This window comes from Pseudomonas sp. BNK-44-b, from assembly GCF_047456245.1.
GTDB classification, from domain to species: domain Bacteria; phylum Pseudomonadota; class Gammaproteobacteria; order Pseudomonadales; family Pseudomonadaceae; genus Aquipseudomonas; species Aquipseudomonas machongensis.
This window is the reverse complement of record NZ_CP179908.1, coordinates 4829723-5060408: the sequence shown is the minus strand read 5'-3', so window position 1 is coordinate 5060408 and position 230686 is coordinate 4829723. Positions and strand designations below refer to the sequence as shown.

General features: G+C 63.5%; 195 protein-coding genes, 1 tRNA gene and 6 pseudogenes (2 of these 202 cut by a window edge). 106 read left to right on the top strand and 96 right to left on the bottom strand.

Features of this window, described 5'->3' with window-relative positions:
• The 6 genes from ACMGGG_RS22955 to ACMGGG_RS22930 form a co-directional block, all read left to right on the top strand.
• On the top strand, positions 1-2 hold a 2-nt sliver of the coding sequence (locus ACMGGG_RS22955; RefSeq protein WP_063541724.1) for a sigma 54-interacting transcriptional regulator. The gene continues 946 nt to the left of window position 1, outside the view; just 2 of its 948 coding nucleotides fall inside the window; its start codon lies beyond the left edge, outside the window; the stop codon is cut by the window's left edge — 2 of its three bases fall inside, at positions 1-2.
• Between the two features lie 186 nt (positions 3-188).
• Positions 189-974 carry a MetQ/NlpA family ABC transporter substrate-binding protein gene (locus ACMGGG_RS22950; protein ID WP_112899459.1) on the top strand — a complete coding sequence of 262 codons (786 nt, stop codon included), beginning with the start codon at positions 189-191 and terminating at the stop codon, positions 972-974.
• A 442-nt stretch (positions 975-1416) separates the two neighbouring features.
• The gene (locus tag ACMGGG_RS22945; RefSeq protein ID WP_414154487.1) at positions 1417-2082 is read left to right on the top strand and encodes an amino acid ABC transporter permease; all 666 of its coding nucleotides are present in this window, start codon (positions 1417-1419) and stop codon (positions 2080-2082) included.
• A complete protein-coding gene (locus tag ACMGGG_RS22940) occupies positions 2063-2722 on the top strand; it encodes an amino acid ABC transporter permease (RefSeq protein WP_063541719.1) in 660 nt (219 codons plus the stop codon). The genes ACMGGG_RS22945 and ACMGGG_RS22940 overlap by 20 nt, the downstream gene beginning before the upstream one ends.
• The gene (locus tag ACMGGG_RS22935) at positions 2719-3492 is read left to right on the top strand and encodes an amino acid ABC transporter ATP-binding protein (protein ID WP_063541717.1); all 774 of its coding nucleotides are present in this window, start codon (positions 2719-2721) and stop codon (positions 3490-3492) included. The genes ACMGGG_RS22940 and ACMGGG_RS22935 overlap by 4 nt, the downstream gene beginning before the upstream one ends.
• A complete protein-coding gene (locus tag ACMGGG_RS22930; RefSeq protein WP_414154486.1) occupies positions 3489-4367 on the top strand; it encodes a transporter substrate-binding domain-containing protein in 879 nt (292 codons plus the stop codon). Before ACMGGG_RS22935 ends, ACMGGG_RS22930 begins: the two co-directional genes overlap by 4 nt.
• 42 nt (positions 4368-4409) lie before the next feature.
• On the opposite strand, the gene ACMGGG_RS22925 is transcribed toward ACMGGG_RS22930, so the two are convergent.
• From ACMGGG_RS22925 to ACMGGG_RS22910, 4 genes are all read right to left on the bottom strand, one after another.
• On the bottom strand, positions 4410-5228 hold the full coding sequence (locus ACMGGG_RS22925) for an alpha/beta fold hydrolase (protein ID WP_063541715.1): 819 nt from the start codon (positions 5226-5228) through the stop codon (positions 4410-4412).
• A 165-nt stretch (positions 5229-5393) separates the two neighbouring features.
• On the bottom strand, positions 5394-7757 hold the full coding sequence (locus ACMGGG_RS22920) for a penicillin acylase family protein (RefSeq protein WP_414154485.1): 2364 nt from the start codon (positions 7755-7757) through the stop codon (positions 5394-5396).
• 100 nt (positions 7758-7857) lie between these two features.
• Positions 7858-8433, bottom strand: a complete 576-nt coding sequence (locus ACMGGG_RS22915; protein ID WP_112899455.1) for a hypothetical protein — start codon at positions 8431-8433, stop codon at positions 7858-7860.
• Positions 8434-8498: 65 nt separating this feature from the next.
• Complete coding sequence (locus tag ACMGGG_RS22910) at positions 8499-9065, bottom strand: DUF6436 domain-containing protein (RefSeq protein ID WP_063541709.1); 567 nt, start codon at positions 9063-9065, stop codon at positions 8499-8501.
• A gap of 153 nt (positions 9066-9218) precedes the next feature.
• Between ACMGGG_RS22910 and ACMGGG_RS22905 the strand changes: the two genes are divergently transcribed.
• Positions 9219-10148: an alpha/beta hydrolase gene (locus tag ACMGGG_RS22905; RefSeq protein ID WP_414154484.1), complete on the top strand. Its 930-nt coding sequence runs from the start codon at positions 9219-9221 to the stop codon at positions 10146-10148.
• On the opposite strand, the gene ACMGGG_RS22900 is transcribed toward ACMGGG_RS22905, so the two are convergent.
• Positions 10141-10893 carry a DUF2059 domain-containing protein gene (locus tag ACMGGG_RS22900; protein WP_054891116.1) on the bottom strand — a complete coding sequence of 251 codons (753 nt, stop codon included), beginning with the start codon at positions 10891-10893 and terminating at the stop codon, positions 10141-10143. The genes ACMGGG_RS22905 and ACMGGG_RS22900 overlap by 8 nt on opposite strands.
• A 113-nt stretch (positions 10894-11006) precedes the next feature.
• Between ACMGGG_RS22900 and ACMGGG_RS22895 the strand changes: the two genes are divergently transcribed.
• Together ACMGGG_RS22895 and ACMGGG_RS22890 are read left to right on the top strand one after the other, a co-directional pair.
• Entirely contained in the window at positions 11007-11639 is a 633-nt protein-coding gene (locus ACMGGG_RS22895) for a 2OG-Fe(II) oxygenase (protein ID WP_414155839.1), read from the top strand.
• Positions 11626-12117: a DUF523 domain-containing protein gene (locus ACMGGG_RS22890; protein ID WP_151926455.1), complete on the top strand. Its 492-nt coding sequence runs from the start codon at positions 11626-11628 to the stop codon at positions 12115-12117. The genes ACMGGG_RS22895 and ACMGGG_RS22890 overlap by 14 nt, the downstream gene beginning before the upstream one ends.
• Before the next feature lie 100 nt (positions 12118-12217).
• Here ACMGGG_RS22890 and ACMGGG_RS22885 read toward each other — a convergent pair whose 3' ends face one another.
• Positions 12218-12697, bottom strand: a complete 480-nt coding sequence (locus tag ACMGGG_RS22885) for a transporter substrate-binding domain-containing protein (protein WP_414154483.1) — start codon at positions 12695-12697, stop codon at positions 12218-12220.
• A 230-nt stretch (positions 12698-12927) separates the two neighbouring features.
• On the opposite strand from ACMGGG_RS22885, the gene ACMGGG_RS22880 reads away from it, so the two are divergent.
• A complete protein-coding gene (locus ACMGGG_RS22880) occupies positions 12928-13404 on the top strand; it encodes a DUF4399 domain-containing protein (RefSeq protein WP_054891119.1) in 477 nt (158 codons plus the stop codon).
• 111 nt (positions 13405-13515) lie between these two features.
• Here ACMGGG_RS22880 and serA read toward each other — a convergent pair whose 3' ends face one another.
• Positions 13516-14745: a phosphoglycerate dehydrogenase gene (gene serA, locus ACMGGG_RS22875; protein ID WP_054891120.1), complete on the bottom strand. Its 1230-nt coding sequence runs from the start codon at positions 14743-14745 to the stop codon at positions 13516-13518.
• A 172-nt stretch (positions 14746-14917) separates the two neighbouring features.
• On the opposite strand from serA, the gene ACMGGG_RS22870 reads away from it, so the two are divergent.
• The 4 genes from ACMGGG_RS22870 to ACMGGG_RS22855 all read left to right on the top strand — a co-directional run bounded on the left by ACMGGG_RS22870 (position 14918) and on the right by ACMGGG_RS22855 (position 19079).
• Positions 14918-16315, top strand: a complete 1398-nt coding sequence (locus tag ACMGGG_RS22870) for an FAD-binding oxidoreductase (RefSeq protein ID WP_414160022.1) — start codon at positions 14918-14920, stop codon at positions 16313-16315.
• Positions 16316-16343: 28 nt separating this feature from the next.
• Complete coding sequence (locus ACMGGG_RS22865) at positions 16344-17009, top strand: fumarylacetoacetate hydrolase family protein (RefSeq protein WP_054891122.1); 666 nt, start codon at positions 16344-16346, stop codon at positions 17007-17009.
• Between the two features lie 155 nt (positions 17010-17164).
• The gene (locus ACMGGG_RS22860; RefSeq protein WP_414154482.1) at positions 17165-18085 is read left to right on the top strand and encodes an SdiA-regulated domain-containing protein; all 921 of its coding nucleotides are present in this window, start codon (positions 17165-17167) and stop codon (positions 18083-18085) included.
• An 88-nt stretch (positions 18086-18173) separates the two neighbouring features.
• A complete protein-coding gene (locus ACMGGG_RS22855) occupies positions 18174-19079 on the top strand; it encodes an SdiA-regulated domain-containing protein (RefSeq protein WP_414154481.1) in 906 nt (301 codons plus the stop codon).
• A 130-nt stretch (positions 19080-19209) separates the two neighbouring features.
• On the opposite strand, the gene rpiA is transcribed toward ACMGGG_RS22855, so the two are convergent.
• The gene (gene rpiA / locus ACMGGG_RS22850) at positions 19210-19884 is read right to left on the bottom strand and encodes a ribose-5-phosphate isomerase RpiA (RefSeq protein ID WP_054891125.1); all 675 of its coding nucleotides are present in this window, start codon (positions 19882-19884) and stop codon (positions 19210-19212) included.
• A 134-nt stretch (positions 19885-20018) separates the two neighbouring features.
• Between rpiA and ilvA the strand changes: the two genes are divergently transcribed.
• A complete protein-coding gene (gene ilvA / locus ACMGGG_RS22845) occupies positions 20019-21533 on the top strand; it encodes a threonine ammonia-lyase, biosynthetic (protein WP_414154480.1) in 1515 nt (504 codons plus the stop codon).
• A gap of 95 nt (positions 21534-21628) precedes the next feature.
• On the top strand, positions 21629-22054 hold the full coding sequence (locus tag ACMGGG_RS22840) for a DUF2269 domain-containing protein (protein ID WP_054891127.1): 426 nt from the start codon (positions 21629-21631) through the stop codon (positions 22052-22054).
• 53 nt (positions 22055-22107) lie between these two features.
• Here the strand turns inward: ACMGGG_RS22840 and ACMGGG_RS22835 are convergent, their stop codons facing one another.
• Complete coding sequence (locus ACMGGG_RS22835; protein ID WP_054891128.1) at positions 22108-22764, bottom strand: HAD family hydrolase; 657 nt, start codon at positions 22762-22764, stop codon at positions 22108-22110.
• A 144-nt stretch (positions 22765-22908) separates the two neighbouring features.
• On the opposite strand from ACMGGG_RS22835, the gene ACMGGG_RS22830 reads away from it, so the two are divergent.
• Both ACMGGG_RS22830 and ptsP read left to right on the top strand, forming a co-directional pair.
• On the top strand, positions 22909-23388 hold the full coding sequence (locus tag ACMGGG_RS22830; RefSeq protein WP_029614755.1) for an RNA pyrophosphohydrolase: 480 nt from the start codon (positions 22909-22911) through the stop codon (positions 23386-23388).
• Positions 23389-23410: 22 nt separating this feature from the next.
• The gene (ptsP, locus tag ACMGGG_RS22825; RefSeq protein WP_054891129.1) at positions 23411-25684 is read left to right on the top strand and encodes a phosphoenolpyruvate--protein phosphotransferase; all 2274 of its coding nucleotides are present in this window, start codon (positions 23411-23413) and stop codon (positions 25682-25684) included.
• A 48-nt stretch (positions 25685-25732) separates the two neighbouring features.
• Here ptsP and ACMGGG_RS22820 read toward each other — a convergent pair whose 3' ends face one another.
• Entirely contained in the window at positions 25733-26482 is a 750-nt protein-coding gene (locus ACMGGG_RS22820; protein WP_063541685.1) for an NRDE family protein, read from the bottom strand.
• Positions 26483-26612: 130 nt separating this feature from the next.
• Between ACMGGG_RS22820 and ACMGGG_RS22815 the strand changes: the two genes are divergently transcribed.
• From ACMGGG_RS22815 to ACMGGG_RS22805, 3 genes are read left to right on the top strand one after another with little or no spacing between them, the layout of a single operon-like run.
• Complete coding sequence (locus ACMGGG_RS22815) at positions 26613-27395, top strand: sulfite exporter TauE/SafE family protein (protein ID WP_063541683.1); 783 nt, start codon at positions 26613-26615, stop codon at positions 27393-27395.
• A 10-nt stretch (positions 27396-27405) separates the two neighbouring features.
• On the top strand, positions 27406-28215 hold the full coding sequence (gene lgt / locus ACMGGG_RS22810; RefSeq protein WP_054891132.1) for a prolipoprotein diacylglyceryl transferase: 810 nt from the start codon (positions 27406-27408) through the stop codon (positions 28213-28215).
• Positions 28216-28265: 50 nt separating this feature from the next.
• Positions 28266-29237 (top strand): thymidylate synthase, encoded by a 972-nt coding sequence (locus ACMGGG_RS22805; protein WP_063541681.1) that lies wholly within the window; start codon positions 28266-28268, stop codon positions 29235-29237.
• Between the two features lie 83 nt (positions 29238-29320).
• Here ACMGGG_RS22805 and cadR read toward each other — a convergent pair whose 3' ends face one another.
• Positions 29321-29764 (bottom strand): cadmium resistance transcriptional regulator CadR, encoded by a 444-nt coding sequence (gene cadR / locus ACMGGG_RS22800; protein WP_054891134.1) that lies wholly within the window; start codon positions 29762-29764, stop codon positions 29321-29323.
• 98 nt (positions 29765-29862) lie between these two features.
• On the opposite strand from cadR, the gene ACMGGG_RS22795 reads away from it, so the two are divergent.
• The 6 genes from ACMGGG_RS22795 (at position 29863) to ACMGGG_RS22770 (ending at position 37585) form a co-directional block, all read left to right on the top strand.
• Positions 29863-32121, top strand: a complete 2259-nt coding sequence (locus tag ACMGGG_RS22795) for a heavy metal translocating P-type ATPase (RefSeq protein ID WP_414154479.1) — start codon at positions 29863-29865, stop codon at positions 32119-32121.
• Positions 32122-32130: 9 nt separating this feature from the next.
• Positions 32131-33000: a LysR family transcriptional regulator gene (locus tag ACMGGG_RS22790; protein WP_414154478.1), complete on the top strand. Its 870-nt coding sequence runs from the start codon at positions 32131-32133 to the stop codon at positions 32998-33000.
• A 151-nt stretch (positions 33001-33151) separates the two neighbouring features.
• Positions 33152-34210: a putative 2-aminoethylphosphonate ABC transporter ATP-binding protein gene (locus tag ACMGGG_RS22785; RefSeq protein ID WP_414154477.1), complete on the top strand. Its 1059-nt coding sequence runs from the start codon at positions 33152-33154 to the stop codon at positions 34208-34210.
• A 1-nt stretch (position 34211) separates the two neighbouring features.
• On the top strand, positions 34212-35936 hold the full coding sequence (locus ACMGGG_RS22780; protein ID WP_414154476.1) for a putative 2-aminoethylphosphonate ABC transporter permease subunit: 1725 nt from the start codon (positions 34212-34214) through the stop codon (positions 35934-35936).
• Between the two features lie 29 nt (positions 35937-35965).
• Positions 35966-36985 carry a putative 2-aminoethylphosphonate ABC transporter substrate-binding protein gene (locus ACMGGG_RS22775; protein WP_414154475.1) on the top strand — a complete coding sequence of 340 codons (1020 nt, stop codon included), beginning with the start codon at positions 35966-35968 and terminating at the stop codon, positions 36983-36985.
• Positions 36986-37036: 51 nt separating this feature from the next.
• Positions 37037-37585 (top strand): phosphonate degradation HD-domain oxygenase, encoded by a 549-nt coding sequence (locus tag ACMGGG_RS22770; protein WP_414154474.1) that lies wholly within the window; start codon positions 37037-37039, stop codon positions 37583-37585.
• A gap of 226 nt (positions 37586-37811) precedes the next feature.
• Here the strand turns inward: ACMGGG_RS22770 and ACMGGG_RS22765 are convergent, their stop codons facing one another.
• Together ACMGGG_RS22765 and ACMGGG_RS22760 are read right to left on the bottom strand one after the other, a co-directional pair.
• A complete protein-coding gene (locus ACMGGG_RS22765) occupies positions 37812-39176 on the bottom strand; it encodes a GTPase/DUF3482 domain-containing protein (RefSeq protein WP_112899439.1) in 1365 nt (454 codons plus the stop codon).
• Entirely contained in the window at positions 39169-40560 is a 1392-nt protein-coding gene (locus tag ACMGGG_RS22760) for a DUF2868 domain-containing protein (protein WP_063541665.1), read from the bottom strand. The genes ACMGGG_RS22765 and ACMGGG_RS22760 overlap by 8 nt, the downstream gene beginning before the upstream one ends.
• A 54-nt stretch (positions 40561-40614) precedes the next feature.
• Here ACMGGG_RS22760 and ACMGGG_RS22755 point away from each other — a divergent pair, with 54 nt between their 5' ends.
• Positions 40615-41130 (top strand): dihydrofolate reductase, encoded by a 516-nt coding sequence (locus tag ACMGGG_RS22755; protein ID WP_414154473.1) that lies wholly within the window; start codon positions 40615-40617, stop codon positions 41128-41130.
• Between the two features lie 192 nt (positions 41131-41322).
• Here ACMGGG_RS22755 and ACMGGG_RS22750 read toward each other — a convergent pair whose 3' ends face one another.
• The gene (locus ACMGGG_RS22750) at positions 41323-42714 is read right to left on the bottom strand and encodes an L-cystine transporter (protein ID WP_414154472.1); all 1392 of its coding nucleotides are present in this window, start codon (positions 42712-42714) and stop codon (positions 41323-41325) included.
• A 243-nt stretch (positions 42715-42957) separates the two neighbouring features.
• Here ACMGGG_RS22750 and ACMGGG_RS22745 point away from each other — a divergent pair, with 243 nt between their 5' ends.
• Positions 42958-44013: a haloacid dehalogenase-like hydrolase gene (locus ACMGGG_RS22745; protein ID WP_414155837.1), complete on the top strand. Its 1056-nt coding sequence runs from the start codon at positions 42958-42960 to the stop codon at positions 44011-44013.
• Positions 44014-44194: 181 nt separating this feature from the next.
• Here ACMGGG_RS22745 and ilvD read toward each other — a convergent pair whose 3' ends face one another.
• Complete coding sequence (gene ilvD, locus ACMGGG_RS22740; RefSeq protein ID WP_054891146.1) at positions 44195-46036, bottom strand: dihydroxy-acid dehydratase; 1842 nt, start codon at positions 46034-46036, stop codon at positions 44195-44197.
• Between the two features lie 483 nt (positions 46037-46519).
• Between ilvD and mgtE the strand changes: the two genes are divergently transcribed.
• Positions 46520-47575 carry a magnesium transporter gene (gene mgtE, locus ACMGGG_RS22735; protein WP_063541657.1) on the top strand — a complete coding sequence of 352 codons (1056 nt, stop codon included), beginning with the start codon at positions 46520-46522 and terminating at the stop codon, positions 47573-47575.
• 124 nt (positions 47576-47699) lie between these two features.
• Here the strand turns inward: mgtE and ACMGGG_RS22730 are convergent, their stop codons facing one another.
• Positions 47700-48896, bottom strand: coding sequence for a class I SAM-dependent rRNA methyltransferase (locus ACMGGG_RS22730; protein ID WP_414154471.1), 1197 nt, complete (start codon positions 48894-48896; stop codon positions 47700-47702).
• A gap of 231 nt (positions 48897-49127) precedes the next feature.
• On the opposite strand from ACMGGG_RS22730, the gene ACMGGG_RS22725 reads away from it, so the two are divergent.
• A complete protein-coding gene (locus ACMGGG_RS22725; protein ID WP_196759887.1) occupies positions 49128-49946 on the top strand; it encodes an HDOD domain-containing protein in 819 nt (272 codons plus the stop codon).
• Positions 49947-49949: 3 nt separating this feature from the next.
• The gene (gene mutM / locus ACMGGG_RS22720) at positions 49950-50762 is read left to right on the top strand and encodes a bifunctional DNA-formamidopyrimidine glycosylase/DNA-(apurinic or apyrimidinic site) lyase (protein ID WP_063541651.1); all 813 of its coding nucleotides are present in this window, start codon (positions 49950-49952) and stop codon (positions 50760-50762) included.
• A gap of 41 nt (positions 50763-50803) precedes the next feature.
• Here mutM and ggt read toward each other — a convergent pair whose 3' ends face one another.
• From ggt to ACMGGG_RS22700, 4 genes and pseudogenes are all read right to left on the bottom strand, one after another.
• Positions 50804-52486, bottom strand: a complete 1683-nt coding sequence (gene ggt, locus ACMGGG_RS22715) for a gamma-glutamyltransferase (RefSeq protein ID WP_414154470.1) — start codon at positions 52484-52486, stop codon at positions 50804-50806.
• Positions 52486-52737, bottom strand: coding sequence for a YfhL family 4Fe-4S dicluster ferredoxin (locus ACMGGG_RS22710; RefSeq protein ID WP_011531711.1), 252 nt, complete (start codon positions 52735-52737; stop codon positions 52486-52488). The genes ggt and ACMGGG_RS22710 overlap by 1 nt, the downstream gene beginning before the upstream one ends.
• Before the next feature lie 155 nt (positions 52738-52892).
• Entirely contained in the window at positions 52893-53372 is a 480-nt protein-coding gene (coaD, locus tag ACMGGG_RS22705) for a pantetheine-phosphate adenylyltransferase (RefSeq protein WP_063541647.1), read from the bottom strand.
• 129 nt (positions 53373-53501) lie between these two features.
• Positions 53502-54931, bottom strand: a pseudogene (locus tag ACMGGG_RS22700) (coniferyl aldehyde dehydrogenase).
• Positions 54932-55070: 139 nt separating this feature from the next.
• Between ACMGGG_RS22700 and ACMGGG_RS22695 the strand changes: the two are divergent.
• Together ACMGGG_RS22695 and ACMGGG_RS22690 are read left to right on the top strand one after the other, a co-directional pair.
• Positions 55071-55736, top strand: a complete 666-nt coding sequence (locus ACMGGG_RS22695) for a TetR/AcrR family transcriptional regulator (protein WP_054891154.1) — start codon at positions 55071-55073, stop codon at positions 55734-55736.
• A 34-nt stretch (positions 55737-55770) separates the two neighbouring features.
• On the top strand, positions 55771-56625 hold the full coding sequence (locus ACMGGG_RS22690; RefSeq protein WP_063541643.1) for a sulfurtransferase: 855 nt from the start codon (positions 55771-55773) through the stop codon (positions 56623-56625).
• A gap of 12 nt (positions 56626-56637) precedes the next feature.
• Here the strand turns inward: ACMGGG_RS22690 and ACMGGG_RS22685 are convergent, their stop codons facing one another.
• From ACMGGG_RS22685 to ACMGGG_RS22665, 5 genes are all read right to left on the bottom strand, one after another.
• On the bottom strand, positions 56638-57630 hold the full coding sequence (locus tag ACMGGG_RS22685) for a hydrolase (protein WP_063541641.1): 993 nt from the start codon (positions 57628-57630) through the stop codon (positions 56638-56640).
• Between the two features lie 63 nt (positions 57631-57693).
• Positions 57694-60453, bottom strand: a complete 2760-nt coding sequence (locus ACMGGG_RS22680) for a M16 family metallopeptidase (protein WP_414154469.1) — start codon at positions 60451-60453, stop codon at positions 57694-57696.
• Between the two features lie 48 nt (positions 60454-60501).
• Entirely contained in the window at positions 60502-61095 is a 594-nt protein-coding gene (rsmD, locus tag ACMGGG_RS22675) for a 16S rRNA (guanine(966)-N(2))-methyltransferase RsmD (RefSeq protein ID WP_112899429.1), read from the bottom strand.
• Complete coding sequence (locus ACMGGG_RS22670) at positions 61095-62594, bottom strand: M16 family metallopeptidase (protein ID WP_063541635.1); 1500 nt, start codon at positions 62592-62594, stop codon at positions 61095-61097. Before ACMGGG_RS22670 ends, rsmD begins: the two co-directional genes overlap by 1 nt.
• Positions 62587-63942, bottom strand: a complete 1356-nt coding sequence (locus ACMGGG_RS22665; RefSeq protein WP_414154468.1) for a M16 family metallopeptidase — start codon at positions 63940-63942, stop codon at positions 62587-62589. The genes ACMGGG_RS22670 and ACMGGG_RS22665 overlap by 8 nt, the downstream gene beginning before the upstream one ends.
• Positions 63943-64172: 230 nt before the next feature.
• On the opposite strand from ACMGGG_RS22665, the gene ftsY reads away from it, so the two are divergent.
• The 4 genes from ftsY (at position 64173) to rpoH (ending at position 68328) form a co-directional block, all read left to right on the top strand.
• Positions 64173-65672, top strand: a complete 1500-nt coding sequence (gene ftsY, locus ACMGGG_RS22660; protein ID WP_414154467.1) for a signal recognition particle-docking protein FtsY — start codon at positions 64173-64175, stop codon at positions 65670-65672.
• On the top strand, positions 65669-66340 hold the full coding sequence (gene ftsE / locus ACMGGG_RS22655; protein ID WP_011531723.1) for a cell division ATP-binding protein FtsE: 672 nt from the start codon (positions 65669-65671) through the stop codon (positions 66338-66340). Before ftsY ends, ftsE begins: the two co-directional genes overlap by 4 nt.
• Entirely contained in the window at positions 66337-67362 is a 1026-nt protein-coding gene (gene ftsX / locus ACMGGG_RS22650) for a permease-like cell division protein FtsX (protein WP_063541629.1), read from the top strand. The genes ftsE and ftsX overlap by 4 nt, the downstream gene beginning before the upstream one ends.
• A gap of 111 nt (positions 67363-67473) precedes the next feature.
• Positions 67474-68328 (top strand): RNA polymerase sigma factor RpoH, encoded by an 855-nt coding sequence (gene rpoH / locus ACMGGG_RS22645; RefSeq protein ID WP_063541627.1) that lies wholly within the window; start codon positions 67474-67476, stop codon positions 68326-68328.
• Positions 68329-68406: 78 nt separating this feature from the next.
• Here rpoH and mtgA read toward each other — a convergent pair whose 3' ends face one another.
• Complete coding sequence (gene mtgA, locus ACMGGG_RS22640) at positions 68407-69117, bottom strand: monofunctional biosynthetic peptidoglycan transglycosylase (protein ID WP_414154466.1); 711 nt, start codon at positions 69115-69117, stop codon at positions 68407-68409.
• A gap of 64 nt (positions 69118-69181) precedes the next feature.
• Between mtgA and ACMGGG_RS22635 the strand changes: the two genes are divergently transcribed.
• The 4 genes from ACMGGG_RS22635 (at position 69182) to trmB (ending at position 71436) form a co-directional block, all read left to right on the top strand.
• On the top strand, positions 69182-69553 hold the full coding sequence (locus ACMGGG_RS22635; RefSeq protein WP_054891165.1) for a DUF423 domain-containing protein: 372 nt from the start codon (positions 69182-69184) through the stop codon (positions 69551-69553).
• A 102-nt stretch (positions 69554-69655) separates the two neighbouring features.
• Complete coding sequence (gene thiS / locus ACMGGG_RS22630) at positions 69656-69856, top strand: sulfur carrier protein ThiS (protein WP_054891258.1); 201 nt, start codon at positions 69656-69658, stop codon at positions 69854-69856.
• Positions 69857-69909: 53 nt separating this feature from the next.
• A complete protein-coding gene (locus tag ACMGGG_RS22625; RefSeq protein ID WP_414154465.1) occupies positions 69910-70704 on the top strand; it encodes a thiazole synthase in 795 nt (264 codons plus the stop codon).
• 9 nt (positions 70705-70713) lie between these two features.
• On the top strand, positions 70714-71436 hold the full coding sequence (trmB, locus tag ACMGGG_RS22620; RefSeq protein ID WP_414154464.1) for a tRNA (guanosine(46)-N7)-methyltransferase TrmB: 723 nt from the start codon (positions 70714-70716) through the stop codon (positions 71434-71436).
• A gap of 55 nt (positions 71437-71491) precedes the next feature.
• On the opposite strand, the gene ACMGGG_RS22615 is transcribed toward trmB, so the two are convergent.
• From ACMGGG_RS22615 to ACMGGG_RS22575, 9 genes are all read right to left on the bottom strand, one after another.
• Entirely contained in the window at positions 71492-71818 is a 327-nt protein-coding gene (locus ACMGGG_RS22615) for a DUF3392 family protein (RefSeq protein WP_054891168.1), read from the bottom strand.
• Positions 71819-71827: 9 nt separating this feature from the next.
• On the bottom strand, positions 71828-73006 hold the full coding sequence (gene hemW / locus ACMGGG_RS22610) for a radical SAM family heme chaperone HemW (RefSeq protein WP_125931184.1): 1179 nt from the start codon (positions 73004-73006) through the stop codon (positions 71828-71830).
• Complete coding sequence (gene rdgB / locus ACMGGG_RS22605) at positions 73003-73599, bottom strand: RdgB/HAM1 family non-canonical purine NTP pyrophosphatase (protein WP_054891170.1); 597 nt, start codon at positions 73597-73599, stop codon at positions 73003-73005. The genes hemW and rdgB overlap by 4 nt, the downstream gene beginning before the upstream one ends.
• Complete coding sequence (locus ACMGGG_RS22600; RefSeq protein ID WP_063541623.1) at positions 73596-74030, bottom strand: DUF4426 domain-containing protein; 435 nt, start codon at positions 74028-74030, stop codon at positions 73596-73598. Before ACMGGG_RS22600 ends, rdgB begins: the two co-directional genes overlap by 4 nt.
• Positions 74031-74054: 24 nt before the next feature.
• On the bottom strand, positions 74055-74675 hold the full coding sequence (gene metW / locus ACMGGG_RS22595; RefSeq protein ID WP_063541621.1) for a methionine biosynthesis protein MetW: 621 nt from the start codon (positions 74673-74675) through the stop codon (positions 74055-74057).
• Positions 74676-74682: 7 nt separating this feature from the next.
• Positions 74683-75822 (bottom strand): homoserine O-succinyltransferase MetX, encoded by a 1140-nt coding sequence (metX, locus tag ACMGGG_RS22590; RefSeq protein WP_054891173.1) that lies wholly within the window; start codon positions 75820-75822, stop codon positions 74683-74685.
• A gap of 88 nt (positions 75823-75910) precedes the next feature.
• Entirely contained in the window at positions 75911-76501 is a 591-nt protein-coding gene (locus ACMGGG_RS22585) for a YggT family protein (RefSeq protein WP_054891174.1), read from the bottom strand.
• Positions 76502-76511: 10 nt separating this feature from the next.
• The gene (proC, locus tag ACMGGG_RS22580) at positions 76512-77330 is read right to left on the bottom strand and encodes a pyrroline-5-carboxylate reductase (RefSeq protein WP_414154463.1); all 819 of its coding nucleotides are present in this window, start codon (positions 77328-77330) and stop codon (positions 76512-76514) included.
• A gap of 38 nt (positions 77331-77368) precedes the next feature.
• Positions 77369-78055, bottom strand: coding sequence for a YggS family pyridoxal phosphate-dependent enzyme (locus tag ACMGGG_RS22575; RefSeq protein WP_414154462.1), 687 nt, complete (start codon positions 78053-78055; stop codon positions 77369-77371).
• A 65-nt stretch (positions 78056-78120) separates the two neighbouring features.
• Here ACMGGG_RS22575 and ACMGGG_RS22570 point away from each other — a divergent pair, with 65 nt between their 5' ends.
• On the top strand, positions 78121-79122 hold the full coding sequence (locus tag ACMGGG_RS22570) for a type IV pilus twitching motility protein PilT (RefSeq protein WP_112899421.1): 1002 nt from the start codon (positions 78121-78123) through the stop codon (positions 79120-79122).
• Between the two features lie 56 nt (positions 79123-79178).
• On the opposite strand, the gene ACMGGG_RS22565 is transcribed toward ACMGGG_RS22570, so the two are convergent.
• Positions 79179-79811 carry a C40 family peptidase gene (locus tag ACMGGG_RS22565; RefSeq protein ID WP_054891178.1) on the bottom strand — a complete coding sequence of 211 codons (633 nt, stop codon included), beginning with the start codon at positions 79809-79811 and terminating at the stop codon, positions 79179-79181.
• A 168-nt stretch (positions 79812-79979) separates the two neighbouring features.
• Between ACMGGG_RS22565 and ACMGGG_RS22560 the strand changes: the two genes are divergently transcribed.
• Positions 79980-80399 carry an NINE protein gene (locus tag ACMGGG_RS22560; RefSeq protein WP_063541615.1) on the top strand — a complete coding sequence of 140 codons (420 nt, stop codon included), beginning with the start codon at positions 79980-79982 and terminating at the stop codon, positions 80397-80399.
• A gap of 47 nt (positions 80400-80446) precedes the next feature.
• Here the strand turns inward: ACMGGG_RS22560 and ACMGGG_RS22555 are convergent, their stop codons facing one another.
• The 3 genes from ACMGGG_RS22555 to ACMGGG_RS22545 all read right to left on the bottom strand — a co-directional run bounded on the left by ACMGGG_RS22555 (position 80447) and on the right by ACMGGG_RS22545 (position 85235).
• The gene (locus ACMGGG_RS22555) at positions 80447-81145 is read right to left on the bottom strand and encodes an SPOR domain-containing protein (RefSeq protein WP_063541613.1); all 699 of its coding nucleotides are present in this window, start codon (positions 81143-81145) and stop codon (positions 80447-80449) included.
• Position 81146: 1 nt separating this feature from the next.
• Positions 81147-82883, bottom strand: coding sequence for an arginine--tRNA ligase (gene argS, locus ACMGGG_RS22550; protein WP_414154461.1), 1737 nt, complete (start codon positions 82881-82883; stop codon positions 81147-81149).
• Positions 82884-83015: 132 nt separating this feature from the next.
• Positions 83016-85235 (bottom strand): primosomal protein N', encoded by a 2220-nt coding sequence (locus tag ACMGGG_RS22545; protein WP_112899420.1) that lies wholly within the window; start codon positions 85233-85235, stop codon positions 83016-83018.
• Positions 85236-85402: 167 nt separating this feature from the next.
• Between ACMGGG_RS22545 and rpmE the strand changes: the two genes are divergently transcribed.
• From rpmE to ACMGGG_RS22530, 3 genes are all read left to right on the top strand, one after another.
• Complete coding sequence (rpmE, locus tag ACMGGG_RS22540) at positions 85403-85618, top strand: 50S ribosomal protein L31 (RefSeq protein ID WP_054891182.1); 216 nt, start codon at positions 85403-85405, stop codon at positions 85616-85618.
• 2 nt (positions 85619-85620) lie between these two features.
• A complete protein-coding gene (locus ACMGGG_RS22535; RefSeq protein WP_414154460.1) occupies positions 85621-86448 on the top strand; it encodes a thermonuclease family protein in 828 nt (275 codons plus the stop codon).
• A 175-nt stretch (positions 86449-86623) separates the two neighbouring features.
• A complete protein-coding gene (locus ACMGGG_RS22530; RefSeq protein ID WP_054891184.1) occupies positions 86624-87892 on the top strand; it encodes a malic enzyme-like NAD(P)-binding protein in 1269 nt (422 codons plus the stop codon).
• A 129-nt stretch (positions 87893-88021) separates the two neighbouring features.
• On the opposite strand, the gene ACMGGG_RS22525 is transcribed toward ACMGGG_RS22530, so the two are convergent.
• Positions 88022-90472, bottom strand: a complete 2451-nt coding sequence (locus ACMGGG_RS22525) for a penicillin-binding protein 1A (RefSeq protein WP_371264424.1) — start codon at positions 90470-90472, stop codon at positions 88022-88024.
• Positions 90473-90645: 173 nt separating this feature from the next.
• Between ACMGGG_RS22525 and pilM the strand changes: the two genes are divergently transcribed.
• From pilM to ACMGGG_RS22470, 11 genes are all read left to right on the top strand, one after another.
• On the top strand, positions 90646-91530 hold the full coding sequence (pilM, locus tag ACMGGG_RS22520) for a type IV pilus biogenesis protein PilM (RefSeq protein WP_063541605.1): 885 nt from the start codon (positions 90646-90648) through the stop codon (positions 91528-91530).
• The gene (locus ACMGGG_RS22515; protein WP_054891187.1) at positions 91527-92060 is read left to right on the top strand and encodes a PilN domain-containing protein; all 534 of its coding nucleotides are present in this window, start codon (positions 91527-91529) and stop codon (positions 92058-92060) included. The genes pilM and ACMGGG_RS22515 overlap by 4 nt, the downstream gene beginning before the upstream one ends.
• A gap of 53 nt (positions 92061-92113) precedes the next feature.
• Positions 92114-93073, top strand: coding sequence for a pilus assembly protein PilP (locus ACMGGG_RS22510; protein WP_414154459.1), 960 nt, complete (start codon positions 92114-92116; stop codon positions 93071-93073).
• Positions 93027-94265: a type IV pilus secretin PilQ gene (locus tag ACMGGG_RS22505; protein WP_414155836.1), complete on the top strand. Its 1239-nt coding sequence runs from the start codon at positions 93027-93029 to the stop codon at positions 94263-94265. Before ACMGGG_RS22510 ends, ACMGGG_RS22505 begins: the two co-directional genes overlap by 47 nt.
• Before the next feature lie 4 nt (positions 94266-94269).
• The gene (gene aroK / locus ACMGGG_RS22500; protein ID WP_414154458.1) at positions 94270-94788 is read left to right on the top strand and encodes a shikimate kinase AroK; all 519 of its coding nucleotides are present in this window, start codon (positions 94270-94272) and stop codon (positions 94786-94788) included.
• 97 nt (positions 94789-94885) lie between these two features.
• Positions 94886-95983 carry a 3-dehydroquinate synthase gene (gene aroB / locus ACMGGG_RS22495; RefSeq protein WP_054891191.1) on the top strand — a complete coding sequence of 366 codons (1098 nt, stop codon included), beginning with the start codon at positions 94886-94888 and terminating at the stop codon, positions 95981-95983.
• A 15-nt stretch (positions 95984-95998) separates the two neighbouring features.
• Positions 95999-97597, top strand: coding sequence for an AAA family ATPase (locus ACMGGG_RS22490; protein WP_414154457.1), 1599 nt, complete (start codon positions 95999-96001; stop codon positions 97595-97597).
• A gap of 375 nt (positions 97598-97972) precedes the next feature.
• Positions 97973-102418 (top strand): glutamate synthase large subunit, encoded by a 4446-nt coding sequence (gene gltB / locus ACMGGG_RS22485; protein ID WP_054891193.1) that lies wholly within the window; start codon positions 97973-97975, stop codon positions 102416-102418.
• A 123-nt stretch (positions 102419-102541) separates the two neighbouring features.
• A complete protein-coding gene (locus tag ACMGGG_RS22480; RefSeq protein ID WP_414154456.1) occupies positions 102542-103960 on the top strand; it encodes an FAD-dependent oxidoreductase in 1419 nt (472 codons plus the stop codon).
• 179 nt (positions 103961-104139) lie between these two features.
• A complete protein-coding gene (hemE, locus tag ACMGGG_RS22475) occupies positions 104140-105204 on the top strand; it encodes a uroporphyrinogen decarboxylase (RefSeq protein WP_063541595.1) in 1065 nt (354 codons plus the stop codon).
• Positions 105205-105321: 117 nt separating this feature from the next.
• Positions 105322-105669: a YgiW/YdeI family stress tolerance OB fold protein gene (locus tag ACMGGG_RS22470; protein WP_054891196.1), complete on the top strand. Its 348-nt coding sequence runs from the start codon at positions 105322-105324 to the stop codon at positions 105667-105669.
• Positions 105670-105717: 48 nt separating this feature from the next.
• Here ACMGGG_RS22470 and ACMGGG_RS22465 read toward each other — a convergent pair whose 3' ends face one another.
• Positions 105718-106962 carry an MFS transporter gene (locus ACMGGG_RS22465; RefSeq protein WP_063541593.1) on the bottom strand — a complete coding sequence of 415 codons (1245 nt, stop codon included), beginning with the start codon at positions 106960-106962 and terminating at the stop codon, positions 105718-105720.
• 107 nt (positions 106963-107069) lie between these two features.
• On the opposite strand from ACMGGG_RS22465, the gene ACMGGG_RS22460 reads away from it, so the two are divergent.
• Complete coding sequence (locus ACMGGG_RS22460) at positions 107070-107975, top strand: LysR family transcriptional regulator (RefSeq protein WP_414154455.1); 906 nt, start codon at positions 107070-107072, stop codon at positions 107973-107975.
• A 52-nt stretch (positions 107976-108027) separates the two neighbouring features.
• A complete protein-coding gene (locus ACMGGG_RS22455; RefSeq protein ID WP_054891199.1) occupies positions 108028-108801 on the top strand; it encodes a ParA family protein in 774 nt (257 codons plus the stop codon).
• Here the strand turns inward: ACMGGG_RS22455 and trxC are convergent.
• From trxC to betI, 7 genes are all read right to left on the bottom strand, one after another.
• Positions 108798-109232 (bottom strand): thioredoxin TrxC, encoded by a 435-nt coding sequence (gene trxC / locus ACMGGG_RS22450; RefSeq protein ID WP_063541589.1) that lies wholly within the window; start codon positions 109230-109232, stop codon positions 108798-108800. The genes ACMGGG_RS22455 and trxC overlap by 4 nt on opposite strands.
• A gap of 73 nt (positions 109233-109305) precedes the next feature.
• A complete protein-coding gene (gene selO / locus ACMGGG_RS22445) occupies positions 109306-110766 on the bottom strand; it encodes a protein adenylyltransferase SelO (protein WP_414154454.1) in 1461 nt (486 codons plus the stop codon).
• 163 nt (positions 110767-110929) lie between these two features.
• Positions 110930-114235 carry a mechanosensitive channel MscK gene (mscK, locus tag ACMGGG_RS22440; RefSeq protein ID WP_054891202.1) on the bottom strand — a complete coding sequence of 1102 codons (3306 nt, stop codon included), beginning with the start codon at positions 114233-114235 and terminating at the stop codon, positions 110930-110932.
• A 34-nt stretch (positions 114236-114269) separates the two neighbouring features.
• Positions 114270-116012 carry a potassium/proton antiporter gene (locus ACMGGG_RS22435; protein WP_054891203.1) on the bottom strand — a complete coding sequence of 581 codons (1743 nt, stop codon included), beginning with the start codon at positions 116010-116012 and terminating at the stop codon, positions 114270-114272.
• A gap of 255 nt (positions 116013-116267) precedes the next feature.
• Positions 116268-117965: a choline dehydrogenase gene (betA, locus tag ACMGGG_RS22430; RefSeq protein ID WP_054891204.1), complete on the bottom strand. Its 1698-nt coding sequence runs from the start codon at positions 117963-117965 to the stop codon at positions 116268-116270.
• Positions 117966-118041: 76 nt separating this feature from the next.
• Positions 118042-119514: a betaine-aldehyde dehydrogenase gene (gene betB / locus ACMGGG_RS22425; protein ID WP_112899397.1), complete on the bottom strand. Its 1473-nt coding sequence runs from the start codon at positions 119512-119514 to the stop codon at positions 118042-118044.
• Positions 119515-119544: 30 nt separating this feature from the next.
• Positions 119545-120210: a transcriptional regulator BetI gene (gene betI, locus ACMGGG_RS22420; RefSeq protein WP_054891206.1), complete on the bottom strand. Its 666-nt coding sequence runs from the start codon at positions 120208-120210 to the stop codon at positions 119545-119547.
• A gap of 477 nt (positions 120211-120687) precedes the next feature.
• On the opposite strand from betI, the gene ACMGGG_RS22415 reads away from it, so the two are divergent.
• Both ACMGGG_RS22415 and ACMGGG_RS22410 read left to right on the top strand, forming a co-directional pair.
• Positions 120688-122691: a BCCT family transporter gene (locus ACMGGG_RS22415; RefSeq protein ID WP_054891207.1), complete on the top strand. Its 2004-nt coding sequence runs from the start codon at positions 120688-120690 to the stop codon at positions 122689-122691.
• Between the two features lie 196 nt (positions 122692-122887).
• The gene (locus ACMGGG_RS22410) at positions 122888-127579 is read left to right on the top strand and encodes a hypothetical protein (protein ID WP_414154453.1); all 4692 of its coding nucleotides are present in this window, start codon (positions 122888-122890) and stop codon (positions 127577-127579) included.
• 21 nt (positions 127580-127600) lie between these two features.
• On the opposite strand, the gene ACMGGG_RS22405 is transcribed toward ACMGGG_RS22410, so the two are convergent.
• From ACMGGG_RS22405 to gpmI, 4 genes are all read right to left on the bottom strand, one after another.
• The gene (locus ACMGGG_RS22405; RefSeq protein WP_414154452.1) at positions 127601-128365 is read right to left on the bottom strand and encodes a divergent polysaccharide deacetylase family protein; all 765 of its coding nucleotides are present in this window, start codon (positions 128363-128365) and stop codon (positions 127601-127603) included.
• Positions 128366-128373: 8 nt separating this feature from the next.
• A complete protein-coding gene (locus ACMGGG_RS22400; RefSeq protein WP_054891210.1) occupies positions 128374-129699 on the bottom strand; it encodes a S41 family peptidase in 1326 nt (441 codons plus the stop codon).
• An 86-nt stretch (positions 129700-129785) separates the two neighbouring features.
• On the bottom strand, positions 129786-131078 hold the full coding sequence (locus ACMGGG_RS22395; RefSeq protein WP_054891211.1) for a murein hydrolase activator EnvC family protein: 1293 nt from the start codon (positions 131076-131078) through the stop codon (positions 129786-129788).
• Positions 131079-131219: 141 nt separating this feature from the next.
• The gene (gene gpmI / locus ACMGGG_RS22390; protein ID WP_414154451.1) at positions 131220-132755 is read right to left on the bottom strand and encodes a 2,3-bisphosphoglycerate-independent phosphoglycerate mutase; all 1536 of its coding nucleotides are present in this window, start codon (positions 132753-132755) and stop codon (positions 131220-131222) included.
• Positions 132756-132961: 206 nt separating this feature from the next.
• Between gpmI and ACMGGG_RS22385 the strand changes: the two genes are divergently transcribed.
• The 3 genes from ACMGGG_RS22385 to secB are packed head-to-tail and all read left to right on the top strand — an operon-like array spanning position 132962 to position 134153.
• Positions 132962-133375 (top strand): rhodanese-like domain-containing protein, encoded by a 414-nt coding sequence (locus ACMGGG_RS22385; protein ID WP_054891213.1) that lies wholly within the window; start codon positions 132962-132964, stop codon positions 133373-133375.
• 1 nt (position 133376) lies between these two features.
• The gene (gene grxC, locus ACMGGG_RS22380; RefSeq protein WP_054891214.1) at positions 133377-133631 is read left to right on the top strand and encodes a glutaredoxin 3; all 255 of its coding nucleotides are present in this window, start codon (positions 133377-133379) and stop codon (positions 133629-133631) included.
• 39 nt (positions 133632-133670) lie between these two features.
• Positions 133671-134153 carry a protein-export chaperone SecB gene (gene secB, locus ACMGGG_RS22375; RefSeq protein WP_414154450.1) on the top strand — a complete coding sequence of 161 codons (483 nt, stop codon included), beginning with the start codon at positions 133671-133673 and terminating at the stop codon, positions 134151-134153.
• Positions 134154-134222: 69 nt separating this feature from the next.
• Here secB and ACMGGG_RS22370 read toward each other — a convergent pair whose 3' ends face one another.
• Both ACMGGG_RS22370 and ACMGGG_RS22365 read right to left on the bottom strand, forming a co-directional pair.
• Positions 134223-134666 carry a hypothetical protein gene (locus tag ACMGGG_RS22370; RefSeq protein ID WP_063541575.1) on the bottom strand — a complete coding sequence of 148 codons (444 nt, stop codon included), beginning with the start codon at positions 134664-134666 and terminating at the stop codon, positions 134223-134225.
• Between the two features lie 76 nt (positions 134667-134742).
• Positions 134743-136845, bottom strand: coding sequence for a TonB-dependent receptor (locus ACMGGG_RS22365; RefSeq protein ID WP_414154449.1), 2103 nt, complete (start codon positions 136843-136845; stop codon positions 134743-134745).
• Between the two features lie 484 nt (positions 136846-137329).
• Here ACMGGG_RS22365 and ACMGGG_RS22360 point away from each other — a divergent pair, with 484 nt between their 5' ends.
• Positions 137330-138649: an OprD family porin gene (locus ACMGGG_RS22360; protein ID WP_063541571.1), complete on the top strand. Its 1320-nt coding sequence runs from the start codon at positions 137330-137332 to the stop codon at positions 138647-138649.
• 58 nt (positions 138650-138707) lie between these two features.
• Here ACMGGG_RS22360 and ACMGGG_RS22355 read toward each other — a convergent pair whose 3' ends face one another.
• From ACMGGG_RS22355 to tssA, 12 genes and pseudogenes are all read right to left on the bottom strand, one after another.
• The gene (locus ACMGGG_RS22355; protein WP_414154448.1) at positions 138708-139499 is read right to left on the bottom strand and encodes a hypothetical protein; all 792 of its coding nucleotides are present in this window, start codon (positions 139497-139499) and stop codon (positions 138708-138710) included.
• Positions 139496-143905: an RHS repeat-associated core domain-containing protein gene (locus ACMGGG_RS22350; protein ID WP_414154447.1), complete on the bottom strand. Its 4410-nt coding sequence runs from the start codon at positions 143903-143905 to the stop codon at positions 139496-139498. Before ACMGGG_RS22350 ends, ACMGGG_RS22355 begins: the two co-directional genes overlap by 4 nt.
• 8 nt (positions 143906-143913) lie before the next feature.
• A complete protein-coding gene (locus ACMGGG_RS22345; protein WP_063541565.1) occupies positions 143914-144348 on the bottom strand; it encodes a DcrB-related protein in 435 nt (144 codons plus the stop codon).
• Positions 144349-144359: 11 nt separating this feature from the next.
• Complete coding sequence (locus ACMGGG_RS22340; protein ID WP_063541563.1) at positions 144360-146297, bottom strand: type VI secretion system Vgr family protein; 1938 nt, start codon at positions 146295-146297, stop codon at positions 144360-144362.
• 23 nt (positions 146298-146320) lie between these two features.
• On the bottom strand, positions 146321-148993 hold the full coding sequence (gene tssH / locus ACMGGG_RS22335) for a type VI secretion system ATPase TssH (RefSeq protein ID WP_063541561.1): 2673 nt from the start codon (positions 148991-148993) through the stop codon (positions 146321-146323).
• A complete protein-coding gene (tssG, locus tag ACMGGG_RS22330) occupies positions 148986-150035 on the bottom strand; it encodes a type VI secretion system baseplate subunit TssG (protein ID WP_065863923.1) in 1050 nt (349 codons plus the stop codon). Before tssG ends, tssH begins: the two co-directional genes overlap by 8 nt.
• Entirely contained in the window at positions 149999-151861 is a 1863-nt protein-coding gene (tssF, locus tag ACMGGG_RS22325) for a type VI secretion system baseplate subunit TssF (protein WP_414154446.1), read from the bottom strand. Before tssF ends, tssG begins: the two co-directional genes overlap by 37 nt.
• A complete protein-coding gene (gene tssE / locus ACMGGG_RS22320) occupies positions 151858-152373 on the bottom strand; it encodes a type VI secretion system baseplate subunit TssE (protein ID WP_063541559.1) in 516 nt (171 codons plus the stop codon). The genes tssF and tssE overlap by 4 nt, the downstream gene beginning before the upstream one ends.
• A 91-nt stretch (positions 152374-152464) precedes the next feature.
• Positions 152465-152953 carry an Hcp family type VI secretion system effector gene (locus tag ACMGGG_RS22315; RefSeq protein WP_054891227.1) on the bottom strand — a complete coding sequence of 163 codons (489 nt, stop codon included), beginning with the start codon at positions 152951-152953 and terminating at the stop codon, positions 152465-152467.
• 167 nt (positions 152954-153120) lie between these two features.
• Positions 153121-154615, bottom strand: a pseudogene (gene tssC, locus ACMGGG_RS22310) (type VI secretion system contractile sheath large subunit).
• A gap of 10 nt (positions 154616-154625) precedes the next feature.
• Positions 154626-155141, bottom strand: coding sequence for a type VI secretion system contractile sheath small subunit (gene tssB / locus ACMGGG_RS22305; protein ID WP_054891229.1), 516 nt, complete (start codon positions 155139-155141; stop codon positions 154626-154628).
• Positions 155142-155198: 57 nt separating this feature from the next.
• Complete coding sequence (gene tssA, locus ACMGGG_RS22300) at positions 155199-156236, bottom strand: type VI secretion system protein TssA (RefSeq protein WP_054891230.1); 1038 nt, start codon at positions 156234-156236, stop codon at positions 155199-155201.
• Positions 156237-156632: 396 nt separating this feature from the next.
• Between tssA and tagH the strand changes: the two genes are divergently transcribed.
• The 14 genes from tagH to ACMGGG_RS22230 all read left to right on the top strand — a co-directional run bounded on the left by tagH (position 156633) and on the right by ACMGGG_RS22230 (position 175264).
• Positions 156633-158018 (top strand): type VI secretion system-associated FHA domain protein TagH, encoded by a 1386-nt coding sequence (gene tagH / locus ACMGGG_RS22295; protein WP_414154445.1) that lies wholly within the window; start codon positions 156633-156635, stop codon positions 158016-158018.
• Between the two features lie 48 nt (positions 158019-158066).
• On the top strand, positions 158067-158564 hold the full coding sequence (tssJ, locus tag ACMGGG_RS22290; RefSeq protein ID WP_054891232.1) for a type VI secretion system lipoprotein TssJ: 498 nt from the start codon (positions 158067-158069) through the stop codon (positions 158562-158564).
• A gap of 15 nt (positions 158565-158579) precedes the next feature.
• Positions 158580-159914: a type VI secretion system baseplate subunit TssK gene (gene tssK / locus ACMGGG_RS22285; protein ID WP_054891233.1), complete on the top strand. Its 1335-nt coding sequence runs from the start codon at positions 158580-158582 to the stop codon at positions 159912-159914.
• Between the two features lie 6 nt (positions 159915-159920).
• Positions 159921-161228, top strand: coding sequence for a DotU family type VI secretion system protein (locus ACMGGG_RS22280; RefSeq protein WP_063541553.1), 1308 nt, complete (start codon positions 159921-159923; stop codon positions 161226-161228).
• Positions 161225-164731: a type VI secretion system membrane subunit TssM gene (tssM, locus tag ACMGGG_RS22275; RefSeq protein ID WP_200602775.1), complete on the top strand. Its 3507-nt coding sequence runs from the start codon at positions 161225-161227 to the stop codon at positions 164729-164731. The genes ACMGGG_RS22280 and tssM overlap by 4 nt, the downstream gene beginning before the upstream one ends.
• Positions 164728-165390 (top strand): type VI secretion system-associated protein TagF, encoded by a 663-nt coding sequence (tagF, locus tag ACMGGG_RS22270; protein ID WP_112899385.1) that lies wholly within the window; start codon positions 164728-164730, stop codon positions 165388-165390. Before tssM ends, tagF begins: the two co-directional genes overlap by 4 nt.
• Complete coding sequence (locus tag ACMGGG_RS22265) at positions 165387-166106, top strand: PP2C family protein-serine/threonine phosphatase (protein WP_414154444.1); 720 nt, start codon at positions 165387-165389, stop codon at positions 166104-166106. The genes tagF and ACMGGG_RS22265 overlap by 4 nt, the downstream gene beginning before the upstream one ends.
• An 8-nt stretch (positions 166107-166114) precedes the next feature.
• Entirely contained in the window at positions 166115-169105 is a 2991-nt protein-coding gene (locus ACMGGG_RS22260; RefSeq protein ID WP_414154443.1) for a protein kinase domain-containing protein, read from the top strand.
• Entirely contained in the window at positions 169105-169809 is a 705-nt protein-coding gene (locus ACMGGG_RS22255; RefSeq protein ID WP_151926141.1) for an ABC transporter ATP-binding protein, read from the top strand. The genes ACMGGG_RS22260 and ACMGGG_RS22255 overlap by 1 nt, the downstream gene beginning before the upstream one ends.
• Positions 169809-171017, top strand: coding sequence for an FtsX-like permease family protein (locus ACMGGG_RS22250; protein ID WP_414154442.1), 1209 nt, complete (start codon positions 169809-169811; stop codon positions 171015-171017). Before ACMGGG_RS22255 ends, ACMGGG_RS22250 begins: the two co-directional genes overlap by 1 nt.
• A complete protein-coding gene (locus ACMGGG_RS22245; RefSeq protein ID WP_414154441.1) occupies positions 171010-172788 on the top strand; it encodes a formylglycine-generating enzyme family protein in 1779 nt (592 codons plus the stop codon). The genes ACMGGG_RS22250 and ACMGGG_RS22245 overlap by 8 nt, the downstream gene beginning before the upstream one ends.
• A 72-nt stretch (positions 172789-172860) precedes the next feature.
• Complete coding sequence (gene tagQ, locus ACMGGG_RS22240) at positions 172861-173784, top strand: type VI secretion system-associated lipoprotein TagQ (protein ID WP_414160006.1); 924 nt, start codon at positions 172861-172863, stop codon at positions 173782-173784.
• Between the two features lie 110 nt (positions 173785-173894).
• Positions 173895-174809, top strand: a complete 915-nt coding sequence (locus tag ACMGGG_RS22235; protein WP_414154439.1) for an NAD synthetase — start codon at positions 173895-173897, stop codon at positions 174807-174809.
• The gene (locus ACMGGG_RS22230) at positions 174809-175264 is read left to right on the top strand and encodes a hypothetical protein (protein ID WP_414154438.1); all 456 of its coding nucleotides are present in this window, start codon (positions 174809-174811) and stop codon (positions 175262-175264) included. Before ACMGGG_RS22235 ends, ACMGGG_RS22230 begins: the two co-directional genes overlap by 1 nt.
• 53 nt (positions 175265-175317) lie before the next feature.
• On the opposite strand, the gene ACMGGG_RS22225 is transcribed toward ACMGGG_RS22230, so the two are convergent.
• From ACMGGG_RS22225 to ACMGGG_RS22200, 6 genes are all read right to left on the bottom strand, one after another.
• A complete protein-coding gene (locus ACMGGG_RS22225; protein WP_197890331.1) occupies positions 175318-176700 on the bottom strand; it encodes a flavin-containing monooxygenase in 1383 nt (460 codons plus the stop codon).
• A 524-nt stretch (positions 176701-177224) separates the two neighbouring features.
• Positions 177225-179738: a TonB-dependent siderophore receptor gene (locus tag ACMGGG_RS22220; protein WP_414154437.1), complete on the bottom strand. Its 2514-nt coding sequence runs from the start codon at positions 179736-179738 to the stop codon at positions 177225-177227.
• A 105-nt stretch (positions 179739-179843) separates the two neighbouring features.
• Positions 179844-180812: a FecR domain-containing protein gene (locus ACMGGG_RS22215; protein ID WP_414154436.1), complete on the bottom strand. Its 969-nt coding sequence runs from the start codon at positions 180810-180812 to the stop codon at positions 179844-179846.
• A complete protein-coding gene (locus ACMGGG_RS22210; protein WP_151925965.1) occupies positions 180809-181324 on the bottom strand; it encodes a sigma-70 family RNA polymerase sigma factor in 516 nt (171 codons plus the stop codon). Before ACMGGG_RS22210 ends, ACMGGG_RS22215 begins: the two co-directional genes overlap by 4 nt.
• 100 nt (positions 181325-181424) lie before the next feature.
• Positions 181425-182792, bottom strand: coding sequence for an ATP-binding protein (locus tag ACMGGG_RS22205; protein ID WP_414154435.1), 1368 nt, complete (start codon positions 182790-182792; stop codon positions 181425-181427).
• A 1-nt stretch (position 182793) separates the two neighbouring features.
• A complete protein-coding gene (locus ACMGGG_RS22200) occupies positions 182794-183510 on the bottom strand; it encodes a response regulator (protein WP_414154434.1) in 717 nt (238 codons plus the stop codon).
• 139 nt (positions 183511-183649) lie between these two features.
• On the opposite strand from ACMGGG_RS22200, the gene ACMGGG_RS22195 reads away from it, so the two are divergent.
• From ACMGGG_RS22195 to ACMGGG_RS22175, 5 genes are all read left to right on the top strand, one after another.
• Positions 183650-185947 carry a TonB-dependent siderophore receptor gene (locus ACMGGG_RS22195; protein WP_414154433.1) on the top strand — a complete coding sequence of 766 codons (2298 nt, stop codon included), beginning with the start codon at positions 183650-183652 and terminating at the stop codon, positions 185945-185947.
• Between the two features lie 75 nt (positions 185948-186022).
• The gene (locus ACMGGG_RS22190) at positions 186023-186370 is read left to right on the top strand and encodes a metalloregulator ArsR/SmtB family transcription factor (RefSeq protein WP_414154432.1); all 348 of its coding nucleotides are present in this window, start codon (positions 186023-186025) and stop codon (positions 186368-186370) included.
• 18 nt (positions 186371-186388) lie between these two features.
• Positions 186389-187672: an arsenic transporter gene (locus tag ACMGGG_RS22185; protein ID WP_054891260.1), complete on the top strand. Its 1284-nt coding sequence runs from the start codon at positions 186389-186391 to the stop codon at positions 187670-187672.
• Positions 187673-187699: 27 nt separating this feature from the next.
• Positions 187700-188170 (top strand): arsenate reductase ArsC, encoded by a 471-nt coding sequence (locus ACMGGG_RS22180; RefSeq protein ID WP_414154431.1) that lies wholly within the window; start codon positions 187700-187702, stop codon positions 188168-188170.
• 187 nt (positions 188171-188357) lie between these two features.
• Positions 188358-189011, top strand: coding sequence for a glycosyltransferase family 25 protein (locus ACMGGG_RS22175; protein WP_186665716.1), 654 nt, complete (start codon positions 188358-188360; stop codon positions 189009-189011).
• A 94-nt stretch (positions 189012-189105) separates the two neighbouring features.
• Here ACMGGG_RS22175 and ACMGGG_RS22170 read toward each other — a convergent pair.
• Positions 189106-189183: pseudogene (locus ACMGGG_RS22170) on the bottom strand (hypothetical protein); the annotation flags it as partial.
• Between the two features lie 147 nt (positions 189184-189330).
• On the opposite strand from ACMGGG_RS22170, the gene ACMGGG_RS22165 reads away from it, so the two are divergent.
• The 5 genes and pseudogenes from ACMGGG_RS22165 (at position 189331) to ACMGGG_RS22145 (ending at position 191956) form a co-directional block, all read left to right on the top strand.
• On the top strand, positions 189331-189570 hold the full coding sequence (locus ACMGGG_RS22165; protein ID WP_414154430.1) for a type II toxin-antitoxin system RelB/DinJ family antitoxin: 240 nt from the start codon (positions 189331-189333) through the stop codon (positions 189568-189570).
• Positions 189560-189858 (top strand): annotated as a pseudogene (locus tag ACMGGG_RS22160) (type II toxin-antitoxin system RelE family toxin). The gene ACMGGG_RS22165 and the pseudogene ACMGGG_RS22160 overlap by 11 nt, the downstream one beginning before the upstream one ends.
• A gap of 528 nt (positions 189859-190386) precedes the next feature.
• Positions 190387-190884 carry a hypothetical protein gene (locus tag ACMGGG_RS22155; RefSeq protein WP_267825296.1) on the top strand — a complete coding sequence of 166 codons (498 nt, stop codon included), beginning with the start codon at positions 190387-190389 and terminating at the stop codon, positions 190882-190884.
• Between the two features lies 1 nt (position 190885).
• Positions 190886-191251: a hypothetical protein gene (locus ACMGGG_RS22150; RefSeq protein ID WP_414154429.1), complete on the top strand. Its 366-nt coding sequence runs from the start codon at positions 190886-190888 to the stop codon at positions 191249-191251.
• Between the two features lie 87 nt (positions 191252-191338).
• A complete protein-coding gene (locus ACMGGG_RS22145) occupies positions 191339-191956 on the top strand; it encodes a DUF4145 domain-containing protein (RefSeq protein ID WP_267825294.1) in 618 nt (205 codons plus the stop codon).
• 143 nt (positions 191957-192099) lie between these two features.
• Here ACMGGG_RS22145 and ACMGGG_RS22140 read toward each other — a convergent pair whose 3' ends face one another.
• From ACMGGG_RS22140 to ACMGGG_RS22075, 14 genes and pseudogenes are all read right to left on the bottom strand, one after another.
• Entirely contained in the window at positions 192100-192996 is an 897-nt protein-coding gene (locus ACMGGG_RS22140; protein WP_414154428.1) for a hypothetical protein, read from the bottom strand.
• Between the two features lie 298 nt (positions 192997-193294).
• Positions 193295-193549: pseudogene (locus ACMGGG_RS22135) on the bottom strand (hypothetical protein); the annotation flags it as partial.
• On the bottom strand, positions 193549-194526 hold the full coding sequence (locus ACMGGG_RS22130) for an integrase domain-containing protein (RefSeq protein WP_414154427.1): 978 nt from the start codon (positions 194524-194526) through the stop codon (positions 193549-193551). The pseudogene ACMGGG_RS22135 and the gene ACMGGG_RS22130, both read right to left, overlap by 1 nt.
• Before the next feature lie 843 nt (positions 194527-195369).
• Positions 195370-195445 (bottom strand) — tRNA-Thr (locus ACMGGG_RS22125).
• Positions 195446-195542: 97 nt separating this feature from the next.
• On the bottom strand, positions 195543-195797 hold the full coding sequence (locus tag ACMGGG_RS22120) for a hypothetical protein (RefSeq protein WP_226938352.1): 255 nt from the start codon (positions 195795-195797) through the stop codon (positions 195543-195545).
• 21 nt (positions 195798-195818) lie between these two features.
• Complete coding sequence (locus tag ACMGGG_RS22115) at positions 195819-196199, bottom strand: hypothetical protein (RefSeq protein ID WP_063541440.1); 381 nt, start codon at positions 196197-196199, stop codon at positions 195819-195821.
• 18 nt (positions 196200-196217) lie between these two features.
• Positions 196218-196424 (bottom strand): helix-turn-helix domain-containing protein, encoded by a 207-nt coding sequence (locus ACMGGG_RS22110; RefSeq protein ID WP_043211003.1) that lies wholly within the window; start codon positions 196422-196424, stop codon positions 196218-196220.
• Between the two features lie 9 nt (positions 196425-196433).
• The gene (locus tag ACMGGG_RS22105; RefSeq protein ID WP_054895538.1) at positions 196434-197012 is read right to left on the bottom strand and encodes a hypothetical protein; all 579 of its coding nucleotides are present in this window, start codon (positions 197010-197012) and stop codon (positions 196434-196436) included.
• Positions 197013-197387: 375 nt separating this feature from the next.
• Complete coding sequence (locus ACMGGG_RS22100) at positions 197388-197561, bottom strand: hypothetical protein (RefSeq protein ID WP_414154426.1); 174 nt, start codon at positions 197559-197561, stop codon at positions 197388-197390.
• 23 nt (positions 197562-197584) lie between these two features.
• Positions 197585-198802, bottom strand: a complete 1218-nt coding sequence (locus ACMGGG_RS22095; protein ID WP_414155889.1) for a methyltransferase — start codon at positions 198800-198802, stop codon at positions 197585-197587.
• A gap of 117 nt (positions 198803-198919) precedes the next feature.
• Positions 198920-199609, bottom strand: coding sequence for an ABC transporter permease (locus ACMGGG_RS22090; RefSeq protein WP_125931221.1), 690 nt, complete (start codon positions 199607-199609; stop codon positions 198920-198922).
• A complete protein-coding gene (locus ACMGGG_RS22085) occupies positions 199606-200301 on the bottom strand; it encodes an ABC transporter permease (protein ID WP_063541434.1) in 696 nt (231 codons plus the stop codon). The genes ACMGGG_RS22090 and ACMGGG_RS22085 overlap by 4 nt, the downstream gene beginning before the upstream one ends.
• Before the next feature lie 57 nt (positions 200302-200358).
• Positions 200359-201111, bottom strand: a complete 753-nt coding sequence (locus ACMGGG_RS22080; RefSeq protein WP_054895292.1) for an ABC transporter substrate-binding protein — start codon at positions 201109-201111, stop codon at positions 200359-200361.
• Between the two features lie 12 nt (positions 201112-201123).
• Entirely contained in the window at positions 201124-201897 is a 774-nt protein-coding gene (locus tag ACMGGG_RS22075) for an ABC transporter ATP-binding protein (RefSeq protein ID WP_063541432.1), read from the bottom strand.
• 643 nt (positions 201898-202540) lie between these two features.
• On the opposite strand from ACMGGG_RS22075, the gene gabP reads away from it, so the two are divergent.
• Entirely contained in the window at positions 202541-203929 is a 1389-nt protein-coding gene (gene gabP, locus ACMGGG_RS22070; protein ID WP_054895290.1) for a GABA permease, read from the top strand.
• 77 nt (positions 203930-204006) lie between these two features.
• On the opposite strand, the gene trmL is transcribed toward gabP, so the two are convergent.
• The gene (trmL, locus tag ACMGGG_RS22065; protein WP_112899365.1) at positions 204007-204462 is read right to left on the bottom strand and encodes a tRNA (uridine(34)/cytosine(34)/5-carboxymethylaminomethyluridine(34)-2'-O)-methyltransferase TrmL; all 456 of its coding nucleotides are present in this window, start codon (positions 204460-204462) and stop codon (positions 204007-204009) included.
• On the opposite strand from trmL, the gene ACMGGG_RS22060 reads away from it, so the two are divergent.
• A complete protein-coding gene (locus tag ACMGGG_RS22060) occupies positions 204461-204898 on the top strand; it encodes a hypothetical protein (RefSeq protein ID WP_063541428.1) in 438 nt (145 codons plus the stop codon). The genes trmL and ACMGGG_RS22060 overlap by 2 nt on opposite strands.
• 452 nt (positions 204899-205350) lie before the next feature.
• Here ACMGGG_RS22060 and ntrC read toward each other — a convergent pair whose 3' ends face one another.
• The 4 genes from ntrC to glnA form a co-directional block, all read right to left on the bottom strand.
• Positions 205351-206787: a nitrogen regulation protein NR(I) gene (gene ntrC, locus ACMGGG_RS22055; protein WP_063541426.1), complete on the bottom strand. Its 1437-nt coding sequence runs from the start codon at positions 206785-206787 to the stop codon at positions 205351-205353.
• Positions 206784-207869 carry a nitrogen regulation protein NR(II) gene (gene glnL / locus ACMGGG_RS22050; protein WP_063541424.1) on the bottom strand — a complete coding sequence of 362 codons (1086 nt, stop codon included), beginning with the start codon at positions 207867-207869 and terminating at the stop codon, positions 206784-206786. Before glnL ends, ntrC begins: the two co-directional genes overlap by 4 nt.
• Before the next feature lie 263 nt (positions 207870-208132).
• Entirely contained in the window at positions 208133-208675 is a 543-nt protein-coding gene (locus ACMGGG_RS22045; RefSeq protein WP_414154425.1) for a chorismate mutase, read from the bottom strand.
• Between the two features lie 151 nt (positions 208676-208826).
• Entirely contained in the window at positions 208827-210233 is a 1407-nt protein-coding gene (gene glnA / locus ACMGGG_RS22040; protein ID WP_063541420.1) for a glutamate--ammonia ligase, read from the bottom strand.
• Between the two features lie 480 nt (positions 210234-210713).
• On the opposite strand from glnA, the gene thiI reads away from it, so the two are divergent.
• Both thiI and typA read left to right on the top strand, forming a co-directional pair.
• The gene (gene thiI, locus ACMGGG_RS22035; RefSeq protein WP_153774283.1) at positions 210714-212168 is read left to right on the top strand and encodes a tRNA uracil 4-sulfurtransferase ThiI; all 1455 of its coding nucleotides are present in this window, start codon (positions 210714-210716) and stop codon (positions 212166-212168) included.
• Positions 212169-212295: 127 nt separating this feature from the next.
• Entirely contained in the window at positions 212296-214116 is a 1821-nt protein-coding gene (gene typA / locus ACMGGG_RS22030; protein WP_054895282.1) for a translational GTPase TypA, read from the top strand.
• A 211-nt stretch (positions 214117-214327) separates the two neighbouring features.
• On the opposite strand, the gene ACMGGG_RS22025 is transcribed toward typA, so the two are convergent.
• Positions 214328-214732 carry a YkgJ family cysteine cluster protein gene (locus tag ACMGGG_RS22025; protein WP_054895281.1) on the bottom strand — a complete coding sequence of 135 codons (405 nt, stop codon included), beginning with the start codon at positions 214730-214732 and terminating at the stop codon, positions 214328-214330.
• A gap of 186 nt (positions 214733-214918) precedes the next feature.
• On the opposite strand from ACMGGG_RS22025, the gene ACMGGG_RS22020 reads away from it, so the two are divergent.
• From ACMGGG_RS22020 to ACMGGG_RS22010, 3 genes are all read left to right on the top strand, one after another.
• A complete protein-coding gene (locus tag ACMGGG_RS22020; protein ID WP_414154424.1) occupies positions 214919-217369 on the top strand; it encodes a glycogen/starch/alpha-glucan phosphorylase in 2451 nt (816 codons plus the stop codon).
• 229 nt (positions 217370-217598) lie between these two features.
• Positions 217599-218609, top strand: coding sequence for a class 1 fructose-bisphosphatase (locus tag ACMGGG_RS22015; RefSeq protein ID WP_054895279.1), 1011 nt, complete (start codon positions 217599-217601; stop codon positions 218607-218609).
• A 3-nt stretch (positions 218610-218612) separates the two neighbouring features.
• Positions 218613-219209 carry a DUF924 family protein gene (locus ACMGGG_RS22010; protein WP_151925980.1) on the top strand — a complete coding sequence of 199 codons (597 nt, stop codon included), beginning with the start codon at positions 218613-218615 and terminating at the stop codon, positions 219207-219209.
• Positions 219210-219261: 52 nt separating this feature from the next.
• On the opposite strand, the gene ACMGGG_RS22005 is transcribed toward ACMGGG_RS22010, so the two are convergent.
• Together ACMGGG_RS22005 and ACMGGG_RS22000 are read right to left on the bottom strand one after the other, a co-directional pair.
• Positions 219262-219987: a methyl-accepting chemotaxis protein gene (locus tag ACMGGG_RS22005; protein ID WP_370671317.1), complete on the bottom strand. Its 726-nt coding sequence runs from the start codon at positions 219985-219987 to the stop codon at positions 219262-219264.
• Between the two features lie 129 nt (positions 219988-220116).
• A pseudogene (locus tag ACMGGG_RS22000) lies at positions 220117-221151 on the bottom strand (cache and HAMP domain-containing protein); the annotation flags it as partial.
• 222 nt (positions 221152-221373) lie between these two features.
• On the opposite strand from ACMGGG_RS22000, the gene bamE reads away from it, so the two are divergent.
• Complete coding sequence (gene bamE / locus ACMGGG_RS21995; protein WP_054895277.1) at positions 221374-221628, top strand: outer membrane protein assembly factor BamE; 255 nt, start codon at positions 221374-221376, stop codon at positions 221626-221628.
• A complete protein-coding gene (locus ACMGGG_RS21990; protein WP_065863888.1) occupies positions 221625-222197 on the top strand; it encodes a lipocalin family protein in 573 nt (190 codons plus the stop codon). The genes bamE and ACMGGG_RS21990 overlap by 4 nt, the downstream gene beginning before the upstream one ends.
• A gap of 55 nt (positions 222198-222252) precedes the next feature.
• Here the strand turns inward: ACMGGG_RS21990 and ACMGGG_RS21985 are convergent, their stop codons facing one another.
• Complete coding sequence (locus tag ACMGGG_RS21985) at positions 222253-223617, bottom strand: formimidoylglutamate deiminase (RefSeq protein WP_414154423.1); 1365 nt, start codon at positions 223615-223617, stop codon at positions 222253-222255.
• Between the two features lie 143 nt (positions 223618-223760).
• Here ACMGGG_RS21985 and hutC point away from each other — a divergent pair, with 143 nt between their 5' ends.
• The 7 genes from hutC to ACMGGG_RS21950 form a co-directional block, all read left to right on the top strand.
• Complete coding sequence (gene hutC, locus ACMGGG_RS21980; RefSeq protein WP_414155835.1) at positions 223761-224471, top strand: histidine utilization repressor; 711 nt, start codon at positions 223761-223763, stop codon at positions 224469-224471.
• Complete coding sequence (locus ACMGGG_RS21975; RefSeq protein ID WP_414154422.1) at positions 224468-225043, top strand: HutD family protein; 576 nt, start codon at positions 224468-224470, stop codon at positions 225041-225043. Before hutC ends, ACMGGG_RS21975 begins: the two co-directional genes overlap by 4 nt.
• 450 nt (positions 225044-225493) lie before the next feature.
• Entirely contained in the window at positions 225494-227173 is a 1680-nt protein-coding gene (gene hutU / locus ACMGGG_RS21970; protein WP_063541406.1) for a urocanate hydratase, read from the top strand.
• Positions 227174-227332: 159 nt separating this feature from the next.
• On the top strand, positions 227333-228301 hold the full coding sequence (locus ACMGGG_RS21965) for an ABC transporter substrate-binding protein (RefSeq protein ID WP_414154421.1): 969 nt from the start codon (positions 227333-227335) through the stop codon (positions 228299-228301).
• A 26-nt stretch (positions 228302-228327) separates the two neighbouring features.
• On the top strand, positions 228328-229179 hold the full coding sequence (locus tag ACMGGG_RS21960) for an ABC transporter permease (RefSeq protein WP_063541402.1): 852 nt from the start codon (positions 228328-228330) through the stop codon (positions 229177-229179).
• Positions 229176-230006 carry a quaternary amine ABC transporter ATP-binding protein gene (locus ACMGGG_RS21955; RefSeq protein ID WP_054894807.1) on the top strand — a complete coding sequence of 277 codons (831 nt, stop codon included), beginning with the start codon at positions 229176-229178 and terminating at the stop codon, positions 230004-230006. The genes ACMGGG_RS21960 and ACMGGG_RS21955 overlap by 4 nt, the downstream gene beginning before the upstream one ends.
• Positions 230007-230014: 8 nt before the next feature.
• Positions 230015-230686: the start of an HAL/PAL/TAL family ammonia-lyase gene (locus tag ACMGGG_RS21950; RefSeq protein ID WP_414154420.1), read on the top strand. Its footprint extends 852 nt past the window's final position; only the first 672 of its 1524 coding nucleotides appear in the window; the start codon lies at positions 230015-230017; its stop codon lies off the right edge, out of view.

Below are 230686 nucleotides of genomic sequence, written 5' to 3'. Positions count from 1 at the left end.
AGAGCGGTTGCCGACGGCTCATAAGCAAAGTGGGTGATGGCTTTTTGTTTTTGGAATAAGCAGCGAATCAAAAGATATTGTTAGGGCATAAAAAATCCCGGTATCGTCCGCTCCACGCCCACTGTCGAGACGGTGCGGCACCTGACTTCGCCATCCTCGATGGCCCCAGCTTGATAACAAGGATCACCATGAAAAAGACCCTGCTGACGACTGCCCTCGCCGCTGCCCTGTCGCTGTCCGGCCTGGCTCACGCCGCCGAAAAACTGGTGGTAGCCGCCACGCCGGTGCCACACGCCGAAATCCTCGAGCTGATCAAGCCGACCCTGGCCAAGGAAGGCGTTGACCTGCAGATCAAGGTCTTCACCGACTACGTGCAGCCGAACGTGCAGGTCGACCAGAAGCGCCTGGACGCCAACTACTTCCAGACGCTGCCGTACCTGAAGAACTTCAACGAAGGCAAGGGTACCCACCTGGAAACCGTGATCGGCGTTCACGTCGAGCCGTTCGGTGGCTACTCCAAGAAGGTCAAGAGCCTGTCGGAGCTCAAGGAAGGCGCCACCGTGGCTATTCCGAACGAGGGCAGCAACAGTGGTCGCGCCCTGCTGCTGCTGCAGAAGGCCGGCCTGATCACCCTGAAGGATCCGAAGAACGCCCTGGCGACGCCGAAAGACATCGCCGAGAACCCGAAGAAACTGAAGTTCCGCGAGCTCGAGTCGGCCATGCTGCCGCGTGTGCTGGATCAGGTCGACCTGGACATGATCAACACCAATTACGCGCTGGAGGCGGGCCTGAACCCGGCCAAGGATGCGCTGGTGATCGAGGGCAGCGACTCGCCTTACGTGAACTTCCTGGTTGCGCGTCCTGACAACAAGGACAGCGAAGCCATCCAGAAGCTGGCCAAGGCCCTGACCAGCCCTGAAGTGAAAGCCTTCATCGAGAAGAAGTACCAAGGTGCGGTGCTGCCGGCGTTCTGATTTGCCCGGTTAGTGCTTCACATGAAAACGCCGACACTGCTGTGTCGGCGTTTTCGTTTGGAAACCGAAACCTTCAACGCTGCCCGGAAAGCGCCTTGCGCAGGGCCAGCAACCACTGAAGCTGTTCATTCGAAACGGGCGTGCTTGGGCTGTTCATTGTTGTCGTCCGTGTGGGCCTGGTTGGCCGATCAGTCTGAAGTCCTTTTGAGAGGTATTTCGAAGGAAAGATCCGTGGCAGATGTATGAAATTTCCGGTTAGCCCGTCAGGTGATATCAATATGCAATAAAGGTATTTAGAGAAAGATTTTTATGCCTTTAGAGTCTACCCATCGTGCTTACCCGCACACACCTTTTCATCGTCCACGACGCTGAGCCAACCTCGCGTCGAGCCCGGAAACTTGCCCATGTCGTACCTCCGTGACCCTGTGCCGAGGCGTTATCCATGACCTTCGACACTGCCTTCATGCTTAGCACACTCCCCGCATTCCTCAAGGCCGTTGGCGTCACCCTGCAGGTCGGGCTGATCGCCATCGCCACCTCGCTGCTGGTCGCCGTGTTCAATGCCACCGTCCTGGTGTTTCGTACCCCCTACCTGTGGCGGCTGGTCAAAGGCTATGTGGAGCTGGCGCGCAACACGCCGCTGCTGATCCAGTTGTTCTTCGTCTATTTCGCACTGCCGACACTGGGTTTGAAAGTATCCGGCTTCGCTGCGGCGATCATCACCATGACCTTCATGGGCGGCGCCTACCTCACCGAGGTGCTGCGGGCGGGTGTCGAAGCGGTGCCACGGGCGCAGCTGGAGTCCGGGCGCTCCATCGGCTTGTCCGAGGGCCAGCTGCTGCGCCACGTGATCCTGCCCCAGGCCGGCATCCTCAGCTTGCCGGCGCTGTTCGCCAACTTCATCTTCCTGCTCAAGGAAACCACCGTGGTCTCGGCGGTGGCGGTGCCGGAAATCCTCTACACCACCAAGAACTACATCGCCCTGTACTACAAGACCTACGAAATGCTCGCAGTGCTGACGTTGCTCTGCGTGCTGCTGTTCCTGCCGTTGTCGCTCCTGCTGCGCCACCTCGAAAGGAGGCTGCAACATGGCCAGCTCGGCAATTGAGCTGCTGCTGGTGTCCTTGCCGCAACTGGCCAAGGGCGCCGGACAGACCCTGGCGATCTCGGCCCTGGGCATCGTTTGCGCCACCCTGGGCGGTGTGCTCTATGGCGTGCTGGCCACGTTGGGCAAGCGTGCGGTGAACATCGCCTTGCAGGTCTACCTGGAGCTGTTTCGTGCAATACCGGTGCTGGTCTGGCTGTACCTGGTGTTCTTCGGGTTGCCGATCTTCTTTTCGCTGAGCATCCCCAGCTTCTGGTGCGCGGTGCTGGTGCTGGGGCTGTGGGGCGCCAGCGAGGTGGGCGAGGTGGTGCGCGGGGCTCTGGCTTCGCTGCCGCGCGGCCAGCGCGAGGCGGGGCTGTCGATCGGTCTTTCGGGCCTGCAGTTGTATGGGCACGTGCTGTTGCCGCAGGCGCTCAAGCGCATGACGCCACCCACCATCAATATCTACACACGGATCGTCAAGACCAGCTCGCTTGCCGTGCTGATCGGCGTCGTCGACGTCATCAAGGCCGGCCAGCAGATCATCGAGCGCACCTACGAGTCGGTGCTGATCTACGGCGTGCTGTTCCTGTTCTTCTTTTTCATCTGCTACCCGCTTTCCGCCGCCTCGCGCGCGCTGGAACGCCGCTGGGCCCACTCATGAGCGCATTGATCGAATTCCAGGGTTTCAACAAGTTCTTCGGCGAGCACCAGGTGCTCAAGGATGTCGACCTGCAGGTTCAGGCCGGTGAAGTGGTGGTGATTCTCGGCCCCAGTGGCTGCGGCAAGAGCACCTTGCTGCGTTGCCTGAACGGTCTGGAGGAGGCCCATGGCGGTAGCCTGCGCCTCGATGGCCAGGAACTGCTTGGCTCCGGCACCGACTGGCGCCAGGTCCGCCAACGGGTGGGCATGGTGTTCCAGAGCTATCACCTGTTCGGCCACATGAGCGTGATCGACAACCTGCTGCTCGGCCCGCTCAAGGTGCAGAAGCGCGAGCGCGCCGAAGCCCAGGCGCAGGCCGAGGCGTTGCTGGCGCGGGTGGGGTTGCTGGACAAGCGGGACGCCTTCCCCCGGCAGTTGTCGGGTGGCCAGCAGCAGCGCATCGCCATCGTTCGTTCGCTGTGCATGAACCCGCAGGTGATGCTGTTCGACGAGGTCACCGCAGCCCTGGACCCAGAGATGGTCAAGGAGGTGCTGCAGGTGATCCAGGGCCTGGCCCGGGACGGCATGACCCTGCTCATCGTCACCCACGAAATGGCCTTCGCCCGTGCGGTGGCCGACCGTATCGTGTTCATGGAGGCCGGCAGGATCCTTGAACAGAGCGACCCCGAGAGCTTCTTCAGCCAACCGCGGACCGCACGCGCGCAGCAGTTCCTGGACAAATTCTCCTTCGTCGAAAGCCTGCCGAAGACACTACACAAGGAACTGTCATGAAAACTGCCCACTTCACCAAACTGCTGGCGCCGCTGTTCGGCCTGGCCTTGCTGGCCGGTTGCGACAAACCCGCGGAGCCGGGCAAGTCGGCTGCGGCGACGTCTGCACCGTCCACCAGCTACCTGGAAACCATCAAGGCCCGCGATAAGCTGATCGTCGGCGTCTTCACCGACAAGCCGCCGTTCGGCTTCGTCGACAAGAGCGGTCGCTACGTGGGCTTCGACACCGATATCGGTCGTCGCTTCGCCAAGGACCTGCTCGGCGACGAGAACAAGGTCGAGTTCGTGGCCGTGGAACCGGCCAGCCGCATTCCGTTCCTGCAGAGCGACAAGGTCGACCTGATCCTCGCCAACATGACCGTCACCCCGGAGCGCAAGGAAGCGGTCGATTTCACCAACCCCAACCTGCGCGTGGCGGTGCAGGCCATCGTGGCCGATGGCAGCCCGGTGAAAGCCCTCGATGACCTGGCCGACAAGACCATCATCGTCACCACCGGCACCACCGCCGATATCTGGCTGACCAAGAACCACCCGGATTGGAAGCTGCTCAAGTTCGAGAAGAACAGCGAATCGCTGCAGGCCCTGGCCAATGGTCGTGGCGATGCCTATGCCCAGGACAATCTGATCCTGTTCAGCTGGGCCAAGCAGAACCCAGGCTACCGCGTGTTGCCAGAATTGCTGGGCGACGAAGCTCCGATCGCCCCGGCGGTGAAGAAGGGCAACACCGAGCTGCGTGACTGGGTCAATGCCGAGCTGGCCAAACTGGGTGAGGAGAAGTTCCTGCTCAAGCTGTATGACCAGTACGTGCGCAAGGAACTGAGCGATGACACCAAGCCTGAGAGCGTGATCGTCGAAGGCGGCAAGTGGCAGGGGTGAGTCAGGGCCCAATCGCGGGGCTGCACTGCAGCCCCGGCGATATCAGCGGTTACGCGGCAACCAGTTCAACAGGAACTCATTCACCACCTTCGGGTTCTCCAGGCTGGAGATATGCCCTGCGAATGGAATCTGCGCTGCCAGGCAGCCGATGATCCGTGCCATTTCGTTGCTTTCGGCAGGCGGCCGCGGGATGTCCTGGTCGCCGCAGACCACGATGGTCCGCTCTGCCGGCAACTCGCCCAGGCGGCCCAGCAGGTCAGGGCGTCCGAAAATCACCCGCCCCATCGGGTCGAGGCTCTGGCGAATGGCCTCGGCACTGCTGGCCTTGAGGTCGGCGCGGAACTGCTCGCGAACCTCCGGCACCGTCTGGCCGCCGGCATGGAAGAAGATCGGCACCACGATGTCGAGCAGTGGGTCAGGGAAGAACCCTGCGCCGCTGGCAGCATCCAGCAGGCCGAAGTACTTCAGGCGCGTTGCTTCAGGTTCGGCGCCGAGGTAGGTATCCATCAGCACGATGCGGTCAACCCGTTCCGGGTGCTCGATCGCCAGCTCAGCACCCCACATGCCGCCGACCGACAGGCCGACCAGATGGCATTTGTCGATGCCCAGTGCGTCGAGAAACGCCAGGTGCTGGCGTGCCAGCGCGCTCATGTCGGTGGTGGTGGCTGGTGGTGCCTCGGAGTCGCCATGGCCCCAGAGCTCGGGCACCAGCACGCGGAAGTGTTTCGACAGCGCATCGATCTGCGGTTGCCACATCGCGGCAGACCACAGATAGCTATGGCCCAGCAGCACCGGGAAGCCCTGGCCCTGGTCGACGTAGCTCATGCGGGCGCCGTCGATTTCGATGAAGTGCTTTTGCATGAGGAAGGCTCTTGGAAAAAAGGGGCGCTCAGGTTACCTGTTCGCAGTGTGAAACGTTGTGAAACCGGTCATGTTCGGGCTGCGCCTGTGGTGATCTTCTCGCGGGCACGTCGGCGCGCCGAATCGCCGCTCGCGCAGACGTGCACCGCCGATGTGCAGTGCTCACTACCCCTGCGGCACCAAGCGCAAGGTGCTGCGCGCCGGAATCACCCCCATCTGCGCCTTGTGATACCGCCCCTGTACATAATCCTCGGCCTGGTCCGAGTAGTGCCGGTCGAACGGTACGCCACTCTGGCCTACAGGGTTGATGGTCAGCGCTTGCCCGGCATCGGCGAAGTCGATCAGGCGTCGGGTCGAAGGCCCGTAGTTCACCGGCCAGGGCGCTGTGCCGATCTTCGCCGACAGGTTGTTCGGCACCTCGTGGGTGCCCGGTGCGGCAAAGGGGCCGACATTGAACAGCAGGTTCAACGGTTTCTGCTGGCCCAGCGGGTGGTTGTGGGTGAGGGTGTGGGCTTTGCCCCATTGCCAGTCCGCCGGGTCGTTGCCGTACAGCTCGCGCAGATGCGCCAGGCTGCGTTGCCAGGCCTGACGGACGATGGCGGTGCGGTCGGTGCGGTCGTGGCCGCCGCGCAGGTTCCACCAGGGTGAGTCGGCATCGGCCGCCAGGCGCGGTAGCGCGGCGTCGATGGCGCGGGTGCTGATCAGCACCTGGAACCAGGTGTCGCCCAGCTCGTCATGCAGGGCGGCGAACGCCAGTTCGTAGAGGAACTGGTTGAACAGCGTGGCGCTGGTCGAATCCAGCGGGTAGTCGCCGCGCCATGCGGCCAGTTGTTCGACCAGCTCCTTCTGCTCGTCACCCTCGGCGATCGCACGCAGGGTATTCAGCAGCGGCGCCAAGGTACGAGGGCCATAGTCGGTGCTGGTGTCCAGCTGCAGCGCCTGGCTGTTCTGCACATCCCATTTGACCTGCGGGTCGGCCAGTCGACGATCCAGCTGGCGGCCACGGTCGGGCAGGTTGTAATAGCCGGGAATCGGGATGGCGGCCGGGGGCTGGTAGTTGGCCGAGACAATGTAGCCGCTGGGCGGGTTCTCCTGCTGGGGATTGGCGCTGAAGGGGTAGAAGCCGAGCTTGTCGGCCTGGTGGGTGCTGCCGTCGAGAATGAACGCCGGGTTGACCCCGTCCGGACGAATGGGTAACTGCGCCGAGGCCCACCAGCCGATGTCACCGCGAGCGTTGGCCCAGACCAGGTTCAGCCCCGGTGCCTGGATCTTCGCCGCGGCCTCGCGCATCTTGCCCAGGGTGTCGGCGCGGTTGACCTGGTAGAAGGCGTCGAGAATAGGGTTTTCGGTTTCCAGGAACGCCCACCACATGGCAATGGGGGTTTGCCCTGCGGTTTCGCCGAGTACATCGTTGACGATCGGCCCATGGGGTGAGCGGCGCAGGTTGATGGTCACCGGCGCTTCGCCCTTGACTGCGATCTGTTGCTCGGTCGTCTCCAGCGCACGCCACTGGCCATCGACCATGACCTGGTTGGCGTCGGCGGGATTGGTCTTCTCGGCGATCAGGTCGACGTCGTCGTTCTGGAACATGGTCAGGCTCCAGCCGAAATCACGATTGTGACCGAGCAGGGCGAAGGGGTTCAGCGCCTGGAAATAGCCGTAGAGGTTGAAGCCCGGGGCCGATAGCTCGGCCTCATACCACACCGCCGGTACTGCGAAGCCGATATGCGGGTCGCCCGCCAGCAGGGGGCTACCACTGCGGGTATGGCTGCCCGCGACGGCCCAGGCGTTGCTGCCTTCGAACTGCGGGATGCCGGCGTCGCCGAGCGCCTGGTGGCTGAGCTGGGCCAGGCCTTCGAGGGTGCGCCAGTCACTGGCGGCAAGGGCCGGGCGCAGAGCGCCATCAGGCTGCCAGTCGAGGTCGAAGATCTTCAGATACTCGGGGCCGAGCTGGTCACGAATGTAGGTCAGCGCAGGTTCGGTACGGAAGGCTGCGGCAAAGCTGTAGGCCAGGTAGCCGGCGATGCTCAAGGTGTCTTCGGCAGTGAAGGGCCGTTCAGGGATGCCGAGGACGTCGAACTCCACCGGCTTGGGATGGCTGGCCTGCCAGCTGTTCACGCCGTCCAGGTAGGCTTGCAATGCAATCCATGACGGTGACTGGTGATCCAGGCGCTCGACCATCCGCGCCGCCTGCTCGCGGATGCGCAGGCTGCGAAACAGCGTGTCGGTGGACACTAGCTTGCTGCCCAGCACTTCGGCCAGCTCACCCCGTGCCAGGCGGCGCACCAGTTCCATCTGGAACAGCCGGTCCTGGGCGTGCACGTATCCCAGGGCACGGTACAGGTCGGGCTCGTTCTGCGCCTGCAGATGCGGTACACCGCGCTCGTCATAGCGCACGCTGACCGGTGCGCTCAAGCCGGTGATAGCCACTTCGCCTTCGCGCTGCGGCAGTTTGCCGTGCACGTACCAGTACGCGCCGGCGGCGGCCATGGCCACGACGACGGCAAGCAGAGTCAGGCTGCGCTTCATAGAATTCCTTATGCCATTGGGGAGGCGGCGATGAGCTGAAAGCGCACTGAGAATAGCTTGCTCGAGCCGGTGATCGTCAATCTCGAGCCTGAGGTCAGGCCTACCGGAAAATCTCCGCGTCGCGCATGGCTTCCCTGGCAAGGGTGCGACGGTTGGCGATCAGCCGGCCGAGCATCTCTTCGACCTGGCTGATCTGTCGTTCGAGCTGTTCCTGTCGGCGGTTGCGCTCCCAGGTGCGGGTTTGCAGCTGCTTGAGCTTTGCTCGGCGGCTGGACAGCTCGCGGCAGGCTCGTTCGAGGCGATGGGCCCGCTCATGCGTGACAGCAACCGTGGAGAAGAGGCAAGCCTGCAGGTCGCGCTGATAGTTGACCAACAACGTGTCAACGGCATCGATCTGCTGTTGCAGGCGCTGCAAGGTGTTCATGCCGCTCGAAGGGCCCGCTAGTTCGCTGATGGCGCGCTCCAGCTGTTCCTCCAGGTGCTCGGGGGAGCGCTGGAAGGCGACGACGGCATAGCTGCTGTCGCTGGAGGAAGGTGGGCTGACGATATGTTCGCGCAGGCTGAGCCTTGTCACCGGGTAGTTCAGGGATATCTGATGCTGGCCCCAGAGCATCTCGATGTGGTCCTGATCTTCGTTCGTCAGGGGAGGAGAAGAGCGAGCGAAGACAGGTCCCATGGCGTTTTCCTTAAGCGGTAGGCCAATACGCTAAGGGGCTGGTATGTACGCGACGTCATAAATATCTACCGCTGCTGATCTTTCCGCCATGGGCAATAGCACCCGCTGGCCAGGGCATTGGAGGCCTGTACCCGGCGCCCTTGCAGCAGCGCCCGGATGACGGGTTCGATGAAGCTGTTGCTCGAGTTGCACACCGCGCCTTCGCTGTAGGGGCCGAAGTAGGCGAGCTGCCCCTGTCGATCCCAGATCGCCACTGCCGGAGAGGCTGGCAGGTGTTCGCTGCCCGGCAGCTCGCGGATCGGCTGCAGGGCTCCAAGGTTGGCGGGAAGCTGGCCGTGGCTGCCGGGCTTTTGCAACACGTGGAAGGTTACACCCTGCGCGGCGAACTGCTCGATGAGCTCGGCCAGATGTTGCTGGTTGCCGACGTTGCAAGGGCAGGTGGGGTCCCAGAAGTGCACGATGCGGATCGGGCCAGGGCCTGCGAGTTCGGCGGGCAGTTGCAACTGGCTGCCGTCGAACAGCGTGGCCTGGTCGTCGAACTGGCGCAGGTAGCGCGACTGGAAGCTGTCGTAGGCCCACCACAGCAAGGCGGCGCAGAGCAGGGTGGCGAGCAGCGTGGTGAGGGTTTTCATCGGTAGTCCGCAACGTTGCACCGGGCTTTTTCGCGGGCTTGCCCGCCGAGAGCGCGTCTGGGTGCATGACAAAGACAAGAAGACGCCAGCTTGCCATGGCCGGGCACAGAGCTGAATATCGCAGATCAATACTCGCGCACTCTGGATGTACCGATGCCTTCACCCTTCCACCCTGACCTGCTGCGCACCAGCCTTGATGCTCTTGCGGTGCGCCAGCCACTGTCGGCCCAGGCCCTCGACTACCAGCGCTTCTACGGTCTCGACCTGACCGCACACAGCTGGTTGGGTGGCTTCAGCGTTGCAGGTTTCGACCTGGTCGGGCAGGTGTGGCTGCCGCAAGAACCGGTGGCAACGCTGTTCCTGCTGCATGGCTACTACGACCACATGGGCCTGTACCGCCATGTGATCGCCTGGGCCTTGCAGCAGGGCTTCGCGGTGATTGGCTGCGATCTGCCCGGTCACGGGCTGTCCAGTGGCGAGCGGGCCAGCATCGCCGACTTCGCGATCTACCAGCAGGTGCTCGATGCCCTCTTCGAACAGGCGCGCAGGCTCGACTTGCCACGGCCTTGGCATCTATGTGGGCAGAGCACGGGTGGAGCCATCGTTGTCGATCATCTGCTGCACTGCGGCGAGCAGAGCCCGGCGGACGGCCAGGTGATCCTGCTGGCGCCGTTGGTGCGACCGCGGGCCTGGCACTGGTCGAAGCTGAGTTATCGGGTGCTGCGCCATTTCGTCGATGGTATCGAGCGACGCTTCAGTGCCAATACCAACGACCCGGCATTTCTTGCGTTTCTCGAGGCCGATCCGTTGCAGCCGCGGCGCCTGCCGACGGCATGGGTGGGGGCGCTGATGGCCTGGATCAAGCGCATCGAGGCGGCGCCGCACAGTCGGCGTCGGCCGCTGATCGTTCAGGGCGAGGCAGACGGCACGGTGGACTGGCCTTACAACCTCAGGGTGCTGAAGGAGAAGTTCGCCGAGCCGCAGATTCTCCTGCTGCCCGAGGCGCGGCATCACCTGGCCAACGAGCTGCCGGATATCCGCCAGCGCTACTTCACCTTTCTCGACCAGCGCCTGCTTACTTGAGGTTGGCGCTGCTCTGGCCGACGGCCAGCCCCGCACGCACCGCGGCCAGCGCGGCATTGTAGTAGGCCTTGCCCTCTGCGGATTCGGCGAAAGTGGCGAACGCTTCCAGTTCGTCGTCGGACAGCTCGCGGTAGACGTACAACAACGTGTTGTTCAGGTCTTCGCCAATCTCGTTCATCAAACGTTGGCGCTGACCATCGAGCAGGCCCTGGGCCTGGCCGCTGCCGAACAGGCCGGGAATCATCGAGCTGAGGCTGTCGGCGGCAACCCCGGCGATCGCCAGGCTGACCTCGGCCCCAGCTTCGCGGGCCGGCAGGGCCTGGGCCAGGTGACCGATGGCCAGCAGGCGGTTGTCGCTGGCCTGGATCCTTGGCAGGCCCTTGGCGTTCTTGGCCAATTGGTCCTTGCGCGTGGCCAGCAGTTCGGCGGCAACCACCTTGCGTCCCAGCGGCGATTGGAAGAACGCCAGCGCCGGCGCCGGGTTCTTCAGGTTGGCGCGCAGTTGGGCCTGGGCACGCTGATCCATCGCCTGGGCCTGGAAGCGTTGGTTGCTGTTGTTGACGAGCGCCTGGTAAACCGCGGGCGGCAGGCTGTTGCGGTAGCGCTGCTGGGCGGCACCGATGGCGTCATTGAAGTGGGCGCGCTGGTCGGGCCAGCCGGCGGCCTTGTACAGCTGGTCGAGGCTGTCTGCCCAGACAGGCATGGTGCAGATCATCAGCACAAGCAGGGAAAACAAACGGCGCATTCAGGACTCCTGTCGGCAGGCCGCTATTGTCCGTGGGGTGGTACGCCTTTGTCGAGATATCAGCGCGCTTCTCGGCCAAGTGGCGCTGTCCGTGTACATGGCTAATGGATATGATGCGCGCCATGCATACCTCTCCTGAACATCCGCTGCTGTCGACCATCGTCGACGACCTGGCCACCCGTGGCTGGTCGCAGCAGGCACTTTTCCTGCCGCTTGGGCTGGCCGGCGCACTGGCTGCCGAGTGTCGCAGGCGCCATGCCGAGGGCGAACTGAACCCCGCAGGTGTCGGCAGGGGTGCGGCCCAGGAGGTACGCGAGGCGATCCGTGGCGACCAGATCCAGTGGATCGACCCCGGCCAGGCCGAGGCCTGCGACCGTTACCTAGAGCTCATGGACAACTTGCGCCAGGCGATCAACCAAGGGCTGTTCCTGGGGCTGGAAGACTTCGAGTGTCATTTCGCCCTGTATCCGCCGGGCGCCTTCTACCGCAGGCATCTTGACCGCTTCCGCGACGACGACCGGCGCATGGTGTCGGTGGTGCTCTATCTCAATGAGCGCTGGCAACCCGAAGACGGCGGGCAACTGCGGATGTTTCTCGCCGACGATGTCGAGCATGACGTCCAGCCCGAGGCTGGCAGCCTGGTGGTGTTCCTTTCGGGTGAAGTCCCGCATGAAGTCCTGCCGGCCAATCGCGAACGTCTGTCGCTGACGGGCTGGTTCCGGCGCCGTGGCAATGATCCCTTCTGAGTCGTCCAAGGTCCTGGTCAGCGCCTGCCTGCTGGGGCAACCGGTGCGCTATGACGGGCGCGACAGTGGCCACCCCGATCTGCTCAAACAATGGCAGGCCGAGGGCCGTGTAGTGCCCTTGTGCCCGGAGGTGGCGGGTGGCTTGCCGACGCCGCGACCGGCCGCGGAGATCCAGGGCGGACAGGGTGGCCAGGTGCTCGATGGGCAGGTTCAGGTCCTGACCGTGGCTGGTGAGGATGTCAGCGCGGCATTTTTGAGCGGCGCTCGGCAGGCCTTGGCGCTGGTGAGGCGGCATGGGATTCGGGTTGCGGTGCTCAAGTCCGGTAGCCCGTCGTGCGGCAACCGACTGACCTACGATGGCAGTTTCAGCGGGGTGAAGGTGCCGGGGGAGGGCGTCGTTGCTGCGCTGTTGCGTCGGGAAGGGGTGCTGGTGTTCAGCGAGCTGGAGCTGGATGAGGCGCAACGGGCACTCGGGTAGTTCGGTGTCGTTCTTTTCGCGGGCAAGCCCGCTCCCACAAGGCCTATGGTGAGTCCAACCCTGTGGGAGCGGGCTTGCCCGCGAAGAGGACGACGCGATATCACTGCTGCACCGCAGTCTTCTCGAACCACTTCTGCTCGAGCTCCGCCATCCGCCCACTGTCCTTGAGCCGCTGCAGGGCATTGTTCAGCGTGCTTTCGAATGCCGGGTTATCTTTCTGGAACGGAATCACCAGCTTCTTCTCGCCAAACGGCTGGCTGGCATCGAGCGCGCTTTCGGTCGCAGATTGTTGGCCTGTCGGGGTCAGCGCGATGTCGTACTTGCCGCTCTCCACGCCTGCTAACACTTCGTCGGCAGGCGCTTCGATGAATTCGGCACGCAGGTCCATCTCCCGGGCCAGGTCCTGGCCGAATTCGATGTCGAACCCGGTCAGGTGCTCGTTTTCCTTGAAGGCGTAGGGTGCATTGTCGGCTTGGACGGCGATGCGCAGTTCACCCCGGTCGTTGATTTCGTCGGTCAGCTCTGCCTGGGCCAGGGGGCTGATGAGTACTGCCAGCAGTAGGCCAATGGTCAAACGCATGAATATCCCTTTTATTTCTCGGCAGATGAATGTCATTCGCCGTGGCTTTCTGTGTTTGCCGCGATCGAACGCAGCCTATGACCCCTACATCGCGCGTATGTTTGAGCCGGCATTGAAATTTTCATGCCGGCATTTTTGAACCTGCGGCGTGGCAGGTGGACTATGGTGAAGTACCGCCTCGCTTCTTTTAAGTGATAGCGGTCAATTGAAGTGAATGACAGGAGATGTGAATGAAAAGCCCAGTTTCGCGTGCTGCCCTCGCCGGTTTGCTGATGGGAGCCTCTTTGCTTGCCACGGCTGCGGATGCCCTGAAAAGCCAGGAGCCGCCGAAAGATGCGAAGGTCTTCATCGTTTCCCCTGCCGATGGCGCTACGGTCGACAAGACCTTCACCGTCAAGTTCGGCATTGAAGGGATGGCGCTCAAGCCGGCCGGCGACCAGACTCCGCATTCCGGGCACCATCACCTGCTGGTGGATGTCGACAAAGCGCCTGTAGCTGACCAGCCATTGCCGACCAGCCTGATGCCTGAGGGCAACCAACCCCTGCCAGCCGGGCCGCAGGTGCTGCATTTCGGCAAGGCGCAGACCGAGGCGACCATCACCCTGACCCCGGGCAAGCACACCCTGCAACTGGTGCTGGGCGACCAGTACCACGTGCCGTTCAAGCCAAGCGTCGAGTCGAAGAAGATCACCGTCAATGTGAAGTAACGCGGGGAATGCTTCACGGCGCCCCGACCCGCCCGCGAAGCCAAGACACGGATCGGGCAGGCAAAAAAAGGGAGGCCACCAGGGCCTCCCTTCTTCATGCAACCATCAGGCTCAGAACAGTACGCGCGAGCGGATGGTGCCCTTGACGTGCTGCAGCTTCTCTTGCGCCAGGTCCGAGTATTCGGCGTCGACGTCGATGACCACGTAACCCACTTTCTCGTCGGTCTGCAGGAACTGACCGGAGATGTTGATGCCGTTCTCGGCGAAGACCTTGTTGATCTCGCTGAGCACGCCCGGGATGTTTTCGTGGATGTGCAGCAGGCGGTGCTTGCCTGGGTGCGCCGGCAGGGCCACTTCAGGGAAGTTGACCGACGACACGGAGGTACCGTTGTCGCTGTACTTGACCAGCTTCTCGGCCACTTCCAAACCGATGTTGGCCTGGGCTTCGGCGGTCGAACCGCCGATGTGCGGGGTCAGGATCACGTTGTCCAGGCCACGCAGCGGGCTTTCGAACTCTTCGTCGTTCGAGCGCGGCTCGACCGGGAACACGTCGATGGCGGCGCCGATCAGGTGCTTGTCCTTGATCGCGGCAGCCAGGTGATCCAGCTCGACCACGGTGCCGCGTGCGGCGTTGATCAGGATCGAACCCTTCTTCATCGCACGGATTTCCTTTTCGCCGATCATCCACTGGGTGGATGGCAGCTCAGGCACGTGCAGCGAGACGATGTCGGCCAGGCCCAGCAGTTCGTTGAGGCTGGTGACCTGGGTGGCGTTGCCCAGTGGCAGCTTGGTCAGCGGGTCGAAGAAGTAGACCTGCATGCCGACGCTTTCGGCCAGTACCGACAGCTGGGTGCCGATCGAGCCGTAGCCGACGATGCCGAGCTTCTTGCCGCGGATCTCGAAGGAGTTGGCCGCGCTCTTGATCCAGCCACCGCGGTGGCAGGAGGCGTTTTTCTCGGGGATGCCGCGCAGCAGCAGGATGGCTTCGGCCAGCACCAGTTCGGCAACCGAACGGGTGTTGGAGTACGGCGCGTTGAACACCGCGATGCCGCGCTCGCGGGCCGCGTTCAGGTCAACCTGGTTGGTGCCGATGCAGAAGCAGCCGACTGCGACCAGTTTCTTCGCACAATCAAAGACTTCTTCAGTCAGTTGAGTGCGCGAGCGGATGCCGATGAAGTGGGCGTCCGCGATCTTTTCCTTCAGTTGCGCATCCGGCAGTGAGCCGGTGAGGTACTCGATGTTGGTGTACCCGGCAGCCTTGAGGGTGTCCACAGCATTCTGGTGGACGCCTTCGAGAAGAAGGAACCTGATCTTGCTCTTGTCGAGAGAAGTCTTGCTCATCTGCGTAAACCTGTATCCCGGAGAAAAAATGGCGAGGGGGGCAAAGCGGCGCGGCGACGGGCCTTAGCACGATCGACGGGAGGGCTATGCTAGCATACGCGACACCGTCTGAGCTTATCCCGACAGGTGAAGAGTGCTCAGGGTGACCATGAATCATTCGAGAGTTCTGCCGATGATCGACGTTGCGGTAATTGATGAGCTGAAGACCCTGGTCGACCCTGGCAAGGTCCTTGTCGACCCCGCCTCGCTCGAGGCATATGGCAAGGACTGGACCAAGCACTATCCACCGGCTCCTTCGGCCATCGTGCTGCCCAAAACCATCGATCAGGTCCAGGCCATCGTCGCCTGGGCCAACCGCTACAAGGTCGCGCTGGTGCCGTCCGGCGGACGCACCGGCCTGTCGGGCGCCGCAGTCGCTGCCAATGGCGAAGTCGTGGTGGCCTTCGACCAGATGAACCAGATTCTCGACTTCAACGCGTTCGACCGCACCGTGGTCTGCCAGCCGGGCGTGATCACCCGCCAGTTGCAGCAGTTCGCCGAAGACCAGGGGTTGTACTATCCGGTAGATTTCGCCTCGAGCGGATCCAGCCAGATTGGCGGCAATATCGGCACCAATGCCGGCGGAATCAAGGTCATTCGCTACGGCATGACCCGCAACTGGGTGGCAGGCCTGAAGGTTGTCACCGGCAAGGGCGAACTGCTGGAGCTCAATCGCGACCTGATTAAAAACGCCACCGGCTACGACTTGCGCCAGTTGTTCATCGGCGCCGAGGGCACCCTGGGCTTCGTGGTCGAAGCGACCATGCGCCTGGACCGTGCGCCGCGCAACCTTACGGCGATGGTGCTCGGCACGCCGGACTTCGACTCGATCATGCCGGTATTGCACGCCTTTCAGGGCAAGCTCGACCTGACCGCCTTCGAATTCTTCTCCGACAAGGGTCTGGCCAAGATCATGGGGCGCGGCGACGTGCCGGCGCTGTTCGACACCCAGTGCCCTTTCTATGCGCTGCTGGAATTCGAGGCCAGCACCGAGGAGGTTGCCAACGAAGCCCTGGCCACCTTCGAGCACTGCGTCGAGCAGGGTTGGGTGCTCGACGGGGTGATGAGCCAGAGCGAGACGCAGCTGAAGAACCTGTGGAAGCTGCGCGAGTACCTGTCAGAGACCATCTCCCACTGGACGCCCTACAAGAACGATATTTCCGTCACCGTCTCCAAGGTGCCGGCGTTCCTGCGCGATATCGATGCAGTGGTCGGCGAACACTACCCCGACTACGAAGTCGTCTGGTACGGGCATATCGGCGACGGCAACCTGCACCTGAACATCCTCAAGCCTGACCACATGATCAAGGATGATTTCTTCGCTTCTTGCACCAAGGTCAACAAGTGGGTGTTCGAGATCGTCGAGCGCTACAACGGTTCGATCTCCGCCGAACACGGCGTGGGCATGACCAAGCGGGACTACCTGGGCTACAGCCGCTCGGCAGATGAAATTGCCTGCATGAAAGCGATAAAGGCGGTGTTCGACCCGAACGGCATCATGAATCCGGGTAAGATCTTCGCACCTGAATAAGAAGGCAGTATCCAGAGGAGTCGGCCCCATGAGTTACCAGCACCAGTACGTAGACGGCACGCGCATCCACTTCCCGCTGGGCAAGGTGGTGTGCATCGGCCGTAACTACGCCGAGCATGCCAAGGAACTGGACAACCCCATCCCCAGCGAGCCGCTGCTGTTCATCAAGCCTGGCAGCTGCGTGGTGCCACTGGAAGGCGGCTTCAAGATCCCGACCGACCGTGGTTCGGTGCACTACGAAGCCGAAATCGCCGTGCTGCTGGGCAAGCCGCTGTCGACCAAGCCGACAGTCGAAGAAGTGCTGGATGCCATCTCCGGCTACGCCCCGGCCCTGGACCTGACCCTGCGCGACGTGCAGGCCAAGCTCAAGGAGAAGGGCCTGCCGTGGGAACTGGCCAAGAGCTTCGACGGCGCCTGTGTATTGCCGCCGTTCGTCGCCGCATCCAGTTTCGAGGACGTGACCGACATTCCGGTACGCCTGACCATCAACGGCGAAGTGCGCCAGGATGGCAGCAGCGCAATGATGCTCAACCCCATCGTGCCGATCATCCAGCACATCGCCGCGCACTTCTCTCTGCAGGCGGGCGATGTGATCCTCACCGGCACCCCGGCCGGTGTCGGGCCGTTCAATGTCGGTGATGAGCTGGTGCTTGAGCTGCCGGGTGTCAGCCGCTTCGAGAGCCGCGTGCTTTGATCTGACTACGCGTCGCCTTTTCGCGGGTAAACCCGCTCCTACAGGGATTTGCACAGCCTTGTGAGAGCGGTTTTACCCGCGAGCGATTTACCGTTTTTTTCACACCCCATCTGGATAATGCGCGAATCTTCGCCCATTTACCCAGGACCCCCTGCATGCCAGCACCTTCCAGCGCCCCAGCTTCCACCAAGCGTCGTTTCTACCTGCGCTGGCCGTTCGCCCTGGCTGTGGCAGCGGTGATCGGCTATGGGGTGGCCATCGCCATGCACTGGGACGACCGTGGCCTGCTGTGGGTCAAGGAGCGTTTCGAGAGCAGTGCCGAGCGAATTGAAAGCGTCTGGCTGCCGGACTACCTGGTAGACATCGACGCCAAGCCGTTGCCGGGCATGGACGAAGACGAAGCCTCGGACCTGTCGTTCAATCCGCAGACCCGCACGCTGTTCGCGGTGATGGGCAAGAACCCCTTCCTGGTCGAGCTCACGCTCGATGGCGACGTGCTGCGCAAGATTCCGCTGGTGGGATGGGAAAACCCTGAAGGCCTTGCCGTGCTGGAAAACGGGCTGATCGCGATCGTTGATGAGCGCAACCATGACCTGACGCTGGTAAAGGTGGACGCGAGCACCTCGACCCTCAATCACGATGACTTCCCCAGCTATGACCTGGGCAAGTCGGTCAAGAGCAACAAGGGTTTCGAGGCCATTGCCTGGGACCCGATGCGCCAGCGCCTGATCATCGGCGAAGAGCGTCCGCCGCGTCTGTTTACCTGGAGCGCCGATGGTCGCGGGCCGCTCAAGGGCGGCAAGCAGCTACTGCCCAGTGACGAGCTCGACCTGCGCAACCTGTCGGCGCTGGCGGTTGATCCACGCACGGGCCACTTGCTGGTGCTGTCGGCTGACTCGAACATGCTGCTGGAACTGGACGAGAAGGGTGAGCAGGTGAGCTTCATGACCTTGCTCGGGGCGTTCAACGGTCTGGGTAGCCGTGTGCCTCGGGCCGAAGGTGTGACCATGGACGATCAGGGCAACCTGTACATGGTCAGCGAGCCCGCGCTGTTCTATCGCTTCAAGAAGCACTGACAGGATTATCGGAATTTTCCGATGATGGCCTTAAGCTTTATTTCAGCTATGAATGATTAGATTCGGCATCCTCCGTCGAGTCCTCTTCATGCGCCGTCATCTTCGTTCGTTTCTCTTTCTTCTGGCTTTCTCCGTGCTGGCGGTGCTTGGCGTGGCGGGGCACGAGTTCCGTCTGTTCGAGCGCGGCTGGTTCAACCTCAAGAGCTGGTGGCAGCCGACCGAGCAAGGCATCGGCCTGGATCGCTACCAGGTGGTGATCGAGGCGCAGCCCATCGAGGGCCTGGACGACGATGTTTCGGCGCTGACCTACGACCCCGATCGCAAGACTCTGTTTACCGTCACCAACGCCCGCTCGGAGCTCATCGAGCTTTCGCTGGACGGGCGTATCCTGCGCCGCGTGCCGCTGACCGGCTTCGGCGATCCCGAGGCGGTGGAGTATGTCGGGCCGAACAGCTACGTCATCACCGACGAGCGCCAGCAGCGGCTGATTCGCGTGCGATTGGACGACGACACGCCGTTTCTCGACGCCAACGACGCCGAGCAGCTCACCCTGGGCATCGGCCTGAACGGCAACAAGGGCTTCGAAGGGCTGGCTTACGATTCGGCTGGCAAGCGCCTGTTCGTCGCCAAGGAGCGTGACCCGATGCTGATCTACGAGGTGCACGGTTTCCCCCATGCCAATCCGGAGCAGCCCTATGCGGTGCATGTGGTGCAGGACCGCAAGCGTGATTCGCGGTTGTTCGTGCGCGACCTGTCGAGCCTGCAGTTCGATGAACGCAGCGGGCATCTGCTGGCGCTGTCGGACGAATCACGGCTGGTGCTGGAGCTGGATGTGAAGGGGCGGCCGCTGAGCACCCTGTCGTTGCGCAAGGGGTATCAGGGCCTGAAGAAGACAGTGCCGCAGGCTGAAGGGATCGCCATGGACGATGCCGGGACCATCTACCTGGTGAGTGAGCCGAACCTGTTCTATGTGTTCAGGCAGTCGGCTGAGTAGGTGTAGTTCAGGGCTCTGTGGGGGCAGTGGTCTTTGTTGTGTCAGTGCTGGCCTATTCGCGGGTAAACCCGCTCCTACAGGTTTCCCGGTGTCCTTCAGAACAGCGGGGTACTTGTAGGAGCGGGCTTGCTTATTCAGCCTTCAGGCTCTTCACGCCTTCGGAAGTCCCCAGCAGCAGCAAGTCTGCCGGACGCGCCGCGAACAGGCCGTTGGTGACCACGCCAACGATCGCATTGATCTGGCTTTCCAGCTCCACCGGGTTGGTGATCTGCAGGTTGTACACGTCGAGGATGACGTTACCGTTGTCGGTCACCACCCCTTCGCGGTACACCGGATCGCCACCCAGCTTGACCAGCTGGCGCGCCACGTGGCTGCGGGCCATCGGGATCACCTCGACCGGCAGCGGGAAGGCGCCGAGCACCGGCACCAGCTTGCTGGCGTCGGCGATGCAGATGAAGGTCTTGGCCACTGCTGCGACGATCTTCTCGCGGGTCAGGGCCGCACCGCCGCCCTTGATCAGGTTCAAGTGCGCGTCGCTCTCGTCGGCACCGTCGACGTAGAACTCCAGCTCGCTGACGCTGTTCAGCTCATAGACCGGGATGCCATGACCCTTCAGACGCTGCGCGGTGGCCTCGGAGCTGGCGACGGCGCCGTCGAAGGCGGTCTTGTGCTGGGCCAGGGCGTCGATGAAGAAGTTGGCGGTCGAACCGGTGCCGACGCCGACGACGCTCTTTTCATCCAGCTTGGGCAGAATGAAGTCGACAGCGGCCTGGGCGACGGCCTGTTTGAGTTGGTCCTGGGTCATGCGGGCTCCGAGAGGGGCGGGAGGTTTTCTGAAGTCGCCTAGTATAACGAGTCCGGCGGCTTTGCTGTGGTCGCCCGACAGGGCGCTGGGGTAGACTTCCAGCCCTTGTCCCGCGGCCCAGTGATGTTTCCAAGATGCTCGAACAGTACGTCAAGAAGATCCTCACCTCGCGCGTCTACGACGTCGCCGTCGAAACCCCGCTGCACAACGCCGGCCAACTGAGCAAGCGCCTGGGCAACCAGATCCTGCTCAAGCGCGAGGACCTGCAGCCGGTGTTCTCCTTCAAGATCCGCGGGGCGTACAACAAGCTGGCGCAACTGAGCGCCGAAGAGCTGGCGCGTGGCGTGGTCACCGCCTCTGCCGGCAACCACGCCCAGGGCGTGGCCCTGGCTGCGCGGGAGCTGGGCATCAAGGCTACCATCGTGATGCCCAAGACCACGCCGGAGATCAAGGTCGAGGGGGTGCGCTCGCGTGGCGGCAAGGTGGTGCTGCACGGCGACTCCTTCCCCGAGGCCCTGGCCTATTCGCTGAAGCTGGTCGAAGAGAAGGGCTTCGTCTACATCCACCCCTACGACGATCCCCACACCATCGCCGGGCAGGGCACCGTGGCGATGGAGATCCTGCGCCAGCACCCGGGCCGTCTGGACGCGATCTTCGTGCCGGTCGGCGGCGGCGGGCTGATTGCCGGCATTGCGGCCTATGTGAAGTACCTGCGCCCCGAGATCAAGGTGATCGGCGTCGAGCCTGACGATTCCAATTGCCTGCAGGCCGCGATGGCTGCGGGCGAGCGTGTGGTGCTGCCGCAGGTGGGGTTGTTCGCCGACGGTGTCGCGGTGGCGCAGATCGGTCAGCACACCTTCGATATCTGCAATGATCATGTCGATGAGGTGATCACCGTCAGTACCGATGAGATCTGCGCAGCGATCAAGGATATCTACGACGATACCCGCTCGATCACCGAACCTGCTGGCGCCCTTGGCGTGGCGGGCATCAAGAAGTACGTCGAGTTGACTGGCGTCTCGGGGCAAACGCTGGTGGCCATCGACTCCGGAGCCAACGTCAATTTCGATCGTCTGCGTCACGTTGCCGAGCGCGCCGAACTGGGCGAGAAGCGCGAGGCGATCATCGCCGTGACCATCCCGGAGCGGCCGGGCAGCTTCAAGGCGTTCTGCGAGGCTATCGGCAAGCGTCAGATCACTGAGTTCAACTACCGGTACCACGCCGACAAAGAGGCGCACATCTTCGTCGGCGTGCAGACCCATCCAGAGACCGACCCGCGCGCCGCCCTGGTTCAGCACCTGACCGAACAGGGCTTCCCGGTAACCGACCTGACCGACAACGAACTGGCCAAGCTGCATATCCGTCACATGGTCGGCGGCCACTCGGCGGCGGCCAGCGATGAGCTGGTGTTGCGTTTCGAGTTCCCTGAGCGTCCGGGGGCGCTGTTCAACTTCCTCAACAAGCTGGGCGGGCGCTGGAACATCTCGATGTTCCACTACCGCAACCACGGTGCCGCCGATGGTCGTGTGGTGGCCGGGTTGCAGGTGCCGGAAGACGAGCGCCACCTGGTGCCCGAGGCGCTGGCCAAGATCGGTTATCCATACTGGGATGAAACCGACAACCCGGCGTACAAGCTGTTCCTGGGTTGAGCGGCTACGCTTGGCATGAATGGCAACACCGAACTTGCAGAAGCGGGCTTGTCCCGCGGTGAGGCCGAAAAAAGTCTTTCGAGGACCCGCACGCGATGGAACACCTGACCACCCTCAAGACCCTGCACATCCTCGCCACCGTACTGTTGATCCTCGGTGCGCTGGGTCTGGCGATCTGGACCTTGCGTGCCCGCCGGCAGGGTGATGCCGAGGCCTACGCCAAACTGCTGCGTCGGCCGCTGGTGTTCGTCTGGCTGGTGATGGGGCTGTGCCTGCTGAGCATGCCGTTCACCGGCTGGTGGCTGGTGCACCTGGTCGGCTGGCCGTTGGGCCAGACCTGGGTGCTGGCCTCCAGCATCCTCTATACCCTGGGCGCTTTCGCCGTGTGGTGGCTGCTGGTGCGGCTGAACCGCCTGCGCAAGGCCGAGCCTGCCGGGCTGCGCCTGACCCTGGCGCTGGCGGTGTTCAGCGGGGTGTGCTTCCTGTCGATTGCAGGATTGATGGGGGCCAAGCCGGTCTGATGCGTCTGCGGGGCCTTTTACACGGGTAAACCCACGAAGAGAGCCCCGCGATCTCAATCGCGTAACGAAATCACCGGCCAACCTCGCCGCTCGGCCTCTTCACGTAGTTTCGGATCCGGGTCCACCGCCACCGGGTGCGTCACCTGCTCCAGCAACGGCAGATCATTCAGCGAATCGCTGTAGAAGTAGCTGTCTTGCAGATCGTAGCCGTTCTCCAGCATCCAGCGCTTCAGGCGCGTCACCTTGCCTTCACGGAAACACGGTATATCGGTGCTACGCCCGGTATAGCGCTCGCCATCACGCTCGCATTCGGTGGCCAGCAGGGTGCGCACGCCCAGGCGGCGGGCGATGGGCGCAGTGACGAAGCGGTTGGTGGCGGTGATGATCACCAGCTTGTCGCCAGCCTCGCGGTGCTGCTGCAGCAGGGCGAGTGCCTTGGGCAGGATGATCGGCTCGATGCAGTCGCGCATGAATTCGCGGTGCCATTGGTCGAGCTGGGCAGGTTCGGTGGCGGCGAAGATCTCCATCGAGAACGCCAGGTAGGCCTGCAGGTCCAGGGTGCCATTGAGGTAATCCTGATAGAAGGCGTCGTTGCGTTGCTTGTAGGCGATGGGGTCGAGGATGCCCCGTTCACACAGGTAGTCACCCCAGGCGTGATCGCTGTCGCCGCCGAGGAGGGTATTGTCCAGGTCGAATAAAGCTAGGCGCATGGGTTTTCTCGCAGAAGCCTCCGGGAAGAAGTCCCGCAGAATACGGAGTTTTCACCTCGCTGCACATAAGCTATGGCGGGTGCGTTGCTGCGCTCGCAAGCTTTGTGGAACAATGCGGTGACATGCGTTTTCGAGGTTGCTGCCGTGATCGACCCGGATGGTTTTCGCCCCAATGTCGGGATCATTCTCACGAATGATGCCGGGCAGGTGCTATGGGCTCGGCGGATCAACCAGGATGCCTGGCAGTTTCCACAGGGTGGTATCAACCCTGACGAGACCCCAGAGGATGCCCTGTACCGCGAGCTGAACGAAGAAGTTGGCCTGGAACGCGAGGATGTGGAAATTCTTGCCTGCACTCGAGGCTGGTTGCGTTATCGTTTACCCCAGCGCCTGGTCCGCACGCACAGCCAGCCGCTGTGCATCGGCCAGAAGCAGAAGTGGTTCCTGCTGCGGCTGGTGAGCAACGAACAGCGGGTGCGGATGGACCTGACCGGAAAACCGGAATTCGATGGCTGGCGCTGGGTCAGCTACTGGTATCCGCTGGGTCAGGTGGTGACATTCAAGCGCGAGGTGTATCGCCGCGCCCTGAAAGAGCTAGCCCCGCGCCTGTTGACGCGCGACTGACGACGGAGTCCGACCCCGAGCCATGCTCAATACGCTGCGCAAGATCGTCCAGGAAGTGAACTCCGCCAAAGATCTCAAGACGGCGTTGGGTATCATTGTCTTGCGCGTCAAGGAGGCCATGGGCAGCCAGGTATGCTCGGTCTACCTGCTCGACCCGGAAACCAACCGTTTCGTGCTGATGGCCACCGAAGGCCTGAACAAGCGCTCGATCGGCAAGGTCAGCATGGCCCCGAACGAAGGTCTGGTCGGCCTGGTCGGCACCCGTGAAGAGCCGCTGAACCTCGAGAACGCTGCGGATCACCCGCGCTATCGCTACTTCGCCGAAACCGGCGAGGAACGCTTCGCCTCCTTCCTTGGTGCCCCCATCATCCACCACCGTCGCGTGGTCGGGGTACTGGTCATCCAGCAGAAGGAGCGGCGCCAGTTCGATGAAGGCGAAGAAGCCTTCCTCGTGACCATGAGCGCCCAGCTCGCCGGGGTTATCGCCCACGCCGAGGCTACCGGCTCGATACGCGGCCTGGGCCGCCAGGGCAAGGGTATCCAGGAAGCACGCTTCGTTGGCGTGCCGGGCTCACCAGGCGCTGCCGTCGGCCGCGCGGTGGTCATGCTGCCCCCCGCTGACCTCGAAGTGGTTCCGGACAAGACCGTCGAAGACATCGACGGCGAACTCAAGCTCTTCAACAACGCCCTCGAAGGGGTGCGCGCCGACATGCGCAAGCTGTCGGCGAAGCTTGCGACCCAGTTGCGTCCCGAAGAGCGTGCGCTGTTCGATGTGTACCTGATGATGCTCGAGGATGCCGCCCTGGGTGGCGAAGTGGCCGAGGTCATCAAGACCGGCCAGTGGGCCCAGGGCGCGCTGCGCCAGGTGGTCGGCGAGCACGTCAGCCGCTTCGAGCTGATGGATGACGATTACCTGCGCGAGCGCGCCTCGGACGTCAAGGACCTCGGTCGCCGCCTGCTGGCCTACCTGCAGGAGGCCCGCTCGCAGACGCTGGTCTACCCCGACAACACCATTCTGGTCAGCGAGGAGCTGACTCCGGCGATGCTCGGCGAAGTGCCGGAAGGCAAGCTGGTCGGCCTGGTGTCGGTATTGGGCTCGGGCAACTCCCACGTGGCGATCCTGGCGCGAGCCATGGGTATCCCGACGGTGATGGGTCTGGTCGACCTGCCGTATTCGAAGGTCGATGGCATCGAGATGATTCTCGACGGCTACAAGGGCGAGGCCTATACCAACCCCAGCGATGTACTGCGCAAGCAGTACAGCGACGTGGTCGAGGAAGAGCGCCAGTTGGCCCAGGGGCTCGATGCCCTGCGCGAGCTGCCGTGCGTCACCCCCGATGGCCACCGCATGCCGCTGTGGGTCAACACCGGCCTGCTCGCCGACGTGGCCCGGGCCCAGCAGCGTGGCGCCGAGGGCGTGGGCCTGTACCGCACCGAAGTGCCGTTCATGATCAACCAGCGCTTCCCTAGCGAAAAGGAACAACTGGCGATCTACCGCGAGCAGTTGGCGGCCTTCCATCCGCTGCCGGTGACCATGCGCACGCTGGACATCGGCGGCGACAAGGCGCTGTCCTACTTCCCGATCAAGGAAGAAAACCCCTTCCTTGGCTGGCGCGGTATTCGCGTCACCCTCGACCACCCGGAAATCTTCCTGGTGCAGACCCGCGCCATGCTCAAGGCCAGCGAGGGGCTGAACAACCTGCGTATCCTGCTGCCGATGATCTCCGGCATCCACGAACTGGAAGAGGCGTTGCACCTGATCCACCGCGCCTGGGGCGAAGTGCGTGACGAAGGCACCGACGTGCCGATGCCCCCGGTTGGCGTGATGGTGGAGATTCCGGCGGCCGTTTACCAGACCAAGGAACTGGCGCGTCAGGTCGACTTCCTCTCGGTCGGCTCCAACGACCTCACGCAGTACCTGCTGGCGGTCGATCGCAACAACCCGCGGGTGGCCGATCTGTACGACTACCTCCATCCCGCGGTGCTGCAAGCCTTGCAGACCGTGGTGCGCGACGCCCACGCCGAAGGCAAGCCGGTGAGTATCTGCGGCGAGATGGCCGGTGACCCGGCAGCGGCGATCCTGCTCATGGCCATGGGCTTCGACAGCCTGTCGATGAACGCCACCAACCTGCCGAAGGTGAAGTGGATGCTGCGTCAGATCAACATGAGCAAGGCCCGTGAGCTGCTGACCGAAGCCATGACCCATGACAACCCGCAGGTTATCCACAGCTCGCTGCAACTGGCGCTGAAGAACCTTGGGCTGGCGCGGATGATCGGGCCGAACAAGAGCCTTTGATCGTTCACAGGCCTCTTCGCGGACTTGCTCGCGAAGAGGCCTGAAAAGTCATACGAGGTTCAGTTCCACTTCCCCCAGATGCCCCCCAAAGGGCCCGAAACTGCGCTCGATCATCCGCCTTCTGCCCTGATCATCCACGATCAGCACGGTACTCGCCCGCGTTCCGTAATTCTGGCTGGCAATGAACACACTCGACAGCAACCGCTCGGTCGCCAACCCTACGCCGGTCTCCGGCAACTCTGGGTCCTGTGCTGGCGCAGCATCGGCCAGCAGCGCCAGTAGCTGCTGCGGGTCTGCCGATTCGAGCACCTCGCCCAGCGCCGAGCGCGCTTTCAGCAGTTTCGGCCACGGCGTGTCCAGCCCGGCGTTGGATAGCCCGTAAATACCAGGTGATAGCAGTCGTGGCGCCGGGTCTCGGGCGTGCAGGTAGCCCAGCCGCTCGCCATCGCCCACCAGCAGGTTGAACCCCGAGTACTGCGCACTGCGGCTGGCGACCTGGTCCAGATACGCTTCCACGCCCAGTTCGCCCTGCAGGAATGCGGCCACCAGTTCCCCGCGCGAACGTGGCCCGAGCGGCTGGCGAGGGTCGCGGATATTGGTCAGCGCCGCGAAGCGCCCGCCGGGGCCTATGCCGAGCCAGCTGCCACCGGCTTCGAGGTCGCGCCCGGCATGCACGCCCGGGGCATCCTCCCAGGTGGCCAGCGCCTGGGTGGGGCGGGCGTAGAACTCGTCGCGGTTGGCCGCGACGATCAGCGGCAGGGCGTGCCCCGGCCGCCAGGCGAATACGATCAGGCACATGGGTTGGCCTCAGTGTTTTGTGCCACTCTACCCACAGCCTGGCTGCACTGCCATCACCTGACACAGAGTTCACTAGAGGCGCAGCCCCGGCTTCCGTTACCATGCCGGATCGTATTCACAGGGTCTGCGAATGGAATTCGTGCTCTATCTGCTGTTGGGCGCCTGCGCCGGCGTACTGGCCGGGCTCTTTGGCGTGGGCGGTGGCATCATCATCGTGCCGGTGCTGGTATTCAGCTTCACCCTGCAGGGCTTCGATGCCTCGATCCTCACGCACCTGGCGGTCGGGACTTCGCTGGCGACCATCGTCTTCACCTCGATCAACGCCGTGCTGGAACATCACCGCAAGGGGGCCGTACAGTGGCCGGTGTTCCTGTGGATGACCGTCGGCATCCTCATCGGCGCGGGTATTGGCGCCAAGACCGCTTCGTTGATCCAGGGGCCGATGCTGCAGAAGATCATCGGCGTGTTCGCCCTGCTGGTATCGCTGCAGATGGCCCTTGACCTCAGGCCCAAGGCCAGCCGTGGCATCCCCGGCAAGCCTGGGTTGATCGCTGCCGGTGGGGTGATCGGCTGGGCCTCGGCGATCTTCGGTATTGGCGGCGGCTCGCTCACGGTACCTTTTCTCACCTGGCGCAGCCTGCCCATGCAGAAGGCCGTGGCCACCTCGTCGGCCTGCGGCTTGCCTATCGCCCTGGCCAGTGCCCTGAGTTTCATGATCCTGGGCTGGAACGAAACTCATCTGCCCGCGCACAGTCTGGGCTATGTCTATCTCCCCGCGCTGGTCGGCATTGCCGTCACCAGCATGTTTTTCGCCCGCTTCGGCGCGCGGCTGGCGCACAAGCTGTCGCCGCGCCTGCTCAAGCGCCTGTTTGCCGCGCTGCTGTTCTGCGTCGGCCTCAGCTTTTTGATCTAGAGGAACCACCATGCTGCCTTACCCGCAGATCGACCCCGTGGCCGTGGCCCTCGGGCCGCTGAAAATCCACTGGTACGGCTTGATGTACCTGATCGGCATCGGCGGTGCCTGGCTGCTCGCCTCGCGCCGGTTGAATCGCTTCGACCCGACCTGGAACCGCGAGAAGCTCTCCGACCTGGTGTTCTGGCTGTCGATGGGCGTGATCGTCGGCGGGCGCTTGGGTTACGTGCTGTTCTACGACCTGCACCAGTACCTGGCCAACCCGACGCTGATCTTCGAAGTGTGGAAAGGCGGCATGTCGTTCCACGGCGGTTTCATCGGCGTGATGCTGGCGGCACTGTGGTTCGGCAAGCGCAACAACAAGTCGTTCTTCGAGCTGATGGACTTCGTCGCACCGCTGGTGCCGATCGGCCTGGGTGCCGGGCGTATCGGCAACTTCATCAACGCCGAGCTCTGGGGCAAGCCGACCGACGTGCCATGGGCGATGATCTTCCCGCCGTTCAGCGATCCGGCGCAGTTGCCGCGTCACCCTTCGCAGCTGTACCAGTTCGCACTGGAGGGTGTGGCGCTGTTCCTGATCCTCTGGCTGTTCTCGCGCAAACCACGCCCGACCATGGCGGTTTCCGGCATGTTCGCGCTGTTCTACGGGATCTTCCGCTTCATCGTCGAGTTCGTCCGCGTGCCGGACGCACAGCTGGGTTACCTGGCGTGGGGCTGGCTGACCATGGGTCAGATTCTCTGCATACCGATGATCGTCGCTGGCCTCGCCTTGATCTGGTGGGCTTATAATCGCAAACCCACGGCGACACCCGCCCACTGATAATTCCACGGCAGGGGCGATCCCCCTGCCGTGCTTGCCACAGGTAGGCCATGAAACAGTATCTAGACCTGGTTCGCGACGTCATCGAGAACGGCACGCTGCAGGGCAACCGCACCGGTATCCGCACCATCAGCCTGCCGGGCGCCATGTTGCGCTTCGACCTGCAGAAGGGTTTTCCGGCCATCACCACGCGCAAGCTGGCGTTCAAGTCGGCGATCGGCGAGATGGTCGGTTTCTTGCGCGGCGTGAAGAATGCCGGCGAGTTTCGCGACCTTGGCTGCAAGGTCTGGGATCAGAACGCCAACGAGAACGCCCAATGGCTGGCCAACCCCTTCCGCCAGGGCCATGACGACCTCGGCGAGATCTACGGCGTGCAATGGCGCCAGTGGCCAGGCTACAAGCGCATCCCGCTGAGCAACCCGGCCGCCATTGAAATGGCGGAAAAAGCCGGTTTCCGCCAGATCGCCAAGGACGAGGAAGCCGGCCAGGCATTCGTCATCCTCTACAAGGCCATCGACCAGGTGCGCCAGTGCCTGGACACCATCGCCAACGACCCGGGCAGCCGACGCATCCTGTTCCACGGCTGGAATTGCGCCCAGCTCGACGAGATGGCGCTGCCGCCCTGCCACCTGCTGTACCAGTTCCACCCCAATGTCGAGACGAAGGAAATCTCCCTCACGCTCTACATTCGCTCCAATGACCTGGGCCTGGGCACGCCGTTCAACCTCACCGAAGGTGCGGCGCTGCTGTCGCTGTTCGGGCGCCTGACCGGCTACACCCCGCGTTGGTTCACGTATTTCATCGGCGATGCCCATGTGTACGAGAACCACCTGGACATGCTCAACGAGCAGCTCAAGCGCGAGCCGCTGGAGGCGCCGAAGCTGGTGATCAGCGACCGTGTGCCGGCGTTTGCCGAGACCGGTGTGTATGAGCCTGAGTGGCTGGAAAAGATCGAGCCGAGCGATTTCTGGCTGGAAGGGTACGAACATCATGCGCCGATGACGGCACCGATGGCGGTCTGATTCAGAACCGCGTCGTTCTTTTCGCGGGCAAATTGGAGCGCCGAACCGATGCTCCGACTTGCCCGCGAAGCTCTTTACCGGCCTCAATGCCCGTGGCTACGCCCCACATGCGAATGCTCGGTCTCCGGCACCGACACCGCGCCATTGACCTCCAACTGCTGCAAAATCGCGCACTCATCCCCCTGTGCATTGCACTGCCTGCGTAACTCCACCAGCTGCGTCTGCAGCGCCATCAAGCCGTCGATCCTCGCCTGTACATGCTCGATATGCTCGTCGATCAGCGCATTGACGCTGCCGCACGCACCTTCGGGGGTATCGCGCAGACGCAGCAGGCTGCGGATTTCGTCGAGTGTCATGTCCAGGGTTCGGCAGTTGCGAATGAAGGTCAGACGCTCCACATGGGCCTGGGTGTACAGGCGGTAGTTGCCGTCGGTGCGGGCGGGTTCGGGCAGCAATTGCTCGCGCTCGTAGTAGCGGATGGTTTCCACGGCGCAGTCAGTGGCCTTGGCCAGTTCTCCGATCTTCATGACGAAATCTCCTGGGATCGCTTGACCCTATAGTGGCTACAGGGTGTTCACTTGGCAACAACCCCCCGTCAGTGGGCACTCTCCATCAGGGCGAACCTATGAACCAGCCTGTCAGTCACGACCACAAGCACGATCATGATCATGGCCATGATCATGGCGCCAAGTCTTCCTGCCACGACACCCAGGCCCATAGCTGCTGTGCCAGCAAAGCGGCGCCGGCCTTCGTGCAACTGACCGAAAAGGCCAGTGACCAGGCGCGTCTCAGCCGTTTTCGCATCGAAGCGATGGACTGCCCGACCGAGCAGACCCTGATCCAGGACAAGCTGGGCAAGCTTGCTGGCATCGAGCAGCTGGAATTCAACCTGATCAACCGCATCCTCGGCGTGCGCCATACCCTCGACGGCACCGCGCAGATCGAGCGCGCCATCGACAGCCTTGGCATGAAGGCCGAGCCGCTGGCTGCAGACGATGATGGCAGTGCCAATGCCCCTGCCGCCCACAAGACCCGGTGGTGGCCCTTGGCGTTGTCGGGACTTGCGGCGATTGGCGCCGAAATCGTGCACTTCTCCGCGCTGGCGCCGGAGTGGGTGGTGGCCCTGCTGGCACTGGCCGCCATCCTTGGCTGCGGTCTGGGCACCTACAAGAAGGGCTGGATTGCGCTCAAGAACCGTAACCTCAACATCAACGCACTGATGAGCATCGCCGTGACCGGTGCCGTGCTGATCGGCCAGTGGCCGGAAGCGGCTATGGTCATGGTGCTGTTCACCATCGCCGAACTGATCGAGGCGCGTTCGCTGGATCGGGCGCGCAACGCCATCAGCGGCCTGATGCAGCTGACGCCAGACATGGCCACCGTGCAGCAGGTGGATGGCCAGTGGCGCGAGGTCGAGGTGCGCGAGGTGGCCATCGGTGCGCGGGTGCGGGTGCGCCCAGGCGAGCGTATCGGCCTGGATGGCGAGGTCGTCAGCGGGCAATCGAGCGTCGATCAGGCGCCGATCACCGGCGAAAGCCTGCCTGTCGAGAAGGCGCTGGGCGACAAGCTCTTCGCAGGCACCATCAACCAGGCCGGCGCGCTTGAGTACCGCGTCACCGCCGCAGCCGGGCAATCGACCCTGGCGCGCATCATCAAGGCAGTGGAAGAAGCGCAAGGCGCACGAGCACCGACCCAGCGCTTCGTCGACCAGTTCTCGCGCATCTACACCCCCGCCGTGTTCGCCGTGGCCCTGGCCGTGGCGATCATCCCGCCGCTGTTCATGGCCGGTGCCTGGTTCGACTGGGTCTACCGCGCCCTGGTGCTGCTGGTGGTGGCCTGCCCATGTGCGCTGGTGATCTCGACTCCGGTGACCATCGTCAGCGGCCTTGCCGCCGCGGCGCGCAAGGGCATCCTGATCAAGGGTGGTGTCTATCTCGAGGGCGGGCGCAAGCTGGACTTCCTGGCCCTGGACAAGACCGGCACCATCACCCACGGCAAGCCGGTGCAGACCGACTTCAAGGTGCTCGAGCCGTTGTTCGAAGGTCGGGCCCAGGCGCTGGCTGCAAGCCTCGGCGAGCGTTCCGACCACCCGGTATCGCGTGCAATCGCCCAACATGCCCGGGAGCAGGGCATTGCCCTCGCAGAGGTAGCGGAGTTTGCAGCACTGGCCGGGCGCGGGGTGCGCGGCGAGATCGACGGCCAGGCCTATCACCTGGGCAACCATCGTCTGGTCGAGGAGCTGGGCCTGTGCTCGCCGGAACTCGAGGCCGAGCTCGATGTGCTTGAGCGCCAGGGCAAGACCGTGGTGTTGCTGCTCGATCGCTCCGGCCCGCTGGCGCTGTTCGCCGTGGCCGATACCGTGAAGGACAGCAGTCGCCAGGCCATCGCCGAGCTGCATGAGCTGGGGATCAAGACGGTCATGCTGACCGGCGACAACCCGCACACCGCCCAGGCCATCGCCGCTCAGGTGGGTATCGATCGCGCCGAGGGCAACCTGCTGCCTGCCGACAAGCTCAAGACCATCGAAGATCTTTACGCTCAAGGCCACCGCGTGGGCATGGTCGGTGACGGCATCAACGACGCGCCGGCCCTGGCCCGCGCCGAGATTGGCTTCGCCATGGCGGCGGCCGGCACCGATACTGCCATCGAAACTGCCGATGTGGCGCTGATGGACGACGACTTGCGCAAAATCTCGGCGTTCGTCAGGCTGTCGCGCCAGAGCGCTGCGATTCTCATCCAGAACATTGTCCTGGCACTGGGGGTCAAGGCGATATTCCTGGCAATCACCTTTGCCGGCATGGCCACCCTGTGGATGGCGGTGTTCGCCGACATGGGCGTGAGCCTGCTGGTGGTGTTCAACGGCTTGCGCCTGTTGCGCAAATAACGAGGTGCCATGCTCGGTTCGGAGCTCAAAGCCTTCTACATGGTCGCCCGCCTGGGCAGCATCACGCTGGCGGCGAAGAAGCTTGGGCTCAGCCAGCCCACTGTGACCACGCAGATCCGCAACCTGGAGAGCCAGTACGCGGTCGAGCTGTTCTATCGGGGCGGCCGACGCCTGGTGCTGAGCGAGGAGGGCGCCAGGCTACTGCCGCGGGTCAAGGCCTTGTTGCAGCAGGAAGCGGACATCGAGTTCGAACTGCGCAACAGTGGCCAGGCCCAGGGCAGCCTGCGTGTCGCCGCTACCGCGCCGTATTACATTCTCGACCTGGTGAAGGTGTTCCGTGAACGCCTGCCTCAGGTCGAGGTGGCGGTGGAGATCGGCAACTCGCAACAGGTGCTGGAGATGCTCGAGGAGTACCGGGTGGATATCGCCGGCTCGTCGCAGTTGGTCGAGGATGCGCGCCTTGTGCGCCGGGTGCTGGGCAGCGATCCGCTGGTCGTGGCCGTGCACCGTAGCCATCCCCTGGCGCAGCGCCAGGCGGTGGGCATCGAAGCCCTCTGCGGGCATTGCCTGTTGATGCGCGAGCCGGGTTCGACCACGCGCAAGCTGACCGAGCAGATGATGCAGGACGCCGGGGTGAAGGCTGGTGCGCTGCTGGAAATCGGCAGCCGCGAGTCGATCCGCGAAGCGGTGCTGCGCAATATCGGCATCAGTGTCATTGCTCGCCATGAAGTGCCGCTGACCCCGGAGCTGCGGGTGCTGGCGCTGGAGGGTGCGCCGCTGATGCACGAGTACCTGTATTGCCTGAAGGAGCGGCGCCAGGCGCGCTTGCCGGCGGCGTTTCTCGGGGTGGCGCAGGAGGTGGCGGGGGCTCGGTTCTAGATTTCCTGTAGCTTGTTCGCGGACAAGCCCGTGTTCGCAGGCGCTCAACCAAAATCCGCCAATGCCACTATCACCCACTTTGCCCTGATCGCCACAGAACCTTCGCACAGCCTTCCTAGCATGGCCCTCATCTCTTCGATGAGGCCCAGCCATGAACCACGCAACCCCGGGCGCACACATGAACGTGCGCGGTATCCACAAGCGTTTTGGCGCGTTCACCGCGCTGAACGACGTGTCCCTGGACATCGCCGCTGGCGAGCTGGTCTGCCTGCTCGGCCCCTCCGGCTGCGGCAAGACCACCCTGCTGCGCTGTATCGCCGGCCTCGAACGCCAGGACCGGGGCTCGCTGTACATCGGCGATCGGGATATCTCCGAGCTGCCGCCCCAGGCCCGTGATTACGGCATTCTGTTCCAGTCCTATGCCCTGTTCCCCAACCTCACCGTCGAGGCCAATATCGCCTATGGCCTGACGGGCGGCAGCCGCGAGCATTCGCGTCAGCGGGTCGCCGAAATGCTCGAGTTGGTTGGCCTGGCCGGCAGCGAAAAGAAATACCCCAGCCAGCTCTCCGGTGGCCAGCAACAGCGTGTGGCCCTGGCTCGTGCCTTGGCGCCATCGCCATCGGTGCTGTTGCTCGACGAGCCGATGTCGGCACTGGATGCGCGGGTGCGCGAGCACTTGTGCACCGAGCTGCGCCAACTGCAGCGCAAGCTGGGCATTACCACCTTGATGGTTACCCACAACCAGGACGAGGCCATGCTGATGGCCGACCGCATCGCGGTGATGAACAACGGGCAGGTCGAGCAGTACGCCTCCCCGCAGGATATCTACGACCGGCCTGCCACACCGTTCGTTGCCGAGTTCGTTGGCCAGGGCAACTGGCTGCCGTTCCAGCGCCATGACGACAGCCACGCCCAGGTGGGCAGCATGAGCATGCGCCTGGCGCCGGGGGCGGTGAGTGCGCGCAGTGGCCGGCTGTTCTGCCGTCCGGAGGCGATCACGGTCAACCCGGTGGTGCACGAGGAGAACCTGTTCCCGGCCAAGGTGCGTGAGCTCACCTTTCTTGGCAACCGCTGCCGCATGAGCTTCGAACTCAAGGCCTTGCCGGGGCACGCGTTGCTCGCGGAGCTGGCGCCCGAAGCCATGCCGCGCCTGGGCTCGCAGGATATCTGGGTGGCCCTGCCACCGCAGAGCCTGCAGGTGTTCGCCTGAGATGGCCGCGTCCATGAGCGTATCGGTGAGCGCCGCCAAGGCCGTACCACGCAGTGGCGTCGCCCTGGGTGATCGATTGTTTGTCGTCGGCGGCAAGAGCCTGCTGTTGCTCCTGCTGTTGCTGGCCGTGCTGATGCCGCTGCTGGCCATCTTCTGGCGTGGTTTCAGCGGCGAGGCGGGCCAGGGCGGTGGCCTGCAGGCGGCCGCCGAGCTGTTTGCCAGCGACAACTTTCGCTGGCTGCTCGGTAACAGCCTGGTGGTGGCCTTCAGCGTAGCGCTGATCGTCGTGCCACTGGCCTACTTGTTCGCCTATGCCCTGCAACGCACGCTGATTCCGGCCAAGGGCCTATGGCGCGGGATTTCACTGCTGCCGCTACTGGCGCCGTCGATGCTGCCGGCCATTGCGCTGGTCTACCTGTTCGGTAACCAGGGCCTGCTGCGCGGGCTGCTGAGCGACAACATCTACGGGTTCTGGGGGATCGTGCTTGGCGAAGCGATCTACACCTTCCCGCATGCCTTGATGATCCTGCTGTCAGCGCTGTCGCTGGCCGATGCACGGCTGTTCGACGCAGCCTCGAGCATGGGCGCCGGACCATGGCGGGCGTTTCGCAGCATCACCTGGCCGACCACGCGCCAGGCGGTGTTCGCCGCGTTCTGCCTGGTGTTCACCTTGACCATTACTGACTTTGGCGTGCCGGTGGTGGTCGGTGGCGACTATCAGGTACTGGCGCTGGAGGCCTACAAGGCGGTGGTCGGCCAGCAGCAGTTCGGCCGTGGCGCCCTGATCGGCATGGTCCTGCTGGTGCCGGCGCTGCTCAGCTTCAGCGTCGATGCCTGGCTGCGCCGCCGCCAGGGCGAGGCGATGAGCGGGCGCGCGCAGGTATTCGAGCCCCAGCCTTCGTGTCGTCGCGATGCCTGCTTCCTGGCCATCGTGGTGCTGGTCTGCGCAGCGCTGCTGGGGGTGATCGGCATGGCGGTGTATTCGTCGCTGGTGACCTTCTGGCCCTATAACCTGACGCTTTCGTTCAAGCACTACCTGTTCGACGAGACCGCCGGTGGCGGCTGGCTGGCCTACCGCAACAGCGTGACCATGGCCCTGTGCTGCGCCGTGATCGGCAGCGTGGTGATCTTCACCGGCACCTACCTGATGGAGAAAACCCAAGGCCAGCGCCTGCTCAACCAAGCCTTGCGCCTGCTCAGCTTCGTACCGATGGCGGTGCCAGGACTCGTCCTGGGCCTGGGCTACGTGTTCTTCTTCAACCTCGCCGGTAACCCGCTGCATGTCTTCTACGGCAGCATGGCGCTGCTGGTGGTCTGCACCATCGCCCACTACCTGACCACCGCCCAGATGACCGCTAGCACTGCGCTGCGCCAGCTCGATGGTGAGTTCGAGGCGGCTGCGCTGTCGCTCAAGGCGCCCCTGTACCGGCATTACCTGCGCGTCACCGTACCGATCTGCCTGCCTGCACTGCTGGATATCGTGCGCTACCTGTTCGTTTCCGGGATGACCACGGTGTCGGCAGCGATCTTCCTCTACAGCCCCGACACGATCCTGGCCGCCGTCGCCGTGCTGAACATGGACGATGCCGGCAACGTTGGCGGTGCTGCGGCGATGTCCACCCTGATCCTGCTCACCAGTGCCACGGCCTCGCTGCTGCTGGCGGGGGCTTCACGCGGCCTGTTGCGCCGCTCCCAGGCCTGGCGCCAGCGCGCGCCCAAACCCTGATTCGACTGTCCACCTAAAGGAGCTGCTTCATGTTCAAGCCACTTGCCCTTGTTGCTGCCGTATCTGCCGTGTTCAGCCTGCAGGCCTCGGCCGCCACCCAGCTGACCGTCTACACCGCCCTGGAAGCCGAGCAGCTCAAGAGCTACAAGCAGGCCTTCGAGAAGGCCAACCCGGATATCGAGATCAAATGGGTGCGTGACTCCACCGGCATCATCACCGCCAAGCTGCTGGCCGAGAAGGATCGTCCGCAGGCTGACGCGGTGTGGGGCCTGGCGGCCTCGAGCCTGGCCATTCTCGATCAGAACGGCATGCTTGATGCCTACGCGCCGAAAGACCTGGGCAAGATCGCACCCAATTACCGCGACGCCGCCAACCCGCCAGCCTGGGTGGGGATGGACGTGTGGGCCGCGACGATCTGCTTCAACACCATCGAGGCCGAGAAGCAGGGCCTGAGCAAGCCCGTGAGTTGGCAGGACCTGACCAAGCCTGAGTACAAGGGCAAGATCGTCATGCCCAACCCGGCCTCCTCCGGCACCGGCTTCCTCGATGTCAGCGCCTGGCTGCAGACTTTCGGCGAACCGCAGGGCTGGGCCTACATGGATGCCCTGCACCAGAACATCGGCCAGTACGTTCATTCCGGCTCCAAGCCCTGCAAGTTGGCGGCGGCGGGCGAGTTCCCGATCGGCATCTCGTTCGAGTACCCGGCCGTACAGCTCAAGCGCCAGGGCGCGCCGCTGGACATCGTGCTGCCCAAGGAAGGGCTCGGCTGGGAAATCGAGGCCACCGCGGTGATCAAGGGCACGCCTAAGGCCGATGCCGCGCGACGCCTGGCCGATTTCTCGGCGAGCCCTGCGGCCATGGAGCTGTACAAGGAGAACTTCGCCGTACTCGCCGCACCTGGGATTGCCAAGCTGCAGACGGAGCTGCCTGCCGACTACGAGCAACGCCTGATCAAGAACGATTTTGCGTGGGCGTCGAAGCATCGCGACCAGATCCTGGCCGAGTGGCGCAAGCGCTACGACGGCAAGTCGGAGAAGGCGGCGCAGTAAGTCGAACGATATTCAGCAGGTCTATCCTCACCACGCCAGGACCCTATCGCCATGCCGACTCCAGCCCAGATCATCGACAACACCTTCGCCTTGTATGAGCGCCACGGCGCTGACGACTACATCGGCGAGGCCATCACCCAGATCGAGCACATGTCCCAGGCTGCGCAACGGGCCATGGCCGAGGGCTTCGACGACGAGGTGGTGCTCGCTGCGTTCTTCCACGATATCGGCCACCTGTGCGGTGGCGACGCCAGCATGGGCGGTTATGGTGTGGTCAGCCATGAGCGTATCGGCGCCGAGTACCTGCGCCGTTGCGGCTTCGGTGAGCGCATGGCGCGATTGGTGGAGTTCCACGTCGAGGCCAAGCGCTACCTGACCTTACGCAAGCCGGGATACTACGAACGGCTGAGCGAGGCGAGTCGGCGCACCTTGGGTTACCAGGGGGGCGTGATGAGCGATGCCGAAGCCGATGCCTTCGAGCGTGATCCGCTGTTTGCGGTGAGCCTGCGCATGCGTGAGTGGGACGAGATGGCCAAGGAAGTCGGGGTGCCTGTGCTGGACATGACGGTGTTGAAAGAGAAGGCGTTGGCCTTGATCTGAGATTGGGTGCACTCGTTAGCGCTTAGGAGCACCTGTCTTGCTCAAAATCTGAGGCCTGCCCAATCCCTGTGGGAGCGGGCTTGTCCCGCGAAAGGAACACCGCGATGCATGGCACCGGCTACGCCGGTGATCGCGGGACAAGTCGCAGCGGCGAACCGCCTCTCCCACCGGGATTGGGCAGGCCTCAGATTTTTGAGCAAGACAGTTGCTCTCACAGGGGAGCGCTTCAGATCTGTGACACCAACGCCTCGAGCTGCTCCTGGCGCTCGGCCTGGTTCACCCGTGCGCCCGGATTGAGCGTCGACCATTGTGGATGCGCCCGCGCCTTGGTCAACGCCTCCGGCAATTTGCCCTCGCGCCAGGCCTTTTCATCCAGCTCGCCCAGCCGCACCCTGTCCTGTGCGGCATGGCCACGGCTGTCCAAGGCGAGCATCAGCTGCTGTTGCCGCAGCGCCAGCAGACGCAGCACGCTGTCATCCACGGTCAGTTCACGCTGTCCCTTGAGCTTGCCCAGCAACCGCGATCCATAATTACGCGCGGTTTGCAGTGCGCCTCCGGCAATGGCGCCCGCCAGCGCGGCAGCGCCGAGGGTCAGGCCACCGACCAGCAGATCGACACCCGCACCGGCCGCCGCTCCGGCGGCGACACCGCTGCCCAGGCGTACGCCCAGCAGCTTCAGGGTCTCGGGGTTGAACAGGTCATCGCCCCAGCGACCGTCCAGCAACGGCAGGTCGCCGGCATTGGCGTCTTCACGACGGAAGGCATAGAGCTTGAGCAACGCCTCGACACAGCGCTGCTCACGTTGGCGAACATCCTGACGCAGCGCCTCGATGGCCTTGGCTTCAGCGGCAGGCTCCGCCTCGACGCTGCGCCGACAGGCGGCGCAGTCGAGCAGGAGCTCAGCGATCAGGCGCTTGCCGCTGTGCTGGCGGGCCAGGCGCTGGGCCTGCTGGTCGTCGATCAAGCGCTGCAAGGCGGGGCGCGATGTCTCCAGCAGCAGGGCGAGGCTCTCGTAGAGGCGTCGCTCGCCGTCCTCGGGCGGGGCCACGCTGTCGAACCGCACCAGCGCGTGCAGGCCCAGGCGGGCCAGGGCTTCGCGCCATTCTGGCTCGCGGTGCTGGCTGCTGGCGACGAAGTTGAGCACGGGCAGCAGCGGCTTGCCGCAGCCGGCGAGTACCTCCAGCTCGTCGCGGTACTTGGCCAGTACCGGCTCGCGTGCATCGATCACATAGAGGCCGGCATTGCTCGCCTGTAACTGACGCAGCACCTTGGCTTCCTGCTCGAAGCGCTGGCGCGCCTCGCTACCCTGGAGAAAGCGCTCCAGGCGGGCCGGGCCGTCAAGGCGTTCACCGGGGCGTTCCAGGCGCTCCAGATAGTCGAGCAGGGCAATGGCGTCTTCCAGGCCGGGGGTGTCGTAGAGCTCGAGCAAGGGCTCGCCGTCCACCGACAGCCGCGCGCCTTCGACATGACGGGTGGTGCTGGGGCGATGGGAGACCTCACCAAATCCGACATCGCGGGTGAGGGTGCGCAGCAGCGAGGTCTTGCCGACGTTGGTGTGGCCGACCACGGCCAGCTTGAGCGGATCAGTCATGGCCATGCTCCAGCCAGGTCAGGGGCGAGGTGTCGGCGTGGTGCAGGCCAAGGCGGTCGAGGGCTTCGTGCCAGTCGCCCAGGCGAGCGGCGTCCATTGCCTGGCCAGGCAGGGCCTGGAGCAACCAGATGCGCGTGGCGCCTGCGTTGCGCGCGAGCTCGGCGAGCAACGCCAGGCTGCCACGGTCAGGCGAGCGGCGCGGGTCACAGGCGATGGCCAGGCGCGCCGGTGGGAAACGGCTGAGTTGTTCGAGCAGTTTGTTGCGTGATTCGCGGCTGTCGAGCACGCCTGCGTTGGTCACCGTGCTTGGCAGCGTGGGCGGCCAGGCGCGCTGGTCATCCAGCTCCAGGCCCACCAGCAGAGCGCCGCTGCTGCCAGTTTCCAGTTGGCCCGCCTCGAACTGCGGCAGGTGCTCGGGGGCGGCGTCCTGTACACCGATGCGTTCGCTGCGCGGCATCAGCGCGTCACGCAGTTGTGCATGGCCTGGCAGGCTGAGATCCAGGGCCAGTTGCCTGCGGCCCTGGCGCCAGCGCCACAGGCACAGGGTCGCCAGCAACAGGCGGGGCAGCAGGCCGTACACCAGCACTACGCCGAGCAGCCAACTTGCCCAGGCCTGGCGGGCGATGTCCAGGCTCGGCAGGGTCGCGCCGCTGGCGCGGATCATGCTCTCGTCGGGAATGCTGAAGCCCAGCAGCGAGGGCAGGGCGCCGAGGGCGTTGGTCAGGGCGATGAAGGGTTCGGCCGCGAGCAGGGTGGTCTCCCAGACGAAGCCGTAGCGCCGGGTCGCTAGCAGCGCCAACAGCATGCCCAGCGCCGCGCTCATCGCCAGCAGCCACAGGCCATGCACCAGCAGGCCGAGCAGCCAGCGATTGAGGCGCTTGCGCTGCAGCAGCACCAGCAGGGCGGGGGCCAGGTGCACGGCCTTGGCATCACGGGCGAAGCGTTCGCTGAGCCACAGCCAGAGCCGGCCCAGGGTTGCGCCCTGCTCACCTGCGAAGAAGAAGCCCAGGGCCCAGCCGACCAGCAACACCAGGTTCAGGCCCAGCAGGCTGCCCAGCGCCCAGAACACATTCACCGGGCGTTGGCCGTCACCCAGCGCCGCAAGGCCGAGGCCGGCGCCGCTGAGCACGGCGACGATCATCAGGGCCAGCAGGGCCAGGCGTGCACCCTGCTTCCAATGACGCAGGGCCTGGGTCATGCCGTCGCGCTCGGCCAGCCACAGGGCGCGGTGCTCGATGCGTGCCGCCAGGTCGCCGCCCTGCTGGCGCGCGCGACGGTTGGCTTCCTGGTCTTCCAGGGGGCCGGCGTGTTCTTCACGCAGGCGCACCGCTTCGGTGAGCCAGCGTTTGTCCAGTTCGGTCGGTGCAGTCACAAGGTCTTCCATTGCACGGGTCGAGGCCCAAGCATAACCCACGTGCCGAGTGCTATCCTCGCCGTCATGAACACATCACTTCCCCTCAGCCTGATCGCGGCACTCGCCGAGAACCGCGTGATCGGCATCGACAACTCCATGCCCTGGCACCTGCCGGGGGACTTCAAGTACTTCAAGGCCACCACCCTGGGCAAGCCGATCATCATGGGGCGCAAGACCTGGGATTCGCTCGGGCGACCACTGCCGGGGCGCTTGAACATCGTCGTCAGCCGCCAGCCCGGGTTGACGCTGGCGGGCGCCGAGGTGTTCGACTCGCTGGAGGCAGCGCTGGTGCGTGCCGAGCAGTGGGCGCGCGAGCAGGGGGTTGGTGAGCTGATGCTGATCGGCGGCGCGCAGCTCTACGGGCAGGCACTGGAGAAGGGGCTGGTGAGCCGCATGTACCTGACGCGTGTGGAGCTTGCGCCTGAAGGGGATGCCTGGTTCCCGGCGTTCGACGCGGCGCAGTGGACGCTGGCATCGACCGAGCGGCAGGTCGAGGAAGGCAAGCCGGTCTATCACTTCGAGGTGTGGGACAAGCGTTAGGCTCTGTCTGAAATGTATCTGCACTCGCCCATACTGCGTTGAAACGAGGCTCGGAATGCTCATGTACTCCAGTACACTGCGCTTCCGAGCCCCGTTTCGCCTTGTCTGGCCTTCGCGCAGACACATTTCAGACAGACCCTAGAGCTTTTTCTGTGGAAGCGGCTTCGTCCGCTCCCACAGGGCAAGTGTTGCTCAGGAGTGACTCAGCTCGGCATGCTCGTCTCCGGCCAGCACTTGCTGGTCGGTCTGCTTGAGCAGTTGGCTGGTCACCACGCCGGCAGTCATCGAGCCGTTCACGTTCAATGCAGTACGGCCCATGTCGATCAGCGGCTCGACCGAGATCAGCAGCGCCACCAGCTCGACCGGCAGGCCCATGGCCGGCAGCACGATCAGCGCGGCGAAGGTCGCGCCGCCACCGACCCCGGCAACCCCCGCCGAGCTCAGGGTGACGACGGCCACCAGGGTTGCGATCCACAGCGGATCGAACGTGTCGATGCCCACGGCCGGCGCCACCATGACCGCCAGCATTGCCGGATACAGGCCGGCGCAGCCGTTCTGGCCGATGGTTGCGCCGAACGATGCACTGAAGCTGGCGATCGACTGCGGTACGCCCAGGCGGCGAGTCTGCGCCTCGATATTCAGCGGGATGCTGGCGGCGCTGGAGCGGCTGGTGAAGGCAAAGGTCAGCACCGGCCAGACTTTGCGGAAGAAGCGCAGCGGGCTGACGCCAGTGATCGCCAGGATCACCCCGTGTACCACGAACATCAGCCCCAGGCCGATGTACGACACCACGACGAAGCTGCCCAGCTTGAGGATGTCATCGAGGTTCGAGCTGGCCACCACCTTGGTCATCAGCGCCAGGACGCCATAAGGCGTGAGCTTCATCACCAGGCGCACCAGGCGCATGACCCAGGCCTGCAGCACGTCGATGGCCGACAGGGCGCGCTCGCCCTTGTCCTTGTCGTCCCTGATCAATTGCAAGGCGGCAAGGCCCAGGAACACGGCGAAGATCACCACGCTGATGATCGAGGTCGGCTTGGCCCGGGCCAGGTCGCCCACCGGGTTGCTAGGGATGAACGACAGCAGCAGTTGCGGGATGTTGAGGTCGGCGACCTTGCCTGCGTAGTCGCTGTTGATGGCTTGCAGGCGTGCTGTTTCCTGGACGCCGGCGACCAGGCCCTCGGCACTGAGGCCGAACAGGTTGGTCAGGGTGATGCCGATCAGTGCGGCGATGGCTGTGGTCAGCAGCAGGGTACCGATGCTCAGCGCGCTGATCCGGCCAAGGGCCGAGGCATTGTGCAGGCGTGCCACAGCGCTGAGGATCGAGGCGAAGATCAGCGGCATGACGATCATCTGCAGTAAGCCGACATAGCCGTTGCCGACCAGGTCGAGCCAGGCGATGGTTGCCTTGAGCACCGGATGGCCAGCGCCGTACAGGCTGTGCAACACCAGCCCGAACAGAACGCCCAGCACCAGGCCAAGCAGCACTTTTTTCGCCAGGCTCCAGTCGGTACGGCGGGTTTGCGCCAGGCCCAGCAGCAGGGCCAGGAACGCCAGCAGGTTGAGGGAAAGCGGCAGGTTCATTGAAGCTCCGTGAAGCAAAAATAGGGATCGCCTCTGTGAGCGATTGCGAACGGAAATGCTAACAGTCTGAAAAGAAACGAATTTATATCTAAAGGTAATTTAGATAGTCGCTAATGGAATAACGCGCTGTCGCAGTTGGCAATGAACATGCCGTTTCGGGCTCTCTCGAGGTCGGTGCCAGACGTCTGCCTGTCATGCAGGCGGTCTAGGCTTCAGCGGCCATGTCTCTGGAGAACGCACATGATGTCTGCTCCGAAACTTCTCGCGGGCGGTCTCGCCCTGCTGCTCAGCGCCAGCACCTGGGCGGCAACCGAACTCAAGCACTGGCCCGCCGAGGCCGCCAAACAGCTCGACACGATGATCGCTGCCAATGCCCACAAGGGTAACTACGCGGTCTTCGACATGGACAACACCAGCTATCGCTACGATCTCGAGGAAGCGCTGCTGCCGTTCATGGAGAACAAAGGCCTGCTGACTCGCGACAAGCTCGACCCTTCGTTGAAGCTGATCCCGTTCAAGGATACCGCTGAGCACAAGGAGAGCCTGTTCAGCTATTACTATCGCCTGTGCGAAATCGATGACATGGTCTGCTACCCCTGGGTGGCGCAGGTGTTCTCCGGCTTCACGCTCAAGGAACTGAAGGTTCAGGTCGATGAGCTGATGGCCTCGAACAAGCCGGTCCCCAGCACCTACTTCGAAGGCGATCAGGTCAAGACCATCGAGGTGCAGCCGCCGAAGGTCTTCACCGGCCAGGCCGAGCTGTACAACAAGCTGATGGAGAACGGCATCGAGGTCTATGTGATCTCGGCCGCGTCCGAGGAGCTGGTGCGCATGGTCGCGTCCGATCCCAAGTACGGCTACAACGTCAAGCCGCAGAACGTGATCGGCGTCAGCCTGCTGCTCAAGGACCGCGCCAGCGGCAAGCTGACCACGGCGCGCAAGCAGATCAGCGAAGGCCACTATGATGCCAAGGCTAACGAGGGCCTGGAGTTGACGCCCTACCTGTGGACCCCGGCCACCTGGATGGCCGGCAAGCAGGCGGCCATCCTGACTTACATCGATGAGTGGAAGCGGCCAGTGCTGGTAGGCGGCGATACGCCAACCAGCGACGGCTACATGCAGTTCCATGGTGTCGACGTGGGCAAGGGCGGCATCCACCTGTGGATAAACCGCAAGTCCAAGTACATGGACCAGCTGAACGGAATGATCGCCAAGCATGCGGCGGCGCAAGCGAAGGAAGGGCTGCCGGTGACGGCGGACAAGAACTGGGTGATCGTGACGCCGGAGCAGATTCAGTAAGCGTTGTAGCGCCTATGCCGGCCTTTTCGCGGGCAAGCCCGCTCCCACAGGGGTCTCATAGTCTTCAAGGCTGCGCTGTATCTGTGGGAGCGGGCTTGCCCGCGAAGAGGCCGATACTTTTTCACAGGCATAAAAAAACCGGCGCTCAAGGCGCCGGTTTTTCATTCATGCCCTAGAAACCTCACAGCCCGTCGAGCATCGCCTTGTTCCGCACAGCACCCTTGTCGGCGCTGGTCGCCAGCAGGGCGTAGGCCTTCAGTGCAGTGGTCACCTTGCGTGGGCGCACTTCGGCAGGTTTCCAGCCCTTCTTGTCCTGCTCGACACGGCGTGCAGCCAACTCTTCGTCGCTGACCAGCAGGTTGATCGAGCGGTTCGGAATGTCGATCAGCACTTTGTCACCGTCCTTGACCAGGCCGATGGCACCGCCCGAGGCCGCTTCCGGCGAAGCGTGGCCGATCGACAGGCCCGAAGTGCCGCCGGAGAAGCGGCCGTCGGTGAGCAGGGCGCAGGCCTTGCCCAGGCCCTTGGACTTCAGGTACGAGGTCGGATAGAGCATTTCTTGCATGCCAGGGCCGCCTTTCGGGCCTTCGTAGCGGATGATCACGATGTCGCCGGCCTTCACTTCGTCGGCGAGGATGCCGCGCACGGCGCTGTCCTGGCTTTCGAAGATCTTCGCGGTGCCTTCGAACACGTGGATCGACTCGTCGACGCCTGCGGTCTTGACCACGCAACCGTCCAGGGCGATGTTGCCGTACAGCACGGCCAGGCCGCCTTCTTGCGAGTAAGCGTGTTCGAAGCTGCGGATGCAGCCGTTCTCGCGGTCGTCGTCGAGGGTTTCCCAGCGGGTCGACTGGCTGAACGCGGTCTGGGTCGGGATACCGGCCGGGCCTGCCTTGAAGAAGGTGTGCACGGCTTCGTCATCGGTCTGGGTGATGTCCCACTTGGCGATGGCTTCTTCCATGCTGCGGCTGTGCACGGTCGGCAGGTCGGTGTGCAACAGGCCGCCACGGGCCAGCGAGCCGAGGATGCTGAAGATGCCGCCGGCGCGGTGGACGTCCTCCATGTGGTACTTCTGGATGTTCGGCGCCACCTTGCACAGCTGCGGCACCTTGCGCGACAGGCGATCGATGTCGCGCAGGTCGAAGTCGACCTCCGCTTCCTGGGCGGCAGCCAGCAGGTGCAGGATGGTGTTGGTCGAACCGCCCATGGCGATGTCGAGCATCATGGCGTTCTCGAACGCCTTGAAGTTGGCGATGTTGCGCGGCAGTACCGACTCGTCGTTCTCGCCGTAGTAGCGTTTGCACAGCTCGACGATGGTGCGTCCGGCGGTAAGGAACAGCTGCTCGCGGTCGGCGTGGGTGGCCAGGGTGGAGCCGTTGCCCGGCAGGGCGAGCCCCAGGGCTTCGGTCAGGCAGTTCATCGAGTTGGCGGTGAACATGCCGGAGCACGAACCGCAGGTCGGGCAGGCGCTGCGCTCGTACTCGGCGACCTTTTCGTCACTGGCGGTCGAGTCGGCGGCGATGACCATGGCGTCGACCAGGTCCAGGCCGTGGCTGGCCAGCTTGGTCTTGCCGGCTTCCATCGGGCCGCCGGAGACGAAGATCACTGGAATGTTCAGGCGCAGGGCAGCCATCAGCATGCCGGGGGTGATCTTGTCGCAGTTGGAGATGCAGACGATGGCGTCGGCGCAGTGGGCGTTGACCATGTACTCGACGGCGTCGGCGATGATCTCGCGGCTCGGCAGCGAGTACAGCATGCCGTCGTGGCCCATGGCGATGCCGTCGTCGACGGCGATGGTGTTGAATTCCTTGGCCACGCCACCGGCGCGCTCGATCTCGCGGGCGACCAGCTGGCCCAGGTCTTTCAGGTGCACGTGGCCCGGAACGAACTGGGTGAACGAGTTGGCGATGGCAATGATCGGTTTCTTGAAGTCTTCGTCCTTCATCCCGGTGGCGCGCCACAGTGCGCGGGCACCCGCCATGTTGCGGCCCTGGGTGGAAGTCTTGGAACGATAATCAGGCATGAAGCACTCCTGGCGGCTTGATCAGGTCTCTGGAAAAGGGAGTGAGCTTCTCTTGTCCTTTGCGCCGAAGGCCGGTTGCCGCTGGCACGGATGGGGCCGAAGACAGCGCGGGATCGCCGCGTGCTTGGCCAGAGCTCATAAACCCGCCTGGGGATGTCTGGCGATGAATAGGCCGATTCTACACCGCTGGCGCGACGAGGGAATGACGATGTGTCTGGACGGTGCTTTTCGTCATTTGGGCAGGGTGATGTAGGACATCTCCCAAATGCCGTCCTGGCGGTATTTTCCGGATCTCGCTGCACCTATCATCCCCGCGCCGCATGTGCGGCTTCACGAGCCAAGCCCCTCAATGGACCTTCCCAGTTTCAGTTCATCGCGAACCTGCAATCTGGCACTGAGCGCACCGTCGCCAGGGCATCCGGAGACTTGAGCCCGCGTGGCTGAGGTCTGCGGGCGCCTGCTTCGGCGCCTGGAGAACCTACCATGCAACAACCGACCGACACCCTCGCCGAATCCCTCGACCTGCGCCAGGCGGCCCAGGCCCGACGCGATCGACTCCTGCAGCACGCACTGTACGAAGACGGCAGCGCCGGCGCGCTGATGATCAGCGAGTACTCCAGCCTGGACAGTGGCCTGAGCGCGCGCCAGGCCATCGACATGCTGCGGCGCGAAGCCGCCGACGCCGAAACCATCTATCAATCCTACGTCCTCGATGCCCAGCGCAACCTGCTTGGCACGCTGTCGCTGCGTGAACTGATCCTGGCGCCGCCCGACCAGCCGATCGAGGCCATCATGGTGCGCCAGGTGATCTGCGTGACCACGGCGACCCGTCAGGAAGAGGTTGCTCGGCTGATTGGCGACCACGACCTGCTGGCGGTACCGGTGCTCGACGAGCTGGGGCGGCTGGTGGGGATCGTCACCTGCGACGAAGCGCTGGATGTGATGGTGGAGGAGGCTACCGAAGACTTTCACAAGGGCGCATCGATCACCAATCACATCGGCAATCTCAAGGATGCAACCGTCAGCCTGATGTACCGCAAACGCGTGCTGTGGCTGGTGCTGCTGGTATTCGGCAACCTGTTTTCAGGTGCGGGAATCGCCGCGTTCGAGGACACCATTGCCGCCCATATCGCCCTGGTGTTCTTCCTGCCGTTGCTGGTAGACAGCGGCGGCAATGCCGGCGCCCAGTCGGCAACCCTGATGGTGCGCGGCCTGGCCACGGGCGACGTGGTGCTGCGTGACTGGTTGCGCATGCTCACGCGCGAATGCGGTGTTGCGCTTGCCCTGGGCGGGACCATGGCAGTGGCTGTCGCTTCGTTGGGGGTATTGCGCGGCGGCCCGGAAATCGCACTGATCGTGGCCAGCAGCATGTTGGTGATCGTGCTGATCGGCAGCCTCATCGGCATGAGCCTGCCATTCATGCTCAGTCGCCTGAAGCTTGACCCGGCGACGGCCAGCGGGCCGCTGGTGACCTCGATTGCCGATGCCGTGGGGGTGTTGATCTACTTTGGCATCGCGTCGATGGTGCTGGATATCTGAGGAGACGCTACGAGGGCAGCAGCATTGCCGACTTCACCGGGGGCTTGCTGATTGCCGGTACAAGTGTCAGCAATCATCGCAAGCCGTATGACTTGGGGCTGTAGACCAGCCCCGGTTGGGTGGGTCAGCTGTTGGGCAGCAACCGGCAGGTGATGCTCTTGATATAGCGGGTCTCGGCGATCGCCGGGTGCACCGGGTGATCCGGCCCCTGGCCGCCGCGCTCGAGCAGTTGCAGGTTGCGGTCCAGGTGACGGGCGCTGGTCAGCAGGATGTTGTTCAGGTCATCTTCGGGCAGGTGCATCGAGCACGAAGCGCTGACCAGGATGCCGTCCTTGTTGAGCATGCGCATGGCCTGTTCGTTGAGGCGACGGTAGGCAGCCTCGCCGTTCTTCAGGTCTTTCTTGCGCTTGATGAAGGCGGGTGGGTCGGCAATGATCACGTCGAAGCGCTCTTCGGCGGCCTTGAGCTCGCGCAGCGCCTCGAACACGTCGCCCTCGATGCAGGTCAGCTTCTCGGCGATGCCGTTGAGCGCGGCATTGCGCTCGACGCCATCCAGAGCGAAGCCCGAGGCATCGACGCAGAACACTTCGCTGGCGCCGAAGGCCCCGGCCTGCACGCCCCAGCCACCGATGTAGCTGAACAGGTCGAGCACGCGCTTGCCCTTGACGTAGGGCGCCAGGCGCGCACGGTTCATGCGGTGGTCGTAGAACCAGCCGGTCTTCTGGCCTTCACGCACCGGCGCTTCGAACTTCACGCCGTTCTCTTCCAGCGCGACCCAGTCGGGTACTTCGCCGTAGACGGCCTCGACATAGCGCTCCAGGCCTTCGGCGTCGCGCGCGGCGGAGTCATTCTTGAACAGGATGCCGCTGGGCTTGAGTACCTGCACCAGGGCTGCGATCACATCATCCTTGTGCGCTTCCATGGTGGCCGAGGCCAGTTGCACCACGAGAATGTCGAAGAAGCGGTCGACCACCAGGCCCGGCAGCAGGTCGGAGTCGCCGTAGACCAGGCGGTAGCAGGGCTTGTCGAACAGGCGTTCGCGCAGCGACAGGGCGACGTTCAGGCGGTGCACCAGCAGCGACTTGTCCAGCGGCAGCTTGGCGTCGCGCGACAGCAGGCGCGCGCAGATCAGGTTGTTCGGGCTCACCGCCACCACGCCCAGTGGCTTGCCGTTGGCGGCCTCGAGGATCGCCTGTTGACCCGCCTTCAGGCCTTGCAGCGGAGTGGCGGCAACGTCGACCTCGTTGCTGTAGACCCACAGGTGGCCGGCGCGCAGGCGGCGGTCGGCATTGGCTTTGAGGCGAAGGCTGGGCAGGGACATGACGTCGCTCCGGAAAAAAGAGCGGGAGTATACCGCGTTGGCCCGGGGTTCGCTGGTGGGGTGGATGAAGTGTCGGCCCCCTCGCGGCTAAAGTTAACCGTCCAGGGAACGATCCAGTGGTTGGTGCCCTGCAGGAGTACAGGGTTAGAATCTCTCGTCATTTCCGAGTGTGTACCCATGTCCCAGGAACTTTCCGCCGAACAGATCCAGCAAGCCTTGCAAGGCATCACCATCCCGCCGCAGCCGCAGATCATGGTGGACCTGCAGTTCGAGCAATACATGCCCGACCCGGACCTGGAGACGATCGCCAAGCTGATAGCGCAGGATCCTGGCCTGGCCGGTGCGCTGCTCAAGCTGGTGAACTCCCCGCATTTCGGGTTGGCCAACAAGATCGGCTCGATCCAGCGCGCCGTGAACCTGTTGGGCAGCCGCTCGATCATCAACCTGATCAACGCCCAGTCGATCAAGGGCGAGATGAGCGACGAGACCATCGTTACCCTCAATCGCTTCTGGGACACCGCCCAGGACGTCGCGATGACCTGCCTGACCCTGGCCAAGCGCACCGGCATCCAGGCGGCGGACGAGGCCTACACCCTCGGCCTGTTCCATGACTGCGGCGTGCCGCTGATGCTCAAGCGCTTCCCCACTTACATGGAGGTGCTGGAAGACGCCTACGCCAAGGCCGGCGAAGAGGTACGGGTGGTCGATACCGAGAATCGTGCCTTCAACACCAACCATTCGGTGGTCGGCTACTTCACCGCCAAGTCGTGGCGCCTGCCGGAGCACATCAGTGCAGCCATCGCCAACCACCACAACGCCCTGGCGGTGTTCCGCGACGAGTCTTCGCGCAACACCCAGACCCAGCTCAAGAATCTGCTGGCGGTGCTGAAAATGGCCGAACACATCTGTGCCTCGTACCGCGTGCTGGGCAACCAGAGCGTCGACCACGAGTGGAACGTCGTCGGGCCGCTGGTGCTGGACTACATCGGGCTGTCGGAGTACGACTTCGAGAGCCTCAAGCAGAACATCCGTGAAATGAGTGGCCACTGATCCATGCCTGAGTTGCCAGAAGTCGAGACCACACGGCGCGGGATCGCGCCGTACCTGGAAGGCCAGCGCGTCAGCCGCGTGGTGGTGCGTGACCGGCGCCTGCGCTGGCCGATCCCCGAGGATCTGGATGTGCGCCTGTCGGGGCAGCGCATCGTCAGCGTCGAGCGGCGGGCCAAGTACCTGCTGATCAACGCCGAGGTGGGCACCTTGATCAGCCACCTGGGGATGTCTGGCAACCTGCGGCTGGTCGAGCTCGGGCTGCCGGCGGCCAAGCATGAGCATGTGGACATCGAGCTGGAGTCGGGGTTGATGCTGCGCTACACCGACCCGCGTCGATTCGGCGCCATGCTCTGGAGCCAGGATCCGCTCGGTCACGAACTGCTGGTGCGCCTTGGGCCTGAGCCGTTGACCGACCTGTTCGACGGCGAGCGGTTGTTCCAGCTGTCACGCGGGCGGTCGATGGCGGTCAAGCCGTTCATCATGGACAACGCCGTGGTGGTGGGGGTGGGCAACATCTACGCTACCGAGGCGCTGTTTGCTGCGGGTATCGATCCACGCCGTGAAGCGGGCGGGATCAGCCGGGCGCGTTATCTGAAGCTGGCGATCGAGATCAAGCGCGTGCTGGCGGCGGCCATCGAACGTGGTGGCACCACGTTGCGCGACTTTATCGGCGGCGATGGGCAGCCGGGGTACTTCCAGCAGGAGTTGTTCGTCTATGGACGGGGTGGCGAGGCTTGCAAGGTGTGCGGGACGGAGCTGCGGGACGTGAAGCTGGGGCAGCGCGCAAGCGTGTTCTGCCCGCGCTGTCAGCGCTGATAGTCGTTCTGCGAACACCCATTTGCCGCCAGCTTTGATGGTCACTCCAGCACTGCGGCCTCACCGACACCACGCGGGTCGCTGGCTGCCTCGAGCGTCCCGGCCCGTTTGTCCCAGTACAACACCTGCTGGTTCCCATAGCTGCGCTGCACGTCCTTGAGCGCGTACCCGCGTGCACGCAGCGCGGCTTTCTGCTCATCGTCGAAGGTGTTGGGCTCGTGCTCGATCACATCTGGCAGGTACTGATGGTGATAGCGCGGGATCGCTGGCCATTCGCTCACTGGTCGCCCTTCGAGAAAGCCGAGCATCGACAGCAGCACCATGCTCGGGATCCGGCTACCGCCGGGCGTGCCGAAGCTGGCGAACTGTGACGGGCTCTCGATGAAGCTTGGGCTCATGCTCGACAGCGGGCGCTTGCCCGCGGCCACCGCATTGGCCTGGCTGCCGGCCAGGCCGTAGCTGTTGCTGCCAGTGGGGTCGGCGGCGAAATCGTCCATCTCGTTGTTCAGCACCACGCCGCTGCCGGGTACGGTAAAGGCTGCGCCAAAGGGCAGGTTGACCGACAGTGTGGCCGATACGGCATTGCCCGCAGCGTCGATCACGCTGAAGTGGGTGGTGTGGTCGCCCTCGCGCCACGTGGGTGCGGGGGGCAGGGCGCTGCTGGGCGTGGCATCGTGCACGTCGATGCTGTCGGCGAGCCCGCTCAGGTACTGGCGCGCCAGGAGGCGGTTGATGGGGTTGGTGACGTAGTCCGGGTCGCCGAGCAAGCCGCGATCGCGGTAGGCGCGGCGTAGGACTTCTACCACGTAGTGAGTGCGTTGCACGGGCTCTGCGCCCTGCCACGGCAGGCGCTGGAGCATCGCCAGGCTCTGGGCCAAGGCCACGCCGCCGGCAGACGGCGGTGGGCTGCTGATCAGTTCGCGCTGGCCTGCCAGCGGATAGCGCAGTGGCTGGCGCCAGGCCGTGCGGTAGCCTGCGAGATCGTCGAGGGTCCAGACACCGCCAGCGCGGCGCACACCCTCGACGAGCTTGCGGCCAACCGCCCCGCGGTAGAAGCCGTCCCGCCCCTGATCCGCCATCGCCTGCAGCGTTGCGGCCAGTTCCGGCTGGCGGATCAGGGTACCCAGGGCAGGGACCTGGTTCTCGCGCAGGAACAGCCGGGCGCTTTCCGGGTCGTCACGCAGCGCGTTCAGGCGCATGGTCGCGCGATCGCGGTAGATGCGGTCGACGGCAAAGCCTTGGTTGGCGAGGCGGATGGCTGGCGCGAGGCTGTCCCTGAGCGGCAATTTGCCGTGGGTTGCAGCGAGGTCTGCCAGGGCCTGGGGCAGACCCGGGATGGCGGCCGCCAGCGCACCGTTGATCGAAAGCCCCTGCCGGACCTTGCCGTCTTCCAGGTACATGTCCGGGGTGGCGGCACCTGGCGCGCGCTCGCGGGCATCCAGGAAGCGGTAGTGCGCAGTATCGGACTGTTCGCGCAGCAGGAAGAAACCGCCGCCGCCCAACCCCGAACCATAGGGCTCGACCACCGCCAGCGTGGCGCTGATGGCGATGGTGGCATCGAAGGCGTTGCCGCCCTGTTCCAGAACTTGTCGCGCCGCTGCCGTGGCCTCGGCATGGGGGCTGGCAATGGCAGCGCGCCCGGGCCCGTCCGCCAGGGCGGCGGTAGCGAGCAGCGCCAGTGCGGCGCCGAGCAATGCGCGGCGAATCGCGGCGACGAACGGCATCAGGCCTTGCCGGTGATCCGGCGGTATTTGGCCATCAGCTCGTCTTCGGTTTCCGGATGGGCTTCATCCAGCGGGATGCAGTCGACCGGGCAAACCTGCTGGCACTGGGGTTCGTCATAATGGCCCACGCACTGGGTGCAGAGGTTCGGGTCGATCACGTAGATCTCTTCGCCTTGCGAGATGGCGGCGTTCGGGCACTCGGGTTCGCAGACGTCGCAGTTGATGCAATCGTCGGTGATGATCAGGGACATTGGGACTCCGGCCGGGGCTCGGCGCCCGGGCATGTATCAAAGCAATGGGCACAATTGTGCCGCATTAACGCCCGCAGTGCACGCGGGCGCGAGGCTTTGTCGCGCAAGTGCCGCTTGGCGACGTGGCGTACAAAGCCGAACTCAGGCCGCTGCGATCACTTCTTGAAGCGTACGGTCAGCGCCTCGGCCACCGCCGGGTGGACGAACTTGGTGATATCACCGCCCAGCGCCGCAATCTCGCGGACCAGCGTCGAGGAAATGAACGAGTAGCGCTCCGACGGCGTGAGGAACAGGCTCTCGACGTCCGGCGCCAGTTGGCGGTTCATGTTCGCCAGCTGAAACTCGTACTCGAAGTCGGACACCGCGCGCAGGCCCCGCAGGAACACATTGGCGCCCTGCTCCTTGGCGAAGTGTGCCAGCAGAGAGGAGAAGCCGATGACTTCGACATTGGGCAGGTGTTTGGTGACCTCGCGGGCCAGCTCGACCCGTTGTTCCAGCGGGAACAGGGGGTTCTTCTTGGGGCTGGCCGCCACGGCGATGATCACGTGATCGAACAACCGCGAGGCGCGCTCGACCAGGTCACCATGGCCTTTGGTAATCGGGTCGAAAGTACCCGGGTACAACACTCGGTTCATCGCGTCATCCTGGCTGGAGTGCGTTGGGGAGTCGGATGGTAGCGCAGCGACTGCTGCCCGGCCAAGTCATGCGACCGGAAGATGGCACTATAGACAGTGCGGCTATTGGCTGTCATGCACCCTCTGCGCTCAGCGGATGAAAAGCTTGTATACCAGGCGCTGCAGGGCTTTTCCGTAAGGCGGGTAGATCAGCCGGGCGGCGTTGATGCGCTGTTTGGCCAGTACCGCCCTGGCCTTGCTGAAGGTCTGGAAACCTTCGCGACCATGGTAGTGGCCCATGCCAGAGGGGCCGATGCCGCCGAAGGGCAAGTCGTCCTGGGCGACGTGCAGCAGGGTGTCGTTCAGGCATACGCCGCCGGAGTGGGTGTGCTGCAGCACCCGCGCCTGTTGGCTGCGGTCGTAACCGAAGTAGTACAGCGCCAGCGGGCGTGGGCGCTGATTGATGTAGGCCAGCGCCTCATCCAGCTCGTCATAGGCAACCAGCGGCAGCACTGGGCCGAAGATCTCGTCCTGCATCACCTGCATGTCGTCGTTTACATCGAGCAGTAGATGGGGGGCAGCCTGCGGCCCTGGCGCGGCTCGTCGGGGTACAGGTCGAGCACTTGGGCGCCTTTGTCACGGGCGTCGGCGAGCAGGCGTTCGAGGCGCTGCAACTGGCGCGAATTGATGATCGCGCTGTAGTCGGCGTTGTCTGCGATGCGTGGGAAGAGGCGCTGCACCGCCCGTCGATAGGCCTGGGCGAAGTCGTCCAGACGCTGACGCGGGACCAGCACGTAATCGGGAGCCACGCAGGTCTGCCCGGCATTGAGGGTCTTGCCGAAGGCGATGCGCTCGGCGGCAGTGGCCAGTGGCACGTCGTTGGAGACGATGGCTGGCGACTTTCCGCCCAGCTCGAGCGTGACCGGCGTGAGGTTGTGTGCAGCGGCCAGCATGACCTGGCGGCCGATGCTGGTGGCGCCGGTGAACAGCAAGTGGTCGAAGGGCAGGCGGGCAAAGGCCTGGCCGACTTCGACCTCGCCCAGCACAACGCAGACGAGATCGGCGGGGAATACCTGCTCGAGTAACCGCTTGAGGGCTTCGCCGGCGCGCGGCGTGGCTTCGCTGAGCTTGAGCATGACTCGGTTACCCGCCGCCAGGGCACCGGTCAACGGGCCGATAGCCAGAAACAGCGGGTAGTTCCACGGCACGATGATGCCTACCACCCCCAGTGGCTGCGCCAGCACTCGCGCGCTGGCCGGCTGGAAGGCCAGGCCGACGCGGCGCCGGGCAGGTTTCATCCAGTGCCGCACATGGCGCTCGGCATGGCGCAGGCCCTGCACTGACGGCAGCAGCTCGGCCAGCAGGGTTTCATCGGCGCTGCGCCCGCCGAAGTCCGCATCGATGGCCTCGATCAGCGCCTGTTGCTGTGCAACCAGGGCTTCACGCAGGCTCTTCAGCCACTGGATGCGCTGCGCGGCGGGTGGCATGGGATTGGCTGCGAAGGCCTGACGTTGCGCGGTGAACAACCGCTCGAGAACAAGGTCGGATGGCTCAAGAGGCTTGGCTGTGGACGAACGCATGGCAGCTCCGCGCAGAGGGGCGAGTTGTCGAGCTTATACTCTAATCGGCCTTGCTCTGTGAACGTTGGCGGGGTGCACCGCCCGTGGAATAAACCGTAAGATGGCTCGTCATCCGAAGCCCGCAGACCTGGATACCCGCATGGCCCCGCGCATGAAGACCCGTGAGCGCATCGTGCAAAGCAGCCTCGAACTGTTCAACCAGCAAGGCGAGCGCAGCGTCAGCACCAATCACATTGCCGCGTTCATGGAAATCTCTCCCGGAAACCTGTACTACCACTTCCCCAACAAGCAGGCGATCATCGCGTTGCTGTTCAGCCAGTACGAAGAGCTGGTGGACAGCTTCCTGCGCCCGCCCCAAGGCCGAGCAGCCACGGTCGAGGACAAACGCTTCTACCTCAAGGCACTGCTTGCAGCGATGTGGAACTACCGCTTCCTGCACCGCGATCTCGAGCATCTGCTGGAGAGTGATCCGGAGCTGGCCGCACGTTATCGGCGTTTCTCCCAGCGGTGCCTGCAGCAGGGCCAGGCGATCTATCGTGGCTTCGTCGAAGCGGGCATCCTGGACATGCTGCCGACCCAGATCGAGTCGCTGACCATCAATGCCTGGATCGTGCTCACCTCCTGGGTGCGTTTTCTCAGCACCACCCGCGAGCACTCTGCGCATATGGGTGAAGAAGCCTTCAAGCGTGGCGTCTATCAGGTATTGGTGCTGGAGCTGGGGTTCGTCACCGCTGGCTCCCGCGCTGCCGTGGATGCGCTATGCGATGAATTTCATGTTCCGTTCAATCAGGCCCTGGAACACTGATCCGGGCCTTTCGTGCCATCGATAGGAGATTGTCATGCCCCTTGCGCAACTGATCACCCCGCAGCAGCTGGCCGAGCGTCTGGACTCGCCGGGGCTGGTGATCCTCGACTGTCGCTTTGCCCTGGAAGACGTGGATTACGGCCAGCGCAGCTATGCCGGGGGGCATATCGCCGGTGCGCATTTCGCGGACCTGGAGCGCGACCTGAGCGGGCCTGTGGTCAAGGGGCAGACTGGGCGTCATCCATTGCCTGAGCCGCGCCGTCTGGTCGAGCGCCTGCGCGAGTGGGGCCTGGACAATGACAGCCAGGTGGTGCTGTACGACGACGGTCCCGGTGCCTTCGCTGCCCGCGCCTGGTGGTTGCTGGCCTGGCTGGGCAAGCGCAACGCGGTGTTCATCCTCGACGGCGGCCTCAAGGCTTGGCACGCGGCGCATCTGCCGCTGAGCCTGGATCCGCCGGTGCAGCGCGAGGGCAACTTCACGGGCGAGGCCGATGCGAAGCTGCTGATCGATGCCGAGCACCTGAACAAGCGTCTGGGCAGCGCCGACCTGACGTTGATCGATGCCCGCGCCTTGCCGCGTTTTCGCGGCGAAGTCGAGCCGATTGATCCTGTCGCTGGGCATATTCCTGGTGCGCAGTGTGCAGCGTTCACTGACAACCTGGGTGCGGATGGGCGCTTTCTGCCAGCCGAGCAGCTGAAGCAGCGCTTCGCCGAGAAGCTGGCAGGGCGTGCGCCGGAGCAGTTGGTCGCCTATTGCGGATCCGGTGTGACTGCCTGTCACAACCTGTTTGCGCTGGCGCTGGCGGGATACCCGTTGGGGCGCCTGTATGCCGGGTCCTGGAGCGAGTGGATCAACGATTCCAGGCACGGTGTCGCCACTGGCGATTGAGGCAGCGAAGCGCTAGCGGCCCTCCAGCAGCCACTGCGGAATCCGGCGCTCAAGGTAGTAACCCGGATTGCGCAGGCTGCCCTCTACAAAGCCCACATGTCCGCCGCGGCGGTGCAACTCGAAGTGCGTCTGCGGCGCCAGCTCCTGCGGTGCTGGCAGGCTGTGGTCGAACACGAACGGATCGTCCTGCGCGTGGATGATCAGTGTCGGTGTGCGGTTTTCCCCCAGGTAATAGCGGCTCGAGGCGTGGCGGTAGTAGTCGTGGGCATCGCTGAAGCCGTTGAGCGGTGCGGTCACTCGGCCATCGAAATCCCAGAAGGTCCTCAGGTTGCGTAGCGGCCCGAGGCGCTCCAGCGCGGCCAGCCCTTCGCTGTGGCCCCGGGCCTGGAAGTGCCGCTGCTTGTCCTGCACGTAAGCCAGCATCTCGCGCATGAAGTGCGCCTGGTAGACCTTGCTGAAGCCCATGGCGATGCGATCGGCGCACTGATCCAGACGAAACGGCACCGACACCGCCACCGCTGCTTCAAGCTGGCTGGCCGAACCGCTTTCGCCCAGGTACTTCAACAGCACGTTGCCGCCCAACGAGTAGCCCACGGCATACAGCGGCGCCAGCGGTCGTAGCGCGCGCAGATGGCGGATGGTTTCGGCAAGATCTTCGCTGGCGCCGGAGTGGTAGCTGCGAGCAAGCAGGTTCGGCTCGCCGGAGCAGCCCCGCCAGTTCAGTGCAACGCTGGCCCAGCCAAACGCCTGCAGCGCTTGCTGCAGACCTTTTACGTACGGGGAGTCGGAGGAGCCGGTCAGTCCGTGCAATACCAGCACCAGCGGCGTGTCAGCCTGATGCGGACCATGCCAGTCCATGTCTAGGAAGTCGCCGTCGGCCAGCCACAGACGCTCGCGGCTGCGCTCAAGGCTTGGAAGCCTGCGCCAGAGCGGGCCCCACAGTGTCTGCAGGTGAGGGTTTGACAGGCCGGTGGCTGGGCTGAAGGTTGCGGTGAGACTGGACATGCTCGGCGGCTCTTGGTGTGCCTGCCTAGAGTGCCACGAAACACCGCACCTGTGGTCGTGTTATCAGTCGGCTATTGGCAGTGCAGGCAGGGGCTGCTGAGCCACCTTGGGTCCGACGCAGGTCACGACACAACGATTGCTGTCGAAGACCTGCCGAGCGACCGTCTGGATTTGTGTTGCCGTGGTTTGCGCGAGTTGTTCCTGGTAACGCTGGAAATGATCCGCCGGCAATCCGGATGCATTGATCTGTGCCAGCAGGTCTGCAAGCTTCTGGTCGTCGGCGAGGGTGCGCAAGAGGTCACCGCACAGTTGGCTGCGTGCCAACTTCATCTCGAACTCGCTTGGGCCTTGCTCGATGAAGCAGCGCAGCACGAGTTTGACGAGATCGATGGATGCTTGCAGATAGTGGGGCTTGATATCCCATTCGACGAGCAGCACCAGGGCGCCACGGTAGCCGTCGAAGTAACTGCGAATGGCGTAGGTGAGGGATCGCCGTTCGCGCAGTTCGGATACCAGGCGCGACTCGAAGCTGGCGCCCAGAATCTGGTTGGCCATGATCAGCGCAGGAAACTGTGTATCGCCGGGGTGAATTTCTACCGCAAACGCCAGGCTGACCTTTACGTTGTCGGTGTCTGGATTATTGCTTGGCTGTTCGATGTGCAAAGTCCTGGCCTGGTTGGATGGCCGGGCTTTTTCCAGTGCGGGAAGCGCAAGCTGGGTAACCGGCAGGGCCTGGCAAAGGTCGTTGACCAATGTTTCGGCATCCTCTCGAGACAGGTCCCCGGCCAAGGTGATTTCCAGGTTTCCGGCGCAGTAGGCTCGTTGGTGAAAGTCCACTATCTGCTGTCGGCTGATCGTCATGACACTGCTCGCAGTGCCATGACTGTCCCGCGTGTAAGGGTGGCTGTCATACACGTTACGAAGCCTTTCCACATCGAGCCGGTGCTCAGGTTTGGCTTCGCGACGGCGCAGATAGTTGATGACGCGGTTGCGTATGCCTTCCAGCGCCGTGGGCTCGAAGTTCGGCCGCGCACTCACTGCAACCAGCAGCGCCACGGCTTCCTTGTACAGGCCGTTGGTGAATGGACTGCGCAGACGCAAGATGGCGTCGTCGTGTGTCACGTTGCGTTTGAGTGTGGCGCCAAGCGATTTGAGTTGGCTGGCTAGCTGCGCGGCGTCCAGCTGGTCACAACTCTGGTCGAGCATGTACAGCGTCATTGCGGCCAAACCGGGCGTGTCGTCGTCATGGTAGGCACCCGCCTTGAAGCGTAGTTGCAGGTCGACTGCAGGAGCACCGCGTACCGGAGCGAAACACACCTTGCTGCCCAGCTCGGTATGCCACTGCTGTATCTCCTGTTTCGGGGTGTCCAGGGCGGCCTCTGTAAGGCCTTGCGCCGAGGTCAGGCCGGACAGGTCTAGCGCAGAGCTACCAGCGGCCAGGTCGCCGCAAGCCAGTACGGGAGTCTCTATTACCGTTGCCTCGGGCGCGCACATATGAGTGACGGCAAGGCGTTCACGGGTGAGGTAGGTTTTGATCGCGAGCTGGATGTCCTGCTCGGTGAGCGATGCCAGTGTCTGAAATTCATCATGCAGCTGCGTTGGGTCCAGGCCGCCGATCACTCTCCAACTGAGCGCATCTGCCTGGCCGGTGAGGTTGGCCAGGGCCTCTGCGTGCTGCGCCAGCAGGTGCAACTTGGCATCTTCGATCTGCTGTGCGGTGAAAGAGGTCAACTGGACGCTTTCGATGATGTCCATAACTGCCTTTTCGGCGCTGGCCGGTGTATTGCCGAGTGCGACATAGCCGGAGAATGACAGCAGAGTATCGCCGCGCACCTGGTAGTCATAGGACGGGCCGATGCCTATCAGGACCTGTTGCTTGCGCACCAGTTTGTCATGCAGGAGAGACGACGCGCCTCTGCCCAGCAATTCCGCGACGATTCTCAAGGCGTGCACGCTGCGGGGCGACTCTGCCGTTGCCAGGCTCGGCACATTGAAGGACATCAGCAGGCCGTCGCGCAGGTTAGGCAGTGTCAGTGCCTGTTGGCGGTACGCCAATTGCTCAGGATGGCGAGGCGTCTGGGTCGGTTGCAGGGGGATGGCCTCACAACCTGCGAAGTGACGTTGCACCCATTCTTCGAGGCGAGACAGCTCGATGTCGCCAACGACTACCAGGGTGGCGTTGTTGGGGGCGTAATAATTCCTGTACCACGTGCGAATCGTGATCAGGTTCATGTCTTCGAGGTCTTGCGGGTCGCCGTAGTTGGGAGTGGCGTAGGGGCTGGTTTGGTGAGCAAGCTGTCTATGGCTTTCGAGGGCCTGTTGTACCGGCTGATTGTCGATTTTCAGACGACGCTCATCGCGTACTGCGGTCCTGGCCTTTTCAAAGGCTTCGCCACCAAGGCGAGCATTGATCATGGCGTCGGCCATGATCTCCAGGCCTACCTCCAGGCGCGAGGCGGGCAGGGTCATCCTGTAGACCGTTGCATCGTCGAATGTAGAGGCGCCGCCGGTGCCGCCCAGCCAATTGATTATCCGCAGGTACTGGCCGGCTGCGAGTTTGCCGCTGCCCTCGAACACCATGTGCTCGAGCACATGGGACAGATTGCTATGGCCTGGCGGTTCGTGGCTGGAGCCCACGTGATAATGAAGCTGTGCACAAACAAGCGGGCTACGTTGATCACGCTGGAGGTAGACCTTCAGGCCATTTTCCAGGCGCACGTGCTGTAACGGCGTGCTTGGTGGGGCGATCAGGTTGGTGGGTTTGACAGTGGATGCTGGCATCGTCGAGCTGCTCCGGCGGGTTTGAGAGCGGAGCAGCTTCAATCAGAGGGCTTGTTGAGAGGTGCTATTTAAATCTTGGCGCTCATGGTTTCAGCCACGTTGCCACAGGGCGTAGTTCACCTGACCCGTTTTCTTTTCCCGGTGCAAGCGCCAGTTGCCGGGCATCGGCAAGCTGGAGGGCGAGGCTTCGCTTTCGGTATAGATCCAGGCCTGTTCTCGCAGCCACTGGTGTTCCTCCAGCAGGTTGCAGGCGTCTGCCAGCAGGTCCTTGTGGAAAGGCGGGTCGAGGAACACCACATCGAACTGCTGCTTGGCCGGGCCGCCGAGATAGCGCAGGGCGTCGGTCTGCAGGATCTGCCCACGGGGGCAGCGCAGCAATTCGAGATTGTGCTTGAGGTTGGCGATGGCTGCAGGGTTGCTGTCCAGTGCCACCGCATCGTCGGCGCCGCGCGAAAGGGCTTCGAGCACCAGCGCGCCGCTGCCGGTGAAGGCGTCCAACACGCGAGCGCCTTCGATGTAGGGGGCCAGCCAGTTGAACAGGGTCTCACGCACGCGATCGGGTGTCGGGCGCAGGCCTTCGCCCTCGGGCACCGCCAGGCGACGGCTGCGCCACTCGCCGGCGATGATGCGCAGGTGCCCAGCACCCTTGCTTTGGGTCTGGGCGGGGTTGGAGGGTCTTGCCATCAGTGCTCCGGTACGCCGAGCGGTTGCTCGGAAGGTTTGTCTGTGGGCGGTGGCAGCGGTTTTTGCGGCACGCTCGGGCCTGCGGTGACGATCACCAGCTTGTCCACCGCCAGGTGCTTGTTCATCGCCGCCTTGACCTGCTCGACGGTCAGCGCCTGGGATTGTTGCATGAAGTCTTCGAGCCAGGTCAGCGGCAGATTGTAGAAGCCGATGGCGCCCAGTTGGCCAACGATGCTCGCGTTGCTGGCATTGGAGAGCGGGAAGCTGCCGGCCAACTCACGTTTGGCATCGTCCAGCTCTTGCTGGGTCGGGCCGTTCTTCAGGTAGTCGGCGAGGATGTCCTGAACCAGCTTGAGCGTGCCTTCGCTGAGTTCGGCGCGCGTCTGCAGGTTGATCATGAACGGGCCGCGCACCTGCATCGGGCTGAATACCGAGTAAACCCCGTAGGTGAGGCCGCGTTTTTCCCGCACTTCGCTCATCAGGCGTGTGCCGAAGGCGCCGCCGCCGAGGATCTGGTTGCCCAGCGACAGTGCTGGCCAGTCAGGGTCCTGGCGAGTGATGCCCAGTTCGGCGAGCATCAGGTGGGTCTGCTTGGACGGGAAATCGATATGAGTCGCGCCCGGCTTGGGCTCTGCTGGTTCGCCAGGGCTGGCCAGCGCCGGACCCTTGGGCAGGGCGGCGGAGAGCTGCGCGGCGATGGCTTCGGCCTCACTGCGGCTGAGGTCGCCGACCAGGGCGATCACGGCATTACCGGCAGCGTAGGCCTTGGCGTGAAAGTCGCGCAGTTGTGCCTGGCTGATACCCGGGATGCTTTCGGCGGTGCCGTCGCTGGGGTGGGCGTAGGGATGGCTGCCGTAGAGGTTGGCGAACAGCGCCTTGCCGGCCAGCTTGCCAGGGTTCTGCTTCTCGTACTCGAAGCCTGCCAGTAGTTGGTTCTTGATACGCTTGAGGGCGTCTTCGGGGAAGGTCGGCTTGCCGACCACGTCGGCGAACAGTTTCAGCGCCGGGTCGCGTTTGTCTGGGGCGCTCAGGCTGCGTAACGAGGCGATGGCCATGTCGCGGTACGAGCCGTTGCCAAAGTCGGCACCGAGCCCCTCGAAGCCTTGGGCGATCGCGGTGACGTCCTTGCCGGCCACACCCTCGTTGAGCATGGCGTTGGTCAGGGTGGCCAGCCCGGAGACGTTGCCGTCCTGGCTGCTGCCTGCGGCGAAGGTCACGCGCAGGTCGAACATCGGCAGCTCGCGGGCTTCGACGAACAGGACCCGCGCGCCTTCGGCGGTGGTCCAGTTCTGGATGTTCAGCTGGCGTCGACTGGGGGATTTGCCATCGAGCTCGGCCAGCGACTGCAGGGTGTTGGCCGGGCGTGCGGCGTTGCTGTCGGGCTGACCGGCGGCATTATCCGATTGCGCCGGGCGGGCCAGCAGCAGGGCCAGCGCCACGATCGCAGCGAGGATGCCGAGGCCGAACAGGGTATAGCGGGGGGCGCTGCGATCACTCATGAGCGGACTCCTCGGGCAGAACATGGGCAACGCTCAGGCGTTCGCGGGTGAAATAGGTGCGCGCGGCGTCCTGAATGTCCTGTGGCGTGACGCGCTTGAGGTCGTCCAGCTCGCTGTCGATCAGCTTCCATGAAAGGCCCACGGTTTCCAGCTGACCGATGGTGGTGGCCTGGCTGCTGATCGAGTCGCGGTCGTAGACCAGGCCGGCGATGACCTGGGCCCGCACGCGCTCCAGTTCTTCAGCAGTGGGTGGCGTGTTCTTGAGCTCGTCCAGCAACTGCCAGACGCCCTTCTCGACGTCGGCGAGGGTTTTCTGCTTCTGCACGTTGGGGGTGGCGGAGATCAGGAACAGGCTGTCACCCCGGGTGAAGGCGTTGTAGCTACTCGAGGCACCGGTCACCAGCTCCTGGCCGCGCTCGAGGCGTGCCGGCATGCGCGCACTGTAGCCGCCGTCGAGCAGCGCCGAGATCAGGCGCAGGGCCTGGGCGCTGCGTGGGTCCTTGGCAGTGGCCAGGCCTGGGACGTTGAAGCCGTAGATCAGACTGGGCAGTTGGGTGCGTACGTGAAGAGTGAGCTGGCGCTGGCCGGGTTCGGCCAGTTCCAGTGGCAGTTTGGCGGGAGGAATGGCGCGTTTGGGGATGGCGGCGAAGTACTTGTTCGCCAGGCCCTTGACCTCATCGACGGTGACATCGCCCACCACCACCAGCGTGGCGTTGTTCGGTGCGTACCAGGATTCGTACCAGTGGCGCAGTTCCTCGACCTTCATCCGCTCAAGGTCGGCCATCCAGCCGATGGTCGGTGTGTGGTAGCCGCTGGCCGGGTAGGCCATGGCGCGGAACAGTTCGAAAGCCTTGGCGTTGGGCTGGTCGTCGGTGCGCAGGCGGCGCTCTTCCTTGATGACTTCGATTTCACGGCTGAACTCGTCGGCCGGCAGGCGCAGGCTGGCCAGGCGGTCGGCCTCGAGCTCCAGGGCTACCGGCAGTCGGTCGCGGGCCAGCACCTGGTAATAAGCGGTGTAGTCATCGCTGGTGAAGGCGTTTTCCTCGGCGCCGAGGTCGCGCAGGATGCGCGAGGCTTCGCCCGGACCGACCTTGGCGCTGCCCTTGAACATCATGTGCTCAAGCGCATGCGACAGACCGGTCTGGCCTGGCGTCTCGTAGCTGGAGCCGACCTTGTACCAGATCTGCGATACCACCACTGGCGCGCGATGGTCTTCGCGCACTACGACCTTCAGGCCGTTGTCGAGGATGAATTCGTGGGTCGGTTGCGTATCGGCGGCCAGGGCCGCAAGCGGCAGGCAGAGCGTGCCGAGCAACAGGCCAGCGGCGCGGCGGGCTAGAGCATTCATACGATGGATAACCTGTACGACGGCCCGCGGGGTTTAGCGTAGGCGGGCCAGGAGGTGCTAGGATACTGATCCGGTTGCCTGGCGACCATGCCTGTCGCCGTTCTGGCCCACAGGACACTACGACAAAACGTTGCGCATGAACCAGCCGGCTTTAAGAGAGTCTGTTCTGCGTATAGAGAATTCCCGATGCCCAATGATGGTGCATCGCTACCCTGAGATAGCCGTCTTCCATGTTTGGTTCCAACGACGACAAGAAAGCGCCGGCCGAGGCCGGTGAAAAGAAAGGCCTGTTCGGCTGGTTTCGCAAGAAGCCGCAGCAACCTGTCGCCGAACAGCCGCAAGCCCCCGAGCAGCCCGTTAACGAGCCGGTAGCGCCAGCCACGCCCGTCGAGCAGGCCGTTGTCGCTCCGCTCGAGCCGGTTGCCGCCGATGCGCCGGTTGTGCCAGATGAAGTGCCGCCGTCGGTAGAAGCACCCCAGGCCATACCTGCGCAGCCCGTCGAGGTCGAAATCCCGGCTCCGGTGGCTGAGGCCCCGGTGGCTGCGCCGGTCAGCAATCTGGTATTGCCTGTCGCCGAGGAGCCCGTGGCGCTGGTCCCTGACCTGGAACCGAGCGAACCGCCAGTCATTCCCGAGCGCCCTGTCGCGAGCCCTGAGCCTGTGGCAGCGGTTGTCGTCGAGCCTGAGCCGGTAGTTGTCACGCCCGTGGCCGAGGCGCCTGCGCCTGCACCGGTGGAGCACCAGCCCGAGCCTGCCCTTGTCGAGCCAGAACCCGTGGTTGCCGCTACCGAGCAGTCCAAGCCCGGCTTCTTCGCCCGCCTCAAGCAGGGCCTGTCCAAGACCAGTGCCAGCATTGGCGAAGGCATGGCCAGCCTGTTCCTGGGCAAGAAGGTCATCGACGACGACCTGCTCGACGAGATCGAGACTCGCCTGCTCACTGCCGACGTAGGCGTCGAGGCCACTTCGCTGATCGTCCAGAATCTCACACAGAAGGTTGCCCGCAAGCAGTTGGCAGACGCCGATGCACTGTACAAGTCGCTGCAGGAAGAGTTGGCCGCGCTGCTGCGTCCGGTCGAGCAGCCTCTGAAGATCGAAGCCCAGAGCAAGCCCTATGTGATCCTTGTCGTCGGCGTGAACGGCGCAGGCAAGACCACTACCATCGGCAAGCTGGCCAAGAAGCTGCAACTCGAAGGCAAGAAGGTCATGCTCGCTGCCGGCGATACGTTCCGTGCGGCTGCGGTAGAGCAGTTGCAGGTCTGGGGGGAGCGCAACCAGATCCCGGTGATCGCCCAGCACACCGGCGCCGATTCGGCCTCGGTGATCTTCGATGCCGTGCAGGCCGCCAAGGCCCGTGGCGCCGACGTGCTGATCGCCGACACCGCCGGACGTCTGCACACCAAGGACAACCTGATGGAAGAGCTGAAGAAGGTCCGTCGGGTCATCGGCAAGCTCGACGCTGACGCGCCGCACGAGGTCCTGCTGGTGCTGGACGCGGGCACCGGACAGAACGCCATCAGCCAGGCCAAGTACTTCAACCAGAGCGTCGAGCTGACCGGCCTGGCCCTGACCAAGCTGGACGGCACTGCCAAGGGCGGTGTGATCTTCGCCCTGGCCAAGCAGTTCAACCTGCCGATCCGCTTCATCGGGGTCGGCGAGGGTATCGACGATCTGCGCACCTTCGAGGCCGAACCCTTCGTCAAAGCCCTGTTTGCCGAGCGTGAGCACCCATGATCCGATTCGAGCAGGTCGCCAAGCGCTACCCCAATGGCCATGTCGGCCTGCATGAGCTGAGTTTCCGGGCACGTCGGGGCGAATTCCTGTTCGTCACCGGCCACTCCGGCGCGGGCAAGAGCACCTTGCTGCGCCTGCTGCTGGCGATGGAGCGCCCGACCAGCGGCAAGCTGCTGCTGGCCGGCCAGGACCTGGGTCAGATCAGCAATGCGCAGATCCCGTTCCTGCGCCGCCAGATCGGCGTGGTGTTCCAGAACCACCAACTGCTGTTCGATCGCACCGTGTTCAACAACATCGCATTGCCGCTGCAGATCCTCGGGCTGTCCAAGGCAGAGATCGCCAAGCGCGTGGATTCGGCGCTGGAGCGCGTGTCGCTGTCGGACAAGGGCGAGCTGTTCCCCGCTGACCTGTCGACCGGGCAGCAGCAGCGCGTGGGCATCGCCCGTGCCATCGTCCACCAGCCGGCGCTGCTGCTGGCGGACGAACCCACCGGTAACCTCGACCCGCGGCTGGCCGCAGAGATCATGGGCGTGTTCGAAGACATCAACCGCCTGGGCACCACGGTGCTGATCGCCAGCCACGACCTGGCGCTGATCGCGCGCATGCGTCACCGCATGCTGACGCTTCAGCGCGGACGACTGATCGGCGATGGGGAGGCCGGACAATGAGCACTACGCGTACGCCAAAGGTCTCCGAGCGCGTTGCGCCCAAGGCCGCCGACCCGAAGCCGGAAAAACAGCGCGGCGGCCATGATGACGATGGTCCGGATTTCCGCACCCTGCTGAACGCCTGGCTGGAAAGCCATCGCGCCAGCCTCGCCGACAGCCTTCGCCGCCTGGGCAAGCAGCCAATCGGCAGCTTCTTCACCTGTCTGGTGATGGCGGTGGCACTGAGCATGCCCATGGGTCTGTCGCTGCTGCTGAAGAACGTCGAGAAGCTTGGGGGTTCCTGGCAGCGCGCAGCGCAGATTTCGCTTTATCTCAAGCTCGATGCGGGTAGCAAGGAAGGAGAAGCGCTGCGCGATGAGATCAAGGGCATGCCCGGCGTGGCCGAGGCGACCTACGTCAGCCGCGAGCAGGCACTGCAGGAGTTCCAGCAGCAATCCGGCCTGGGCGAGGCCTTGCGCGAGTTGCCGGACAACCCGCTGCCGGGTGTGGTGGTGGTGACGCCGACCGAAGTCGACAAGCCGGCGCTCGAAGCCTTGCGTCAGCGCCTGTCGGAATTGCCGCGGGTCGAAGTGGCTCAGTTGGATCTGGTCTGGGTCGAGCGCCTGGCGGCGATCCTCAAGTTGGGTGACCGTTTTGTCTTCGGCCTGGCGGTCATGCTGATTTCCGCGCTGCTTTTGGTAATTGGTAACACAATTCGGCTGCACATCGAGAACCGCCGTGTCGAGATCGAAGTGATCAAGCTGGTCGGCGGTACCGACAGCTACGTGCGGCGCCCTTTCCTCTACATGGGAGCCTTGTACGGCCTGGGTGCGGGCGTGTTGGCGTGGGGCATCCTGGCGTTTGGCCTGAACTGGCTGAACGACGCGGTCGTCGGGCTTTCCGGGCTGTACAACAGTGACTTCGCCCTGGGCGGGGTACCGGGGTCCGATGGTCTGTCACTCTTGATTGGTGCGGTGCTCTTGGGGTATATCGGTGCTTGGATTGCGGTCGCTCGCCACCTGAACGAGCTTGCACCGCGATAATGCTTTCTTGCCAGCATTGACTTTTTTTCATCCAGGAACTTCTTTCATGGTTCCGGAGTCAATGATGGCAGTGCCCACAAGGCACGAGTCCAGTGAGTCGGAGGTACTTGAATGACCACTTCGTTGCAACCTGCCTATGCCCTGGTGCCCGGTGCGAACCTGGAAGCCTACGTGCACACGGTCAACAGCATTCCGCTGCTGACGGTCGAGCAGGAGCGTGAACTGGCCGAGCGTCTCTATTATGAGCAGGATCTTGAGGCCGCTCGGCAAATGGTGATGGCCCACCTGCGTTTCGTCGTACATATCGCCCGCAGCTATGCTGGCTACGGGTTGGCCCAGGCTGACCTGATCCAGGAAGGCAACGTCGGCCTGATGAAGGCGGTCAAGCGCTTCAACCCCGAGATGGGCGTGCGCCTGGTGTCCTTCGCCGTGCACTGGATCAAGGCAGAGATCCACGAGTTCATCCTGCGTAACTGGCGTATCGTCAAGGTCGCCACCACCAAGGCGCAACGCAAGCTGTTCTTCAATCTGCGCAGCCAGAAGAAGCGTCTGGCCTGGCTTAATAACGATGAAGTGCACCGTGTCGCCGAAAGCCTGGGCGTCGAGCCTCGGGAAGTGCGCGAGATGGAAAGCCGCCTGAGCGGTCAGGACATGGCCTTCGATCCGGCAGCCGATGCCGACGACGACAGCGCCTTCCAGTCGCCTGCGCACTACCTTGAGGATCACCGCTACGATCCTGCCATGCAGCTCGAGGATGCCGATTGGAACGACAACTCCAACAGCAACCTGCACGAAGCACTCAGTGGCCTGGATGAGCGCAGCCGCGACATTCTCTATCAGCGCTGGCTGGCCGAGGAAAAGGCCACGCTGCACGAGCTGGCAGAGAAGTACAGTGTATCGGCCGAGCGGATTCGTCAGCTCGAGAAGAACGCGATGAGCAAGGTCAAGGCACTGATCACGATCTGATCGGCGCCCTGACTGAAAAGCCGCCTGTCCCTCGCGGGGCAGGCGGCTTTTTGTTGGTCGCATGGGACTGCAAGCGCATCAAGGCTTGCGTGCGCTCTCCAACTGCATCAGGTAACTGGTTCCCCCGAGCTGGCTCATCTGCCGTCGAATCCATCCCGCTCGGCTGGCGACATAGGTGCTCGGGCGGCTGGCACTCCACTTGATCGGGCTGGGCAGCACTGCAGCGAGCTGGCTGGCCTGTTGGCGAGTGAGGCGACTGGCATCGACGCCGAAGTGATAGCGCGCCGCTGCCTGGGCGCCGAATACGCCCGGACCCCATTCGGCGCTGTTGAGGTAGACCTCGAGGATCCGCTCCTTCGACCAGAACAGCTCCATCAGGCCAGTGAACCAGGCTTCGAGACCTTTGCGAAACCAGCTGCGCCCCGACCACAGGAACAGGTTCTTCGCCACTTGCTGGGAGAGCGTGCTGGCGCCGCGGATACTGCCGCCGCGCTCGTTATGTGCCAGTGCGGCTTGGATCGCGGGAATATCGAAACCCCAGTGGTTGGCGAAGTGCTGGTCTTCGCCCGCGATAACGGCCACCTTGAGCTCGTCGGAGATCTCGTCCCAGGGCGTCCAGTCGCGCTGCAGGTCGATCGGCTCGCCGCTTAACCAGGACTGCACCTTGCGTTCGACCATCAACGCAGTGCCCGGTGGTGGCACCCAGCGCAGCACGAGCACCAGCACGATGCTGCCGGCGGCGAACCAGAGCAGTGCGCGGGCGAGACGGCGGATCAGGGATGACAGCATGTCGATAGCTTGGCCGGACCGATGGAACCGGCCATTATACAGACCCCTCTCGAGGAGTCGTCCCATGCTTCGCAGCTTCCTGATGCTCGCCGCGTTCTTTGGCTTTACGGGTGTGGCCCTGGGTGCCTTTGCCGCACACGGCCTGAAGAACCGTCTTACCGCCGATTACCTGGCGATCTTCCACACCGGCGTCACTTATCAACTGGTCCACGCCCTGGCGATCCTGGCGGTCGCGCTGCTTTCGGTACACTTGCCGGGGCGTCTGGTCGGCTGGGCGGGCGGGCTGTTCGCAGTCGGTATCCTGCTGTTCTCCGGCAGCCTTTACGTGCTGACCCTCACCGGGTTGGGCAAGCTTGGCATCATCACCCCCATCGGCGGCCTGTGCTTCCTCGCCGGCTGGCTGTGCCTGGGGCTGGCAGCCTGGCGCCTGGGCTGACCAGGCGGTCGGGAATCGCGACTAATGGCGTGTGTCGCCCTTGGGTTGCAAGGCTGATCGGGGCTAGAATGCGGGCCCCAATGAACGATGGTGGCCGTGCGCATGCGCATTCAACTGAACGGTGAACCTTACGAACTGCCTGCGGGCGAGAGCGTCGCGGCCCTGCTGGGCCGGCTGGAGCTGGTCGGGCGTCGTGTGGCGGTGGAGCTGAACCTGGACATCGTGCCGCGCAGCCAGCACGAAAGCACCCTGTTGAACGAGGGTGACCAGGTCGAAGTGGTCCACGCCATCGGTGGCGGCTGACGCTTCTGCCGTGCCCCACCCGCAAGTCCCGCAACCTTTCCAGAGGAACAACGATGAGCAACGTTCGTAGCGACAAGCCCTTCACCCTGGCCGGACGCACTTTCCAGTCGCGCCTGCTGGTCGGCACCGGCAAGTACCGTGACATGGAAGAAACCCGCCTGGCCATCGAAGCCTCGGGTGCCGAAATTGTCACCGTCGCCGTGCGCCGCACCAACCTCGGCCAGAACCCGGGCGAGCCGAACCTGCTCGATGTGCTGCCGCCGGACCGCTACACCATCCTGCCGAACACCGCCGGTTGCTATGACGCCGTCGAAGCCGTGCGCACCTGCCGCCTGGCCCGTGAGCTGCTCGATGGCCACAACCTGGTGAAGCTGGAAGTGCTGGCCGACCAGAAGACTCTGTTCCCCAACGTGATCGAAACCCTCAAGGCTGCCGAAGTGCTGGTCAAGGACGGTTTCGACGTGATGGTCTACACCAGCGACGATCCGATCATCGCCCGTCAACTGGCCGAAGCCGGCTGTATCGCCGTGATGCCGCTGGCGGGCCTGATCGGTACCGGGCTCGGGATCTGCAACCCCTACAACCTGCAGATCATCCTGGAAGAGTCCAACGTGCCGGTACTGGTCGACGCCGGTGTAGGCACCGCCTCCGACGCCACCATTGCCATGGAAATGGGTTGCGAAGCCGTGCTGATGAACTCCGCTATCGCGCACGCCCAGCAGCCGGTGCTGATGGCCGAAGCGATGAAGCACGCCATCGTCGCCGGTCGCATGGCCTATCTGGCCGGGCGTATGCCGAAGAAACTCTATGCCAGCGCCTCGTCGCCGCTGGATGGTCTGATCAAGTAAGAGCCCCTGATGACTGAATCGCAAGAAACGCCGATCACCGCTGAAGGCGAAGAGCGCCCGCACCGCCGCATCAAGAGTTTCGTGATGCGCGCAGGCCGCATGACTGAAGGCCAGCAACGTGGCCTCGATCAGGGTGGCCCGCAGTTTATCCTGCCCCTGGCCGACAGCCCGGTGGATTATGACCAGGTGTTCGGCCGCTCGGCGCCGCGCACGCTGGAGATCGGCTTCGGCATGGGGCACTCCCTGCTGGAGATGGCCGCTGCTTCGCCTGAGCTGGACTTCATTGGCGTGGAAGTGCACCGCCCGGGTGTTGGCGCGCTGCTCAACGGCGTGCTGACCCAAGGTCTGAAGAACCTGCGGGTGTACGACTGCGACGCCATCGAGGTGCTCAACCGTTGCGTGGCCGACAACAGCCTCGATCGCCTGATGCTGTTCTTCCCCGATCCTTGGCACAAGGCGCGCCATCACAAGCGCCGCATCGTCCAGCCCGAGTTCGCCGAGCTGGTACGGCGCAAACTCAAGGTCGGCGGTGTGTTCCACATGGCCACCGACTGGGAGCCCTATGCCGAGCACATGCTGGACGTGATGAAGGTCGCGCCCGGCTACCGTAACCAGGCGGCTGACGGCGCTTACGTGCCGCGGCCTGAAGAGCGGCCGATCACCAAGTTCGAGCGTCGCGGCGAGCGGCTCGGGCATGGCGTCTGGGATTTGAAGTTCGAGAAGCTGGACTGATCGAAAAAACGCCCTGAGAAGGGCGTTTTTCATTTGGCTGGCCTGTACGCGTGGGTTAACCGCGACGATCCGCCACCACGCCGATGAGCACCAGCACCACCAGCAGCACCGGCGCCAGCGCATAGTTGTTGAATTGCGCCAGCGCCTTCACCACCCAGGGCGTGGCATAGATCAGCGCCGCGCCACTGCCGATCATCACCAGCAGCGCCATGAAAGGCACGCGCAGGGCGCCAGCTAGGCCACCCAGGCGCTGGTCGACCCAACCTTTGAGGTCGGTGCCGAACAACACCAGCAAGCACCCCACGAGCGCCAGCGAAATTTCTGACAGGTTGCTGCGGCTCCAGCGGGAAACGGTCGAGAGCAGGTCAAGTACCAGGTCCATGGGTCATCCTTAATTCAAGAAGTACTGCAGCAGGTCGTTGAGGAACAACTGGCCCCGCGGTGTCGCCGCCAGTCGATCGGGTTCGACCTGCAGAAGGCCCTTTTGTTCGGCTGCACGGCGCGCTTCTGCCAATTGTGCCAGTGGCAGGCCGGTGCGTCGGGTGAACAGCTCGGCCTCCACGCCATCGGTCAGGCGCAGGGCATTCATCAGGAATTCGAACGGCAGCTCATCGGCGGGCAGCAGCTTCTCGCCGGCTTTGAAGGGCTTCGCCGGGTTGAGGTAGTCCTTGGGCAGGCGGGTCTTCCAGGTGCGCAGGATACGCCCGTCCGGGAACGACAGCTTGCCATGCGCCCCCGCGCCGATGCCGATGAAGTCGCCAAAGCGCCAGTAGTTGAGATTATGCCGTGCAGCGCGTCCTGGCTGGGCGTAGGCCGAAACTTCGTACTGGTGGTAGCCATGTTCGGCCATCAACGCTTGGCCGGCTTCCTGGATGTCCCAGAGGATGTCGTCCTCGGGCAGCTCGGGCGGCTGGTTCCAGAATACGGTGTTCGGTTCCAGGGTGAGCTGGTACCACGACAAGTGCGTAGGCGCGAGTGCGATGGCCTGGCGCAGGTCACCCAGCGCCTCGTCCAGCGACTGGTCCGGCAGGCCGTGCATCAAGTCCAGGTTGAAGTTGTCGAAACCTGCTGCGCGGGCCATGTCTGCGGCGCGCACGGCCTCATCGCCGTTGTGGATGCGCCCGAGCTTTTCCAGCTTGGCTGGCTGGAAGCTCTGCACACCGATGGACAGGCGGTTGATGCCGGTCTGGCGGTAGGCCTTGAACTTGTCCTGCTCGAAGGTGCCGGGGTTGGCTTCGAGGGTGATCTCGATGTCCGGGGCGAACGGGATCCGTTGCTCGATGCCTTGCAGCAGGCGCCCCAGCGAGGCGGCACTGAACAGGCTTGGCGTGCCGCCGCCGAAGAAGATCGTGCTGATCGGGCGGCCCTGCACCGCAGGCAGTTCCTGGTCCAGGTCGGCGAGCAGGGCGTCGATGTAGTCGTCTTCGGGCAGCGTCGGGCCGGCCTGGTGCGAGTTGAAGTCGCAATAAGGGCACTTGCGCACGCACCAGGGGATGTGGATGTACAGCGACAGCGGCGGGCGCTCTGGAAGGATCAGGCCCGCCGGCTGAAGGGACGGCTGTTCGGTCATGCCAGGCCCAGACGCTGACGCAGCAAGGCCATGGCGCGGGCGCGATGGCTGAGCTGGTTCTTCTCGAGCGGTGCGAGGTCGGCGCTGGAGCAGTTGCGCTCCGGTACCCAGAACAGTGGGTCGTAGCCGAAGCCATGGTCGCCGCTGGCCTCGAACAGGATGCGACCGTGCCACAGGCCTTCGCAGAGGATCGGCAGAGGATCGTCGGCATGGCGCACCAGGGCCAGGACGCAGACGAACTGCGCGCCGCGCTGCTCCTCGGGCACGTCCTTCAGGGCATCGAGCAGCTTGGCGTTGTTCGCCGCATCACCCTTGCCGTCGGCGTAGCGAGCCGAGTAGATGCCCGGTGCGCCGCCCAGGAAGTCCACCGCCAGGCCCGAGTCGTCGGCCAGTGCCGGCAGACCGGAGAGGCGCGCGGCGTTGCGGGCCTTGAGAATGGCGTTCTCGACGAACGACAGGCCGGTCTCCTCCGGCTCGACCTGGCTGAATTCGCCGATCGAGCGCAGTTGCACGGAGCCGCCAAGCATGGCCTGGAGCTCTTTCAGTTTGCCGGCATTGTGGCTGGCCAATACGAGTTGCTGGAAATTCATCATTCGCCTGGGAACACTTCCTGGTTGAAGCTGAGTGTGTGGCTGAGGCCGCCGGTTTCGATATTGAGGTCGAAGGTCAGGGTTTCAGCCTGTGCGATCTTGAACTGGGCGATGTAGTACACCGCACCTTGGTCGGTGATCTGCCTGAACGACAGCGGGCTGCTGCGGCCGGTGAGGTCCTTGACCGTGCCGCTGACCACCGCCGTGCCAGGCTTGCCGGCCTTGAGCACAGCGATGTTGAGCACGCCCTGATTCTTGCTGCGGACAAGGCCGGTGGCTGCGGCGATGTCCGGCTGCAGCATGCTCGAGGTGAAGGCGCTGTAGTGCACCGTGACGTCGCCGAAGTCCTGCTTGCGCTCGGGACGGGCGGCGTCGGCAGCCAGCACTGGCCAGGCCAGGCACAGGCTGATCAGCAAGAGAGCGAGACGACGCATGGTGCCATTCCTCCGATAGGTGGATCAGACCGCGACCTGGTGCTCCTGCAGCCCAGGACTGCTGACCCGATAGATGCCGATCTCTCCCAGAAGATTAGGCCAAAGCCGACCGCCCCACCCGTTGCGGTGACGGTTGTCGACGGCCAGGCGATCGAGCACCTTGGCATTGCGCTCGTGGCACAGGTTCTCGAAGTCTTCGAAGGTGCAGAAGTGGATGTTCGGGGTGTTGTACCAGGTGTAGGGCATGAAGTCCGACACCGGCATGCGTCCTTTGGTGGCCAGGTACCAACGGCAGCGCCAGTGGCCGAAATTGGGGAAGGTGATGATGCACTGGCGGCCTACCCGCAGCATCTCGTCGAGAATGCGGTCGGGGTATTCCACGGCCTGCAGGGCCTGGGTCATGACCACGACGTCGAAGCTGTTGCTGGCAAAGTTGCCCAGGCCCTTGTCCAGGTCTTGCTCGATGACGTTGACGCCCTTGTTTACGCACTCGGCGATGTTGTCGGCGTCGATCTCCAGGCCATAGCCGGTGACGTTCTTGCGATCACGCAGCGAGGCCAGCAGTTCGCCATTGCCGCAGCCCAGGTCGAGTACCCGGCTGCCGGCGGGGATCCAGTCGTGGATGATTTCCAGGTCGGCTCTCATGCGGTCCTCAGAGGGTGATGCGGTTCATGTAGTTCGCGAAACCCTGCATGTAGCGCGGGGTCGGGATGAGGAAGGCGTCGTGGCCGTAGGGCGAGTCGATGTCCAGGTAGCAGACGTTCTTGCGCGCAGCCATCAGGGCATCGACGATCTCTCGCGAGCGTGCTGGCGAGAAACGCCAGTCGGTGGTGAACGACATGATGCAGTAATGCGCGGTGACATGCGCCAGCGTGGCGGCCAGGTCGCCATCGTGGGCGGCAGCCGGGTCGAAGTAGTCCAGCGCCTTGGTCATCAGCAGGTAGGTGTTGGCATCGAAGCGCCCCGAAAACTCCTCGCCCTGGTAGCGCAGGTAGCTCTCGACCTGGAACTCGACGCTGTGGAAGTCGTAGTTGAGCTTGTCGCTCTTGAGCTCCCGGCCGAATTTCTCGCCCATCGAGTCGTCCGACAGGTAGGTGATGTGCCCGACCATGCGCGCCAGCATCAGCCCGCGCTTGGGGATCACGCCCTGGTCCTGGAACGAACCGCCGTGGAACTCGGGGTCGGTGAGGATGGCCTGGCGTGCCACTTCGTTGAAGGCGATGTTCTGGGCCGACAGCTTGGGCGCCGAGGCGATGTCCACGCAGTGGCGCACGCGATCGGGGTAGGTGATGGTCCACTGCAGCGCCTGCATGCCGCCCAGGCTACCGCCGACGATGGCGGCCCAGGTCTGGATGCCGAGGCGATCGGCCAGGCGGGCCTGGCTGTGTACCCAGTCTTCCACGGTCAGGACCGGGAAGTCCGCGCCATAGGGCTTGCCGGTAGCCGGGTTGAGGCTGCTCGGGCCGGTGCTGCCATTGCAGCCGCCGAGGTTGTTCAGGCTGACCACGAAGAAGCGGTTGGTGTCGATCGGCTTGCCCGGGCCGATGCAGCTGTCCCACCAGCCCGGCTTGCGGTCGGTGGCAGCGTGGTAGCCGGCGGCGTGGTGGTGACCGGACAGTGCGTGGCAGATCAGCACGGCATTGCTGGCGCTGGCGTTGAGCTGGCCATAGGTTTCGTAGATGAGTTCGTACGAGGCCAGCGCGCGGCCACAGGCCAGGGCCAGCGGTTCATCGAACCGGGCGATCTGGGGGGTTACCAGACCGACGGAATCTTCGGGAAAGACAGTGGACATCGACCCTGCTCACGCTTGACGGAAGCGTAAGTCTAAAGAGCGCTACCCCCAGCGGCAAGCAAAGGCTGCCGCTGGATGACGCGGTGGTTCAGATCATTCGCCACAGCTGTTCCGGCATGCCGGCATAGGCAGCCAGTTGTGGCATCAGGAACGACTGGATCACCTGGATGGCGATGAAGGCGAAGATCGGCGAAATGTCCATGCCGCCGAGGTTGGGCACCAGGCGGCGGAACGGCGCCAGCACTGGCTCGCTGATCTGGTAGGCCAGTTCGGCGGCGGGGTTGTGGCTGTTCGGCGCGACCCACGAGACGATCACCATGACGATCATCGCGACCCAGAAAATCTTCAGGAACAGCGAGGTGATGCCGAGAATCGCCCACATCAGCAGGTGCAGGATGTCGCCGAAGGTGCCGTAGGTGACCATCAGCACGAAGGCCATCAGCAGCGCCTGGATCACGATCGCCAGCAGCAGCGAAGAGGTGTCCAGGCCAGCGATGCTGGGAATGACCCGGCGGATTGGCTTGAGCAGCGGTTGGGTGGCGCGCACGGCGAACTGGCTCAGCGGGTTGTAGAAGTCGGCCTTGACCAGTTGCAGCACGAAGCGCAGCAAGACGATCACCAGGTACAGGCTGACCAGGGTTTGCACCACGAAGATCGCGGCGTCGGACAGTGCATTCATCGACAGCTCCTTATTTGCCCAATTGTTCGGCCAGCTCGGCGGAGCGCGTGGCCGCAGCCTGCAGCGCCTGCTCGACGATGGCCTCGAAACCGTTGGCCTGGAACGACTTGATCGCCGCTTCGGTCGTGCCGGCGGGCGAGGTGACGCGGCGGCGCAGTTCGGCGGCATCGACATCGCTGGCAACCGCCATGTGCGCGGCGCCCAGGGCAGTCTGCAGGGTCAGTTGCGAGGCGGTTTCACGCGGCAGGCCGAGCTTCTCGCCGGCAGCGGTCATGGCCTCGATCAGCAGGAAGAAATACGCCGGGCCGCTGCCGGAGACCGCGGTCACGGCGTCCAGCTGCTGCTCCTGTTCCAGCCACAGGGCGGTGCCGACCGCAGTCAGCAGTTGCTCCGCCTGCTGGCGTTGTTCGCCGGAGACCTGAGCGGTGGCGTACAAGCCGCTGGCACCTTGGCGCAGCAGCGATGGCGTGTTGGGCATGCAGCGCACCACCGGGATTTCGCCCAGCCAGCTCTGCAGGCTCTGGCAGGTGATGCCGGCAGCGATGGAGACCACCAGTTGGCCCGGCGCCAGGGTTGGTTTCAGGGTCTCGCACACGACTTTCATGACCTGTGGCTTGACCGCCAGCACGATCACGTCCACGCCATCGATGGCCTGGGCGTTGCTTTCGAAGGTTTCGATGCCGTGCTCGGCCTTGATCCGGGCGCGGGTCTCGGCACCCGGGTCGCTGGCGCGGATCTGCGCGGCGTCCAGGCCCTGGGCGCGCAGGCCGCCGATCAGGCTGGCGGCCATGTTGCCGGCGCCGATGAAGGCAATACGAGTCTTGCTCATGTCAGGTCCTTGAAGGAGAGAGTGAGTAAAGCATGGAATCAGGGCTGGCCGTAGTCGCGGGCGCCGAACAGGGCGGTGCCGATACGGACCCAGGTCGCACCCTGGGCGATGGCCGCTTCCAGGTCGTGGCTCATGCCCATGGACAGCGTCTCCAGGCCAAGGCCCAGGTTTTCCTGTAACTGGCGCAGGCGGGCGAAGGCGGCCTCCTGGGTAGCGCGGTCGTCGCTGGGCTCGGGAATCGCCATGAGCCCGCGCAGACGCAGGTTGGGCAGTTCGGCCACGGCCTGGGCCAGTGCCGGCAGATCGGCCGGGGTGCAGCCCGATTTGCTGTCTTCGCCGCTGACGTTCACCTGCAGGCAGACGTTCAGCGCTGGCAGGCCGCTGGGGCGCTGCTCGCTCAGGCGTTGGGCGATTTTCAGGCGATCCACGCTGTGTACCCAGTCGAAGTGTTCGGCAATGGCCTTGGTCTTGTTCGACTGGATGGGGCCGATGAAGTGCCAGATCAAGGGCAGGTCACGCAATTCATCTTGCTTGGCCAGGGCTTCCTGCAGGTAGTTCTCGCCGACGTCGCGTACGCCAGCGGCGTGGATTTCGCGAATGGCGGTGGCGGGCTTGGTCTTGCTCACGGCCAGCAGGTGTACGCTGGCGGTGTCGCGTCCAGCGGCTCGGGCCGCGTTGTCGATGCGTTCGCTGATAGCGCGAAGGTTGTCTGCTAGGGTGGACATGGATCGATGCCGGCAGCTCAGTGGTGTGCGGCATTCTACCTGCTTGATGGCCTTTGGGGAGTCTCATGGATGTGACCGACCTGTTGGCCCGGGCCGTGGCAGCGGGGGCTTCGGACCTGCACCTGGCTGCGGGCGAGGCGCCGCTGTGGCGCCTGGATGGCGAATTGCAGCGCCTGGCTTTGCCTGCCTTGCAAAGCGAAATGATCGAGAAAGGCTTGGCGCCCTGGCTCGAAGCTGATCAGCGGCGCCTGTGGCCGGCGGCTGAGGAAATCGATCTGGCCCTTGATCTGCCTGGGCTTGGCCGTTTTCGTCTGAACCTGTACCGGCAGTATCGGGGGTTGGCCGCAAGCCTGCGACTGATACCTGCACAGGTGCCAACGGTCGAAGAACTCGACCTCATGGAAGTGTATCGAGTCATTGCCCAGTGCCGTGATGGCCTGGTGCTGGTGGGTGGTCCGACCGGCAGTGGCAAGTCCAGCACACTGGCTGCGTTGATCGCGCAGCTTGATCGTGAGCGCTCAAACCACATCCTCACCTTGGAAGATCCGGTCGAATTCGTGCACCGCGCCGAGCGCTGCCTGATCACTCAGCGCGAGATCGGTCGCCACAGTCGCGATTTTGCCCAAGGGTTGCGCAGTGCCCTGCGCCAGGATCCGGATGTGATCATGATCGGGGAATTGCGTGACCTGGAGACCATTCGTCTGGCGCTGCGAGCGGCGCAGACCGGGCATCTGGTGCTGGCTACGGTGCATACGCGAACAGCGGCGAGCAGCATCGATCGCCTGGTGGACGTGTTCGCCGCCGAAGAGAAGCCGCTGGTGCGCGCCATGTTGGCCGAGTCGTTGCGTCTGGTGGTGGCGCAGGTGCTGGTGCGTCGAGTAGGCGGCGGTCGTGTGGCGGCGCGGGAGGTATTGGTGGCGACGCCAGCGGTGCGCAACCTGATTCGCGAAGGGCGGATGGCGCAGTTGCAGTCGGTGATGCAGACCGGCACGGCGCAGGGGATGGTGACGATGGAAGGGGCGATGCAGGCTTTGATGAAGCGCGGAGTGATCGACGGGGCAGGGTGAAACCGCTGACCTCTTCGTGGGTTTGCCCGCGAAGAGGCCAGCGAGAGAAACCTACATCAACGCTTGGCCAGCCGCAGCGCCTCCTGCTCCTTGGGCAGCACGCGCTTGGCAACCACATAATGCTTCTGCCAGTACGGCTTCTCGAGGCTGTCGATGCTCACCCGCTTGCCGGTGCGCGGCGCGTGGATGAAGCGGTCGTTGCCCAGGTAGATGGCAACGTGATTGACCCGACGGCTCTTGATGTTGAAGAAGATCAGGTCGCCGGGCTTGAGGTCATCCCGCGCCACTTTCACGCCATGCCCTTGGGCCATGGCGTTCGAGGTGCGTGGCAGATCGACGTCGGCGACATCGTTGAAGGCGTACTTGACCAGGCCGCTGCAGTCGAAGCCCTTGCCAGGCGTGCTACCGCCCCAGCGGTAAGGCGTGCCGAGCACGTTGACGGCACGGCTGAGTACTTCGCTGCTCTGCTTGGGCGACATCGCCGCCACTTTCAGCGCGTGGTTCTTCGCGGCATTTGCCGGACGCGCACGCAGGCTGACCTGCTTGGCGGGGGTGCGTTTCACGGAAACATCGGCGTTGGAGGTGTAGCCAGTGAATCCGTTGGGGAGTCGTTGCTCACGGTTGGTGGCGTGGGCGGCCAGGGGTAACAATAGGCAGAGGGTCAGCCATGTCTTGAAGAAAGGCGGCATAGTTGAAGCTCTTTATGGATGTTTATAGATGTTGGCGCGCAACTTTATAACAGCTTTTTGATCAAAATCTGATCCGTTGGTCGTGTGGCTGGGTACCATACGTCGGGGCAAAACGAAAAAGTCACATTTTTCGTTAGAAAATTTTCGGCTATCCCACGAGGGTTTTGAATGAATACGTATCAACAGGGTGCGCCGCTTCATGACACGCACAGCAAGGTCATCGGGTACCTGCTGTGGATCTTCGGCTTCACCGGCTCGCACCGTTTCTACTACGGCAAGCCGATCACCGGGACGATCTGGTTCTGCACGCTGGGCTTGCTGGGTATCGGCTGGCTGATCGACCTGTTCCTGATCCCGTCCATGGACCGCGAGGCTGACCTGCGGTTCCAGCCAGGGCCGGTGAACTACAGCGTGGCGTGGGTGCTGCTGACGTTCCTGGGTATTTTCGGCATTCACAGGCTTTACCAGGGCAAGTGGATCAGCGCACTGATCTACCTGTTTACCGGCGGCCTGTTCCTGATTGGCGTGCTGTATGACTTCTGGACCCTCAACACCCAGGTGTCCGAGGTCAATGGCAGGCAGCGCTGACTCCGTCAGAAAAAAGGCCTTGTCGCAGTGCGGCAAGGCCTTTTTCGTTACTGGCGGGTCTGTCGCTGCTGCAGCAGCAGGTTGCTGAAACCTGCTCCGGCCAGCTGCTTCTGTGCCACGGTCAGTTGTTCACGGTTGCTGAACGGACCGACCAGTACGCGGTACCAGGTTTCTTCCTTCACCGTACCCGATTCCACCTTGACCACCTGGCCGAGCAGGATGATCTGCGCACGTACCTTGTCGGCATCGGCTTCCTTGCGGAACGAACCGGCCTGGAGGAAGAACTGCGTGGTCGCTGCAGGCTTGATCACTGGGGGAGCCGGTGGCGGCGTCTGCCCCGACAGCGCAGCCTGGGCGCGGGCCGTGTCGATTTTCGCGGCTTCGGCAGGAGTGACCGGCGTGACCGGCTGGGCCGGCACGGGCGGCGTCTTCTCCGGCACCGCTTCAGGCGGCACGATCACTTCCGACTCTGGCAGCAGGGTGTAGAAGTCGTACTTGGGCTTGATCGGCTGCGGCGTGGTCGGCGTGGTGCCTTTGGCCGCCTCGGCGACCTTGGCGGGCTTCTGCTGTTCAGGCTTGGCACGCTTGATGTCATCGCCGCCGGGCTCGAGCTTCATCAGGAAGACGATGAATGCACCTACGGTCAGGCCGACCGCCAGCCACACCCAGCCCGGGATCGGCTGTTTGGCGGGTGGCTGGTGACGGCTGGCGCCGCGCTTGGGCGCGGGTTTTTTCTTGGCAGCCAACTTACATGCGCTCCAGGGTTTCCAGGCCGAGCAGCTCCAGGCCCTGCTTGAGAGTACGGCCGGTCAGCGCGGCGAGACGCAGGCGGCTCTGCTGCTGTTCGACGGTTTCGGCGGTGAGGATCGGGCAGTTCTCGTAGAAGCTGGAGAACAGGCCGGCCAGGTCGTAGAGGTAGCTGCACAGCACGTGTGGGGTGCCTTTTTCGGCGACGTTGTTCAGCGTTTCGCCGAACTGTGCCAGGCGAGCCGCCAGGTCCTGCTCGTGGGCAGCCTGCAGCACGATGTCGCCCTCTACCTCGTCGAAGCCCTTGCCCAGCTTGCGGAACACACTGGCCACGCGGGTGTAGGCGTAGAGCAGGTAGGGCGCGGTGTTGCCTTCGAAGTTGAGCATCAGTTCGAAGTTGAAGCTGTAGTCGCTGGTACGGTGCTTGGACAGGTCGGCGTACTTCACCGCGCCGATCCCGACCACTTCACCGATGTGGCGCAGCTCGTCCTCGGCCAGGCTCGGGTTCTTTTCCTTGACCAGCGCATAGGCGCGCTCCTTGGCTTCGCTCAGCAGGTCGATCAGCTTCACGGTGCCGCCGTCGCGGGTCTTGAACGGACGGCCATCGGCGCCGTTCATGGTGCCGAAGCCCATGTGCTCCATTTTCATCGGGTGCCCGACGAAGCCGGCGCGACGCGCCACTTCGAACACCTGGTTGAAGTGCAGCGCCTGGCGTTGGTCGACGAAGTACAAGGCGCGATCGGCCTTGAGCACATTGCTGCGGTAGCGCACCGCAGCCAGGTCGGTGGTGGCGTACAGGTAGCCGCCGTCGGCCTTTTGCACGATCACCGGCAGCGGCTCGCCTTCGGTGTTCTTGAACTCTTCCAGGAACACGCACTGCGCGCCCTGGCTTTCGACCAGCAGACCCTTGGCCTTGAGGTCGGCGACCACGTTGGCGAGGTCGGCGTTGTAGGCGCTTTCGCCCATCACGTCGGCCATGGTCAGCTTGACGTTGAGCAGTTCGTAGGTCTTCTGGCAGTGCGACAGCGAGATATCCTTGAAGCGCGTCCACAGCGCCATGCACTCGGGGTCGCCGGCTTGCAGCTTGACCACCAGGCCACGAGCGCGGTTGGCGAAGTCTTCCGATTCGTCGAAGCGCTTCTTCGCCGCGCGGTAGAAGTTTTCCAGGTCCGACAGCTCGTCGCTGGTGATGGGGTTTTCTTCCAGGTAGGCCAGCAGCATACCGAACTGGGTGCCCCAGTCGCCCACGTGGTTCTGGCGGATCACCTCGTCGCCGAGGAATTCCAGCACGCGCGCGACGCTGTCGCCGATGATGGTCGACCGCAGGTGGCCGACGTGCATCTCCTTGGCCAGGTTTGGCGCCGACATGTCGATGACCACTTTTTCCGCTGCGCCGGCCTTGCGCACGCCCAGGTGGGCATCTGCAAGTGCCGCCTCCAGGCGGTTGGCCAGGGCGTCGGTGTTCTGGAAGAAGTTGAGGAAGCCGGGGCCGGCGATCTCGACCTTGCTGATGTCGGCGCTGGCAGGCAGGGCGGCGATCAGCTTGTCGGCCAGGTCGCGCGGCTTCATGCCTGCAGGCTTGGCCAGCATCATGGCGATGTTGCTGGCGAAGTCGCCGTGGGTCTTGTCGCGGGCGTTTTCCACCTGGATCGCCGGCGTCAGGCCTTCAGGCAACACACCTTCGTTGACGAGTTGGGTGAGGGCTTGCTGGATCAGCTGGCGAATGGTGTCTTTCATCGGGTTCTCTTTTCGACCGCAAGCGCGGTGCAGCGCTTCGATGCGCAGGTGGAAAAACGGAACATTATCCGTGGCCGGGGCTTGATTGCCAACCTTTACGGCTCGCGCAGGATTGCGCTGGCTTTCATGGATTCAGTAGAGATCGACCGGGTCCACATCCAGCGACCAGCGCACCTGCCGTCCCGACGGCATCTGTTCCAACACTAGCAACCAGCTACTGATCAGTCGATGCAGCGGCGCCCGGGCATTGGCCTGGATCAACAGCTGCGCGCGGAAGCGGCCGGCACGGCGCTCCATGGGGGCTGGTACCGGGCCGAGCAGCTCGATGCCGCTCAAGCCCTGCTCTGCCAGCACACCCTCGGCGGCGGCGCAGGCCTCGTCGAGAAAGGCTTCCGCCTGCCCTGGCTTGTGCGCTTCGGCGCGCAGCAGGGCCAGGTGCGAGAAGGGCGGCAGGCCGGCGGCGCGCCGCTCGCTCAGGGCTTGCTCGGCGAAGGCGAAATAGCCTTGCTCGGTCAGTTGCACCAGCAGTGGATGCTCGGCCAGGTGGGTCTGCACGATCACCTTTCCAGGCTCCTCGGCCCGCCCGGCGCGGCCTGCGACCTGGACGATCAGCTGCGCCATTCGCTCGCTGGCGCGGAAATCACCCGAGAACAGTCCGCCATCGGCATCGAGGATGGCCACCAGGGTTACCCGCGGGAAGTGATGCCCCTTGGCCAGCATCTGGGTGCCGACCAGAATGCTCGGCTGGCCGCGCTGGATGGTGGTGAACAGGTGGTGCATGGCGTCCTTGCGCGACGTGCTGTCGCGGTCCACGCGCAGGACGGGGTAATCGGGGAACAGGGTCTTCAGGCGCTCTTCGGCGCGCTCGGTTCCGGCGCCGACCGGGCGCAGGTCGACGTGGGCGCATTGCGGGCATTGCAGCGGCAGGCGTTCGTCGTAACCACAGTGGTGACAGCGCAACACGCCTGAGCGCTGATGCACGGTCATGCGTGCATCGCAGCGTGGACACTCCGACAGCCAGCCGCAGTCGTGACACAGCAGCGTCGGGGCGAAGCCGCGGCGGTTGAGGAACACCAGCACTTGCTGACCGGCTGCCAGGGTCTGGCCGATCGCCTGCTGCAGTGGGCCACTGATGCCGCTGTCCAGCGGCAGGCTGCGCACATCCAGGCGCATGAAGCGTGGCGGGCGGGCGCCGCCGGCGCGCTGGTTCATGCGCAGCAGGCCGTAGCGCCCACTGTGGGCGTTGTGCAGGCTTTCCAGCGAAGGTGTCGCCGAGCCCAGCAGGATCGGGATGTTCTCCTGGTGCGCGCGGACCACGGCCAGGTCGCGGGCGTGATAGCGCAGCCCTTCCTGTTGTTTGTAGGAGCCGTCGTGCTCTTCGTCGATGATGATCAGGCCCGGGTTCTTCATGGGCGTGAACAGTGCCGAACGTGTGCCGATGATGATGTCGGCCTCGCCATCGCGGGCAGCGAGCCAGGCATCCAGGCGCTCGCGGTCGTTGACGGCCGAGTGCAGCAGGGCGATGCGGGCATTGAAGCGCTGCTCGAAGCGCGCCAGGGTCTGCGGGCCGAGGTTGATCTCGGGGATCAGGATCAGTGCCTGCTTGCCGGCCTCCAGGGTTTCGCGAATCAGCTGCAGGTAGACCTCGGTCTTGCCGCTGCCGGTGACACCGGCCAGCAGGAAGGCGTGGAAGCTGCCGAAGCCTGCGCGCACGGCCTGGAAGGCAGCGCTCTGCTCCTCGTTGAGCGGCAGTTCCGGCTGGGCCAGCCAGCGGTCATGGCGTGGCGCCGGCAGGTGCCGGCGCACCTCGACCTGCACCAGTTCCTTGGCCAGCAGCAGGTCGAGGCTATCTTTGTTCAGCCCGAGTTTGGCCAGCACGCTGTGGGCTACGCCATGAGGGTGCTGGGCGAGGGTCTGCAAGGCCTCTTTCTGGCGCGGTGCCCGGGCGATACGTGGGTCGTCCAGGCGCGCTCCGGGGGTCGCATGCCAGAAACGCTCCTGGCGCACTTCGGCTGCTTCGCCCTGACGCAGCAACACCGGCAATGCCCAGCTCAGGGTGTCGCCCAGGCTGTGCTGATAGTAGTGGGCGGTCCACAGGCACAGCTTGAACAGTGCCGGAGGCAGCGGCGAGACCGGGTCGAGCAGCATGCTCGCTGGCTTGAGCTTGTCGGCGGGGACTTCGCTCTGCTCGCAGACCTCCACCAGCACGCCGATCATCTCGCGACGGCCGAACGGTACGCGGATGCGCATGCCGGGTGTCAGTTGCTGGCGTGCCATGGCGGCCGGGGCCCGGTAGTCGAACAAGCGACGCAGGGGCGAGGGCAGGGCAAGGCGCAGGATGACGTCGGACACGCGGCAGGTCTTCGTAGCTGGTCGGGAATCGCACGAGCCTAGCAGACGACGGCCGGTGCAAGCGACAACTTGCGCTGGCCTGACGGTCTGGTATTATTCGCCGCCTAATTACGTGCGGTATTCAACAATTGGTGTTGGGTGGCGGCACGCAGCTCGAGGAAGTGACCATGAAAGCCGATATTCATCCGAACTACGAAGCAGTTGCTGTCACCTGCAGCTGCGGCAACAAATTCGAAACCCGTTCGACCCTGGGCAACACCCTGGCGATCGACGTTTGCAACCTCTGCCACCCGTTCTACACCGGTAAGCAGAAAGTCCTGGACACCGGTGGTCGCGTACAGAAGTTCGCCGATCGCTTCGGTATGTTCGGTACCAAGAAGTAATCATGCGCACGGCGAGCCCTTCGGGTTTCGCATTGCTGCAAAAGAAGGCGCCCCTTGTGGGCGCCTTTTTTGTGGGCGCAATCTGGCATGTTCCCGCGCAGGCCTTCTGCCCGGTGCCCGAGGCCGTGCAGCCAGTGACGGTGCGTCAGGTCGTCGATGGCGATACCGTGCGTCTGGGGGATGGCCGCAGCGTGCGGCTGATTGGCATCAATGCACCTGAGATCGGGCGCAAAGGTCGCACCAGCGAACCCTATGCCGAAGCGGCCAGGCGACGGCTGGAGGCACTGGTGCAGGCCAGTGATGGCCGGGTGGGGCTGGTGCCGGGTGTGGAGCCCAGGGATAAGTATGGGCGCACCTTGGCGCACATCTATGGCCGTAATGGCGACAATCTTGAGGCGCAGTTGCTCAGTGAAGGCTTGGCCTATCGCGTCGCGGTGGCACCCAACGTGCGTCTGGTCGGCTGCCAGCAACAGGCCGAGCAGGCCGCACGCACAGGTAGGCTCGGGCTCTGGCGGCAGTCGCCGGTCATCGCAGCGGGGCGCCTGAGGCAATCCGGGTTCGCTGTGATCGGCGGCAGGGTGAGCGCGATCGATCGCAATCGAGGAGGCGTCTGGCTGGAGCTTGACGAGGCTGTGGTGCTGCAGGTTCCCGCTCGTCTGCAACGCGCCTTCCCCGACGGTTTCTTCGATAATCTCAAGGGGCGTCAGGTCGAGGCGCGCGGCTGGGTGCTGGACCGTTCCCGCAAGGGCGGGCTCAAGCCTGGGCAGCGACGCTGGCTGTTGCCGCTGAGCGATCCGAGCATGTTGGAGCAGGTTTCGGTGAAAAAATAGTTGTAGACATTATTGGTTTGGATTGTACACACTCAAGGCCGTAAGCCCCGCGGGTTGTAGCGTAAAGTCGTAGGCCAAGGGCCTTGACACATGTGACCGGGCAGTCTTGTCGCCTCCCGGCTCTTTGCGTATCCTCGGCGGTCCGTCAGAACAGTAAACAAGCGGAATGCCCACCATGTCAGACTTGAAAACCGCCGCTCTCGAATATCACGCTCAACCTCGCCCGGGGAAACTGAGCGTCGAACTCTCCAAGCCAACCGCCACCGCCCGTGACCTTGCCCTGGCCTACAGCCCAGGCGTCGCCGAGCCGGTACGCGAAATTGGCCGTGATCCAGAGCTGGCCTACAAATACACCGGCAAGGGTAACCTGGTCGCTGTGATCTCCGACGGTACCGCCATCCTCGGCCTGGGTGACCTCGGCCCGCTGGCCTCCAAGCCAGTCATGGAAGGCAAGGGTGTTCTGTTCAAGCGTTTCGCCGGTATCGACGTGTTCGACATCGAAGTCGAGTCGGAAAGCCCACAGGCCTTCATCGACACCGTTCGCCGCATTTCCATCACCTTCGGTGGCATCAACCTCGAAGACATCAAGGCACCTGAGTGCTTCGAGATCGAGCGTACCCTGATCGAACAGTGCGACATTCCGGTCTTCCACGATGACCAGCACGGCACCGCCATCGTGACTGCCGCCGGCATGATCAACGCCCTGGAAATCGCAGGCAAGAAGCTCGAAGACGCCAAGATCGTCTGCCTGGGTGCTGGCGCTGCCGCCATCTCCTGCATGAAGCTGTTGGTCAGCATGGGCGCCAAGGTCGAGAACATCTATATGATCGACCGCAGCGGTGTCATCCACGCTGGCCGCGACGACCTGAACCAGTACAAGGCGCAGTTCGCTCACGCCACCGACAAGCGCACCCTGGCTGACGCGCTGGAAGGCGCTGACGTGTTCGTTGGTCTCTCCGGCCCGAACCTGCTGAGCCCGGAAGGCCTGAAGTCGATGGCTGCCAACCCGATCGTGTTCGCCTGCTCGAACCCGGATCCGGAAATCGCTCCAGAGCTGGCCCACGCCACCCGCAGCGATGTGATCATGGCCACCGGTCGTTCCGACTACCCGAACCAGGTCAACAACGTTCTGGGCTTCCCCTTCATCTTCCGTGGTGCCCTGGACGTTCGCGCCAAGCGCATCAACGAAGAGATGAAGATTGCCGCCGCTATCGCCCTGAAAGACCTGGCCAAGCTGCCGGTTCCGAAGGAAGTGTGCGAGGCCTACGGCGTTGAAGGTCTGGAGTTCGGCCGCGAGTACATCATTCCGAAGCCGCTGGACGCTCGCCTGATCACCGTCGTTTCCGATGCCGTGGCCAAGGCCGCCATCGAATCCGGTGTGGCGACCCTGCCGTATCCGAAGCACTACCCGCTCAAGAGCGTGGATGACGTGTTCAACGGCTGATCCTGTTGTAGCGACATGAAAAAGCCCCGGCTCGCAAGAGTCGGGGCTTTTTGTTGGCCGCTGTTCTACAGATGACCGCTCCACCTGTAGAAGCGACACAAGGCCGCTGCTACAGATTCAGATCGCTACTCAGAACAGATCCATCGGCGCCGCCTCATCGGCCGGCAGCGGGCTGCCTGGTGCTGAGCCGTTGCCCAGCTCATCTACCGATGGTGGTGAATCCTCGGCCTTGAACAGCTCGAAGTAGGCGTTCGGCGTGCTTGGCGTCGCCGCGCGACCGCTGACCGGATCCACGCGCAGGCTGAGGATGCCCTCCGGCTCTGCCGGTGCGTGTTCAGGCTTGCCCTTGAGTGCCGGGCCCATGAAGTCCATCCAGATCGGCAGTGCAACGGTGCCGCCATATTCTCGGCGACCAAGTGTTTCAGGCTGGTCGAAACCGACCCAGACCGTGGTCACGTAGTCGGCGTTGTAGCCGGAGAACCAGGCATCCTTGGATTCGTTGGTGGTACCGGTCTTGCCCGCGATGTCGCTGCGGCCCAGGGCCAGGGCGCGACGGCCAGTGCCACGCTTGATCACATCCTGCAGCATGCTGGTCAGGATGTAGGTGGTACGGCCATCGACGATGCGCTCGGCAATGGCCGGCGTCTGCGGCGGCGGGGCGATCTGGCCCAGTGCCGAAGGTGCGGTGCCCGGCTGCGGGAGCGTGGTGATCGGCTCTTCGGGCGCGGCGATTCCGGCCTGGTCCTGATTGCCCTGGGGAACGCGCGCCGGGTTGGCGGTGAACAGTGTTTCGCCGTTGCGGCTTTCGACGCGCTCGATCAGGTAGGGGTTGATCTTGTACCCGCCGTTGGCAAAGGTGCTCCAGCCGGTGGCGATTTCCATCGGGGTGAGCGTTGCGGTACCCAGTGCCAGCGACAGGTTGCGCGGTAGATCCTGCTTGTTGAAGCCGAACTTGGCAATGTAGTCGATGGTGCGGTCGACCCCCATCGCCTGGAGCAGGCGGATCGAGACCAGGTTACGCGACTTGTACAGCGCCTCGCGCATGCGGATCGGACCGAGGAAGGTGTTGGTGTCGTTTTTCGGACGCCAGACCTTGTCGAGGTATTCGTCGACGAACACGATCGGTGCGTCGTTGACCAGGCTGGCGGCGGTATAGCCGTTGTCCAGTGCGGCGCTATAGACGAAGGGCTTAAAGCTGGAGCCTGGCTGGCGCTTGGCCTGCATGGCGCGGTTGTAGTTGCTCTGCTCGAACGAGAAGCCACCGACCAGGGCGCGGATTGCACCGCTGTTCGGGTCAAGCGTGACCAGTGCGCTCTGGGCGCCCGGCACCTGGCTGAACTTGAGCTTGCCGTCGTCCAGGCGTTGCAGGCGCACCAGGTCGCCGATCTGCGCGACGTCGGCCGGCGACTGAGGCGCGCGCCCCTGGGCATTGCTGTTGATGAATGGACGGGCCCACTTCATGGTGTCCCAGGCGACGTCTTCGTCCTGGCCGCCGCGCGTCATGACTTTCAGGCCGGTCTTGTCCACCTGGGTGACGATGGCCGGTTCCAGGCCGCCGAGGGTGCGTTGCTTGCCCAGTTCCTGCTGCCAGGCGGCGCGGGTCTTGCCCGGGAAGCGCGCTTCGGGCCCACGGTAGCCATGGCGCTCGTCGTATTGGGAGAGGCCGTTGAGAACTGCCTTGTTGGCGATTTCCTGCGTGTCGCTGGGCACGGTCGTGGTGACCCGGAAACCTTCGGTGTAGGCATCGCTGCCGTAGCGGCCGACCATCTCGGCGCGCGCCATTTCGGCGACGAACGGTGCATTCACCTCAGGTGTCGGTACGTGATAGCTGGCGTTCAGCGGCTCGGCGAGGGCGGCCTGGTAGCTTGCCTCGTCGATCTTGCCGAGCTTGTACATGCGGCCGAGGATCCAGTCGCGGCGCTCCTTGGCACGCACCGGGTTGGCCAGCGGATTGAAGCGCGAAGGGGCTTTGGGCAGGCCGGCGATCATCGCCATCTGCGCCAGGCTGACATCACGGATCGACTTGCCGTAGTACACCTGCGCTGCGGCATCGATGCCGTAGGCGCGGTTGCCCAGGTAGATCTTGTTGACGTACAGCTCGAGGATCTCGTCCTTGGTCAGCTCACGTTCGATCTGCAGCGCCAGGAGGATCTCGTTGGTCTTGCGCGAGAAGCTGCGCTCGCTGGTGAGGAAGAAGTTCTTCGCCACCTGCATGGTGATGGTGCTGCCGCCGGTCTGGATATGACCAGACTTCACAAGTTGGGTCGCAGCGCGCATCAGGCTGCTCGGGTCGACCCCGTAGTGATTGAGGAAATTGTCGTCCTCGGCTGACAGAAGCGCCTGGATGAACTGTGGGGGAATTTCCGCAAAGCGGATTGGCGAGCGGCGCATTTCGCCAAACTCGGCAATCAGTTTGCCGTCGCTGCTGTACACCCTCAGGGGGATCTGCAACTGGATGCTTCTGAGCGAGTCGACCGAAGGCAGGCTGGGACTAAGATACAGAAACGCACCACTCAGACCGAGCACGAGCGCGCAGATGACGGCGACGAAAGACCACCAGAAGAACTTCAGCAGGCGTATCAAGGCTTTTGGGTGTCCAGGTTGAGAAGTGGAGTGCACGCAGGCCCGGCGGACGGGAAAAAACGCTGGGCATTATAAGCATTTTCGCCCCGCCGGGTCATCGGTCGGTCGGGGCAATGGGCGCAATCGCCCCGGATGGCAAGGGTTTGCCACGTTCATGAAAAGGAGCAGCGATGCTTGGACGCTTTGGCAGGGATGCCGGTTCAGTATTGGGGGTGGAAATTGCCTCCGATTCGGTGAGGATTCTTGAGTTGCAGCGGCGACGAGGGCGCCATGAGGTGGCTGCCTGGGTGGTCGAGCCAATCCGGGGGGCTTTGCGGGGTGGTGGCGATACCGAGGTGCAGGCCATGGCCCTGCGTCAGGCGTGGCGCCGTTGTGGCAGCCGGTCTCGACGGGTTGCGTTGGCGGTGCCGGGCTCGCAGGTGATTTGCAAGGTGGGGCAGTTGCCCGCCGCACTGGCGGAGCCTGAACGAGAAGCGCATCTGCTTGCCGATGCCGAGCGCCTTTTCCCTTTCCCGATTGACGATCTGGCCCTGGACTTTCAGGTGCTGGGCATTTCCCAGCAGGCCCCCCACATGCTCGATGTGCTGGTCGGGGCCGCTCGCCAGAGCGTCCTGGCGCCGCTGTTGCAGCCGTTCGAGGCGGCAGGCCTGGAGGTGGTTGCCGTCGAGGTGGACAGTCTGGCGCTGCGTCGTTTGCAGGCCAGCGACAGCTGTCGGCCGCTGTTGCAGGTCGAGGCCGACAGCCTGACCCTGCATGGCTGGCCCGATGGACCCCTGCCTTGGCGAAAGGCGCAGAGGATCGAGCCTGGCGTGGGTTCGACCGAGTTTCTGGCGCATCTCGAGAGCTTGCTGGAGGGGGATCCTCCGTTCGAGCTGAGCGCAGGGTTGATGGTCGGCGGCGGGGCGGCGACGGACGCTTGCGTGCGGTCGCTGGCGCGGCATTTCGGATTCCCCTGTGAGCGGGTTTGTCCGCAGCGGGTCCATGCGGCTTCGCTGCCAGACCGCTGCGGCGCCATGGTCCTGCCCCTCGGCCTCGCCCTGGGAGGTACGCAATGAACCTGCGCCTGAACCTGCTGCCATGGCGTGAGCGCCAGCGTCTGGTGGAGCTGCGCAACTTCAGGCTGGTGTTTCTGGGCAGTCTGTTCGCAGCGTTTGTCGTGGTCATGCTGGTCGATCGGTTCGCCCACCTGCGCCTGAAGCAGCAAGCAGCTGCCGGATTGCAGCGTCAGCAACAGCTGCAGTCGCTGGATGGGCAAGTGGCGCGCCTGGAACAGTTGCGTGAGGCGCACACGGGCCTGCGCAGGCAAGTCGATGCGCTCGGCGCGCTGCGCTCCTCGCAGCAAGGCGTACCGCAGCTGTTGATCGAGATCGAACTGGCGATGCCGCATGGGATGCAACTGACCCGCCTGGACGTGCAGGGCGACCGTCTGCAGATCAATGGTCTAGCGGTTTCTCCTGCGGTGCTGGCCCAGTTCATGCGCGATCTGCAGCGCTCGCCGATACTCCTGGACCTTGAACTCAAGCACGTCTTGGCGCGGGCCGGTGGCGATGCGTTCTCACTCGTGGCCCGGGTGGTGGCCTCCTGAACATGCGTATCGCTGAGATGCTCGGCTGGCACGAGATGGCGGGGCGCTCGCGTATGTACAGGGGCGCGGTCGTAGTCATTGGTGTGTCGCTGGTGCTTGCCTGCGGCTATCAGTTCCGTCTCCAGGAGGTGCGCGCAGCCTACCGTCAAGGCGTGGCGAGCGATGTCGAGCAGCGGAAGCTGTTGCAGGCGCGGGAGCAACAGCTTCTGGCTCTGGATGACGCCGAGGTGGCGCTGGCGAGCGAGGCGAAGCGGCTGCGGGATGCGCGTTGGCGATTGTCGGGCGGCGAGGGCATGAGCGATCTGCTCGACCAGTTGGCCGTGTCGGGGCGCACCTACGGCCTGGTCTTCGAGCGCCTCGACGTGGAGGAGGACGTCGAGGGGCCGGGTTACCGCCAGGTGCCCTTGCAGATGCAGGTGAGTGGGCGCTATGCCGCCCTGCGACCCTGGCTGGACGAGTGGCTGGGCCAGTTGCGCCTGCTGCGGGTGACCCGTTTGCAGTTGGAGCCTATAACAGAACGGCCGGGGTTGCTGCAGCTTCATGTGTGGGTGCAGGCATTTCATGCCGGCGAGGCGCTGCCAATGCCGGCTTCGCTGGCCGATGAGCCCGCTCGGCCCCTCGGTCGGACGCCCGCGCTGGACCCATTTGCAGCCTGGTCGTCGCGTCGGCATACGGAGGGGTTGGCGGGGGTGCCGCTGGAGCAGTTGGAGATGGTGGGCAGCCTGTCCCGCGCGGGACAATCCCAGGCGCTGGTGCGCTGGGCCGGGCGTGTTTACCGGGTTGCCAAGGGGGAGCGCCTGGGGCGTGAAGAGGGTGAAGTCATAAAGGTCGACCAGGATCAGGTCGAGATCAGGGAGCGGCTGTTCAACGGTGGCGAGTGGCAAGAGCGCTCGAGCTACCTGACGTTGAGCCGGCCCGCAGGCGCAAGGAGCGAACGTGAAAAGACTGCTGATCGGCGTCGTGGTGATGCTGCTGACGCTACGGGCAATGGCGGAGCCCCTGTACAAAGGTGAGCCGCTTTCGCTGAATTTCCAGGACGTCGAGGTTCGTGCAGTGCTGCAGGTGCTCGCCGATTATACCGGCATCAACCTGGTGGCCAGTGACACGGTTCAGGGCAATATCACCCTGCGGCTGCACGAAGTGCCCTGGGATCAGGCATTGGAGCTGGTGTTGCGCAGCCGCGGGCTGGCCAAGCGTGAGGAGGGCAATGTGCTGTTGGTCGCCCCCGCCGCAGAGCTCGCCGAGCAGTCGCGCGAGGCGCGCATCGACCAGGCGCTCGAGGCGCAGTTGCAGCCGCTGCATCGGGAGTTGCTGCCGATTCATCATGCCGATGCGTCCGACCTGGCGAAACTATTGTTGGAGAGTCTCGCGGATGATGAACCTGCGGCAGGGCGCGGCAGTTTGAGCGTGGATTCGCGGACCAACACCCTGATCGCCACCCAGTCGGCCGCGCGCCTGGCAGAGTTGCGGCAACTGGTTGCGGATCTGGATGTGCCGGTGCGCCAGGTGATGATCGAGGCCCGGATCGTCGAGGCCAACGTCGATTACGAGAATGTGCTCGGCATTCGCTGGGGTGCAAAGCTGGGCGGTATGCCAGCGCGGTCAGGCAGTGAGCTGTTTGTCGATCTTGGCGCGCAGGGGGCGACCTCTGGCGTGGGCGTAGGGGTGGTGCGCGGCGATGTGCTGCTTGATCTGGAGCTCAGTGCCATGGAGAAAAGCGGCAATGGCGAGGTCATCTCCCAGCCCAAGGTGGTCACTGCCGACAAGGAAACCGCGCGTATTCTCAAGGGCACCGAAGTGCCTTACCAGCAGTCGAGCAAGAGCGGCGCCACCTCGGTGGCTTTCCGCGAGGCATCGCTGTCACTGGAGGTCACGCCGCAGATCACCCCGGATGGCAAGGTCATCATGGCGGTGCGGGTGACCAAGGACGAGCCGGACTACGTCAATGCCCTCAACGACGTGCCACCGATCCGCAAGAACGAGGTCAATGCCAAGGTGCGCGTGGCCGATGGCGAGACGATTGTGATTGGTGGCGTGTACTCGACGTCGCATAACAATGTAGTGGACAAGGTGCCATTTCTTGGCGATCTACCGTATGTTGGACGGCTGTTTCGACGCGATGTATTACAAGAGAAAAAATCTGAGCTGCTGGTCTTCCTGACTCCGCGTATCATGAGTGACCGGGCGATTGCTGTGAGTCGTTGATTCTGTGCGAAATTTGATACTTGTAGGGCCCATGGGCGCCGGTAAGAGCACCATCGGGCGCCTTTTGGCCAAAGAGCTGCGCCTGCTGTTCAAGGATTCCGACAAGGAAATCGAGCTGCGAACCGGCGCCAACATCCCGTGGATCTTCGACAAGGAAGGCGAGCCGGGCTTTCGTGATCGTGAGCAGGCGATGATTGCAGAACTCTGCGAGCTCGACGGCGTGGTTGTCGCAACAGGTGGCGGCGCAGTGATGCGCGAGGCCAATCGCCAGGCGTTGCACAGGGGCGGGCGTGTCATCTACCTGCATGCCTCGGTGGAACAGCAGGTCGGCCGTACTGCACGTGATCGCAACCGTCCACTGCTGCGGACCGCCAACCCGGAAGCCACGCTGCGTGCGTTGCTGGAAGCGCGCGACCCGCTCTATCGCGAAATCGCCGACCTCGTGGTGGAAACCGACGAACGGCCGCCGCGCATGGTAGTGCTCGACATTCTCGAGCGTTTGCAGCAGTTGCCGCCCCGCTGAGCCGGGACTATCCTCGGCGACCAACGCCGGGGCGACGTTGAACGTTACCGCGCTGGCCGCTCAGGCAAGGCCGCGCCAAAGCATATTGTGGGGATACATGCAGACATTGAAGGTCGATCTGGGCGAACGTAGCTATCCGATCTACATTGGCGAGGGCCTGCTGGACCAGCCCGAGCTGCTGGCGCCGCACATTGCCGGGCGGCAGGTCGCCATCGTCTCCAACGAAACCGTCGCGCCCCTGTATCTCGAGCGGTTGAGCAAGACACTCGGCGCCTGGTCGGTGCTGCCAGTTGTGCTGCCTGACGGCGAAGCCCACAAGAACTGGGAAACCCTCCAGCTGATTTTCGATGCCCTGCTCACGGCCCGCCATGATCGGCGCACCACTGTGGTCGCGCTGGGCGGCGGGGTGATCGGCGACATGGCCGGCTTTGCCGCGGCCTGCTACCAGCGCGGCGTCGACTTCATCCAGGTGCCGACCACGCTGCTGTCCCAGGTGGATTCGTCCGTTGGTGGCAAGACCGGCATCAATCACCCACTGGGCAAGAACATGGTCGGTGCCTTCTATCAGCCCAACGCGGTGCTGATCGACACCACCAGCCTGCGCACCCTGCCAGCCCGCGAGTTGTCGGCGGGCCTCGCCGAAGTGATCAAGTACGGCCTGATCTGCGACGAGCCATTCCTCGGCTGGCTGGAAGACAACATGGCAGCCCTGCGCGGGCTCGATTCCGTGGCCCTGACCGAAGCCATCCGCCGCTCCTGCGCGGCGAAGGCGGCCGTGGTCGGTGCCGACGAGCGTGAGTCTGGCGTGCGCGCCACCCTGAACCTCGGCCACACCTTCGGTCATGCCATCGAAACCCACATGGGTTACGGGGTATGGTTGCATGGCGAGGCCGTCGCTGCCGGGACCGTCATGGCCCTGGAGATGTCCATGCGTCTCGGCTGGATCGACCAGTCGGCGCGTGATCGCGGAATTCGCCTGCTGCAGGATGCAGGCTTGCCGGTGGTGCCTCCACAGGAAATGACCCCGGCGCATTTCATGGAACATATGGCGGTCGACAAGAAGGTGCTCGACGGACGCCTGCGCCTGGTGCTGTTGCGCCAGATGGGCGAGGCCGTGATCACCGACGACTATCCGAAAGAGATTCTTCAGGCCACGCTTGCAGCGGATTATCGCGCGATCGTGGCGCAGCTTTGAGGTTGTGACAGCGCAATGACCAGTTTGCATGCCGATGAGGCGTTCCTCGATCACTACCAGTTGAGTCACGATCCGTTCGCACCTCGGGTGCCCGGATTCAAGTTCTTCCCTGCCCAGCGCAAGCCGGTGCTGGGCCAGCTGCATCACCTGGCGCGTTACAGCCACCTGATGCTGGTGGTAACCGGCCCGCTTGGCAGCGGCAAGACCCTGCTGCGCCAGGCCCTGGTGGCCAGCACCAACAAGCAGTCGGTGCAGAGCGTGGTCGTTTCCGCGCGTGGCGCAAGCGATGCTGCCAGCGTGCTGGGCCAAGTGGCCCAGGCGCTGAACGTCGCCCAGCCGGAAGTGCAGGCAATCCTTTCCCAGGTCGTCCAGCTGGCGTTGACCGGGCAGGAAGTCTATCTGCTGGTGGACGATGCGGAACAACTCGACGAGTCGGCACTCCAAGCGTTGCTGGAGCTGGCGGCAGGCGTTCCGGAAGGGCGCCCGCATGTGTTCCTGTTCGGTGAACCTTCGCTGATTGCCGGGTTGGACGAACTCAGTGTCGAGGAAGAGCGCTTCCACATCATCGAGCTCGCCCCCTACAGCGAAGAAGAGACTCGTGAGTATCTGGAACAGCGCCTGGAAGGAGCTGGCCGGGGCCTTGAAGTATTCAGCGCCGAGCAGATCGCCGATATCCACGAAAACTCCGACGGCTGGCCAGGAAACATCAACCAGGTTGCCCGCGATACCTTGATCGAAGCCATGATCGCTACCCGCAGTACGGAAAAGCGACCATCCATGGGGTTCAAAATGCCTAAGAAACATGTGCTCGCGTTGTCCGCTGTCGTTGTGGTCGCTGTCGCGGCCGCAGTCCTGATGCCCAAGAAAGGGGACAAGGCGCCGACCGAAGCACCTGCGGCCCAGGCCCAGTTGCCACTGGGACAGTCGGGCAATGGCGGACCGACCGTCGAATTCTCCGGTTCTTCGCAGCCCATGCCACTGCCGCTGGTAGGGCAGTCGCAGCCGGTCATGCGTGAGCCGCTGGCCCAGGCTGCAGGCATGGGAGATGGCGACGAGGCGGGCCCTGCTGGTGATACTGCACTGCAGCCTTCAGCGCCCTCTGCTGCCGTTCCTCCCACCGTCACCACGACTGCGCCGCCGCAAGGTGTCGCCGCCGGTCCTGCCCCCGCTCCGGCCCAGCCGGTTGCGCCTGCGCAGAAACCTGTCGCAACCCAGCCGGTCAAGCCGGTTGCGCCTGCCGCCAAACCTGCGCCGGCCCCGACCCAGGTGGCGACCGCCAAGCCCGCTGCCAAGCCTGCCGAAAAACCCGCCGCCGGTGGCGCAGGCAACAGCGGCTGGTACAGCGGCCAGAAGCCGGGCAACTATGTGGTTCAGGTGTTCGGTACGAGCAATGAATCCGCTGCCCAATCGTTCGTCAGTGAACAGGGTGGCGACTATCGCTACTTCAAGAAAACCCTGCAGGGCAAGCCGCTGTATGTGGTGACCTACGGCAACTTCAGCAGCCGCGATGCCGCAGCTGCGGCAATCAAGAACTTGCCAGCGAAGGTCCAGGCTGGTAAACCTTGGCCTCGTACCGTCGGCAGCGTTCAACAAGAGCTGGCCACGGCCCGCTGATCCTTCCGGGCGGCACCACCCCCGCCGCCCAGTTGCTGAGCGAATCCCGGACTCGACAAAGCCTGCTGTGCTGATGCGCGGCAGGCTTTTCTGTCCCAGACTGCCGGCCACAAGCCTTCTGTTGCAGTCACGGCTGAAACGCTTCAGACTCGGCTCAAGCCGCTATCACGGCGCATGACGCAAAAACATTCAAAAATGCGACATAAACTTTCAACGATTCGTCGTGAAAATTTGTGAGCTTCCCTGTCGCTGTGCAACAATGGTTTCCCTATACCCACCGCAAAAAAGCTGGCATTCGATCGGCGTGGATGGTAAGTGGTTGTACTAAAAAGAGATTTGCCTTGGTTGAGAGGCGAACCTGGTGAGAAAGTGTCTATGAAAACAGGTCTGTACCATCCCGAAGAGTTCAAGGATAACTGTGGTTTTGGCCTGATCGCCCACATGACGGGCGAGCCGAGTCACCACCTTCTGCAAACTGCCGTCGAGGCCCTGACCTGCATGACCCACCGTGGTGGGATCAACGCAGATGGCAAGACCGGTGACGGTTGCGGCCTGCTGATGCAGAAGCCCGATCAGTTCCTGCGTGCCGTGGCCCTGGAGCACTTCGCCGCCGAGCTGCCCAAGCAGTACGCCGTCGGCATGGTGTTCTTCAATCAAGACCCGGTAAAAGCCGAGGCTGCGCGCGCCAACATGGACCGCGAGATCCTCGCTGCTGGCCTGCAACTGGTCGGCTGGCGCAAAGTGCCGATCGACACCAGCGTGCTCGGTCGCCTGGCCCTTGAGCGCCTGCCGCAGATCGAGCAGGTGTTCATCGGTGGTGAAGGTCTCACCGACCAGGAATTCGCCATCAAGCTGTTCAGTGCCCGTCGCCGTTCGTCCGTGGCCAACGCCCACGACGCCGACCACTACATCTGCAGCTTCTCGCACAAGACCATCATCTACAAAGGCCTGATGATGCCGGCGGATCTCACCGCCTTCTATCCGGACCTGGGCGATGAGCGCCTGCAGACCGCCATCTGTGTCTTCCACCAGCGCTTCTCCACCAACACCCTGCCGAAATGGCCGCTGGCGCAGCCATTCCGCTTCCTCGCCCACAACGGCGAGATCAACACCATCACCGGCAACCGCAACTGGGCCATGGCCCGTCGCACCAAGTTCGCCAACGACCTGATCCCTGATCTGGAAGAACTCGGTCCGCTGGTCAACCGTGTCGGCTCCGACTCCTCCAGCATGGACAACATGCTCGAGTTGATGGTCACCGGCGGCATCGACCTGTTCCGTGGCGTGCGCATGCTCGTGCCGCCAGCCTGGCAGAACGTCGAGACCATGGACGCCGACCTGCGCGCCTTCTACGAGTACAACTCCATGCACATGGAGCCGTGGGACGGCCCGGCCGGTATCGTCATGACCGAAGGCCGCCACGCCGTGTGCCTGCTCGACCGCAACGGCCTGCGTCCGGCGCGCTGGGTGACCACCAAGAACGGCTACATCACCCTCGCTTCCGAAATCGGCGTGTGGAACTACAAGCCCGAGGACGTCATCGCCAAGGGCCGTGTTGGCCCGGGCCAGATCTTTGCCGTGGACACCGAGACCGGTCAGATCCTCGACACCGACGCCATCGACAACCGTCTCAAGTCGCGCCACCCCTACAAGCGCTGGCTGCGTCAGCATGCCACCCGCATCCAGGCGACGCTGACCGACGACCAGGGCGTGGCCAGCTACGATGCCGACCAGCTCAAGCAATACATGAAGATGTTCCAGGTCACCTTCGAGGAGCGTGACCAGGTGCTGCGCCCGCTCGGCGAACAAGGCCAGGAGGCGGTCGGCTCGATGGGCGACGACACGCCGATGGCCGTGCTTTCGCAGCGTGTGCGCTCGCCGTACGACTTTTTCCGCCAGCAGTTCGCCCAGGTGACCAACCCACCGATCGACCCGCTGCGCGAAGCCATCGTGATGTCCCTGGAAATCTGCCTGGGCGCCGAGCGCAATATCTTCCAGGAATCCCCTGAACACGCCTCCCGAGTGATCCTCAGCTCGCCGGTGATCTCGCCAGCCAAGTGGCGCTCGTTGATGGCCCTGGAGCGCGAAGGCTTCGACCGTCACCTGATCGACCTCAACTACGAGCAGGATGTCGGCCTTGAAGCGGCCATTCGCAACATCGCCGACCAGGCCGAAGAAGCGGTGCGCAGCGGCAAGACCCAGTTGGTGCTGAGCGACCGCTTCATCGCCCCGGGCAAGCTGCCGGTACATGCTTCGCTGGCCGTTGGTGCGGTGCATCACCGCCTGACCGAGCAGGGCCTGCGCTGCGACAGCAACATCCTGGTGGAAACCGCCACCGCCCGCGACCCGCACCACTTCGCCGTGCTGCTGGGCTTCGGCGCCTCGGCGGTCTACCCGTACCTGGCGTACGAAGTGCTGGCCGACCTGATCCGCACCGGCGAAGTGCTGGGCGATCTGGATGAAGTGTTCAAGTACTACCGCAAGGGCATCTCCAAGGGCCTGCTGAAGATCCTGTCGAAGATGGGTATCTCCACCATCACGTCCTACCGTGGCGCGCAGTTGTTCGAGGCCATCGGCCTGTCGGACGAAGTGGTCGGTCTGAGCTTCAAGGGCGTGTCCAGCCGTATCAAGGGTGCGCGTTTCGAAGACCTGGAGAGCGACCAGAAGCTGCTTGCGGCCGAAGCCTGGAGCGCGCGCAAGCCGATCCAGCAGGGCGGCCTGCTCAAGTTCGTACACGGCGGTGAATACCACGCTTACAACCCGGACGTGGTCAACACCCTGCAGGCTGCAGTGCAGCAGGGCGACTACGCCAAGTTCAAGGAATACACCACGCTGGTCGATCAGCGTCCGGTGTCGATGATCCGCGACCTGCTCAAGGTCAAGGTGGCCGATCAGGCCCTGGCACTGGATCAGGTCGAGCCGCTGGACGCGATCCTCAAGCGCTTCGACTCCGCTGGTATCTCCCTGGGCGCGCTGTCGCCGGAGGCCCACGAAGCGTTGGCCGAGGCGATGAACCGCCTGGGCGCGCGCTCCAACTCCGGTGAGGGCGGCGAAGACCCGGCCCGCTATGGCACCCTCAAGAGCTCGAAGATCAAGCAGGTGGCCACCGGCCGCTTTGGTGTGACCCCGGAATACCTGGTCAACGCCGAAGTGCTGCAGATCAAGGTGGCCCAAGGCGCCAAGCCCGGCGAGGGCGGCCAGTTGCCAGGCGGCAAGGTCAACGGCCTGATCGCCAAGCTGCGCTACGCGGTGCCGGGCGTGACCCTGATCTCGCCGCCACCGCACCACGACATCTATTCGATCGAAGACCTGGCGCAGCTGATCTACGACCTCAAGCAGGTCAACCCGCAGGCGCTGGTGTCGGTCAAGCTGGTGGCCGAAGCCGGTGTCGGCACCATCGCTGCCGGTGTGGCCAAGGCCTATGCCGACCTGATCACCATCTCCGGCTACGACGGTGGCACCGGCGCCTCGCCGCTGACCTCGATCAAGTACGCTGGCGCCCCGTGGGAACTGGGCCTGGCCGAAACCCACCAGACCCTGCGTGGCAACGACCTGCGCGGCAAGGTGCGGGTGCAGACCGACGGTGGCCTGAAAACCGGCCTGGACGTGATCAAGGCCGCGATCCTCGGCGCCGAGAGCTTCGGCTTCGGTACCGCGCCGATGATCGCCCTGGGCTGCAAGTACCTGCGCATCTGCCACCTGAACAACTGCGCCACGGGCGTCGCCACCCAGAACGACAAGCTGCGCAAGGACCACTACATCGGCACTGTCGACATGGTGATCAACTTCTTCACCTTCGTCGCTGAAGAAACCCGCGAGTGGCTGGCCAAGCTGGGCGTACGCAGCCTCGGCGAGCTGATCGGTCGCACCGACCTGCTCGAAGTGCTGCCGGGCGACACCGAGCGCCAGCACCACCTGGACCTCACGCCGCTGCTGGGCAGCTCGCACATTCCGGCCGACAAGCCGCAATTCTGCGAAGTCGACAAGAACCCGCCGTTCGACAAGGGCGAGATGGCCGAGAAGATGGTCGAGATGGCCTTGCCGGCGATCCGCGACCAGGCCGGTGGCGAGTTCGCCCTCGACATCTGCAACTGCGATCGTTCCATCGGTGCGCGTATCTCTGGCGAGATCGCCCGCCTGCATGGCAACCAGGGCATGGCGGCTAACCCGATCACCTTCCGCTTCAAGGGGACGGCGGGTCAGAGCTTCGGCGTATGGAACGCCGGTGGCCTGAACCTGCACCTGGAAGGTGACGCCAACGACTACGTCGGCAAGGGCATGACCGGTGGCAAGATCACCATCGTGCCGCCAGCCGGCAGTCCGTTCGAAACCCAGCACAGCGCCATCGTCGGCAACACCTGCCTGTACGGCGCCACTGGCGGCAAGCTGTTCGCCGCCGGTACCGCGGGCGAGCGTTTCGCTGTGCGTAACTCCGGCGCCCACGCTGTGGTCGAGGGCACCGGTGATCACTGCTGTGAATACATGACCGGCGGCTTTGTCTGCGTCCTGGGCAAGACCGGTTACAACTTCGGTTCTGGCATGACGGGCGGCTTCGCCTATGTGCTCGACATGGACAACACCTTCTTCGACAAACTCAACCACGAGCTGGTGGAAATCCAGCGTATCAGTGGTGAGGCGATGGAGGCCTACCGCAGCCACCTGGCGCGCGTCCTGGGCGAGTACGTGGAAGAAACCGGCAGCGAGTGGGGGCGTGAGCTCTCCGAGAACCTGGACGACTATGTGCGGCGCTTCTGGCTGGTGAAGCCCAAGGCGGCCAATCTGAAGCAACTGTTGTCCAGCACCCGTGCCAACCCGCAGTAAAAGCAGCTGCAAGTGGCGAGCTGCACGCTGTACGTAGAGGCAGCGTACGGTTCGCCCGGCTTAAGTGATCGTCTTGCGGCTTGCAGCGTGTAGCTTGCAGCTGCTGTTGAGAGGTTTTGAAAAATGGCTGAACGTCTGAGCAACGACTTCCAGTTCATCGAAGTGGGCCGCAAGGACCCGAAGAACAAGCTGCTGCGCCAGCGCAAGAAGGAGTTCGTCGAGATCTACGAACCCTTCAAGCCGCAGCAGTCCGTGGAGCAGGCACACCGCTGCCTGGGCTGCGGCAACCCCTATTGCGAGTGGAAGTGCCCGGTACACAACTTCATCCCCAACTGGCTGAAGCTGGTGTCCGAAGGCAACATCCTGGCGGCGGCGGAGCTGTCGCACCAGACCAACACCCTGCCGGAAGTGTGCGGCCGCGTATGCCCGCAGGACCGCCTGTGCGAGGGTGCCTGTACCCTGAACGACGGGTTCGGCGCAGTGACCATCGGCTCGGTGGAGAAGTACATCACCGACACCGCCTTCGCCATGGGCTGGCGCCCGGACATGTCCAAGGTCAAGCCAACCGGCAAGCGCGTTGCGATCATCGGTGCCGGCCCTGCGGGCCTGGGCTGCGCCGACGTGCTGGTGCGTGCCGGTGTAACGCCGGTCGTGTTCGACAAGAACCCCGAGATCGGTGGCCTGCTGACCTTCGGCATCCCCGAGTTCAAGCTGGAAAAGACCGTGCTGAGCAATCGCCGCGAAGTCTTCACCGGCATGGGCATCGAGTTCCGCCTGAACACCGAGGTGGGCAAGGACATCACCATGGAACAACTGCTCGCCGAGTACGATGCAGTGTTCATGGGCATGGGCACCTACACCTACATGAAGGGCGGTTTCCCAGGTGAAGACCTGCCGGGTGTGCACGACGCTTTGGACTTCCTGATCGCCAACGTCAATCGCAACCTGGGCTTCGAGAAGTCGCCGGAAGACTTCATCGACATGCAGGGCAAGAAGGTCGTGGTGCTGGGCGGTGGCGACACCGCGATGGACTGCAACCGCACCTCCATCCGCCAGGGCGCCAAGGCCGTGACCTGCGCCTATCGTCGCGACGAAGCCAACATGCCTGGCTCGCGCAAAGAGGTGAAGAACGCCAAGGAAGAAGGCGTGAAGTTCCTCTACAACCGCCAGCCCATCGCCATTGTCGGCGAGGACAAGGTGGAAGGCGTCAAGGTGGTCGAGACCCGTCTCGGTGAGCCAGACGCCCGTGGCCGCCGCAGCCCCGAGCCGATCCCGGGCTCCGAAGAGATCCTTCCGGCCGACGCCGTGGTGATCGCCTTCGGCTTCCGCCCGAGCCCGGCGCCTTGGTTCGAACAGCATGGTATCCAGATGGACAGCCAGGGCCGCGTGGTGGCTCCTGAGAAGGGCAAGTTCAAGCACCAGACCAGCAACCCGAAAGTCTTCGCCGGTGGCGACATGGTGCGCGGGTCTGACCTGGTGGTGACGGCGATCTTCGAAGGGCGTACCGCTGCTGAAGGGATCCTGGACTACCTCGAAGTCTGATCCTGGTTATTCGCGGGGCAAGTCGGAGCGTCGAACCGCCGTTCCGACTTGCCCCGCGATGCATTTTGTATACAGAAATCCTTGATCCATGGCACCCGATAGACAAAACGCATGGCCCTGGCCGTGCCTTTTGCGCTGGCGTCTGAGAAAATGCCCGCACTTTTTTGCTGGATGCCGACATGACTGCCCTGAAGAACGATCGTTTCCTGCGTGCACTGCTCAAGCAACCCGTAGACGTGACCCCAGTCTGGATGATGCGCCAGGCCGGCCGCTACCTGCCGGAGTACCGCGCCAGCCGCGCCAATGCCGGCGACTTCATGAGCCTGTGCATGAACCCGCAGTTCGCCTGTGAGGTGACGCTCCAGCCGCTGGACCGCTACCCGCTCGACGCCGCAATCCTCTTCTCCGACATCCTCACCATCCCCGATGCCATGGGGCAGGGCCTGTACTTCGAGACGGGCGAAGGCCCACGTTTCAAGAAGGTCGTCAGCACCCTGGCCGATATCGAGGCGCTGCCGATTCCCGATCCGCACAAGGACCTGGGCTACGTGATGGATGCGGTCAGCACCATCCGCCGTGAGCTCAACGGGCGCGTGCCACTGATCGGCTTCTCCGGCAGCCCCTGGACCCTGGCGACCTACATGGTCGAAGGCGGCTCGTCGAAAGACTTCCGCAAGACCAAGGCGATGTTGTACGACCAGCCCGAGGCCATGCACCTGCTGCTCGACAAGCTGGCACAGTCGGTCACCAGCTACCTCAATGGCCAGATCAAGGCCGGCGCTCAGGCAGTGCAGATCTTTGACACCTGGGGCGGTGCACTGTCGGCAGCGGCCTATCAGGAATTCTCCCTGGCCTACATGCGCAAGATTGTCAGCGGTCTGATTCGCGAGCATGAAGGGCGCAAGGTGCCGGTCATCCTGTTCACCAAGAATGGCGGCCTGTGGCTGGAAAGCATCGCCGAGGCCGGTGCCGACGCACTGGGCCTGGACTGGACGTGCGAGATCGGCGACGCCCGTCGTCGCGTCGGTGACAAGGTTGCGCTGCAGGGCAACATGGACCCGACCGTGCTGTACGCCAAGCCCGAGGCGATCCGCAACGAAGTGCAGCGGATCTTGGCCAGCTACGGCAAGGGCAGCGGCCATGTGTTCAACCTGGGTCATGGCATCACGCCGGAGGTGGACCCGGAGCATGCCGGTGTGTTCATCAACGCCGTGCACGAGTTCTCGGCGCAATATCACCAGTAGAATCGGCTATCTCGGCAAAACGCCCGGCCCTGTGCCGGGCGTTTTGCTTCATTAAGCTTCAATTCAGCGATCGTCGGTAATCTGGAGCCATCAAAACGCAAACAGGACCCGATCATCATGAAAGCCCGTTACCTGCCCCTGATCCTCGCCCCACTGTTCAGCACCGCCGCTCTCGCTGCCGGCTACACAGGCCCGGGCGCCCAGCCGGTGACCACCGTCGCTGCCGCCAAGGAGGCCGCCGATGATACCCCGGTAGTGCTGCAAGGCTATGTGACCAAGAAGATCAACAACGACGACAAGTACGAGTTCAAGGACAACACCGGCACCATCACCGTCGAGATCGACAACGAAGACCTGCCGGTAACCCCGTTCAACGACAAGACCAAGGTCAAGCTGACCGGCGAGGTGGAGAAACACCTGATGAGCCGTGAAGTGGATGTGGATATCGTCGAGATCGTCAACTGACGAACACCGTTTCGCGGCGGTTCTGCGCCCCGAACCGCCGCGAATGCCTCACACCGATTTAGGTGCCAGCTTGCTCAGGTGCAGCGCCACCAGCAACGCCACCGCCAGCAGGCCGCCGATGAACAGGCCGATGCCGTTCCAACCGGCGTAATGCCAGAACACCCCGCCCGCCGTCCCGGCGACACTCGATCCCGCGTAGTAGCAGAACAGGTACAGTGAAGAGGCCTGCCCCTTGGCCTTGAGCGCGCGTCGACCAATCCAGCTGCTGGCCACCGAATGGGCACCGAAGAAGCCGAAGGTGAACACCAGCATCCCGACGATCACCACTGGCAATGGGGTGAACAGGGTCATCAGCATGCCAGCGGCCATCACCAGGATGCTCGCCCAGAATACCCTGCGACGCCCCAGCCGGTCAGCCAGCGCGCCGACCTGTGCCGAACTGTAGATGCCTGACAGGTACACCACCGACAGCAAGCCGACCAGTGCCTGGTTCATGTGATAGGGCTCGGCCAGCAGGCGATAGCCGATGTAGTTGAACAGGGTGACGAAGGCGCCCATCAGCAGGAAGGCTTCGAGGAACAGCCAGGGCAGGCCGGCATCCTTGAAGTGCATGAGGAAGCCATCGAGCAGATTGCGCGGCTTCAGCGACTGCGCGCGGAAATTGCGCGATTCCGGCAGCACCTTCCAGAACACCACCGCGGCCAGCAGCGCCAGGCCGCCGATCACCAGCATCGCGGTGTGCCAACTGACGAAGTCGATCAGCACCCCGGTGATCAGCCGCCCGCTCATCCCGCCGATCGCATTGCCACCGATGTACAGGCCCATGGCCAGGCCGATGTGCTGCGGGTGGATTTCTTCGCTCAGGTAGGTCATGGCCACCGCCGCCAGGCCGCTCAGCGACAGGCCGACCAGTGCGCGGGTGGCAAGCACGCCTTCCCAGGTTGGCATCACTGCGCTGGCCAGTGTCGCCAGGGCAGCGCACACCAGGGCCGAGACCATCACCGGTTTGCGCCCGATTCGATCGGAAATGGGCCCGGTCACCAGCAGCCCGAACGCCAGCATGGCGGTGGATACTGACAGCACCAGGCTGCTCTGCGCAGCGTTGATCGAAAACTCTTGCGACAGCAGCGGCATCATCGGTTGCACGCAGTAGAGCAGCGCGAACGTGGCGAAACCGCCGCTGAACAGCGCCAGTACGGTTTTCATGAAGGCTGGCGTGCCTTTTTCGATCCACAAGTCGTTCAGGGGAGGCACTTCAGGTTCGGTGGGGAGGGGGGCTACAGCAGTTTTCACGGGCGATACCTCTGGCGCAATGAAAAAAGCATATAGCTGGCTAATGATTAGATCCAATATATTGTTCGACCTATTTGATAGCTTTAGCGACTTGTTTGGAGCCGATCATGGAACTGCGCCACCTGCGTTACTTCATCGCCGTCGCCGAAGAACTGCACTTCGGCCGTGCGGCCCAGCAACTGGGCATCTCTCAGCCGCCCTTGAGCCAGCAGATCCAGGCGCTGGAACAGGAACTGGGGGCGCGTCTGTTCGAGCGCACCAATCGTCGGGTCGAGCTGAGCGAGGCCGGACGACTGTTCCTCGAGGAGGCGCGCCAGGTGCTGGCGCAAGTCGACAAGGCGGCCGACGTGGCACGTCGCGCGCAGTTGGGCGAGCTGGGCGAGATGAAGATCGGTTTCACCTCGTCGGCACCCTTCACCTCGAGGATTCCTCAGGCGATCCACGCCTTCCGCCAGCGCTTCCCGGCGGTGCACCTGCACCTCAAGGAGATGAGCAGCCGTGAGGTGGTCGATGCGGTGTTCGACGAATCCATTGAGGTCGGCCTGATGCGTCCGCTGCCGGTGCCGGAAGGGTTGGCGGTCACCGAGTTGTTTCGCGAGCCGCTGGTCGTGGTGCTCAATGCCTCTCACGCGCTGGCGCTGGGCAGCGAGCAGGGCCTGCGAATGCGGGACTTGGCTCACGAGCCGTTCGTATTCTTCCCACGCAGCTACGGCAGCGGTCTGTATGCGCAACTGATGGACCTGGCACGCCAGGCAGGCTTCAGCCCGCATTTTGCCCAGGAAGCCGGTGAGGCGCTGACCATCATCGGGTTGGTCTCGGCGGGCCTTGGGGTTTCGGTGTTGCCCGCGTCGTTCCAGCGCATCCGCATCGACGGCGTGGTGTACCGCACGCTGCTCGACGAGCAGGCGACCAGTGCGGTCTGGCTGGTGCGTCGCGAGGGCGCGGGCTCGGCGATGGCCCGGGCGTTCGTCGACCTGCTGGCGGGCCTGGAAAAGCCCGAAGGTGCTGGCTAAACCGCTGCGCCGGACACATACTCGGGCATTCCCTGATACACGGAGGTCAGTCATGCGGCGCGTGGTGTTCAATCAGAAAGGTGGCGTGGGCAAGTCGAGCATCGCCTGCAACCTGGCGGCGGTCAGTGCCAACGAAGGCTACCGGACCCTGTTGATCGACCTGGATGCCCAGGCCAACTCGACCCAGTACCTGACTGGGTTGACGGGTGACGACATCCCCATGGGTATTGCCGATTTCTTCAAGCAGAGCCTGTCCAGCGGGCCGTTCAGCAAGAAGAACAAGGTCGATATCTATGAAACGCCCTTCGACAATCTGCACGTGGTCACCGCCACCGCCGAGCTGGCCGACCTGCAGCCCAAGCTCGAGGCCAAGCACAAGATCAACAAGCTACGTAAATTGCTCGATGAGCTGGACGAGGACTACGAGCGGATCTACATCGATACCCCGCCAGCATTGAATTTCTATGCGGTTTCCGCGTTGATCGCCGCAGATCGTGTGCTGATTCCCTTCGATTGCGACAGCTTCTCGCGCCAGGCCCTGTACGGCCTGCTGGCCGAGATAGAGGAACTCAAGGACGACCACAACGAAGACCTCCAGGTAGAGGGCATCGTGGTCAACCAGTTCCAGTCACGTGCCAGCCTGCCTCAGCAGATGCTCGACGAGCTGCTCGCCGAGGGCCTGCCGGTGCTGCCGGTCTACCTGGGCAGCTCGGTGAAGATGCGCGAATCCCACCACGCCAGCCTGCCGCTGATCCACCTGGAGCCGCGGCACAAGCTGACGCAGCAGTTCGTCGAGTTGCACTCGCTGCTCGAAGAAAACGCTTAGATCCCTTGGCTGCGCACCCATTCCAGCAACGACTGGAGTGGAAACGCCCCCGCCTGGCGGCTGACTTCGCGGCCGTTCCTGAACAGGATCAGGCTGGGGATCGAACGGATGCCCAGTTGCCCGGCGAGGTTGCGGTTGGCCTCGCTGTCGAGCTTGGCCAGGCGGCAGCGGCCGCTGAGCTGGCGGGCCGCCTGTTCGAAGGTCGGTGCAAAGCTCTTGCACGGGCCGCACCAGTCGGCCCAGACGTCCACCAGCAAAGGCAGGTCGCCCTTTATCTGGCTGGCGTAGGTGCTTTCGCTGAGCTCGAAGGGCTTGTCGAGCAATACCGCCTGCTTGCAGCGCCCGCATTTCGGGCTGTCGCCCAGGCGTTCGCTGGGCAGGCGGTTGAGGCCGTTGCAGTGCGGGCAGGGGATTACCAGTGGGTCGGACATGTTTTCTCCGCAATAGGCTTCACATATAACCTGTGACAGCGTGCAAGCCCGCTGTCACAGGATCAGGTGTTGTTCAGGAAGAACAGCTGATTTCCAGATGCTTGCCCCACTCTGGTGGTCGCTCGGCATAGGTTTGCATCCCAGATTGCTCCTCGAATGGCTTGCACAGTACCTGGTGCAGCCGTCGCACTTCACTGTAGTCCCCACCTTCGGCCGCCTCGATGGCGCGCTGCGCCAGATAGTTACGCAGGATGTACAGCGGGTTGACCGCATGCATGCGCTCACGCCGACCTTCGGCGTTGCCCGCTTCGCGCTGGCAGCGTGCGAGGTAGTCGGCGCTCCAGGCGTCGAAGCCGGCGAGGTCGATGAAGTCGTCGCGGACCACTTTCAGTGCCTGTTCCACTGGCTGCTCGCCAAGGCGGCGGAAGAACAGGGTGTAGTCCACGCCGCCACTCTGCATGCGCTGCAGCAGGCGTTCGACCAGGGCCATGTCGTCGTCTTCGGCGGTGGTCAGGCCGAGACGGCGGCGCATCAGGTCCAGGTAATGGGCCTGGTACAGCGGCAGGAACAGGCCGAGCGTCTCCTTCAATGCCTCCACTTCGATCACCGTGGTCAGGGCCTGGGCCAGGGCGCTCAGGTTCCAGTGGGCGATCGGTACCTGGTTGGCGTAGCTGTAGCGGCCGCGATCGTCGGAGTGGTTGCAGATGAAGTTGGCGTCAAAGTCGTCGAGGAAAGCGTAGGGACCGAAATCGAAGGTGATGCCCAGGATCGACATGTTGTCGGTGTTCATCACCCCGTGGCAGAAGCCATAGGCCTGCCAGCGCGCGATCAGCTCGGCGTTGCGCTCGACGATGTTGCGGAACATCGCCAGGTACGGCTGCTCGGCGTCGCGGCATTCGGGGTAGTGCTGATCGAGCACGTGATCGATCAGCACGCGTTGTTGCTCGGGCTGCTGGGTGTAGTAGAAATATTCGAAATGACCGAAGCGCACATGGCTCTGCGCCAGTCGCAGCAGCATGGCCGCGCTTTCGCGGGTCTCGCGCCACACCGGGGTGCTCGAGCCGACCACGCATAGTGCCCGGCTGCTGGGAATGCCCAGGGCGTGCAGCGCTTCTGAGGCGAGGAACTCACGGATCGACGAACGCAGCACCGCGCGGCCGTCGCCCATGCGCGAGTACGGTGTCTGGCCGGCGCCCTTGAGGTGCAGGTCCCAGTGCTCGCCCGCGTCGTTCAATACCTCGCCCAGCAACAGGCCGCGGCCGTCACCCAGGCGCGGGTTGTACGAACCGAACTGATGGCCGGAATAGACCATTGCCCGTGGGTCGGCTTCTTCCCAGAGCTTGTGGCCGCTGAACAGCTCGGCGAACACGGGCTCATCGGCCTGGGCTGGGTCGAGGTCGAGCAGGGCCATGGCCGATTCGCTGGCGACCACCAGGCGCGGCTCGGCAATCGGCTCGGGCAGCACCTGGGTGGAGTAGGTGTCGCCGAGTTGGGCGAAGCGGTTATCGAAGGTGAGTTGGTCGAGGGCTTTCACGTGGCCGGCTCCTGGCTATCGGTGACATGGTGCCGCCTTGCGGCCCTGCGCGGGGCAAAGCCCGCACCTACAGAACTCGGTTTCCTGTGGGAGCGGGCTTGTCCCGCGATCGAGGGCGAAGCCCTCGCAGGCATTCTGGGCGCTTGCACCCATCAGCGTCCACTCAGCTCGGTGGCGTGCTGTCGGGTTTGCTCTCCAGCGGGATCATCTGCTGCTTGCCGCCCTTGGTGTCCATCAGGAACACCTCCACCTGGCGCACCGAGATCTTGATGTCGTGGGCCTTGAACTCACGGTTGATGTAGCGGTTGATCTCGTCCAGCGTCGGGTTGCGGTCGCCCAGGTCGCGCACGTGCATGCGCAGCTCGTGATCCAGCGAGCTCTCGCCGAACTGCAGGAAATACACGATCGGCTCAGGGTCCTTGAGCACACGTGGGTTTTCGTGGGCACCCTTGAGCAGCAGGTCGCGCACCAGGTCCAGGTCGGAGCCGTAGTCGATGCCCAGCTTGAGCGTCACTCGGGTAACCGTGTCGGTCAACGACCAGTTGATCAACTGGCCAGTGATGAACGTCTTGTTGGGGACGATGATGTCCTTGCGGTCGAAGTCGGTGATGGTCGTGGCGCGAATGCGGATCTTGCTCACCGTGCCGGACAGATTGCCGATGGTGATGGTGTCGCCGATCCGCACCGGGCGCTCGAACAGGATCATGATGCCGGAGATGAAGTTGGCGAAGATCTCCTGCATGCCGAAGCCCAGGCCCAGAGACAGGGCGGCGACCAGCCACTGCAGCTTGTCCCAGCTCACCCCAAGGGTGGCCAGGGTGCTGACGATGCCCACCCCGACAATCACGTAGGACAGCAGCGTGGTGATCGCGTAGGCACTGCCCTGGGCCAGGCTCAGGCGCGACAGCACCAGCACTTCCAGCAGGCCTGGCAGGTTGCTGGCCAGGGCGATGGTGATGCCGGCGATGACCAGCGCACCGAGCAGGTCGCCGAGGCTGATCGGCACCATGCTGGCTGCCGCGCCGGTGCCGCTGGCGTATTCGTACAGGGTGACGTTGTTGAGGTAGGAGAACACGGTGATCAGGTCCGACCATACCCAGTACAAGCCACCGATGAAGCCACCGAGCAGGGCCAGGCGGATCAGGCGCAGGGACTGCTGGTTGACCTGCTCGATGTCCAGGGTCGGTTCCTCGATGATGACTTCGCCGTCCAGACCTTCCTTGGCAGCCGCGCGCTTGCTCAATGCGCGCTGGTAGGCCAGGCGTCGCGCCGCCACCGACAGGCCACGGACGAACGCCGCCTCAATCACCAGCCAGAACAGCAGCAGGTAGAGGGTATAGATCAGGCGGTCGGTGAGTTTCAGTGCGGTGTAGTAGTAGCCGAAGCACACCGCGACGAACAGTGCGATCGGCAGCGCGGTGAACGCTACCCCGACCGCCTTGCGGAACAGCGACGTGTCGCGGTGCGCCGGGCTGCTCAGCAGCAGGCGGCTGAGCAGCCAGGCCATCAGCGCATAGCACGCCAGCACCACGCCGATGCCCAGCACGTCGTCGGCCAGCGCCGAAGGCTGGTGCTCGGCCACCGCGACCACACCCACCAGGGCCAGCACCACCGTGCCGAGCCTGCGTACCCAACCGCGCAGGAACTCCACCTGCGGCTTGTGCCAGCGGAAGTGCACCTCGGCCACGCCGCCGGGGGCCAGCACGCGGTAGGCGGTGTAGAACACCAGCCAGGCCTGGGCCAATTGCCACAGCGCAGCGCCGAGGTTGGCGTTCTGGCCGCGGGCGTCGATCTGCAAGGCATAGCTGCACAGCGCCAGGCCCAGGCTTACCGGCATGGCCAGGAGGATGTTGATGAGGATCGCTTGTGGCGTGTGCCACTGGCTGTCGCGACGGAAGTGGCCGATGTCCTGGTGCACCTTGCCCAGGCGCTGGTACAGGTACTTGCGCCGCCACAGCAGCGCGCCGATCACCAGCAGCAGCGGCAGGAACAGCAGCGGGCGCTGGCTCAGGCCGTCGGCCAGTTCCTTGATGCCCGAGCCCCAGGGCAGGCTGGCGACCTGGTCGGCGAAGCGCTCGGGCACATAGCGCAGCCAGTCCCAGTCCAGCGGCTTGTTGCTGGGGATCCAGAACATCTGCTCATCGAGGGTGGTGCGCAGGTTCTGCGCGGTGCCCAGCAGTTGCTTCTGGTTGAGCTGCAGGGTGATGGACTCATTGAGCAATGCTGAAAGCTCGCGGTTCAGGCGCTCGAGCAGGTCGCTGCGGGTGATGGCGACTTCCAGCAGCGCCTTGCGCAGTTGCGGGGTGACATCCTGCTCAGGCTGGGTGGACAGCAGCTTGTCGACGTAGCTGACCGGGCTGCTCATCTGCTCGCGCTGCTGGTTGACCTCGAACTGGTACAGGCGAATATCGGCGATCTGGTCGGCCAGGTCGCGGTCCACCTTCAGGTGCGGCAGCGCCTGCTTCTGCTTGTAGAGGATCTTCGACAGCAGCAGGCTGCCCTTGAGCACGTTGATCTGCTCGTCCAGCGCCTGGTCGGCCTGGGTCAGGGTGTCGAGCTGCTGCTTGGTCTGCAGGTTCTGCTGGGTGAGTTCGTTGAGGCGGTCGGTGCTGCGCAGCAGGTAGTCGGAGAGCTTGAGGTTGGCGGCGCTCTCGTTGGCCAGCAGGGTGCTGCCGCCGGCTTTCTGCGCTTCGATCGACTGCTGGGTGACGGTCTGTTGCGACTGTGCCAGGCGCTTCTCGTTGATCAGTGTCTGCAGGTCCTGGATCTCTTGCTCCAGGCGTGCGGCACGCTCGATCAGCAGGTCGTGGCGGGCGTTGCCCAGGTCCTGCAGCAGGCTATTGCCGGCCAGCTCCTGGCGGCGCAGCAGGGTGAGGGCGTTGAGCGAGGCCAGTTCGGCGTTGAGCTGGTTGCGCTGGTCGGCGGAAATTGCCTTGCCGTTGTCCTTGCCCGACTTCAGCGCGTTGTTGATCTGCTGGGCGCGGGTCTGATTGTTGCTGATCTCGGCCTGGGCACGTTCGGGGCGGGTCTGGGAGTTGATGATCAGGCTGTTGGCTTCGGACAGCGCCTTTTGCAGCTCGCCCTGCTGGGTGCTGCGCTCGCTGAGCATCTGCTCGAGCTGCGGTACGCTGAGGCTGGCATAGCGCTGGGCCACGGGCGTGACCTTGCTGTCCTTGAGCTTGGCCAGTTCGCGCTGGCTGTCGCGGGTTTCCTGGGGGGCACCGGCCAACTGCTGTTTGAGGTCGGCGAGTTTCTTCTCGCTATCCTCTTTGCTCGCGATCAGCGTGAGGGTCTGTTCCAGGACCTGCTGGAGCGCCTTCTGCTCGGGCTCCGGCAGCTTGCGCTCGGCAATCTTGTCCAGGCTGTTCTGAATACCGGGAGCGGCCGGCACCTCGGCCGCCACAGCGGCGAACGACAGGGAAAGGCACAGCCCGAGGAGGGCTGCGCGGGCATACACGCGCAGGGACATAGGCAGACTACTTGCGAGAGGGCACTAACGGAGTTTAGAGGAACAGCCCCGGGCCGGGCCGGGTTCCTTCGGGGAATCTGACGCCCACTTTCTGGATCTTGTTCCCGTCCATGGTCGCGACCGTCCAGATCGTGCTGTGCCATTCGACCTGGTCGCCTACGACTGGAGCGCCTCCGACCTTCTGTCGGATGAACTGCGCCAACGGCATTTTCGCATCCAGGCCGTCGAGTTTCAGGCCATAAAGCGCTGCCACCGCGCCGAGTTCGGCATCGCCTTCGAGGACGAAGTCGCCGAAGAAGCGCAGGTCCAGGCCGCGCTGTGGCGCCTGGCTGAACAGTTTGCCCAGGGCGGGCAGGTTGTGCTCGTGGCCGATTACGCAAAGCATGTCGCCGACCTCCAGCACGGTACTGCCCGAGGGGTGCAGCAATTGCTCGCCACGGAACAGCGCGGCGATACGCGTGCCCTCGGGCATCTTCAGCTCGCGCAGGGCTGCGCCGATGCACCATTTTTCCGCGCCCAGGCGGTAGACGAAGAGCTCCCATTCGCTGGTGATATGCACCTCGAGCGCCGAGCGCGAGATCGGCGCTGGATCTGGCGGCACCGTGACCTTCAGCAGCTTGGCCATCCACGGCAGGCTGGTGCCTTGCACCAGCAGCGACACCAGCACGATGAAGAACGCCAGGTTGAAGAACAACTGCGCATCCGGCAGGCCCGCCATCAGCGGGAACACCGCAAGGATGATCGGTACCGCGCCGCGCAGGCCAACCCAGGAAATGAAGCCCTTTTCGCGCCCGTGGAACGCCTTGAACGGCAGCAGTGCGGCCAGCACCGACAGCGGGCGGGCGAAGAGGATCATCCACAGCGCCAGGCCCAGGGCGGGCAGGGCGATGGGCAGCAGGTCGTGCGGGGTGACCAGCAGCCCCAGCACCAGGAACATGCCGATCTGCGCCAGCCAGGCCATGCCGTCGAGCATGTGCAGGATGCCGTGGCGGCTGCGGATCGGCTTGTTGCCCAGCACCAGGCCGCACAGGTAGACGGCAAGGAAACCGCTGCCGTGCAGGGCGTTGGTCAGCGAGAACACCACCAGGCCGCCGGCGACCACCAGGATCGGGTACAAGCCGCCGGCCAGGTTGATGCGGTTGACCAGTTGCAGCATCAGCCAGCCGCCGCCCAGACCCAGCAGGCCGCCGATGCCGAACTCGCGCAGCAGGTGGGTCAGCAGGCTCCAGTGCAGGCCGGTCTGGCCGCTGGCGATCATGTCGATCAGGGTGACGGTGAGAAATACCGCCATCGGGTCGTTGCTGCCCGACTCGATCTCGAGCGTTGCCGTGACCCGTTCGTTCAGGCCTTTGCCACCGAGCAGCGAGAACACCGCCGCGGCGTCAGTAGAGCCGACGATGGCGCCGATCAGCAGGCCCTGGATCAGGCTCAGGTCGAACAGCCAGGCAGCGACCATGCCGGTAAGGCCGGTGGTGATGAGCACGCCCACCGTGGCCAGCGACAAGGCTGGCCACAGGGCCACGCGGAAACTCGCCACCCGCGTGCGCAGGCCGCCGTCGAGCAGAATCACGGCCAGCGCGAGGTTGCCCACCAGGTAGGCGGTCGGGTAGTTGTTGAAGATGATGCCGCCACCATCGACACCGGCGACCATGCCGACCGCGAGGATGATGACGAGGATAGGGATGCCCAGACGCGACGACAGAGAGCTGACCAGGATACTTGCGCCCACCAGCAGTGCGCCGATCAGGAACAGGCTGTTGATGGTGCTGGCATCCAAAGGCAGGTACTCCGGGATATCGCAGAAAGATGACTTGACTGGCAAGTCGCGTGCCAATCGATTCTAACCTGATGAATTGCCAGCATGTAAAGCGTTTCTGCAGATGTACAAAAGGCACCGCGGTGGGTGCCTTTTGTTGTGCTGACTATGCGGGCCCTTTCGCGGGCAAGCCCGCCCCCACAGATTCACCACAGGCATGAAGACTTGTGCAGTACCTGTGGGAGCGGGCTTGCCCGCGAAGAGGCCGGTGCAGGATTACGCCTGCTTCACCTCACGCATCGGCTTGCCCTTCACCGGCGCACCGTTGGCCTTGTAGTACTTGGCCGTGCTGCGTGGCAATGGCTTGCGGCCACGGATCTTGTCGGAGATTTTCTCGGCGATCATGATCGTGGTGGCGTTGAGGTTGCCGGTGATGATGATCGGCATGATCGACGCATCGACCACGCGCAGGCCTTGCATGCCATGCACGCGGCCTTCGCCATCGACCACCGCCATGTCGTCGGTGCCCATCTTGCACGAGCAGGACGGGTGGAACGCGGTTTCGGCGTGCTCGCGGATGAATTTGTCCAGCTCTTCATCGGTCTGCACGTGCGCGCCTGGGCTGATTTCGCGACCGCGATACGGGTCCAGCGCCGGCTGGGCCATGATCTCGCGGGTCAGGCGGATGCCGTCGCGGAACTCTTGCCAGTCCTGTTCGGTGGCCATGTAGTTGAACAGGATGCTCGGGTGCTGGCGCGGATCCTTGGACTTGGCCTGGATACGGCCACGGCTTGGCGAACGCATCGAACCCATGTGCGCCTGGAAGCCGTGTTCTTTCACGCCGTTGGAGCCGTTGTAATTGATCGCCACCGGCAGGAAGTGGTACTGGATGTTCGGCCATTCGAACTCAGGACGGGTGCGGATGAAACCACCGGCCTCGAACTGATTGCTGGCGCCGATGCCGGTGCCGTTGAACAGCCACTCGGCACCGATGGCCGGCTGGTTCCACCACAGCAGCGAGGGGTACAGCGACACCGGCTGGGTGCAGGCGTACTGCAGATACAGTTCCAGGTGGTCCTGCAGGTTCTCGCCGACGCCCGGCAGGTCGTGGACCACCGGAATGTCGAGGCTCTCCAGCAGGGCGCGCGGGCCGACACCGGAGCGCTGCAGCAGCTGCGGCGAAGCGATGGCGCCGGAGCTGACGATGACTTCCTTGCGGGCACGGGCTTCAACGCGCTCTTCGCTGTCACCGACCAGATAGGTCACACCCACGGCGCGCTTGCCTTCGAAGAGTACGCGGTCGCTCAGGGCGTGGGTGACGATGGTCAGGTTAGGGCGCTTCTTGGCCTGGTCCAGGTAGCCACGGGCGGTGCTGGAGCGACGACCGTTCTTGGTCACCGAACGGTCCATCGGACCGAAGCCTTCCTGCTGGTAGCCGTTGAGGTCTTCAGTGCGTGGGTAACCGGCCTGTACACCGGCTTCGACCATGGCATGGAACAGTGGGTTGTTGCCAGCTTTTGGCGTGGCAACGCTGACCGGGCCGTCGCCGCCGTGGTAGTCGTTCGGGCCGATGTCGCGGGTTTCGGCCTTGCGGAAGTACGGAAGGCAGTCGAGGTAGGTCCAGTCTTCCAGGCCTGGCAGTTCAGCCCAGCCGTCGAAGTCCATGGCGTTACCACGGATGTAGCACATGCCGTTGATCAGCGAGGAGCCACCCAGGCCCTTGCCGCGGCCACATTCCATGCGGCGGCCATCCATGTGTGGCTCAGGGTCGGTCTCGTAGGCCCAGTTGTAGCGGCGGCCTTGCAGCGGGAAGGCCAGGGCCGCCGGCATCTGGGTGCGGAAATCGAAGCGGTAGTCGGGGCCGCCTGCTTCCAGCAGCAGCACCGAGACGTTGGCGTCTTCGGTCAGGCGGGTGGCCAGGGTGTTACCGGCCGAACCGGCACCGACGATGATGTAATCGAATTCTTGGGACATGCAAAGTACCCTCGTTGGCAGTGTTCAGGGAGCGGGAGCGCCCGTACGCAATGGCACGGGCGTGGCCAGACCGGTCTTAGAAGACCGAGTTGTAGCCGCCCAGCTCGACCTGCACCGACTTGATGCGAGTGTATTGAGCCAGCGAGCTGACGCCGTTTTCACGGCCGACGCCCGACTGCTTGTAGCCGCCAACCGGCATCTCGGCTGGCGATTCACCCCAGGCGTTGATCCAGCAGATACCGGCTTCGAGCTTGTGGATGATGCGGTGTGCGCGGGTGATGTCGTTGGTGCATACGCCCGCAGCCAGGCCGTACTCGGTGTCGTTGGCGCGGCGGATGACTTCTTCTTCGGTTTCGTAGGTGAGGATGCTCATCACCGGGCCGAAGATCTCTTCCTTGACGATGGTCATGTCGTCGCGGCAGTCGGTGAACACGGTCGGGGCGACGAAGGCGCCCTTGGCGAACGCGCCTTCGGTCAGACGCTCACCGCCGCACAGCACGCGGGCGCCTTCTTCCTTGCCCTTGGCGATGTAGCCCAGGACGCTTTCCATGTGCGCGAAGCTGACCAGCGGACCGAAGTTGGTGTTCTCGTCTTCCGGGTTGCCGATGCGGATGCGGGCGACGCGTTCGGCGATCTTGGCTTCGAACGCGGCTTTCATCGCTGCCGGAACGAACACGCGGGTGCCATTGGTGCAGACCTGACCGGAGCTGTAGAAGTTGGCCATCATCGCGATGTCGGCGGCCTTGTCCAGGTCGGCGTCGTCGCAGATGATCAGCGGCGACTTGCCACCCAGTTCCATGGTCACTTCCTTGAGCGAGGAGCTCGAAGCGCTGGCCATGACTTTCTTGCCGGTGGTGGTGCCGCCGGTGAAGGAGACTTTCTCGATGCGCGGGTGCTCGGTCAGCAGGGTGCCGACTTCACGACCGCTGCCGGTCAGGACGTTGAACACGCCATCCGGCAGACCGGCTTCGGTGAAGATCTCGGCCAGCTTCAGGGTGGTCAGCGAGGTGACTTCCGACGGCTTGAAGATCATCGCGTTGCCGGCGGCCAGGGCTGGCGCAGACTTCCACAGGGCGATCTGGATCGGGTAGTTCCACGCGCCGATACCGGCAGTCACGCCCAGCGGCTCGCGGCGGGTGTAGACGAAGGACGATTCGCGCAGCGGGATCTGCTCGCCTTCGATGGCCGGGATCAGGCCTGCGTAGTACTCCAGCACATCGGCACCGGTGACGATGTCGACGTAGCGGGTTTCGGAGTACGACTTGCCGGTATCCAGGGTTTCCAGCATGGCCAGCTCGTCGTTGCGCTCGCGCAGGATGTCGACGGCGCGGCGCAGGATGCGCGAACGCTGCATGGCGGTCATCGCGGCCCAGACTTTCTGGCCACGTTCGGCGCTCTCGACGGCGCGCTCGACGTCAGCCTCGGTCGCACGCTGGACGTGGGCAAGGACTTCGCCGGTGGCCGGGTTGATGGCTTCGAAAGTGGCATCGCTGCCAGCGTCGACATAACCACCATCGATGTAGAGTTTTTGCGTTCCGAAACGGGCCATAGAGTCCTCGCAAGTGCAGTGTGTGATTGGCTAGCCGCGTCGTGCTCCTGCCGGTTGGGCAGTCGCTGCGTGCGATCGTTCAGCCGCCTGGGGGTTGGTAGCCAGGTCGTGCTGCTTAGCCAGTTGTAGATCCATGTATTCGTAGGCGATCCGTATTGCCTGCTCGGTGTCGAACGCGTCGCCCGAGAGCGCACCACGCAGCCACAGGCCGTCGATCAGGGCCGCCAGCCCGCGAGCAGCCTTGCGTGCATGGTAGAGCGGCAAGACACGACGGAACTGGCAGCACAGGTTGGAGTAAAGGCGGTGATCGTTGATCCGCTGCAACCTGTGCAAGGACGGCTGGTGCATGCTGGCGGCCCAGAAGGCCAACCAGGTTTTCATTGCCGGGCCGCTGACCTGGCTTGCGTCGAAGTTGCCTTCGACGATCACTCTCAGGTGCGCCCGCGGGCTGTCGTCGGTGAGGGCTTGTCGGCGGGCGACGGTGCCTTCGCTCAACGCATTCATGAGGTAGCGCATGGTCGCTGCGATCAGGCCGTTCTTGTCCTGAAAGTAGTGACTGATGATGCCGTTCGACACACCGGCCAAACGGGCAATCAGCGCAATGCTGGCATCTCCCAGGCCGACCTGGTCGACAGCCTGCAATGTGGCGTCGATCAACTGCTGGCGGCGGATGGGTTGCATACCGACCTTGGGCATCTTGCTATCTCCTCAGGCCTGCGAGCGGACAACACGCATCCGACTCGGCGAGGGCCAGTCTATTTTGTTTTGATTGAACGTTCAATCAATAAAGAATAAGCTCTGCGACAATTTGTGCCATTGACAGTCTTTCAGGCGGTCGAGAAGGCACGGATTGACACCCCAGGAAAACGTGTAACCCCCGGAATACAAGGCGTTGACGGGCAAGAACGGTGCATGGACAGATTCTGCCGAGCGGTCGATGACCGCGCGGACGACCCTTGGAGCGGGTCAGGCGAGCTGTGACCAATGCGCGCATCCGGTGAGGATGAAGGCGCTCAGGTGCAGTCCGCCGGTCTGTTTTTTTGCAGCGTTTCGATTCGGGATCACGGTTTCCAAGGTGCTTTTATAACACCTGACGCAGTGGAGCTATTGCACCAATTGCGCGGGAAATGACTGATTAGCCTCCACAGCCGTACTGCCCGGAGCATTCGTGCAATGAGTTCTGCCTCCCTGACAAAGCCCCCCGCCGAGAGGGTTCGGGTCAACCGCGTGGTGTTCCTCACCTCCGCGCTGCTGGTCCTCGCGTTGACTGCCTTGCTTATCGCTGTACCCGAAACCGCCGGCCAGGTGCTGGGCGTGGCCCAAAAATGGCTGACGCGCACTTTCGGCTGGTACTACATGCTGGTGATCTGCGGTTACCTCGTGTTCGTCGTCTACCTGGCCTTCTCCGACTACGGCAAGCTCAAGCTGGGCGGCAAGGATGACCAGCCCGACTTCAGCTACGGCGCCTGGGCCGGCATGCTGTTCTCCTCCGGTATTGGCATTTCGCTGCTGTATTTCGGCGCATCCGAACCGCTGGACCACTATTTCAATCCGCCGGAAGGCACCCCTGCCAGCCTCGAGGCTGCGCGCCAGGGCCTGCAACTGACCTTTCTGCACTGGGGCCTGCACGGTTGGGCGATCTACGCCCTGGTGGGTCTGGCCGTGGGCTACTTCGCCTACCGCCACAACCAGCCGCTGGCGCTGCGTTCGGCGCTGTACCCGCTGGTCGGTGAGCGTTGGGTCAAGGGCGCGGCCGGCAATGCCGTGGACATCTTCGGCATGTTCGTCACCCTGCTGGGCCTGGTGACCAACCTCGGTATTGGCTCGATGCAGGTCTCCTCGGGCCTGGAGTACCTGTTCGGCATGGATCACAGCAAGACCAATCTGCTGGTGGTCATTCTGGTGATGGCCGGTGTGGCCACCGTAGCCGCGGTCTCGGGTGTGGAAAACGGCATTCGCCGCCTGTCCAACCTGAACATCATGCTGTTCAGCGGGCTGTTGATCTTCGTCCTGCTCGGCGGCAATACCCTGCACCTGCTCAACGGCTTCGTGCAGAACGTCGGCGACTACCTCAACGGCATCGTACTCAAGACCTTCGACCTGTATGTCTATGAAGGCGAGGCCGGCAAGTCCGAGCGCTGGCTGGGCCTGTGGACCGTGTTCTACTGGGCCTGGTGGATCTCCTGGGGCCCGTTCGTCGGCATGTTCATCGCCCGTATCTCCAAGGGTCGTACCGTGCGCCAGCTGGTCAGCGGCGTGCTGCTGATCCCGCTGGGCTTCACCCTGGCGTGGCTGTCGATCTTCGGCAACACCGCGCTGGACCTGGTGATCAACCAGGGCGCCGTTGAGCTGGGCAAGACAGCGCTGGAGCAGCCCTCGATGTCGATCTACCAGTTGCTGGAGTACTTCCCGGCGGCCAAGATCGTGATCGGTGTGGCGGTGTTCGTCGGCTTCGTGCTGTTCCTCACCCCGGCCGACTCGGGCGCGGTGATGATGGCCAACCTTTCGTGCAAAGGCGGCCAGGTCGACGAGGATGCGCCGCACTGGATGGTGGTGTTCTGGTCGGTGATCATCACCCTGGTTACCATCGGCCTGCTGTTCGCCGGCAACTTCGAAGCCATGCAGACCATGGTGGTGTTGGCCGGCCTGCCGTTCTCGGTGGTGCTGGTGCTGTTCATGTTCGGCCTGTACAAGGCGATGAAGCAGGATGTCGCGGTCGAGCAGGAGCGCGCGGAGCTGGCTGCCCGTGGCCGTCGCGGCTTCAGCGAGCGCCTCACGCAACTGGAGCTTGAGCCGACCCAGGCGGTGGTGCAGCGCTTCATGGACAAACAGGTCAGCCCGGCCCTCAAGGAGGCGGCGGAACAACTGCGCGCCCTGGGCTTCGAGGTGGAGACCCGTGTCGGTCAGTCGCGCAACATGATGGGCGTGCGGGTGATGATGGAAGAGGGCAACCCGTTCGTTTATGAAGTCAGCCTGGACGGCTACCTGGCGGCACCGAGCGAGGCGTCTGCCGGGGGCGAACCAGAAGTGCGCCAGCGCTTCTACCGCGCCGAGGTGTACCTGCACAACGGCAGCCAGGAGTACGACCTGATGGGCTTCCTGCCTGAGCAGATCGTGCGCGATGTGCTCGATCAGTTCGAAAGCCACCGCCAGTTGCTGGGGCGTGTCTACAGCTGATCGCTTAGGCGGCGTATCGTTGTGAAAAGGGCTCTGTCGAATGACAGGGCCCTTTTTTTTCCAGCGGGCGGTCACGTTGGGGCGGACCGGCGATTGCCGTTGCCCATGGTCAACCGGTGCGCAAAAGCATTATGTACCTCCCAGTGATATCGACTGGCGCGGAGGCTTTGGCTTCATTTCACAACGAGCCTTGAGCATGTCTACTACCTCCGTGAGTTACCCACCCTACGACCTGTACAGCGCAGTCGCTGCGCAGTTCGCCAATCGACCGACCTTGCGCGAAGTGCTCGACCAGCAGGTCATGAAGATAATCGTCGAGCAGTATCCGCTGATCGCGATTCATCGCCCCGAGATGACTTCTGCACAGCCACTCTCGCTGCTTTGCTCCACCGCAGATGACACCTACCGCACTGAGTTGCTGATCGACCATCTGCTGCAGTTGGTGCTCGATGGCAAGCGCGTGGATTTCGCCAGCATGGGCGCTTATGCGCTGAGCCTGAATCCGTACCAACGCCTCTTCGCCATCAAGTCGCCCTTCGAAACCAGTGATGGAGACCTGATCAAGCCCGAGAAGCTGGTCGAACCGCTCGACAAGATGCTGCCTCTGTTGCCCCACTATCTGCAGCAGGCGCAGATCGGCTACTGGAATGGCGACGGCCAGGGCAACCGGGATCTCTGGTTGCAGCAAGTGCTGCGTGCCAGCCTGCTGCAAGGCCTGGACGAGGCTGACCTTGAGGAGGCCGAGCGCGCCTGCCTGCGCCAACTGCTGTTGGGGAACACGCGTAACGTCGAGGTGCAGGCCGTTCGCGTGCAGATGCACTTGGGCGATCGACAAAGCAGTGAACTGTTGCCCGGCTTACTGGTGACGACCCTCGACACACCGCGTCCGCTGGTCTTGTGGTGCCAGCCGGATGGGGAGGTGCGTAGCTTCAAGTCACTGAGTGCCTTCGGCCGAGGGCTGCAGCTGCAGATGGCGCGGCGTTGCGAGTTCGATCGTATGAGCTGGAGTGGTTTCACGTCGGAGGGCGATGCGTTCGCCCTGCAAAGCGGGTTGCTGCTGGAGGTCCTGCTCGAGCGTCAGGCGCGTGTGCGCTGGGGGGCGGCTGATAGCGTCGCCGAGCTGGAGCGCCGGGTCGATGGTGCCTTTGACCCCTCGCAGTTTTTTGCTCAGCGCAGCAATGTGCCTGCCAAGCCGGTGGCCCTGTCGCTACCTGCTGGGATTCGGAGGGCCGGGTCTGAGGGGCAGGCCACTTACTTACAGGCCATGCTCGATCTGACGCTGTTGCAGGGGAGTGACGGTGGTGAGCGCGCCCTGGACGGCGTGGACGATCTGCACACCTATGCAGCCCGTCGTCTTCGCGAAGAGATGCTTGCCGATCATCCAGTCGATGCCAACTACTTTGCCGATGATCTGCTCCTGACCATCGACACTTTTGTCAGCGACGGTCATGGCCTGGGTTTTGGGCAAAAGATCGACAGCCGTACCGTGACCCTGACCGAGCTGGCCATCGGTCGGCTGGCTGCGTCGCAGGGTGGCGTGGTGACACATATCGCCCACCGTAATGAACAGTTGATCATGGACTGGATGAATGTCGATTACATCCGTGAACTGGTCGCACGCGTCGATATCGGCGGTACCTACCCGACCTACGTCAACGACCTGCTCGCCGATGCCACCGACAACGCCGAGCGTATCGCCCGTTTCGGTCGCCAATGGCGTATCACTTTGATGTTCGATACCGCTCGGGCGGTGGTGGTCAATCGTCTGGATACGTTTGCCTATGGTGCAGTCGCCCGCTTCTGTCGCGATGGAGACGCGCAAGCAGCCGGGGTGAGAATTGCACCCTTGGCCTTCAGGCGTTCTCCGACCTCGAAGAAAGTGGATCGAGTGCACGGTTTCTATGTCATTGAAATCGTCGACTCCGGCCAGGGTGTGCTGTATTGCCCTATGTACACAGACGGCGCGGTCCATGTCTTCAAGGACGTCGATACCTTGATGGGGGCCATCCGCAAGCCTGGCAAACTACAGAATCTCGCGCTGATGTGGATGGATCAGAACGAGCGCCCTGTTTACGACAATGGGGGATTCAACGAACCTCACCTGCCGCATTGGGTGTTCGACCCCTTCAGTCCACTGGACAAGCCTGATCCTGCTCAACTGGCGCTGGAATTCTGGGAGCAGGACATCGACGCACGGATGTTCCAGGCGCGGCATCAGGTGTTGGTCGAGCTGGCCGACCGTTCGGCGGTGAGCAACAGCGAGTTGCGGTGGGGGGTAGTGATCGCGTTTGGCTGGGAGCTGCTCAATGCGGTATTGCCTGTGCTGCCAGGCCCGGTGGTTTCGATTGCCTGGCTGTACATGGGCATCCGCAGCCTGGCCAGCGATGTACAGGGGCTTGGCAGTGACAGCACGGGGGAACGCATTCAGGCCGTGATCGACCTTTTGAACAATACCTTGATGGCATTGATCCATCTGCAGACCCCCAGGAACACTGTGCTGGGGCCGCAGTACGATGTTACGTCGCTCGAAGAACTGCCCGCGGCGCAGGACGTAGCGCTTCACCCGCTGCCGGAGCCTGAACGCAAGCCTGCGGGGCTGGTGCGTGACTTGTACGGCACCGCGCAGACACACCTGGACTTTTCGTGGCGTGGGGCTGGCGGCCTCAACGGACTTTCGGCTTCTCAACGCAGTCGCGTGCGCGAATTGGCGGTCGAGGTATCGCTGGCTGGACACGCGCCCGACACGCAAGGCGCAACGGCGGGCTTGACTGCCGTCGACGGCAGGTACTACGTCAAGCTGGGGCAAGAGGTCTATCAGGTCGTTCTCCATGAAGGGGTGGTGAGAATCGTGGGGCCTGACCTGACGTCAGGACCTTGCCTGCACAACGATGGCGGTGGCTGGCGCATCGATACACGGTTGCAGGGGGGCGGTGGGCGTGGACGCAGCGCTGCGCAGGAACGGCTGCGCCAGAAGATTGCCGCTACGATCCAAAAGTCGCTGGAAGAGGTGGAGCATCATTTGCTTGAGGCAAACAAGCCGATTCCTGAGTACCTGAGACAGAACAGCCAGATCCAGGAGCTGCGGGCCAAGATCGTGAAGCTGGAGGAAACATTGAACCAACCTCCTCCCACGAACCCGGAAGACCTCTCCCGATTCAAGACGTTGTCCGAACTGTACACAGCAAAGCGCGATGAGCTATTGCGCGCGATGCAGGACCTGCGCCGGCAGCGTGTCGAGCTGGTCTACTCCATGTTCGAGCACCAAGCCAGCGCGCAGCAGAGCATTGTCGAGCTGCTGGATAACCCCAACTATACGCGCACAACCGCCCATGGCAGGGACCTGCGACAAGCCCTTTCGAATGCACGTCACGACTTGATTGGCTATGGCCTGTTCCTTCTGGATGAAGCGGTGGCTGTGGGTAGTTTCCGCGAGTATGACCAGATCGTCCGCAACCTGAGCGGAGCTACGCCAGAAAACCGCGCGGTTCTCTACGCCAAGTGTCGAGAGTTGCTCGAGGGCATGGTCCTGGACCAACCAAGGATCATGGAGGTCTCAAGCCAAATGGATCATGTGCTGGCGGTCAGCGATATCGATATGAAGATCCAATCGAGCAGGGGCTCGGTCACCGTCGCTCAGGTCATCGCCTCGCGCAAGACTTCTACGGTCATGATTCGCTTCTTCCAGGCGATGAGCCTGGCCGAACTGGCACTTCGCTTCGAGGAGGGTGCCGCCAGCCAGCATTACACGATCTTCCGCGACGCGATTGCCAGCTACCGTTTGCGTGTAGCCGCAAATGCCCACCATCTGTCGATGTTCTGCGAACTGCCTATCGCCGAGCGCATCGAGGTGCTGCAAGGTGCCTGGGATGAGTATCTGGCGGCGATTCTCAACTGCGACCGCATCAGCAAGCTGGGCAGCGGGCTGGTCGATACCCAGCGCCTGGCAGCCTACAGAGAGCAGATGGTGAGCCTGAAGAAGATGGCAGGCGATGCGCTGGTAGAAGCCATGCGTGAGCAAGCTTCCGGACAAACCCAGGCCTCGCGCCGAATGGTTTATCCACTGCGGGTACTGCAAGTGGCGCGGACCCTTGCAGGTCAGACAGTGCTAGGTACAGAGGTGATGCTCGATGGGCAGGCGCAATTGCAGGTCAAGGGCGCGTTCAGCACCAAGATCCAGCACCGGTTTCAAAAGGTAGGCGGGACCTGGTTAGAGGAGGTCGAGAGCACGGAGCCTGAGTCGCAGTCGCGGACCTCGACGCCGGAATTCGAGAGGAAAAGCCGTGAACTGGCCGAAGGCATATTGGCGCAAAACGAGAGCGTCATCGAGCAGGCCAAGGCATTGGTAAGCAATGACGCGCAGGACAGCGGGTTGATCTCGATGCTTGATGCGCAGATCGCTGAAGTGCTGAAGTTGCGCGAACAGCTGGCGGACGCGGATAGCACCGACAGCCTGTTGGGGCGCCTGGATGACGCTGTTATCCGGTTGCGCGAGCAGAAGCGCGAATGCCTGATCGAGCTTTATACCAAGACGCGCTATCCCGCTGCCCGGGGTCTGAGCTTTCTCCATCAGCAAGGCTTGATCACGGTTGAGTACGTGGGGCCGCGCAAGCAGGTTTCAGATGGCTATCTGGATGAATACCGCATCAATCTGCTCAAGTCACCTGGCGACAGTAAAGGCCGGCCCCTGTGGGCCGCGCACTTCCACTTCGCCGACTCACAGGCGGCGCCCACAGCATTCGGCAAAGGCCATCTGAAGCTCTGGAGCCAGCGCAAGATGGGCTACAGGGAGCAGATGAGGGCTGCGAGCGAGGGGCAGGTGCTGAGCATCTACCGGGGCAACCTGACCTACGCCCAGGCCAAGGACATCATTCCCTTCAACAGCCTGTAGGCGCTCTGAACGGCCAAGCGATCAACGGTTGCTGTAGCGACCGTTGCGACCGTGCGCCGACATGGCCTGGTTGCTGCGTTCGGCGATCATCTGGCGCAGTTCGATCAACTCGATGCCCTGGCGCTTGAGCCCGGGCATCTCTCGTTCGAGCACTTCGAGAGTCTGCGGGTAGGGGTGGCCGATCAGCACCGCTGAACCTTGCTTGCGGGCAAGCTCGATGCCTTGGCGCAATTGGCCGGCGATGGCTTCGGTTGTGCGTACGTCATCCAGAAATACATCCCGCGAGACGTGCGCCAATCCGATTGCCTGGGCCTCGGCCGCCGCCACCGTGGCGGCGCTGGTGCGGCTGTCGACGAAGAACAGCTCACGGCCCTGCAAGTTACCCATCAACCAGGCCATGGCGTCGCGCTGTGCGGTCATGCGGCTGCCCATGTGGTTGTTGATGCCTGCGGCGAAGGGCACCTTGAGCAGCGCGGCGTCGAGGCGTCGTGCCAGCTCCTCGAGGGGTAGCCCCGGATGCCAGGCATAGGGCCCGGTGGCCGGGTCCATGGGCATGTGCAGGATCACCGTACGTCCGGCCTTGTGTGCCTGGCGGGCGAAGTCGGTGGCGTGCGGGGTGTCGGGCATGATCGCCATGGTGACCGGCCCGGGCAGGGCGAGGGTGCGGCTGTCGCGTTCGTTGTTCTGGCCCAGGTCGTCGATGATGATGCTCATGTAGGCCTTGGCCGGTGCCGCATGTGTGGTACCGGCCAGCAGGCAGAACAGCGTGAACAGCAGAAAACGCATGGTGGTTATCAATCACCCTTGGTGATGTTCAGGCCCTTGAGCAGGCTGAGCGCCTGGCTCAGCTGGAAGTCGTTGTCCTGCGGGCGCTCGGTACGCTTGCTGCTGCCGGTCGGGCGGTCAGCGCCGCCATTGCCGTTGCCCAGGTGACCCTGCAGGTCGGCTTCCTTGAAGTTGTCCGTGTCGGCTTCTGCAGTGAGCTTGGCCTGGCGTACTTCAATGTCCGGCACGATACCCTGTGCCTGGATCGAGCGGCCGTTGGGGGTGAAGTACAGCGCGGTAGTGAGCTTCAGTGCGCGGTCGTTGGCCAGTGGCAGCACGGTCTGTACCGAGCCCTTGCCGAAGCTGTCGGTGCCCATCAGCACGCCGCGTTTCTGGTCCTGCAGGGCACCGGCGACAATCTCCGAAGCCGAGGCGCTGCCGCCGTTGATCAGTACCACCAGCGGTACGCCTTCGCTGGCGTCGGCCGGGTCGGCGGAGAAGCGCAACTCGGAGTTGGCGATACGGCCCTTGGTGTAGACGATCAGGCCTTTGGTGAGGAAGTGGTCGGCCACTTCCACTGCCGACTGCAGGACGCCGCCGGGGTTGTTGCGCAGGTCCAGGACCAGGCCGCGCAGCTTCTTGCCGTTATCCTTGCGCAGCTTGGCCAGCGCCTTGCCGACCTCTTCGCCGGTCTTGACCTGGAACTGGGTGATACGGATATAGCCGTAGTCGTTCTCGAGCAACTGGCTCTTCACGCTCTTGACCTGGATGACCGCGCGGGCCAGCGTCACGTCGAAGGGCGTGCCGCCGTCGCGTACCAGGGTCAGGGTGATCTTCTGGCCGATCTTGCCGCGCATCTTGTCGACGGCCTCGGTCATGGTCTGGCCACGGGTCGGGGCGCCGTTGATCTTGACGATCAGGTCGCCCGCCTCGATGCCGGCGCGTGAGGCCGGAGTGTCGTCGATGGGCGAGACCACCTTGACGAAGCCGTCCTCCATGCCAACCTCGATGCCCAGGCCGCCGAATTCGCCGCTGGTGCTTTCCTGCAGCTCCTGGAAGTCTTCAGGGCCGAGGTAGGCCGAGTGCGGGTCAAGGTTGCTGAGCATGCCCTTGATGGCATTTTCCAGCAGGGTCTTGTCGTCCACCGGCTCGACATAGGCTGCCTTGATGCGGTCCATGACCTCGGCGAAGGTGCGCAGTTCGTCCAGCGGCAGCGGCGCCTTGGCCGTCACCTCGGTGGCCGGCACGGCAGCCGCCTTGGCGGGCTTGACCGGCTCTGCGGCGCTGGCCAGGGGCGCGCCGACGACCAGAGCTATGGTCAGGGCCAGCTGGGTGAGGCGAGACGAGTGCAGCATGTCGAACGAACTCCTGATCCTGTAGGTGCTCCCGCGGGAGCATCGGTGCGGCCCACCGTCGGGCCTGACCGTAAATGTTGCGGTGCCTAGCCTCGGCACCATTGCGCAGGGTCGGTGGGCCGGCCCTGCTGGCGAATCGCGAAGTACAAACCTGCGCTGTCCTGGCCGCCGCTGTCGCCGACGGTAGAAATGGCTTCCCCGGCCTTGACGATGTCGCCGGCGCTCTTGAGCAGGCTCTGGTTATGGCCGTACAGGCTCAGGTAGCCATTACCATGGTCGAGAATGACCAGAAGTCCAGCGCCGCGCAACCAGTCGGCGAACACCACGCGCCCGCCATGTACGGCGCGCACCTGAGTGCCGGCGCTGGCGCTGATCATCACACCGTCCCACTTGGCACGCGCATCACCGCCTCGCGTGTCGCCGAAGCGTGCCAGCAATCGACCATTGACTGGCCATGGAAGTTTTCCACGGGCGGCGGAAAATGCACCACCGTAGTTGGCGCCATCGCTGGACACCAGCGGGCCGAGCACGGTGCGGGCCTTTTTCGGTGGCTCTTGCGGCTCGTCGCGGCGAGCGTCGGCCAGCGCCTGTTCCTTGCGCCGCTTCTCTTCTTCCTGCTTGGCCAGCAGCGCCTTCTGCCGCGCTTCTTCGGCTTCACGGGCCTGGCGGGCGAGGGTTTCCTCGATGGTCTTGAGCACCTTGGCGAGGTCGGCCTGGTCCTGTTCGCGGGCCTGGAGCTTCTGGTCGCGATCCTTGACGTCGCTGTTGAGCTTGGCCAGTACCTGCTGGCGCTTGCTGCGTTCGGCCTCCAGTGCCTGGCGGCGGCTGTCGAGGTCGGCGCGCTGGGCCATCAGCTGTTCCTGCTGGCCGGAAATTTCCAGTTCGACATTGGCCAGCTGGCGCAAGGTTTCGTTGAAGGTGCGCAGTTGTTCCAGGCGTGCCTTGCTCAGGTAGTCGTAGTACGTGAGGGTGCGAGCGAACTTCTCGGGATTCTGCTGGTTGAGCAGCAGCTTGAGGTATTCCTCGCGACCGTTCTGGTAAGCGGAGCGGGCCTGGATCGCGATCAGTCGTTGCTGTTCAACGCGGGCGCTCTGGAGTTTTTTTTTCTCGTGGTCAAGGCGCTCCAGTTCGCCCTCGGTCTTTTTTAGTTCTTGCTGAAGACCCTCCACCTGCTTTTCGAGATTGCCGATATCGGTCTCGGTGGATTTGAGGTCTTTCTGCACGCCGGCTTTCTCTTCCTGGAGCTTGCCCAGCATTTTCTTGAGCTCGGCGATGTCCTGGCGAGTGGCGTCCAGTTGTTGCTGGGTCTGCGCGCGCTCGTCGGCGAACGCCGGACTGAGCAGGCATGACAGGGCTAGGAGTATGAGGGCGCGGCGCATGGAATCGGGCGTACCAGGGATGGAGACTGGCCTAGTATGCCCGCCTGAGCGTGCAAAAAAAACGCCCCGCTGCGGGTGCGGCGGGGCGTTTGTCCGGAAATCACGTCAGGGTGCGCTGCGTCTCGGCCCCAACGCGCAGTCTCAAGCGTCGATCAGGATCGATGTTCCGGTCATTTCGGCAGGCTTCTCCAGCCCCAGCAGCTTGAGCATGGTCGGCGCCACATCGGCCAGCACGCCACCGTCACGGACCTTCACGCTGCGCTTGCCGACATAGATGAACGGTACCGGCTCGGTGGTGTGCGCGGTGTGCGCCTGGCCAGTGGACTCGTCTTCCATCTGCTCGACGTTGCCGTGGTCGGCGGTGATCAGCGCTTCGCCACCGACCTTGTCCAGCGCCTCGACGATGCGCCCGACACAGCCGTCCAGCGCCTCGACGGCCTTGACCGCCGCGTCGAATACGCCGGTGTGGCCGACCATGTCGCCGTTGGCGTAGTTGACCACGATCACGTCATAACGCTGTTGCTCGATGGCCTCGACGATGCGGTCGGTCACTTCCGGCGCGCTCATTTCAGGCTGCAGGTCGTAGGTGGCGACCTTCGGCGACGGAATGAGGATGCGCTCTTCGCCTTCGAACGGCTCTTCACGTCCGCCCGAGAAGAAGAAGGTCACGTGAGCGTACTTTTCGGTCTCGGCGATGCGCAGCTGGGTCTTGCCGTTCTTGGCCAGGTACTCGCCCAGCACGTTGTTCAGGCTGGCTGGGGCAAAGGCCGCGGGGGCGGGGATCTTCGCCGAGTACTGGGTCAGGCCGATGTAGGCCGCGAGCTTCGGCAGGCGCGCACGGGGGAACTCGTTGAAATCGGCTTCGACGAATACCCGCGACAGTTCACGGGCGCGGTCGGCGCGGAAGTTCATGAAGATCACCGCGTCGCCGTCTTCGACCTTGACCGCCTCGCCGATGCGCGTGGCCTTGACGAATTCGTCGCTCTCATCGCGTGCATAGGCTGCTTTCAGCCCAGCCACGGCGCTGTCTGCGCTGTACTCGGCGGTGCTGTCGACGATCAGGTTGTAGGCGGCGCTTACGCGGTCCCAGCGGTTGTCACGGTCCATCGCGTAGTAACGGCCGATCAGGCTGGCGATGCGGCCCTTGCCCAGCTTGGCGAAGGTCGCGTCGAGCAGTTCGATGGACGACTGGGCGCTGCGCGGAGGGGTGTCGCGACCGTCGAGGAAGGCGTGCAGGTAGATTTTCTCGGCGCCACGCTGGGCGGCCAGTTCGGCCATGGCGACGATGTGGTCCTGGTGGCTGTGCACGCCGCCGTCGGAGAGCAGGCCCAGCAGGTGCACGGCCTTGCCGACTGCAACTGCCTTGTCCACGGCGCCGGTGAGTACCGGGTTTTCGAAGAACTCGCCGTCGCGGATGGCCTTGGTGACCCGGGTGAAGTCCTGGTACACCACACGGCCGGCGCCGAGGTTCATGTGACCGACTTCGGAGTTGCCCATCTGCCCGTCCGGCAGGCCGACATCCATGCCGGAACCGGAGATCAGGCCATGCGGCTGGGTGGCGCGCAGGCGGTCATAGACCGGTGTGTTGGCGGCGTAGATGGCGTTGTATTCGGGGCTTTCGCTGTGACCGAAACCATCCAGGATGATCAGGACCAGGGGCTTGGGCGTGCTCGTCATCAATCAAACTCACGGTTGTTCAAAGATGATAAAGACACGCATTTTAGGGCAAATCGGCCAGCGACGGCGAATATTCGTCGGTTCGTACGACCAGCGTCCCGACGGGTTGCAGATGAAGGCTGTTTCCGAGCCGGCCCGGCGGGCTTTGGCGGGCATGGGTGGCTGTGTATACTGGCCGGCATTTTCAATCGCCTGGAACACCCCTGATGGTTGCTCACCTGATTCAATTTGCGACAGATCACTTCATCCTGGTTGCGATCTTCTTCGTCCTGCTGATCCTGCTGCTGGTCAATGAAATCCGCCGCGGCGGCCAGAGCCTGAGCAACGGCCAACTGACCGCGCTGGTCAACGCCGAGAAGGGCGTGGTGATCGATATCCGTCCAAGCAAGGAATACTCCGCCGGCCACATCGTGGGGGCGCTGAACATTCCGCAGGACAAAGTCATCGGCCGCATTGCCGAGCTGGAAAAACACAAAGAAAAGACCCTGATCATCGTCGATGCGATGGGCCAGCAGTCCGGCACCATCTGCCGCGAGCTGCTCAAGGCTGGCTTCACCGCTGCCAAGCTCAGCGGTGGTGTGTCCAGCTGGAAAGCCGATAACCTGCCCCTGGTGAAGTGATATGAAGCCCGTCATCGTCTACTCCAGCGACTACTGCCCCTACTGCATGCGCGCCAAGCAACTGCTGGCGAGCAAGCAGGTGGCGTTCGAGGAAATCCGTGTCGACGGCAAGCCGCAGCTGCGCGCCGAGATGGCGCAGAAGGCCGGGCGTACCTCGGTGCCGCAGATCTGGATCGGCAGCACCCACGTTGGCGGTTGCGATGACTTGTTTGCGCTGGAGCGCTCGGGCAAGCTCGACGCCCTGCTCGAGGCCTGATTCACGCCTCTTTCAACCATTTTCAGAAAAGGATCTGCCATGACTGACCAACAGAACAACGGCGCCGCCGAAGAGAACAGCCCACAATTCTCCCTGCAGCGCATCTACGTGCGTGACCTGTCGTTCGAAGCCCCGAAAAGCCCGCAGATCTTCCGCCAGCAGTGGGAACCCAGCGTCGCGCTGGACCTGAACACGCGCCAGAAGGCCCTGGAAGGTGACTTCCACGAGGTCGTGCTGACCCTGTCGGTTACCGTCAAGAACGGCGAAGAAGTCGCCTTCATCGCTGAAGTTCAGCAGGCGGGCATCTTCCTGATCTCGGGTCTGGACGCAGCTTCCATGAGCCACACCCTGGGTGCGTTCTGCCCGAACATCCTGTTCCCGTACGCGCGTGAAACCCTCGACAGCCTGGTGACCCGTGGCTCGTTCCCGGCGTTGATGCTGTCGCCGGTGAACTTCGATGCCCTGTACGCTCAGGAGCTGCAGCGCATGCAGGACGCCGGCGAAGCGCCTTCCCTGCAGTAATCGTTATCGCGCGGCATAAAAAACCCTCGGGATCGACCCGAGGGTTTTTTTATGGGCGCAAGCCGAACTTCAGCCGAACTGCTTCTGTTGTTGCTGCTGCTTGGCCACTGCCTCCGACGCTGCCACGTAGGCTTCCTGGAACTCGTCGCTCTCCAGCCAGGCCATGGTCGCCGCTTCATCGGCGCCATCGAGCCAGGCGCGGTAAGCGGTGAACACCAGGACGATGTAGTCGGTGGCGTGCTCTTCCTTGTGCCCCTTGAGTACCAGCGCCAGCAATGGATCGACCAGGAACACCGAGATCATCGACACCAGGCTGGTTTCCTGGGCCTCCTTCATCTTGTCGAACAGGGCGTCATAGCTCCCGGACTCCATGGCCTTGTTGTACACCTGCTCGACACTGGCGCTGTCGCCAGCGCTGGCCTTGACCGCCTGGCCGCCGCGGACCATGCGGTTCTGCTTGGCCTTGGAGGCGGCGCGCTTGGCGCGTTTCTGTTGCTTGGTGTTGGAAGCCATGGGTGAATCCTTGGGTGTGTCCGGAAAAAACGCGTATTGAAGCCTAGTTGCCGCAGTTCTGGATAGGGCCCATCGGTCAGAAGCTGTAGGTGCCTGTCACCACCAGGCTGCGCGGATCGCCGAACTGGATCTGCGCGGCGCTGGTCGCCGAGCTGTAGTAGGTCTTGTCGGTGATGTTGTTCAGCGCAGCGCGAACGTCCCAGTCGTGGGTGCGGTAGCCGGCCAGTGCATCCCAGTGCCCATAGCCTGGCAGCACCGTGGTGTTCTGGTTGTCGGCGTAGCGTTCGCCGACCAGTACCAGGCCGGTTTCGGCGTACCAGCCCAGCTCCGGCTTCCAGGTCACGAACAGGCTGGCGTTGCGCCGCGCCACGTTGTTGACCCGGTTACCCTCCAGGCCGCTGTTGTCCTTGGCGATGATGGCATCCTGCAGGCCGATGCCGCCGCGTACGTACCAGTTGCCGACCACATTGCCCTGGGCGGTCAGCTCCACGCCACGCGAGCGTTGCAGGCCGGTGAGGATGGTGATGCCAGGGTTGTCCGGGTCAGTGGTGCGACGGTTGTAGAGCTCCAGCTCGTAGATGGCGAGGGTGGTGCTCAGGCGCTCGTCGAACCAGTCGCTCTTGACCCCGATTTCCTTCTGCCGGGTGTTCTCCGGAGCCGTTTCGTTGGTGTTGCCGGCAGCGCCGGGGGTGATACCGATCAGGCCGCCGCCGACCGGGGAATAGGTCTTGCTCCAGGAGGCATAGAACGAATGTTCCTGCCATGGCGAATAGACCACTCCCAGGCGCGGGCTGGTGCTGTTGTCGTCCTGTTTTTCCGAGATGCCGCGCAGCTTGTTGGTGGTTTCCACCTCGAACTGGTCGAAGCGCACGCCCGCCAGGATCTGCCATTGGTCGTTGAGGCGGATCTGGTCCTGCAGGTAGACGCCACGGCTATCGACCACCGTGTGGTTGTAGCTCGACGGCACCATGGGACCGTTGTGTTGCAGGCGCCGGTTGGGGTTGTTCAGGTTCAGCGACGGCACCGCCTGGCCACCGGCACTTACCGCCCGCGCGGTGTACAGGCGCGGATCGCGGCGCTGATTGCCGAATTCCAGTCCCAGCAGCAGCTTGTGCTCCAGGCCCCAGGTGCTGACATCGCCCTCGGCCTCGAGGTTGTTGAAAAGGTTGCGGGTGTTCAGGTCCTGCTGCCAGCGCTGGCGGGTCACCAGATTGGTGCTGGGGGTGTAGCCGGTGAGGTAGGTGTTGTCGAAGTCGCTGTCGAGCTTGAACAGGCTCAGGGTATGGCGCACTTGCCAGTTGTCGCTGAGCTGGTAGTTCAGGCGCGAGCGTAGCGACTGCGACTTGTCGTCGATGAAATCGCGCTGCGTGTCGCCGTACGTAGTGCTGCGCCCGACATCCGCCGGACGACCGCCGACGCCAGGAATGCCGCGATCCGGGGTGCGGTTGTAGCGGCTGTATTCGTACTGCACCAGCCAGTTCAGGTCGGGGTTCAGTTGCCAGCTCAGCGACGGGGCGAACAGTTGGCGGTTGCCATCGACCCCATCGCGGAAACTGTTGTTGTCCTGGTTGCCCATGTTCAGGCGCACGCTGATGTCGTCGCTCAGATCGGCACTGAGATCGGCGTACAGGCTGCGCAGGTCCTCGCTGCCGCCCTGGGCTTCGATGGTCGAGCGCCGGCCATGCTCGGGCGCCTTGCTCACCCGATTGACGATGCCGCCCTGGCTGCCACGGCCATAGAGCACGGCTGCCGGGCCCTTGAGCACCTCGATGCGCTCGATGTTGTGCAGGTCGCGTACGTACTGGCTGTCATCACGTACGCCGTCCAGATAGAAGTCGTTGCTGGCGTCGAAGCCGCGGATACGCAGGCTGTCGAAGCGTGTGTCGGCGCTGCTGCTGACGTTGGGGATGCCTTCCAGTGCCTTGCCCAGGCTGTTGTTGCCGTAGTCCAGCACGTTGGCGGTCTTGACCGTGTCGATCGCCTGCGGGACGTAGCGCACAGGCGTCGAGGTGCGGGTGGCGGTGCTGACGTCCTTGACCCGCGGATTATCGCGCTCGCGTTCACTTTCAGCAGTGACCGAGAGCTCAGGCAGGGTAGTGGTGGCAGCGCTGGCAAGGCCCGCGCTGAACATCAGTGAGAGGCCCAGAGACAGGGGAGACAAGCGGCAGGGGACAAGCATCGGCAGGCATCCAGCAGAGATTGTTATGGAAAGGATGCGAATGGTAATGCTTGCTATTTGCTCTTGCTTGGCTATTTGTAAAGGCGCCTAATTACGAATGTATCAAATTGTAACTAATAATTATTCGCTTTTATCGAGCTGTTTTTGTCAAGCCAACCAGAAGTGAGTTGCCTGTACGAAAGTACAGAAAAGAGAGGGAATAACTGTCTGCTCTGCGATTCAGCACAGATTTGCACCAGCTCTGGCCTTTAATTTGGTTATATCAACCTTCATTTCACGTTTTTTTGACATTGCGAAGCGCACGCGGCTAGGATTCGGCCTCTACGCCTGCCGGCCATCAGTTGGCCGAGCGCCGGACGAAGCCCGCTACCTGCAAAAGGAGCGAGGTTTTCAGTTTGGATACAAGCGTCGAACCTACGAAGGGGCGTTGGTTCCTGGCGTTTTAGGTAGCAGAGCGTTCTGATTCGGTAATAAGGAAAACAACATGTTGAATACAAGGATCAGCCTGGTAGCGCTGGCACTCATCGCCGCCACTCAGGCCCAGGCCAACGACCAGGCCGAAAGCAAGGGCTTCATCGAGGACAGCCACGCCAACGTCCTCCTGCGCAACGCCTTCATCAACCGTGACAAGAAGCACCACACCAACGACCAGTCCCAGTGGGGCCAGGGTGTGATCGCCAACTTCTCGTCCGGCTTCACTCAAGGCACCGTGGGTGTCGGTGTCGACGCCTTCGGCCTGTACGCCGTGCGTCTGGATGGTGGCAAGGGTCGTAATCAGGGTGGCGGTGTCGACTTCTTCAAACGCTCCGACCCCACCTTCGACGGTGAGAAAACCAACGCCCCTCACAACCTGGCTCGTGGTGGTGCAGCGGTGAAGTTCCGCATCTCCAACACTGTGCTCAAGTACGGTGACCAGATGCCGGCTCTGCCGGTCCTGCAGTACGACGACGCTCGTCTGCTGCCAGAGAGCTTCACTGGCACCATGATCACCTCCAAGGAGATCAAAGGCCTGGAGCTGAATGCAGGCCGCTTCACCCAGGAAGCCCGCAAGAGTGCCGAGCGCCGTGATGGCGGTGGCCTGAAGTCGATCAACGTGCTCGGCGGCAGCTACAAGTTCACCGACAACTTCACCGCGTCGCTGTACACCGCGGACAACGAAGATGTCATGAAGAAGCACTACCTGGGCCTGAACTACGTCTTCCCGATCGCGGCCGACCAGTCCCTGACCCTGGACTTCAACGGCTACAAGTCGGACATCGACAACAAGTATGTGCGTGAAGCTGGCTTGAATGGCGACCGCAACACCATCTGGAGCCTGGCGGCTACCTACGCCTATGGCCCGCACTCCTTCACGCTGGCCCACCAGCGCAGCACCGGCAGCACCGGCTACAACTATGGCTGGTACCAGAACGAAGGCGGTGTCGGCGACGGTGGTTCGACCATCTACCTGGCCAACTCGTACTGGTCCGACTTCAACGCCGAAGACGAGCGCTCCTGGCAGTTGGGCTACGGCCTGGATTTCGGTGCCTTCGGCATCCCTGGTCTGACCTACAAGCTGGCTTACGTGGTGGGTGACAACATCAACACCCGCAACCTCAAGAACCCGGAAGGTTTCGGCGAGGGTAAGGAGCGCGAGATCTTCAACCAGGTTCGCTACGTGGTGCAGGACGGCCCGGCGAAGGACCTCTCGATCAAGCTGCGTAGTTCGTTCTTGCGTACCAACAACGCTGTGCGCCAAAACGGCTACAACGACGACGGCAACGAAGTTCGCGTATTCGTCGAATACCCGATCAGCATCTTCTGATACTGATCTGGCGTAACGAAACAGCCCCGGCATTTGCCGGGGCTGTTTCGTTTCAAGGCTAGCGCGCCAACAGTTGCGGATAGTCGCCGAACCAATATTTCATCGCGTCGGCGTCCACGCCGTTTGCTCCGGTCCAGAAATCCACCGGATAGCTCCAGTCCGACGAGCGCGAGCTGCTCGGCGCCAGACCCTGATTGGTGAAACGCTGTAAAAGCCCAGGGTGTTCGGGCGTCTGCAGGATGGCGCAATGCCCCAGCAGATCGATAAAGCTGCGCGCTTCCTCTTCGCTCATCTTCACGCCCTTGAGCTTGCGCAGTTGCTTGAGCATATCCTTGGGCCTGGCGCTGTCCGGCAAGGCCCGGATCATCTCGAAGATGCGAGTCGTGAGCGGCAGTGCCTCAGGGCGGGGACTGTCGATGGCGTTGGCCTGTTGCAGGAAGAACGCCATCTCGGCGATATCGCCGCTCAGCACGCTGCCGCACAGGTAGCGTGTCTGGTTCAGCAGGACGAAATCGATGTCCAGATGCTCGAAGGCCCCGCACACCTGGCAGTTGAGCTGCTTGTCGACGCTGAACGGGTGCTGCATGAAGTGAGTTGCGCTGGCGAGTGAGGAAAGGCCGGCGCGCAGGTGCGCCTGGTTCGTTTCCACACCGTGCAGGAACTGGGCGACGATATTTGCCTTGTCAGCCTTGTCACGCTCCTGCAGCAGCCACTGCACCACCTGGTCGTGGGACATCTTCTGGCTTGCAGGTGCCAGCCCGGCCTTTTTCAGCACCGGGTCGATCGCTTCGCCTTCTTCGTAATCTTCCAGCGCCTCGCGAATCGCCGCCAGTTGCTTGCTTGTCGTCATTTGCCACATGTCCTCGTGTTGACCTTTCTCGGTGCCGCCTTGCTGGCCAGGACCGGCAGTGAACTGACCTTGCTGACGCCCGAATTGCGCAGATAGGTCTTGGCAGCCTTGATCCTGCGTCTGCCGCGCACCGTCTTGGCCTTGGCATCGGAAATACCGTGGATCTTGTTGCCGCGGACCCTGGGATTCTTGCGTCCGAGCACCTGCTTGCGTTCGCGGATGCCGGCGTTCTCGATACCGCGTGCCACGTCCTTGGGCGTGCCATGGGGCGTGACCTGGTTGATACGGTCGCCATACCTGAAACGATAGCCGTCGGTGCCTTTGGTCTTGCCATGGCGACGCATCACATCTTCCAGCGAAGTCTTGTCGGAAGCCCGGCCGTGATAGTAAGCCTTGCCGTTACGGTCGGTCAGGATGTAGTTCCAGTCCAGCCCGTGAGGGTCGATCCAGGTGAATGGGTTCGGCGAGTACTGGTACAGGTTGATGCCGCCTTCCAGGCCGATGGGGTCAGGCTGGGTGAATCGCCCAACCTGCGGGTCGTAATAGCGGAACAGGTTGTAGTGAAGCCCGGTTTCGCGGTCCAGGTATTGGCCCTGGAAACGCAGGTTCTGCTGTTCGCTGAACGGAGCGGTATTGCGCTCGTTCAAGGTGGCCCCCCAAGTTCGATACTCGCATTCCCACAAGGTTTGGCCGTCGGTATCGTTCAACTCGACAGGCTGGCCGTTGAGGTCGGTCTGGTAGTAGCGGATCTGCTGGTGTTCACCCAGCCCGTCGACCCGCGCCATGGGCTCGTACTCATCGCCATACAGGTACAGGGTGCTGTGACCGTTGCGGGTTTCGCCCAGCAGTTGCAGGCCGTCCCAGAGAAACCGGGTGCTGCCAAGCAGGTTGCCGCGATCATCGTGCTCGTCCTTGCCAATGCGTCGCCCCAGCGGGTCGTAGTGCATGCTGACCTTGCGTTCCCTGCCGTGAAGGACGGTCGCTACCTGAACCAGGCGCTCTTGCGCATCGTAGGTAAAGGTCTGCAATCCATACTGGCTGCTGCGTCGCTCTAGGAGGCGAGCGAAGCCATCGTAGCGATAGCGGTTGTCGCGATAGCGCTGCAACTGGTTGTGGCGAACTGCAACGCCAGGCGTCTCGGTGAGGTTGGCCGCGGGATCGTAGTGGAAGCTTTCGTTCTGCCCGGCCAGGGCACTCTGGCAGGCCATCACCCGGCCGCTGGCATCGTGCGGCAACAGCACCTGGTGCTGCTTGCCGGGTTGCTGGATGTAGCGCTGGACCAGATTGTCCAGATCATCGAACACGAAACGCTGCTGCCAGGGCGCCGGACCGTGAGCCGGCTGCTGCGCGTTGCGGCGTAATTGGGTGCGCAGGCGGCCGCAGCGATCGTACTCGCGGGTCAAACTCATGCGTCCCTGAGTCCGGCTGACTTCTCGATGCAGGCGATCGCGCTCGAAGTCGCAGACCACAGTGCCATCAATGTTGACCTGATGCAGGTGACCGCTGCCGTAATACAGGCGGTTCACCGTACGGCCATCGGGCAGCTGTGTCTGGATAAGGTTGCCCAGTTCATCGTAGCGATGCAGCAGCTTGCCGGCGTCGGTGATTTCGGCCAGGCGTTGGCCAAGGCCGTCGTATTCGAAAGCGACACTGGTCGACTGCCCCTGAGTGTCGGTGAAGGTGACCGATAGCAACTGATCCACGCCGTCGTAGCAATACTCGGTACAGCCATCGTCGGTGGTGAATGACAGCAGCCGACTGCCAGCATCACGCACATAGGTGTGCCGCAGCACCGGCTCTGGGCTGCCAGGTATGGGGTGCCAGTCGATTTCCAGCAGCTCGCCGAGCGCGTCATAGCGATAGCCTTTGCTGCTCAGGTCCAGGTTGTGCTGGCGCTGCAGGCGATCAGCAGCATCCCATTCGAACCGGTAGTGTTCGCCGTTCTCGTTGGTCAGCGTCACCAGGCGGGCGAACAGGTCGTAACCCAGGCGTACACTGCGGCCCAGCGGATCGCGCTGCTCGGTCAATTGGCCGTGCCGATCGTAGTGGTAGAGGGTCTGGTGCCCCAGCGGGTCGACATAGGCCGACAGCAGGCCGGCAATGGTGTAGCTGTAGCGGTGGGTCCGACCATCGGGCTCGACCTGTTCGATCATCCGCCCCAGCACGTCATAGGTGTAAGTGGTGCTTTCGCCATCGGCATCGGTGATCCGGCAGGGAAAGTCGTGGCGATCGTACTCGTAGCGGGTGCGATAGCCGGAGCAATCGATATCCTCGACCAGCAGGCCGCGGGTGTTCCAGCGCTGGTGGCGCTGGCGCCCCGCGGCATCGGTGATGACGATGACCTGCCCGCGTTCGTCGTACTGGTAACGGGTCACCTGGTGCAAGGGATCGGTTTCGCTGATGCAATTGCCACGCTGGTCATAACGGTAGCGCCAGCGATTCCCGGCGCTGTCACATTCCTCTCGTGGCAGGCTCCAGTGTTCCAGCCACAAGGTCGATTCACTTCGCCCCAGTGGATCGATGGTCTGGGCCAGGTTGCCGGACTCATCATAGAAATACTGCCACTGGCCGCCAAGCGGATCGGTCGCACCCAGCAACTGGCGCTCGTCGTTCCACTGGAACTGCCAGCAGTTGCCCAGCGCATCGAGATAACGTTCGACCTGGTACTGGCGGTTCCAGTGACGGATGCTGGTACGCCCAAGATTGTCGGTGACCTCGGTCACACCCTGGGCAATGTCGTAGCGAAACTGGTATCGCTCGCCCTCGCTGGTGGTGTGCAGTGACACCCGCCAGCCATCCTCGCTGTGCATCCACTCGTAGAAGCAGCGCAGGCCTGCGGGAGTCTGGTGTTCGATAAGGCGCTGGCCGTCGTCATAGGCGAATCGGCGCTGCAGTTGGCCGAGCGCGTCGCGCACCTCGTTCAGATCGCCGCGATGGTCGTAGCCGTAGCTGACGAGCGTCTGGCGGTTGCCGTCTTCGAATACTTGTTCGATCCGACCCAGGCGTTGCGGCCAGCGCTCGTGAGCAATGAGCTGGACGCAGACGCGATCAAAGGTGTCGCGCAGACCTGAAAGGCGCCCCAGATCGTCGTAGTCGAGATGAATGCGGTTGTCGTTGCGGTCGCCCAGTTTGCTCAGGCGCAGGTGTGAAGGGTTCGTCGGTGCAGGCTCGAACAGGCGATAGAGGCCAGTCTCGATGTCCTCGATCAGCAGCTCGCCATTGAGGGCATGACGTACGCTCAGGCCCTCGGCAGCACTGAACACGGCATCACCTGGCGGGATCTGGCCCATGTCGATGACCCGCATCTGTTCATCGTTGTACAGCAGGCGATCGGCCTGGACAGTCACGAAGACTTCGTAAGGTACGCTCCAGCTGGCGCCGAACAGGCCGTCGCGACGCTCGTCGCGGCTGTTGTAGGAGCGCTGCCAGTCCAGCGGCAGCAGGCTCTGCAGGCTGAAGTCCAAATCCAGGTCGTCAGCGAGCACCTTGGCGCCGGTCGGAGCGTGGACCGGATTCGGCGAGCCGGCAATTGCCGAGGTCAGGGCACCGGTCACTTCGCTGGTGATCAGCGTGGTCACACCCCCTACCAGCATGCAGCCGAAGCGGCTGTAGAACTTGCCACCGCGCCCGCGCAGCATCAGCAGGGCGGTGATGGCCAGGCCGATGCCCGGGGTCTTGCCGCTACGGATCTCACGCACGACGATCGGCTCGCCACCGATGCGCACGTTTTCGGAAATTTCCCCGGCATCGACGATGACCGCCTCGCAGGTGCTGCGATCACCGCTGCGACAGGCGGGATGACCGTTGATCAGCACCTTGCTCGAGCCCTCCGCCAGGTATTGCGGGGGCATTGGTGGATGCTTGCTGCAGAGGATCTTGTCGTCTTCGGCCTGCTCTGTGTTGGCGGCAGGGCTGGCGACGGTCGGTCGCCACATCTGGGAGAAGAAGCCCTTGGCCATGTCGAGGAAGCTTTCTTCCTTCTCCGCTCCCGGCGCGCCTTCGCCACCCGCTGCCAAGGCTTGCGCAGGGCCGGTGACGATTCCGGCAGCGCGTGCTGCACGCTTGCCGTTGGTCTTGGTGTCGGAGGAGCCGGTAAGGATGTTGGCTTGTACGCTTGGCGGGAACAGGGCATTGCCGATGCCCTCGCATAATCGACTGAGCCCGGTGTCCGCTCCGGTCTTGGCCATCACCACGCCCACCACCAGCCCCACCACCGCGCCAAGCACGAAGCAGCCCAGGCCGCCGGTGGCCACCGTCAGGCCCAGCGCTGCTGCCACCGCTGCCGTGGCCAGGGCGCCGATGGCGATGTTCGCGGCAACCTCCAGCACACCTCCGACGATATCGGCCATCATCGAGGTATGCATCAGCGCGTCGCCTTCGCGTGCGGCCCAGAGTGCGTCGGACATAGGTCAGGTCAACCGAGGTTGTCGAATTCGAGTGACTGCTTCAGACGTGCCCAGTGCGCCGCTTCCGCTGCCCCCAGCGGCGTGGGCTTGACGTAGCTCAGCGCGAACATCTTGCGTGTGCCGGGCAATACCAGGGCGAGCTGATACTGGTAGACCTTCTCCTGGCCCTTGCTGAACTGACTGCTCAACTCGATAGCGTCGATGTCCTGCGCTGTGCCTACCCGAAGCGCCTGGGCCGGCTGAAATTGCAGGTCCTTGACCTGTTGTTGCAGGCGCTGCAACTGGCCATCGAAGTTGCTCTGCAGGGTCTCGCCTTCGGCGAGTAGGCTGCGGCTGACGATCAGCGAAGTGCCCAGGGCTTCGAAGCGCAGGATATTGATGCTGGTATCGCGTACGTCGGCGTCGGGCAGGACCAGACGGAATTCGTTGAGGCGGTAGCTCATGGTCGTTCTCGTTACTTGCCTGTATTCGGGAAAAGCGCTTTCACCGCGTCATCGATGGTCTTCTTCACCCCTTGTTTGTCCGGCGCAGTCTGTGCGCCGCTTCCGACGTTCAGGTCGAGGGTGCCGTCCGTGTTGATTTCCCCATCCTTGCTGGCGTGAAAGCTGAACTGCTCGCAACTGATGTTGATCTGGCCGCTGGCGTTGAGCTCGATCACGCTCTTGCCGCAGACCAGGCGCAGGTTCTCGCCGACTTCGATCAGGTAGCTGGTGCTGACGCTGTCGGTCTTGCTCGCCCCGACCATCAGCATGTCGTCACGGCGCACCGCCCGGATGCGGTCTTGGCCGATGGTGATGGTTTCCAGCATGCCGACGGTCTGCACTCGACTGGCGCCCACCGACAACGTCTCATTCTGCTCCACCACCGTGTCCATGTTGCGCTCGGCATGCACATACAACTGCTCCTGCCCGCGCTTGTCTTCCATACGGATCTCGTTGAAGTTGGCCGGGCTGCCGCCTTTGCTCGAGCGGCTCTTCATGCCGCTCTGGGTGGCGTTGCCGGGCAGATCGTAGGGCACGGCCTGCTCGGCGTTGTACACCCGGCCAGTGATGATCGGCCGGTCGGGGTCGCCTTCGAGGAAGCTGACGATCACTTCCTGGCCGATCCGCGGGATCTGCATCGAGCCCCAGTTCTTCCCGGCCCAGGCCTGGGATACGCGGATCCAGCACGAGCTGTTCTCGTTGGACTGGTCGTGGCGGTCCCAGTGGAAGTGCACCTTCACCCGACCGTACTGGTCGGTCCAGATCTCCTCGCCGGCCGGGCCAACCACCACGGCAGTCTGCGGGCCCTTGACCAGCGGGCGCAGGGTGCTCGATACCGGCCGGTAGCTCTGCTGGGCGTCGATGCAGCTCAGGTTGCTCTCGAACTGCGCCGAGCCGCTGCCGCCGCCGGTTTCCAGGCGCTCCTGCACCACGTAGTAGCGGGCGGCGACGATCAGGTACTCGCGGTTCTGATCCTGGCGGGAGAAGCCGCTGAGGCTGAACAGGTGACCACTGCCAAGACCACGGGCGTTGCCGCGCAGCTCCACGCGTTCATGCAGGCTCTGCAGCGACTCGAGACGGGTGCGCGCATAGTGCTCGCCATCCTGGGTCTGCTCATAGGCGCCGGGGTAGTCGTACAGCGGGTAGTCGCCGGCCTGGTGCGGGCGTGGCATGGCCGAGCGCACATCGATGCGCGCGCTGGGCCGCTGGAAGTCGTAGTCGTTGAGTTCCATCGAGCCGGACTGCACCTCTTGCGCGAGGTGCCAGTCGTTGATGTGGTCGCGCTCGCGGTGCTGGCCATCGGGCGGATAGAACGGCACCGACTCGTAGCCCGGCGCCTTCTGGTGTGCGCCATAGGCGTCGGCCAGCACCAGGACGTGACGCGCCTCCTCATGGCGGAAGAAGTAGTAGATGCCTTCTTCTTCCATCAGCCGGCTGACGAAGTCGAAGCTGGTCTCGCGGTATTGCACGCAGTACTCGCGCTCGCGATAGCTGCGGCTCAGGGCATCCTCGAAGTCCGAAAAGCCCAGGTCGCGGAATACCTGCTTGATGATCTGCGGTGCACTCAGGTGCTGGAAGATCCGGCAATCGCTGGTGCGCGTCAGCAGCCACAGCCAAGGCCGCAGGGTGACGCGGTAGCTGGCGAACTGCCCGCGATCGACCGACTGGCTGCAGCGCGCGACGATGCCGTGGAAGTGACGCGAAGCCATGCCGCTCAATTGCAGCGACAGGCTCATGGGTTTGCCCAGCAGCTGGTTGAGGTCGATGGCCGGATCGTCGCTGGTCAGCTGCAGCTCATAGTCGAACAGGCGGCCGAGTTCCTCGCTGCCGCCCATCTCGCTGAGGATCAGCACGTTCGGCCCCAGGGGGCTGTTGATCTGCGCCAGGCGCGTCAGTTGCGTGAACAGCATGGATGTTCCTGTATGCGCGAGACTCAGGCCGCGCTGAAGTCATAGTGCAGTTCGTTGTCGCGCGCGCCGATGCTGACGCTGGCCAGCGGCTTGCCTTCGAGCAGACGGGTGAGGAACTCGCGGCTCATGTCCGGCAGCAGGCCGTTGGTCAGGATCGCATCGATCATCCGCCCGCCGCTCTCGGTCTCGGTGCAGCGCGAGACGATCAGGTCCACCACCGCGTCGTCGTAGGCGAAGCCGACCTTGTGCGTAGCCTCCACGCGCTTGCGGATGCGCTCCAGTTGCAGGCGGGTGATGGCCTTGAGCATGGCGTCGCTGAGCGGGTAGTAGGGGATGGTCACCAGGCGACCGAGCAGCGCGGGCGGGAAGATTTCCAGCAGCGGCTTGCGCAGCAAGGTGGCGACCGCATCCGGTTCGGGCAAGGTCTGCGGGTCCTTGCAGATGTCGGCGATCAGCTCGGTGCCGGCATTGGTGGTGAGCAGGATCAGGGTGTTGCGAAAATCGATCTGGCGCCCCTCGCCATCTTCCATCACGCCCTTGTCGAACACCTGGAAGAAGATCTCGTGTACGTCAGGGTGGGCCTTTTCCACCTCGTCGAGCAGCACCACGCTGTAGGGGCGACGGCGCACGGCCTCGGTCAGCACGCCACCTTCGCCGTAGCCGACATAGCCGGGCGGTGCGCCCTTGAGGGTGGAGACGGTGTGCGCTTCTTGGAACTCGCTCATGTTGATGGTGATCAGGTTCTGCTCGCCGCCATACATGGCCTCGGCCAGCGCCAGGGCGGTCTCGGTCTTGCCCACACCCGAGGTGCCGGCAAGCATGAACACGCCAATGGGTTTGTTGGGGTTGTCGAGGCCGGCGCGGGAGGTCTGGATACGCTTGGCGATCATCTTCAGGGCGTGGTCCTGGCCGATGATGCGCTTGCCCAAGTGACTGTCGAGGTTGAGCACCGTCTCGATCTCGTTGCGTGCCATGCGCCCCACCGGAATGCCGGTCCAGTCGGCAACCACAGAGGCCACGGCCTGGTAGTCGACGGTCGGGAGGATCAGCGGGCTTTCGCCTTGCAGGGCGCTCAGGCGCTGCTGCAAGTCGACGAGTCGCTCGCGCAGCTCATGGCTGCCTTGGGCATCGACCTCCTGATCGACCACCCCGACCTGCTCACGCAACTGGGCGCGGGTGGCCAGCAGTTCGTCGACCAGGGTCTTTTCTTCGGCCCAGCGGCCTTCCAGCTCGAGCAGGCGCTGACGCTCTTCGGTCAACAGCGTGTCGGCCTGTGTCTGGCGTTGCTCGGTGGCGACGCCAATGGCGGCTTCGCGGGCGATGATCTGCAGCTCGACTTCCAGCGCCTCGATACGCCGACGGCTGTCATCGACCTCTGCCGGCACTGCATGCAGGCTGATGGCCACGCGTGCGCAGGCGGTATCGAGCAAGCTCACCGACTTGTCCGGTAGTTGGCGTGCAGGGATGTAGCGGTGCGACAGCTTGACCGCGGCTTCCAGCGCTTCGTCGAGGATCTGCACCTGATGGTGCTTCTCCATGGTCGAGGCCACGCCGCGCATCATCAGCAGCGCCTTTGGCTCGCTCGGCTCATCGACCTGCACCACCTGGAAGCGGCGGGTCAGTGCCGGGTCCTTCTCGATGTGTTTCTTGTACTCGGCCCAGGTGGTCGCGGCCACGGTGCGCAGGCTGCCGCGGGCCAGTGCCGGCTTGAGCAGGTTGGCGGCATCGCCGGTCCCGGCAGCGCCACCGGCACCGACCAGGGTGTGGGCTTCGTCGATGAACAGGATGATGGGCTTGGGCGAGGCCTGGACGTCCTCGATGACCTGGCGCAGACGCTGCTCGAACTCACCCTTCATGCTGGCGCCGGCTTGCAGCAGGCCGACATCCAGGCTGCGCAACTCGACGTCCTTGAGCGCAGGCGGTACGTCGCCGGCAACGATGCGCAAGGCGAAGCCCTCGACGACAGCGGTTTTGCCGACGCCCGCTTCGCCGGTGAGGATCGGGTTGTTCTGGCGGCGACGCATGAGGATGTCGACCAGTTGGCGGATCTCTTCGTCGCGGCCCACGATCGGGTCGAGCTTGCCACTGCGCGCCTGTTCGGTCAGGTCGACGGTGAAGCGCTTGAGTGCTTCCTGCTTGCCCATCGCCGCGGGGGCCACGGCGCCGCTGGCTTCGCCCGGCGCTGCCGCGGTGAAGCCGTCGCTGGCGGCCAGATTGTTCTCGGGGGAGTCGCCGACGTACTCGTCGAAACGTTCACTCAGGGCCTCGACCTTGAGCTTGGCGAACTCGCTCGACAGACCCAGCAGGGCATTGCGCAGGCTCGGGGTCTTGAGGATGCCGACCAGCAGGTAGCCGGTGCGCACCTGGCTCTCGCCAAACATCAGGCTGCCGTAGACCCAACCGCGTTCCACTGCCTCTTCGACCTGCGAGGACAGGTCGGTGATCGAGGTGGAGCCCCGCGGCAGGCGGTCGAGGGCGTCGGTCAGGTCGCGGGCCAGGCGCGCCGGCTCGACGTTGAACTGGCGCACGATACGGTGCAGGTCGCTGTCCTGCAATTGCAGCAACTGGTGCAACCAGTGCACCAGCTCCACGTAGGGGTTGCCGCGCAGCTTGCAGAACACCGTGGCGGCTTCGATGGCCTTGTAGGCGACGCTGTTGAGTTTGCCGAACAGCGCGGCGCGGCTGATTTCACCCATGTTCCTGACTCCTTGTGCAAGACGGTTGGACCGGCTGCGCGGCGTAGTAGCGAGCGAGCTTGAGGTCGTTGGCATCGTGTTGTGGACGGCCGAGCCAGGTGTCGAAACCCAGGCGCCTGCCGGCATCGAGTTCCAGCGCGGGCACGTGCTCGCGCGCGAGAATGAGGTTCAGGTCCCAGTCCAGTTCGTGGCCCTGGTACTCGGCGACCCAGGCCGCCAGTTCGATGAACGCCTGCCCGCCCGGCAGCAGCGCGTGGTATTGCTCCAGCGTCAGCGGGCCGAGGCACAGGCGGAACTTGTGCTGGCGATCCCAGACGTAGCGGCCCAGGCACAGGTCCATGCCCAGGCGGTTGGCGTGCACGCCGAGGCGGCTGCGCTCGGGCAGTTCCAGCCATTGGCCGACGTACTCCTCGATGCGCACTGGCACGCCGAAATAGCTCGCCAGGATGCTGGCCAGCCCGTCGGGATAGCGCGTCTGTGCGGCGAGGTGGCCGGAGTAGTGCAGCTTGGCGGTATGCGGCAGCGGACCCTGGTCTTGCAGCTCGGGCTGGCCGCGCCCGCTCAGGGCCGCCAGACGCGCGGCCCAGTAGTCATCGCCGGGGCGGTCGTGGCTGACGGTTGGCCGCGCTTCGGCCCAGGCACGGTAGAACAGGCTCAGCAGGCGGTGATGGAAGATGTCGAGGAAGCGCTTGCTGGTGTGGTCGGCGTGGTTGCGCTGGCGTTCGCGCATGTACTCGGTCAGATGCAACGGCAGCGGTCCGTTGGGGCCGCCGAGGCCGAAGAAGAACTGTTCCAGGCGCGCCGGCCCTTCGCCGTCTTGCGTTACCGAGGCCAGGGTGGCCGGGGCGAAGCTGCAATCCAGGCGCTGGCCCAGGCGCACCGGCTCATCGGCCAGGCGCTGGGCGTGACCGAAGCGAGGCAGCTCGGGGTGCTCGGCCTCGAGGCGACGCAGCGCCTGGAAGAAGTCGAACTCCCAGGGTTCGGCCTGCATGGCCTCGAGTATGTTCACAGGGTCGGCCTGCGTCCGGGCTTGGCTTTCCATCGCATGATCTCGCCGCGCTCGCTGGTGCGCAGCACGGTTTCGGTGAAGCTGTTGATGGACACGTAGCGGGTCAGGAAGCGTTCGAACACCGCGCCGAGCAGGAATACGCCGGTGCCGCGGAAGGCGTTCTCGTCGAATTCCAGGGTAATTTCCAGGCCACGGCCAAAAACGATCGGGCCGGGCATCGGCAGGCGTCGGGTGCAGGGCTTGCTGCTGACCTCGCGCAGGCCGTCGATCTGCAGGTGCAGTGCACTGTCCTGGCTGTCGCCGTACAGGCGCAGCAGCTCGCGCAGGGCGGCAGCCCCCTGGCCTTGCTCGGCCAGCGACAGGTAGTTCAGCGACAGTTGGCTGATCAGGCGCCAGGCGCGGTTGTCATGGGCATGGCTGGCTTTGGGTCGGCTGGGCCCGGCCAGGCAGCGCACTGCAGACACGGGTGCGCTGTCGGCGAGGCTGAAGTCGCTGCGCCCATCGCCGACGCTCATGAACAGCGGCAGGTCGCGGTTGCTGCACAGCGCGCTGATGCCCAGCTGGCGCAGGTCGTGGCGGTGTGGCGCCTGTTGGCCATCGACCAGGCTGATGAAGGTTTCGCTGCCCATGTAGCTTGAGCGCGTGCCGTTGCGCCGCTGTTCGCTCGACAGCACACGCTGCTCGCGGCGTACGATGTAGTAGGCCTGATCGCGGCCATAGCGCGCGGAGTCACGCACGGCGTAGAAGGGCAGGAACTCCTGGTCTGCACCGGTGCCGTGGCCGGTGACGCGCTGCAGCGAGTGGATCTCGAAGTCGGTGGGGCGGGTACGGTCGGCGATCACATGGTGTTCGTTGACCTTATCGGTCAGGTGGATGCGGTCGACGCGGCGGGGGAACAGGTTGATCGCCGGGGTACAGAAGGGCACCAGGCGCTCGGCGCCGACGCTGCTTTCCAGCGCCGAGTCGAAACGCTCGAACAGCACCAGCAGCTCCAGCTCCTGGCCGTTGCAGCGCTTGACTGCCCGTTCCAGGCCCGCGAAATCGACGAACAGAAAACGTTGTGGCAGGGCAAAGTATTCCTGCAGCAGTCGGTAGCCCTGGAACGCCTGCGGCACCACCGGCAATGCCGCTTCGCTGTCATCGAAACCGCAGGGGCGCAGGGCGTGCTCCAGCGGGATGCGCTCGACCCAATCAGCGCCGGGCTGGCGGGCGAACACTGCACAGGCGCTGCCCAGCAGTTGTTCGTAGAGACGGTAGGGCGTTTCGTCGGCGCCGTTGAGGTACAGCGGCAGGTGCGTCAGCGGCAGGCTCGAGAACGGGATCTCGGCACCGCTGCGCAGTGTCAGCCGCAATGCGGCGCGGGCCTTGGGTTCGCTGGCGGCGAGGCGGCCGAGCACGGTGCCAGGGTTGCCGAAATATTCGGCGCGGGCCACCTGCAGCGGCCACAGGGTGACGTCCTGGGTGCTGCGAAACTCGCACGGGGTCTGCGAGTCGCGGCCAAGGTTGGCGCGCAATACGCTGCCGCGTGGCAGCGGGAAACCGGCGCTGAGCGAACCTTCGTCAGGATCGGTCTGCAGCTGCACCACGGTCATCGAGGGCGTCGGCGCCAGGTAGTGCGGGTAGGCGATTTCCAGCAGGTTGTGGGTGAAGGTCGGGTACTCGGCGTCGAGCTTGAGCTGCACGCGCGCGGTGAGATAGGCGAAACCTTCGAGCAGGCGCTCGACGTACGGGTCGGCACAGTCGATGCCGGACAAGGTCAGGCGCCCAGCGATCTTCGGGTACTCGCGGGAGAACTCCGCCGCGCTTTCGCGGATGTGCCGCAGTTCCTGGTTGTACAGGTCGAGCAGGCGCGGGTTCATGCGCGTCTCCTGCGTTCGGCGGGGGCTACGTGCACTTGTCCGGACTCCAGGTCCAGGTCGGTCTGCAGCAGTAGTGGCAGCGCCGCAGGCTGGGCCCAGAGATCACCTTCGATCTCGAAGCTCAGGGCGTTGGCGTTCATCTCGCCGGGGGCGACCATGGCGCGCACCTTGAGGGTGTGGGCCAGGATGCGCGGTTCGTAGGTGGAAATGGCCTGGTGGATGATGCGCTCCAGGGCCAGCAGGTCGATGTTCGAGGCGCAGTTGCCGGCCAGGGCGGGCAGGCCGTAGTTGACCACCGAGTTGCCTGCGGGAGTGTTCAAGGTGCTGGTGCTGTCGAGCAGCGACGTGGTGTTGAGCAGCCAGGCCAGGTCGCGCAGTACCGATGCCTTGAGCTGCTGCAGCGACAGCACGCGCTTGTCCGGGGCTTCCTGCGGGTTGCCGGGATCATCGTCGGTCAGACGATCCAGCAGCGAGGGTTGCAGGCGGTCACGGGCGGCGATGTCGGCTACCACGGTCGGGTTCCTTCAAGGGTTCGGGGTCGTGGCGACTGCTTCGCGGGCAAGCCGCAGCTGCGACTTGCCCGCGAAACAGTCGCCAGCGCTATCAGATCTTGACGTTCTGACGCACGTTCCAGCCGTACTTGATGGCGCCGCCATCCTTGGTACCGTCGGCTTTCTGTGGCTGGTAGTCCACGGTGACCTTGGCGAAGTTCAGGGTGACGTTTTCGGTCAGGCGGTCATCGCTGCCCGAGCCGCCGGTGCTCAGCGAGCTGATGATCACTTCTTCGAGGTTGATGATCAGGTACTCAACCTGGCTCTCGCCACCGGCCTTGCGCACGGTCAGCTTGACCTTGTCGATGTGCTTGCCGCTGGAGCAGTGGGCCATCAGGTTGGGGCTGGACTTGTCGACGTACTTGGTGATCGACAGGTCCTGGATGTTGACCTTGCCGGCACCGCCGCCTCCGCCCATGTGCATGTTGCCGGACTGGGACATGCCCCAGCTCCAGTTCAGCACGTCGATTTCTTCCTTGTGGGTCTTGTCTGCGGACTCGCCCTTGATGTCGCCGATCTTGATGAAAATATCTACAGCCATGATGTCCTCGGTATTTCGCGTCGGTTGGCAGTTCTATCGGGGCTGCTGCGCGCCCCATCGCGGGGTGAGCCCGCTCCTGCAGGGATCGCACCGCTCTGAGGGGCGGCGCGGTCCTTGTAGGAGCGGGCTTGCCCCGCGATGGGGCGCGCAGCAGCCCCGGTTCAGGCTCAGGCGCCTTTGGCCGAAGGCAGCTTCGAGACCAGACGCAATGACACGGTCAGCCCTTCGAGCTGGTAGTGCGGGCGCAGGTAGAAGCGCGAGTTGTAGTAGCCAGGGTTGCCCTCGACTTCTTCCACCACCACTTCAGCCGCCGCCAACGGGTGCTGTGCCTTGGTGGTTTCGCTGGAGTGCGCCGGGTCGCCATCGACGTAGTTCAGGATCCAGTCCTGCAGCCAGCGCTGCATCTCGTCCTTTTCCTTGAACGAGCCGATCTTGTCGCGAACGATGCACTTCAGGTAATGGGCGAAGCGGCAGGTGGCGAACAGGTACGGCAGGCGGGCAGCCAGGTTGGCGTTGGCGGTGGCGTCCGGGTCGTCGTACTCGGCCGGCTTCTGCAAGGACTGCGCGCCGATGAAGGCAGCGAAGTCGGTGTTCTTCTTGTGCAGCAGTGGCATGAAGCCGTTCTTCGCCAGCTCCGCCTCGCGGCGGTCGGAAATGGCGATTTCGGTCGGGCACTTCATGTCCACGCCACCGTCGTCGGTGGGGAAGGTGTGCGCCTGGCAGATCCTGCACTTCACCGCCCGATTCGACGCCGCGGATGCGCGAGCACCAGCCGTAGTGCTTGAACGAGCGGTTGATGTTGACCGCCATGGCGTAGGCAGCGTTGGCCCAGGTGTACTTGCTGCTGTCGGCGCCGTCGGTATCTTCCTCGAAGGCGAAGGCCTCGACCGGGTCGGTCTTGGCGCCATAGGGCAGGCGGGCCAGGAAGCGTGGCATGGTCAGGCCGATGTAGCGCGAGTCTTCCGATTCGCGCAGCGAACGCCAGCCGGCGTACTCCGGAGTGGTGAAGATCTTGGTCAGGTCACGCGGGTTGGACAGCTCCTGCCACGAGCCCATGCCCATCACCGTTGGCGATGCAGCGGCAATGAACGGCGCATGCATCGACGCACAGACCTTGGACATCTCGCCCAGCAACTCGACATCGGGCGGCGACTGATCGAAGTAGTAGTCGCCCACCAGGCAGCCATAGGGCTCGCCGCCGAACTGACCGTATTCCTCTTCGTAGAGCTTCTTGAACACCGGGCTCTGGTCCCAGGCGGTGCCCTTGAATTTCTTCAGGGTCTTGTGCAGGTCGGTCTTGGAGATGTTGAGCACGCGGATCTTCAGCTGCTCGTCGCTCTCGGTGTTGTTGACCAGGTAGTGCAGGCCGCGCCAGGCGCTTTCCAGCTGCTGGAAGTCATCGTGGTGGATGATCTGGTTGACCTGTGCGGTGAGCTTGGCGTCGATGGCGGCGATGATCTGTTCGATCGAACCGATGGCATCGTTGGAGACCAGGTTGGTCTGCGCCAGGGCCTGTTCGGCCAGGGTGCGCACGGCGCTTTCGACGGCTTCCTTGGCGCGCTCGGTCTTGGGTTTGAATTCCTGCAGCAGCAGGTTGGCGAATTCGCTGGCCTGCTCGGTGGTGGCCGGCTGGGCCTGGGTATCGCGCAACGGATCGGTCATAGCGGGCTCCTCAGGCGCTCGGCTCGTTATCGGAAGGTTTCGGGGCGCTGGCCAGGGCCTGCAGCAGGGCAGGGTCCTTGATGGCCTTGAGGATGATGTCCTCGGCACCGGTCTTGCCGTCCATGTAGGTCAGCAGGTTGGCCAGTTGGGTGCGCGCCTCGAGCAGCTGGTTCAGGGCATCGACCTTGCGCGCCACGGCGGCCGGGCTGAAGTCGTCCATGCTCTCGAAGGTGATGTCCAGGCTCAGGTTGCCTTCGCCGGTCAGCTCGTTGGGGACGTTGAATGCCACCCGTGGCTTCATGGCCTTGAGGCGGGAGTCGAAATTGTCGACATCGACTTCCAGGAACTTGCGGTCGGCCACGGCGGGCAGTGGTTCGGCCGGCTTGCCGGCGAGGTCGGAGAGCACGCCCATGACGAAGGGCAGCTGTACCTTCTTCTCGGCACCATACAGTTCGACGTCGTACTCGATCTGCACTCGCGGCGCGCGGTTGCGCGCGATGAATTTCTGGGAGCTGTCTTTGGCCACGTGGTTCCTCCTGGTCGCCGCTGGGGGCGCTGTCGTTCGTTGCGGCTGTCGGTGGTATCAGTCGTCCTGGGGCCCGCGCAGGTTCTCGAACTGCGAAAGGCCCTCGGGAATCAGGTCGCGCACGATGGTCGCGAAATCGGCGTTGACCAGGTTCTTGGCCCGGCGCAACAGCACCGGCAACGGGCTGGAAGGCTCGTGGCGGGCGTAGTACTGGAGCAGGCGCTCGAGGCTTTGCTGAACGTCGTCGCGGTTGTTGATCTCGCCGGGGCGTGCAGCGGCACGAGCGGCTGGCACTGCGGCGGCGGACGTCGAATGGTCGTTCTGGAAATCTTCCTGCGGCGCTTCGCTGTTCTCGGCGGCTGGCGGCGAGCCGCCGGGGGCGTAGTCGGCCAGTACCTGCTGTGCCAGGCGCAGCGGTTGCTTGAGTGCCGACAGGTCGACGCCGCTGGCCGAACCGACCTGGTCGCTGACCCGGCGCTCGATCGCTTCGCAGGCCTCGCGAGCCAGGCTCAGGGCTTGGCGAGTCTGTTCGAGCTCATCGGGGTCGGCATCACGCAGCGCAGCGGCCAGCGCTTCGACGCTCAGGTCTTCGCTGGCGAAGTGCTGCAGGCCGGCGGCGTGCAGGGCCGCGCGCAAGGTGACCGGGCCGAAGGCGCGCGAGCGTGCCAGCACGGCTTCGCGCAGCAGGGCGATGTTGGCGTCGCAGGTCAGGCCGGACAGGGCGTTGACACGCACTGTCGGGTCGTTGTCGTCGGAGGCGTCGAGTTGCGGATGCAGGTGCAGCCAGTATTCGCCGAGCAGGTCGCGGATCAGTTCCAGGCTGGCGGCCAGGCCGACGAAGCCTTGCAATGCGAGTTTGGACTGCACCAGGAAGTGGGTGATGCGCAGGTCCTTGCTGCGTTGCAGAAGGTCGGTGCAGGTCTGCTCGATGGTGCGCCACTGCGGCGGTTCGGCAGGTTGTACCGCATCGCCCATGACCCGCTCCGGACGCCCTTGGGCATCGCGTTCGAGTTGCAGGAAGTCCGCGTCGTATTCGAGATCTTCACCGCATGGGAAGTCATCGGAAATAGCGGCGAGCAGCAGCGGCGAGTTCACCAGGAATCGATCTCCATATCGGCCCGTGGCGGGGCTTTAGTTGCGCGAAGTTGCAAATGTGAACTGGCGCACAAAAACTTGTAGAGGAACGGGCGGTTGATGTCAGTGTGATATCAGTGGCAGGCTCCAAAGTTGCGCATTTATGGTTTATTTCCAAAATGCTGTCAAGGTAAGCTACCCGCCCCCGAGTGGAGGTGTGACCGAGTTTGCAGCTTTGAAGGCCCATCTGTCGGATGCCATTAATGTGCCTTGCTGCTGTGGTTAAATTCGCCGATATGTCGCGATAAAGCGGCTATATGAGCTGTCTAACTCGTTGTTTTTGAAGGATTTATTGGCGGTTTTCGCTATCCACTCATTTGAATGGAATCACGATACACATTATATGCAGGAGGCGTGATGGCACTTTGCCTTACTATCACTAGTTATCACAAGATTACTCCGGGCCAGCGTGCGGAGATGCTTGTGGAGACTGGTGCCGTCACCATCGGGCGAAGTCCGGACAATGATTGGGTATTGCCGGATCCTGAGCGATTGGTATCGTCGAATCATTGTGTCATCCAGTTTCGAGATGGCCGTTATTACCTGACCGATAGCAGCACCAATGGCGTGGAGTTGGTACACGCTGGCGTGCGTTTGCGCCGCGGAAACAGCGAGCCCTTGATGGATGGCGAAGTTATCCGGATTGGCGAGTACGAGATCCAGGCGCGCATCGATTCGGGATTCTCGCTGGAGGAGAGTCGCCAGCCTGGCGCACAGAGCTTCGAGGCGCTGATGGCCGGGCAGGCGACGCCCTCCGAGCTCCCCCTTGCACCCGCCCCGGCTGCTTTCCTGCAGGGGGCGTCGAGCCACGACACGCTGCCCGACATCTTCGATTTCCTTGGACCCGCCAACGTGCCGGCGGCGAGCCAACCTGACCATGTGCCGGCCCAGCAGCACGACTTTCGTCCGCCCGCGCCGGTAACGCCCGTCGTGTCGCCTGCCGCACCCACCCCGGGGGTGATTCCGGCGGACTGGAACCTGTTCGACGAGGCCCCGGCCTCCAGCCCCCTGCCTGCGCAAGAGCCGATCGCGCCTGTTGCCCCAGTGCCTCCACCGCCTGCACCTGTCGCTGCACCGGCACCGGCACCGGCACCGGCACCGGCACCGGCACTCGCACCCGCACCCGTCCCGCCCCCCACCCAGGCCACGCCCGACCAGGCGCTGCTGCAGGCGTTCCTGCGCGGTGCGGGCATCGAGCACCTGCGCATTGACGCTGGCGATGCCGCAGCGCAGATGGAGGCGGTGGGCCGCAGCTACCGCCTGATGGTCGAGGGCCTGATCGACGTGCTGCGCGCGCGCAGCAGCCTCAAGGGCGAGTTCCGCATGCAGCAGACCACCATCGCGCCGGTGCAGAACAACCCGCTGAAGTTCGCCCCCAACGCCGATGAGGCGCTGTTGCTGCTACTGCGCCAGGGCAACCAGGCGTTCATGCCCGCCGACCAGGCGGTACGCGACAGTTTCGATGACCTGCGCGCCCACCAGTTGGCGGTCATGGCCGGCGTCGAGGCGGCGATCAAGCACGTGCTGACGCGTTTCGAGCCCGCCCGGCTGGAGGCTCGCCTGGCGCCGGCCACAGGCCTGTCGAAGGTATTCGGCGGCTCGCGCCAGGCCCATTGCTGGCAGCAGTTCACCGAACTGTACGGGCAGATATCAGCTGAAGCCCAGGACGATTTCCAGGACTTGTTCGGCCGCGAGTTCAGCCGTGCCTACGAGGCCCACAACGCCAGACTGCAACGCTCTTGAGGCTGATTCTCAAGGCAGGAAGAACACCAATACGTCATGAGGACGAGGATGAGTGCAACAAGACTGATGGCAGCCCTGGCCTTCGTGCTGCTCAGTGCCTGCAGCAAGGATGCGTCGGTGGTGCCGAGCTCCGACGCTGAGCCGGCAGAGCCAGGCGTCACCCTGTACTTCAGCGCCGCCGCCGGGCTCAACCCCGGTGCCGATGGCACGCCGGCACCTGTGCGGGTGCGCATCTTCGAGCTGAAGAACGCCGCCGCCTTCGAGCGCGCCGATTACTTTGCCCTGGCCGAACGGGCGCAGGCCACGCTGGGCGCCGACCTGATCGACCAGGACGAAGTACTGCTGCAGCCAGGTCGTCAACTGCAGCTGGATCGCCCACTGAACCCGGCGACGCGCCAGGTCGGCCTGGTGGTCGGCTACCGCGAGATCGACCGTGCGCAGTGGCGCAGCGTGCTGGCCGTACCGCCTCGCGATTACCAGATCAGCCTCGATGTGCGCGCCGTGCGCAGCGCCGTGGCCACCCCACAACCTGTGCCTGCCCGCTAGGCAAACGGAGAACCCATGTCCTGGAACAATCGTGTGGTCTGGTCGGAAGGCATGTTCATCACGACCCAGCACTTCCAGCAGCACGACCGCTATCTGGAAAACTTCATCGATGCCCGCAGCCGCCCTCTGTCGAGCGCGGCCTGGGGCTTTTCCGAGCTGCTGGTCGACCAGGGCCTGCTGGCCCAGGGCAAGCTGGCGATCCTCAGTGCCCGTGGCCTGTTGCCGGACGGCACACCCTTCGATATCCCTCGTGATGACCTGCCACCGGCGCCTCTGGAAATTCCCGACGACCTGCGCGACGGGGTGATTCACCTGGGCCTGCCGCTCAAGCGTGCCGGTGCCCGCGACACCGTCGACGAAGGCGAGGCGCTGGACGGCGCGCGCTATGTGGCGCGGGTCAGCGAAGTGCGCGACGACAATGCGCCGTTCGAGAATCGCGCACCCCTGGCCCTGGGAGGCCGCGCGCTGCGCTTGCTGCGTGAGGAAGATGGCCTGGGCGATTTTGCCGCGCTGGGTGTGGTGCGCATCCGGGAAAAGCGTGCCGACCGGGCCTTGGTGCTGGACGACAGCTACATCCCGCCGCTGCTGGATGTGGCGGCCAGCAACCCGCTGTCGAATTTTCGGAGCGAGCTGCTGGGGCTGCTGCACCAGCGTGGCGAGGCACTGGCCGGGCGGGTGGTGGCCTCGGCCAATGGCGGCGCCTCGGAAATTGCCGACTTCATGCTGCTGCAACTGGTCAACCGCGCACAGCCGTTGATCGAGCACCTCGGCCAGCTCAGCCCGCTGCACCCCGAGCGGCTGTACAGCGAACTGGTGGCGCTGGCAGGCGAGTTCGCCACCTTCACCCGCGAGGGGCGTCGCCCCGAGAGCTTCCCGGTGTACCAGCACGATGACCTTGCGGCGACCTTCCAGCCGCTGATGGCATCGCTGCGTGAAGCGCTGTCGATGCTGATCGACAGCAAGGCGGTGGCTATTCCGATCGTCGAGAAAGCCTACGGCGTGCACGTGGCCATGCTCGCCGATCGCAGCCTGCTGGACAGCGCCAGTTTCATCCTCGTGGTGCGCGCCGATGTGCCGGGCGAGACCTTGCGCAGCCGCTTCGGCCAGCAGAGCAAGATCGGTTCGGTGGAGCACATCCGCGACCTGGTCAATCTGCAGTTGCCTGGCATCGGCCTGCTGCCGTTGCCGGTGGCGCCGCGGCAGATTCCGTTCCATGCAGGTTCCACCTATTTCGAACTCGACCGCGGCAGCGAGCACTGGAAGCAGTTGCAACATTCGGGAGGCTTCGCCTTCTACGTCGCTGGCGAGTTCCCTGGCCTGAACCTGGCCTTCTGGGCCATTCGAGGATAAGCCGCGATGCAGCACGACGATCCGCAGGCCAACGACCGCACCCAGTTCATGCCTCGCCCGGGCGGACGAGGCCCGCAGCCGACGGCGGCACCCCAGGCCGCACCACCGCCGCTGAGCGTACCGGCCGAGCCGCTGGCGCCGGGCCAGGGCAAGGGCCTCAATCCGCTGGAGCAGGCGGCCGGTCCGCTGCTGGCAATGCTTACACGACTGCGCAATACCATCGCCCATCCAGCCCCGGCGAGCCTGCGCGCGCAGCTGCTCGCCTACCTGCGCCAGTTCGAGGAGCGCGCCGAGGCTGGCGGTGTACCGCGCAACGAAGTGCTGCTGGCGCGCTATGCCCTGTGCACCGCCCTCGATGAAGCCGTGCTCAGCACCCCCTGGGGCAGCAGCAGCGACTGGGGCAAGCAGAGCCTCTTGATCACCGTGCACAACGAAGCCTGGGGTGGTGAAAAAGTCTTCCAGTTGCTCGAGCATTGCCTGCAGAGCCCGCGCGAGCGTCTGAACCTGCTGGAGTTGCTGTACCTGTGCATCAGCCTCGGTTTCGAGGGCCGCTACCGGGTGATGAACGGGGGGCGTGCGCAGCTCGAGGCGCTGCGTGAGCGTACCGCTGCGACCCTGCGCAGTGCGCGCGGGGAGATCGAGCGCGAATTATCCCCGCACTGGCGCGGCGTCTCGGTCAGCCGCGATCGTCTGACCCAGTTCGTGCCGCCCTGGGTAGGGCTCGCGGTGGCCCTGGCCTTGCTGCTGCTGTTGCTGTTCGGTCTGCGCCTGAAGCTGGCCTCCGATGCAGAACCCGTATTTCGCGGCATCCATGCCCTGGGTGAGATCCCGGTACAGGCCATGGACCGCCCGGTGGTGCAGCCCAAGCCGGTCGAGCGCCCGCGCCTGGCAGGTTTCCTTGCCGATGACATCAAGGCCGGTCGGGTCTCGGTGGAAGATGCGGTCGACCGCTCTGTTGTGACCATTCGTGGCGACGAGCTGTTCGCGTCTGCCAGCGCCAGTATCAAAGGCGATTTCGAGCCGCTGATGCTGCGTATCGCCGAGGCGGTTTCCAAGGTGAAGGGCAACGTGCGCGTCACTGGCCACAGCGATAACCAGCGCATCGCCACGATCCGCTTCCCCTCCAACTGGGCGCTGTCCCAGGCTCGTGCCGAAGAGGTCAAGGCAATGCTTGCCGCGCGCACCGGGCAGCCGCAGCGCTTCAGCGCGCAAGGCCTGAGCGACACCGAGCCGCTGGCCTCCAACGACACCGCACAGGGCCGGGCGAAGAATCGGCGGGTCGAAATCACCGTACTGGCGGAGGGCGTCGAGTGAAGGCGTTTTTCAGTTTTGTCATTCGCTGGGTGATCCCGGTGCTGGGGCTGATCGCCCTCAGCCTGATCATCTGGTTCGTCGGGCCACTGCTGGACGTGCTGGCGCCGCCCGCGCCGCGCTGGATTCTGATCGTCCTGCTGTTCGCGGTGTGGATTGCCTACCGTACCTGGCGCATCGTCCAGGCGCGTCGCCAGGCCGCCAAGGTGATGGAGAGCCTGGCCGCCGAAACCGCGCCGGATCCTGCGAGCCTGGCCACCGCCGAAGAGCTGGCGACCCTGCGCCAACGCATGGACGAGGCCCTGGTGCTGCTGAAGAAAGCGCGCCTGGGTGGTGACGAGCGCCGCAACCTCTACGAGCTGCCGTGGTACGTGATCATTGGCCCGCCGGGCTCCGGCAAGACCACCGCGCTGGTCAACTCGGGGCTGCATTTCCCGCTGGCGGCACAATTGGGCGAGGGCGCCATCCGTGGTGTCGGTGGCACGCGCAACTGCGACTGGTGGTTCACCGACCAGGCGGTGCTGCTCGACACCGCTGGGCGCTACACCACCCAGGACAGCCATGCGCAGGTGGACAAGGCCGCCTGGCTGGGCTTTCTCGACCTGCTCAAGACCCAGCGCTCGCGTCGCCCTATCGACGGGGCGTTCATCGCGATCAGCCTGTCCGATCTGCTGCTGGGCAGCGACGCTGAACGCGCCGCCCATGCCGCGGCGATCCGCACCCGAATCCAGGAGTTGTACAGCCAGCTCGGTGTGCGTTTCCCGATCTACCTGATGCTCACCAAGCTCGACCTGGTGCCGGGCTTCATGGAGTACTTCGACAACCTGAGCAAGGACGAGCGCGCCCAGGTGTGGGGCATGACCTTCGCGCTGGATGACGGGCAGCAGGGCGACGGCCCACTGGCCGGCTTCGACCAGGAGTTCGGCCTGCTCGAACAACGCCTCAATCAGCGTCTGGTCGAGCGCCTGCAGCAGGAGCGCGACCCGGCGCGGCGCGACCTGATCTATGGCTTCGTCCAGCAGTTCGCGGCACTGCGCGGCAATCTCAAGACCTTCCTCGACGGCGTATTCAAACCCAACGCCTTCGAGGCGCGGGCGCTGCTGCGCGGTGTGTACTTCACCAGCGGCACCCAGGAAGGCAGCCCCATCGATCGCCTGATCGGCAGCATGGCGCAGAGCATGGGCCTGGACCGCGCGCACCTGGCGCGCCAGACCGGCACCGGACGCAGCTACTTCATCGAGAAGCTGTTCAGCGCCGTGGCCTTCGCCGAGCGTGGGCTGGTGGGCAGCAACCCCAAGGTCGAGCAGCGCCGCAAGTGGATCACCCGAGGTGCCCTGGCGCTGAGCGTGGCTCTGGTGCTGGTGGTCGGCACCCTGTGGACCCTGAGCTACCGCGCCAACCAGCAGTACATCGCCGAAGTCGACAGCCGCCTCAAACCACTGGGCAAAAGCGTGCAGGAACTGAGCCCGGCGCAGCGCGAGGTGATCGAAGTGCTGCCGCTGCTCAACGCCGTGCGCCGTCTGGCAGACGATCCGCCGGCCTGGGCCGAGGGGCTCGGGTTGTACCAGGGCGACATGCTGGAGACCGAATCCACCAGCGTCTATCGCAAGCTGTTGATCGCGATCTTCGCCCCGCGGCTGGTCACCCGCATCGAGGAGCAACTGTACGCCGGCGGTCCCTCCGACTATCTGTACGAGGGCCTGAAGGCCTATCTGATGCTGGCGGACGGCGAGCATTACGACGCTGACTTCCTCAAGGCCTGGATCAGTCTCGACTGGGAGCGCCATTTGCCGCGCGATCTGGCTCCCGAGCAGCGCCAGGCACTTGAACAGCACCTGGCGGCGCTGTTCGACAAGCGCCCGCCGAATGCGCGCCTCGACCAACGCCTGATCGACGACACCCGCCGCCAGTTGCAGCAGTTGCCGGTGGCGCAACGTGTGTATGACCGGGTCAAGCGACAGAAGCTGCCGGCCGGCGTCAGTGATTTTCGCATCAGCGACGCCGCTGGACGCGATGCCGCGCTGGTATTCCAGCGCAAGAGTGGCAAGCCGCTGACCGAGCCGCTGCCGGGGATCTTCACTGTCGAGGGTTATCGCAAGGCGTTTCTCGCTGCCAGCGTCGCCCACAGCGAAACCCTCGCCGAAGAGCGCTGGGTGCTTGGTCGCGAGCTGAGCGAGGCCAGCGATGCCAAGCGCCTGGCCGACGATGTGCGCCAGCTCTACTACCAGGACTACATCCGCCACTGGGACGCGCTGTTGGCCGACCTGGACTTCGTCCCGATCACCAGTGTCGGGCAGGCCGCCGACGTGCTGCGGGTATTGTCCGGCCCTACCTCGCCGATGAAGAAACTGTTGCAGGCGGTGGCCAAGGAAACCGACCTGCAGCAGCCCACCACCCTCGACAAGGCCCAGGCCAAGGTCGAACAGGCCGGTGTCGATCAACTGCGCCAGCGCCTGGGTGGTCTGCTCGGCGACACGCCGATCCCGGGCACTGAGCAAGGTGCGCGTGAGGTGGACCCTGTGACCGCACACTTCGCCGAACTGGCCGAGCTGGTCGAAGGTGGCGAAGGCCAGCCAAGCTCGATCGACGGTCTGCTCGCCGATCTCAACGCCCTGTACGTACAGGTCAGTGCGATGGTCGGCGCCAGTGGCGAAGCCCTGCTGGGCGAGGCCAAGAACCAGGCTCAGGCTGCCTCGCAGAGGGTTTCGCTTGGCGCCGCGCGGCAGCCGAAAGTGGTGCAGAACCTGGTCGGCTCGGTGGTTGGCTCGACCAACGCCATCGTCATGGGTGGCGTACGCAACCAGCTCAATGCCGCCTGGACCAGCGAGGTGGTCAACGTCTACCGCCAGTCCCTCAGCGGTCGCTACCCGCTGACGGCCGGCAGCCCGCGTGATGCGACCCTGGAAGACTTCGGCCAGTTCTTCGGTGTTGGCGGGGTGATGGACAACTACTTCCGCAAATACCTGCAGCCTTACGTCAACACCTCCACGTCTCCGTGGAGCTGGCAGCCAGGGGCGGCGCAGAAGCTGGGGATCAATGCCGGTGTGCTCAACACCTTCCAGCGCGCAGCGACCATCCGCGATGCCTTCTTCCGTAACAGCAGCGGCCTGACGCCAGGCGTGCGTTTCGAGCTCAAACCGGTGGCGATGGATGCGTCGATCACCCAGTTCATGCTCGACCTCGATGGCCAACAGGTCAGCTATGACCACGGCCCGAGCCGTCCGGTGTCGTTGCAGTGGCCGAACCCGAACAGCATCGGCGTGGTGCGCCTGTCGATCTCGCCTCCTTCGGCCAGTGGCCGCTCGGGGCTCACGCTGGAAGGCCCGTGGGCGTGGTTCCGCCTGCTCGACCAGTCCGACCTGATCGCCGGCACCTCGCCCGAGCGCTTCAGCCTGCGCCTGCGGGTCGACGGTGCCAGCGTGTCCTATGAGCTGCGTGCCAGCAGCGCCTTCAACCCGTTCCGCAGCCGAGTGGTCAGCGGTTTCAGCCTGCCGGAGCGCCTGTGAACGACGTCGGTTTCTACGGAAAGATGGCCTGCCGCGGCGACTTCGTTAGCCGCGACCTGCCACAGAGTTTCATCCAGCCCTGGGACCAGTGGCTGGCCGCAGGTATCCAGGCCAGCCAGCGACAACTGGGCGAGCAGTGGCTGCAGGCGTACCTGGTCAGCCCGCTGTGGCGCTTTGCCCTGGCCGCGGGCGTGTGCGGGCCGCAGGCGATGATCGGGGTGGTGATGCCGAGCATCGATCGCGTCGGGCGGTATTTTCCGCTGACCGTGGCGCAGGCGCTGGAGCCGCAGGTTTCGGTGGCGGTTGCGGTGGTGGGGGCGGATGAGTGGTTCGAGCAGGTCGAAGCGGCTTTGCTCGGCACGCTGGAGGAAGGTGCGCAGCTCGAGGCATTCGAGGATGCGGTGCGGCCCTATCGCGGCACCACCCCGCTGCCACAGGGGATAGCGAGCGCGCCTGCGGTGGGTGGGTTGCAACGTCTGGCCGCGACCACGCCTGAAGGGCGGGAGCGAGCACTGGCCGAGTGCGCCTGCGAAGGCATGAGCCTGTGGTGGGGCAGGGGCTCGGAGCGGATTGCGCCGGGCCTGATGCGCTATCCGGGCCTGCCGCGCAGTGAGGATTTCGCCGGGTTTCTTCTGGGTAGCGAGGCGGCACGCGCATGACCGACCTGCAGTACACCGCGGCCAGCTACAGCCATGTCGGCATGGTACGCAAGATCAACGAGGACGCTTGCCTGGACCTGACCTGGGCGGGCCTGTGGGCGGTGGCCGACGGCATGGGTGGCCATGCGGCGGGCGACTATGTCAGCAGCCTGGCAGTGGACAGCCTGCGCCGCCTGCCGAAGCTCGACTCGCTGGCGGGGTTCGCCGACGAAGTGCGTGACGGCCTGGCGTGGGTCAACCTCACGGTCCGCGAGGAAACCGCGCGCCGTGGCGTGGCGATGATGGGCAGTACCGTGGTGGTGCTGGCCGCACGCGGCGACCAGGCCATCGGCCTGTGGGCCGGTGACAGCCGTCTGTACCGCCTGCGCGGCGGGCGCATCGAGCGCCTGTCCCACGATCACAGCTACGTCCAGGAACTGCAGGACAGCGGCCTGCTCAGCGAAGCCGAGGCGCGGGTGCATCCGCGCGGCAACATCGTGACCCGTGCCATCGGCGTCGAGGACCATCTGGAACTGCAGGCCGTGGCCTTGCAGGTGCGCCCTGGCGACACCTACCTGCTGTGCAGCGATGGCCTGACCAAGACCGCCGAAGACCTCGAGATCGGCGAGGTGCTCAACCATGCCGACCCCTATCAAATAGTACGCAGCCTGGTCCACCTGGGCCTGACCCGAGGCGCGCCCGACAACATCACCGCCGTGGTGGTGAAGGCCAATTGAAGAACATCATGGACATGCAGATCCCCGGATTCGACATCGACGGCGAGATTGGCCAAGGCGCCATGGCCAGCGTCTACCTGGCCACCCAGCGCTCATTGCAGCGCAAGGTCGCGCTCAAGGTGATGGCCGCGAGCCTGGCGGCCGATCCGACCTTCTGCGAGCGGTTCCTGCGCGAAGGCCGCACCCTTGCGCGCCTGGCCCATCCGCACATCGCCACCATCCACGATATCGGCAATGTCGGCGAGCTGTACTACATGGCCATGGAGTACCTGCCCAGCGGCACGCTCAAGGAGCGCATCGCCGCCGGGCTGACGCCGGAGCAAGGGTTGGTCTATGTGCGCCAGATGGCCCAGGCGCTGGGTTATGCCCATGCCCAGGGCCTGGTGCACCGCGACGTGAAACCGGCCAACATCCTGTTCCGTGCCGATGGCAACGCCGTGCTGTCGGACTTCGGCATCGCCAAGTCCCTGGACGATCACACCCAGTTCACCCAGGCCGGTTTCGCGGTGGGGACGCCCAGTTACATGAGCCCGGAGCAGGCGCGCGGGCTTGAGATCGACGGGCGCGCCGACCTGTATGCGCTGGGGGTGGTGCTCTACGAAATCCTCGTCGGCAAGCTGCCCTACAGCGGCACCGATGCACTGTCCACGGCGCTGGCGCACCTGACCGAGCCGCTGCCGGAGTTGCCCATCGAGCATGGGCGCTACCAGGAAATCCTGCGCGGCTTGCTGGCCAAGGACCCCAACGAACGCTTCGCCGATGCCGCTGCCTTGTTGGCGGCACTGGATCGCCTGCCGGCCGACGACAACCAGAGCACGGTGATCCGGCCACTGGTCGTGCCCCCGCCGGCCCCCGAGCTCGCAGGGTTGACGCCAGTGTCCATCGAGATTCCCCAGGCACATGCGCAACCCGAGCTAGTCCAGCGTGAGCCAGAGCAAAGCCGCCCGGCGCCTGTCGTTGCGCCGAAGAAAAAGCCCGCGGTGGCGCTGCTCGCGGTGGCCATCGCAGCGGCACTGGGCCTGGCGGCGGGTGGCTACTGGTTGTTCGCCGGTCACGACGAACCCGCCGTCGCCACACCTGTGGCACAGACACCGGCCCCACCCAGCGCGCCACCTCCTGTCGCCAGCACCTCGCAGGACGATCAGCGCCCGCTGCTCATGGCGGGCAAGAAGACCCTGTTCCAGCGCGTGCTGACCAAGCCCGGCGCACGCCTGGCCGACACCCCCGGTGGCGCTGCCGGTGACAGCCTGCCGGCCTTCTCGGTGCTCTACGTTTATCAGCGCAAGGATATCGACGGCAAAGCCTGGGTCCAGGTCGGTGCTGCCAGCGATGGTGCGCGCGAGGGCTGGCTGCCTGCAGAGCAGACCAGCGACTGGAAGCAGAGCCTGGTACTCAAGTTCACCGAACGCTCTGGTCGTGCGCCGGTGATGTTCATGCGTCAGCCCGACGATGTGCAGCAGTTGCTCGACGACAGTTCCCAGGCCCGCGCGCAATTGCTCAAGGCACAGAACGACCCAGCACAGGTACCGCGTGTGCTGGCGCTGGAGCCTGCGGCCAACGCGGTGCCGCAGGATCAGTTCTACCTGATGCCGATCTTCGATTACCGCGAGAGCTTCGACGCCGACGGCCAGCCGGTGCAACTGCTCAACATCGCATCGATCGATCCCGGCAGCAGTGCGGCCGGCAGCACGCCGCAGGCCGCAGGTGTTGCCGGCGCTGGCGACAACAGCTTCCGCACCGGTATCGTGCTGGTGGTGGACACCTCGGTGTCGATGCAACCCTACATCGACCGGGTGCGCCAGGTGGTCAGCGAGTTGCAGCAGCAACTGGCGGCACGCGGTGAGCTGGACAGCGTCAGCTTTGGCCTGGTGGGCTTTCGAAACAGCGTCAAGCGCACGCCGGGCCTGGACTACCTGAGCAAGACCCTGGTCACCCTCGATGAAGGCCGCGACCCTGCGCGCTTTCTCAAGGCCGCGTCGCAGGTCAAGGCCACCACCGTGTCCAGCCATTCGTTCAACGAGGATGCCTTCGCCGGGGTCATGCAGGCGGTCGAGGGCATGGACTGGTCCGGCTACGGCGGGCGCATCGTGTTGCTGGTCAGCGATGCTGGCGCCTTGCGCAAGAGCGATCCCGAGAGCAGTACGCGGATGAACGAAGCCGAGGTGCGTCAGGCGGCGTTGAGCAAACAGATCAAGATTTACGCCCTGCACCTGCGCACCCCCGCCGGGGTGAAGAACCACGGCTCGGCCGAGCAGCAGTACCGCGTGCTCACCGCCGACAGCAACCCGCGTATCGGCGACCTCTACGTGGGGGTGCCGGGCGGCGATGTGAACGCCTTTGGCGCGCGCGTGCAGGAGATCGGTTCTACCTTCGCCGAGCTGGTTCACCAGGTCCGCAACCAGCAGCCGCAGGCCGTGCCGCTGCTCGCTAGCGGCTCCAGCCTCGCCGCCAAGACCCAGGCCGTGGGCTATGCCATGCACATGGACTTCCTCGGCCGCCGCAGCGCCAGCCAGGCGCCGCAACTGGTGAGTGCCTGGACCGCCGACCGTGACCTGACCAACCCGGCGCTGCCGACCTTGCAGGTGTGCGTGATGCTGACCAAGCTGCAGCTCAACGACCTGCAGCAGTCGCTCAAACTGATCGTCGATGCGGCGCGCAAGACGCGCAGCTCGCCGGGCGACTTCTTCAATGAAATCGCCAGCGCCAGTGCCTACATGAGTCGCGACCCCGGCGCGCTGAGCAAGGGCGCCAACCTTGCCCAGGGCGGCGTGCTCGGTGAGTACCTCGAAGGCCTGCCGTATCGCAGCAAGTCGCTGAGCATGACCCAGGACCTGTGGTTGTCGCTGTCGGTCGCCGAGCAGGAGGACTTCATCGACGAGCTCGACTCGAAGATTCGCCTCTACGAAACCTTCCACAACGACATGGCCAACTGGGTGCGCTTCGGCAACGCCGAACCGGGCGACGCCCTGTACCGTGTCCCGCTGTCGACGCTGCCGTGATGATCAGCCTGCAAGGGGTGCACAAGACGCGCGGGCGCTACCGCCTGGAGATCGGCGATCTGCGTCTGGGCGCCGGTGAGCGGGTGGCGCTGGTTGGGCCCAGCGGCTGCGGCAAGAGCACGCTGCTCGACCTGCTGGCATTGGTGCTGGCGCCGGATGCGGCGGACGCCTTCACCCTGGAACTTGAGGGCAGCGTGCAGGATGTCGCCGGGCTGTGGCGTGGTCGTCGTCTAGACCGGCTGGCCGCCTTGCGCAGCCGACACCTGGGCTATGTGCTGCAAGCGGGCGGGCTGCTGGGCTTTCTCGACGTACGCGGCAACATCCGCCTGCCGCGCCAGTTACTGGGGCTGGCCGACGACGGTGGCGTCGAACGCCTGGCGGCCGCGCTGGATGTGAGCGACCAGTTGGACAAGCGTCCGGCGGCGCTTTCGCTGGGCCAGCGCCAGCGGGTCAGTTGTGCCCGCGCCCTGGCCCATGCGCCTTCGCTGTTGCTGGCGGACGAGCCGACCGCAGCGCTCGATCCGATCAATGCCGAGCGGGTGATGCAGCTGCTGCTGCGCCAGGCCGAGGCGCATCGGGTGACCTGCATCATCGCCACCCACGACGAGACCCTGGCCCGTGACGCCGGGCTGCGGGTGCTGCGCATGCACTGTCGACGCGATGCCGAAGGCGGTGTCATCGCGACCCTGGGGCAGGCTGCCTGATGCGCCCGTTGCTGATCGCCGGGTTGGCCTGGCAGGACTACCGCACCGACGCGCGGCTGTCGGCCTGCGCGGTGCTGGCACTGGTGGCGGTGATTGCGCCACTGCTGGTGCTGTTCGGCCTGAAGTTCGGCCTGATCGGCAGCCTGACCGAGCGTCTGCAGCGCGACCCGAGTGTGCGTGAGGTCATTCCCTTGGGTGGGGGACGTTTCACTGCCGATTTCATCGCCGGGCTCGCGGCGCGTCCGGATGTCGCCTTCGCCATCCCGCGCACCCGCCAGATCGCCGCCACCGCCGAGCTGTTGCTGCCTGCACAAGGGCGTGGGGTGACGGTCGAGATGTTGCCGACCGCGCCCGGTGATCCGTTGCTCGACGGCGCCGTGGCCCCCGATGCAACCGACCTGCGCGACGTGGTGCTGAGTTTCACCGCGGCGGAAAAGCTCGGTGCCCGTCCTGGCGATCACCTGCAGGCCAGTTTCAATCGCCAGCGTGCGGGCGAGGTGCAGTGGCGCCAGACCTCGTTGCACGTGCGTGCCGTGCTGCCGCTGGCAGCGTTCGAGCGCGACGCCTTGTTTGCACCGTTGGCCTTGCTGGAGGCCGCCGAGGACTACCGCGACGGGCGTGCGGTACCGGCGCTGGAGTGGGCGGGCGAGCTGCAGGCCGGTAACGCGACGCGGGTCTACCCGGCGTTTCGCCTGTATGCCCGCACGCTCGAGGACGTCGAGCCGCTGCGCCAGTTCTTCGCCGAGCGCCAGTTGCTGGTCTCGACCCAGGCGGCGCAGATCGCCCAGGTGCAGTCGCTCGGGCGCAACCTCGACCTGGTGTTCTGGATCATCGCCGCGTTGGCCGTGGCCGGGGCGGTTGCGGCGGTTGCCGCAGGTGCGGTGGCGGCGGTCGAGCGCAAGCAGCGCGAGCTGGCGGTGTTGCGCCTGCTGGGCTTCGGCACTGCCGCGCTGCTGTTGTTCGTGGTGTTGCAGGCGCTGTACAGCGGCCTGCTCGCCGCCGGGCTGGCGGCCCTGTTGTATGCCCTGGCCGAGCACGGCCTGAACCGACTCTTCATGCAGGTGCCCGGCGAATACGCCGCTCATCTGCTGCCCATGCACTATCTCGTCGCGCTGCTCGCCGTGCTGGCGGCCAGCACCGCTGCCGCCGCCCTGGGTGGCTGGCGGGTGGCGCGGATCGACGCCTCGCAAGGAATTCGTGATGTCTGAACTTCGCCTCAAGGTAGCGGCCTTGATCGTCACCACACTCGGCCTTGTGGCCTGCTCCCCCGCCGACGGCGAAGACAAGCCCCAGGCCTCCGCGGTCAACACCGCCACGCCCGACCCCGCCGCCACCAGCAAGCTGGACAACCCCAAGCCCCTGGCCGACGACGTCAGCTTGCCGCTGCCCTGTGGCGGCGAGATTGTCTTCCGGCATGTCTACGTGCTGGCGCAAGGCAGCCTCGATGACCGCGAGGTCAACCTGGGTTACCCCTTCAGCGAAGGCGAGGCGGGTTACAAGCAGTCGTTCATTTCCGGATATCGCCGCGACTTCATCAATGGCCAGTTCAGCCTGCAGGACCTGTCCCCCGCCTGGCAGAAGCAGGTCGGCGCCAGCCTGCCCAAGGTCGAGGCAGGCAGCCCGCTCAAACCGATGATGTATTTCATCGGCAAGTATGAGGTGACTGCGCGCCAGTATGCCCAGGTCATGGCCCTGGCTCAGTCGCTGGCCAGCGGCGAGGCCGAGCCTGCCTGCGAACCGGTCACCGAGGCCGCCGGTCGCCTGCCCAAGGTCAAGCTGTCGCGCTTCGAGGCTGAGCGCTTCGCTGCGGTGTACAGCGCCTGGTTGATGAAGCACCACCGCGAGTTGCTGCCGGTCAGTGGCCGGGGCAGCAAGGCCGAAGATGGCGGGACCGGTTTCGTGCGCTTGCCCACTGAAGTGGAATGGGAGTTCGCCGCCCGCGGCGGTTCGGCGGTCAGCCGCCAGGAGCTCGATGGCCGGCTGTTCCCGCGCAAGGTCGAAGGCAGCGACAGTGACGGGCCGTTGGCCGACTGGGCGGTGTTCAACCAGGTTGCTGGTGGCACCGGACAGGCTGCGCGACTGATGCCGATCGGAACCAAGCAACCCAACCCGCTCGGGTTGTTCGATGTGATCGGCAATGCCGCCGAAATGGTCCAGGAGTCGTTCCAGCTGGTGCACGCTGGTCGCCGTCAGGGCGCCTACGGCGGCTTCGTGGTCAAGGGTGGCAATTACCTGGAAGGCGAGACCACGCTGTTCACCGGCATGCGCCGCGAGTATCCGCTGTTCGGTGCCGACGGCACTGAGCAGCGTAACGAGACCACCGGTTTCCGGGTCGCCATCGGTGCCTTGTCGGCGCCGCGTTCGCGCTACCAGGAGCTGTTCGAGCAGTGGCAGAAAGAGGGGCGCCTGGCTGGCCTCACCGACGACATCAATGCCGCCGACGACCCGACCACGCGCCTGGACGGCATCATCGCCGGCGCCAGCGACCCGCGCCTGCAGGCCGAGCTGGGTCTGGTCAACGAAGAGCTCAAGCGCAATGTTTCGCTGATCGCCCGCCAGCGCGAGGAAGCGGCTGGCAACCTGATCCAGTCGGCGGCCCTCGTGGCCGAGACCATCAACAACTACAACATCCGCCTGACCAACCTGCAGAACACCCAGGCCAAGGCCCAGGCCTCGGGCGACCAGGCCAGCGCCAGCATGTATGGCGCCGCCATCGCCAACGGCCGCAGCGCGCTGGACGGCGCGCTGGCGATCTACATCGACAACCTGGCCAGCGGCACGCGCTACACCGACGCGGTGATCCAGGCGCAGTTCCAGCGGGTCAAGCAAGAGCTCGAGCGCAAGCCGGTGCTGGGCAAGAGCCTGGAGACCCGCGCCACCCTGTTCGTCCGCCACGTCGGGGAGTACCGCCAGAACCGGCGGGCCGACCCGGCGACGATCCTCAAGGAGCTGCTGGCATCGGCTGCTCCGCGACCTTGAAGAAACCCTGAAAAAAGACCCCGGCCCGCATGAAGCAGGCCGGATCAGCACAACCCGAGAGAGAACCCGACCATGCGCTTGAATCGCACCTCCCTGATCACCGCTTCCAAGGCCCGTGCCGCTCTGCTGCTGGCTGCCGGTTTCAGCAGCGTCCTGCTGACCGGCTGCGCCGGCTCGCCGGTTTCCAAGATCGGTGCAACGACCAAGGTGGAGTACTACCCCAACTGCTACGAGCCGGTGCAGCACCTGCGCTCCACTGACGGCGACATGACTCGCTCGGTCGCCACCGGCGCACTGCTCGGCGCGGTAGGCGGTGCCCTGACCGGCGCCCTGGTGGACGGTGACAACCGTGGTCGCAACGCTGCCATCGGCGCCGCCGGTGGTGCCCTGGTCGGTGGTGCGGCGGGCTACTACACCGAGCGCCAGAAGCAGATCAGCGACGACAAGCAGCGCATCGCTTCCTACGCTGCCGACATCGACAAGAGTGCCGCCGACCTGGACCGCACCACCCAGTACGCCAAGGCGTCCCAGGCCTGCTACCAGCGCGAATTCGCCAGCCTGATCCAGAACCGCAAGGCCAACCGCATCAACGATACCGAAGGCCGCAAGCGCCTGGCCGAGATCGTTGCAGGCCTGAACGAGTCGAACCAGCTGCTCGGCACCGTCAACGGTCGTCTGGGTGAGAACCTGAACAACTACACCCAGGCCTACGAGCAGGACCTCAAGCAGGTGGGTGTGCAACGTTCGGAAGTGGTGGCCGTGGTCCAGCCACCGAAAGCGACCAGCAAGTCTGGCACCAAGAAGGGCCAGGCTGCGGGCAAGACCAACACCAAAGTGCAGGCCGAAGCAGTCGCCACCGAGAAGACCCTGCAGAACGCCACCGGCAAGAAAGCCGAAGCCCAGCAGGTGGCCAAGGCGGGCGTGGATCAGGTCAACAGCATGTGCCGCAACCCGGACATGGGTGACTGGGCACCGGTGCCTTGCCCGAACGTTTGATGGGATTGCAGGGGTGCATCGCGCCCCTTTCGCGACGCAAGGCCGCTTCGGTAGGGAGCGGCTTTGTGCTGTGGACAGGCCAGCCTGTAGCTGAGTAAGGACACGTATTCATGAAAGACCTTCTGGTCAACGAATTGGCCAACACCTCGCAGTTTCTGGCGCAGCAGCGCCTGCAGGGGCGTATCGACCAGCAGAAGCTGTTCAAGGCGATCGATGCCGACCCTGGCATCGTCGGTGCGGGTGTCGTGTATATCGATGCCGACTACAACGTGATCGTGCTGCGCGAGTTTCAGCCGATCTGCAGTATCAAGCCCAAGCGCATCATCCTGCGCGAGGCGCCTCGCTACATTGCGCCCCAGCAATTCATGAACCAGTTGCAGACCAACCCGCGTGAGTCGCGCGTGGTCAAGGAGGCGGTAGGCACCACGCTCTCCTGCGCTGGTGCGATCCTGGGTTGGGTCGTCATGTTCAGCGGCACTATCGCCGTCCCCTTCTCCGGCGGTGTGAGCCTCGCGCTTACCGCTGCCGGATACGCAGCAGCAACCGCCAGTACCGCACAGTGCGTTATCGGTGTTGTCAGAACGATCAACGAGGTCAACGACCCGTCAGCCAATGATGCGATGGATCAGGAGGCCTGGTACAGGGCGGCCACACCGTTGCTCGACGGTATATCGCTGCTCGGCGTCGGTAGCTCGGCCCTCACGACTGTACGCTTCCTGCAGGTGCGCAAGGCGGCCACGGGCGCTAACTGGCTCGACCTGACCCGTTCATTGAGCCGTCAGCAGCGTAGCGCTCTCACCCGCGAGTTGCTGTCGATCAAGCATCCTTCGCTCACCGCGAAGCAACTCAAGCTGCAACAGAGCACGGGCGAGCTGATCAAGCGTCACACGCCCACGCAGATAAAGCACGCCACTCAAACACTGATCAAGGATTCGCTTGGCGCTTCCATCGGTTTTGTCGGCAGCGGGACGGTGCAGGACAAGACCAAGAGCATCGCTCTGGGGCTCTATGAGGAGTTCGAGTAATGAGTCGGCACCCTGACCTTCAAAAGTTTCTCGATCGCTACTTCATGGTGTTCCTGGCGGGGTATTTTCTCTCGCTGTACGCCATGGCCGGGACGTTCTCTTTGGTGTGGAGTACCTATTGCCGTGACTGCAGCCGGGAGATCAACTATCCGCTCAGCCTTGGTGTGCTGGTGGTAACGCTGGTCACGGCGCATGCCGCCGTAGTACGAGGTCGTGACTGGGGGGTATGGATGGTCGCCGCCCTTTGTATCGGCTCCGTGATTTTCCTGTTGCCGACCTACGGTTTCAGGCCGCACATGGGGATCTTCCTGAGCATCATAGTCGTCGCGCTGCTGGCATTGCTGGTACTCAACAGCAAGCGCTATCGGGAAATGCGCGTACTGCTGGCAGGGTATCGAGAGAAGAGAAGGCTGGAGCGGCTGAATCGTAATCCCAAGGGGCGTTCGGCCAAGTGAGGGATGCGAACCCGGCGCTAAAGCGCCGGGCCCGTAAACGCCAGACTCCAGCCTCAACGCTCCGGTCGCAGCACCTTCACATCCCCAGGCTCCGCGGTTTCCCGCAGGTACTCTTCCAGCGAATCGTCCAGCGCCTTGATCCAGCGGGTGTGGTGCGGCACCGAGGCGGTGCCTGTCATCACCGAGCGGTACGAGCGGTCGCGGTAGCCCATGATGTCGTGCTTCTTGTCGTTCTTCCATTTGAGGAAGATGCGGTTCACCGCGTCGATGTCGAAGCGTGGGTAGTCGGTCTGCTCGATGAGGCGGGCGATGTAGCTGCCCTGGAATTCGTACATCGAGGCCGTGGTTTGCAAGGCCTCTTCCTCGGCGCGCCAGTGCTCGCTGTCGGCGCGCATGGCGGCCGGGTCGGGCAGGGCGATGCGGCCGAGTATCACGTCGCGCACGAACCAGGCCTGGGCGTCGAACAGGTTGAAGCTGTACCACAGGTCCTGCATCCCCAGGTACATCAGCTGCGGGTTGGCCTCCCACACCACGCCCTGGTACAGGCCTAGCGGCCACAGGCGGTTGCCGGTGCGCAGGGTCAGGTCGTCGGGCAGGAACGGGAAGTGGTGCTGGTAGCCGGTGCACAGGATGATCGCATCGACGCGCTTGCTCGAGCCGTCGGCAAAGTGCGCGCGGTCGCCGTCGACCCGCTGCAACTGCGGCCGCTCTTCCCAGCCCTTGGGCCACTTGTAGCCCATAGGCTGGGTGCGGTAGGCACTGGTGATCGAGCGCGCGCCGTACTTGTAGCACTGCGAGCCGATGTCTTCGGCGGAGTAGCTGCTGCCGATGATCAGCACGTCCTTGCCGGCGAACTCGAGTGCATCACGGAAATCATGGGCGTGCAGGATGCGTCCGGAGAAGCGCTCGAAGCCTGGGAATGACGGCACCTGGGGTGTGGAGAAATGCCCGCTGGCGACCACCACGTAGTCGAATACCTGTTCGTAGCGCTGGCCATTGGCGTAGTCGTGGGCGGTGAGGGTGAAGGTGCGGCTGGCGCTGTCGAAGCGTACGTCCTTGACCACGGTGTCGAAGCGGATGTACTGGCGTACGTCGGCTTTTTTCACCCGGCCCTGAATGTAGTCCCACAGCACTTCGCGCGGCGGATAGGAGGAAATCGGGCGGCCGAAATGTTCATCGAAGCTGTAGTCGGCGAACTCCAGGCATTCCTTCGGGCCGTTGGACCAGAGGTAGCGGTACATGCTGCCGTGTACCGGTTCGCCGTGCTGGTCCAGGCCGGTGCGCCAGGTGTAGTTCCACATGCCGCCCCAGTCGGCCTGCTTTTCGAAGCAGACGATTTCGGGCATGGCCGCGCCCTTGGCGTGGGCGGATTGGAAGGCACGCAGTTGCGCCAGGCCGGAAGGGCCGGCGCCGATGATGGCGACGCGAGTAGTCATGAAAAAGTCCTGTGATCACGGAAGAAAGGCAAGACTTCCCCAGCCCCGAACGGCAACGGGCCGAGGGCGGTGGAAGCGCGGAAACTTCAGGGTCAGCAGGCAGGCGGAGGCACGGGGCGCTTGCGCTTGTGCGCCAGCAGGACATCGCGGGGCGGGATCGACAGGGTGTGGAAGAGTGTCGAGAGCGGGGAACAGCCGAGGCTGGAGACGGCGGCAGGGAAGGGCCCGGTAGACTTGCCGATCAGATTGGCAAGCGGGCCATGCGGCCGACGGATACGTGTGATCTCGTGCATGGGGGCGTGGTTTGCCTCTTTTCGTTATGGGTACCTTTTTAGCTATAACGCATTGGGGGAAGCGGTTCAAGGTTTGGGATTGTAGCGGCCACGGTGTCAGAAATTTTGTCCTGGTGAAAATCAGGGCCTGCCTGGCGGCAGGCCACTGCCGGCCCGAACGCAAAAAACTGACAGTTCCGGGCAAGTGCGCTCCCACACTTAGTCCACGGCCCTTGGCAATGAAGCCCTACATCAGAAGTTGCCTCTGAGCGTCACTGTGAAGTTGCGCGGCTCACCATAGAAGTTACCCCACGAAACCGCCCCCACACTCTGGTAGTACTTCTTGTCGAAGAGGTTGTTGCCATTGAGCGCCAGCGACCAGTTCTCGTCGATCCGATAGCCGATCCGTCCACTCCAGATACCATACCCCGGCTGGACGGATTTCACTGCCACGGGCCTGATATTGCCATCCCGGAACGCGACATCACTCTGCGCCGTTACCCCAGCACCCACGCTCCAGCGCTCCAGTGCTCCCGTCAGTTGGTAGTCCGCCGAGGCCCGGAACAGGTGACGCGGGAAGTAGGTGGTGGAAAACGCCGGCTCCTGCGGATTGGCACTGGTGCTGTCCAGGTACTTGGTCTGGGTGTAGGTATAGCCCGCCAGCACCTGCAAGCGCTCGATCACCTCGCCACTGATTTCGGCCTCGAAACCCTGTGCCCGGACCTTGCCCACATCGCTGTAGCAGAAGCCGTCCGAAGACCCTGGGCAGCTGCTGTCGTAGTTGGCCTCCGCGCGATGTTCCTCGACGGTGCGGAACAGGTTGAACGAGGTGTTCACGCGCCCATCCAGCAGTTCGCCCTTGATCCCCAGCTCGTAGCTCGCGCCGGTCTTGGGCTGCAAGGGGCTGCCTGCCTGGTCGGTGTAAGTGCTCTGCGGCTGGAAGATCGCGGCATAGCTGGTGTAGACCGACCAGTTGTCGTTCAGGTCGTAGATGAGCGCGCCGAATGGCGTCACTTCACCGTTCTCCTGGCTGCGGTCGTGCTGCCAGTAATCCCATGCTTGGGTGTAGGAGTCTCGACTGTTGCGGTACCAACTGACGCGCGAACCCAGCACCAGGGTCAACGGCTCGGCCAGCTTCAGGCGAAGCGTGGCGTAGGTGCCGAATTGCCGGGTGTCGGTCTCGGTCGGGAAGGGGCCGCCACGGTAAGCGTTGGGCGCGTAGAAGCCATCGCTGGGCTCGGGGATGTGCGGGTTGGGATTGAACGGATCCTGCGACGCGCCGAGTAGGCCGGTCATGTTGATCAGCGCCCAGTGGTCGCGGGTCTGGGCGCGGCTGGCGTTGGCGCCTACGACCAATTCATGCTGCAGGCCGAAGGCATCGAATTTGCCATCCAGATACGCGTCGAAACCGTAGTCGGTCTGGTCATAGTCGAACAGGCCCGAGTACACCGAGGATGGCGCCGATGTCGCCCCTGCAGGCACCCCGCCAGGGGTCTCGGAAAGGGCGTACTTGATGTCCTGGTCGTTGTGGGTCCAGGCCCCGGCGAACTTGAACGCCCACTCATCGTTCAACTGGTGCTTGAGGTCGGCGAACACCGTGGTGCGCTGGCTGTCCCAGGTGTTCCACGAAGCGCCCAGGCAGGTCGAGCGACTCAGCTTCAGGTCCTTGCCATCGCTCCCCCTTGGCAGGCCGTGCCAGCAGGGCCGGGCGTCGAGCCGCTCGTAGGCGACGCCTAAGCCCAGGGTGGTATCCGGCGTCAGGTCGTAGTCCAGGGCGCCGTAGAGGATCTGGTCCTTGCGTTTACCCAGGTCGTAGAAGTACTGGCGATCCTGCAACGCTACCACCGCCCGGCCACGCAGCGTGCCCGAGGCGTTGAGCGGGCCACCGGTATCGATCTGGCTGCGGTAGTTGTCCCAGGAGCCCGCCGACAGGCTCAGGCTGGTGGTGGGCGTGCTCTGGCCGCGTTTGCGCACGAAATTGACCCCGCCCGCCGAGCTGCCCGAGCCCTTCATCATGCCCGCCGCGCCCTTGAGCACTTCGACCCGGTCGTAGTAGGCCATGTCGCCCGAGAAGCTGTTGGCCTGTACATACTCGCCGCCCACATCCAGCGGCACGCCGTCGTACTGGTACTGGCCCTGCATCATGAAACCACGCGAATAGAAGTACTTGCCGCCCATGGGCGATTCGTACACCGCGATACCCGGGGTTTTCTCCATCGCCTGGTCGATGGTGTTGATGTTCTGGTCGTCCATGTACTTGCGGGTCAGCACGGTCACCGCCTGGGGTGTCTCGCGCAGCGTGTGTGTGCCCTTGCCGATGGTCACCGCCCGCGCGGCGTAGGCCCCGGTGCCTTCGGAGGTGGCGTCCAGGCGCTGGCTGGAGATGGTCGTGGCGTCCAGCTCCAGCGAGCCGTCATTGCGCGGCGACGGGCGCAGCACATAACTGCCATTGCTCTGCGCGACCACCTGCAACCCTGTGCCTTGCAGCAGCAGCGCGAAGCCCTGGGCAACGCTGTAGCGGCCTTGCAGCCCCGGCGAGCGATGGCCGTCGGTCAAGGCGGCATCGAAGGAAAAGGCACTGCCCGAGGCCGATGCAAAGGCGCTGAGTGCCTCCGTCAGGCTGCCGGCAGGAATCTGGTACTGGCGCAGCTCACTGACTTCGGCTGCATGGGCGAACGCCGCCAGCGTGGTCAGGGCCACACTGCAAAACCCCAGGTGAATGGCTGCGGCCACCGGTTTCAGTCGGCGCGCATACGGGTACGTCATGATGGTCCTCCCCCAATTGATCCGCTCAAACGGCAGATGTCTGAGCAATGGCCGAAGGACGTGAGAAAAAAGTGCAACGCAGATGTGTTTTTTTTTCGCGACGCCTCAACTGACCCGAGGCATGACACTGACCCAGTAATCGGTACGCCGCACGATGCGCAGCTCGAAACCGCTGGCCAATGCGGCGAGGGCGAGGTCGATGTCGTGTAGCGGAAAGGCCCCGGAAATCCGCAGCCCGGCAATCGATGGATCACAGCGCAGCCAGCCACGCCGGTAGCGCGACAGTTCTTCCAGCAAGTCGCCCAGCGGCCGGTTGATGGCTATCAGGCTACCCGTTTGCCACGACGCCACCGAAGCGTCGCTGCGCCACGGCTCTCCAAGCCGAGAGCGATCAAACCGCACCTGCTGACCCGCTTCCAGACGCAGGGTTTGTGCGCTGTTCAGCGGACGCACCTGTACGGCCTTTTCCAGCACCGTCACCTCGCAGAAGCGCTTGTCGACGTCGACCGTGAAGCGGGTGCCCAAAGCCTGCACTTGCCCCTGCGACACCTCTACCAGAAACGGACGCGCCAGGGCATCAGCGGCCGTTTGCACCAGCACCCGCCCGCTCAGCAGACGCAGTACACGCTGTTCTGCGTCAAAGCGCACATCCAGGGCCGAACGGCTGTCCAGCAGGATCTGGCTGCCATCCTCCAGCACCACCTCACGCTGCTCGCCGACCCCGGTGTGCACGCTGGCCATCAGCGTTGTTCGCAGCTCGCTTCTCCAGCCGCCCACACCCACCACACCGACGCCCGCCAGCACCAGCAACTGACGCAGCACCCGCCTGCGCGACTCCCGCGCCTGACGCAGGGCCGGCGCTGCAATCTGCCGTGGCACCCCCTCGACCATCCGCCGAACCGCCTCAACCTGTTGCCAGGCCTGCTGGTGCAGAGGATCTGCATCGTGCCAGCGCTGCCAGCGCTGCTGCTCGCCCGCATCCTCGAGCCCCGACGACAGCCGCGCATACCACTGCGCCGCACAGCGCAACGCCTCGCGCTGCGCTGTGCTCAACGGCGATGACACGGCGCTCACAGCAGCCCCAGGCGCATCAGGCAGCACTGCTCCATCGCCTTGGCCATGTGGTTGTTCACCGTGCGTACCGAGACGCCCAGGCGCTCGGCGATCTGCGGATACGTCAGCCCCTCGAACTGCGACAGGATGAACGTCTGACGCACCTTGTCGCCCAGGCTGTCTAGCATGCGATCGATTTCCATCAAGGTTTCCAGAACGATCGCCTGGTCTTCCTCGGATGGGTGGTCGCAGGCGGGCAGGGAGGCCAGCGCCTCGAGATAGCTCTGCTCCAGCGCCCGGCGGCGGAACAGGTCGATGACCAGACCTTTGGCGACGGTGCTCAGATACTGGCGCGGCTCGCGGATATCCAGGGCACGACGCGCCTTGATGACCCGCACGAAGGTGTCTTGTACCAGGTCGGCGGCATCGCTGGTGGAGTCCAGACGCTTGCGCAGCCAGCCACGCAGCCAGGCGCTGTGGGTGAGGTAGAGAGCCTCGGTGGCGGAGCGCAGGGCAGAATCGGTGGGGGGCATGGGGGAGGGGAGTTGTTAATGGGAATTAGTGCGATTTGAACTCTTTTGGGCAGGGTTTGGCAATGGGGGGCTTGAGGTGTGCGCTGTGGGCGGGCTGGTGCTAGCGTGGCAACACCACAGTCGCTTCCAGCCCACCGCCATCGCGATTGGAAAGGCGCAACTCACCGCCATGGCTGGCCGCAATCCGCTGGGCAATGCTCAGCCCCAGGCCATACCCACCAGACGCCTGGTTGCGCGAACCCTCTCCGCGCACGAACGGATCGGTCACGGTGTCCAGCAGGCCCACGGCAATACCCGGCCCGCGATCCTCGACATGAATCCGCACCTGCGCCGCATCCGCCTCGAGCCGCAGCGAAACCGCCTTGCCATAACGCAGGGCATTGACCAGCAGGTTCTGCAGGCACCGCTGCATCAGCAAGGCATCGACCTTCACCTTGCCCACTTCACCCTGGATCGGCAGCGGCTCTTCGGCGCTGGCCAGGTCGGCGCACAGGCGCGCCACCAGTCGGTCCAGGTCCACCTCCTGCAGGTTCTGTTGCTCGCCGGCCCGCAAGTAGTCCAGCACCTGGCCAATCATGCCGTCCATCTGCACGATGTTCTGCCGCAGGCGCTCTTTGTGTTCGCCATCCTCCAGCCGCTCCAGGCGCAGGCGCATGCGGGTCAGCGGCGTGCGCAGGTCGTGGGAGACCGCAGCGAGAAAGTAGGCCTTGTCGTTGACCATGGCGATCAACCGCTGCTGCATGGCGTTGAACGCCTGCGCCGCCTGGCGCACTTCCTCGGGGCCTTCCAGCGGCAGGGCGGGTTGCTCCAGGTTGCGGCCCAGGCCGCGGGCAGCATCGGCCAGACGGCGCAGTGGGCGCAGGCACAGGCGCACGGCCACCAGGCACACCAGCAGCACGGCGACGATGCGCAAAGCGTATACCCGCAGCAGGTAGTCGCTGATCAGCACCCAGGCCGACTCGCCACTCCAGCCCTGCAACTCTTCGCCGTCGATCACCAGCCAGTGGCCGTCCTCCATCGGCACGGCGAACTGCAGATGTGCCTGAGCGGTACGCAGGCCGAACAGGCTGCGCCAGACGATCGGCTGACCAAGCTCATCGGTCAATTGCACCTTCAGCAGGCGCGCCGGCTGGTCGTGGCCGAGTTCGTAGGCCAGCGCCTGGTGCAGCAGCAGTTCGATGCGGTGCCGCCCGCGTCGATCATCACGCTGGGCGTTGGGCAGCGATTCGGCGCAGCGCAGGTGGTAGCGCGGCGGCACCTGCAACTGGCCGGCGTGACAGTCCGCCTGGGCGATCAGCGGGGCACTGCGCGCAGCGATCAGCCGCACCGGAGCCTCGAACACCTGGGCGAAACGCACGTCGAACCAGATGCTGCTGGACATCAACTGGATCAGCAGGGTGCCACTGATCATGATCAGCAGCAGTTGGCCGAACAGCGTCCTTGGCCATAGCCGGCGCAACAGGCGCACGTCAGGCGCCTGGCTCGCGGGCGATGCTGAGCAGGTAGCCTTCGTTGCGAATGGTGAGGATCTGCGCGCTGCCGTTGACGGCGCGGCGCAGGTGCTGGCGCAGGCGGCTGATGCACATGTCCACCGAGCGGTCGTCGGGCAGGTGGTCGCGGCCAAAGGCGCTGCGCGTCAGGTGATCGCGCGATACCACGCGGTTGTTGGCCTCGAGCAGCTCGCGCAGCACGCGGTAATCGGAGCGGGGCAGGGTGAGGGCCTGGCCGTCAGGGTGAGTGAGCAGGCGCTTGATGTGGTCGAGGCTGAATCCTGCGAACTGCTGTGCCTGGCTGGCGGGCTCTTCGCTGGGTGTGTCGAGGCGTTGCGGGCGGCGCAGGACAGCCTTGATGCGGGCAATGAGTTCACGGGGCTCGAAGGGCTTGGACAGGTAGTCGTCGGCGCCCACTTCCAGGCCGATGATACGGTCCAGCGTGCTGCCTTTGGCCGACAGCATGATCACCGCCAGGCCCGGCTGCGCCTGCAGTTGGCGACACAGGCTGAGGCCGTCTTCGCCGGGCAGCATCAGGTCGAGCACCACCAGCTCGACCTTGTGCCGCGCCATTTGCTGGCGCATCTGTTCGCCATCGGCGGCAGCCAGCACGTGGTAGCCGGTATCGGTCAGGTAATCGCAGAGAAGTTCGCGAATCTCGTCGTCATCGTCGACAACCAGCAAGGTTGTGCTCATTGCGGGGGACACCTGTCAGGGGCGCTTGAAAGGCGCCCGTTACGTTCCATTACATCCCCGTACAAGCCGGGGATGGAGCCCAGAGGGCACATCCCTAGAATCGTAGCAAAAACCATCTGCGAATACGAAGCCTTCCCAAATGAAACCTCAGAGCATCCCTGGCGCCTGCGCCCGCTTCACCCGCGGTGGCAGCCGCCTCTCGCCGCTTGCCTTGTGTATCGCCTTCGGCCTGTCCGCAGGGGCCTTTGCGGCTGACCCCCAGCCCCTGGAACTGGGCGCCACCAACATCGAAGACAGCGCGCTGCCCAGTGCCGACGACGCCGGCCAGCTCGGCTACACCGTCGAGAGCACGCGCAGTTCCACCGGCCTGAACCTGACCCCGCGCCAGACCCCGCAGTCGGTGACCAGCATCACCCGCCAGCAGATGGACGACCGCGATGTGCACAGCATCGAGCAGGCGCTGGACACCGCGCCGGGGATCAGTGTCAGCAAGATGGAAGTGGGCGGGCGTACCGATTTCCGCGCCCGGGGCTATTCGATCAGCAACTGGAAGATCGATGGCCTGCAGTTCCCCGGCGGCTCTGACTTCAGCGGCAGCGGCAACGCGCTGAACCTCGACCTGTACGAGCGCATCGACATCGTCCGTGGTGCCAACGGCCTGCTCGGCGGCACCGGTGACCCGTCGGCGACGGTCAACCTCATCCGCAAGGCGCCGACCCGCACCTTCGGCGGCAGCGCCTATGCCACTTACGGCAGCTGGGACAAACGCCGCCTGGGCGCTGACCTCAACCTGCCGCTCTCCGAAGACGGCCGCCTGCGCTCGCGCTTCGTGGTCACCCAGCAGGATGCCAACTCGTTCCGCGACAACCAGTCCGAGCGCGCCCGCGCAGCGCTGGCCAACTTCGAGTTCGACCTGGACGACGCCACCACCCTCGGCGCCGGTTACCAGTACGAATACAACAAGGTGGTCGGCGGCGGCTGGGGCGCCAACATCCCGATCTGGTATGGCGACGGCAGCAAGACCGATCTGCCACGCAGCACCAACGTGGTGCCCAGCTGGAGCTTCGGTGAGTACATCACCCGCACCACCTTCGGCTCGCTGCAGCACCGCTTCGACAACGACTGGACCCTGGACCTGAAAGGCTCGCAGAGTACCAGCGATGCCCTCAACCACCGCGGCCTGGCCAAGGTCAACTCGTCCGGGCGCGGCGTCTACGGCGGCTACTGGGACCAGGATGGCAGCGGCGCGGTGCTCAACGGCCTGCACAGCTCCAGCGACACCACCCAGCAATCGGCGCAGATCGACCTATCCGGCCCGTTCCAGATGTTCGGCCGCACCCACCAGGCGATGGTCGGCTACAACGACAGCCGCACCGTGGCCTGGTCGCCGGAATACACCTGCACCATGGTCAGCGCCAACAGCGTCAGCGCTCCGGCCCTGGGCTGCCAGTTCCGCGCCAACAACGGCCTGCCCCTGAGCAACTGGCTCAACGGCGTGGACAGCGACTACGACATGCTCGCCTCCCAGACCGGCCGCCACAGCAAGACCACCACCCGCCTGCAAGGCATGTACGCCGCTACCCGCCTGAGCATCACCGACCCGCTGTCGGTGATCCTCGGCGTGCGCAGCACCGACTACTCGGCCACCACCCGCAACGTCAGCGGCGTGCGCAGCAACCAGCAGAACAACGGCATCGTCACCCCCTACCTGGGCGCGGTGTATGACCTCAACGACACCTACTCGGTGTACGCCAGCTACACCGACATCTTCAACCCGCAGACCGAAGAGACCGCCAGCGGCACCAAGGTCGAGCCGATCCGCGGCCAGAGCTACGAGACCGGCATCAAGGCCGCCTGGTTCGACGGCCGCCTGAACGCATCCGCCGCGTACTTCCGCACCAAGCAGGAGAACAAGGCAGTCACCGACGGCGACCTGCTGACCCCGACCGGCGCCACCGCCTACAAGGCAGGTTCCGGCCAGGAAACCGACGGTATCGACCTGGAACTCGCAGGCGCCCTGACCGAGAACTGGAACGTCTACGCCGGCTACACCTACCTGCACTTCCGCCGCCTCGACAGCGACGGGCGCAGCGATCCGTCGCACCTGTTCAAGGCCTCGACCACCTACCGCCTGTCCGGCCCGCTCGACCGCCTGACCCTCGGCACCGGCGTCACCGCGCAGACCAACATCCGCGCCCTGTCCACCCCGGCCGGCCAGCCGACCAACGGTGTCAGCCGTAGCTCCAGCGACGTGAACTGGTCGGGCTATGCGATCTGGAATGCCATGGCCAAGTACCAACTGACCGACGACACCAGCGTCAGCCTCAACGCCAACAACCTGTTCGACAAGCACTACTACACCCGCTACGGCTTCTACGCCGGAGCGATCTATGGCGATCCGCGCAACCTGTCGCTGACCGTCAGCACGGCGTTCTGATCAAACGACAGCACCTGTTGCATTCTACATATGGAAATTCGTATATTCGGATTTCCATATGTTCAGGTGCCTCCCATGATCACCCCCACCCAGGTCTTCAAGTCCCTCGCTGACGAGACCCGCGTTCGCGCCACCTTGCTGATCGCCCGCCTTGGCGAACTGTGTGTGTGCGAACTGATGTGCGCCCTAGACGACAGCCAGCCGAAAATCAGCCGCCACCTCGCCCAGTTGCGCAGCGCCGGCCTGTTGTTGGACCGCCGCCAGGGGCAGTGGGTGTACTACCGCCTCAACCCTGAACTGCCCGCCTGGGTCAGCGAGCTGTTGCAAGTCACCGTCCAGGCCAATGCCGCCTGGCTCCAGGACAACATCGCCCGCCTGCAGCACATGAACGATCGCCCCGTCCGTACCGCTGCTGGCTGCTGAGTGGACGAGGACCTGCCGATGCTGATCGCCGCCTGCGTCTTCGTCTTCACCCTCATCCTGGTCATCTGGCAGCCCAAGGGGCTTGGCGTCGGCTGGAGCGCCAGTTTCGGCGCACTGCTGGCGCTGCTGTTCGGCGCGGTGTCGTTGCACGACATACCCGCCGTCTGGGCGATCATCTGGAATGCCACGGCCACCTTCATCGCCATCATCATCGTCAGCCTGCTGCTCGACGAGGCCGGCTTCTTCGAGTGGTCCGCCCTGCATGTGGCGCGCTGGGCCCGCGGCAGCGGACGCCGCTTGTTCGCCTTCATCGTGCTGCTGGGCGCCGCAGTGTCTGCTCTGTTCGCCAATGACGGCGCCGCGCTGATCCTCACCCCCATCGTCATGTCGATGCTGCTGGCGCTGCGCTTCTCGCCCGGCGCGACCCTGGCCTTCGTCATGGCCGCAGGCTTCATCGCCGACACCGCCAGCCTGCCGCTGGTGGTGTCGAACCTGGTGAACATCGTCTCGGCCGACTACTTCGGGCTGGGCTTCAGCGCCTATGCCTCGGTGATGCTGCCAGTCAACCTGGTGGCCGTGGCTGCCACGCTGCTGGTGCTGTTCCTGTACTTCCGGCGCGACATCCCGGCGCGCTATGCCCTGGATGACCTCAAGGCCCCCGCCCTGGCAATCCGCGACCGCGCGACCTTCCGCGTCGGCTGGGTGGTATTGCTGGCGCTGCTGGTGGGCCTGTTCGTGCTCGAGCCGCTGGGCATCCCAGTCAGCGCTGTGGCCGCCGCCTGCGCCGCCGTGCTGTTCGCCGTCGCCGCCCGTGGCCATGTGATCTCCACCCGCCGCGTGCTGCGCGAAGCGCCCTGGCAGATCGTGGTGTTCTCGCTGGGCATGTACCTGGTGGTGTACGGCCTGCGCAACGCCGGCATGACCGACGCCCTCGCCACAGTACTCGACCGCCTCGCTGCCCACGGCCTGTGGACAGCCACCCTCGGCACCGGCCTGATCGCGGCGTTGCTGTCGTCGGTGATGAACAACCTGCCCAGCGTGCTGGTCGGCGCCTTGTCGATCCAGGCCAGCGGCGCCGAAGGGCTGGTGCGCGACGCGATGATCTACGCCAACGTCATCGGCTGCGACCTCGGCCCGAAGATCACCCCCATCGGCAGCCTCGCCACGTTGCTCTGGCTGCACGTACTGGCACGAAAAGGCATGCGCATCACCTGGGGGTACTACTTCAAGGTCGGCATCCTGCTGACCCTGCCGGTGCTGCTGATCACCCTTTCCGCCCTGGCACTGCGCCTGGGCCTTTGAAAACCGCCACGCGGCGGGGAGCGAACGATGCGAATCCTGTTCATGTGCACGGCCAACAGCTGTCGCAGCATTTTGTGCGAAGCCCTGTTCAACCACCTCGCCCCGCAAGGCTACGAAGCCATCAGCGCCGGCAGCTTCCCACGAGGCCAGGTGCTGCCGCGCAGCCTGCAGACCCTGCAGCAAGCCGGCATCGCCATCGATGGCCTGAGCAGCAAAGGCAACGAAGCCTTCGAAGGCAACCCGCCAGACATCGTCATCACCGTCTGCGACAAGGCCGCTGGCGAAGCGTGCCCCGTGTACTTCGGCCCGGCGCTCAAGGCCCACTGGGGGTTGGAAGACCCTTCCGACGTGGTGGGCGACGACGCCACGATCGACGCCGCGTTCCGGGCGACCCTCGCGCATATTCAACGGCGTTTCGAGGCGTTCTTTGCGCTGCGTCCGGATACCCTCTACCGTGATCAGCTCAAGCGCGAGCTGGACCGCATCGGCACGCTCTGAGGAGGGACCACGTCAGACATCCTGCCCAACCTCGACCTGTCGCTGTTCGACGACCTGCCCGGACAGCCACCGGATGCGCCCAGGTAGACAACGCAAAGCATGGCTTTGTGATATCAGATTCTCCCGATATTATTGCCGCTCTATTCAGCACCACCATATGACAGGCATTAGTTAAAGGGATTGATTGGTGGGCAGGATTCATTTTGATGTTGACGCCGTCTATTGCATCTCGCTCGATGCACGGAGTGACAGGCGTGAGTTGTTCAGGAAGAGCATTGGCAAGGTGCTCGACAACCAAGTGATATTTCATGTCGTGCAGAAGCACGGCGACCCCAAACGCGGCTGCTACGAGTCGCACCAGCAACTCGCCCAGCGCGCGCTCGAGGAGGGCCTGGAGCGGATTCTGATTTTTGAAGATGACGTGATGCCCTACGAGCTGAAAGCCTCGCGGATCGCCTGGGTAAACCGCTTCATGCGTCGCCATCGATTCGAGGCCTTGCACCTCGGCTACAGCATGGGCCGAACCTGGTTGACCTGGTTCCCGTTCATTGCCCGGGGCCGCGTGGTGGCGCTTCATGCGTACGTGCTGTCACGTAAAGGCTGTGCGATCCTGGCCCAGACGCCGTACGACGGCACGCCCGTGGACGTGATGTTCAAGCGACGGATTCGGCAACACTGCGTGTTCCCGATGATGTTCCGCCAGCATGCCGCCGCTGTTACGGGGAGCGACCTTGAGGACGTGGTGAAGAACGAAGACGACTGGTGGGAGCGTAACTGGCGCAAGCACTGGCGTTCACCGTTGAAGAACTTCTGGCGCACTGTGTTGCGTTTGGATTTCTGACCGGAGGGGGATGGGATCCATGCCGTTGGCGAGCCGCTGTTTGATCTCGAAGCGCTTGCGGCGTGCCGTCCCCATACCGACCACCGCATAGCTGCCAAGGGCGGTCAGGCCTTCGCGGCCGTTGGGGTTTCACGTACCTGAGCCGCCAGCCTTTGCGGCCGTTGGGTTGCACAAGAAGGTAGAGACCGTCGCCGTCGAAGAGCTTGTACTCGCGCTCTCTGGGCTTTTTCCTTCGTCGGCTTGTGCTCCTAAGCCACTTCTCTGGTGCCCGGAATTACGTCACTGTAAAGACCATTGTCATTACAGTGAGCAAGCCACCATGGCCTCCATCAATGTTCGTATCGACGACGATCTCAAAATCCGAGCCTATCGTGAGCTTGAGCGATTGGGTGTTACGCCCTCCGAGCTTATGCGCCAAGCATTGCAGTACGTCGCCGAGCGCGGGCAGCTGCCTTTTAAACCTGTCCTCATGACCGATGAGGATGAGGCGCTGCTAGCGACCGTTCGCGAGCGCCTTGCCGACCCTCAGCGAGTGAAGGTTGCTCTGGATGACCTATAGCCTTGAGTTCGATGCGCGAGCGCTAAAGGAATGGCAAACGCTGGGGGATACGGTCCGGCAGCAACTCAAGAAAAACTCGTCTCGGTTTTACTGAATCCGAGGATCGAAGCGAACCGGCTGCATAGCTTGCCGGACTGCTACAAGGTCAAGCTGCGCAGCAGCGCTACCGATTGGTCTACCAGGTGATCGATCAGGAAGGTTGTTGTTTTTGTGGTAGCTGTGGATAAGCGCGAGCGAGAACAGGCTTATCGCAAGGCGGCAGAGCGAGTGGTAGGTAAAACGTCATAACGAACAAATTGCCAAAGGGCGGGTTGTGGTGGCGTTGAGGGTATTCGTTGGTATGCAGCGGGTCTGGATGCGGCACCAGGAGTCGAAAAATAATCTAAGTATATGATTAATAATGAATTTATTGGCTGGGTGACGACTCTCTATCTCCAAGAGTATCCTTCACTCACTCACTCACTCACTCACTCACTCACTCACTCACTCACTCCTTCCTAGATATAAAGATTAACGATGAACGATTGCCTTCAAGGTATAGCAGGGTCTTGTACTTACAAGGCAGGGACATTGAATGACGCGAAGCTGCGACCATTGTCCAAGAGTGGATGATAGACATAATGTGTATCACAGATTAATGTGTGCTGGAGGTCCATGCTTTTCCCCTGACGTATGCCATCTTTGCTGAGGGGCGTCTGAGCAGATCATGGAGTCAGAGGTGTACAAGAAGCCTTATCAGACGCTACGGTCGGAAAATAAATTGTCGGCTGATTGTGGTTGGGTCAAATAATAAACTACTGTCAAAGAGGGAATTTGATGTCGCTAGCAGAAATAACTCATCCGATTTTGTACTCCGCCATGACGACCCTGGCCTACAATATAAATAAAAAATATTATGGAGATAAACACTATATGTGGTGCACTCCATATTTTGGATCTGATTTTGAGTCGCCGCATTTTACGGTGCCACCTAGTTCGTCGCCTGTGGAAATTTATAATACGCTGAAAAAAGAAGTTGACGCTGCGGATCATCATAATACGAAGATAGATTTAAATCGAAGGGGTATTAGGAAGGGAGCTTCGATCATGCTGAAGCTCGGTAAGATCACGAAAGAGGCGCATGATGAGATTGTATACATTTCAAAAACTGCAAAGGATCAGCATTTTAGGCCCCTGCTGTGTGTAATTGCGCGCATTGAAGCTGTGCCTTTTTATCAGAAAGTAAATGTCAAAGACCGCGCAAACCCTCTGTCTCACGAATACATCTTGTCTGACTTACCTCAGTCAGCATTTGATATTATTAGGATTGGCTAATATGAAAAAACTAGAAGACGTCATTGCTGGCTATGAGATATCTGATGCAAGAGCTGCATTTTATTATCTGAGTCGATATTTGAAGCAGGCAGATTATTTTGAGATATATGAGAAAGATTATTTCGAGGATGATTTTCAAAGTGCCCCGTCGGAAGTGGCGAAGTCATTAACTTTTTCACTAATTGAATTTATTGAAGGCAGCGCTGGGAAAAAAGCTGTTGAGTTTTCAGAGGAAGAATATATGTACTGGATGGATGTCATTGATCTAGTCGAAAGTCAGTTGGATCCGGAGCCGTCTAAAGAAGTGAAAGACTCTGCTGAGTCAGCAATCAATGAATTGTTTTTGCCGAAACTAGGTAAAAATTGATGACTGGGCGCAGCACTGATTTGCTGCGCTCTTTAAGTGCTCACGAATTTGTTGGCTCTATATTGGCGAAATTGTTAGGTATAATTTATGATTATTGAATGCTCATATTGCGAGTCAAAGGTCGATGGGGTTCATAAAGGCGAGCATGAATCTTATGACCCTACTGAAGATCCGTTTCCATTCAAAGTTGTTCTCCTTCAGTGTCCAGTTTGTAATAACTCACTGCTTGGAGGCGCAGATCTCATACAAGTAAGTTGGGAAAAGCATGAGTGGTCAGATGTAGTAAGATTGTGGCCTCAGCAGGATAGTCATATTGACTGGAGCATTCCCGATATCGCACGTAACTCGCTAGTTGAAGCGAGGCTCTGCTATAAAGCAAGAGCCTACAGCGCATCGGTAGTGATGAGCGGGCGAACGTTAGAGGCAGTGTGTAAGCATCACAATACATCTGGCAGGACACTTGCAAAAGGGCTGGACGAACTTAAAGCAAAAGGTGTAATTGATGAGAGGCTCTATAAGTGGAGTGACGAACTTCGAAAGCACAGAAATATTGGAGCGCACGCTTCAGCCGAAAAAATATCGAAAGAAGATGCTAAAGATTTACTGGATTTTGCTGAGGCAATCTGCGAGTACGTTTTTGTTTTGAGTGATAAATTTAATAAATTCATGGCTAGGAAACTGCCAAAAGCTATAAAGTCGGATTGATTCACCTGTTCGGGCCTACAATAGACTAATAACATCACATGCAATGGCAATAACTAATTGCTAGCCGCTGTAGGTATAGAGCCAATTCCACATTTGATTTAGTCGCCTTGTGTGGGCTTTGATCAATCAGGTGGAGTGATGGGCTAGACTTTGTGCATGTACTGTTGGATTAACACCCATAGTAATTCCGATGTGCCCAGAAACATGATGGCACTCAAGATAAAGTACGGGATGATACGCATCTTCATTTTCACAAGTGCCCAGATGGCTTGGCATAAATTCAGTGCCTGCAAACTTAAACCTGTTAATAGCAAGAGAGTGCCGAACGTAATTCCCGCGCCGGGAAATCTATTTAGTTGTGATCCATGTTCAATCAAATAAAAACCGGCAACCATGATGCTTGCAGCAATGCCGTAATTTTTGATGTTGTCAAATACAAACTTTAGCGTTACATCTTTTGGTTGCACGTCGATTAGACGGTGCAAGAAGTGCTCGCCTTGAGATGTGCTTTCTTCTTCTGGCTTGTTGACCTTGTGGCTGTCAGTGCTTGGCGTAGGCTTGGTTTCGCGATAATTTACTTGGCGCCACTTGCGTTGCTTTCTAGTGAAGCGTTTGAACGGCTTTACGTAAAGTGGAGTACACTCCCACTTGACCCTCTCCCAATCATGCTTGAGGAGTAGTGCAATACGATGGGAGAACCCATTGAAGTCATCGGACTCGCCAGAAAACAAGCGGTCATAGTAGGCCAATATTGCTCCGTCGCGGCTTTCGTCCCTAGGATTTATGGACGTTGCAAGACGTGCCCTCAGCGAAGCCACCTTTGCGGGAATTGCATTCAACCGGTTTTCAATATAAGTTTTGGCGATTTCTTCGCATAGTTCGCGCATACTGTCCCGCCATTTCGTCCGCTCTTTTGTGATTTGCTCAAGCTGAACTGCACGCTCGTCTTTTCGAAAGGCGATGAATGATGCAATCCAGCCGCCAACAGCGGTAAGTGAAACGCCGGCCAGCAAAGATGTTAGGTCAATATCGAAACTCATAGATTCCAGCTCTAAATAGATATGGTGTACTGCGTTGGCGCGTACAATATGGATTGTTATATGGTGAGTTCAGGCTGTCAGAGGGCGTGGTAATTGGCAATGTGTTGTAAAGTGATTATTGCCTTAACTATGCTTCAATTTACTTAGCCGATCGGTTCTCAGACTATGTAAGAATAGCCATAGTTGGCGCAATACACAATGTCTAGCTAGCCTATCTTTCAAGCCTTTTCATGCTTGTTTGATGACGGTCGGTCTTAAATATGACGAGCTGGTGCCACTCAAGTACCGAAACTCCAGGTTTTTTTAGGCGCCTAACAAGCAAGCGTACAGTAAGCAGATAGTAATACCTTGTCGATTCATTGCGGTCGGCGAGATTATGTTCAAGAAACCATACCAAATGCTTTCGCTGCCATGCCCAAGGGGATGCTCGCTGCCAGCGATCTGCAATCTTAGCCTGGATGATTTTCGCCTGCCGCAGATGACGTTGCTGTGTCGCTTGCGATCCCGTAAGGGCTCCAGCTAAGAACAACTCCATATCGAATGGCTTGCTCATCACCGCCCACCAATATACGCGGCGACCACATCGATCCGACCGTGCCCCAGTTCATAGCTGATTTGCCTCCGGGTCTCACGATCAAGGTTCCTGTCTGCCAGGCAACGTTGGCCGCCGTTGATAGGCGCAGGGTGTTTCGTGACTTGCTGAAAGCGTTCACATGCATACGCCGCTCGTAGCTCATGGAAGCCTTTGAGCTTGTGTGCATCCAGGACGTCCCGCGCTGGGCGGATGATTTCCTGCAGAACATTCAGATAGCTTTCGTCTGGCGCAATCAGGTTGCGGCTACTCGCAGGCGACATCCGCCGTGCAAACCCAAGTGCGTCTTGAACATGGTGGTCCACCGTAATCCATCGTGGTGCTGAGGCGCCGGCGCGGCCGCCTTTGGTGCCATCCTGGATGTTGATCCTGCCTAGGTCGTTAGCCTCACGGCTTAGCCGTGGCAGGTCAGCCAATATGGCTTCACGCAAGCGCATGCCGGTGGTTCGCGCCAACAGAACGATCGCGGCGGCTCGGAGCAGATTTTGGCTGCAAAGCGCATCGACGATCTGCTTCACCTGTTCGCGGTCCTGGCCCTGTGGCACAGACTGGCGAACCCTGGTGCGCAGCATACCCAACGCCTTGCTCGGACTTGGCAGTTTCACATGCTGATCACCGCGAAGAGCCGCCATGGTCCTGTTAACGCTGGATAGGCGGTTTTGTGCGGTGCTGACAGCAAGGTCACCGCGCCTAACCACGTCGCTTAGATACGCCGCATAGTTTGCCAACACCTTCCGATCAATCTGCCGCGCATCATTGATACCCGGCCCCTGTTCTGAGCGGCACCATTTCACGAATGCCTGCCACCGATCACAGTGCGCCTTGACCGTGCCGTAATGGCCACCGCCGAACATGTCCTTAAGCGCCTGCGGCCCTGCGTAGCTCAATTGCCTGCCATAACCGAAATTACGACCATCGCGTCTGCCTACCAATGCCATGTCAGTCACCTCATCTACCGTTCTCCTATCCTCGCCCCACGTCATCCCGCCAAGAATGCTGAGTGTTATCAGGGATCAAGGCCCCTGCGACCTGTGGGGATGTCCTCTAACGCGGGACTAGCGGCTCCTTACGTCCGGGAGCAAGGGCATCTCATTATCTGGACTCCTGAGCACCGTTACCGGTGGGCGGGTGGAGCCTGCATTGGTTGACGAGACCAGTGCCGCGAGATCCTGAGTCGGGTGAACGCAGCAATGCGATGACCGGGGCATGCCTGACTGTCAGTCAGGTGCAGTCCATTCCTTGGTCTGCGGCACCATCATCTGCATGGCTGTTGCTGGTGACATCGGCGTTTGTCACGCCAATTGTCACGAGGGGAACTGCGGCTGAGCCATGTGCGATCAGGGCTGCAGCAGTGTTAGAAGCGCCCGTCTCTTTCCGGTGAAAGAGACGGGCGTAGGTTGGCGCACACGAAATGGCCAAGCGGATAGATTGCTGCTGAGCAGATGGGTAGGGTGGTTGCCGCAGGGGCAACGAAATTGAGTTGGCATCCATCACATGGGTAGTGGCCGTACGAGCTGCCGGACGCGGATCGTACTTGCGGGTGAACCACCGCGGGAGCGGCGTGACCTTTAAGGTTCGGGCCACCTGGGGTGCTGTCCTCGACAGCTCTTGCGACTCCCGGTCTACGCCTGTGGACTACCGTGGAAGGTCAGGCCTTTGCAGCCATTGGGTTGGACAGACAGAGACCGAATATCAACGAAACGCCAAAACGAAAAAACCCGCCAAAAGGCGGGTTTTTCGGGAGTTCCAGAGATTTTGAAAGCTTTCTATGGAACCTTGAATGGTGCCGGCACCAGGAATCGAACCCGGGACCTACTGATTACAAGTCAGTTGCTCTACCATCTGAGCTATACCGGCACAGGGGCGTCATTATAGCGATCGGTTGGCTGCTGTAAACCACTTCCTTGCATTCAACGCGAAATCGCCTAAGTCACCGCCCCAAAAGGAGAAAATCCTACCAGCCGCGGTGGATGGTGTTGACGCTCGGTTCAGGCTCTGCGGGGTTGAAAAACAGCTTGTGGTTGTCGCAACCGCGCTTGCGGCAGCGGTCGTCCACTCGCAGGGGCAGGCCGCGGTCGCCGCCGAGCTGCATCCCGGGGGTTTCCCAGTCCAGGTTCGAAGTCCTTGGGGTGTAGCTGCTGCTACTGCTGGAGCAGCCGCTCAGGGCCAGGCCAAGGGCCAGAAGGGTGAAAGGCGTGGTGTATTTCACGTGTCGAAATCCGTTCATCTATCAATCTGGGTTGCGAATGCGCTGGATGGTGCCACCGCAGGCCATGTAGCAGCTGTCGTAATCGCGGCCGCAACTGTAGCCGGATGAGCTGCCGAATGGGTAGCTCGGCTGGTAGCAGTTGTGACGCGCTTCCTTCTTGCTCTTGCCGGTCTTGCAGTACTGGTAGGCACGCATTTCGGCTTGGTACAGGGCGCGCTGGCTGTTTTGTTCCAGACGCTCCAGTTGCTGGCAATGCCTGCGCTCGCTCGAGCAGCTGTTGATGCAGTTCATGCCATGCGCGCTGGGCGGTGGCGAATACCTATACGTGTAACTCGGGCCGCAGCCGCTGATCAGCCAGGTGGCCAGCAGTACGGCGAGTAAACCTTTGTGGGGCAAATACATGGGTGTTGCAGTCCTTGATCATTCCTCGCTGAACTCCAGCAGGTCGCCGGGTTGGCAGTTCAGCGCGCGACACAGCTTCTCGAGGGTCTCGATCTTGAAGCCCTTGATCTTGCCGTTCTTCAGCAGCGACAGGTTCGCTTCCGTTATGCCGATGATTTCCGCCAGGTCCTTGGAACGGATCTTGTTCCGGGCCATGACGACGTCGAGGCGGATGATTATCGGCATAAGGGGCGGCTAGACATAACAGTTGTGTTCATCGCTGATGGTCTTGGCGTCACGCATGAGCAGCGAGAAGGCGCAGAGCAGAATGCCTTTCATGATCTCGTAGACAGCCTCGGATGATACACCGATCGACACGCTGAAGCTCCTTTCGCCAGCAGGCAGGTCGATGGCCAGTGCCAGGCCCTCGAAGGTGCCGATCAGCGACCAGAGCAGCGGCGAGCCGATGCACAGCAGGCCGACCCACCAGAGCAGGCGGATGTTGGGCAGGGTCCAGGTCTGGCCCTTGGACAGGCGCATGAAGAAGATGCCGGTCAGCAGCAGGGCGAATGCCGAGATGGCGGTGGGAATCAGGTCGAGGAAGAACACCAGGCCGATCGCCAGGTGGGACGGTTGGTAGCCTTCGGCCAGGAGCAGCGGCATCTGGTCGCCGTAGGCCTGCAGGTAGGCGGAAACCATGGTGGGGTAGTCGAGCAGCCAGAGCAGCGGCGTGCCGCCGAACTCGACGGCAGCGGTGGTCCAGGCCAGAAGGGCGGCCAGGGCGCCGATGGTGCGCAATCGGGAGCGCGCATAGGCGACGGATCTACTGTTCATGGGGTGCCTCCGTACAGTGATGAACGGGGCGGATTATTCTTGATAAATTATCGTAATACAATAATTTATTTTGCTGTAATGACTTTTGCGACGCTTTGCCGCAGTGGGAACTTGAACCTGGTGTGGGAGCGGGTTTGTCCGCGAAAAAGACACCGCGCTGCCTGGCACGGGCTACGCCCGTGTTCGCGGGACAAGCCCGCTCCCACAGAGATGGGCTGGTCTTTAGATTTTGAGCAAGACAGTTACTCCCACAGGGGATTGGGCTGACCTTTAGATTTTGAGCAAGACAGTTGCTCCTACAGGGTTTAGGCAGGCCTTTAGATTCTGAACAAAAAGAGTTGCTACCAGGGGCTTGCGTCGGATCCGGGATTTGGCTTATGCACAACCGGCATGCAAGCGCTGCGCGAAAGGCATGCCGAAGCGCTGCGCCGTTGGTCTTTGCGCAAAGGCCTGTTTTTGCTGGTGTTCGCTTACTGAAGGAAATAAGCGAAGCGTGTGAAATAGCCAGTGGATCCAATAAACCGTGAATTTCATCACAAGCTTGTTCACAGACTTATCCACAGGTTGTCCGGCTAGTTTCGCTCGCCCAGCAGCAGCAGGTTGCGGGGTGTCAGTGGGTAGTCGCAGAACACACCCAGGCGCACGTTGTAGCCGTTTTCCTGAAGAAACAGCGCACGATCGAGTACCAACCACAGCTCCAGCGGGCGACGGAACAGGTTGCGCAGCAGTTCGAGGTTGCGCACTTGCGCCAGTCGTTGCCAGCCAGCGGCCTCCAGGGCGGCCCAGTCGGGGTTGCCGCTCAGGGGTACTTCGCGCAATGCGGCAAGGTCGCGGCAGTAGTCTTCGAAGGATTTTTCCAGCCAGGCCGTGGGCAACGAGGGCGTGGGCAGGTACTCGTCGGTCTGTCGTTGCTGGCGTTGCAGCAGGTCGAAGCCCAGGCGGCGGGCCATCGAGGTGTCGCGCTGGCGACGGGTGCGGGCGCTGGAGGTGACGGCTTCGCTCAGCGGCAGGCCCAGGTCGGTGATGCTCAGGTGCAACTGCGAGGCTTGCGCGGGGCCCGACAGGGCCTGGTAGTGCTCGGCCTGGATGCGGTTGTAACAGCATGGGGCGACGGCGATCTGCCGGCAGCCTCGGGCGCTGGCCAGTTGCAGCAGGCGCACGTGCAGGTCGCCGCAGGCGTGCAGGGCGACCACGCTCTTGTTGCCGTCCAGGTGATGGGCGCTGTCGCTGGCCATCACGTCCTGCTGCACGTGGCTGGCGCGCAGGTGGTGATGGTCGCTGAGGGTTTGGCCGGCGCTGACCAGTGCGGCGTCATATTCCAGGCAGGTGAGCTGCTGGCCGGGTTGCAGCAGGCGACGGCCCAGGTGGCCCTTGCCGGAGCACCAGTCCAGCCAGTGGTGGGTGGGCTGGCTGAAGCTCAGGTGGCTGCCAAAGGCTTCGATCTGCTGCCACTTGCGGCCGGGGACGTGGACGTTCAGGCGGTGGCCGCCCGGCGGCAGTGGCGCCTGGGGCAGTTCGCCGACGTTCGACAGTTGCAGGGCTTGCTGCGCGAGCTGCGGGAAGGGCGCGGGGGCCGGCAAGTGTTCGAGGTGATGCTCGGCGGCTTCGGCCTGTTCCAGGGTGCGGTTGCGCAACCAGTGGGCGAGCTCGGGATAGCGGGATTCCCATTCCAGGTGCAGGGCGGTAAAGGGCCGGGGTTTCCACAGGGATTCGTGCTGGAGCAGGAACTGGTCCAGGGCCTGGAAGCGGGCGCTCAGCTGGTCGGGGTGGAGGAATGGGGTCGGGGGCATGGAGGGTGGTCGGTGGTGAGGCCTTCGCGGGCAAGCCCGCTCCTACAACAACCCTCCAATCATGCAGGGCAGCTGTGGTAGCGGACTTGCCCGCGAAAAGGTCAGCTCGGTTTCAGCTCACCGCCCCTGGCAGGCGTCGACGCGCAACCAGCGCTCGAGCAGCTTGAAGCCCTGCACCAGGACGAACGAAATCAACAGGTAGAACACGCCCGCGGCAAAGAAGATCTCCACCGGCAGGTAGGTGCGGGCGATGATCGTGCGCGCCATGCCGGTCAGTTCCAGCAGGGTCACGGTGCTGGCCAGGGCGCTGGCCTTGAGCATCAGGATCACTTCGTTGCTGTAGGCCGGCAGGCCGATGCGCGCGGCGCGCGGCAGCATGATGTAGAACAGCGCCTTGCCCCGCGACATGCCCAGCGCGCGCGCCGCCTCGATCTCGCCCTTGGGTATCGCCTGCAGCGCACCGCGCAGGATCTCGGCGATGTAGGCGGCGGTGTGCAGAGTCATGGTCAGTACGGTGCACCAGAACGGATCGCGCAGGTACGGCCACAGCGAGCTGCTGCGCACCAGGTCGAACTGCGCCAGGCCGTAGTACACCAAGAACAATTGCACCAGCAGCGGCGTGCCGCGGAAGAAGAAGATGTAGCCGTAGGGCAGGGCGCGTACGTACCAGTGGCGCGAGGAGCGGGCGATGCCCAGCGGGATGGCCAGGATCAGCCCGGCGATCACCGCGATGGCCACCAGCTCCAGGGTCAGGGTCGCGCCCTGGGCCAGGCGTGGCAGCCACTTGATGATGACTTCCCAGTTCATTGCGCGGCCCTCATGAAGCCGCGAGCGGCGCGTTTTTCAAGGAAGTGCATGCCGGTCATGGCGACGATGGTCAGGCACAGGTAGATGCACGCGGCGACGGCGTAGAAGGTGAACGGTTCCTTGGTCACGGTCACGCCGATCTGCGCGTGGCGCATGATTTCTTCGAGGCCGATCACCGACACCAGCGCCGTGTCCTTCATCAGGATCATGAACAGGTTGCCCAGGCCCGGCAGGGCCACGCGCCACATCTGCGGCAGGATGATCCGCGAGAGGATGCGCCCCTTCGACAGCCCCAGTGCCAGGCCCGCTTCACGGTGGCCCTTGGGGATCGCCAGGATCGCGCCGCGGAACACTTCCGTGGCGTAGGCACCGAAGCACAGGCCCAGGGCGATCACGCCGGCGGCGAAGGCGCTGAGCTCGAGGCCGGGCATGTTCAGGGCATCGCCGAGGCTGCTCATCAGCCCGACGGTGCCGAAATAGATCAGCAGGACCCACAGCAGTTCGGGCACGCCGCGAACCAGGGTCGAGTAGGTGCCGCCAAGCCATTGCAGTGGCTTGATGGGCGAGGTCTTGGCCAGCGCGCCGAGCAGTCCAAGGACCAGCCCCAGCAGCAAGGCACAGAGCGCCAGTTTTACGGTCATCAGGGTGCCAGCCAACATGGCCGGACCGAATCCGTGCAGGTCGATATTCATGGGCAGGGTGCGTTCAAGGGACCGGCACCGCGCAGCGGCGGTGCCAGTCGGGGCGTATCAGTAGATGCTGAACGGGAAGTACTTGTCGTTGATCTTCTTGTACGTGCCGTCGGCGATGATTTCCTTCAGAGCAGCGTTCAGCTTCTCACGCAGAGGGTCGCCTTTACGCACGGCGATACCGATCTTGTCGCTCTCTTCCACCGGGTCGCCCTTGAACTCGTAGTTCTGGCCGTCCTTGCTCTTGAGCCACTCGTACTGCACGTACTTGTCGGCCAGGATGCCGTCGATGCGGCCGGCGATCAGGTCCAGGTAGGCGTTTTCCTGGGTGTCGTAGAGCTTCACGTCGACATCGCTGCCGTAGTGGTCTTCCAGCCAGGTGCCGGCCAGGGTGGCGCGCTGGGTGCCGATGGTCTTGCCCTTGAGCGAAGCCTTGTCGGTCTTGAAGTCAGCGTTCTTCGGCGCGATGAACTGCAGCTTGTTGGAGTAGTAGGGGTCGGTGAAGTCCACGGCCTGCTTGCGCTCATCGGTGATCGACAGCGACGACACCAGGAAGTCGAACTTCTTGGCGTTCAGGGCGGGGATGATGCCGTCCCAGTCGGAGGTCACGACCGAGCACTCGACTTTCATCTTGGCGCACAGGGCGTCGCCGATGTCCTTGTCGAAGCCGACCACGTTACCGCTGGCATCCTTGTTGTTGAACGGCGGGTAGGCCGCCTCGATACCCATGCGCAGTTTTTCCGCGGCCAGGGCGTTGGCCGACATCACCAGCGTGGCGGCAGCGGCCAGGAGGAATTTCTTGTAGGTCTGCATGTGTTGCTCCGTTTAGCGGTGGCTGGACATGAATTGCTTGCAACGCGCCGAGGTCGGGTTTTCGAAGACCTGTTGCGGCGATCCTTGCTCTTCCACGAGGCCCTGGTGCAGGAAGACCACTTCACTGGACACCTGGCGGGCAAAGTTCATCTCGTGCGTTACCAGCAGCATGGTACGGCCTTCGTCGGCCAGTGCGCGGATAACGTTAAGCACTTCCTGGACCATTTCCGGATCGAGCGCCGAAGTCGGCTCGTCGAACAGGATGACCTTGGGCTTCATGGCCAGGGTGCGGGCGATGGCGGCGCGCTGCTGCTGGCCACCGGAAAGCTGGGCGGGATAGCTGTGACGCTTGTCGTAGATGCCGACCTTGTTGAGCAGCGCCTCGGCCGCTTCGATGGCCTCGGCCTTGCTCTGGCCGAGCACGCGGCGCGGCGCCTCGATGATGTTGTCGAGGATCGACATGTGCGGCCACAGGTTGAAATTCTGGAAGACGAAGCCGATTTCGCTGCGCAGACGGTTGATCTGGCGGTTGTCGGCGGCGATCAGGTCGCCGGTCTTGGTGGGCTTGAGCTTGAGCGCTTCGCCGGCGACGAGGATTTCACCCTGGTGCGGGTTTTCGAGCAGGTTGATGCAGCGCAGCAGGGTGGACTTGCCGGAACCGGACGAACCGAGGATCGAGATCACGTCACCGTCGCGCGCGGTCAGCGAAATGCCCTTGAGAATTTCCTGATCGCCGTAGCGTTTGTGCAGATTGCGGATTTCCAGCGCGGGCGTGGCCTGGGCCATGTGCGGTCCTCATGTGTTCGGGTGCGTTCCCAGCTGTTGGCGGCCTTCCTGGCGAGCGCAACGCTAGCATAGCGGCGTAATGGCGGCCAACCGGGTCGCAGCGGGCTCGGGTCGTTGGCGGGACAGTTTGTCGCATCGCTGCAGTGCAACGTCGCGCGGATGTCCGCAATGCGTTGCGCTTGGCACCGGAGCCTTGATGAAAAAAGGCGCGATGGTGCCAGTTTTGGGCGGGGGAGGGAAGGAGTTTTGCTTTTGTTCGGTGGTGCGCCCCCGCCCAAACCGTAGGAGCGGGCTTGCCCGCGAAGGCCACACCACCGACTCAAGGTTGCACGCCAAGGTTGCACCTTTTGTGCCTCTGATCGGTGCAAAGGTGTTACCAAGGACTACCTTTGGTGCATTTGTAAGTGGGTATTTCAGTAATGCACACTTGGCCCGCAGGCCTGGATGGGCATTCGGTCAAACCCTGGCCAAATGCCCGCAAGGCCCCGCCATTCGGGACTGAGACATTATTCAGACGAATGATTTTCCGCGCTGGCGCACTTATTGCCAGCTGGAAAGCGCCGATTGCCAAGGCGTCTAAATCAACCCCTGGCGCGCTTCGTTATCAGCAATCGGGTGGTCCACTCCTTACAAAGGTAGTTTTATGAGCGGTAAGCACAATTCCAATGACCTCGCTCAGGGGCTCAAACAACGGCATGTCACCATGCTATCCATTGCTGGCGTCATCGGCGCCGGTCTGTTCGTCGGCTCCGGCCACGCCATCGCCGCAGCCGGCCCGGCGGTCCTGCTCGCCTATGCCGCTGCCGGTACCCTCGTGGTGCTGGTGATGCGCATGCTCGGCGAAATGGCCGTCGCCTCGCCCGACACCGGTTCGTTCTCGACCTACGCCGACCGCGCCATCGGGCGCTGGGCCGGTTTCACCATCGGCTGGCTGTACTGGTGGTTCTGGGTGCTGGTGATCCCACTGGAGGCCAACGCCGCTGCAGCGATCCTGCATGCCTGGTTCCCGGCCGTCGACCTGTGGGCGTTCTCGCTGGTCATCACCCTGGCACTGACCATCACCAACCTGTTCAGCGTGAAGAACTACGGCGAGTTCGAGTTCTGGTTCGCCCTGCTTAAAGTGCTGGCGATCATCGCCTTCATCGTCGTCGGCTGCGCGGCCATGTTCGGCATGGTGCCGGGCAGTCAGGTCAGCGGTGTCAGCCACCTGTTCGATACCCAGGGCTTCATGCCCAATGGCCTGGGGGCAGTGCTGGCAGCCATGCTGACCACCATGTTCTCGTTCATGGGCACTGAAATCGTCACCATCGCGGCCGCCGAGTCGAAGGACCCGGGCAAGCAGATCAGCCGTGCGACCAACTCGGTGATCTGGCGCATCTGCCTGTTCTACCTGGTGTCGATCTTCCTGGTCGTGGCCATGGTGCCGTGGAACGATCCGACCCTTGCGGAAAAAGGCTCCTACCAGACCGTGCTGAGCCTGATCGGCGTGCCCAATGCCAAGCTGATCGTCGACATCGTCGTGCTGATCGCGGTGACCAGCTGCCTGAACTCGGCGCTGTACACCTCTTCGCGCATGCTGTTCTCCCTCAGCAAGCGTGGCGACGCACCCGCCGTGGCCCAGCGCACCACCAAGGCGGGCACCCCGCACTGGGCGGTCATGCTGTCGACCGCTGCGGCCTTCCTGTGCGTGTTCGCCAACTTCGTCGCCCCGGCCCAGGTGTTCGAGTTCCTGCTGGCCAGCTCCGGCGCCATTGCGCTGCTGGTGTACCTGGTGATCGCCGTTTCCCAGCTGCGCATGCGTGCCCAGCGTGAAGCGCGCGGCGAGAAGATCTCGTTCAAGATGTGGCTGTTCCCGGGGCTGACCTGGGCGACCATCGCCTTCATCGTCGCTGTGCTGGTGGTGATGGCGCTGCGTGAAGATCACCGGATCGAGATCATCGCGACGGCCTTGCTGAGCATCGCCGTGGTGGCGGCGGGCCTCCTGCTGCACCGCAAGCGCGGTGCTGCCGGGCAGGTGGCGCTGGATAACTGATCCGCACCGCGTAAATGAAAAGGCCGCGTCCTGTGAGGGACGCGGCCTTTTTCATGGGCGGCGAATCGCGGTCCTGCTCAGGCGAAGCCTTGCTGGCGCCAGGCCTCGTATACCGTGACGGCCACGGTATTGGACAGGTTCAGGCTGCGGCATCCGGGGCGCATCGGTAGGCGCAGGCGTTGCTCGGCGGGCAGGCTGTCCAGCACCTCGGCGGGCAGGCCGCGGCTCTCAGGGCCGAACAGGAAGGCATCGCCTGGCTGGTAGGCCACTTCATGGAAGGGGTGCGAGGCCTTGGTGGTGAAGGCGAACAAGCGCGGTTGCCCCAGGCTTTGCAGGCATGCTTCGAGGCTCTCGTGGCGCTTGAGCGTGGCATACTCGTGATAATCCAGCCCCGCACGACGCAGGCGCTTGTCGTCCAGCTCGAAGCCGATCGGCTCGATCAAGTGCAGGTCGCAGCCGCTGTTGGCGCAGAGGCGGATGATATTGCCGGTGTTCGGCGGAATTTCTGGTTGAAAGAGGATGACGTGAAACATGCACGGCTCCAGGCACGAAGATGACGAGCATTCTACCCTCGAACCGGACCCGCGTTCGAAGGCTTGGCCACGGGTGTTGCTGTCGATGGCGATCGTCGGCGTGATGGTAGGGCTGATGATCGGTCGCCTGACTACCCCCGAAGAACGTGTGCTCGAGCGCGTTGAGGCGGTTCAGGACGGCCTCGACCTGTGGTTCAACGCAGAGCCCAGGCTGCATGGCGAGAACGTCGAGGGTACGGTGGCCGTGGTGTTCCAGGCCGAGGGCAAGGCCCAGCGTGGACAGTTGAGCCTGCAGGGCAAGCCGGTGGGCTGGCGTTTGCAGCAGAGCGAGGAAGGGCTGGTGCTGACGGTGGTGGCCGCGCGTCCCCTGAGCGGTACGTGGGCCGCTGCAGAGGACGCTGGGCGCTGGCGGGTGCAGGTGAGGCTGCACGAATAAAAGAGGGGATGTCTCGGCCTGCCTGTACCAAGGTCCCCAAAACGGGCGATGTTGCGAATAAAAGAGGGAGTCCCGGCCTGCCTGTACCGAGGTCCCCGAAACGGGCGGTGTTGCGAATAAAAGAGGGGATATCCCGGCCTGCCTGTACCGAGGCCCCCGAAACTGGAGATACAGTACCTATTGCAGGGGGCGTGCCAGTTTTGAAAGGCCCGGAAATACTGGGTTTTCAGGGCGGTTTTGCGAGGATTCAAGGGATTTGTGCCTTGCCGAGGTGCAAGTGGCACAGGATCGGTGCAGGGGAGGGCTGGAAGGGTAATGTGGGAGCGGGCTTGCCCGCGAAAAAGACACCGCGGTGCATGGCACGGGCTACGCCCGTGTTCGCGGGCAAGCCCCGCTCCTACAGGAGCGGGGCTTGCTTTTGATCGGTTGAGCGCAGCGCGACGCGTCAGTCGTCAGTGATCCTCACCCTCATCGTCATCCCCGCCATCGACCTTCATCCCCAGCTCCTTGATCTTGCGCGTCAGGGTGTTGCGCCCCCATCCCAGCAGCACTGCGGCATCGCGGCGGCGTCCGGCGGTGTGCTTGAGCGCGGTCTCGATCATGATCCGTTCGAAGCTCGGCACGGCGCTGTCGAGCAGGTTCGACTGCCCGCGCGCCAGGGCCTGGTCGGCCCACTGGCGCAGTGCCTGCTCCCAGTTGGTGACCGGTGCGGCATCGTGCGGCAGGTTGAGCAGCTCTGGCGGCAGGTCGCCGATCAGCACTTCGCGGCTCGAGGCCATCACCGTGATCCAGCGGCAGGTGTTCTCCAGCTGACGTACGTTGCCAGGCCAAGGCAGGTTGCGCATGAACTCCTCGGTTTCCGGCTTCAGCAGCTTGGGCTCGACCGCCAGCTCCCGCGCCGCACGGCCCAGGAAGTGGCGGGCGAGGGCCGGGATGTCCTCGCGCCGGTCAGCCAGGCGCGGGATGTGGATGCGGATCACGTTGAGGCGATGGAACAGGTCTTCACGGAACTTGCCGGCCTGTACCAGCGATTCCAGGTTCTGGTGGGTCGCGGCGATGATGCGTACGTCCACCTTCACCGGTACATGGCCACCGACCCGATAGAACTCGCCATCGGCCAGCACGCGCAGCAGGCGGGTCTGGGTGTCGGCAGGCATGTCGCCGATCTCGTCGAGGAACAAGGTGCCGCCGTCAGCCTGCTCGAAGCGTCCGCGCCGCTGGTTGGCCGCACCGGTGAAGGCGCCTTTCTCGTGGCCGAACAGCTCGGACTCCATCAGGTCCTTGGGGATCGCCGCCATGTTCAGCGCGATGAACGGCGAAGCCGCACGCGGGCTGTGGCGGTGCAGGGCGTGGGCGACCAGTTCCTTGCCGGTGCCGGACTCGCCGTTGATCAGCACGGTGATGTTGGAATGGCTCAGCCGGCCGATGGCGCGAAACACCTCCTGCATCGCCGGTGCCTCGCCGATGATCTCGGGCGTGCGGGCGAGTACGGGCGGCGCTTCGAGCGCCTGCTGTTCCTGGGCGTGCTGGTTGGCGCGCTTGACCAGCGACACCGCCTCATCGACGTCGAACGGCTTGGGCAGGTACTCGAAGGCGCCCCCTTGGTAGGACGCCACCGCACTGTCCAGGTCCGAGTGGGCGGTCATGATGATCACCGGCAGGCGCGGGTGCTGTTCGCGAATCTGCGCGAGCAGGTCCAGGCCGCTGGCGCCAGGCATGCGGATGTCGGAGATGATCACGTCCGGCTGCTGCCGGGCCAGGCGACCCATGACCCCGTCGGCACTGTCGAAGCTCTGGGTGGTCATGCCCTCTTGTTGCAGGGCTTTTTCCAGGACCCAGCGGATGGAACGATCATCGTCGACGATCCACACGGTTTCACTACGGCTCATGGGGCTGTGGCTCCTTGTTCCAGGGGCAGGAAGATCGAGAAGGTGGTATGGCCGGCATGGCTTTCACACTCGATCAGGCCCTGATGCTGGCTGATGATGTTCTGGGTAATGGCCAGCCCGAGCCCGGTACCGTCCGGGCGCCCGCTGACCATGGGATAGAAGAGGGTGTCCTGCAGTTCCGCGGGAATGCCGGGGCCGTTGTCGATGATTTCGACCCGTGCCACCAGCCTGTGGCGCACATGGCCGATGGTGAACTGGCGCACCGCGCGGGTGCGCAGGGTGATGCGGCCCAGGCGCAGTTCGTTCTGCCCACTGATCGCCTGCATGGCGTTGCGCACGATATTGAGTACGGCCTGGATCATCTGCTCGCGGTCGATCAGCACGTCCGGCAGGCTCGGGTCGTAATCGCGCACCAGGGTGATGCCGCCCTGGCTTTCGGCCTCCACCAGGCTGCAGACACGTTCGAGCACTTCGTGCACGTTGGTCATCGACAGCGACGGCAGCTTGTTCGAGCCAAGCATGCGGTCGACCAGGTTTCGCAGGCGGTCGGCTTCTTCGATGATGACGTTGGTGTAGTCGCGCAGACCGTCTTCGGGCAGCTCGCGGGCCAGCAACTGCGCTGCGCCACGGATGCCGCCGAGCGGGTTCTTGATCTCGTGGGCGAGGCCGCGCACCAGCATCTTGGTGGTTTCCTGCTTGCTCAGTTGCGCCTCTTCCTTGGTGATGCGCAGCAGGCGGTCGCGCGGGTGGACTTCGAGCAGCAGCAGGGTGTTGCCCTGGTGCAGGATCGGCGTCACGGCGTAGTCGACGGTGATGCTCTGGCCGGTCAACGAAGTCAGTTGGGCTTCGCGCTTGGTGAACGGGTGCGCCTGTTCCACGGCCTGGCGCAGGGAATTGAGCGCCTCGGTCGATTCGGTGAACAGCTCACTGATGAACTGGCCATGGCTGCGCTGGCCGCTGACGGCCAGGAGCATTTCCGCTGCCGGGTTCATGTACTCAAGGCGCAGGTCGCTGTTGAGCAGCAAGGTGGCAGTGGTCAGGTTGTCCAGGAGCAGACGGTGCTGTGCATCGCTGATGGTCATGGTGCGTGGTTGACCTCTTTTGGCGCTGTTCTGGCACATGGCGCCCCTGGCTCGACCAGGGGCGGGCACGCTGGTAATCCGCTGATAGCCTGAAAATGCAAGAAACAAACCAAGGCTCCGAAAAGAAGCGGAATTGCCCGATAAAGCGCTGGATATGCGCAAAATCGGCTCAGAAAAGCCTGGTTTACCGTTTCTCCTGACCTAATTTGGGGTGCATTGCGGGGCGTTCAGCGGTTTTGTGCACCAATATAGAGCATAGAGCGTCAGGGGCGTTGGCACAGGTTGGCGGTCGCCCTGATCAGGAACAGGCGACGTGGGGCATCTGTAGTCCTCGATGCAAGCGCTTCAGCCAAGGCTTCGCTGCAGCGCTGCGGACGTTGTTGGTCGAACTCGGCCAGTGCATCGAGCAATCGGTCTTGGAGCTGATCCAGTATGGGGCGTATTTCGCTGGCGAGGTCCTGGCGCGCAATATCAGGCGCTTGATGTTGCAGGTGCCACTGGTTGAGCAGGTGGTACTGCCTGAGCTTGTTGGCTTCTATCTGATCGGCAAAGAACTGTTCGGCACGGTCGGCGCTCAATCGATGTGCACTGGCTGCCTGGCCGACCTTGGCCAGTACCTGTTGCTCACGTGGGCTGTCTTGAACCGGTTGGTGGCGATCCCATTTATGCAGTGCTACAGCCTGGGCGATTTCCAGTCGCTGTTCGATGCTGTCGAGCAGGGGATCGAAGGGGGAGCGGGGCTCGTTGGCATTCACGCAAGCGGACAGTCCTGCGATGCAGGAGAAGGTGATAAATGAACGACGCATGGGAGTCTCCATGGGGTTGGAGCCTCTGAGTCTCGCAGTAATTCAACTAACCTTCTAGTAGGAAGGTTCTGTAAATCCTGGATGTGAAAACGCAAACGGCCTCCCGAAGGAGGCCGTTCTCTAGACGGTCACGGCGCAGGCGCCGCGCACATCAAACGCTGTAGTACAGGTCGTATTCCAGCGGGTGAACGAAGGTACGGACCTTGATCTCTTCTTCGGACTTCAGCTCGATGTAGGCATCGATGAAGTCGTCGGAGAACACGCCGCCCTTGGTCAGGAACGCACGGCCCTTGTCCAGCTCTTCCAGGGCTTCTTTCAGGCTACCGCAAACCTGTGGGATCTCTTTGGCCTCTTCAGGCGGCAGGTCGTACAGGTTCTTGTCGGCGGCATCGCCTGGGTGGATCTTGTTCTGGATACCATCCAGGCCGGCCATCAGCAGTGCAGCGAAGCACAGGTACGGGTTGGCAGCCGGGTCCGGGAAGCGCGCTTCGATGCGGCGGGCTTTCGGGCTGGAAACGTAAGGGATACGGATCGAGGCCGAGCGGTTACGAGCCGAGTAGGCCAGCATGACCGGAGCTTCGAAGCCTGGTACCAGACGCTTGTAGGAGTTGGTAGCCGGGTTGGTGAAGCCGTTCAGGGCCTTACCGTGCTTGATGATACCGCCGATGAAGTACAGGGCGGTGTCGGACAGGCCGGCATAGCCTTCGCCGGAGAAGGTGTTCTTGCCGTCCTTGGAGATCGACATGTGAACGTGCATGCCCGAGCCGTTGTCGCCGTACAGTGGCTTCGGCATGAAGGTTGCGGTCTTGCCATAGGCGTCGGCAACGTTGTGCACGCAGTACTTCAGGGTCTGGACTTCGTCAGCCTTGGTGACCAGGGTGTTGAACTTCACACCGATCTCGTTCTGGCCGGCAGTCGCCACTTCGTGGTGGTGAACTTCGATGACCAGGCCCATTTCTTCCATGGCGTTGCACATGGCGGTACGGATTTCGTGGTCGTGGTCGCACGGCGGAACCGGGAAGTAGCCGCCTTTGACGGCAGGGCGGTGGCCCTTGTTGCCGCCTTCGACGTCCTGGTCGGTCATCCAGGAGCCTTGCTCGGAGTAGATCTTGAACATCGAGCCGGAGATGTCCGACTTGAACTTCACCTGGTCGAAGATGAAGAACTCAGGCTCTGGGCCGACGAATACGGTGTCGCCGATGCCGGTGCTCTTCAGGAACTCTTCGGCACGCTTGGCGATGGCGCGTGGGTCGCGGTCGTAGCCTTGCATGGTGGACGGCTCGATCACGTCGCAGACCAGGATCAGGGTCGGCTCTTCGGTGAACGGGTCGAGCACGGCGGACGAGTCGTCCGGCAGCAGGATCATGTCGGAAGCTTCGATGCCTTTCCAGCCCTCGATGGAGGAGCCGTCGAACATCTTGCCAGCTTCGAAGAAGTCTTCATCCAGCGCATCGCGAGCCGGCATGGTGACGTGGTGCTGTTTGCCTTTGGTGTCCGTGAAACGCAGATCAATCCACTTGACGTCATGATCTTTGATGAGTTGAACCGACTTCGACATGTTGTCCTCCGGATGGTCTAGGGTGCGCTTGGCCGCTGCCCTGGAAAAAGGGTGTCGCCGGGCGCGGATAGTCGGCCAAGCTTACCTGCATCACAAGGGAGCAAATTGCATGCCAGTGCCCGAAAATGGCGAGGGCGCCATGAAAATAGGCGTTTGCGGGTGTTTGGCGAGGGAAGTGAGTGGGGTAGTGCACTCATAAAAGGCATTCCCTCGCGCCAATGCTTCATTTTGGTGCGCTTATTTATGCGTGATGCGTTCTTTGAGGGCCTCTTCGCGGGCAAGCCCGCTCCCACGGGGTTGCCGGTGGCGCAGATCCTGTGGGAGCGGGCTTGCCCGCGAAATGGCCTTTGCAAGCGCTATCAATCCCACCTGAAAGCCCCTCGAACAAACCTCTGATCAAAAGTTGCTCAAACCTCGAGCCATTTCCGCTATAATTCGCGCCCCTCATTTTCGGCAGGCCCCGGGCGCGCTGTTAACCCAATGAAACTTATCGTCAAAGTCTTCCCAGAGATCACCATCAAGAGCCGGCCGGTGCGCAAGCGCTTCATCCGCCAGCTCGGCAAGAACATCCGCAACGTGCTCAAGGATCTGGATCCGGAGCTCGTGGTCGATGGTGTCTGGGATAATCTCGAGGTGGTCACCCGCATCGACGACGAGAAAGTCCAGCGCGAGATGATCGAACGCCTGACCTGCACCCCAGGGATCACCCACTTCCTGCAGGTGCAGGAGTATCCGCTGGGCGACTTCGACGACATCGTCGACAAGTGCAGGCAGCACTTCGGCCACCTGCTGGCCGGCAAGCGCTTCGCCGTACGCTGCAAGCGCGGCGGCCACCACGACTTCACCTCGATGGACGTCGACCGCTACGTCGGCAGCCAGCTGCGCCAGCAGTGCGGCGCCGCCGGCATCGACCTGAAGACCCCCGAAGTGATGGTGCGCATCGAAATCCGGGACCAGCGCCTGTACGTCATCCACAACCAGCACAACGGCATCGGCGGTTATCCGCTGGGTGCGCTGGAGCAGACGCTGGTGCTGATGTCCGGTGGCTTCGACTCCACCGTGGCGGCCTACCAGATGATGCGCCGCGGCCTGATGACCCACTTCTGCTTCTTCAACCTCGGTGGCCGTGCCCACGAGCTGGGCGTGATGGAAGTCGCGCACTACCTGTGGAAGAAATACGGCAGCAGCCAGCGCGTGCTGTTCATCAGCGTGCCGTTCGAAGAAGTGGTCGGCGAGATTCTCGGCAAGGTCGACAACAGCTATATGGGCGTGACGCTCAAGCGCATGATGCTGCGTGCCGCGGCGCGCATGGCCGATCGCCTGGAAATCGACGCCCTGGTCACCGGCGAGGCGATCTCCCAGGTTTCCAGCCAGACCCTGCCCAACCTTGCGATCATCGACTCGGCCACCGACAAGCTGGTGCTGCGTCCGCTGCTGGCCAGCCACAAGCAGGACATCATCGATACCGCCTACCAGATCGGCACCGCCGATTTCGCCAAGCACATGCCCGAGTACTGCGGCGTGATCTCGGTGAACCCGACCACCCATGCCAAGCGCCACCGCATGGAGCATGAAGAGAAGCAGTTCGACATGGCGGTGCTCGAGCGCGCCCTGGAACGCGCCAAGCTGATCTCCATCGACCACGTGATCGACGAGTTGGGCAAGGATATCGATATCGAGGAAGTGGCCGAGGCGCTGCCAGGTCAGATCGTCATCGACATCCGTCACCCTGACGCCCAGGAAGACGAACCGCTGCAGATCGACGGCGTCGAGGTCCAGGCACTGCCGTTCTACGCGATCAACAGCAAGTTCAAGCAGCTCGATGCCAACCGGCAGTACCTGCTTTATTGCGACAAGGGTGTGATGAGCCGTCTGCACGCACACCACCTGCTCAGTGAGGGACATGCCAATGTGCGTGTTTATCGTCCGGCATAAGACGCCAGGGCTGTATGGCGGCAGCATCCGCCATCGCCCTCCCGACCTGCGGGCCCGCTGAGCCTTTTACCTTCATATTGGCCGCCTAGACTGGCGGCAAACCGAATCCTCTGCACGAGATACAGTTGTGATCGAAAATCTGCGTAACATCGCCATCATCGCCCACGTTGACCATGGTAAAACCACCCTGGTCGACAAACTCCTGCGCCAGTCCGGCACCCTGGAGCGTAACGAGCTCAACGACGAGCGCGTCATGGACTCCAACGACCAGGAAAAAGAGCGCGGCATTACCATTCTGGCGAAGAACACCGCCATCAACTGGAACGGCTACCACATCAACATCGTCGACACCCCCGGCCACGCCGACTTCGGTGGCGAGGTTGAGCGTGTAATGTCGATGGTCGACTCGGTGCTGCTGCTGGTCGACGCCCAGGACGGCCCGATGCCGCAAACCCGCTTCGTAACCAAGAAAGCCTTCGAAGCCGGCCTCAAGCCAATCGTCGTGATCAACAAGGTCGACCGTCCGGGCGCGCGTCCTGACTGGGTTCTGGACCAGATCTTCGACCTGTTCGACAATCTCGGTGCCACCGACGAACAGCTGGACTTCAAAGTCGTCTACGCTTCGGCCCTGAACGGCATCGCCGGTCTGGACCACACCGAAATGGGTGAGGACATGACCGCGCTGTACCAGTCGATCGTCGACAACGTACCTGCGCCGAACGTTGACCGTGAAGGTCCGTTCCAGATGCAGATCTCCGCTCTGGACTACAACAGCTTCCTCGGTGTTATCGGCGTTGGCCGTATCGCCCGTGGTCGCGTCAAGCCGAACACTCCGGTTGTCGCCATCGACACCGACGGCAAGAAGCGCAACGGTCGTATCCTCAAGCTGATGGGCCACCACGGCCTGCACCGCGTCGACGTCGAAGAAGCCCAGGCTGGCGACATCGTCTGCATCAGCGGTTTCGACGAGCTGTTCATCTCCGACACCCTGTGCGCCCCGGACGCGGTAGAGGCGATGAAGCCGCTGACCGTCGACGAACCAACCGTTTCGATGACCTTCCAGGTCAACGACTCGCCGTTCTGCGGTAAAGAAGGCAAGTTCGTCACCAGCCGCAACATCAAGGACCGTCTGGACAAGGAGCTGCTGTACAACGTAGCCCTGCGCGTTCAGGAAACCGACTCCCCTGACAAGTTCAAGGTATCGGGCCGTGGTGAGCTGCACCTGTCGGTTCTGATCGAAACCATGCGCCGCGAAGGCTTCGAGATGGCTGTAGGCCGTCCTGAAGTGATCATCCGTGAAGTGGATGGCGTGAAGCAGGAACCGTTCGAGAACGTCACCATCGACATCCCTGAGGAATCCCAGGGCAAGGTCATGGAAGAGATGGGCCTGCGTAAGGGCGACCTGACCAACATGGTCCCGGATGGCAAGGGCCGTGTGCGCCTGGAATACAACATCCCGGCCCGTGGTCTGATCGGTTTCCGTAACCAGTTCCTGACCCTGACCAACGGTGCAGGCATCCTGACCTCGATCTTCGATCGCTACGACACCATGAAGTCGGGCCAGATGTCCGGCCGTCTGAACGGTGTTCTGGTTTCGGTCGAGACCGGCAAGGCCCTGACCTACTCGCTGGAAACCCTGCAGGCGCGCGGCAAGCTGTTCGTCGAGCACGGCCAGGAGATCTACAACGGCCAGATCATCGGTCTGAATAGCCGTGACAACGACCTGGGCGTGAACCCGACCAAAGGCAAGAAGCTCGACAACATGCGTGCTTCGGGCAAAGACGAAGTCATCGCCCTGGTTCCGCCGGTTCGCCACACCCTCGAGCAGGCCCTGGAATTCATCCAGGACGACGAGCTGTGCGAAGTGACGCCGAAGTCGATCCGTCTGCGCAAGAAGATCCTGGACGAAGGCGAGCGTACCCGCGCTGCCAAGAAAGCCAAGAACTGAGTTAGCTCAGGCTGAATGAAAACGCCCCCGGTCGAAAGGCCGGGGGCGTTTTTGTTTGTCTGCAGACTGGGTTGTGTTCATGCCGGCCTCTTCGCGGGCAAGTCGGGGCGCCGAACCGCCGCTCCCACAGGGGCCCCGCTGCCCCAGAGGCCGACGGGGCCCCTGTGGGAGCGGACTTGCCCGCGAAGAGGCCCGTACCGGCGCTACAGGCCTATCGCCCAACCACTTTGGGCTTGTACGCGCAGTACCCTGGCCGCGGTCCGACCTTGGGGTGGTTGCGGCAGGTGTCCGGGCGCTTGTCATAAATGGTGCACAGCCGGCTCTTGCGGTCCAGATACATGCAATCGTCGTTGCTCATCCGGGTCAGGGTGAAGATGCCCGACTTCTGGTTGAAGCGTTCGATGATGCCTTCTTTCTGCAGGCGCTTGGCGACGTTCTTCGGCGGCTCGTCCTTCTCGAACTCGTCCACCACGCCGATGCGGATCAGATCCTTGATCTTCACCTCCACAGGCAGGGTACAGCAGGTCGAATGGCAGCCATGGCACATGCTGCTGGTATAGCGCTGCCAGGTTTCCAGGCGGTCGACTTCGGCGGCGGCGATCAGGGTCGGTTTCATTTTAATAGTGGGCGGATCACGGTCTTGGGGCGCGCGATCATACCGGAGTTGTTCAATTTGTGAACAACCTTTTGCCGGAATCGCCAAGCCGGCATGAAAACTGCGAACCGAGCCTGTCACTCCCTGTCGAAGGGTCTAGTCTCTTCAATCTCCCTCCGTATTCGTCAACTTGCCCGAGGATGCCGCATGTCCCAGGAACCCAAAGCTCGTGACGCCGAGGTGGCCGCGTTTCGCGCCGCTGTACTGGACAAACTGACCTACGCGGTCGGCAAGGACCCGGAACATGCCTTCGACCATGACTGGTTCGAAGCCATCGCCCTGGCCGCCCGCGATCACATGGTCGACCACTGGATGGACCACACCCGCCGGGCCTACCGGCGCAGCCAGAAGCGGGTCTACTACCTCTCCCTGGAATTCCTCATCGGCCGACTGCTGTACGACAGCCTGAGCAACCTGGGCTATCTGGAAATCGCCCGTGAAGCGCTCGAGGGGCTGGACGTGGACCTTGAGCGCATCCGCCTGCTCGAGCCCGATGCGGCGCTGGGTAATGGTGGCCTGGGACGGCTTGCGGCGTGCTTCATGGAAAGCATGTCGACCCTCGGCATTGCCGCCCATGGCTACGGTATCCGCTACGAGCATGGGTTGTTCCGCCAGGCCATCGTCGATGGCTGGCAGCAGGAGCAGACCGAGAACTGGCTGGACTTCGGCAACCCTTGGGAGTTCGAGCGCGCCGAGGTGATCTATCCGATCAGTTTTGGCGGCAGTGTCGAAACGCTGCACGATGCCCATGGCGCTGCGCGGCAGGTCTGGACGCCGGGCGAAACCGTTCGTGCAGTGGCCTACGATACGCCGGTGGTCGGCTGGCGCGGCTCCAGCGTCAATACCTTGCGCCTGTGGCGTGCCCGGGCGCTCGAAGAGTTGCACCTGGAGCGCTTCAATGCCGGCGATCACCTGGGGGCGGTGGCCGAAGTGGCGCGGGCCGAAAGCATCTCGCGAGTGCTTTACCCGGCGGACAGCACCGAAGCGGGGCAGGAATTGCGCCTGCGCCAGGAGTACTTCTTCGTTTCCGCGTCGCTGCAGGATCTGCTGCGACGTCACCTGAACATGCACGATGACCTGCTCAACCTGCCGGACTCGGCGGCGATCCAGCTCAACGACACTCACCCCTCGATCGCCGTCGCGGAGCTGATGCGCCTGCTGGTCGACCAGCACGGGATTCCCTGGGAAAAGGCCTGGGAGCTGACGGTCGGCACCCTGGCCTACACCAATCACACCCTGCTGCCCGAGGCCCTGGAAACCTGGCCTGTGGCGTTGATGGAGCGCATGCTGCCGCGGCACATGCAGATCATCTACCTGATCAACGCGTACCACATCGACGCGCTGCGGGCCAAAGGCTTGCACGACTTCGACGTGCTGCGCGCGGTGTCGCTGATCGAGGAGGACAACGGCCGCCGTGTGCGCATGGGCAACCTGGCGTTTCTCGGTTCGCACAGCGTCAACGGCGTGTCGGCGCTGCACAGCAAGTTGATGAAGAGCACGGTGTTCGCCGAGTTGCACAAGCTGTATCCGCAACGGATCAACAACAAGACCAACGGCATCACCTTCCGCCGCTGGCTGTACCAGGCCAATCCGCAGTTGACCGGCATGCTGGTCGACGCCCTGGGCGCCGAGGTGCTGGACGATCCGGAGGGCAAGCTCAAGGCGCTGGCGCCTCATGCCGAGAAAGCCAACTTCCGCAAGCAGTTCGCAGCCCAGCGCCTGCACAGCAAGCGCGCACTGGCGAGCATCATCCAGGACCGCATCGGCGTGACGGTCAATCCCGAAGCGTTGTTCGACGTGCAGGTCAAGCGTATCCACGAGTACAAGCGCCAGTTGCTCAACCTGTTGCATACCGTCGCGCTGTACCAGGCCATCCGCAACGACCCGACCACCCAGTGGGCGCCGCGGGTGAAGATCTTCGCCGGCAAGGCGGCAGCCAGCTATCACCAGGCCAAGCTGATCATCAAGCTGACCAACGACATCGCTCGGGTGGTCAACAACGACCCCACCGTGCGCGGGCTGCTCAAGGTGGTGTTCCTGCCCAACTACAACGTCAGCCTGGCCGAGAGCATCATCCCGGCGGCCGACCTTTCCGAGCAGATCTCCACTGCCGGGTACGAAGCGTCCGGTACCAGCAACATGAAGTTCGCCCTCAACGGCGCGCTGACCATCGGCACCCTCGACGGCGCCAACGTCGAGATGTGCGAGCAGGTCGGCGCGGAAAACATGTTCATCTTCGGCCTGACCGCCCAGCAGGTCGAGGCGCGCAAGCGCGCGGGCGATTTCGGTGCGGCGGCTGCCGTGGCAGCGTCGGGGCGCCTTGGCGATGTCCTGCAGGCGATCCGCAGCGGGGTGTTCTCGCCGGATGATCCAGGGCGCTATGCCGGACTGATCGACGGCCTGGTGGCCTACGATCGCTTCCTGCTGTGTGCCGATTTCGATGCGTACTGGGATGCCCAACTGCGGGTCGAGGAACTGTGGCATACGCCGCAGGAGTGGTGGCGCATGGCGGTGCTCAATACCGCACGGATGGGCTGGTTCTCGTCGGACCGGACCATTCGCGAATATGCCACTGAGATATGGAAGGCATTGGATTAGCAGGGTGTCAGTTCCGGCCCGATCGCGGGGCCAGCCCGCTCCTGTAAAGGACGGCGCTGGCCCTGTAGGAGCGGGCTTGCCCCGCGATGGGGCCGCCGCCGACCAACTGCCTGAACTCATTGCCCGAACCACCGTCTGATCCGCCAGGCGAGTCTCTTCGCTCGCTAGGCTGCCACTCTCCCTGTAAACTGCGGGGGTTTTTCTACCCCTTTCCACTTCGGAGCCATACATGTCCCGCGTTACCCTGAGTCGCTATCTGATTGAGCAGACCCGCAGCAACAACACTCCTGCCGATCTGCGCTTCCTGATCGAAGTGGTGGCGCGCGCGTGCAAGGAAATCAGCCACCACGTGTCCAAGGGCGCCCTGGGCGGCGTGCTGGGCAGCATGGGCACCGAAAACGTGCAAGGCGAAGTGCAGAAGAAGCTCGACGTCATCTCCAACGACATCCTGCTCGAGGCCAACGAGTGGGGCGGCCACCTGGCCGGCATGGCGTCCGAAGAAATGGACAACGCCTACCAGATCCCGGGCAAATATCCCAAAGGCGCCTACCTGCTGGTCTTCGACCCGCTGGACGGCTCGTCGAACATCGACGTCAACGTCTCGGTCGGTACCATCTTCTCCGTGCTGCGTTGCCCGAACGAGTACCTGAGCCAGAACGAAACCCTCAACGAAAACGCCTTCCTGCAACCAGGCACCCAGCAGGTCGCCGCCGGTTATGCGATCTACGGCCCGCAGACCATGCTGATCCTCACCCTGGGCAATGGCGTCAAGGGCTTCACCCTGGACCGCGAACTGGGCAGCTTCGTCCTGACCCACGAAAACATCCGCGTTCCGGAAACCACCGCAGAATTCGCCATCAACATGTCCAACCAGCGCCACTGGGAAGCCCCAGTGCAGCGCTACGTGGGCGAGCTGCTGGCCGGTGAGACCGGGCCGCTGAAAAAGAACTACAACATGCGCTGGATCGCCTCGATGGTGGCCGACGTGCACCGCATCCTGACCCGTGGCGGCCTGTTCATGTACCCGCGCGACGCTCGCGAGCCGAGCAAGCCGGGCAAGCTGCGCCTGATGTACGAAGCCAACCCGATGTCGTTCATCATCGAGCAGGCCGGCGGCGCATCGACCAACGGTTACGAGCGCATCCTCGACATCAAGCCTGAGAGCCTGCACCAGCGCGTGTCGGTGATCCTGGGCTCGAAGGAAGAGGTCGAGCGCGTCACCGCCTATCACAAGGAGTAAGTCATGCTCGCACCTTGGCAGCCGTTGCTGGAATGGTGGTTCGGTTGGGGCACCAATGCCCAGGCCGTGGCTGACGAGAAAAACACCCGCTGGTTCGGCAAGCATGACGATGCCGAGGCCCAGGCACTGTTCGGCGATCTGGTCGAGCAGGCCCTGGCGGGTGGGCTCGATGAGTGGCAGCAGAGCCCGCAGGGCTGGTTGGGGTTGTTGATCTTGCTCGACCAGTTGCCGCGCATGATCTACCGCGACACGCCGCGCGCCTTCGACGGCGACCGGCGTGCCCAGGTGGTGGCCATGCAGGGTTTGCAGAAGGGTTGGGACTATCAGCTGCTGCCGATCCAGCGCGTGTTCGTGCTGCTGGTGCTGGAGCACGCCGAGGTGCTGGATTGGCAGAACCTGTGCGTGGAGCGCTACCAGGTCTTGCTGGACGAGCAACCCGAGGCCAATCGCCGGCTGTTCGAAGGCTTTCTGGACTATGCCGAGCAGCACCAGCGGGTGATCGCGCGGTTTGGGCGTTTCCCGCATCGCAACCTGTTGCTGGGGCGGCCGAGTACCAGTGAAGAGATGGACTTCCTGCTGGAGCCGGGTTCCCGGTTCTGAATCAGCGGCGCCTTCTTCGCGGGTATATCTGCGAAGAAGGCGCCGCCGAACCTTATATCCTGAAACTCCCCACCAACTGCTTCAACCGATCGACCTGATGCTCCAGGTCGTTGCAGGCACGCAAGGTGCTCTGCAGGTTCTGCACTCCTTGCTGGTTCAGCGTATTGATCTCGGTGATGTCGACATTGATCGACTCGACCACTGACGTCTGCTCTTCGGTCGCCGTGGCTACCGACTGGTTCATGCCGTCGATCTCGCCGATGCGCTGGGTCACGCTGCCCAGGCGGTCGCCTGCGCGGTTGGCGATCTCGACGCTGTGATCACTGTGCTGCTGGCTCTGGTTCATGGTGCTCACCGCCACTTGCGCGCCGGCCTGCAATTCCTCGATCAGCCCCTGTACCTGCTGCGCCGACTCCTGGGTGCGGTGCGCCAGGTTGCGCACCTCATCGGCCACCACGGCAAAACCACGTCCGGCCTCGCCGGCCCGCGCTGCTTCGATGGCGGCGTTGAGCGCCAGCAGGTTGGTCTGTTGGGAGATGCCGCTGATCACGTCGAGAATCTGGCCGATGTTCGCGGTATGGGCGTTGAGCGTCTCGATATTGCCGCACGAATCGCTGATTCGCGCCGACAGCTTGTTCATCACATCGATGGTCTGGCCAACCACCTGCTGGCCTTCCGCGGCGAGGTCGCGGGCGTCGCTGGAGTGCTGCGAGGCGAGGGCGGCGTTCTGGGCGATCTCCTGGGCTGCGGCGCCCAGCTGGTTGATCGCCGCCGCCACGCTGCTGGTGCGGCTGGACTGCTGGTCGGCGTTGTCGATGGAGGCGTTGGATGCACTCACCACCTGCTTGGCCACGGCGTTGACCTGGCCAGTGGCCGAAGCCACTTCGCGGATCGACTCGTGGATACGCTCGACGAAGCGGTTGAACGACTGCCCCAGGCTGCCGAATTCGTCCTGGCCGTGGATGGTCAGGCGCCGGGTCAGGTCGCCTTCGCCCTCGGCGATATCGCGCATGGCTCGGCCCATCACGTGCAGCGGCTCCATCAGCACACGAATCAGCAGGCCCAGCAGGGCGATGATCACCACCACGGCAATCAGCGTGGCCACCACCGCCGAGGTGCGCAGTTCGCCGAGCATGGCGAAGGCAGCATCCTGGTCCAGGACCAGTGCGACGTACCAGTCCGCCGGCACGCCATCGACGTGGGTGAAGCTGATGAACTGGCTGCGACCGTCTGCCTCGACTTCGGCCAGCCCCTTGCCGATGCGCGGGGTGTTGTTGGGGTAGACGTCTGCCAGGGTCTTGAGTGCCAGCTCGGCCTTGGGATGGATGAGGATCTTGCCTTCGCCGTTGACGATGAAGGCGTGGCCCTTGCCGCCGAAGTCCAGGGCGTTGACCAGGTTGCTGATGGTCTGCAGGTCGGTGTCGACGCCGCTGACGCCAATCAATTGGCCGGCCTGCTGCACGGGCGTGGCAAGGGTGATCACCAGCTTGCCGGCCGACGCCGAGATGTAGGGTTCGGTGATGATGGTCTGGTTGGCGGCGCTGGCGGCCTTGTACCAGCCGCGGGCGCGCGGGTCGTAGTCGGGGGCGCGATTGCCGGCCGGCACCGATTGCATACGGCCGTCCTTGCCGCCGAAGTAGGTGAGCTGGAAGTTGCTGGCGTAGACCGGCAGCGCCAGGCTGCGGTCAAGGCTGGCCTTTTCCGGGCCGTCCACGGCGACCTGCTGGCCCAACGACTGTAGCAACTGGATGCGGCTGTCGAGCCAGGTGCGGATATTGCCCGCGGTGAGGTTACCCAGTTCCTGCAGGTTGGTTTCGGTATCGCTGCGCAGCGACTGGCGCTGGCGATAGTCGTTGAACAGCACGAAGCAGGCGAAGGCGACGGCCACCACGAGTGCGGCGGCCACCAGGATCTTGTGGCTGAACTTGAGATTTTTTGTCATGTGCAAGGTCTGCGCAGGCATTTCGGGAGGAGGGTGCGGCAAAGGGCCACATCGCTGAATGCTATGTCGCCCGTGATGAATTAGCCATGAGAGATTTGTGACGGGACCCGACCAACGGCATGGTACGAAAGCAGGGGTAGCAGGGAACCGGGGAGGCATTTTCGCTTCTAAGGTCTCTGCAGGCCGTCTCGCCTGTTGCATCCATCTCCAGGAGAGCCCTTCATGTCGTTGCGTTCCCTCGCCCTGTTGTCCTTGTTGGTCGTCCTGACCGCCTGCAGCAAGATCAACCAGGAAAACTATTCCAAGCTCAAGGCCGGCATGAGCAAGGCCGAGGTCGAGCAACTGCTCGGGTCGCCGAAGGAGTGCTCGGGCGCGCTCGGCATGAGCAGCTGTACCTGGGGGGACGAGAAGAGCTTCATCAGTGTTCAGTACGCCGCTGACAAGGTGTTGATGTACTCCGGGCAGGGCCTCAAATGAGGGCCGCGCATCTGCTGCTGGCGCTGGGTCTGGCGTTGGTATTGGGCGGGTGTGCCAGCTCGTCGGTGGATTCGTTGGCGCCCAAGACGGCCGGCAACGTCGACCTCAAGCGCTACCAGGGCAAGTGGTTCGAACTGGCCCGCCTGCCGATGCGCTTCCAGGAAGGCTGCGCGCAGTCCGAAGCCCATTACAACCTCAAGCCCGATGGCAGCCTGGGTGTGCTCAACCGTTGCCGTACCGAAGGTGATGAATGGTTGCGCGCCGAAGGTCGTGCGGGCATCGAGGCGCCGGGGCACACCGACAAGTTGTGGGTGGAGTTCGACAACTGGTTCACGCGCCTGGTACCGGGGCTGACCAAGGCGGACTACTGGATCCTGTACGTGGACGATCATTATCGTACTGCGATTGTCGGCAGCCCGAATCGCAAGTACCTGTGGATCCTGTCGCGAACTCCGAGCCTGCCGGCGTGGGAGCGCGAGAACCTGCTGTCGAAGGCTCGCCAGCAGGGGTATGACACCAGTCGGCTGATCTGGCGGGTGTCGGACAAGGCGATCGTTGCCCGGCATTGAGTCTGCCGGGCTCCAGGTCAGGCCTGGCGCGATCCGCAGCTGATCGCGCCGGCTTTCAGCCCAGCAGCGTGCGCAGTACCGCGGCGAATGCCTGCCCGCTTTGCTCTTCCAGCGCATGTCGCCCCTGGCGTACCACCCACTGGCCGTTGACCATCACATCACGTACCTGACGGTCGCTGCCGGCGAACAGCCAGCGGTTGAGGATGCCGTCGCCGCTTGAAGTTGCCAGGTACGGATCCTGGCCATCGAGCACCAGCCAGTCGGCACGCTTGCCCACCGCCAACTCGCCAATGCCTTGCCCCAGGGCCTGCGCGCCGCCTGCCAGCGCCGCGTCGTAGAGTGTGCGGCCGACCATCGGCTGGTCGCTGCGGTACAGCCGGTTGCGCCGCTGGTCGCGCAGGCGCTGGCCGTACTCCAGCCAGCGCAGCTCTTCGACGACGCTCAGCGAGACATGGCTGTCCGAGCCGATGCCCATGCGCCCGCCCTGGGCCATGAAGTCGACGGCCGGGAAGATGCCATCGCCCAGGTTGGCCTCGGTGGTCAGGCACAGCCCTGCCACCGCGCCGCTGCGGGCCATGGCGCTGACTTCGTCGGCCTCGACGTGGGTTGCATGCACCAGGCACCAGCGCGCATCCACCTCGACGTGCTCGTACAGCCATTGCACCGGGCGACGGCCGCTCCAGCCCAGGCAGTCGTTGACTTCCTTCTGCTGCTCGGCAATGTGGATGTGCACCGGGCACGCCTTGTCGCTGGCGCCCAGCACTTCGGCGATCTGGTGTGGCGTTACCGCGCGCAGCGAGTGGAAACACAGGCCCAGGTGCTGCGCGGGTTGCGCGGCCAGCAGCGGCTTGAGCTGCTCCTGCAGGCGCAGGTACTGCTCGGTGGAGTTGATGAAGCGGCGCTGGCCCTCGTTCGGCGCCTGGCCGCCGAAGCCGGAATGGGAGTACAGCACCGGCAGCAGCGTCAGGCCGATGCCGCTGGCGCTCGCTGCCGCGCTGATCTGGCGCGACAGCTCGGTGGGGTCGGCGTAGGGCGTGCCGGCATTGTCGTGGTGAACGTAGTGGAATTCGGCCACCGAGGTGTAGCCGGCCTTGAGCATCTCGATGTACAGCTGGCGGGCGATGACCTGCAATTGCTCGGGAGTGATCAGGCGGACCAGGCGGTACATCAGGTCGCGCCAGGTCCAGAAACTGTCATTGGGGTTGCCGACCACCTCCGCCAGGCCTGCCATGGCGCGCTGGAAGGCGTGGGAATGCAGGTTGGGCATGCCCGGCAGCAGCGGGCCGGCCAAGCGTTCGGCGCCTTCGGCGCTGGCGTTCACGTCTATTTTTTCGAGGCGCCCGTCGGTGGACACCCCGAGGCGGACATTGCTGGCCCAGCCTGAAGGGAGCAGGGCGCGTTCGGCGAAGTAGGCGGACATCACTCGGTCATCCTGTATCGTTATTTGTATATACATATACAGACGTTTGCCTGCCGGGTAAACTGCGGCAAGCTACCGTCAATCAAATTGCACAAGGATGCATAGCCGTGCCGACACCTTCCGTCTCCGCGCTGGTGGCCCAGATGGGCGAAGGGCCGGCGCTGCTGTATGCGCGGGTCAAGCAGATGATCGTCCAGCAGATCGAAAACGGCAGCTGGCCGCCTCATCATCGCGTCCCGTCGGAAAGCGAGCTGGTCAGCCAGCTGGGCTTCAGCCGCATGACCATCAACCGCGCCCTGCGCGAGCTGACCGCCGAGGGCCTGCTGGTCCGCATGCAGGGCGTCGGGACCTTCGTCGCCGAACCCAAGACGCGCTCGGCGCTGTTCGAAGTCAACAACATTGCCGACGAGATCGCCAGCCGCGGGCATCAGCACCGCTGCCAGGTGATCATCCTCACCGAGGAGGCCGCAGGTTCCGAGCGCGCCATGGCCCTGGACATGCGCGAGGGGCAGCGGGTGTTCCATTCGCTGATCGTGCACTACGAGAACGATGTGCCGGTGCAGATCGAGGATCGCTATGTGAACGCGGCGATCGCCCCGGATTACCTGCGCCAGGATTTCACCCGGCAGACGCCTTATGCGTACTTGTCCCAGGTCGCGCCGCTGACCGAAGGCGAGCACGTGGTCGAAGCGATCCTGGCTGACCCAGACGAATGCAAGCTGTTGCAGATCGAGCGTGGCGAGCCCTGCCTGCTCATCCGTCGGCGTACCTGGTCAGGCCGCCAGCCGGTCACCGCCGCGCGCTTGATTCATCCCGGTTCCCGTCATCGCCTGGAAGGACGTTTCAGCAAATGAGCCAGCTGCAGTTGTTGCGTGCCCGCGATTATCCGCGCATGCCCTGGAAGAACGGTGGTGGGTCTACCGAAGAAATCACCCGCGATGCGGGCGTTGGCCTGGACGGGTTCGGCTGGCGCCTGTCGATCGCCGATATCGAGGCTTCCGGCGGCTTTTCCAGTTTCACCGGTTATCAGCGGATCATCACCGTGCTGCAGGGCGATGGCATGCGCTTGTCGGTGGACGGCCACGAAAGCCGGCCGCTGCTGCCGTTCGATGCCTTTGCGTTCAGTGGCGAGAGCCAGGTTGCCTGCACACTGCAGGGTGGCCCGATCCGCGACTTCAACCTGATCTATGCGCCGAACCGTTACCGCGCGCGGTTGCAGTGGTTCATGGGGGGTACTCGCCTGTTCAGTTCGGCCGAGACCGTGCTGGTGTTCAGTGCCGAGGCGGACCTGAGCGTCGGGATCCAGGGGCAGGCGTCGGTGCTTGGGTTGTATGACTGCCTGCAGCTCAGTGGTAACGCGGGTTTGCTGGAGGTCGAGGTATCGGGGCGCTGCTGCGTTATCGAGTTGAGTCCTCAGCTGTTGTAAGTCTTCAGGGCGCTATCGCGGGACGAGCCCGCTCCTACAGGTTCAGTGCGTCATTCAGGACGGCGCTGAACCTGTAGGAGCGGGCTCGTCCCGCGATAGCGCCCTCAAAAACCCTGAAAAAACAGTTACCCGGTAACGCCCGCAAACAGCGCACCCTGTTACCGAATGCCCCAAAGTGGCGCAAAGCCATTTCTGTCTGAACTCCCCGACAAATCCTTCCCGCGATTTTTCTTCACGTCTCAAGGCCTTGAACCACGAGGCCTCCAGTCCATCGCCCGAGCCTCTCGAACCACCCGTTTCGATGACTTGGCAATTCAATTGCATATGCTTGTATGTACAAGTAAAGATAAGTGCGCGATAGTGGATAGGCCGTCCCATCCGCACGGTACCGAACAGCCCCGGCCCGCCGATCTCGTCGGGTTTGAATAGATCGCTCAAGGAGCACCTTTCGTGACTGACAAAAAGCCCACCACTTTCCGTGACGTCGAGATCCGCGCCCCACGTGGCACCCAGCTGAACGCCAAGAGCTGGCTGACCGAGGCCCCGCTGCGCATGCTGATGAACAACCTTGATCCGGAAGTGGCCGAAAACCCCAAGGAGCTGGTGGTGTACGGCGGCATCGGCCGTGCTGCGCGCAACTGGGAGTGCTACGACAAGATCGTCTCCACCCTCAAGGAGTTGAACGACGACGAAACCTTGCTGGTGCAGTCGGGCAAGCCGGTTGGGGTGTTCAAGACCCACAGCAACGCCCCGCGCGTGCTGATCGCCAACTCCAACCTGGTGCCGCACTGGGCCAACTGGGAGCACTTCAACGAACTGGATGCCAAGGGCCTGGCCATGTACGGCCAGATGACCGCCGGCAGCTGGATCTACATCGGTAGCCAGGGCATCGTCCAGGGCACCTACGAAACCTTCGTCGAAGCCGGTCGCCAGCACTACGGCGGCAGCCTCAAGGGCCGCTGGGTTCTGACCGCAGGCCTCGGCGGCATGGGCGGCGCCCAGCCTCTGGCCGCGACCCTGGCTGGCGCCTGCTCGCTGAACATCGAATGCCAGCAGGTCAGCATCGACTTCCGCCTGCGCACCCGTTACGTCGATGAGCAGGCCACCGACCTCGATGACGCCCTGGCGCGCATCGCCAAGTACACCGCCGAAGGCAAGGCGGTTTCCATCGCCCTGCATGGCAACGCCGCTGAAATTCTCCCGGAACTGGTCAAGCGTGGCGTGCGTCCGGACATGGTCACCGACCAGACCAGCGCCCACGACCCGCTCAACGGCTACCTGCCGATCGGCTGGACCTGGGAGCAGTACCGCGACCGCGCCAAGACCGACCCGGCTGGCGTGGTCAAGGCCGCCAAGCAATCGATGGCGGTGCACGTGCAAGCCATGCTCGACTTCCAGAAAGCCGGCGTGCCGACCTTCGACTATGGCAACAACATCCGCCAGATGGCCCAGGAAGAAGGCGTGAAGAATGCCTTCGACTTCCCTGGCTTCGTGCCGGCCTACATCCGTCCGCTGTTCTGCCGCGGTATCGGCCCGTTCCGCTGGGCAGCCCTGTCGGGCGACCCGCAGGACATCTACAAGACCGACGCCAAGGTCAAGGAACTGATCCCGGACGATGAGCACCTGCACCGCTGGCTGGACATGGCCCGCGAGCGCATCAGCTTCCAGGGCCTGCCGGCACGTATCTGCTGGGTTGGCCTGGGCCTGCGCGCCAAGCTGGGCCTGGCGTTCAACGAAATGGTGCGCAGCGGCGAGCTGTCTGCCCCGGTGGTGATCGGCCGTGACCACCTGGACTCCGGCTCCGTATCGAGCCCGAACCGTGAAACCGAATCCATGCAGGATGGCTCCGATGCCGTGTCCGACTGGCCGCTGCTCAACGCCCTGCTCAACACTGCGGGTGGCGCCACCTGGGTTTCCCTGCACCACGGCGGTGGCGTGGGCATGGGCTTCTCCCAGCACTCGGGTGTGGTGATCGTCTGTGATGGTACCGACGAAGCGGCGGCGCGTATTGCCCGCGTCCTGACCAACGACCCGGCCACCGGTGTGATGCGCCATGCCGACGCCGGTTACCAGATTGCGATCGATTGCGCCAAAGAGCAGGGTCTGAACCTGCCGATGATCACGGGTTGATCCGCGTCCCAGGGGTTGCTGCGCAGCCCCATCGCGGGACAAGCCCGCTCCTACTGTAGGAGCGGGCTTGCCGCGAAGGGGCACGCAGTGGCCCCAGGTGATCCACCTTCTTTGCAAGGACTGCCGATTTCCACTTCTTAAGTTTGGGAGCGTCACGCAATGAAAACCAACAAGACCTTGCTTGCTTCGCTGTTCGCCCTTGGCCTGCTCGGCAGCGCCGGTGCCACTCAGGCCGCTACCTGGTGCGAATCCGGCAAACCGGTGAAATTCGCCGGGCTGAACTGGGAAAGCGGCATGCTGCTGACCGATGTGATGCAGTTCGTGCTCGAGAAGGGCTACGGCTGCAAGACCGACAGCCTGCCGGGCAACTCCATCACCATGGAGAACGCCCTGGGCACCAACGATATCCAGGTGTTTGCCGAGGAGTGGGTGGGTCGCAGCGAAGTGTGGAAAAAGGCTGAGGCAGCCGGCAAGGTGGTCGGTGTCGGCGCACCGGTGGTCGGTGCGGTCGAAGGCTGGTACGTGCCGCGCTACGTGATCGAGGGCGATGCCAAGCGCAAGCTCGAAGCCAAGGCGCCAGGCCTGAAGAACGTGGCCGACCTGGCCCAGTACGCCAGCCTCTTCAAGGACCCTGAAGAACCGAGCAAAGGCCGTTTCTACAACTGTCCGGCCGGCTGGACCTGTGAGCTGGACAACACCCAGATGCTCAAGGACTACGGCCTGGAAGACAAATTCACCAACTTCCGCCCGGGCACCGGCCCTGCGTTGGATGCGGCGGCGCTGTCGAGCTACAAGCGCGGCGAGCCGATTCTCTTCTACTACTGGACGCCAACCCCGCTGATGGGCCAGATCGACCTGGTCAAGCTCGAGGAAAAACCGGGCGTCGACAAGACCGTGTCGATCAAGGTCGGCCTGTCGAAAACCTTCCACGAACAAGCGCCGGAGCTGGTCGGCGTGCTGGAGAAGGTCAATATCCCGATCGACATTCTCAACCAGAACCTGGGGCGCATGAGCAAGGAACGCATCGAATCGCCGAAGCTGGCCAAGATCTTCCTGAAGGAACATCCTGAAGTCTGGCAGGCGTGGGTCAGTGAAGACGCTGCCAAGAAGATCAATGCGGCGCTCTGAGCGTCCTCACCTGATGAGTGGTACCTATGTTCCCTGACAATCTCACATTCTCCATCGCCGACTGGGTCAATGGTTGGGTCGATGCGCTGGTGACCAACTACGGCGATGTGTTCCGGCACATTTCCGACACCCTGCTGTGGGCCATCGTCAACCTCGAAGGCCTGCTGCGTGCAACGCCCTGGTGGCTGATGCTGGGTATCGTCGCGGTCATCGCCTGGCACGCCACCCGCCGCATCCTGCCGACCTTGGTGATCGCCGGCCTGCTGTTCCTGGTCGGCGCCGTCGGCCTGTGGGACAAGCTGATGCAGACGCTGGCGCTGATGCTGGTGGCCACGCTGATCTCGGTGTTGGTGGGCATTCCGTTGGGCATCCTGTCGGCGCGCAGCAACCGCCTGCGGGCGGTGTTGATGCCGCTGCTGGACATCATGCAGACCATGCCCAGCTTCGTGTACCTGATTCCGGTACTGATGCTGTTCGGCCTGGGCAAGGTGCCGGCGATCTTCGCCACCGTCATCTACGCCGCACCACCGCTGATTCGCCTGACCGACCTGGGCATTCGCCAGGTCGACGGCGAGGTGATGGAAGCGATCAACGCCTTCGGCGCCAACCGTTGGCAGCAACTGTTCGGCGTGCAGTTGCCGCTGGCACTGCCAAGCATCATGGCCGGGATCAACCAGACCACCATGATGGCCCTGTCGATGGTAGTGATCGCCTCGATGATCGGCGCCCGTGGCCTGGGCGAGGATGTGCTGGTCGGTATCCAGACCCTCAACGTTGGCCGCGGCCTCGAAGCGGGCCTGGCCATCGTGATTCTCGCGGTGGTGATCGACCGCATTACCCAGGCCTATGGTCGGCCACGTCATGAGGTGAGCAAATGAGCACGCAGCCGATCAGCAAGATCGAAGTGAAGAACGTCTTCAAGATCTTCGGCGAGCGCGCCGGGGAAGCCCTGCAACTGATCCGCGAGGCGCGCAGCAAGGAACAGGTACTGTCGCAGACTGGCTGTGTGGTCGGGGTCAACGACCTGTCGCTGTCGATCGGCAGCGGCGAGATCTTCGTCATCATGGGCCTGTCCGGCTCGGGCAAGTCCACGTTGGTGCGCCACTTCAACCGCCTGATCGACCCCACCAGCGGGCAGATCCTGGTCGATGGCGAGGACATCCTGCAGTACGACATGGAAGCCCTTCGCGAATTCCGCCGACGCAAGATCAGCATGGTGTTCCAGAGCTTCGGGCTGCTGCCGCACCGCAATGTGCTGGACAACGTCGCCTACGGCCTGAAGGTGCGTGGCGAGAGCAAGCAGCTGTGCCAGGAACGTGCGCTGCAGTGGATCGAGACCGTGGGCCTGAAGGGCTACGAGAAGAAGTATCCGCACCAACTCTCCGGTGGCATGCGTCAGCGTGTGGGCCTGGCCCGGGCGCTGGCCGCCGATACCGACATCATTCTCATGGACGAGGCTTTCAGCGCCCTCGACCCACTGATCCGCGCAGAGATGCAGGACCAGTTGCTGGAACTGCAGAAAACCCTGCACAAGACCATCGTCTTCATCACCCACGACCTGGACGAGGCGGTACGCATCGGCAACCGCATCGCCATTCTCAAGGATGGCCGCTTGATCCAGGTTGGTACGCCGCAGGAAATCCTGCACTCGCCGGCCGACGAATACGTTGACCGTTTCGTTCAGCGCCGCGCCGTCGCGGTATGAGGAGCATCATGTCGAAACCTGAAGTCGTGGTGATCGGCAACGGGCCGGTGCGCTGGCAGGACATTGCCGCCGTGGCCCGCCACGGCGCGCGCCTGGAGCTGGCGCCGCAGGTGTGGGCGCGTATCGACAATGCCCAGGCCATCGTCCGGCGTATCGTCGACAGCGGCGAGCGCGCCTATGGCGTGAACACCGGCCTGGGCGCACTGTGCAACGTCTCGCTGCAGGGCGAGCAGCTCAGCGCGCTGTCGCGCAACACCTTGCTCAGCCACGCGTGCGGCGTCGGTCCGGCGCTGCCGGACGAGCAGACGCGGGCGATCATCTGCGCCGCCATCGTCAACTACAGCCACGGCAAGTCGGGCCTGCAGCGTTCGGTGGTCGAGGCGCTGCTGGCGTTGCTCGAACAGGGCATTACCCCGCAGGTCCCGTCCCAGGGCTCGGTGGGCTATCTCACGCACATGGCCCACATCGGCGTGAGCCTGCTGGGTGTGGGCAAGGTCAGTTATCGCGGGCGCCTCGTCGAGGCCGCCGAGGCCTTGGCCGATGCCGGGCTTGCGCCGGTGCAGCTCGGAGCCAAGGACGGGCTATGCCTGGTCAACGGCACGCCGTGCATGACCGGCCTCGCCAGCCTTGCGCTGGATGACGCCAGCCGCCTGCTGCAATGGGCCGATGTGATCGGCGCC

Bases quoted from the DNA above. Each gene is read 5' to 3' on its own strand.
- rdgB (WP_054891170.1), bottom strand. From the start codon at position 73,599: ATGATGAATTTCCAGCAACTCGTATTGGCCAGCCACAATGCCGGCAAA.
- tssJ (WP_054891232.1), top strand. From the start codon at position 158,067: ATGAGTGCAACAAGACTGATGGCAGCCCTGGCCTTCGTGCTGCTCAGT.
- thiI (WP_153774283.1), top strand. From the start codon at position 210,714: ATGAAACTTATCGTCAAAGTCTTCCCAGAGATCACCATCAAGAGCCGG.
- ACMGGG_RS22075 (WP_063541432.1), bottom strand. From the start codon at position 201,897: ATGGCCCAGGCCACGCCCGCGCTGGAAATCCGCAATCTGCACAAACGC.
- ACMGGG_RS22280 (WP_063541553.1), top strand. From the start codon at position 159,921: ATGCAGCACGACGATCCGCAGGCCAACGACCGCACCCAGTTCATGCCT.
- ACMGGG_RS21960 (WP_063541402.1), top strand. From the start codon at position 228,328: ATGTTCCCTGACAATCTCACATTCTCCATCGCCGACTGGGTCAATGGT.
- ACMGGG_RS22685 (WP_063541641.1), bottom strand. From the start codon at position 57,630: ATGTCCAGTCTCACCGCAACCTTCAGCCCAGCCACCGGCCTGTCAAAC.
- ACMGGG_RS22095 (WP_414155889.1), bottom strand. From the start codon at position 198,802: ATGCCCCCGACCCCATTCCTCCACCCCGACCAGCTGAGCGCCCGCTTC.
- ACMGGG_RS22060 (WP_063541428.1), top strand. From the start codon at position 204,461: ATGCACGGCTCCAGGCACGAAGATGACGAGCATTCTACCCTCGAACCG.
- cadR (WP_054891134.1), bottom strand. From the start codon at position 29,764: ATGAAGATCGGAGAACTGGCCAAGGCCACTGACTGCGCCGTGGAAACC.
- ACMGGG_RS22150 (WP_414154429.1), top strand. From the start codon at position 190,886: ATGAAAAAACTAGAAGACGTCATTGCTGGCTATGAGATATCTGATGCA.
- mscK (WP_054891202.1), bottom strand. From the start codon at position 114,235: ATGTCCCTGCGCGTGTATGCCCGCGCAGCCCTCCTCGGGCTGTGCCTT.
- ACMGGG_RS22355 (WP_414154448.1), bottom strand. From the start codon at position 139,499: ATGACGACAAGCAAGCAACTGGCGGCGATTCGCGAGGCGCTGGAAGAT.
- rpoH (WP_063541627.1), top strand. From the start codon at position 67,474: ATGACCACTTCGTTGCAACCTGCCTATGCCCTGGTGCCCGGTGCGAAC.
- thiS (WP_054891258.1), top strand. From the start codon at position 69,656: ATGCGCATTCAACTGAACGGTGAACCTTACGAACTGCCTGCGGGCGAG.
- ACMGGG_RS22210 (WP_151925965.1), bottom strand. From the start codon at position 181,324: ATGCCCCCCACCGATTCTGCCCTGCGCTCCGCCACCGAGGCTCTCTAC.
- ACMGGG_RS22010 (WP_151925980.1), top strand. From the start codon at position 218,613: ATGCTCGCACCTTGGCAGCCGTTGCTGGAATGGTGGTTCGGTTGGGGC.
- ACMGGG_RS22255 (WP_151926141.1), top strand. From the start codon at position 169,105: ATGATCAGCCTGCAAGGGGTGCACAAGACGCGCGGGCGCTACCGCCTG.
- ACMGGG_RS22940 (WP_063541719.1), top strand. From the start codon at position 2,063: ATGGCCAGCTCGGCAATTGAGCTGCTGCTGGTGTCCTTGCCGCAACTG.
- coaD (WP_063541647.1), bottom strand. From the start codon at position 53,372: ATGAACCGAGTGTTGTACCCGGGTACTTTCGACCCGATTACCAAAGGC.
- ACMGGG_RS22185 (WP_054891260.1), top strand. From the start codon at position 186,389: ATGCTGATCGCCGCCTGCGTCTTCGTCTTCACCCTCATCCTGGTCATC.
- ACMGGG_RS22370 (WP_063541575.1), bottom strand. From the start codon at position 134,666: ATGGCTTCCAACACCAAGCAACAGAAACGCGCCAAGCGCGCCGCCTCC.
- ACMGGG_RS22145 (WP_267825294.1), top strand. From the start codon at position 191,339: ATGATTATTGAATGCTCATATTGCGAGTCAAAGGTCGATGGGGTTCAT.
- ACMGGG_RS22855 (WP_414154481.1), top strand. From the start codon at position 18,174: ATGCGCCGTCATCTTCGTTCGTTTCTCTTTCTTCTGGCTTTCTCCGTG.
- ACMGGG_RS21955 (WP_054894807.1), top strand. From the start codon at position 229,176: ATGAGCACGCAGCCGATCAGCAAGATCGAAGTGAAGAACGTCTTCAAG.
- ACMGGG_RS22900 (WP_054891116.1), bottom strand. From the start codon at position 10,893: ATGCGCCGTTTGTTTTCCCTGCTTGTGCTGATGATCTGCACCATGCCT.
- ACMGGG_RS22905 (WP_414154484.1), top strand. From the start codon at position 9,219: ATGCCTTCACCCTTCCACCCTGACCTGCTGCGCACCAGCCTTGATGCT.
- tssH (WP_063541561.1), bottom strand. From the start codon at position 148,993: ATGGGTGAAATCAGCCGCGCCGCGCTGTTCGGCAAACTCAACAGCGTC.
- ACMGGG_RS22225 (WP_197890331.1), bottom strand. From the start codon at position 176,700: ATGACTACTCGCGTCGCCATCATCGGCGCCGGCCCTTCCGGCCTGGCG.
- ACMGGG_RS22625 (WP_414154465.1), top strand. From the start codon at position 69,910: ATGAGCAACGTTCGTAGCGACAAGCCCTTCACCCTGGCCGGACGCACT.
- hutC (WP_414155835.1), top strand. From the start codon at position 223,761: ATGGGCGAAGGGCCGGCGCTGCTGTATGCGCGGGTCAAGCAGATGATC.
- ACMGGG_RS22110 (WP_043211003.1), bottom strand. From the start codon at position 196,424: ATGCCGATAATCATCCGCCTCGACGTCGTCATGGCCCGGAACAAGATC.
- ACMGGG_RS22925 (WP_063541715.1), bottom strand. From the start codon at position 5,228: ATGCAAAAGCACTTCATCGAAATCGACGGCGCCCGCATGAGCTACGTC.
- ACMGGG_RS22385 (WP_054891213.1), top strand. From the start codon at position 132,962: ATGGTTGCTCACCTGATTCAATTTGCGACAGATCACTTCATCCTGGTT.
- ACMGGG_RS22745 (WP_414155837.1), top strand. From the start codon at position 42,958: ATGTCTGCTCCGAAACTTCTCGCGGGCGGTCTCGCCCTGCTGCTCAGC.
- ilvD (WP_054891146.1), bottom strand. From the start codon at position 46,036: ATGCCTGATTATCGTTCCAAGACTTCCACCCAGGGCCGCAACATGGCG.
- ACMGGG_RS22130 (WP_414154427.1), bottom strand. From the start codon at position 194,526: ATGGCATTGGTAGGCAGACGCGATGGTCGTAATTTCGGTTATGGCAGG.
- glnA (WP_063541420.1), bottom strand. From the start codon at position 210,233: ATGTCGAAGTCGGTTCAACTCATCAAAGATCATGACGTCAAGTGGATT.
- ACMGGG_RS22085 (WP_063541434.1), bottom strand. From the start codon at position 200,301: ATGAATATCGACCTGCACGGATTCGGTCCGGCCATGTTGGCTGGCACC.
- ACMGGG_RS22765 (WP_112899439.1), bottom strand. From the start codon at position 39,176: ATGACTGATCCGCTCAAGCTGGCCGTGGTCGGCCACACCAACGTCGGC.
- ACMGGG_RS22345 (WP_063541565.1), bottom strand. From the start codon at position 144,348: ATGAGCTACCGCCTCAACGAATTCCGTCTGGTCCTGCCCGACGCCGAC.
- ACMGGG_RS21965 (WP_414154421.1), top strand. From the start codon at position 227,333: ATGAAAACCAACAAGACCTTGCTTGCTTCGCTGTTCGCCCTTGGCCTG.
- ACMGGG_RS22820 (WP_063541685.1), bottom strand. From the start codon at position 26,482: ATGTGCCTGATCGTATTCGCCTGGCGGCCGGGGCACGCCCTGCCGCTG.
- ACMGGG_RS22535 (WP_414154460.1), top strand. From the start codon at position 85,621: ATGCGCACGGCGAGCCCTTCGGGTTTCGCATTGCTGCAAAAGAAGGCG.
- trxC (WP_063541589.1), bottom strand. From the start codon at position 109,232: ATGTCCGACCCACTGGTAATCCCCTGCCCGCACTGCAACGGCCTCAAC.
- metX (WP_054891173.1), bottom strand. From the start codon at position 75,822: ATGTCCACTGTCTTTCCCGAAGATTCCGTCGGTCTGGTAACCCCCCAG.
- ACMGGG_RS22395 (WP_054891211.1), bottom strand. From the start codon at position 131,078: ATGCGCCGCGCCCTCATACTCCTAGCCCTGTCATGCCTGCTCAGTCCG.
- ACMGGG_RS22400 (WP_054891210.1), bottom strand. From the start codon at position 129,699: ATGCTGCACTCGTCTCGCCTCACCCAGCTGGCCCTGACCATAGCTCTG.
- ACMGGG_RS22920 (WP_414154485.1), bottom strand. From the start codon at position 7,757: ATGAAGCGCAGCCTGACTCTGCTTGCCGTCGTCGTGGCCATGGCCGCC.
- ACMGGG_RS22575 (WP_414154462.1), bottom strand. From the start codon at position 78,055: ATGTCCACCCTAGCAGACAACCTTCGCGCTATCAGCGAACGCATCGAC.
- ACMGGG_RS22565 (WP_054891178.1), bottom strand. From the start codon at position 79,811: ATGCCGCCTTTCTTCAAGACATGGCTGACCCTCTGCCTATTGTTACCC.
- betI (WP_054891206.1), bottom strand. From the start codon at position 120,210: ATGCCCAAGGTCGGTATGCAACCCATCCGCCGCCAGCAGTTGATCGAC.
- ACMGGG_RS22890 (WP_151926455.1), top strand. From the start codon at position 11,626: ATGATCCCTTCTGAGTCGTCCAAGGTCCTGGTCAGCGCCTGCCTGCTG.
- ACMGGG_RS22805 (WP_063541681.1), top strand. From the start codon at position 28,266: ATGAAACAGTATCTAGACCTGGTTCGCGACGTCATCGAGAACGGCACG.
- tssK (WP_054891233.1), top strand. From the start codon at position 158,580: ATGTCCTGGAACAATCGTGTGGTCTGGTCGGAAGGCATGTTCATCACG.
- ACMGGG_RS22895 (WP_414155839.1), top strand. From the start codon at position 11,007: ATGCGCGCCATGCATACCTCTCCTGAACATCCGCTGCTGTCGACCATC.
- ACMGGG_RS22490 (WP_414154457.1), top strand. From the start codon at position 95,999: ATGACCAGTTTGCATGCCGATGAGGCGTTCCTCGATCACTACCAGTTG.
- ACMGGG_RS22350 (WP_414154447.1), bottom strand. From the start codon at position 143,905: ATGTCCGACGCACTCTGGGCCGCACGCGAAGGCGACGCGCTGATGCAT.
- ACMGGG_RS22795 (WP_414154479.1), top strand. From the start codon at position 29,863: ATGAACCAGCCTGTCAGTCACGACCACAAGCACGATCATGATCATGGC.
- pilM (WP_063541605.1), top strand. From the start codon at position 90,646: ATGCTTGGACGCTTTGGCAGGGATGCCGGTTCAGTATTGGGGGTGGAA.
- ACMGGG_RS22265 (WP_414154444.1), top strand. From the start codon at position 165,387: ATGACCGACCTGCAGTACACCGCGGCCAGCTACAGCCATGTCGGCATG.
- ACMGGG_RS22415 (WP_054891207.1), top strand. From the start codon at position 120,688: ATGAGTTCTGCCTCCCTGACAAAGCCCCCCGCCGAGAGGGTTCGGGTC.
- ACMGGG_RS22785 (WP_414154477.1), top strand. From the start codon at position 33,152: ATGAACCACGCAACCCCGGGCGCACACATGAACGTGCGCGGTATCCAC.
- ACMGGG_RS22340 (WP_063541563.1), bottom strand. From the start codon at position 146,297: ATGCTGTTCACGCAACTGACGCGCCTGGCGCAGATCAACAGCCCCCTG.
- gpmI (WP_414154451.1), bottom strand. From the start codon at position 132,755: ATGACGAGCACGCCCAAGCCCCTGGTCCTGATCATCCTGGATGGTTTC.
- ACMGGG_RS22190 (WP_414154432.1), top strand. From the start codon at position 186,023: ATGATCACCCCCACCCAGGTCTTCAAGTCCCTCGCTGACGAGACCCGC.
- mtgA (WP_414154466.1), bottom strand. From the start codon at position 69,117: ATGCTGTCATCCCTGATCCGCCGTCTCGCCCGCGCACTGCTCTGGTTC.
- ACMGGG_RS22245 (WP_414154441.1), top strand. From the start codon at position 171,010: ATGTCTGAACTTCGCCTCAAGGTAGCGGCCTTGATCGTCACCACACTC.
- gabP (WP_054895290.1), top strand. From the start codon at position 202,541: ATGAGCGGTAAGCACAATTCCAATGACCTCGCTCAGGGGCTCAAACAA.
- ACMGGG_RS22365 (WP_414154449.1), bottom strand. From the start codon at position 136,845: ATGCTTGTCCCCTGCCGCTTGTCTCCCCTGTCTCTGGGCCTCTCACTG.
- ACMGGG_RS22670 (WP_063541635.1), bottom strand. From the start codon at position 62,594: ATGAGTGATCGCAGCGCCCCCCGCTATACCCTGTTCGGCCTCGGCATC.
- ACMGGG_RS22220 (WP_414154437.1), bottom strand. From the start codon at position 179,738: ATGACGTACCCGTATGCGCGCCGACTGAAACCGGTGGCCGCAGCCATT.
- ACMGGG_RS22635 (WP_054891165.1), top strand. From the start codon at position 69,182: ATGCTTCGCAGCTTCCTGATGCTCGCCGCGTTCTTTGGCTTTACGGGT.
- ACMGGG_RS22815 (WP_063541683.1), top strand. From the start codon at position 26,613: ATGGAATTCGTGCTCTATCTGCTGTTGGGCGCCTGCGCCGGCGTACTG.
- ACMGGG_RS22950 (WP_112899459.1), top strand. From the start codon at position 189: ATGAAAAAGACCCTGCTGACGACTGCCCTCGCCGCTGCCCTGTCGCTG.
- ACMGGG_RS22235 (WP_414154439.1), top strand. From the start codon at position 173,895: ATGAAAGACCTTCTGGTCAACGAATTGGCCAACACCTCGCAGTTTCTG.
- ACMGGG_RS22470 (WP_054891196.1), top strand. From the start codon at position 105,322: ATGAAAGCCCGTTACCTGCCCCTGATCCTCGCCCCACTGTTCAGCACC.
- ACMGGG_RS21990 (WP_065863888.1), top strand. From the start codon at position 221,625: ATGAGGGCCGCGCATCTGCTGCTGGCGCTGGGTCTGGCGTTGGTATTG.
- ACMGGG_RS22480 (WP_414154456.1), top strand. From the start codon at position 102,542: ATGGCTGAACGTCTGAGCAACGACTTCCAGTTCATCGAAGTGGGCCGC.
- ACMGGG_RS22710 (WP_011531711.1), bottom strand. From the start codon at position 52,737: ATGTCCCTGATCATCACCGACGATTGCATCAACTGCGACGTCTGCGAA.
- betB (WP_112899397.1), bottom strand. From the start codon at position 119,514: ATGGCCCGTTTCGGAACGCAAAAACTCTACATCGATGGTGGTTATGTC.
- ACMGGG_RS22935 (WP_063541717.1), top strand. From the start codon at position 2,719: ATGAGCGCATTGATCGAATTCCAGGGTTTCAACAAGTTCTTCGGCGAG.
- proC (WP_414154463.1), bottom strand. From the start codon at position 77,330: ATGAGCAAGACTCGTATTGCCTTCATCGGCGCCGGCAACATGGCCGCC.
- ACMGGG_RS22115 (WP_063541440.1), bottom strand. From the start codon at position 196,199: ATGTATTTGCCCCACAAAGGTTTACTCGCCGTACTGCTGGCCACCTGG.
- tssF (WP_414154446.1), bottom strand. From the start codon at position 151,861: ATGAACCCGCGCCTGCTCGACCTGTACAACCAGGAACTGCGGCACATC.
- ACMGGG_RS22790 (WP_414154478.1), top strand. From the start codon at position 32,131: ATGCTCGGTTCGGAGCTCAAAGCCTTCTACATGGTCGCCCGCCTGGGC.
- argS (WP_414154461.1), bottom strand. From the start codon at position 82,883: ATGAAAGACACCATTCGCCAGCTGATCCAGCAAGCCCTCACCCAACTC.
- metW (WP_063541621.1), bottom strand. From the start codon at position 74,675: ATGAGAGCCGACCTGGAAATCATCCACGACTGGATCCCCGCCGGCAGC.
- tagQ (WP_414160006.1), top strand. From the start codon at position 172,861: ATGCGCTTGAATCGCACCTCCCTGATCACCGCTTCCAAGGCCCGTGCC.
- ACMGGG_RS22600 (WP_063541623.1), bottom strand. From the start codon at position 74,030: ATGCGTCGTCTCGCTCTCTTGCTGATCAGCCTGTGCCTGGCCTGGCCA.
- rpmE (WP_054891182.1), top strand. From the start codon at position 85,403: ATGAAAGCCGATATTCATCCGAACTACGAAGCAGTTGCTGTCACCTGC.
- bamE (WP_054895277.1), top strand. From the start codon at position 221,374: ATGTCGTTGCGTTCCCTCGCCCTGTTGTCCTTGTTGGTCGTCCTGACC.
- ACMGGG_RS22315 (WP_054891227.1), bottom strand. From the start codon at position 152,953: ATGGCTGTAGATATTTTCATCAAGATCGGCGACATCAAGGGCGAGTCC.
- ACMGGG_RS22260 (WP_414154443.1), top strand. From the start codon at position 166,115: ATGGACATGCAGATCCCCGGATTCGACATCGACGGCGAGATTGGCCAA.
- ACMGGG_RS21975 (WP_414154422.1), top strand. From the start codon at position 224,468: ATGAGCCAGCTGCAGTTGTTGCGTGCCCGCGATTATCCGCGCATGCCC.
- ACMGGG_RS22165 (WP_414154430.1), top strand. From the start codon at position 189,331: ATGGCCTCCATCAATGTTCGTATCGACGACGATCTCAAAATCCGAGCC.
- ACMGGG_RS22880 (WP_054891119.1), top strand. From the start codon at position 12,928: ATGAAAAGCCCAGTTTCGCGTGCTGCCCTCGCCGGTTTGCTGATGGGA.
- ACMGGG_RS22860 (WP_414154482.1), top strand. From the start codon at position 17,165: ATGCCAGCACCTTCCAGCGCCCCAGCTTCCACCAAGCGTCGTTTCTAC.
- ACMGGG_RS22455 (WP_054891199.1), top strand. From the start codon at position 108,028: ATGCGGCGCGTGGTGTTCAATCAGAAAGGTGGCGTGGGCAAGTCGAGC.
- gltB (WP_054891193.1), top strand. From the start codon at position 97,973: ATGAAAACAGGTCTGTACCATCCCGAAGAGTTCAAGGATAACTGTGGT.
- tagH (WP_414154445.1), top strand. From the start codon at position 156,633: ATGGCACTTTGCCTTACTATCACTAGTTATCACAAGATTACTCCGGGC.
- grxC (WP_054891214.1), top strand. From the start codon at position 133,377: ATGAAGCCCGTCATCGTCTACTCCAGCGACTACTGCCCCTACTGCATG.
- ACMGGG_RS22530 (WP_054891184.1), top strand. From the start codon at position 86,624: ATGTCAGACTTGAAAACCGCCGCTCTCGAATATCACGCTCAACCTCGC.
- ACMGGG_RS22730 (WP_414154471.1), bottom strand. From the start codon at position 48,896: ATGTCCCTGCCCAGCCTTCGCCTCAAAGCCAATGCCGACCGCCGCCTG.
- lgt (WP_054891132.1), top strand. From the start codon at position 27,406: ATGCTGCCTTACCCGCAGATCGACCCCGTGGCCGTGGCCCTCGGGCCG.
- hemW (WP_125931184.1), bottom strand. From the start codon at position 73,006: ATGACCGAACAGCCGTCCCTTCAGCCGGCGGGCCTGATCCTTCCAGAG.
- ACMGGG_RS22615 (WP_054891168.1), bottom strand. From the start codon at position 71,818: ATGGACCTGGTACTTGACCTGCTCTCGACCGTTTCCCGCTGGAGCCGC.
- mutM (WP_063541651.1), top strand. From the start codon at position 49,950: ATGCCTGAGTTGCCAGAAGTCGAGACCACACGGCGCGGGATCGCGCCG.
- ftsY (WP_414154467.1), top strand. From the start codon at position 64,173: ATGTTTGGTTCCAACGACGACAAGAAAGCGCCGGCCGAGGCCGGTGAA.
- ACMGGG_RS22665 (WP_414154468.1), bottom strand. From the start codon at position 63,942: ATGAATGCTCTAGCCCGCCGCGCCGCTGGCCTGTTGCTCGGCACGCTC.
- aroB (WP_054891191.1), top strand. From the start codon at position 94,886: ATGCAGACATTGAAGGTCGATCTGGGCGAACGTAGCTATCCGATCTAC.
- ACMGGG_RS22840 (WP_054891127.1), top strand. From the start codon at position 21,629: ATGGAACACCTGACCACCCTCAAGACCCTGCACATCCTCGCCACCGTA.
- ACMGGG_RS22755 (WP_414154473.1), top strand. From the start codon at position 40,615: ATGAACACATCACTTCCCCTCAGCCTGATCGCGGCACTCGCCGAGAAC.
- ACMGGG_RS22870 (WP_414160022.1), top strand. From the start codon at position 14,918: ATGATCGACGTTGCGGTAATTGATGAGCTGAAGACCCTGGTCGACCCT.
- trmL (WP_112899365.1), bottom strand. From the start codon at position 204,462: ATGTTTCACGTCATCCTCTTTCAACCAGAAATTCCGCCGAACACCGGC.
- ftsE (WP_011531723.1), top strand. From the start codon at position 65,669: ATGATCCGATTCGAGCAGGTCGCCAAGCGCTACCCCAATGGCCATGTC.
- ACMGGG_RS22200 (WP_414154434.1), bottom strand. From the start codon at position 183,510: ATGAGCACAACCTTGCTGGTTGTCGACGATGACGACGAGATTCGCGAA.
- rsmD (WP_112899429.1), bottom strand. From the start codon at position 61,095: ATGGCAAGACCCTCCAACCCCGCCCAGACCCAAAGCAAGGGTGCTGGG.
- ACMGGG_RS22015 (WP_054895279.1), top strand. From the start codon at position 217,599: ATGTCCCGCGTTACCCTGAGTCGCTATCTGATTGAGCAGACCCGCAGC.
- trmB (WP_414154464.1), top strand. From the start codon at position 70,714: ATGACTGAATCGCAAGAAACGCCGATCACCGCTGAAGGCGAAGAGCGC.
- ACMGGG_RS22760 (WP_063541665.1), bottom strand. From the start codon at position 40,560: ATGGAAGACCTTGTGACTGCACCGACCGAACTGGACAAACGCTGGCTC.
- ACMGGG_RS22155 (WP_267825296.1), top strand. From the start codon at position 190,387: ATGTCGCTAGCAGAAATAACTCATCCGATTTTGTACTCCGCCATGACG.
- tssG (WP_065863923.1), bottom strand. From the start codon at position 150,035: ATGGAAAGCCAAGCCCGGACGCAGGCCGACCCTGTGAACATACTCGAG.
- ACMGGG_RS22250 (WP_414154442.1), top strand. From the start codon at position 169,809: ATGCGCCCGTTGCTGATCGCCGGGTTGGCCTGGCAGGACTACCGCACC.
- ACMGGG_RS22775 (WP_414154475.1), top strand. From the start codon at position 35,966: ATGTTCAAGCCACTTGCCCTTGTTGCTGCCGTATCTGCCGTGTTCAGC.
- ACMGGG_RS22515 (WP_054891187.1), top strand. From the start codon at position 91,527: ATGAACCTGCGCCTGAACCTGCTGCCATGGCGTGAGCGCCAGCGTCTG.
- serA (WP_054891120.1), bottom strand. From the start codon at position 14,745: ATGAGCAAGACTTCTCTCGACAAGAGCAAGATCAGGTTCCTTCTTCTC.
- ACMGGG_RS22025 (WP_054895281.1), bottom strand. From the start codon at position 214,732: ATGAAACCGACCCTGATCGCCGCCGCCGAAGTCGACCGCCTGGAAACC.
- secB (WP_414154450.1), top strand. From the start codon at position 133,671: ATGACTGACCAACAGAACAACGGCGCCGCCGAAGAGAACAGCCCACAA.
- ACMGGG_RS22690 (WP_063541643.1), top strand. From the start codon at position 55,771: ATGCCCCTTGCGCAACTGATCACCCCGCAGCAGCTGGCCGAGCGTCTG.
- ggt (WP_414154470.1), bottom strand. From the start codon at position 52,486: ATGCCGTTCGTCGCCGCGATTCGCCGCGCATTGCTCGGCGCCGCACTG.
- hemE (WP_063541595.1), top strand. From the start codon at position 104,140: ATGACTGCCCTGAAGAACGATCGTTTCCTGCGTGCACTGCTCAAGCAA.
- ACMGGG_RS22910 (WP_063541709.1), bottom strand. From the start codon at position 9,065: ATGAAAACCCTCACCACGCTGCTCGCCACCCTGCTCTGCGCCGCCTTG.
- ACMGGG_RS22865 (WP_054891122.1), top strand. From the start codon at position 16,344: ATGAGTTACCAGCACCAGTACGTAGACGGCACGCGCATCCACTTCCCG.
- ACMGGG_RS22195 (WP_414154433.1), top strand. From the start codon at position 183,650: ATGAAACCTCAGAGCATCCCTGGCGCCTGCGCCCGCTTCACCCGCGGT.
- ACMGGG_RS22505 (WP_414155836.1), top strand. From the start codon at position 93,027: ATGCTGCTGACGCTACGGGCAATGGCGGAGCCCCTGTACAAAGGTGAG.
- glnL (WP_063541424.1), bottom strand. From the start codon at position 207,869: ATGACCATCAGCGATGCACAGCACCGTCTGCTCCTGGACAACCTGACC.
- ACMGGG_RS22570 (WP_112899421.1), top strand. From the start codon at position 78,121: ATGGATGTGACCGACCTGTTGGCCCGGGCCGTGGCAGCGGGGGCTTCG.
- ACMGGG_RS22695 (WP_054891154.1), top strand. From the start codon at position 55,071: ATGGCCCCGCGCATGAAGACCCGTGAGCGCATCGTGCAAAGCAGCCTC.
- betA (WP_054891204.1), bottom strand. From the start codon at position 117,965: ATGTCCCAAGAATTCGATTACATCATCGTCGGTGCCGGTTCGGCCGGT.
- ACMGGG_RS22410 (WP_414154453.1), top strand. From the start codon at position 122,888: ATGTCTACTACCTCCGTGAGTTACCCACCCTACGACCTGTACAGCGCA.
- ACMGGG_RS22140 (WP_414154428.1), bottom strand. From the start codon at position 192,996: ATGAGTTTCGATATTGACCTAACATCTTTGCTGGCCGGCGTTTCACTT.
- ilvA (WP_414154480.1), top strand. From the start codon at position 20,019: ATGCTCGAACAGTACGTCAAGAAGATCCTCACCTCGCGCGTCTACGAC.
- ptsP (WP_054891129.1), top strand. From the start codon at position 23,411: ATGCTCAATACGCTGCGCAAGATCGTCCAGGAAGTGAACTCCGCCAAA.
- ACMGGG_RS22915 (WP_112899455.1), bottom strand. From the start codon at position 8,433: ATGGGACCTGTCTTCGCTCGCTCTTCTCCTCCCCTGACGAACGAAGAT.
- ntrC (WP_063541426.1), bottom strand. From the start codon at position 206,787: ATGAGCCGTAGTGAAACCGTGTGGATCGTCGACGATGATCGTTCCATC.
- rpiA (WP_054891125.1), bottom strand. From the start codon at position 19,884: ATGACCCAGGACCAACTCAAACAGGCCGTCGCCCAGGCCGCTGTCGAC.
- ACMGGG_RS22770 (WP_414154474.1), top strand. From the start codon at position 37,037: ATGCCGACTCCAGCCCAGATCATCGACAACACCTTCGCCTTGTATGAG.
- ACMGGG_RS22090 (WP_125931221.1), bottom strand. From the start codon at position 199,609: ATGAACTGGGAAGTCATCATCAAGTGGCTGCCACGCCTGGCCCAGGGC.
- ACMGGG_RS22780 (WP_414154476.1), top strand. From the start codon at position 34,212: ATGGCCGCGTCCATGAGCGTATCGGTGAGCGCCGCCAAGGCCGTACCA.
- ACMGGG_RS22560 (WP_063541615.1), top strand. From the start codon at position 79,980: ATGAATACGTATCAACAGGGTGCGCCGCTTCATGACACGCACAGCAAG.
- ACMGGG_RS22230 (WP_414154438.1), top strand. From the start codon at position 174,809: ATGAGTCGGCACCCTGACCTTCAAAAGTTTCTCGATCGCTACTTCATG.
- ACMGGG_RS22360 (WP_063541571.1), top strand. From the start codon at position 137,330: ATGTTGAATACAAGGATCAGCCTGGTAGCGCTGGCACTCATCGCCGCC.
- ACMGGG_RS22460 (WP_414154455.1), top strand. From the start codon at position 107,070: ATGGAACTGCGCCACCTGCGTTACTTCATCGCCGTCGCCGAAGAACTG.
- ACMGGG_RS22835 (WP_054891128.1), bottom strand. From the start codon at position 22,764: ATGCGCCTAGCTTTATTCGACCTGGACAATACCCTCCTCGGCGGCGAC.
- ACMGGG_RS22945 (WP_414154487.1), top strand. From the start codon at position 1,417: ATGACCTTCGACACTGCCTTCATGCTTAGCACACTCCCCGCATTCCTC.
- ACMGGG_RS21985 (WP_414154423.1), bottom strand. From the start codon at position 223,617: ATGTCCGCCTACTTCGCCGAACGCGCCCTGCTCCCTTCAGGCTGGGCC.
- ACMGGG_RS22510 (WP_414154459.1), top strand. From the start codon at position 92,114: ATGTACAGGGGCGCGGTCGTAGTCATTGGTGTGTCGCTGGTGCTTGCC.
- ACMGGG_RS22105 (WP_054895538.1), bottom strand. From the start codon at position 197,012: ATGAACAGTAGATCCGTCGCCTATGCGCGCTCCCGATTGCGCACCATC.
- mgtE (WP_063541657.1), top strand. From the start codon at position 46,520: ATGCAACAACCGACCGACACCCTCGCCGAATCCCTCGACCTGCGCCAG.
- ACMGGG_RS22750 (WP_414154472.1), bottom strand. From the start codon at position 42,714: ATGAACCTGCCGCTTTCCCTCAACCTGCTGGCGTTCCTGGCCCTGCTG.
- ACMGGG_RS22020 (WP_414154424.1), top strand. From the start codon at position 214,919: ATGTCCCAGGAACCCAAAGCTCGTGACGCCGAGGTGGCCGCGTTTCGC.
- ACMGGG_RS22180 (WP_414154431.1), top strand. From the start codon at position 187,700: ATGCGAATCCTGTTCATGTGCACGGCCAACAGCTGTCGCAGCATTTTG.
- ACMGGG_RS22045 (WP_414154425.1), bottom strand. From the start codon at position 208,675: ATGCGTCGTTCATTTATCACCTTCTCCTGCATCGCAGGACTGTCCGCT.
- ftsX (WP_063541629.1), top strand. From the start codon at position 66,337: ATGAGCACTACGCGTACGCCAAAGGTCTCCGAGCGCGTTGCGCCCAAG.
- ACMGGG_RS22930 (WP_414154486.1), top strand. From the start codon at position 3,489: ATGAAAACTGCCCACTTCACCAAACTGCTGGCGCCGCTGTTCGGCCTG.
- ACMGGG_RS22885 (WP_414154483.1), bottom strand. From the start codon at position 12,697: ATGCGTTTGACCATTGGCCTACTGCTGGCAGTACTCATCAGCCCCCTG.
- ACMGGG_RS22585 (WP_054891174.1), bottom strand. From the start codon at position 76,501: ATGAATGCACTGTCCGACGCCGCGATCTTCGTGGTGCAAACCCTGGTC.
- ACMGGG_RS22080 (WP_054895292.1), bottom strand. From the start codon at position 201,111: ATGCAGACCTACAAGAAATTCCTCCTGGCCGCTGCCGCCACGCTGGTG.
- ACMGGG_RS22405 (WP_414154452.1), bottom strand. From the start codon at position 128,365: ATGCGTTTTCTGCTGTTCACGCTGTTCTGCCTGCTGGCCGGTACCACA.